General features: G+C 61.0%; 177 protein-coding genes and 3 pseudogenes (1 of these 180 running past the window's edge). 108 read left to right on the top strand and 72 right to left on the bottom strand.

Annotated features, from left to right (window positions below; translation table 11 throughout):
* Positions 1-111 precede the first annotated feature (111 nt).
* From mexE to LUU92_RS13700, 3 genes are read left to right on the top strand one after another with little or no spacing between them, the layout of a single operon-like run.
* Positions 112-1,353 carry a multidrug efflux RND transporter periplasmic adaptor subunit MexE gene (gene mexE, locus LUU92_RS13710; protein ID WP_071488457.1) on the top strand — a complete coding sequence of 414 codons (1,242 nt, stop codon included), beginning with the start codon at positions 112-114 and terminating at the stop codon, positions 1,351-1,353.
* 15 nt (positions 1,354-1,368) lie between these two features.
* Positions 1,369-4,548: an efflux RND transporter permease subunit gene (locus LUU92_RS13705; protein ID WP_071488416.1), complete on the top strand. Its 3,180-nt coding sequence runs from the start codon at positions 1,369-1,371 to the stop codon at positions 4,546-4,548.
* A complete protein-coding gene (locus LUU92_RS13700) occupies positions 4,545-5,960 on the top strand; it encodes an efflux transporter outer membrane subunit (protein ID WP_071488417.1) in 1,416 nt (471 codons plus the stop codon). Before LUU92_RS13705 ends, LUU92_RS13700 begins: the two co-directional genes overlap by 4 nt.
* A gap of 102 nt (positions 5,961-6,062) precedes the next feature.
* Here the strand turns inward: LUU92_RS13700 and LUU92_RS13695 are convergent, their stop codons facing one another.
* A complete protein-coding gene (locus LUU92_RS13695; protein WP_257103797.1) occupies positions 6,063-11,459 on the bottom strand; it encodes a hypothetical protein in 5,397 nt (1,798 codons plus the stop codon).
* 96 nt (positions 11,460-11,555) lie between these two features.
* Positions 11,556-12,572, bottom strand: coding sequence for an AraC family transcriptional regulator (locus LUU92_RS13690; RefSeq protein WP_257103796.1), 1,017 nt, complete (start codon positions 12,570-12,572; stop codon positions 11,556-11,558).
* 167 nt (positions 12,573-12,739) lie between these two features.
* On the opposite strand from LUU92_RS13690, the gene efeU reads away from it, so the two are divergent.
* The 4 genes from efeU to efeO (LUU92_RS13670) are packed head-to-tail and all read left to right on the top strand — an operon-like array spanning position 12,740 to position 16,964.
* The gene (gene efeU / locus LUU92_RS13685) at positions 12,740-13,585 is read left to right on the top strand and encodes an iron uptake transporter permease EfeU (RefSeq protein WP_222539816.1); all 846 of its coding nucleotides are present in this window, start codon (positions 12,740-12,742) and stop codon (positions 13,583-13,585) included.
* Positions 13,586-13,595: 10 nt separating this feature from the next.
* Positions 13,596-14,798: an iron uptake system protein EfeO gene (gene efeO / locus LUU92_RS13680; RefSeq protein WP_257103795.1), complete on the top strand. Its 1,203-nt coding sequence runs from the start codon at positions 13,596-13,598 to the stop codon at positions 14,796-14,798.
* 14 nt (positions 14,799-14,812) lie between these two features.
* Positions 14,813-16,117 carry an iron uptake transporter deferrochelatase/peroxidase subunit gene (efeB, locus tag LUU92_RS13675; protein WP_071488458.1) on the top strand — a complete coding sequence of 435 codons (1,305 nt, stop codon included), beginning with the start codon at positions 14,813-14,815 and terminating at the stop codon, positions 16,115-16,117.
* Between the two features lie 28 nt (positions 16,118-16,145).
* On the top strand, positions 16,146-16,964 hold the full coding sequence (gene efeO, locus LUU92_RS13670) for an iron uptake system protein EfeO (protein ID WP_071488422.1): 819 nt from the start codon (positions 16,146-16,148) through the stop codon (positions 16,962-16,964).
* A gap of 51 nt (positions 16,965-17,015) precedes the next feature.
* On the opposite strand, the gene LUU92_RS13665 is transcribed toward efeO (LUU92_RS13670), so the two are convergent.
* Positions 17,016-20,024, bottom strand: a complete 3,009-nt coding sequence (locus tag LUU92_RS13665) for a hypothetical protein (RefSeq protein WP_257103794.1) — start codon at positions 20,022-20,024, stop codon at positions 17,016-17,018.
* A 312-nt stretch (positions 20,025-20,336) separates the two neighbouring features.
* Positions 20,337-21,680, bottom strand: coding sequence for a CDP-diacylglycerol--serine O-phosphatidyltransferase (pssA, locus tag LUU92_RS13660; protein ID WP_071488425.1), 1,344 nt, complete (start codon positions 21,678-21,680; stop codon positions 20,337-20,339).
* A gap of 125 nt (positions 21,681-21,805) precedes the next feature.
* Between pssA and LUU92_RS13655 the strand changes: the two genes are divergently transcribed.
* Entirely contained in the window at positions 21,806-22,369 is a 564-nt protein-coding gene (locus tag LUU92_RS13655; RefSeq protein WP_257103852.1) for a TetR/AcrR family transcriptional regulator, read from the top strand.
* A 52-nt stretch (positions 22,370-22,421) separates the two neighbouring features.
* The gene (locus LUU92_RS13650) at positions 22,422-22,901 is read left to right on the top strand and encodes a nuclear transport factor 2 family protein (RefSeq protein ID WP_071495778.1); all 480 of its coding nucleotides are present in this window, start codon (positions 22,422-22,424) and stop codon (positions 22,899-22,901) included.
* Positions 22,902-22,972: 71 nt separating this feature from the next.
* Here the strand turns inward: LUU92_RS13650 and LUU92_RS13645 are convergent, their stop codons facing one another.
* Positions 22,973-24,130 carry a PQQ-dependent sugar dehydrogenase gene (locus LUU92_RS13645; RefSeq protein ID WP_257103793.1) on the bottom strand — a complete coding sequence of 386 codons (1,158 nt, stop codon included), beginning with the start codon at positions 24,128-24,130 and terminating at the stop codon, positions 22,973-22,975.
* 12 nt (positions 24,131-24,142) lie between these two features.
* Positions 24,143-24,466, bottom strand: coding sequence for a hypothetical protein (locus tag LUU92_RS13640; RefSeq protein ID WP_257103792.1), 324 nt, complete (start codon positions 24,464-24,466; stop codon positions 24,143-24,145).
* 185 nt (positions 24,467-24,651) lie between these two features.
* Between LUU92_RS13640 and ku the strand changes: the two genes are divergently transcribed.
* Together ku and ligD are read left to right on the top strand one after the other, a co-directional pair.
* Positions 24,652-25,485: a non-homologous end joining protein Ku gene (gene ku, locus LUU92_RS13635; RefSeq protein WP_071488429.1), complete on the top strand. Its 834-nt coding sequence runs from the start codon at positions 24,652-24,654 to the stop codon at positions 25,483-25,485.
* A 3-nt stretch (positions 25,486-25,488) separates the two neighbouring features.
* A complete protein-coding gene (ligD, locus tag LUU92_RS13630; protein ID WP_257103791.1) occupies positions 25,489-27,954 on the top strand; it encodes a DNA ligase D in 2,466 nt (821 codons plus the stop codon).
* A 16-nt stretch (positions 27,955-27,970) separates the two neighbouring features.
* Here ligD and lpxO read toward each other — a convergent pair whose 3' ends face one another.
* Both lpxO and LUU92_RS13620 read right to left on the bottom strand, forming a co-directional pair.
* Positions 27,971-28,870: a lipid A hydroxylase LpxO gene (gene lpxO / locus LUU92_RS13625; RefSeq protein WP_257103790.1), complete on the bottom strand. Its 900-nt coding sequence runs from the start codon at positions 28,868-28,870 to the stop codon at positions 27,971-27,973.
* A gap of 258 nt (positions 28,871-29,128) precedes the next feature.
* On the bottom strand, positions 29,129-30,472 hold the full coding sequence (locus LUU92_RS13620) for an LPS O-antigen chain length determinant protein WzzB (protein ID WP_071488432.1): 1,344 nt from the start codon (positions 30,470-30,472) through the stop codon (positions 29,129-29,131).
* Between the two features lie 283 nt (positions 30,473-30,755).
* Here LUU92_RS13620 and LUU92_RS13615 point away from each other — a divergent pair, with 283 nt between their 5' ends.
* Positions 30,756-31,145 (top strand): TIGR03067 domain-containing protein, encoded by a 390-nt coding sequence (locus LUU92_RS13615; RefSeq protein ID WP_071488433.1) that lies wholly within the window; start codon positions 30,756-30,758, stop codon positions 31,143-31,145.
* A gap of 31 nt (positions 31,146-31,176) precedes the next feature.
* On the opposite strand, the gene LUU92_RS13610 is transcribed toward LUU92_RS13615, so the two are convergent.
* Positions 31,177-31,989: a class I SAM-dependent methyltransferase gene (locus LUU92_RS13610; RefSeq protein WP_257103789.1), complete on the bottom strand. Its 813-nt coding sequence runs from the start codon at positions 31,987-31,989 to the stop codon at positions 31,177-31,179.
* 154 nt (positions 31,990-32,143) lie between these two features.
* On the opposite strand from LUU92_RS13610, the gene LUU92_RS13605 reads away from it, so the two are divergent.
* The 3 genes from LUU92_RS13605 (at position 32,144) to LUU92_RS13595 (ending at position 36,514) form a co-directional block, all read left to right on the top strand.
* Positions 32,144-33,382, top strand: coding sequence for an MFS transporter (locus tag LUU92_RS13605; RefSeq protein WP_071488460.1), 1,239 nt, complete (start codon positions 32,144-32,146; stop codon positions 33,380-33,382).
* Positions 33,383-33,524: 142 nt separating this feature from the next.
* The gene (locus LUU92_RS13600) at positions 33,525-35,111 is read left to right on the top strand and encodes an ABC-F family ATPase (RefSeq protein WP_083351449.1); all 1,587 of its coding nucleotides are present in this window, start codon (positions 33,525-33,527) and stop codon (positions 35,109-35,111) included.
* A 227-nt stretch (positions 35,112-35,338) separates the two neighbouring features.
* A complete protein-coding gene (locus tag LUU92_RS13595; RefSeq protein ID WP_257103788.1) occupies positions 35,339-36,514 on the top strand; it encodes an MFS transporter in 1,176 nt (391 codons plus the stop codon).
* Here the strand turns inward: LUU92_RS13595 and LUU92_RS13590 are convergent.
* The 3 genes from LUU92_RS13590 to LUU92_RS13580 form a co-directional block, all read right to left on the bottom strand.
* The gene (locus LUU92_RS13590; RefSeq protein WP_222539825.1) at positions 36,508-37,545 is read right to left on the bottom strand and encodes an alpha/beta hydrolase family protein; all 1,038 of its coding nucleotides are present in this window, start codon (positions 37,543-37,545) and stop codon (positions 36,508-36,510) included. The genes LUU92_RS13595 and LUU92_RS13590 overlap by 7 nt on opposite strands.
* Positions 37,546-37,751: 206 nt before the next feature.
* The gene (locus LUU92_RS13585) at positions 37,752-38,363 is read right to left on the bottom strand and encodes an FMN-dependent NADH-azoreductase (protein ID WP_222539826.1); all 612 of its coding nucleotides are present in this window, start codon (positions 38,361-38,363) and stop codon (positions 37,752-37,754) included.
* Between the two features lie 119 nt (positions 38,364-38,482).
* The gene (locus LUU92_RS13580) at positions 38,483-39,409 is read right to left on the bottom strand and encodes an AraC family transcriptional regulator (RefSeq protein ID WP_257103787.1); all 927 of its coding nucleotides are present in this window, start codon (positions 39,407-39,409) and stop codon (positions 38,483-38,485) included.
* 157 nt (positions 39,410-39,566) lie between these two features.
* On the opposite strand from LUU92_RS13580, the gene LUU92_RS13575 reads away from it, so the two are divergent.
* The 3 genes from LUU92_RS13575 to LUU92_RS13565 are packed head-to-tail and all read left to right on the top strand — an operon-like array spanning position 39,567 to position 42,267.
* On the top strand, positions 39,567-40,946 hold the full coding sequence (locus LUU92_RS13575) for an NAD-dependent succinate-semialdehyde dehydrogenase (protein ID WP_071488440.1): 1,380 nt from the start codon (positions 39,567-39,569) through the stop codon (positions 40,944-40,946).
* A gap of 59 nt (positions 40,947-41,005) precedes the next feature.
* Positions 41,006-41,914 carry a LysR substrate-binding domain-containing protein gene (locus LUU92_RS13570; protein WP_071488441.1) on the top strand — a complete coding sequence of 303 codons (909 nt, stop codon included), beginning with the start codon at positions 41,006-41,008 and terminating at the stop codon, positions 41,912-41,914.
* The gene (locus tag LUU92_RS13565; protein ID WP_071488442.1) at positions 41,911-42,267 is read left to right on the top strand and encodes an MmcQ/YjbR family DNA-binding protein; all 357 of its coding nucleotides are present in this window, start codon (positions 41,911-41,913) and stop codon (positions 42,265-42,267) included. The genes LUU92_RS13570 and LUU92_RS13565 overlap by 4 nt, the downstream gene beginning before the upstream one ends.
* On the opposite strand, the gene LUU92_RS13560 is transcribed toward LUU92_RS13565, so the two are convergent.
* A complete protein-coding gene (locus LUU92_RS13560; RefSeq protein WP_257103786.1) occupies positions 42,256-42,639 on the bottom strand; it encodes a DUF1294 domain-containing protein in 384 nt (127 codons plus the stop codon). The genes LUU92_RS13565 and LUU92_RS13560 overlap by 12 nt on opposite strands.
* The gene (locus LUU92_RS13555; protein ID WP_071488443.1) at positions 42,636-43,466 is read right to left on the bottom strand and encodes an undecaprenyl-diphosphate phosphatase; all 831 of its coding nucleotides are present in this window, start codon (positions 43,464-43,466) and stop codon (positions 42,636-42,638) included. The genes LUU92_RS13560 and LUU92_RS13555 overlap by 4 nt, the downstream gene beginning before the upstream one ends.
* A gap of 219 nt (positions 43,467-43,685) precedes the next feature.
* Between LUU92_RS13555 and LUU92_RS13550 the strand changes: the two genes are divergently transcribed.
* From LUU92_RS13550 to LUU92_RS13540, 3 genes are all read left to right on the top strand, one after another.
* The gene (locus tag LUU92_RS13550; RefSeq protein WP_071488444.1) at positions 43,686-45,320 is read left to right on the top strand and encodes a methyl-accepting chemotaxis protein; all 1,635 of its coding nucleotides are present in this window, start codon (positions 43,686-43,688) and stop codon (positions 45,318-45,320) included.
* Between the two features lie 246 nt (positions 45,321-45,566).
* On the top strand, positions 45,567-46,130 hold the full coding sequence (gene pnuC, locus LUU92_RS13545; protein WP_010210641.1) for a nicotinamide riboside transporter PnuC: 564 nt from the start codon (positions 45,567-45,569) through the stop codon (positions 46,128-46,130).
* Complete coding sequence (locus LUU92_RS13540; protein WP_222541722.1) at positions 46,127-46,675, top strand: ATP/GTP-binding protein; 549 nt, start codon at positions 46,127-46,129, stop codon at positions 46,673-46,675. The genes pnuC and LUU92_RS13540 overlap by 4 nt, the downstream gene beginning before the upstream one ends.
* Here LUU92_RS13540 and LUU92_RS13535 read toward each other — a convergent pair.
* The gene (locus LUU92_RS13535; RefSeq protein ID WP_257103785.1) at positions 46,637-47,077 is read right to left on the bottom strand and encodes a MarR family winged helix-turn-helix transcriptional regulator; all 441 of its coding nucleotides are present in this window, start codon (positions 47,075-47,077) and stop codon (positions 46,637-46,639) included. The genes LUU92_RS13540 and LUU92_RS13535 overlap by 39 nt on opposite strands.
* Before the next feature lie 74 nt (positions 47,078-47,151).
* On the opposite strand from LUU92_RS13535, the gene LUU92_RS13530 reads away from it, so the two are divergent.
* A complete protein-coding gene (locus LUU92_RS13530; RefSeq protein WP_257103784.1) occupies positions 47,152-48,273 on the top strand; it encodes an FAD-dependent oxidoreductase in 1,122 nt (373 codons plus the stop codon).
* Here LUU92_RS13530 and ggt read toward each other — a convergent pair.
* The gene (gene ggt / locus LUU92_RS13525; protein ID WP_071488448.1) at positions 48,267-49,991 is read right to left on the bottom strand and encodes a gamma-glutamyltransferase; all 1,725 of its coding nucleotides are present in this window, start codon (positions 49,989-49,991) and stop codon (positions 48,267-48,269) included. The two genes, LUU92_RS13530 and ggt, sit on opposite strands and share 7 nt — an antisense overlap.
* Before the next feature lie 160 nt (positions 49,992-50,151).
* On the opposite strand from ggt, the gene LUU92_RS13520 reads away from it, so the two are divergent.
* Positions 50,152-50,799 (top strand): TetR/AcrR family transcriptional regulator, encoded by a 648-nt coding sequence (locus LUU92_RS13520; RefSeq protein WP_092250217.1) that lies wholly within the window; start codon positions 50,152-50,154, stop codon positions 50,797-50,799.
* A gap of 120 nt (positions 50,800-50,919) precedes the next feature.
* On the opposite strand, the gene LUU92_RS13515 is transcribed toward LUU92_RS13520, so the two are convergent.
* The 4 genes from LUU92_RS13515 to LUU92_RS13500 all read right to left on the bottom strand — a co-directional run bounded on the left by LUU92_RS13515 (position 50,920) and on the right by LUU92_RS13500 (position 56,671).
* Positions 50,920-54,453: a molybdopterin cofactor-binding domain-containing protein gene (locus LUU92_RS13515; RefSeq protein ID WP_257103783.1), complete on the bottom strand. Its 3,534-nt coding sequence runs from the start codon at positions 54,451-54,453 to the stop codon at positions 50,920-50,922.
* Positions 54,453-54,935: a (2Fe-2S)-binding protein gene (locus LUU92_RS13510; RefSeq protein WP_071488450.1), complete on the bottom strand. Its 483-nt coding sequence runs from the start codon at positions 54,933-54,935 to the stop codon at positions 54,453-54,455. Before LUU92_RS13510 ends, LUU92_RS13515 begins: the two co-directional genes overlap by 1 nt.
* A 188-nt stretch (positions 54,936-55,123) precedes the next feature.
* Complete coding sequence (locus tag LUU92_RS13505; protein ID WP_092250227.1) at positions 55,124-55,558, bottom strand: MarR family winged helix-turn-helix transcriptional regulator; 435 nt, start codon at positions 55,556-55,558, stop codon at positions 55,124-55,126.
* Between the two features lie 60 nt (positions 55,559-55,618).
* Positions 55,619-56,671 carry a 2,5-dihydroxypyridine 5,6-dioxygenase gene (locus tag LUU92_RS13500; RefSeq protein WP_071488452.1) on the bottom strand — a complete coding sequence of 351 codons (1,053 nt, stop codon included), beginning with the start codon at positions 56,669-56,671 and terminating at the stop codon, positions 55,619-55,621.
* 307 nt (positions 56,672-56,978) lie between these two features.
* On the opposite strand from LUU92_RS13500, the gene LUU92_RS13495 reads away from it, so the two are divergent.
* The 6 genes from LUU92_RS13495 (at position 56,979) to LUU92_RS13470 (ending at position 63,072) form a co-directional block, all read left to right on the top strand.
* Positions 56,979-58,112, top strand: a complete 1,134-nt coding sequence (locus LUU92_RS13495) for an FAD-dependent monooxygenase (RefSeq protein ID WP_058426136.1) — start codon at positions 56,979-56,981, stop codon at positions 58,110-58,112.
* Positions 58,109-58,906: an alpha/beta fold hydrolase gene (locus LUU92_RS13490; RefSeq protein WP_071488453.1), complete on the top strand. Its 798-nt coding sequence runs from the start codon at positions 58,109-58,111 to the stop codon at positions 58,904-58,906. Before LUU92_RS13495 ends, LUU92_RS13490 begins: the two co-directional genes overlap by 4 nt.
* A gap of 14 nt (positions 58,907-58,920) precedes the next feature.
* Positions 58,921-59,673, top strand: coding sequence for a maleate cis-trans isomerase family protein (locus LUU92_RS13485; protein WP_016977977.1), 753 nt, complete (start codon positions 58,921-58,923; stop codon positions 59,671-59,673).
* A gap of 189 nt (positions 59,674-59,862) precedes the next feature.
* Positions 59,863-60,495: an N-carbamoylsarcosine amidohydrolase gene (locus LUU92_RS13480; RefSeq protein ID WP_257103782.1), complete on the top strand. Its 633-nt coding sequence runs from the start codon at positions 59,863-59,865 to the stop codon at positions 60,493-60,495.
* A 161-nt stretch (positions 60,496-60,656) separates the two neighbouring features.
* Positions 60,657-61,967, top strand: coding sequence for an MFS transporter (locus LUU92_RS13475; RefSeq protein WP_071489532.1), 1,311 nt, complete (start codon positions 60,657-60,659; stop codon positions 61,965-61,967).
* Positions 61,968-61,995: 28 nt separating this feature from the next.
* Positions 61,996-63,072 carry a nucleoside hydrolase gene (locus LUU92_RS13470; RefSeq protein WP_257103781.1) on the top strand — a complete coding sequence of 359 codons (1,077 nt, stop codon included), beginning with the start codon at positions 61,996-61,998 and terminating at the stop codon, positions 63,070-63,072.
* A 126-nt stretch (positions 63,073-63,198) separates the two neighbouring features.
* On the opposite strand, the gene pdxR is transcribed toward LUU92_RS13470, so the two are convergent.
* A complete protein-coding gene (pdxR, locus tag LUU92_RS13465) occupies positions 63,199-64,572 on the bottom strand; it encodes a MocR-like pyridoxine biosynthesis transcription factor PdxR (RefSeq protein WP_257103780.1) in 1,374 nt (457 codons plus the stop codon).
* A 131-nt stretch (positions 64,573-64,703) separates the two neighbouring features.
* Here pdxR and LUU92_RS13460 point away from each other — a divergent pair, with 131 nt between their 5' ends.
* The 5 genes from LUU92_RS13460 to LUU92_RS13440 all read left to right on the top strand — a co-directional run bounded on the left by LUU92_RS13460 (position 64,704) and on the right by LUU92_RS13440 (position 70,852).
* Positions 64,704-65,180, top strand: coding sequence for a carboxymuconolactone decarboxylase family protein (locus LUU92_RS13460; RefSeq protein ID WP_071489535.1), 477 nt, complete (start codon positions 64,704-64,706; stop codon positions 65,178-65,180).
* Positions 65,173-65,613 carry a GNAT family N-acetyltransferase gene (locus LUU92_RS13455; RefSeq protein WP_257103779.1) on the top strand — a complete coding sequence of 147 codons (441 nt, stop codon included), beginning with the start codon at positions 65,173-65,175 and terminating at the stop codon, positions 65,611-65,613. The genes LUU92_RS13460 and LUU92_RS13455 overlap by 8 nt, the downstream gene beginning before the upstream one ends.
* Entirely contained in the window at positions 65,610-66,203 is a 594-nt protein-coding gene (locus tag LUU92_RS13450) for an FMN-dependent NADH-azoreductase (protein ID WP_071489537.1), read from the top strand. The genes LUU92_RS13455 and LUU92_RS13450 overlap by 4 nt, the downstream gene beginning before the upstream one ends.
* A 59-nt stretch (positions 66,204-66,262) precedes the next feature.
* On the top strand, positions 66,263-67,414 hold the full coding sequence (locus LUU92_RS13445; protein WP_071489538.1) for a MalY/PatB family protein: 1,152 nt from the start codon (positions 66,263-66,265) through the stop codon (positions 67,412-67,414).
* An 87-nt stretch (positions 67,415-67,501) separates the two neighbouring features.
* The gene (locus tag LUU92_RS13440) at positions 67,502-70,852 is read left to right on the top strand and encodes a hypothetical protein (protein ID WP_071489539.1); all 3,351 of its coding nucleotides are present in this window, start codon (positions 67,502-67,504) and stop codon (positions 70,850-70,852) included.
* A gap of 37 nt (positions 70,853-70,889) precedes the next feature.
* Here LUU92_RS13440 and LUU92_RS13435 read toward each other — a convergent pair whose 3' ends face one another.
* Positions 70,890-71,105, bottom strand: a complete 216-nt coding sequence (locus LUU92_RS13435; protein ID WP_060752785.1) for a TOBE domain-containing protein — start codon at positions 71,103-71,105, stop codon at positions 70,890-70,892.
* 319 nt (positions 71,106-71,424) lie between these two features.
* Here LUU92_RS13435 and LUU92_RS13430 point away from each other — a divergent pair, with 319 nt between their 5' ends.
* From LUU92_RS13430 to LUU92_RS13420, 3 genes are read left to right on the top strand one after another with little or no spacing between them, the layout of a single operon-like run.
* A complete protein-coding gene (locus tag LUU92_RS13430; RefSeq protein WP_071489540.1) occupies positions 71,425-72,381 on the top strand; it encodes an aliphatic sulfonate ABC transporter substrate-binding protein in 957 nt (318 codons plus the stop codon).
* Between the two features lie 10 nt (positions 72,382-72,391).
* Positions 72,392-73,213, top strand: coding sequence for an ABC transporter permease (locus LUU92_RS13425; RefSeq protein WP_092250254.1), 822 nt, complete (start codon positions 72,392-72,394; stop codon positions 73,211-73,213).
* Entirely contained in the window at positions 73,210-73,926 is a 717-nt protein-coding gene (locus tag LUU92_RS13420) for an ABC transporter ATP-binding protein (RefSeq protein ID WP_092250256.1), read from the top strand. The genes LUU92_RS13425 and LUU92_RS13420 overlap by 4 nt, the downstream gene beginning before the upstream one ends.
* Here the strand turns inward: LUU92_RS13420 and LUU92_RS13415 are convergent.
* The 3 genes from LUU92_RS13415 to LUU92_RS13405 form a co-directional block, all read right to left on the bottom strand.
* Entirely contained in the window at positions 73,923-74,840 is a 918-nt protein-coding gene (locus tag LUU92_RS13415; RefSeq protein WP_257103778.1) for a FecR domain-containing protein, read from the bottom strand. The two genes, LUU92_RS13420 and LUU92_RS13415, sit on opposite strands and share 4 nt — an antisense overlap.
* Positions 74,837-75,355, bottom strand: coding sequence for a sigma-70 family RNA polymerase sigma factor (locus LUU92_RS13410; RefSeq protein ID WP_071489544.1), 519 nt, complete (start codon positions 75,353-75,355; stop codon positions 74,837-74,839). Before LUU92_RS13410 ends, LUU92_RS13415 begins: the two co-directional genes overlap by 4 nt.
* A 92-nt stretch (positions 75,356-75,447) precedes the next feature.
* Positions 75,448-76,065, bottom strand: a complete 618-nt coding sequence (locus tag LUU92_RS13405; RefSeq protein WP_257103777.1) for an LbetaH domain-containing protein — start codon at positions 76,063-76,065, stop codon at positions 75,448-75,450.
* 113 nt (positions 76,066-76,178) lie between these two features.
* Here LUU92_RS13405 and LUU92_RS13400 point away from each other — a divergent pair, with 113 nt between their 5' ends.
* Both LUU92_RS13400 and LUU92_RS13395 read left to right on the top strand, forming a co-directional pair.
* A complete protein-coding gene (locus tag LUU92_RS13400; RefSeq protein ID WP_257103776.1) occupies positions 76,179-77,144 on the top strand; it encodes a threo-3-hydroxy-L-aspartate ammonia-lyase in 966 nt (321 codons plus the stop codon).
* Positions 77,141-77,521, top strand: a complete 381-nt coding sequence (locus LUU92_RS13395; RefSeq protein ID WP_071489547.1) for a RidA family protein — start codon at positions 77,141-77,143, stop codon at positions 77,519-77,521. The genes LUU92_RS13400 and LUU92_RS13395 overlap by 4 nt, the downstream gene beginning before the upstream one ends.
* Here LUU92_RS13395 and LUU92_RS13390 read toward each other — a convergent pair.
* The 4 genes from LUU92_RS13390 to LUU92_RS13375 form a co-directional block, all read right to left on the bottom strand.
* Positions 77,509-78,135, bottom strand: a complete 627-nt coding sequence (locus tag LUU92_RS13390; protein WP_071489548.1) for a helix-turn-helix transcriptional regulator — start codon at positions 78,133-78,135, stop codon at positions 77,509-77,511. The two genes, LUU92_RS13395 and LUU92_RS13390, sit on opposite strands and share 13 nt — an antisense overlap.
* 84 nt (positions 78,136-78,219) lie before the next feature.
* A complete protein-coding gene (locus LUU92_RS13385) occupies positions 78,220-79,665 on the bottom strand; it encodes a mechanosensitive ion channel family protein (protein WP_092250268.1) in 1,446 nt (481 codons plus the stop codon).
* Between the two features lie 68 nt (positions 79,666-79,733).
* Positions 79,734-80,594 (bottom strand): pirin family protein, encoded by an 861-nt coding sequence (locus LUU92_RS13380; protein WP_071489550.1) that lies wholly within the window; start codon positions 80,592-80,594, stop codon positions 79,734-79,736.
* Positions 80,595-80,670: 76 nt separating this feature from the next.
* A complete protein-coding gene (locus LUU92_RS13375; RefSeq protein WP_257103775.1) occupies positions 80,671-81,876 on the bottom strand; it encodes a multidrug effflux MFS transporter in 1,206 nt (401 codons plus the stop codon).
* A gap of 100 nt (positions 81,877-81,976) precedes the next feature.
* Here LUU92_RS13375 and LUU92_RS13370 point away from each other — a divergent pair, with 100 nt between their 5' ends.
* The 4 genes from LUU92_RS13370 to LUU92_RS13355 all read left to right on the top strand — a co-directional run bounded on the left by LUU92_RS13370 (position 81,977) and on the right by LUU92_RS13355 (position 91,458).
* A complete protein-coding gene (locus LUU92_RS13370) occupies positions 81,977-83,083 on the top strand; it encodes an efflux RND transporter periplasmic adaptor subunit (RefSeq protein WP_257103774.1) in 1,107 nt (368 codons plus the stop codon).
* A gap of 2 nt (positions 83,084-83,085) precedes the next feature.
* Complete coding sequence (locus tag LUU92_RS13365) at positions 83,086-86,169, top strand: efflux RND transporter permease subunit (protein ID WP_071489553.1); 3,084 nt, start codon at positions 83,086-83,088, stop codon at positions 86,167-86,169.
* A gap of 134 nt (positions 86,170-86,303) precedes the next feature.
* Complete coding sequence (locus tag LUU92_RS13360) at positions 86,304-91,043, top strand: RHS repeat-associated core domain-containing protein (RefSeq protein ID WP_257103851.1); 4,740 nt, start codon at positions 86,304-86,306, stop codon at positions 91,041-91,043.
* Position 91,044: 1 nt separating this feature from the next.
* Positions 91,045-91,458, top strand: coding sequence for a hypothetical protein (locus LUU92_RS13355; protein ID WP_071490718.1), 414 nt, complete (start codon positions 91,045-91,047; stop codon positions 91,456-91,458).
* A gap of 193 nt (positions 91,459-91,651) precedes the next feature.
* Here the strand turns inward: LUU92_RS13355 and LUU92_RS13350 are convergent, their stop codons facing one another.
* Positions 91,652-92,881, bottom strand: a complete 1,230-nt coding sequence (locus LUU92_RS13350) for a M20/M25/M40 family metallo-hydrolase (RefSeq protein WP_257103773.1) — start codon at positions 92,879-92,881, stop codon at positions 91,652-91,654.
* A 405-nt stretch (positions 92,882-93,286) separates the two neighbouring features.
* On the opposite strand from LUU92_RS13350, the gene LUU92_RS13340 reads away from it, so the two are divergent.
* From LUU92_RS13340 to LUU92_RS13325, 4 genes are all read left to right on the top strand, one after another.
* Complete coding sequence (locus LUU92_RS13340) at positions 93,287-94,027, top strand: response regulator (RefSeq protein WP_071490716.1); 741 nt, start codon at positions 93,287-93,289, stop codon at positions 94,025-94,027.
* The gene (locus tag LUU92_RS13335) at positions 94,024-95,328 is read left to right on the top strand and encodes an ATP-binding protein (RefSeq protein ID WP_071490715.1); all 1,305 of its coding nucleotides are present in this window, start codon (positions 94,024-94,026) and stop codon (positions 95,326-95,328) included. The genes LUU92_RS13340 and LUU92_RS13335 overlap by 4 nt, the downstream gene beginning before the upstream one ends.
* A 185-nt stretch (positions 95,329-95,513) precedes the next feature.
* Positions 95,514-96,764, top strand: a complete 1,251-nt coding sequence (locus LUU92_RS13330; protein WP_257103772.1) for a ribonucleotide-diphosphate reductase subunit beta — start codon at positions 95,514-95,516, stop codon at positions 96,762-96,764.
* Between the two features lie 136 nt (positions 96,765-96,900).
* Entirely contained in the window at positions 96,901-97,389 is a 489-nt protein-coding gene (locus LUU92_RS13325) for a DUF1289 domain-containing protein (RefSeq protein WP_071490562.1), read from the top strand.
* Between the two features lies 1 nt (position 97,390).
* Here the strand turns inward: LUU92_RS13325 and mdeB are convergent, their stop codons facing one another.
* Complete coding sequence (gene mdeB, locus LUU92_RS13320) at positions 97,391-100,057, bottom strand: alpha-ketoglutarate dehydrogenase (protein ID WP_257103771.1); 2,667 nt, start codon at positions 100,055-100,057, stop codon at positions 97,391-97,393.
* Positions 100,058-100,248: 191 nt separating this feature from the next.
* On the opposite strand from mdeB, the gene LUU92_RS13315 reads away from it, so the two are divergent.
* The 3 genes from LUU92_RS13315 to LUU92_RS13305 all read left to right on the top strand — a co-directional run bounded on the left by LUU92_RS13315 (position 100,249) and on the right by LUU92_RS13305 (position 102,991).
* Entirely contained in the window at positions 100,249-101,163 is a 915-nt protein-coding gene (locus tag LUU92_RS13315; RefSeq protein WP_257103770.1) for a class I SAM-dependent methyltransferase, read from the top strand.
* Positions 101,164-101,312: 149 nt separating this feature from the next.
* The gene (gene pcsA / locus LUU92_RS13310; RefSeq protein WP_058427603.1) at positions 101,313-102,032 is read left to right on the top strand and encodes a phosphatidylcholine synthase; all 720 of its coding nucleotides are present in this window, start codon (positions 101,313-101,315) and stop codon (positions 102,030-102,032) included.
* Positions 102,033-102,211: 179 nt separating this feature from the next.
* Complete coding sequence (locus LUU92_RS13305; protein WP_071490565.1) at positions 102,212-102,991, top strand: TSUP family transporter; 780 nt, start codon at positions 102,212-102,214, stop codon at positions 102,989-102,991.
* Here LUU92_RS13305 and nudC read toward each other — a convergent pair.
* Positions 102,959-103,792, bottom strand: coding sequence for an NAD(+) diphosphatase (gene nudC / locus LUU92_RS13300; protein WP_071490566.1), 834 nt, complete (start codon positions 103,790-103,792; stop codon positions 102,959-102,961). The genes LUU92_RS13305 and nudC overlap by 33 nt on opposite strands.
* A gap of 5 nt (positions 103,793-103,797) precedes the next feature.
* Positions 103,798-104,610, bottom strand: coding sequence for a crotonase/enoyl-CoA hydratase family protein (locus tag LUU92_RS13295; protein ID WP_058427606.1), 813 nt, complete (start codon positions 104,608-104,610; stop codon positions 103,798-103,800).
* 192 nt (positions 104,611-104,802) lie between these two features.
* Here LUU92_RS13295 and LUU92_RS13290 point away from each other — a divergent pair, with 192 nt between their 5' ends.
* Positions 104,803-106,071, top strand: a complete 1,269-nt coding sequence (locus LUU92_RS13290) for a chloride channel protein (RefSeq protein WP_257103769.1) — start codon at positions 104,803-104,805, stop codon at positions 106,069-106,071.
* A 62-nt stretch (positions 106,072-106,133) separates the two neighbouring features.
* Complete coding sequence (locus LUU92_RS13285) at positions 106,134-106,688, top strand: UPF0149 family protein (protein WP_071490568.1); 555 nt, start codon at positions 106,134-106,136, stop codon at positions 106,686-106,688.
* A gap of 7 nt (positions 106,689-106,695) precedes the next feature.
* Here LUU92_RS13285 and LUU92_RS13280 read toward each other — a convergent pair whose 3' ends face one another.
* On the bottom strand, positions 106,696-107,325 hold the full coding sequence (locus LUU92_RS13280) for a lytic polysaccharide monooxygenase auxiliary activity family 9 protein (RefSeq protein WP_092249112.1): 630 nt from the start codon (positions 107,323-107,325) through the stop codon (positions 106,696-106,698).
* Positions 107,326-107,657: 332 nt separating this feature from the next.
* Between LUU92_RS13280 and LUU92_RS13275 the strand changes: the two genes are divergently transcribed.
* Both LUU92_RS13275 and LUU92_RS13270 read left to right on the top strand, forming a co-directional pair.
* Complete coding sequence (locus LUU92_RS13275) at positions 107,658-108,914, top strand: 3-phosphoshikimate 1-carboxyvinyltransferase (protein ID WP_071490570.1); 1,257 nt, start codon at positions 107,658-107,660, stop codon at positions 108,912-108,914.
* 32 nt (positions 108,915-108,946) lie between these two features.
* Positions 108,947-109,336 (top strand): hypothetical protein, encoded by a 390-nt coding sequence (locus tag LUU92_RS13270; RefSeq protein WP_071490571.1) that lies wholly within the window; start codon positions 108,947-108,949, stop codon positions 109,334-109,336.
* Position 109,337: 1 nt separating this feature from the next.
* Here the strand turns inward: LUU92_RS13270 and LUU92_RS13265 are convergent, their stop codons facing one another.
* Positions 109,338-109,937 carry an NAD(P)H-dependent oxidoreductase gene (locus LUU92_RS13265; RefSeq protein WP_071490572.1) on the bottom strand — a complete coding sequence of 200 codons (600 nt, stop codon included), beginning with the start codon at positions 109,935-109,937 and terminating at the stop codon, positions 109,338-109,340.
* Between the two features lie 69 nt (positions 109,938-110,006).
* Between LUU92_RS13265 and LUU92_RS13260 the strand changes: the two genes are divergently transcribed.
* Complete coding sequence (locus tag LUU92_RS13260) at positions 110,007-110,600, top strand: TetR/AcrR family transcriptional regulator (RefSeq protein WP_071490573.1); 594 nt, start codon at positions 110,007-110,009, stop codon at positions 110,598-110,600.
* A 99-nt stretch (positions 110,601-110,699) separates the two neighbouring features.
* Here the strand turns inward: LUU92_RS13260 and LUU92_RS13255 are convergent, their stop codons facing one another.
* Both LUU92_RS13255 and LUU92_RS29215 read right to left on the bottom strand, forming a co-directional pair.
* Entirely contained in the window at positions 110,700-111,365 is a 666-nt protein-coding gene (locus LUU92_RS13255) for a GNAT family N-acetyltransferase (protein WP_071490574.1), read from the bottom strand.
* Positions 111,366-111,387: 22 nt separating this feature from the next.
* Positions 111,388-111,504, bottom strand: a pseudogene (locus LUU92_RS29215) (LysR family transcriptional regulator); the annotation flags it as partial.
* A gap of 92 nt (positions 111,505-111,596) precedes the next feature.
* On the opposite strand from LUU92_RS29215, the gene LUU92_RS13250 reads away from it, so the two are divergent.
* The 5 genes from LUU92_RS13250 to LUU92_RS13230 all read left to right on the top strand — a co-directional run bounded on the left by LUU92_RS13250 (position 111,597) and on the right by LUU92_RS13230 (position 118,262).
* Positions 111,597-112,307, top strand: coding sequence for a FadR/GntR family transcriptional regulator (locus LUU92_RS13250; RefSeq protein WP_071490575.1), 711 nt, complete (start codon positions 111,597-111,599; stop codon positions 112,305-112,307).
* A gap of 111 nt (positions 112,308-112,418) precedes the next feature.
* Positions 112,419-113,612: an L-2-hydroxyglutarate dehydrogenase gene (lhgD, locus tag LUU92_RS13245; protein WP_071490576.1), complete on the top strand. Its 1,194-nt coding sequence runs from the start codon at positions 112,419-112,421 to the stop codon at positions 113,610-113,612.
* Between the two features lie 58 nt (positions 113,613-113,670).
* Positions 113,671-114,996 (top strand): MFS transporter, encoded by a 1,326-nt coding sequence (locus LUU92_RS13240; protein WP_071490577.1) that lies wholly within the window; start codon positions 113,671-113,673, stop codon positions 114,994-114,996.
* Positions 114,997-115,077: 81 nt separating this feature from the next.
* Positions 115,078-115,929 (top strand): CAP domain-containing protein, encoded by an 852-nt coding sequence (locus LUU92_RS13235; RefSeq protein ID WP_071490578.1) that lies wholly within the window; start codon positions 115,078-115,080, stop codon positions 115,927-115,929.
* A 152-nt stretch (positions 115,930-116,081) separates the two neighbouring features.
* Positions 116,082-118,262 carry a GAF domain-containing hybrid sensor histidine kinase/response regulator gene (locus LUU92_RS13230; RefSeq protein WP_222539857.1) on the top strand — a complete coding sequence of 727 codons (2,181 nt, stop codon included), beginning with the start codon at positions 116,082-116,084 and terminating at the stop codon, positions 118,260-118,262.
* 15 nt (positions 118,263-118,277) lie between these two features.
* Here LUU92_RS13230 and LUU92_RS13225 read toward each other — a convergent pair whose 3' ends face one another.
* From LUU92_RS13225 to LUU92_RS13210, 4 genes are all read right to left on the bottom strand, one after another.
* Positions 118,278-119,444, bottom strand: a complete 1,167-nt coding sequence (locus tag LUU92_RS13225) for a GGDEF domain-containing protein (RefSeq protein ID WP_071490580.1) — start codon at positions 119,442-119,444, stop codon at positions 118,278-118,280.
* A 51-nt stretch (positions 119,445-119,495) separates the two neighbouring features.
* On the bottom strand, positions 119,496-121,733 hold the full coding sequence (gene glgB, locus LUU92_RS13220) for a 1,4-alpha-glucan branching protein GlgB (protein ID WP_071490581.1): 2,238 nt from the start codon (positions 121,731-121,733) through the stop codon (positions 119,496-119,498).
* Positions 121,730-125,092: a maltose alpha-D-glucosyltransferase gene (gene treS, locus LUU92_RS13215; protein WP_257103768.1), complete on the bottom strand. Its 3,363-nt coding sequence runs from the start codon at positions 125,090-125,092 to the stop codon at positions 121,730-121,732. The genes glgB and treS overlap by 4 nt, the downstream gene beginning before the upstream one ends.
* 156 nt (positions 125,093-125,248) lie before the next feature.
* Positions 125,249-127,237 (bottom strand): alpha-1,4-glucan--maltose-1-phosphate maltosyltransferase, encoded by a 1,989-nt coding sequence (locus LUU92_RS13210; RefSeq protein WP_257103767.1) that lies wholly within the window; start codon positions 127,235-127,237, stop codon positions 125,249-125,251.
* Positions 127,238-127,441: 204 nt separating this feature from the next.
* Between LUU92_RS13210 and LUU92_RS13205 the strand changes: the two genes are divergently transcribed.
* A complete protein-coding gene (locus tag LUU92_RS13205) occupies positions 127,442-127,618 on the top strand; it encodes a hypothetical protein (RefSeq protein ID WP_257103766.1) in 177 nt (58 codons plus the stop codon).
* Positions 127,619-127,824: 206 nt separating this feature from the next.
* Positions 127,825-129,294, top strand: a complete 1,470-nt coding sequence (locus LUU92_RS13200) for a M10 family metallopeptidase C-terminal domain-containing protein (RefSeq protein ID WP_071490584.1) — start codon at positions 127,825-127,827, stop codon at positions 129,292-129,294.
* A gap of 21 nt (positions 129,295-129,315) precedes the next feature.
* On the opposite strand, the gene LUU92_RS13195 is transcribed toward LUU92_RS13200, so the two are convergent.
* Positions 129,316-129,804 carry an MgtC/SapB family protein gene (locus tag LUU92_RS13195; RefSeq protein ID WP_071490585.1) on the bottom strand — a complete coding sequence of 163 codons (489 nt, stop codon included), beginning with the start codon at positions 129,802-129,804 and terminating at the stop codon, positions 129,316-129,318.
* A gap of 121 nt (positions 129,805-129,925) precedes the next feature.
* Here LUU92_RS13195 and LUU92_RS13190 point away from each other — a divergent pair, with 121 nt between their 5' ends.
* From LUU92_RS13190 to LUU92_RS13175, 4 genes are all read left to right on the top strand, one after another.
* Positions 129,926-130,165 (top strand): DUF3203 family protein, encoded by a 240-nt coding sequence (locus tag LUU92_RS13190; protein ID WP_257103765.1) that lies wholly within the window; start codon positions 129,926-129,928, stop codon positions 130,163-130,165.
* A 183-nt stretch (positions 130,166-130,348) separates the two neighbouring features.
* Complete coding sequence (ccoG, locus tag LUU92_RS13185; RefSeq protein ID WP_071490587.1) at positions 130,349-131,758, top strand: cytochrome c oxidase accessory protein CcoG; 1,410 nt, start codon at positions 130,349-130,351, stop codon at positions 131,756-131,758.
* Positions 131,759-131,789: 31 nt separating this feature from the next.
* Positions 131,790-133,199: a GntR family transcriptional regulator MpaR gene (gene mapR, locus LUU92_RS13180; RefSeq protein ID WP_071490588.1), complete on the top strand. Its 1,410-nt coding sequence runs from the start codon at positions 131,790-131,792 to the stop codon at positions 133,197-133,199.
* 72 nt (positions 133,200-133,271) lie between these two features.
* Positions 133,272-133,712: a hypothetical protein gene (locus LUU92_RS13175; protein ID WP_071490589.1), complete on the top strand. Its 441-nt coding sequence runs from the start codon at positions 133,272-133,274 to the stop codon at positions 133,710-133,712.
* A gap of 5 nt (positions 133,713-133,717) precedes the next feature.
* On the opposite strand, the gene LUU92_RS13170 is transcribed toward LUU92_RS13175, so the two are convergent.
* The 7 genes from LUU92_RS13170 to tpx all read right to left on the bottom strand — a co-directional run bounded on the left by LUU92_RS13170 (position 133,718) and on the right by tpx (position 146,545).
* On the bottom strand, positions 133,718-134,464 hold the full coding sequence (locus LUU92_RS13170; RefSeq protein WP_071490590.1) for an SDR family oxidoreductase: 747 nt from the start codon (positions 134,462-134,464) through the stop codon (positions 133,718-133,720).
* 54 nt (positions 134,465-134,518) lie between these two features.
* Complete coding sequence (locus LUU92_RS13165) at positions 134,519-136,615, bottom strand: putative bifunctional diguanylate cyclase/phosphodiesterase (protein WP_257103764.1); 2,097 nt, start codon at positions 136,613-136,615, stop codon at positions 134,519-134,521.
* 228 nt (positions 136,616-136,843) lie between these two features.
* Complete coding sequence (locus LUU92_RS13160; protein WP_222539862.1) at positions 136,844-138,313, bottom strand: efflux transporter outer membrane subunit; 1,470 nt, start codon at positions 138,311-138,313, stop codon at positions 136,844-136,846.
* Complete coding sequence (locus tag LUU92_RS13155; protein WP_071490593.1) at positions 138,310-141,417, bottom strand: efflux RND transporter permease subunit; 3,108 nt, start codon at positions 141,415-141,417, stop codon at positions 138,310-138,312. Before LUU92_RS13155 ends, LUU92_RS13160 begins: the two co-directional genes overlap by 4 nt.
* Positions 141,414-144,515, bottom strand: coding sequence for an MdtB/MuxB family multidrug efflux RND transporter permease subunit (locus LUU92_RS13150; protein ID WP_071490594.1), 3,102 nt, complete (start codon positions 144,513-144,515; stop codon positions 141,414-141,416). Before LUU92_RS13150 ends, LUU92_RS13155 begins: the two co-directional genes overlap by 4 nt.
* Positions 144,512-145,813 (bottom strand): MdtA/MuxA family multidrug efflux RND transporter periplasmic adaptor subunit, encoded by a 1,302-nt coding sequence (locus LUU92_RS13145; protein WP_257103763.1) that lies wholly within the window; start codon positions 145,811-145,813, stop codon positions 144,512-144,514. Before LUU92_RS13145 ends, LUU92_RS13150 begins: the two co-directional genes overlap by 4 nt.
* Before the next feature lie 231 nt (positions 145,814-146,044).
* Entirely contained in the window at positions 146,045-146,545 is a 501-nt protein-coding gene (tpx, locus tag LUU92_RS13140) for a thiol peroxidase (RefSeq protein ID WP_222539863.1), read from the bottom strand.
* 158 nt (positions 146,546-146,703) lie between these two features.
* Here tpx and LUU92_RS13135 point away from each other — a divergent pair, with 158 nt between their 5' ends.
* The 12 genes from LUU92_RS13135 to LUU92_RS13080 all read left to right on the top strand — a co-directional run bounded on the left by LUU92_RS13135 (position 146,704) and on the right by LUU92_RS13080 (position 164,873).
* Positions 146,704-147,993, top strand: coding sequence for a glycosyltransferase (locus tag LUU92_RS13135; RefSeq protein ID WP_257103762.1), 1,290 nt, complete (start codon positions 146,704-146,706; stop codon positions 147,991-147,993).
* 72 nt (positions 147,994-148,065) lie between these two features.
* Positions 148,066-148,971 carry an AraC family transcriptional regulator gene (locus LUU92_RS13130; RefSeq protein ID WP_071490598.1) on the top strand — a complete coding sequence of 302 codons (906 nt, stop codon included), beginning with the start codon at positions 148,066-148,068 and terminating at the stop codon, positions 148,969-148,971.
* Between the two features lie 141 nt (positions 148,972-149,112).
* On the top strand, positions 149,113-155,502 hold the full coding sequence (locus LUU92_RS13125) for a hypothetical protein (protein ID WP_257103761.1): 6,390 nt from the start codon (positions 149,113-149,115) through the stop codon (positions 155,500-155,502).
* A gap of 293 nt (positions 155,503-155,795) precedes the next feature.
* Positions 155,796-157,079, top strand: a complete 1,284-nt coding sequence (locus tag LUU92_RS13120; protein WP_371322056.1) for an ABC transporter substrate-binding protein — start codon at positions 155,796-155,798, stop codon at positions 157,077-157,079.
* A gap of 91 nt (positions 157,080-157,170) precedes the next feature.
* Entirely contained in the window at positions 157,171-158,061 is an 891-nt protein-coding gene (locus tag LUU92_RS13115) for a carbohydrate ABC transporter permease (protein WP_071490600.1), read from the top strand.
* A gap of 10 nt (positions 158,062-158,071) precedes the next feature.
* Positions 158,072-158,902, top strand: coding sequence for a carbohydrate ABC transporter permease (locus LUU92_RS13110; protein WP_003173672.1), 831 nt, complete (start codon positions 158,072-158,074; stop codon positions 158,900-158,902).
* Positions 158,903-158,924: 22 nt separating this feature from the next.
* Positions 158,925-160,028, top strand: a complete 1,104-nt coding sequence (locus tag LUU92_RS13105; RefSeq protein ID WP_071490601.1) for an ABC transporter ATP-binding protein — start codon at positions 158,925-158,927, stop codon at positions 160,026-160,028.
* Positions 160,029-160,046: 18 nt separating this feature from the next.
* Positions 160,047-161,528: a mannitol dehydrogenase family protein gene (locus LUU92_RS13100; RefSeq protein ID WP_257103759.1), complete on the top strand. Its 1,482-nt coding sequence runs from the start codon at positions 160,047-160,049 to the stop codon at positions 161,526-161,528.
* 78 nt (positions 161,529-161,606) lie between these two features.
* Positions 161,607-163,088, top strand: coding sequence for a xylulokinase (gene xylB / locus LUU92_RS13095; protein WP_071490603.1), 1,482 nt, complete (start codon positions 161,607-161,609; stop codon positions 163,086-163,088).
* A 12-nt stretch (positions 163,089-163,100) separates the two neighbouring features.
* Positions 163,101-164,039 (top strand): carbohydrate kinase family protein, encoded by a 939-nt coding sequence (locus LUU92_RS13090; protein WP_257103758.1) that lies wholly within the window; start codon positions 163,101-163,103, stop codon positions 164,037-164,039.
* 87 nt (positions 164,040-164,126) lie between these two features.
* On the top strand, positions 164,127-164,396 hold the full coding sequence (locus tag LUU92_RS13085) for a DUF2790 domain-containing protein (protein WP_092249050.1): 270 nt from the start codon (positions 164,127-164,129) through the stop codon (positions 164,394-164,396).
* Positions 164,397-164,474: 78 nt separating this feature from the next.
* The gene (locus LUU92_RS13080; protein WP_222539870.1) at positions 164,475-164,873 is read left to right on the top strand and encodes a hypothetical protein; all 399 of its coding nucleotides are present in this window, start codon (positions 164,475-164,477) and stop codon (positions 164,871-164,873) included.
* On the opposite strand, the gene LUU92_RS13075 is transcribed toward LUU92_RS13080, so the two are convergent.
* Positions 164,870-165,139: a DUF1652 domain-containing protein gene (locus LUU92_RS13075; RefSeq protein WP_071490607.1), complete on the bottom strand. Its 270-nt coding sequence runs from the start codon at positions 165,137-165,139 to the stop codon at positions 164,870-164,872. The genes LUU92_RS13080 and LUU92_RS13075 overlap by 4 nt on opposite strands.
* A gap of 234 nt (positions 165,140-165,373) precedes the next feature.
* Positions 165,374-166,396, bottom strand: a complete 1,023-nt coding sequence (gene ilvA / locus LUU92_RS13070; RefSeq protein WP_257103757.1) for a threonine ammonia-lyase, biosynthetic — start codon at positions 166,394-166,396, stop codon at positions 165,374-165,376.
* A gap of 273 nt (positions 166,397-166,669) precedes the next feature.
* On the opposite strand from ilvA, the gene LUU92_RS13065 reads away from it, so the two are divergent.
* Positions 166,670-166,870 carry a ParD-like family protein gene (locus tag LUU92_RS13065; RefSeq protein WP_058425498.1) on the top strand — a complete coding sequence of 67 codons (201 nt, stop codon included), beginning with the start codon at positions 166,670-166,672 and terminating at the stop codon, positions 166,868-166,870.
* Positions 166,870-167,625: a type I methionyl aminopeptidase gene (gene map, locus LUU92_RS13060; protein WP_071490608.1), complete on the top strand. Its 756-nt coding sequence runs from the start codon at positions 166,870-166,872 to the stop codon at positions 167,623-167,625. The genes LUU92_RS13065 and map overlap by 1 nt, the downstream gene beginning before the upstream one ends.
* 28 nt (positions 167,626-167,653) lie before the next feature.
* Here map and LUU92_RS13055 read toward each other — a convergent pair whose 3' ends face one another.
* Positions 167,654-168,592, bottom strand: a complete 939-nt coding sequence (locus LUU92_RS13055; RefSeq protein WP_071490609.1) for a magnesium transporter CorA family protein — start codon at positions 168,590-168,592, stop codon at positions 167,654-167,656.
* Positions 168,593-168,599: 7 nt separating this feature from the next.
* Complete coding sequence (locus LUU92_RS13050; RefSeq protein ID WP_257103756.1) at positions 168,600-170,186, bottom strand: RimK family ATP-grasp domain-containing protein; 1,587 nt, start codon at positions 170,184-170,186, stop codon at positions 168,600-168,602.
* Between the two features lie 94 nt (positions 170,187-170,280).
* Between LUU92_RS13050 and LUU92_RS13045 the strand changes: the two are divergent.
* Positions 170,281-170,724 (top strand): annotated as a pseudogene (locus LUU92_RS13045) (GNAT family N-acetyltransferase); the annotation flags it as partial.
* 43 nt (positions 170,725-170,767) lie between these two features.
* Here the strand turns inward: LUU92_RS13045 and sfnG are convergent.
* Complete coding sequence (sfnG, locus tag LUU92_RS13040; RefSeq protein ID WP_257103755.1) at positions 170,768-171,853, bottom strand: dimethylsulfone monooxygenase SfnG; 1,086 nt, start codon at positions 171,851-171,853, stop codon at positions 170,768-170,770.
* 253 nt (positions 171,854-172,106) lie between these two features.
* Between sfnG and LUU92_RS13035 the strand changes: the two genes are divergently transcribed.
* Positions 172,107-173,348, top strand: coding sequence for an acyl-CoA dehydrogenase family protein (locus LUU92_RS13035; protein WP_071490613.1), 1,242 nt, complete (start codon positions 172,107-172,109; stop codon positions 173,346-173,348).
* A gap of 84 nt (positions 173,349-173,432) precedes the next feature.
* On the opposite strand, the gene LUU92_RS13030 is transcribed toward LUU92_RS13035, so the two are convergent.
* From LUU92_RS13030 to LUU92_RS13015, 4 genes are all read right to left on the bottom strand, one after another.
* The gene (locus tag LUU92_RS13030) at positions 173,433-174,218 is read right to left on the bottom strand and encodes a sulfite exporter TauE/SafE family protein (protein WP_071490614.1); all 786 of its coding nucleotides are present in this window, start codon (positions 174,216-174,218) and stop codon (positions 173,433-173,435) included.
* Between the two features lie 91 nt (positions 174,219-174,309).
* Entirely contained in the window at positions 174,310-175,080 is a 771-nt protein-coding gene (locus tag LUU92_RS13025; protein ID WP_257103754.1) for a class I SAM-dependent methyltransferase, read from the bottom strand.
* Positions 175,081-175,138: 58 nt separating this feature from the next.
* Positions 175,139-176,440 carry an ATP-binding protein gene (locus LUU92_RS13020; RefSeq protein WP_071490616.1) on the bottom strand — a complete coding sequence of 434 codons (1,302 nt, stop codon included), beginning with the start codon at positions 176,438-176,440 and terminating at the stop codon, positions 175,139-175,141.
* Between the two features lie 3 nt (positions 176,441-176,443).
* Positions 176,444-177,145: a response regulator gene (locus tag LUU92_RS13015; RefSeq protein WP_058424857.1), complete on the bottom strand. Its 702-nt coding sequence runs from the start codon at positions 177,143-177,145 to the stop codon at positions 176,444-176,446.
* 288 nt (positions 177,146-177,433) lie between these two features.
* On the opposite strand from LUU92_RS13015, the gene LUU92_RS13010 reads away from it, so the two are divergent.
* From LUU92_RS13010 to LUU92_RS12990, 5 genes are all read left to right on the top strand, one after another.
* Positions 177,434-178,576, top strand: coding sequence for an efflux RND transporter periplasmic adaptor subunit (locus LUU92_RS13010; protein WP_058424858.1), 1,143 nt, complete (start codon positions 177,434-177,436; stop codon positions 178,574-178,576).
* Between the two features lie 6 nt (positions 178,577-178,582).
* Positions 178,583-181,675, top strand: a complete 3,093-nt coding sequence (locus LUU92_RS13005; protein ID WP_257103753.1) for a multidrug efflux RND transporter permease subunit — start codon at positions 178,583-178,585, stop codon at positions 181,673-181,675.
* 145 nt (positions 181,676-181,820) lie between these two features.
* Positions 181,821-182,462 (top strand): DUF1345 domain-containing protein, encoded by a 642-nt coding sequence (locus LUU92_RS13000; RefSeq protein WP_257103752.1) that lies wholly within the window; start codon positions 181,821-181,823, stop codon positions 182,460-182,462.
* A gap of 73 nt (positions 182,463-182,535) precedes the next feature.
* Positions 182,536-183,375 (top strand): AraC family transcriptional regulator, encoded by an 840-nt coding sequence (locus tag LUU92_RS12995; protein ID WP_257103751.1) that lies wholly within the window; start codon positions 182,536-182,538, stop codon positions 183,373-183,375.
* 53 nt (positions 183,376-183,428) lie between these two features.
* A complete protein-coding gene (locus tag LUU92_RS12990) occupies positions 183,429-184,016 on the top strand; it encodes a LysE family translocator (protein WP_071490621.1) in 588 nt (195 codons plus the stop codon).
* An 88-nt stretch (positions 184,017-184,104) separates the two neighbouring features.
* Here the strand turns inward: LUU92_RS12990 and LUU92_RS12985 are convergent.
* From LUU92_RS12985 to LUU92_RS12970, 4 genes and pseudogenes are all read right to left on the bottom strand, one after another.
* Positions 184,105-184,375: pseudogene (locus LUU92_RS12985) on the bottom strand (group II intron maturase-specific domain-containing protein); the annotation flags it as partial.
* Positions 184,376-184,501: 126 nt separating this feature from the next.
* Positions 184,502-186,775: an autotransporter outer membrane beta-barrel domain-containing protein gene (locus LUU92_RS12980; RefSeq protein WP_257103750.1), complete on the bottom strand. Its 2,274-nt coding sequence runs from the start codon at positions 186,773-186,775 to the stop codon at positions 184,502-184,504.
* 203 nt (positions 186,776-186,978) lie between these two features.
* The gene (locus LUU92_RS12975; protein ID WP_257103749.1) at positions 186,979-189,003 is read right to left on the bottom strand and encodes a hypothetical protein; all 2,025 of its coding nucleotides are present in this window, start codon (positions 189,001-189,003) and stop codon (positions 186,979-186,981) included.
* A 148-nt stretch (positions 189,004-189,151) separates the two neighbouring features.
* On the bottom strand, positions 189,152-191,119 hold the full coding sequence (locus LUU92_RS12970; protein WP_257103748.1) for a hypothetical protein: 1,968 nt from the start codon (positions 191,117-191,119) through the stop codon (positions 189,152-189,154).
* A gap of 237 nt (positions 191,120-191,356) precedes the next feature.
* Between LUU92_RS12970 and LUU92_RS12965 the strand changes: the two genes are divergently transcribed.
* The 5 genes from LUU92_RS12965 to LUU92_RS12945 are packed head-to-tail and all read left to right on the top strand — an operon-like array spanning position 191,357 to position 196,443.
* Positions 191,357-192,370 carry a LacI family DNA-binding transcriptional regulator gene (locus tag LUU92_RS12965; protein WP_071490625.1) on the top strand — a complete coding sequence of 338 codons (1,014 nt, stop codon included), beginning with the start codon at positions 191,357-191,359 and terminating at the stop codon, positions 192,368-192,370.
* 44 nt (positions 192,371-192,414) lie between these two features.
* On the top strand, positions 192,415-193,197 hold the full coding sequence (locus LUU92_RS12960) for a sugar phosphate isomerase/epimerase family protein (protein ID WP_257103747.1): 783 nt from the start codon (positions 192,415-192,417) through the stop codon (positions 193,195-193,197).
* Complete coding sequence (locus LUU92_RS12955) at positions 193,190-194,131, top strand: sugar kinase (protein WP_257103746.1); 942 nt, start codon at positions 193,190-193,192, stop codon at positions 194,129-194,131. The genes LUU92_RS12960 and LUU92_RS12955 overlap by 8 nt, the downstream gene beginning before the upstream one ends.
* Before the next feature lie 45 nt (positions 194,132-194,176).
* Positions 194,177-195,469, top strand: coding sequence for an MFS transporter (locus LUU92_RS12950; protein WP_071490628.1), 1,293 nt, complete (start codon positions 194,177-194,179; stop codon positions 195,467-195,469).
* Positions 195,466-196,443 carry an NAD(P)-dependent oxidoreductase gene (locus LUU92_RS12945; protein WP_093127595.1) on the top strand — a complete coding sequence of 326 codons (978 nt, stop codon included), beginning with the start codon at positions 195,466-195,468 and terminating at the stop codon, positions 196,441-196,443. Before LUU92_RS12950 ends, LUU92_RS12945 begins: the two co-directional genes overlap by 4 nt.
* 136 nt (positions 196,444-196,579) lie before the next feature.
* Here LUU92_RS12945 and LUU92_RS12940 read toward each other — a convergent pair whose 3' ends face one another.
* Positions 196,580-198,205, bottom strand: coding sequence for a methyl-accepting chemotaxis protein (locus tag LUU92_RS12940; RefSeq protein WP_257103745.1), 1,626 nt, complete (start codon positions 198,203-198,205; stop codon positions 196,580-196,582).
* A 233-nt stretch (positions 198,206-198,438) separates the two neighbouring features.
* Here LUU92_RS12940 and LUU92_RS12935 point away from each other — a divergent pair, with 233 nt between their 5' ends.
* Both LUU92_RS12935 and LUU92_RS12930 read left to right on the top strand, forming a co-directional pair.
* Complete coding sequence (locus LUU92_RS12935; protein ID WP_092248998.1) at positions 198,439-199,866, top strand: nucleobase:cation symporter-2 family protein; 1,428 nt, start codon at positions 198,439-198,441, stop codon at positions 199,864-199,866.
* 12 nt (positions 199,867-199,878) lie between these two features.
* Positions 199,879-200,340, top strand: a complete 462-nt coding sequence (locus LUU92_RS12930; protein ID WP_071490632.1) for an LEA/WHy family protein — start codon at positions 199,879-199,881, stop codon at positions 200,338-200,340.
* 157 nt (positions 200,341-200,497) lie between these two features.
* On the opposite strand, the gene LUU92_RS12925 is transcribed toward LUU92_RS12930, so the two are convergent.
* Positions 200,498-201,424 carry a carbon-nitrogen hydrolase family protein gene (locus LUU92_RS12925; protein WP_257103744.1) on the bottom strand — a complete coding sequence of 309 codons (927 nt, stop codon included), beginning with the start codon at positions 201,422-201,424 and terminating at the stop codon, positions 200,498-200,500.
* Positions 201,425-201,506: 82 nt separating this feature from the next.
* On the opposite strand from LUU92_RS12925, the gene LUU92_RS12920 reads away from it, so the two are divergent.
* On the top strand, positions 201,507-202,421 hold the full coding sequence (locus tag LUU92_RS12920; RefSeq protein WP_222539887.1) for a LysR family transcriptional regulator: 915 nt from the start codon (positions 201,507-201,509) through the stop codon (positions 202,419-202,421).
* Here LUU92_RS12920 and LUU92_RS12915 read toward each other — a convergent pair.
* Positions 202,393-202,647 (bottom strand): hypothetical protein, encoded by a 255-nt coding sequence (locus LUU92_RS12915; RefSeq protein WP_071490635.1) that lies wholly within the window; start codon positions 202,645-202,647, stop codon positions 202,393-202,395. The two genes, LUU92_RS12920 and LUU92_RS12915, sit on opposite strands and share 29 nt — an antisense overlap.
* Positions 202,648-202,810: 163 nt before the next feature.
* Here LUU92_RS12915 and LUU92_RS12910 point away from each other — a divergent pair, with 163 nt between their 5' ends.
* Positions 202,811-203,131, top strand: a complete 321-nt coding sequence (locus LUU92_RS12910; protein WP_016979401.1) for an ElaB/YgaM/YqjD family protein — start codon at positions 202,811-202,813, stop codon at positions 203,129-203,131.
* A 36-nt stretch (positions 203,132-203,167) separates the two neighbouring features.
* On the opposite strand, the gene LUU92_RS12905 is transcribed toward LUU92_RS12910, so the two are convergent.
* A complete protein-coding gene (locus LUU92_RS12905) occupies positions 203,168-204,205 on the bottom strand; it encodes an Ldh family oxidoreductase (protein WP_257103743.1) in 1,038 nt (345 codons plus the stop codon).
* Between the two features lie 288 nt (positions 204,206-204,493).
* Here LUU92_RS12905 and LUU92_RS12900 point away from each other — a divergent pair, with 288 nt between their 5' ends.
* A complete protein-coding gene (locus tag LUU92_RS12900) occupies positions 204,494-209,584 on the top strand; it encodes a dermonecrotic toxin domain-containing protein (protein WP_306459266.1) in 5,091 nt (1,696 codons plus the stop codon).
* Positions 209,585-209,604: 20 nt separating this feature from the next.
* Here the strand turns inward: LUU92_RS12900 and LUU92_RS12895 are convergent, their stop codons facing one another.
* On the bottom strand, positions 209,605-209,874 hold the full coding sequence (locus LUU92_RS12895) for a PepSY domain-containing protein (protein ID WP_222539889.1): 270 nt from the start codon (positions 209,872-209,874) through the stop codon (positions 209,605-209,607).
* A gap of 143 nt (positions 209,875-210,017) precedes the next feature.
* On the opposite strand from LUU92_RS12895, the gene LUU92_RS12890 reads away from it, so the two are divergent.
* The 7 genes from LUU92_RS12890 (at position 210,018) to fapF (ending at position 216,043) form a co-directional block, all read left to right on the top strand.
* On the top strand, positions 210,018-211,013 hold the full coding sequence (locus tag LUU92_RS12890; RefSeq protein ID WP_071490639.1) for a FecR family protein: 996 nt from the start codon (positions 210,018-210,020) through the stop codon (positions 211,011-211,013).
* Between the two features lie 330 nt (positions 211,014-211,343).
* Entirely contained in the window at positions 211,344-211,802 is a 459-nt protein-coding gene (gene fapA, locus LUU92_RS12885) for a fibril amyloid chaperone protein FapA (RefSeq protein WP_500809264.1), read from the top strand.
* The gene (fapB, locus tag LUU92_RS12880; RefSeq protein WP_071490640.1) at positions 211,799-212,350 is read left to right on the top strand and encodes a fibril amyloid subunit FapB; all 552 of its coding nucleotides are present in this window, start codon (positions 211,799-211,801) and stop codon (positions 212,348-212,350) included. The genes fapA and fapB overlap by 4 nt, the downstream gene beginning before the upstream one ends.
* Positions 212,351-212,417: 67 nt before the next feature.
* A complete protein-coding gene (gene fapC / locus LUU92_RS12875; protein ID WP_257103741.1) occupies positions 212,418-213,164 on the top strand; it encodes an amyloid-like fimbrin subunit FapC in 747 nt (248 codons plus the stop codon).
* Positions 213,165-213,226: 62 nt separating this feature from the next.
* The gene (fapD, locus tag LUU92_RS12870; protein WP_071490642.1) at positions 213,227-213,907 is read left to right on the top strand and encodes a fibril amyloid maturation endopeptidase FapD; all 681 of its coding nucleotides are present in this window, start codon (positions 213,227-213,229) and stop codon (positions 213,905-213,907) included.
* 38 nt (positions 213,908-213,945) lie between these two features.
* Positions 213,946-214,689: a fibril amyloid subunit FapE gene (gene fapE / locus LUU92_RS12865; protein ID WP_071490643.1), complete on the top strand. Its 744-nt coding sequence runs from the start codon at positions 213,946-213,948 to the stop codon at positions 214,687-214,689.
* 49 nt (positions 214,690-214,738) lie between these two features.
* Positions 214,739-216,043 (top strand): fibril amyloid transporter FapF, encoded by a 1,305-nt coding sequence (fapF, locus tag LUU92_RS12860; protein WP_257103740.1) that lies wholly within the window; start codon positions 214,739-214,741, stop codon positions 216,041-216,043.
* Between the two features lie 134 nt (positions 216,044-216,177).
* On the opposite strand, the gene LUU92_RS12855 is transcribed toward fapF, so the two are convergent.
* The gene (locus LUU92_RS12855) at positions 216,178-217,503 is read right to left on the bottom strand and encodes a sigma-54 dependent transcriptional regulator (RefSeq protein ID WP_222539893.1); all 1,326 of its coding nucleotides are present in this window, start codon (positions 217,501-217,503) and stop codon (positions 216,178-216,180) included.
* 345 nt (positions 217,504-217,848) lie between these two features.
* Between LUU92_RS12855 and LUU92_RS12850 the strand changes: the two genes are divergently transcribed.
* Complete coding sequence (locus LUU92_RS12850) at positions 217,849-218,109, top strand: hypothetical protein (protein WP_071490646.1); 261 nt, start codon at positions 217,849-217,851, stop codon at positions 218,107-218,109.
* A 1-nt stretch (position 218,110) separates the two neighbouring features.
* On the opposite strand, the gene LUU92_RS12845 is transcribed toward LUU92_RS12850, so the two are convergent.
* The 4 genes from LUU92_RS12845 to gnd form a co-directional block, all read right to left on the bottom strand.
* Entirely contained in the window at positions 218,111-222,847 is a 4,737-nt protein-coding gene (locus tag LUU92_RS12845; protein ID WP_257103739.1) for a dermonecrotic toxin domain-containing protein, read from the bottom strand.
* A gap of 95 nt (positions 222,848-222,942) precedes the next feature.
* Positions 222,943-223,788 carry a Cof-type HAD-IIB family hydrolase gene (locus LUU92_RS12840; RefSeq protein WP_071490648.1) on the bottom strand — a complete coding sequence of 282 codons (846 nt, stop codon included), beginning with the start codon at positions 223,786-223,788 and terminating at the stop codon, positions 222,943-222,945.
* Positions 223,785-225,308, bottom strand: a complete 1,524-nt coding sequence (gene zwf, locus LUU92_RS12835; RefSeq protein WP_071490649.1) for a glucose-6-phosphate dehydrogenase — start codon at positions 225,306-225,308, stop codon at positions 223,785-223,787. The genes LUU92_RS12840 and zwf overlap by 4 nt, the downstream gene beginning before the upstream one ends.
* Positions 225,305-226,288 carry a phosphogluconate dehydrogenase (NAD(+)-dependent, decarboxylating) gene (gene gnd, locus LUU92_RS12830; protein ID WP_071490650.1) on the bottom strand — a complete coding sequence of 328 codons (984 nt, stop codon included), beginning with the start codon at positions 226,286-226,288 and terminating at the stop codon, positions 225,305-225,307. Before gnd ends, zwf begins: the two co-directional genes overlap by 4 nt.
* 270 nt (positions 226,289-226,558) lie before the next feature.
* On the opposite strand from gnd, the gene LUU92_RS12825 reads away from it, so the two are divergent.
* From LUU92_RS12825 to LUU92_RS12815, 3 genes are all read left to right on the top strand, one after another.
* A complete protein-coding gene (locus LUU92_RS12825) occupies positions 226,559-226,738 on the top strand; it encodes a DUF6026 family protein (protein WP_255337132.1) in 180 nt (59 codons plus the stop codon).
* A gap of 161 nt (positions 226,739-226,899) precedes the next feature.
* Positions 226,900-228,657: a phosphoethanolamine transferase CptA gene (locus LUU92_RS12820; RefSeq protein ID WP_257103850.1), complete on the top strand. Its 1,758-nt coding sequence runs from the start codon at positions 226,900-226,902 to the stop codon at positions 228,655-228,657.
* Positions 228,658-228,771: 114 nt separating this feature from the next.
* Positions 228,772-230,686, top strand: the 5' portion of a protein-coding gene (locus LUU92_RS12815) for a TonB-dependent siderophore receptor (protein WP_257103738.1). The gene runs 314 nt beyond the window's last position; only the first 1,915 of its 2,229 coding nucleotides appear in the window; it begins with the start codon at positions 228,772-228,774; its stop codon lies beyond the right edge, outside the window.

Below are 230,686 nucleotides of genomic sequence, written 5' to 3'. Positions count from 1 at the left end.
CTCGCGCTTATATCATTCCGAATGATAGTTACCTTTGCTTCATTCGATTCGTGACATAGCACAGCGCCGCGCATGATCCGCCCATCTCAAATACATTGGCGGATGCACCTCATGGAACAGTCACTCAAACATTTGCGCTTCCCCTTGGCCATTTTGGCGGTAGTGGTGATGAGCGCGTGCGGTAAAACCCCGGAACAAGCGGCCGCCATGCCAGCTGCCAAAGTCAGCGTGGCCAAGGTGCTGGAACAACCGGTCAACGAGTGGGATGAATTCACCGGTCGCCTGGAAGCCCCGGAAACCGTGCAGATCCGTCCGCGCGTGTCCGGCCAGATCGACCAGGTGGCCTTCACCGAAGGCGCGCTGGTGAAGAAAGGCGACCTGCTGTTCCAGATCGACCCGCGTCCGTTCCAGGCCGAAGTGCGTCGCCTTGAAGCCCAGCTTGCCCAAACCAAAGCTGCCGCGACCCGCAGCGATAACGAAGCGCAACGTGGCGAACGCCTGCGCCAGAGCAATGCGATCTCCGCCGAACTGGCCGACTCGCGCACCACCGCCGCCCAGGAAGCCCGCGCCGCCGTCGCCGGGATCCAGGCGCAGCTGGACCTGGCCAAGCTGAACCTGAGCTTCACCCGCGTGACTTCGCCGATCAGCGGCCGCGTCAGCCGTGCCGAAATCACCGCCGGCAACCTGGTGACCGCCGACGTCACCGCGCTGACCAGCGTGGTTTCCACCGACAAGGTCTACGCCTACTTCGACGCCGATGAGCGGGTGTTCCTCAAATACACCGAGCTGGCCCGCCAAGGCCGTCGCGGTGCAACCACTCCGGTTTACCTGGGCCTGTCCAACGAGACCGGTAACCCGCACCTGGGCCAGATGAACTTCGTCGACAACCAGGTCAACCCGGCCACCGGCACCATCCGTGGTCGCGCCGTGTTCGACAACAGCAAGGGCGAATACACCCCTGGCCTCTACGCCCGCCTGAAGCTGGTCGGCAGCGGCACCTACTCTGCCGTGCTGATCAACGATGAAGCCGTGGGCACCGACCTGGGCAAGAAGTTCGTGCTGGTGATGGAAGGCGACAAGCCGGCCTATCGCGCAGTGGAACTGGGGCCGAAGATCGAAGGTTTGCGCATCGTGCGCAGTGGCCTGAACAAGGACGACACCATTATCGTCAAGGGCCTGCAGCGTGTGCGCCCAGGGTCGCCGGTCGCCCCGGAAACCATTCCGATGGCCAGCAAGGAAACCCTCGCCGCCTTGGCCCAACAACGACAAGCACTTGAAGCCAGCAACCTGGAGCAAGTGGCGCCGGAAAAAACCGCGCCCAAGCTCGCAGCCGTTGCAGCTCCACGCGGTTAAGGGAAACGACTCAAGATGAATTTTTCCAAGTTCTTCATTTCGCGGCCGATCTTCGCAGCGGTGCTCTCACTGTTGATCCTGATCGCTGGTGCGATCTCGCTGTTCCAATTGCCGATCAGCGAATACCCGGAAGTGGTGCCGCCGACCGTGGTGGTGCGCGCCAACTTCCCGGGCGCCAACCCCAAGGTCATCGGTGAAACCGTGGCAGCACCTCTCGAGCAGGCGATCACCGGCGTCGAGAACATGCTGTACATGTCCTCACAGTCGACCGCCGACGGCAAGCTGACCCTGACCATCACCTTCGCCTTGGGCACCGACCTGGACAACGCGCAGGTGCAAGTGCAAAACCGTGTGACCCGGACTCAGCCGAAACTGCCTGAGGAAGTGACGCGCATCGGTATCACCGTGGACAAGGCCTCCCCCGACCTGACCATGGTGGTGCACTTGACCTCCCCGGATCAGCGCTACGACATGCTCTACCTGTCCAACTACGCCTTGCTCAACGTGAAGGATGAGTTGGCGCGCCTCGGCGGTGTGGGTGACGTGCAGCTGTTCGGCATGGGCGACTACTCCCTGCGCGTATGGCTGGACCCGAACAAGACCGCTTCGCGCAACCTGACTGCGACCGATGTAGTGACCGCGATCCGTGAGCAGAACCGTCAAGTGGCCGCCGGTGCCCTGGGTGCGCAACCCGCGCCGACCGCCACCGCGTTCCAGTTGTCGGTGAACACCCAGGGTCGCCTGGTGACCGAGGAAGAGTTTGAGAACATCATCATTCGCTCCGGCGCCAACGGTGAAATCACGCGATTGAAAGACATCGCTCGGGTGGAGCTGGGTTCCAGCCAATACGCCCTGCGCTCGTTGCTCAACAACCAGCCGGCCGTGGCCATCCCGATCTTCCAGCGCCCTGGCTCCAACGCCATCGAGATCTCCAACGAAGTGCGCGGCAAGATGGAAGAGCTGAAAAAGAGCTTCCCGCAAGGCATGGACTACAGCATCGTCTATGACCCGACCATCTTCGTGCGTGGTTCCATCGAAGCGGTGGTGCATACCCTGTTCGAAGCGCTGATCCTGGTTGTGCTGGTGGTGATCCTGTTCCTGCAGACCTGGCGTGCCTCGATCATTCCGCTGGTGGCGGTGCCGGTATCGTTGATCGGTACGTTTGCGGTAATGCACCTGTTCGGTTTCTCGCTCAACGCGCTGTCGCTGTTCGGCCTGGTACTGGCCATCGGTATCGTGGTGGACGACGCCATCGTGGTGGTGGAGAACGTCGAGCGGAACATCGAGCTGGGCCTGGATCCCTTCCCGGCCACTGAAAAAGCCATGAGCGAAGTGACCGGCCCGATCATCGCCACCGCGTTGGTGCTGTGTGCGGTGTTCGTGCCCGCGGCATTCATCAGCGGCTTGACCGGGCAGTTCTACAAACAGTTCGCCTTGACCATTGCGATCTCGACGGTGATCTCGGCGTTCAACTCGCTGACCTTGTCTCCTGCCCTGGCGGCGGTGTTGCTCAAGAGCCATAACGCGCCGAAGGATGGGTTCTCCAAGTTCCTCGACAAGTTGCTGGGTGGCTGGTTGTTCAAACCGTTCAACCGCTTCTTCGACAAGGCCAGCCATGGCTACGTCGGTACCGTACGCCGGGTGATCCGTGGCAGTGGTATCGCGCTGTTCCTGTATGCCGGGCTGATGGTCCTGACCTGGCTGGGCTTTGCCCACACGCCAACCGGTTTCGTACCGGCGCAGGACAAGCAATACCTGGTGGCCTTCGCCCAACTGCCGGACGCCGCGAGCCTGGACCGTACCGAGGACGTGATCAAGCGCATGTCCGACATCGCCCTGAAACAACCGGGCGTGGAAGCCGCCGTGGCCTTCCCGGGCCTGTCGATCAACGGTTTCACCAACAGCCCGAACAGCGGCATTGTGTTCGTGACCTTGAAACCGTTCGACGAGCGTAAAGACCCGAGCATGTCCGCCGGCGCGATTGCCGGTGCCTTGAACGGCAAGTACAGCAGCATCCAGGAAGCCTACATGGCAATCTTCCCACCGCCGCCGGTACAGGGCCTGGGTACGATTGGCGGCTTCCGCCTGCAGATCGAAGACCGGGGCAACCTGGGTTACGACGAGCTGTACAAAGAGGTGCAGAACATCATCACCAAGAGCCGTACCACGCCGGAGCTGTTCGGCCTGTTCACCAGCTACACGGTCAACGTGCCCCAGGTCGATGCCGCCATCGACCGTGAAAAGGCCAAGACCCACGGCGTGGCGATCAGCGACATCTTCGACACCCTGCAGATCTACCTGGGTTCGTTGTATGCCAACGACTTCAACCGCTTCGGCCGGACCTACCAGGTCAACGTGCAAGCTGAGCAACAGTTCCGCCTCGATGAAGACCAGATCGGCCAGCTGAAAGTGCGCAATAACAAAGGCGAAATGATCCCGCTGGCGACCTTCATCAAGGTCAGCGACACCTCGGGCCCGGACCGCGTGATGCACTACAACGGCTTTATCACCGCCGAAATCAACGGCAACGCTGCACCGGGCTACAGCTCGGGCCAGGCTCAGGCGGCCATCGAGAAACTGCTGAAAGACGAACTGCCCAACGGCATGACCTACGAGTGGACCGACCTGACCTATCAGCAAATCCTCTCGGGCAACACCGCGCTGTTCGTGTTCCCGCTCTGCGTACTGCTGGCGTTCCTGGTACTGGCCGCCCAATACGAAAGCTGGAGCCTGCCATTGGCGGTGATCCTGATCGTACCGATGACCCTGCTGTCAGCGATTACCGGGGTGATCATCTCCGGTGGCGACAACAACATCTTCACCCAGATCGGCTTGATCGTACTGGTGGGCCTGGCGTGCAAGAACGCGATCCTCATCGTCGAGTTCGCCAAGGACAAACAGGCAGAAGGCCTCGACCCGCTCGCTGCGGTACTGGAAGCCTGCCGTCTGCGTCTGCGGCCGATCCTGATGACCTCGTTCGCTTTCATCATGGGTGTGGTACCCCTGGTGTTGTCCAGCGGTGCCGGTGCCGAGATGCGTCATGCCATGGGCGTGGCGGTGTTCTCCGGGATGATCGGTGTGACCTTCTTCGGTCTGTTGCTGACGCCAGTGTTCTACGTACTGATCCGTCGCTCTGTGGAGCGCAGCGAAGCGCGCAAAGCGGCCAAGGCCTTGAAGCTGGAGACACAGCAATGAGTGTGAACGTATTCCTGCCGAGCCTGCTGGTACTGGCGCTGAGCGCCTGTGCCGTAGGCCCGGACTACAAAACCCAGACCCCGGAGGCGGCCAATATCACGGCCGCTGCCGACGCCAAAAAGTATGACCACGCCAAGTTCGAAGGCATTTGGTGGCAGCAGTTCGAAGACCCGACCCTCAACCAGTTGGTGACCCAATCGCTGCAAGGCAACCGTGATTTGCGCGTCGCTTTTGCCCGCCTGCGGGCGGCCCGAGCGATCCGCGATGACGCCAGCAATGACGCGATGCCGACCATCACCAGCCGCGCCAGCAGTGACCTGGCCAAGGGTCAAATCCCGGGCCAGACCACCAAGCGTGTCAACAGTGAGCGTTACGACCTCGGCCTGGACATGGCCTGGGAACTCGACCTGTTCGGTCGCATCCAGCGCAACCTGGAAGCCACCGACGCCGACCAGCAGGCCGCCGAAGCTGACTTGTACCAGCTGCAAGTCACCATGATCGCCGAACTGGTGGATGCCTACGGCCAACTGCGTGGCGCGCAACTGCGTGAACGCATTGCCTTGGACAACCTGAAGAACCAGCAGGAATCGCGCGCCATCACCGTCAGCCTGCGCGATGCCGGTGTGGGCGACCAGCTCGACGTGGAGCGTGCCGACGCCCGCCTCGCAGCGGTTGAGGCCAGCGTGCCGCAACTGCAGGCCGAACAAGTGCGCGAGCGTAACCGCATCGCTACCCTCCTCGGCCAGCGTCCCGACAAATTGACAGTCGACCTGAGCCCGAAAGACCTGCCGGCGATTGCCAAGGCCTTGCCGATTGGCGATCCGGGGCAACTGCTGCAACGTCGTCCGGACATCCTCAGCGCCGAACGCAAACTGGCCGCCGCCACTGCGCGTATCGGCGTGGCCAAGGCCGACCTGTTCCCACGGGTCAGCCTCAGCGGCTTCCTCGGTTTTACCGCCGGGCGCGGTTCCCAGATCGGCTCGTCCGCCGCCAATGCCTGGGCCCTCGGCCCGAGCATCACCTGGGCCGCCTTCGACCTGGGCAGCGTGCGCGCCCGTTTGCGCGGCGCCGATGCCGAGGCAGATGGCGCCCTGGCGACCTACGAGCAGCAAGTGCTGCTGGCCCTGGAAGAGTCCGAGAACGCCTTCAGCGACTACGGCAAGCGTCAGCAACGCCTGGTTTCGCTGATCCGCCAAAGCGAATCCAGCCGCGCCGCCGCCGACCTGGCTGCGATCCGCTACCGCGAGGGCACCGTGGACTTCCTGGTGCTGCTGGACGCGCAACGCGAGCGCCTGGCCGCCGAAGATTCCCAGGCCCAGGCCGAAGTGGACCTGTATCGCGGCATCGTCGCGATCTACAAGGCCCTGGGGGGTGGCTGGCAGCCGGACACGGTGGTCGCCAGCGCCAAGTGAGGTAAAGAGCTCCTTTGGTTGGTCGCATCCAGCCAATTTTTTGCCCCGTGGTCCATTCGGTCACGGGGCTTTTTTTGGCCTGGGCAGCAGTGAAGGGCTGTATCAGATTCTCGGGTTCAGAATGCTTTCCCCCTCAGGTGTCAATGCCTTGAAGAACGGTCCGTCCGCTTTGATTTGTGCCAATGCATACAACGCACGCGCGAGCCTGCCATTGCCGTCGCCATAGGGGTGAAATCGGACCGCTGCCGCGAACAGGCCGTCTGCCAGAAGCCACTTGCCGTCTTGTGCGCTTTGAGCAAGTTCAGGCAATAGCTTCACGAACCCCGCGTGCCCGATCTCCGACGCCATATACACAGGGTCGCTGCTGGAGCGGAAGTCACGATAAGGCTCACCCGGCCCGGGTTTGTAGACCTGTGCATGAATCTCATCAATCGTGTGAATGTCAGTCAGGTCGACGTCTCGGTTACGCCACAACACGCCCAGCACCTCGTCCGCCGTTAGACCATCGGAGCGACTCGTATCGACAATCCACTCCGCCGCCTTTTCGTAGGGATTACCCAGTTTGAGCTCGCGAGGGACCACCGGGGTGCTGTCCAGCAGGGATCTCACTGCGGCGTTGGTTGCCTCCAAGCGGGCACGGTCCTGTGCCAGGCGACGCAAACCATGGCCTACCTCGCTCTGTAGCGCGCCCCAGGCAAATCGCTGGCGCGGGACGCCAAGACCGTCCAGCGTCAAGTTGTTACGAATGGATTGAACAACGGTGGCTTTATCGGTGGAACCCATCAGCGCCCGGGCGTCATCACTTAGCAACAGTCGGTTTACCAGATAGTCGATCTTGTCCTTGTCCGACAGTGAACCCCAGTTTTTCGGACCCAATAACTGAAATCCTGGATTATCAATAGCAAGGGGGGCCGGTGCAGGGCTGGATAGGGGTACTTGAAGGCCAGGTTTACGGTTCGCAATATCCTGGGCGCGCACGCGAGCAATCCCACGTACGGGAGTGCTCACTTTGTCCAGCGGCGTAGGGCCGGACGCTGCATTCGGTTGCGCGAGGGTTGGCTTGCTCCAGCCGTAACTGAGCAGGTGGCCGCCCTCGATAAACTGCTTAGGCCCGGGTGCGGAAAAATCTGAAAAAGCTGCCTCTGCCGAACGCAGGTTGGAAAAGTCCTTGTACTTGATCAGTGCTTTGTTCGTAGCAGCCTGATAGGCCTGCATTAATGCCGGCTCCGGCAGAATCATCGGGTCTGTCAACGAGGGCATGCCTTTATTGGCAAACTGTGGCGCCGTCAGATCAAACGCGTAGGTTTTGCCCTGGAAGTCGCCTACAGGTAAAAAATGGTTGAATACACCGTCCGGGTTGCGCGAACTCCAGATCAGCATCCCTCGAAACCTGATGTTTTCAAACCCATTTGTACGCATGAATTCGGCGACCGTTTCCGCGGCGCTTGCGCACTGTCCCGCGGGAGCCATGAAAGCATTGTGCAGCTTGGGATTGGCGCGCAATGTTTCCATGAACCCATGCATCTCAACGGGTAGTGCTCGTGAAGGGCTGCCTTCAATCTGTCGAAAGGGCTCGATTCGGGTATCAACATCAGACGCGCTTGTGGGCGCCGCAGGTACGCGGGCCGGTGGCTTTTTAACTGATATAGAAGGCGGTGATAAGCGTGATTCTGAGGTTTTGACGAGGGCACTGAATCCGTTGTCGGTATCCTGAAGATGTGCCAACGCATAGAGTGTCCTTGCCAATGGATCGTTATTAGTCGCATAGGGTTGGAAACTCTGGGTCAACCCGAACAACCATTCAGCTCGGGACAATCCCGTTGGAGCACCCGAGTTCTTCAGTTGGTGTACAAATGCACCATGAGCGATATCAGAACCCAGCTGACCAGCGTCTCCACTGAGGCGAACCGCTTCTTCGGAAGTCCCGATAATTGCCCGGTGAATATCATCAATCACACTGATCTTGCTCAAATCGGCCTGCTGAAACTGAGCGATAACCTGCTGCAAACGCCCTTCCGGTATCCAGGGGCTACTGGACGCCGCAATCCACCCCGCTGCCCTCTGCACAGGTGGCCCACTGACGGCGCGTGTCTCAATGGTCGGCGGCTGCTTATGCAGTTGTTTTATAAACTGGTCCACGGTATCGACGCGTTTTGAATCAGATTCAAGCAATGCTTTTGCAAGATTGATTTCAGTACGTTCACTCTTCCAATTTGTCGCCGTCGTGAGAGCCTGTCGCCGATTATTGGCAATCGACTGTCTGACAGACTGCTCACTGGTCCGCGCGATCAACTTCTTGCCGATGCCGGAGGCCGTTAACTTATTCGACAAGTGACTGACCTTTTGTGCATCGGTCATTTGGTTCCAGGTCGTTGATTTTCCTGCTACCTCTTGGACGCCTGGCACCGCTCCTGATGCCACAGCCTGGCCCGTTGCAGGTGACGAGCCTGCAGTTTTAGGGAGCAATGCAGCCGTATTTGCCGGCGCGTGGGAAGAAGAAGCGGCAGGGCTGAACTTGATCCCGTACCTTCTTGCCAGCACGTCTTTTATTATGCGAAACGTGTCAGGCCGAATAATGTATTCCTTGGCAAAACGGTGATAATGGACCGCCGAGGCCACTGTATATGCCCCTTTTGCTCCGCCAATCGCCAAAGGAATGCCGAGTGAAACAGCCGTTGAAATAAGAGAAACCCAAGCGGACTTTTCGGCAGTATCTCGCTCCGTCGGATCGTCGCTGATTTCAGCTTTCAATGCGTGGGCGCCTGCGCTGGCCAACCCCAGGCCAGTGGCATAGATCATCGATTTCAATACGGCGCCGGTGCCGGGAGCGCCGACCATTAATAACAAGCCTTGGACCTTCAGAATCTCGTTGAGGGCATTCAGCGCTTCGAGCGAAAAGTGCTCCCAATCGGTAAAAATCAATGTGTCAATATCCGATTTGGCACGAGCCATGTTTGACTTGAACAAAGAGGCGCTCAGTTGCTGTGCGCTTTCCTGGGCCGTAAAAGTCAAGGGTTTGATCTTGACCCGACCACCGTTGCGGCCCATTCCTATTTGGACGTTTGTTGACATCTTTGTTCGGGTGACCTCAAACGCCTGTGGATTCCTGGCAGCCTTGACTTGCTCAATGATGGGCAGTTTTATACGGATCCACCTTTTGAATTTTTCATCGTTTGGATAAACAGGCATGAACTCCGTATAAGACGCCCCGAACTTCCAGTAATTATTACGTTTTTCACTGATGTAAAAACAGTTGTCGTCATCCACACTGCACATGACCGCAGACTGCCCGTGAGTGACAGCAAACACACCGCTGACCTTCGTGCCATGAAACTCAACCTCAGATGCCTTTAATTCTCCGTTCAAAAATCGGCTCATCAACACATGACCAGGATGTTCAATGGACGTGTTGGAGAGATAGTTAAATGCAGCATTCTTGATCCTGCCATCATAGAAATCTACCCATTTTTGCTCTAGGCCTGGCCGGGTTTTATAATCGGAGAGGTTAGCTTCCAATGTCCGCTTCAATAATTTTTTATCAATAAAGTCGACCAGCTGCTGATGGGAAACTCGGGAAACTTTATAGACTTGACCGTGATGTCCGCGCATCAGACTTATATCGCTCAAGTGAATGCCGGTGACGACCTGCTTGAGAGTGAAATACTTTTTCCGTTCTACTGCGGACACCAGATGATGATTCGGGTTAGCTGACTGATTATCCTTGTACCAAACGGTAATCCTGCTGTCAGGTTGCAGACTCAGGGTCTCTCCCGTCTGTCTTTCAAATGCCTTGATACGCTGATTGATGATTTCGTCCAATGCAGTAGACGGGTCCAAAATGGGGGCGTAAAGGTTGGTCATCCAATCGACGGAGTCTTTAATGTTCGCTTCCAGACTATTGGCCAATTTTTTCTTATACGTCGCTTGAAGCTCGGTTTGCTGAAGTTCGAAACGCTGCAATCCAGTGGTAATCGCCCCTGCCAGCATCGTGTCATCCACCTCGGCACCGATGCCTCCAGCGGTTCGCACAAGCTCACCATTGGTCTGGTTTTCGCCATGGGCACGGTGCTTCAGCATTGCGTCGACTGAGCCTGTGCGTGCAACCGAAAGGTTGCCATCATCCACACTGCGAGGGGCGCGAGACTTCCCTGTGTACAACTGATCCAGCAACACTTGCCCGATCAATACATCAGGGTGATCAGGCAGTGCCTGTTCGAGTGCGATATCCACCTCTGCGTCCAGCATCGGCAAGCGATCGCTTGAATGCGTCCGCCGTTCGTTATCTTCCAGTCCTGGAGAAGCTGGCAGGAACCAGTTGCTATAAAAAGTACTGATGCCGCCATAGGCGGCAAGCACCCCCAACGCAAGCACAGGATGTTCTCCGATAGCATCGCCCACGCGTTGCGTCAGTAGAACCCCATTGCCGAGCAACCAACTGCCCAAGGCAATGCCCAAGCGTTGCATCTCTGGGGTGTAACCTTGCTCCTCAACAGGCCCTGTGGTTTCACGGTAGACATCGTTGGCGCCCGTGGCGTAACGACCCGACATCGGCGGACTGGCTTGGCCGAGCATGTCTTTGAGCAGGACTCTGACTTCCTCCAACTCGACACCTTCGGCACCCGGCAGGCTCAACGCGGCATCGATGCGGCTCAGCACCTGCCGGGTTTGGGAAGTGAACGACACCAACCATTGTTTATCCGCAGGGGCGGCCGCTTCGTGTTTTTCCCGAAGATCATCGACAACATTAGTACCATGGTCGACTGCGGCCATCCGCAGCGCGTCCTCATGGTACATCTGGGTCTGTTTGACCTGCAGCAGGTCGGGCCGCACACACTGTTTGTTGTACATGCCCTTGATTCCATCAGCAGCATCCCGAATCCCCTGCCCGGCCTGCTGTAATCCCAAATAGGTCTGCACGTTGAACAGTGGCAGTAGCGGCGCCGTGTCCTTTGCCAAGGTTTCGCCGACATCGATGGCGAAGGCAAACTTGGCGGCCTCGAAACGCTCTCTCAGTCGATTGACATGGACGCTGACCGCAGCGGCCTTATCGCCAGTGAGCCCACGCAGGCTGTCCTCGGCGTCCATCAGTTGCTCGCCCATTTGCGCAAGCGCTTCAGCCTTGGCGAGGGGAATATAGCGGTTGTTCAACCTGGCCAGCCGCTCTTTGGCCTTCCACGCCTGTTGCAGGGACCGATTGGGTGTATGCCCCGGCTGGTGCCCTGACCCCGCCATTTGCACACTCACCCACAGGTCCTTGATTTTCTGGCGGGTGCTGAGCGGCCGTGGGCGAACATCTTCGTATGCCGCCCGTAACATATGGTGTTGATAGGCGTCGGACTCACGTTTTATCTGAGTGCGTAACTGGTTCAGCTCGTTGCCGAGCGCTTCGCTTTCCTTGCGAGGTATTGCATTCGTATTCACTGGCAACTGCGCCACGGCAGCGTTACCCGACCCTGATTCACAGGCAGTGAGAGATTGAGAGGTTATCGACAGCGGCATCTGACAGACTCTTCAGCGAGGAAAGGTGCCTGAGAGTTGCGGATTGAGCGCTCGGCTCCTATCGGATAAGTCGCAGTGCGTTGTGGTACTCAGCCCTCAGCCAGCACCATCCAAAATCAGACTGCGATAGTGCCCCGGGTTGGAACCGGCCCACTTGCGAAAGGCTTTGTAGAATGAGCTGGTATCAGCAAATCCGAGCCGTGCGGCAATCTCGGCAAAACTGATCTGCGGCTCCGCCAACCACACAATCGCCAACTCCTTGCGCACACTGTCCTTGAGCCCCTGGTAGGTCTGCCCTTCTTCCGCCAGGCGCCGGCGCAGGGTCGAGGCGGAAATGCACAGGCTGGCGGCGAGGCCTTCGGTTTCCGGCCAGGTGTCGGGGGGCATCTGGCGCAAATCATGCTTGATACGGGTGGCGAGACTGGCGGGGTCGCGGTATTTGACCAGGATGTTGGCGGGCGCGCGGGCGAGGAAACGCTTGAGTTCCTCTGTGCTGCGCTTGATCGGCAGGTCCAGGCAGTCGGCGGAAAAGATCATGCGCGTGCGCGGTCGGTCGAAACGCAGGTTGTCGGAGAACATCACCTGGTAGTCAGCACAGAAATCCGGTTTTGAGCAACGCAGCTCAATCGCCAGGATCGGGATCCGCCGCCCGGCCAGCCAACAGGCCACACCGTGCACGATCATCCAATAGGTAAAGTAAGTGAAGGCCCGATTGGGTTCGGACTCGGGCTCCAGCAATACGATCTCCGCCAGGCTTTGTTGACGCACCAACTCGGCAGGCAGGCGCTCCAGCATCAGCGACAGAAACCCCAGTCCGGTTTCCAGCCCGGTGGCGACGGTAGATTGCGCCATCGCGGCGCGGCAGAGGAACGCCAGGCTGCCGGACTTGAGCTTGCGCGGGTCCATGCCGAAGAACTCATCATCCATGCGCCGCGCCAGTAGGCGCCACAGGCGTGCGTAGGTGGTGGCAGAGACCCGCGCGTTGGGCTCGGCCAGCAGTGCCGGCTCAATCCCGGCTTTATGCAGCACTTCGGCACTGGCCGCGCCGGGCGCGCAGCTTTGCAGCAAGGCTTCACGCACGAGGTGGAGGGAGATGGTGTCTTTTTCCGACATGGGGAAACGGGCATCCGGCGGCGCAAATAATGATGTGCATCATAAGATGGGTTGCGATTCGCCACCACCGTTCAGCCCATGTTCAGCAAACGTCAAGAATTGTTGTTTAGCAATGAGTATCATTATGTTACAACTTAGCCTCCTATCTAGTTGTGACGCGGTGCCGAATGCTCGTTCCTTTCCTCATCATGCTGCGCGAAGGCATTGAAGCCGCATTGATCGTCGGCATTATCGCCAGTTACCTGCAACAGACCGGCCGTGGCCAGTGGATGCCTGCGGTGTGGATCGGCGTGTTTCTCGCCGCTGCGCTGGCCCTGCTGGTCGGCGGCGGCCTGGAATTGGTCAGCGCCGAGTTTCCGCAAAAGCAACAGGAACTGTTCGAAGGCATCGTCGGCCTGGTCGCCGTGGGCATCCTCAGTTCCATGGTGTTCTGGATGCGTAAAGTGGCGCGTTCCATCAAGCATTCCCTGCATGAATCCCTCGATCACGCGTTGGCCGGTTCCAAACACCAGGTCACTGCGCTGATCCTGATGGTGTTTTTCGCCGTGGCCCGTGAGGGTCTGGAAACCGTGTTCTTCCTGCTGGCGGTGTTCCAGCAGAGTGAAGGCCCCGGCGCACCGATTGGCGCCCTGCTCGGCCTGATCCTGGCGATCATCGTCGGTTTCCTGATCTACACCGGCAGCATGCGCCTGAACCTCGGTGCGTTTTTCCGCTGGACCGGCCTGTTCATCCTGGTGGTGGCAGCCGGCATCCTCGCCAATTCGGTACAGGCCCTGCACGAAGCAGGCGTGTGGAACCGCCTGCAAACCGTGCTCTTCGACTTCAGCGCCGCCCTGCCGATGGACAGCCCACTGGGCTCGGTCCTCGCTGGCATGTTCGGCTATCAGGAAGCGCCCACCGTCAGCACCCTCGGCGCCTACCTGATTTACCTGGTGGTGGCCCTGGTGATGTTCTTCCTGCCCGCCGCGCCACCCAAGCCGGCCGTTACACCCTCCTCCGTTTCCAGCCAGTAAGGACCGTCTCTTGTCCAACCCAACCCCTCAACCGGCTTCGCCACCCCGCGCCCTGCGCTGGGCCGTGGCGGGCTCGGTGGTCGTGCTGATCGTCGCCGGCGGCCTGTTCTATTACGCCTCGCAACTGGCAGCCAGCAAACGCCAGGCCAACCACAATGAAATCGCCGTGACCATTCATGGTCACGCCTGCGAGCCGAATGAGTTGACGGTCCCCGCCGGCCGCGCGAGCTTCCGCATCATCAACCGCTCCGATCGTGCGGTGGAATGGGAAATCCTCGACGGCGTGCTGGTGGTCGAAGAACGGGAAAACATCGCTCCCGGCCTGAGCCAGGTGATCAACGCCAACCTGTTGCCCGGTGACTACGCGATCACCTGTGGCCTGCTGAGCAATCCGCGTGGCACCTTGCACGTAACACCGACCGCCGAGTCCGACGCCCAGGCCAAGGCCAAACCGTCGATGGTGGCGTTCATTGGCCCATTGTCGGAATTCCGCGTGTACTTGAGCGGCCAAGGCAGCGCACTGGTCAAGGCGGTAACCGTGTTGCAACAGGCCATCGACCGCGGCGACCTGGCCCAGGCCCAAGCACTCTACCTACCAGCTCGGGAGGCTTACCAGCGCCTGGCTCCGGCATCGCAACGCCTCGCGCAACTGGACAACGCGATCAACGCTCGTGCCGACTATTTTGAAAAACGCGAACAGGACCCGGCCTTCAGCGGCTTCCACCGCCTGGAATACGGCCTGTTCCAACTACGCAGCCTCGACGGCCTGGCCCCGATTGCCCAGCGCCTGCTGACCGACGTCAGCGCCCTCAAGCAACAATTGCTGGCGCAATCCCTGCCGCCGGAGCAATTGGTCGGCATTGTGGTACGCAACCTCAACAACCTGGCCGATGTACGCGCCATCAGCGGTGAAGAAGAACGCTACAGCCATGTCGACCTGGAGGGTTTCGCCGCCAACCTGGAAGCCGCCCACAAGGTTGTCGAGCTGATGCGTCCGCTGCTGACCAAATCCGCCGCCGACCTGCTGCCCAAAGTCGACAGCGCCCTGACGGCCTTCGACAGCGAGCTCAATGGTTTGAAAGTCGACGGCCAGTACCGCCGCTACGACAGCGTGACCGCCGATCAGCGCAAGCAGATCGCCGACAAGGCCAAGGCTCTGGCCGTTGCACTCGATGGAATCGACCCCGCCCTTGGCCTTTCCGGCCTGCAGTGAAGACGACCGCACACATGAGTGATTCAGAACACACCAACCTTCAGCGTCGCCGTGTCTTGCTGGGCATGGCCGCCACCGGTGCCGCGATTGCCGGCAGCGCCCTGACTTGCCCGGCCATGGCCGCTGCGGCGGAGCAAGTCACCACCGCGCCGCGCAGTGACAAGACCCAGGACCACCACGATTTCTTCGGCAAACACCAGAGCGGTATCGTCACCCCACGCCCGGCCTGCGGCATGATTGTGGCGTTCGACGTACTGGCCAGCGACCGTGACGACCTGGAACGCCTGTTCCGTACCCTGAGCGAACGCATCGCCTTCCTGATGACCGGCGGCACCGTGCCGCAAGTCGATCCGAAACTACCGCCCACCGACTCCGGCATCCTCGGCCCGGTAGTCACGCCGGATAACCTGACCATCACCGTTTCTGTCGGCGAGTCATTGTTCGATGAGCGCTTCGGGCTCGCCAAAGCCAAACCCAAGCGCCTGACTCGCATGGTCGGCTTCCCCAACGATGCGCTGGAGCCGGCGCAGTGCCATGGCGACCTGAGCCTGCAGTTCAGCTCCAACACCCCCGACACCAATATCCACGCCCTGCGCGACATCGTGAAAAACCTGCCCGACCTGCTGCTGGTGCGCTGGAAACAGGAAGGCAGCGTACCGCCCCAGGCGCCTGCCAAGCCCGGCGAGCCTGCGCAGAGTGCGCGTAACTTCCTCGGTTTCCGTGACGGTTCGGCCAACCCGAACTCCAACGACGACAAGGCGATGAACCGGATTGTGTGGGTACAACCGGGCAGCGACGAACCGGCCTGGGCGGCCAATGGCAGCTATCAGGCCGTGCGCATCATCCGCAACTTCGTCGAGCGCTGGGACCGCACCCCACTGCAGGAGCAGGAAAGCATCATCGGCCGGGTAAAGCCCACCGGCGCGCCGATGGATGGCCACAACGAAACCCAGGTGCCCGACTACAGCAAGGACCCGGAAGGCAAACTGACCAAGCTCGACGCACACATCCGCCTGGCCAACCCGCGCACGCCGCAGACCCAGGCCAACCTGATCCTGCGTCGGCCGTTCAACTACTCCAACGGCGTCAACAAGAACGGTCAGCTGGACATGGGGCTGTTGTTCATCTGCTACCAGGCTGACCTGGAGAAAGGCTTCATCAGCGTGCAAACCCGGCTCAACGGCGAACCTCTGGAGGAATACCTCAAGCCGGTCGGCGGCGGGTACTTCTTCACCTTGCCAGGCGTCACCGGGGCCCAGGATTTCCTCGGGCGCGCGCTGCTCGCTGCAACGCACCCTCAAACCACTGCCAATACCTGAAAAACACACTCAGAGCGGATACCGTCCCATGAAAAAGTCGACTATTGCGTTGTCGTTGTTATTGACCCTTTCGCCGCTGGCAGCGTTCGCCGCCACCGCGCCGCTGGACCTGGTAGGGCCGGTGTCGGACTACAAGATCTACGTCACCGAGGAAATCGGCGAGCTGGTCACCCAGACCCAAGCGTTCACCGCTGCCATCAACCAGGGCGACCTGGCCACCGCCAAGAAGCTCTATGCGCCGACCCGCGTGCACTATGAGTCCATCGAGCCGATCGCCGAGCTGTTCAGCGACCTCGATGCGTCCATCGACTCCCGCGTCGACGACCACGAAAAAGGCGTGACCGCCGAAGATTTCACCGGCTTCCACCGCATCGAATACGCGCTGTTCTCGCAGAACACCACCAAGGGCCTGGAAGCGCTGACCGCCAAGCTCAACACCGACGTCAACGACCTCAAGACCCGCGTCGACGGCCTGACCTTCCCACCCGAGAAAGTCGTAGGCGGCGCCGCAGCGTTGCTGGAAGAAGTCGCCGCCACCAAGATCTCCGGCGAAGAAGACCGCTACAGCCACACCGACCTGTATGACTTCCAGGGCAACATCGACGGAGCGAAGAAAATCGTCGACCTGTTCCGTGGCCAGATCGAGAAGCAAGACAAGGCCTTCCTGGCCAAAGTCGACAAGAACTTCGCCAGCGTCGACAAGATCCTCGCCAAGTACAAAACCAAGGACGGCGGTTTCGAGACCTATGACAAGGTCAAGGAAACCGACCGCAAGGCCCTGGTGGGCCCGGTCAATACCCTGGCGGAAGACCTGTCCACGTTGCGCGGCAAGTTGGGTTTGAACTGACCCAGGGGCCCGGCGACCGCTCAGCCATCAGCGGCGCAGCGGTCGCTATGCTCAAGCAGCTTGCGATCCGGGCGGTTTGGTAGGGTCTACCAGGCCCGTACCGACCAGAAAATAACAGCGCATTTTTTCGTCTACCGTCATCAGGTGAGGCATTGCCTTGCTCAAGCCCGCACTGACAGCGCCCAGGCTGGACAACTTGGACAGGCCTTTGGACGCGGCACTGATCAGGCGCGGATAACCGTCCACCGGATTGAAGACCGCGTTAAAGAACAGTGCTGTCTGCTTGGAAAAATCAAACGCGGCGTCGCTGAAGCGCACCTTGGGTTCATTCCAGGACCAGGCAACCTTTGGGGTGCTCGGCGTGACGCGAGCGCTGAATCTGCCGATGGACGGCCGACTGGTGTTTTTTGCCAGGGTCTTGAGCGAACGGATCAGCGACCGTGCCTGGCCTCCCGCACCGATCATCAAACCTGCACCGTCCAACGCCAAACTTTGCAGGCCTTTGCCAAAATCACCATCGCGAAAGTCCTGATAGGCACCGACGAAGGGAACCAGCGATAGCAGCAGGCTGACATCCCGCGCATGGGCCTCGCGGCTTTTTTCCACGGGTAACTGGCCCTTTGCCCGTGCAAGCATGTCCTCGGCACTTTCGTAGAAATTGCGCTCGGTGATTTCAACGGCAATGTCCTCGATACGGTCTGACTGATAGGTATCAGGAACAAAAGATTCCCTGGTCACGTTTTCGGGGAGTGGGCGCGGCCCCTTGGTAACACCGACTTTATCGAGAATGACATCGGAAGAACTGACGCCTTCGCGTGCCGGTGCACCGCTGGCATACGCATTGAAATCCAGGCCGACGTCATGACCGCGACGGATGTATTTGTCTGCAAGCAATTTGTACTTTTCCAGGTAGCTTCTGTCTGAGGCCACCTTATCCAGGGCATTCGTTGCTTCAAGGCTGTCGTGCTTGATGATGTTTGCGTTGTAGAGCACCTCGTAATAGGTGACAGTATTGTCGTGAACGACACGCATCAATATCCCCTGCCGCGCGGTCACCGCCGCTCGGTCCAGGTCCGACTCCCACACCTGCTGTTTGCCAGTGGCCTTGCGCAACGTGAACAGTTCCACACTGCCCAGTTCGATGCGCTGGCGATCAACCAACGGCAACCCCGCGAACATCAGTTTGAGCTTGGTGACAAAGCCCATCTTTTGATCGTTGTGGTGACGGGTGACGGCGCTTTCCAGCAAGGGGTCCAAAGCGGGAAGCCGCTCGATGATTTCGTTGAGCTTTTGTCGAGCCGTTGCCGAATTCGTAGAGGACTCATCAATATGCCTATAGGGGGTATTCGAACGTTTGCCAGCGTTGGACATATCGGTGGTCAAGACCCATCTGTCCTTGGTCAGATCGCCGCTCATGTAAGCCTCGATCAGCGAGCGCGTACGCGGTTCGGAGCGCCTCAGGTTGCGGCGTTCGTCGGAGTCGGGGAGATGAACCTTCATCGCCTCCAATTGGCTGAGGCTGGTCTGAGGCATGGCCTTGAGCAACTCTTGGGTCGCCATCTGCCTGCGCGACGGCAAGGCGGTGCTCAAACGGTTGAACGAACGAGCCGACAGTCTCCGTTGCCGCGAGAACACACTCGACGTTTTCTTGAGATCCTCCTGAGTATGCCGGCCTTGAGGCTTGTCCGGTATGACACCATTGAGCACTCCCCAGTCAAGCAATATGCCAAGGGCTTGCTCCTGCATGAGGGTGCGTTGACCATCGGACGTAGGCTCCAGGCTCGTCAATGCGCAGACCTGCTGCTCATCCATCATCCGAGAGGTGCCTGGCAACATGCGTTCAGCCATCGCGCAACCAAGCCGCAATTCCGTCCAGGCCGGTGTGCCGATCTTGATGCCCTCGGGTAAGTCCCGGACCAGAAACTCGGGGGCTTTCCTCGCCAGCGCCACATGGGCCACCAGGAACGCAACGCTTGCGTCCATTGCCTTGTTGTCACACAAATACTGTTCCAGAGCCTGGCGGACTTCACCCAGGGTGCGTCCCGCATTGCTGGGGCTGTAAAGCGCGTAACCGCCTACCGAACCGGCAGGCCCTTGCAGCACCGCAGCAAGGATGTTGCCAAACGCTACAGCATCGGGGCCCTGGCTCAACCTCCCAAGGTGAGCGTCGAGATCGGCACTCAGTGTTGCCGGGGTGTACATCGCGAGCGTAGCCAGCGGTTTGTAGTCCGGATCGCCCGGTTGTAGCGGGACCAACCCAGAATAATCACCCAAGGGCGGGGCCGGTGGCAGGACTGTGCGCAACCACCGAATGACATTGCGGGTCGCCGCAGCCGTACGAGGTACGCCCAACCCCTTATGCTCAAGCAATTGGGCAACATCGTAGCTGGAATGGGGCCCAATACCCTTGGCAGAGGCTGGCGAGGGCTGGATCTTCAGTGTTGACCAATCGGTAGCACGGCTATCCGCCAGTTGCTGCACCTGCTCTTCAAGCAAATTCGCCAGGAAGGCGCGCTCATCCAGGTCACTGATCACGCCGCGCACATCGTCGAGCGCGGCCAAAAACCGAGGGGGTACCGTCAAGCCATTCGCCGCCACCTGGTCTTTGAGTGCCCGCTTCTGTTCAATGGATTCACCGGGATCCAGGCCGTAGGCATTCAGCACGACGTGCAGGGGCATACGAGGCTCATCAAGACTGACGTAAGGCAAGCCCTTATCGTCGGGGTCAAGCACATTGCGCATCGCCCGTAGATGCCGGCTCGCCTTCCCCCAGCCACTGTCGTCAGTACTGCTGAACGCTACAGGAGTGCGTATGCCCCCCGCGGCCGTGAAACCCTCTACGCGATCCTTGCGCAGTGTCAGGGTGTCCATTGCCAAGCCTTTAAGCGAGAGCCAGGACTGAGAAGACGGTTGATCAAGCAACTGGCGGTAGAGGGCCAAGGCCGCACCGAGACTGCTGTCATTAGGGATTGCCACACTATTCTGGCCGCGGTCGAGGGCCTGTGCCAGACGCTCAGCCAAGGTGGAGTCTCCGGCGGTGCCGGCGGCACTGGGCGACATGGGTAGTGTCCAGGTGGGCGCCACAATTGCGGGCGTACCGGGGCGTTCAGGGGCAGTTTCGCAGGGGTTGGATGGAACCAGGGAAATTGAAGGTTGGGACATGGGCGCCAGGTCAGGCGCCGGAGTGGCCGGCGCGCAGATGACCGAACCGCTTTGGGCAAGAATAGATGGCATGTTGCTATCCTCTTTGTGGCAAATCCATTGAGGGAAAAGCCGTGCCTCCTTGAACGGTTGGAAGGCACTGTAAGAGGGGAAAAGACAGCCGTTCTATAAGCCGACGCCTAAAACCAGCGATGAAATCGGGCAGAGACTCTAGAGAATCCGATACAACAACCGCTCGATTCGTACCCGGCTGACCCGGCGCAGGAACTTGCCGACCGCCTCCGGGTAGTCCGGCAACGCCTGCAAGTCCTGGTAACGCTCGATTCGCGTGGTGTGCTGGAAAATCTGCGCCAACTCGGTACGCCTCGGCTCCAGCCACTCGCTCTTGGGATCATCGATCAGCAAGGCGTTTTCCAGGTCAAGGCGGAACGCGCGCGGATTGAGGTTGTTGCCGGTGAGCAAGGTGTAGCGCTGGTCGACCCACATGCCCTTGAGGTGGTAAGTGTTGTCGTCGTGGTGCCAAAGGTGCAGGTTCAACTGGCCGTGGTCGATGTCGCGCTGATGGCGCTTGGCGAAACGGCGCAGGCTGATCTCATACAGGTACGGCAGCGCGGCGATCACCTTGAACGGCTCGCTGGGCGGGATGTAGAAGTCGTTGGCGGTCTTGTCGCCGACGATGATGTCGATCTTCACGCCACGCGCCAGGGCGCGGTTGATTTCGCGGGTCACTGGCAGCGGCAGGTTGAAGTATGGCGTGCAGATGGTCAGTTGATGCTGGGCACTGGCGATCAGCTCCAGGATCACTCGGCTCAACGGATTGTTCTTGCCCACGCCCAACAGCGGGCTGACCGACAGATGGCCGTTGGGCAATTGCCCGGCTGTGGTGTCGTATGTCGCATGCTTGAGACGGCTGCGCAGGTCGCCGATGTCGTTGCGCAGGCTGCGGGTGGTGGGCGGGTTGGGCAGGTCCAGGCGATGCACCGCCTTGGACGCCACAAGACCATGCTCCACCAGATGCTGCATCGAATCGGCCAGCGGCTTGTTGTGGATCAGGTGGTAGCGATCGTAGCGGTACTTGTCGAACTTGTGCAGGTACACGTTGTTCAGGCTGGCGCCGCTGTACAGCACCGTGTCGTCGATCACAAAGCCTTTGAGGTGCAGCACGCCGAACAGCTCGCGGGTTTGCACCGGCACGCCATACACCGGCACTTCACTGCTGTGGCTCTGGGTCATGGCCTGGTACCAGGCACTGTTGCCCGGCTGCTTGCCGGCGCCGATCAAGCCACGCTGGGCGCGCAACCAATCGACCACCACCACGACATCCAACTCCGGACGCGCTGCCTTGGCGGCGTGCAGGGCGTCGTAGATCTCCTGCCCTGCCTCGTCCTGCTGCAAATACAGCGCGACGATGTAGATACGCCGGGTGGCCTGGGAGATCTTCTCCAGCAGGCAACGGCGATAGGCAGCAGCGCCGGACAGCACGTCAATCGCATCAGGAGTCAGGGGGAAACCGCGCAGTTTGGGCAACAGGGAGCGTTTGAAGAACGACGGCATAAGGCTCGCAATGGGTCGAATCCGAAGAGGCCCCGAGCTTACACCATGGGGGGGCCCAGGTCTTGCTGTGGCGCATGGAAAAATTTTAATTGACCAAGAAGAATGATCGTTCTACTTTTGGCAGCATGAACGACATGATCAGTAATGAAACCCGCGACATCATCCTCGACGTCACCGAAAAGTTGATCTATCGCCATGGCATCGCCGCCACCGGCATGGAGTTCCTGGTGAAAACCGCGGGTGTCTCGCGAAAAAGCATTTACCGCTACTTCGCCAATAAAGACGATTTGGTGATTGCCGCCCTGCAGCGTCGTGACGAGCGCTGGATGCAGTGGCTGCGCACAGAGGTGGAATGTAGCGAAGGCACCGGCCAACGCTTGCTGGCGGTGTTCGATGCACTTAAAACCTGGTTTGGCTCCGCCGATTTCCGCGGCTGCGCCTTCATCAACACCAGCGGCGAAACCGGCGACCCGCAGGACCCGGTACGCCAGTTGGCCAAGGCCCACAAACAGAAACTGTTCGAGTACCTGCTCGAACTGTGTCAAGCACATGGCACCCCCGACCCTGAACGGCAGGCCGCGCACCTGCTGATCCTGATCGATGGCGCCATTACCGTTGCCCTGGTGATGGGCGATTCAACAGCTGCCGATAATGCGCAATGCATGGCGCAAACCTTGTTGGGACTTTGATCGCACGACGGCGCAACTTTCAACACACCCTTATTGTTTGAGGAACTGCCCCATGTCATCGACTGCAGAAACACGTCCGCCCCTGCCGCCGTTTACCCGCGCATCGGCCATCGAAAAAGTGCGTTTGGCCGAAGACGGCTGGAACTCCCGCGACCCCCACCGCGTATCCCTGGCCTACACCCTCGACACGCAGTGGCGCAACCGCGCCGAGTTCGCCCATAACCGCGAAGAAGCCAAGGGTTTCCTGACCCGTAAATGGGCCAAGGAGCTGGACTATCGGCTGATCAAGGAGCTGTGGGCGTTTACCGATAACCGCATCGCCGTGCGTTATGCCTATGAGTGGCACGACGATTCGGGCAACTGGTTCCGTTCCTATGGCAACGAGAACTGGGAGTTCGACGAGAACGGCCTGATGGCCAATCGTTTTGCCTGCATCAACGACATGCCGATCAAGGAAAGCGAGCGCAAGTTCCACTGGCCGCTGGGACGGCGCCCGGATGATCACCCGGGGCTGTCTGACCTGGGCCTGTAAACCGTGGCGGCGATGGCGTGGCTGAAATCGCCATCGCCGCCAAGCCGGGCTCCTACAGGTTGTTGTCGGCTTCAGTCCTGATTGAGGCCGACTCGGTATAGCACGCCATCATCCTCATCCGTCAACACATACAAAAAGCCATCCGGCCCCTGCCTCACATCCCGAATCCGCGCTTTCAAACCGCCCAGCAAACGCTCCTCGTGAATCACCTTGTCACCGTCGAACTGCAAGCGGATCAGTTCCTGGCTGGCCAGCGCGCCGATGAACACATTGTGCTGCCAAGGCTTGAAGCGGTCTGCATCGTAGAATGCCATGCCGCTGATACCCGGTGATTTTTCCCAGACATGATGGGGCGGCACGGTGCCTTCTGCGGTCTTGCCTTTGGCTTCGGGAATCGGTGCCAGAGAGTAGTTGATGCCGTGGGTCGCCAACGGCCAGCCGTAATTCTTGCCACGCTCGATGATATTGATCTCGTCCCCCCCGCGTGGCCCATGTTCATTTTCCCAGATCGTGCCACTCCAGGGATTCAGCGCCAGGCCCTGGGGGTTGCGCTGGCCGTAGGACCAGATCTCCGGGCGCACGCCTGGCTGGCCGACGAAGGGGTTGTCATCCGGCACGCGGCCGTCGGGGTAGATGCGCACCACCTTGCCCTGCAGTTTGTCGAGGTCCTGGGCGGTCGGGCGGTCGTTGTTTTCGCCCAGGGTCACAAACAAATAACCGTCGCGGTCGAAGGCCAGGCGTGAACCGAAGTGATTGCCGGTGGACAGCTTCGGCTCCTGGCGCAGGATCACTTTGAAGTCGGTCAGGCCACTGAGGTCAGCCGCCAGACGTCCACGCCCTACCGCAGTACCGGCTGTTCCGCCCTTGCCGCCCCCTTCGGCGTAGGAAAGGTAGACCATGCGGTCCTGCTTGAAGTCCGGCGACAGCACCACGTCCAGCAAGCCGCCCTGCCCTTTGGCCCACACTTCAGGCAAGCCCGTCAGTGGCGCGGACAATTTCCCGTCAGGGCTGACAAAACGCAGGTGGCCAGGCCGTTCGGTGACCAGGAAACCTTGCTTGTCCGGCAGAAAAGCCACGGCCCAGGGATGGTCCAGGCCTTTGGCGATCGGTGTGACGGTGATGCTGCCTTGCTCGCTGGGGAACTGCTGGGCATCGGCTGCGAAACTGGCCGTCAACGGCAGTAGAGAGGTTGCGCACAGCGCGGCTAGCAGGGTTTTGCGTAGAAACATAAGACGGAATCCTTACCGGCGATTGCCGTTGGCATCATAAGTGGGGGCTTTGGTTTCGGTGGCCGGGCGGCTGGGCGCAGCGTCGCGCTTGGGATAGCTGTTGCCAATGCCGCCGTTTTCCAGGGTCGGCGTGCGTGTGGTCGGCCCGGTCTGAATCCCGCGAACCGCCGGCGCGTTGGGCTGGGTGCCCTGCATGCTGTTGGGGTTGGCCCGGTGGATCGGGCCGTTGTTGGCGTTGTTGGCGTTGTTGCTGCCGGGCAGGTTTTGTGCCTGGGCCACGGGGATCAGGGCCAGACCCAACAGCAGCGCTGCAACGTGTCGCATACAAGTGTTCATTGACAAAGCCTCTCGGGAGTGAGGAGTACGTGCTTTCGATAACACGCTACGCCTTGGGTTCGGCTTTCGACACTAAATAGTTTCTCATCAGGTGTAACACGATCTGTCCGCGCATCTGCCAGGGGAAACTTTTCACATCGGCACCGAGTCACCAGAACACCCCCTCTACTCAAGGAGTCGCACCGATGCCACGAGCTATCTGGAAAGGTGCCATCAGCTTTGGCCTGGTGCACATCCCCGTGTCGCTGGTCTCGGCCACGTCATCGCAGGGCGTTGACTTCGACTGGCTGGACAAGCGCAGCATGGACCCGGTGGGCTACAAGCGCATCAACAAGACCACTGGCAAGGAAGTCACCAAAGACAACATCGTCAAGGGTGTGGCCTTCGAGAAAGGCCGCTACGTGGTGCTCAGCGAAGAGGAAATCCGCTCGGCCCACCCCAAGTCGACCCAGACCATCGAGATCATCGCGTTTGTCGCCAGTGACCAGATCCCGTTGCAGAACATCGACACGCCCTACTTCCTGGCACCGGACAAGCGCGGTGGCAAGGTCTACGCGCTGCTTCGGGAAACGCTGAGGAAGACCAAAAAAGTCGCGCTGGCCAACGTGGTCCTGCACACCAAGCAGCACCTGGCGGCACTCATGCCGCTGGAGTCGGCGCTGGTATTGGTGATGCTGCGCTGGCCCGCCGAAGTGCGCAGCCTGGACGAACTGGAACTGGGCAGCGACGTGACCAAACCCAGCCTGGCCAAGGGTGAACTGGACATGGCCAAGCGTCTGGTCGACGACATGAGCGCCGACTGGCAGCCCGATGAATATCGCGACAGCTTCCAGGAAAAGATCATGGCGCTGGTGGCCAAGAAGGCCAAGGCCGGCAAGATCGAGGATGTGGAAACCAGCCAAGACAGTGAAGAGCGTAAGTCCGCCGATGTGATCGACCTGACGGAGTTACTCAAGCGCAGCCTGGCCGGCAAACCCGCCAAGAAGCCCGCCGCGAAGAAAGCCACCAAGGCGTCATAAGCCATGCCAAAGCCCCTCAGCGAATACAACCGCAAGCGCGACTTCGGCGTCACCGGCGAACCGGCGGGCAGTGCGCCCGCAGGAACACGCAACGCTTCGGCGCTGTCGTTCGTGATCCAGAAACATGACGCGCGCAACCTGCACTATGACTTCCGCCTGGAACTGGATGGCGTACTGCTCAGTTGGGCAGTGCCCAAAGGCCCGAGCCTGGACCCGACGCAGAAGCGCCTGGCCGTGCATGTCGAAGATCACCCTCTCAGCTACGGCAGTTTCGAAGGCAGTATCCCGGCGGGCCAATACGGCGCAGGTGACGTCATCGTGTGGGACCGCGGTGTGTGGCAACCCCATGACGATCCCCGCAAGGCTTACGCCGCCGGCAAGCTCAAGTTCACCCTGGTCGGCGAAAAGTTGTCCGGCGATTGGGCACTGGTCCGCACGCACCTGAAAGGCAGCGGCGATAAGGAACAATGGCTGCTGATCAAGGAAAAAGACGCGCAGGCACGACCCGCCCAAGACTACGATATTGTCCAGGCCCAGCCCGACAGCGTGCTCAGTGACGCCTCGCTGGGTAAGCCCAAATCTCGCGCAAAAGCCCGGAAAACCAGCGTCGCCCTCCCCGAACACTTCACTCCGCAATTGGCCACCCTGGTGGATCGCGCCCCCGAGGGCGATTGGCAGTACGAAATCAAGTTCGACGGTTACCGCATGCTCGCGCGCATCCGCGACGGCGAGGTGCGGCTGTTCACGCGCAACGGCCACGACTGGACCGACCGCCTGCCGCGCCAGGCCAAGGCCTTGCACGCCCTCAAACTCAAGGACAGTTGGCTCGACGGCGAGGTGGTCAGCCTCAACGGCGATGGCCTGCCGGACTTCCAGGCGCTGCAAAACGCCTTTGATATCGGGCGCAGCCTGGACATTGTCTACTACCTGTTCGATGCGCCGTTCCTGGATGGCCAGGATCAGCGCCAGGCCCCCGTCGAAGATCGCCGTGCAGCGCTGAAGACTGCGTTGTCCGGCAGCAGAAGCAAGCTATTACGCTTCTCCGAAGCCTTTACTGCCCATCATCGGGACATCTTTGAAAGCGCCTGTGACCTGGCCCTCGAGGGTGTCATCGGCAAGCGCCTGGGCAGCCCGTACGTGTCCAGTCGCAACACCGATTGGGTCAAGCTCAAATGCCGCCTGCGCCAGGAATTCGTGATCGTCGGCTACACCCGGCCGCAGGGTTCGCGCAGCGGTTTCGGTGCACTGCTGCTGGCAGTGAATGACACCTCGGGATTGGTGTACGCCGGACGTGTAGGCACCGGGTTTGATCAAGCGTCACTGAAGGCGATCCATGCGCAACTCAGGCCATTGGAGCGTAAGTCATCGCCCCTTGAAAAAGCCCTGACCAGCGCCCAGGCCCGTAACGTGCACTGGGTGGAACCGACACTGGTCGGCGAAGTGCAGTTTGCCGAATGGACCCGTGAGGGGGTGATCCGCCAGGCGGCGTTTGTCGCGATGCGCACCGACAAACCGGCCGCACAGGTCATTCATGAGCAACCGCGCACGGTCAAATCCATGAAATCTGCGAAAAAAACCACCGGCACCGTGAAGATCACCCACCCGGACCGCGTGATCGATAAGCAGAGCGGCATGCAGAAGGAGCAATTGGCGCAGTTCTACAACAGCATCAGCGAGTGGATCCTGCCTTTTCTGCGTCACCGTCCCGTGTCACTGCTGAGGGCACCCGAAGGCATCGAGGGCGAGCAGTTCTTCCAGAAACATTCGGAGCGCCTGGCCATTCCCAACATCAAGCAGTTGGAACAGGCACTCGATCCCGGCCATGCGCGCCTGATGGAAGTCGACAGTGCCGAGGCGTTGCTCGGGGCGGCGCAAATGGGCACCGTGGAGTTTCATACCTGGGGCGCCACTGTCAACAAGATCGAAACCCCGGACCTGTTTGTACTCGACCTCGACCCCGACCCCGCGCTGCCGTGGAAAAGCATGCAGGAAGCAGCGCAACTCACCCTTTCGGTCCTGGACGAATTGGGCTTGCAAGCCTTCGTCAAAACCAGTGGCGGCAAAGGCCTGCACCTGATCGTGCCGCTGGCGCGCCGGGACAACTGGGACACCGTCAAGGCATTCGCCAAAGCGATTGCCCAATTCATGACCGAGCAACTGCCTGAACGCTTCACCGCGACGTCAGGGCCAAAAAACCGGGTGGGCAAGATCTTCATCGACTACCTGCGCAACGCAAGGGGCGCCAGTACCGTGGCCGCTTATTCTGTAAGGGCGCGGCCAGGTTTGCCGGTGTCGGTACCGGTCAGTCGCGAGGAGTTGAAGGGATTGCGCGGGGCCCAACAATGGACCGTCGCCAATCTGCAGCAGCGCTTGGACGGCTTGAAGAGCGATCCCTGGGACGGCTATGCCAATCGACAGAAGATCAGCAAAAAGATGTGGGACAAACTGGGCGCCCATTCACCGGAGTGAATGGCGCCCGAAGCCTTCAGATCAGCAGGAAAATGGCGGCCAACCCTGCAAAGATCGCCCATTTTTCCAGGTAATAACGCGTACGGTTGCGCTTTTTCAGTTCTTTGCCGCGCAAGCGAATCTTGTACAGCCGGGTGAAGGCGCGGTTGAGCCCGCCCGTCTTGTCACTGGCATCGTTGGGCGAGCCCGCAGCTGCCATCACATTGCGGCTGAACCAGCGATTGAACGCAGCGGCCCAGCGATATTTCATCGGGCGCTCGATATCGCAGAACAGAATGATGCGGTTCTGCTGCGTGGTGTTTTCCGCGTAGTGGATGTAGGTCTCGTCGAACATCACCGGCTCGCCGTCACGCCAGTAGTAGTTCTCACCGTCCACGTTGATGTAGCAGCCCGGGTCATTCGGCGTGTCCAGGCCCAAGTGATAGCGATACGAGCCGGCATACGGGTCGCGATGGCGAACCAGCCTGGAGCCCGGCGGCAGTTCGGCGAACATCGCGGCCTTGATCGAACCGATGCCCTGCACCAGCTCGGTGGTACGCGGGCACAGCTTCATCGCCGACGGGTGGCTGTCGCCATACCATTTCAGATAGAAGCGCTTCCAGCCGGACTTGAAGAACGAATTGAAACCTACGTCGTTGTACTGTTCCGAGCGCTTGATTTCGCCGGCGCGCAGCAGGTTCTGGCCTTCCTCGCGAATCTCCTGCCAATGCTCCTGGAGCGGGCTCAGGTCCGGGAAATCGCTGGGCGACAGGTAAGGTCGGCTGGGCAGCTTGGAAAAGAGGTAGAGAAAGCAGTTGATCGGCGCCAGGAAGGTCGAATGATCACTGAGTTGGCGCCCCAGCTTATGCCGCACCCGCCCACGCAGGTGTACATACGCAATCGAGGCAACGTAGAGAATAACAATGATGAGTTTCAAGGGATTTCGTCACAAGTCAGAAGAGAACAGGCTGCTCCTGCGTGCCCACAACGGACGAGGATGGATAGCAGCACCTGAAATCACAATTCACACAATCGGCACGACCGGCTGAGTGACCACCCGGCGCGTGGCCCTTTGCAGTTATTTAGCCACAGGTTGTAACTAAAAGTTAACTAAGAATTGTGAAAAGCTGTCTTGTGACGGATGTTCCGAAGGCGCACAACCACGGGGCATGGACCGCCGTTGTGCGCGATGCGGTTACAGCAAAGGTTCATCGTCCTTGCGCTCTCGGCGGGAAAAACGCCCCTCTTCCAGCGGCGAGTAAGGTGCCGGTTGTCCACGATTCTGCACAACGTAGCGGATCAACGCGATGACCAGCCCCAGCACCAGCCCTGCAGTCAGGCTCAAGGCAACCACCAGCGCTTTCTTCGGCTTTATCGGCGCCAGCGGCTCCTGGGCGCGACGATCAATGGTCACCAGTTTGAGGTTGCTCATATCGATGTTCAAGTTGCGCAACCGCGCGACTTCGGCACGCAGCGGCTCGACATCCTGCAGGAAAATGTCCTCATTGTCGCGCCTGCGCAGTACCTCGACCTTTCGGTTCACCTCCAACATTTGCAATTCTTTGCCGATCTCGGCGACGCGGGCGTTGGTGAAATCGTCGCTGGTGCGTCGCTGGAGTGCGTCGCGCTCCGCTTCAAGCGCATTGGAGCCCATGAAATACAGCGGGATTTTCTGGTTATTGACTTCAGTACGCATGACCTGCCCGCTCCCACCGCGTGATGCATCCGCCATTGCCGACGGCGTCGTCGGGGTTTTGATTCCCAAGGACTTGGCAATGGCGATGGCCTCGGTCAGTTCTGCCAGCCGATCACTGCGCTCCATCTTCATCTGCAGACGCAGCGCACTGAGCTCATCTTGCAACTGGGCACGCTTGAGCCGGTCGCTTTCCAGCAGTGAGGCGATCTTCGACTCTTTCTCGTTCTCATAATTGGCGCGAGCGGCATCAATCTTGCCCTTGAGCTCGTTCAAGCGGTTATTGACGATCACCTTGAGGTCCGCGCCCACTTGCTCGCGCTCGGCGCCAATAGCGTAATCGACAAACCCGTTGAGAATCGCCACACCATCGACATCGGCGGGGTACTGCAACTCCAGGCGGATGTAACTGCTCAACGAGTCAGCCTTTTTGGGGTCAGGCAGAATGAGGTTGACCGCGTTGCGATTGAAGTCTTCGAAAGACTGCTCCAGGCTTTGGCCTGGTTTCTGAAATGCCTTGAACAATTGCTGGTGCGACTTGAAAAATTCCAGCCGTGTTTCGTAAGAGTCCAATTGCGACCCCACCTTTGACAGCGCATCGGCGGGCGGTAGCTTATAAACCTCGGAACGGTTCAACGCGTCCAGCTCATTGAGCGCGGCAGGACGCAATACACTGCTGACCTCATAAGTCCGGGGCGCCAGAAGCGCGTAACCGCCCCCCAAAACCCCCGCAATGATCGCACACCCAAGCACCAGTCTTTTTTGCCGCCAGATCGAATGAAAGAGGTCGTACAGGTCAATTTCATCTGATGAAGGAGTCACATGAAGCGGGACGTTTCGATTCAAAATTAGCTCACCTAAAAAAATGACATTAAACGGCCATCACCGCAAATGTTTGGAAAGCCCGTTGAAGGGCCAGGGGCAACGCCCTGCGACACCGATGTAAAAGTCTTCGGAGCAATCTGACAACTCAGGGTAATGAAAAATCCCAACCCATTAAACTATGTTCGCCGCGCGTTGCGTAAATATTCCTACAGACATCAACGACTGGAAATATGCTTGTCATAAGAATAGACAACTTCAGTTGAATAATTGCCTTAAAACCGAAATAAACCCGAAAGGACTCTCTATGCCGATTACTCGCGATCCGGATTACCAACTGCTCCAAGGCGTCTGGGAGCAAATCGCCCTTGAAGACAACGGCGTGCCAAACCCCGTTGACGATGCCCATAGCGCGCCCGGTGCACTGACCACCATCAGCGGTGACCAATTTGAAGTGCTTACGGTCAATGGTGAAGTGCTACTGGCTGGCCAGTTTTTCCTCGACAGCCGCACACTTCCTAAAAGCATCACTTGGATCGATTCCATCGGCGAAGATGCCGGCAAGCGATTGCCCGCAAGCTATCGCCTGGAAGGGGATGAATTCGTTTTTATCGCTGCAGATGAAGGCATGCCCAGGCCAATCATATTCAATACCGGCCCAGGTCAAACCATGCGTACTTTCGTGCGTCGCGCCTGACCAGCGCGTTTTTGCTTTTGGAAAAGCTCTCTCACTCAAGACGCCTGGTGGCGGTCAAGGTAAAGCACATCGGCAGCTGTGCAGGCTGGTGCTCGTACTGGTCGTACAGTTCTTCGCGATTGGAATGGGGATATTCCTGCAGGTGGCCGATCTGCAACTGCGCGCCGATCGCGGCACTGACTATGTCGCCTAAGGTATGCACGTACCAATAGGAGGTCGGTCCGGCCACTTCACCCTGGCCTTCATAGACAATCGACTCCTGCAGCACGAACGGCTCGCGCTGAAAGTAGGAACTGGCCGGCAGGAATGGGTTTTGCGCCCGGGGATCGAACACCTCCAGAAACGGGTGGGTTTCATACATCACCAACGTGCCCCCCGGCTTGAGGGTGCGCGCAACATGCTGCATGAACAGCGCTGCATCCGGCATCCAGCCCAACACCCCAATCGTCACCAGGGCAATATCGAAGCGTTCGTGCAAGGATGGCGGCAGATGATGGATGTCACTCTCGATGAACTCAGGGTTGTGCGGCGAGACATCCGCCAGTTCCCGGGCCTGCTGGAGAAATGCCGGGGATTGATCCACACCGACCACCGAACGCGCGCCCAGGCCAAACAGCGACAGGCTTTCGCGACCATTGTTGCAGCACAGTTGCACCACGTCTTTGCCGGCCAGGCCAACGTCTTGCAGCAGGCCGGTAATCGTGGGGTCCAGGCAGGAAAAGTCCGCCTGGCCGACGCTGTTGAGCAACGCGTTCCAGGTGTCGGTGGTCTTGTGCAGGCCGGCCGATTGATCCCAGGCGTCTTTGTTGCAGGCAATTGCCTGTTGAGCTGAGGGCATGTCCATTGCGTCTCCAGGTAATCCATAAAAAGGGGCTCAGAAAATAAGCCATGTCCCCACGGAATAAAACCCAGCTAATGCACGAAACTTAACGCAAGGCCAACGGGTCACTTACGCAATGCGTGTTCAGTCCTTGAACACCGCTTGCGAAGTGCTCGCCGTGGCCAACCATTCCGACCTGCGTAATACCTTGTCCCTCGACAGCCTGAATTTCTTCCTCGCGGATGTGCGCGACGGCCTCGGACCCTACCTGGCCATTTACCTGCTGGCCGTGCACAAATGGGACCCGGCCAGCATCGGCGTGGTCATGACCCTGGCAGGCATCGCGGCATTGATCACCCAAGGCCCGGCGGGCGCGTTGATCGACCGCACCCGCAGCAAGCGCGCGGTGATTGCGCTGGCCGCCATTGTAGTGACCGTCAGTTGCCTGATGCTGCCCTTTGTCAGCTCGTTCAGCCTGGTGGCATTGACCCAGGCCGCCAGCGCTGTCGCTGCCTCGGTGTTCGCGCCGGCGATTTCCGCGATCTCCCTGGGAATCACCGGACCGCGCGCGTTCACCCGCCGCACCGGACGCAACGAAACCTTCAACCACGCTGGCAATGCCGTGGCTGCCCTGTTGGCCGGCGGCCTGGCCTACTTGTTTGGTCCAGTGGTGGTGTTTTACCTGATGGCGTTCATGGCGCTCGCCAGCATCATTGCGATCAGCTGTGTGTCCGCCGAGGCCATCGACCATGAAGTGGCCCGCGGCTTCGACCCGGAACATCACACCGACCATGAACAACCATCCGGCATGAAAGTGCTGCTGGCCAATCGTCCGCTGCTGCTGTTTGCCATTTGCTGCGCCCTGTTTCACTTGGCCAACGCCGCCATGCTGCCGCTGGTCAGCCAGAAACTGTCGCAGATCAACCTGCAGATGGCCACGCCGCTGACCTCGGCGTGCATCGTCGCCGCGCAGTTGGTGATGGTACCGATGGCCTGGCTGGTCGGGCTCAAGGCTGACCTGTGGGGGCGCAAACCGTTGTTGATGATCGGCTTCATGATCCTGCCGCTGCGCGGCGTGCTCTACACCTTGTCCAATGATCCTTACTGGCTGGTGGCCGTGCAAATGCTCGACGGCATTGGCGCGGGGATCTTCGGCGCGCTGTTCCCGGTGATCGTCAAGGACCTGACCCAAGGCACCGGCCGCTTCAACGTCAGCCTGGGCGCCCTTTCCACCGTATTTGGCCTGGGCGCGGCACTGAGCAGCAGCCTGGCAGGTTTCGTGGTGCAACAGGCCGGGTACGACGCGGCATTCCTGACCCTGGCCGGGGTCGCAGCGCTGGCCTTGGCGTTGTTATGGCTGGCGATGCCGGAGACCTTGGAGAAACCTTCCTTCGCCGGACATACAACTGTCGCCTGACATATGCGACAATGCGCGCCAAATTCCAACACACATCCCCCATTTTCTGCTCAGCGACCGGGTTTCGCGCCTTGATGTCGCTGTTGACGCATGCCTGAAGGCTCTTGCCAACACGCTCGCAACCCATTGATAGGTAAAGTAATTGATCTCCACAGCTAACATCACCATGCAGTTCGGCGCCAAGCCGCTCTTCGAGAATGTCTCGGTCAAGTTCGGCGCTGGCAACCGTTATGGCTTGATCGGTGCCAACGGTTGCGGCAAGTCGACCTTCATGAAAATCCTCGGCGGCGACCTCGACCCGTCCGGCGGCCAGGTCATGCTGGAACCGAACGTACGCCTGGGTAAACTGCGCCAGGACCAGTTCGCCTACGAAGAATTCACCGTGCTCGACACCGTGATCATGGGCCATGAAGAGCTGTGGAAGGTCAAGGCCGAGCGCGACCGCATCTACTCGTTGCCGGAAATGAGCGAAGAAGACGGCATGGCCGTGGCCGAGCTGGAAACCGAGTTCGCCGAGATGGACGGCTACACCGCCGAATCCCGCGCCGGTGAGCTGCTGCTGGGCCTGGGCATTCCCCTGGAACAGCACTTCGGTCCGATGAGCGAAGTGTCTCCTGGCTGGAAACTGCGCGTATTGCTGGCCCAGGCGCTGTTCTCCGATCCTGAAGTGCTGTTGCTCGACGAACCGACCAACCACCTGGACATCAACACCATCCGCTGGCTGGAAAACATCCTGACCCAGCGCTCCAGCCTGATGATCATCATCTCTCACGACCGTCACTTCCTGAACAGCGTGTGCACCCACATGGCTGACCTGGACTACGGCGAGCTGCGCCTGTTCCCGGGCAACTACGACGAGTACATGACCGTGGCGACCCAGTCCCGCGAGCAACTGCTGTCGGACAACGCCAAGAAGAAGGCGCAGATCTCCGAACTGCAATCCTTCGTCAGCCGCTTCTCGGCCAACGCCTCCAAAGCCAAACAGGCCACCTCCCGTGCCAAGGCGATCGACAAGATCCAGCTGGCCGAAGTCAAACCGTCGAGCCGGGTCAGCCCGTTCATCCGTTTCGAGCAGAACAAGAAGCTGCACCGCCAGGCAGTCATGGTCGAAAAAATGGCCAAGGGCTTCGACGGCAAGCCGCTGTTCAAGGACTTCAGCTTCCAGGTCGAAGCTGGCGAACGCGTGGCGATCATCGGCCCGAACGGTATCGGCAAGACCACCCTGCTGCGCACCCTGGTCAACGAACTGACCCCGGACGCCGGCAGCATCAAGTGGACCGACGCTGCGGAACTGGGCTACTACGCCCAGGACCATGCGCATGACTTCGAAGACGACGTGACCCTGTTCGACTGGATGGGCCAGTGGACCCAGGGCGAGCAAATGATCCGTGGCACCCTGGGCCGTATGCTGTTCTCCAACGACGAGATCCAGAAGTCGGTCAAGGTGATTTCCGGTGGTGAGCAAGGCCGCATGCTGTTCGGCAAGCTGATCCTGCAAAAGCCGAACGTACTGATCATGGACGAACCGACCAACCACTTGGACATGGAATCCATCGAAGCGCTGAACCTGGCGCTGGAGAACTACCCGGGCACGCTGATCTTCGTCAGCCACGACCGTGAGTTCGTCTCGTCCCTGGCCACCCGTATCATCGAGTTGAGCGCCACCGGCGTGATCGACTTCAGCGGCAGCTATGACGACTACCTGCGTAGCCAGGGTGTGGTGTTCTAAAGCAGTCCGCCAAAAAGCCGTGCCAAGCGGGCCCGTTGTGATTGAGCGGGCCTGCTGTGATTGAGCGGGCCTGTTGTGGCGAGCGGGCTTGCCACAACAAGCCCGCTCGCCACAACAGCATCGTTTACCGCACAAAGCCTATTCATCAGACAAAGTCGTTAGCCAGCTTCCTTTTCCCCCGCGCCCTTGCCATCATGCCCGCACCGCCCGCCCGCGAACGAGTGCCCATGCCTGCCGCAGCCCCCAGCTCGATATCGATCACCCTGCAGATCGTTTCCATTGTCTTCTACACCTTCATCGCGTTTATCTGCATCGGCCTGCCGATTGCGGTGATTCCTGGCTATGTGCACGAACAACTGGGTTTCAGCGCGGTAGTGGCCGGGATCACCATCGGCTCGCAGTACCTGGCGACGCTGCTCAGCCGCCCCATGGCCGGGCGCATGTCAGACAACGTCGGCACCAAGCGTGCGATTGTGCTGGGCCTGGCCGGGATTCTAGTGAGTGGCGTACTGACGTTCTTCGCCACGCTGGTGGCAAGCCTGCCATCGTTGAGCCTGGGCATCCTGATCGTCGCGCGGCTGCTGCTGGGGGTGGCCCAGGGGCTGATCGGCGTGGGCACCATCAGTTGGTGCATGGGCGCGGTGGGTGCGGAACACACCGCACGGTCGATCTCGTGGAATGGTATTGCCTCCTACGGTGCCATCGCGATTGGGGCACCGCTTGGCGTGGTGATGGTCGCGGAATATGGCTACAACAGCCTCGGCATCGCTCTGACGGTATTGTCCGCGCTAGGGCTGGTGCTGATCCGCAATAAACCCTCGGTGCCGGTGGTACGTGGCGAACGGCTGCCGTTCTGGGCGGTATTCGGACGTATCGCGCCATTTGGCGCCAGCCTGTGCCTGGCTTCGATTGGCTACGGCACCCTCACCACCTTTATCACCCTGTACTACCTCAATCGTGGCTGGGCCGGCGCGGCTTACTGCCTCACGGTATTCGGCGTGTGCTTTATCCTGTCGCGACTGGTGTTTATCTCTGCCATCAGCCGTTTCGGCGGTTTTCGCGCAGCCATTGCCTGCATGACCATCGAGACCCTCGGCCTGACCCTGCTGTGGCTGGCGCCGTCCACCGGGGTGGCATTGATCGGCGCCGGGCTGACCGGCTTTGGCTTGTCGCTGGTGTACCCGGCGCTGGGTGTGGAAGCCATCAAGCAGGTGCCCAACAGCAGCCGTGGCGCGGGGCTGAGTGCGTATGCGGTGTTTTTTGACCTGGCCCTGGCGATTGCCGGGCCGTTGATGGGCGCCGTGGCGCTGAACCTCGGCTACGGCTGGATCTTCTTCTGTGCCGCACTGTTGTCGGTCACGGCCCTGGGCGTGACCCTGGTGCTTATGCGCCGCGCTTACTGATCAGCGGTCTGCAAGCCTGCCCGGGTAGATTGGCCGAGGGTGTGACTGAAGAACCGCCCCGCCTCGGAGATCAGGTCGCGGTGAATGCCTTCACGGTCAACCCCATCGGCATCCGTGCAGATCGCCGGCATTGTTGCCAACTGATCGCTGTCGCACGGCGCCATGAACACGAAGTGCCCTGCCCCGGCCAAGAGCTTGAAGTCCGGCGGCTCCGGCAGTTTGCGCGCCAGCGCGGCGGCGTTCTTGTCCACCGCCACCAACTTGTCGCCATCGCCGCTGTAGAGCAGCACGGGCACATGCACATCGGCCAGGGTGTGACGGCCGAACATCAGGCTCAGCGGCGCCATCAACATCAAGGCATGAATGCGTGGGTCGGATTGCGGTTGCAGGTCATCACGGTCCACCACCAGTTCGCCCTTGGTGGTACAGGCGTCGCGATCTTCCGGGCGCTCCTGGCAATACCGGCGCAGGCGGTCGAAATCCGGCTTGGCGCCGGCCAGGATCAACGCGGTCTCACCCCCGGCTGAATAGCCAATGACACCCACCTGGTCCACGTTGACGAATGGCGAGAGCATCGGGTCGCCCAGGGTGGCGGTGATTGCTTCGGAAATCTGGATCGGTCGCCCGTACAGGTTGCTCACCGTGCCCAGGCGACTGTGATCCTTGTAGTTGTCGCCAGGGTGCAGCACCGCTACCACTACAAAGCCCTTGCGCGCCAGGGAGGTGGCCAGGTCATGCAGCGCCAGCGGCGTGCCGGTGTTGCCGTGGGACAGCATCAGCATCGGGAAACGGCCGATGGCGATCTTGGCATCTTCGGTAGCGGCGACGCGGTAGGCGCCCAATTGCGTGGTGTGCTCAAGGCCAGTGGACGGGTAGAACGCCACGGCTTTCATCGGCTGCAGGTCCAACGGATCCAGAAACGTCATGCGATGGAAGCCCACACTCCAATGCGGGTGCGGCGCAGGTGCGGCGTGCACTGAAATCAGGCCGCCGAGCAGGGAAAGAACCATAACGGCACAAAGACGCATCATGGGGATGTCCACCTTTGCTGCGTGAGAACCGACATATCGAAAAAAGTCCAGGGTGTTAAACCCACGCTTGCACAACCTGGGCCAAAGTAATGACAGCGCACAAACGAAAAAACTCCGTACTCCGTTCGCTTTGAGGCGAGCAGAATACAGAGTTTAGGCGCCCGGCTTCAGAATGAAACCGAGCAAAGGCGGAATTTACACAAGCCTTACGCGACGGCGAACAATTGTTCGTTGATGACCACGTTGGCGTCGTTCAGGGCTTTGCTGCGCACTTCATCACCGTAGGCCAGGCCTTCGGCGCGTACGATTTCGATATCGGTGATACCCAGGAAGCCAAACAGCAGTTTCAGGTAGCCTTCATGGGCAGCACCCGAGGCCTGGCCGGCGTGCAGGCCGCCCGCGGTGGACACGATGATGACCTTCTTGTTGCCGCACAGGCCTTCAGGGCCGGCTTCGCTGTAGCGAAAAGTCTGGCCGGCAACGGCGATACGGTCGATCCAGGCTTTCAACTGGGTCGGAATGGTGAAGTTGTACATCGGTGCGCCAACCACTACCGCGTCGGCGGCGAGGAATTCAGCCAGCGACGAAGCGCTCAGCTCAGCCTCATGCTTCTGCGCGGCATCACGCAGTTCGGCGGCGGTGCCGAGGGCGCCGAGGGTTGCGCCGGAAAAGTGGTTGATGCCTTCGCTGGCCAGGTCGCGGTAGGTCACTTCCACACCCGGTTCAGCCGCTTGCCAGGCTTTGACCACGCCCGCGCTGAGCTGACGGGAAGCCGAGTTGTCGCCGAGGATGCTGGAATCGATATGCAAAAGTTTCATGCGGAATCTCCAAGTGAGGATCGCCGTGGGGCGATCGAGTGAGGTTCATCCTACAGATGATCCGAATAAAGGATTAGACCATTGAAACGCGACTGTTTGTCCCGCCAGCAGGACAATGTTCAATGGGACGACACGTAAATCGACGCCGACGCAGGCGCCGGCAACGCATAGGTGCGCTTCATCCACTGGATTTCCGCCTGGGGTGTGCGCCCGAAGAAGCGCTTGAACTCGCGACTGAACTGCGAAGGGCTTTCATAGCCGACCTTGGCACTTGCCGTGGCGGCGCTGATATCGCTGCGCAGCATCAGCAAACGCGCCTGGTGCAGGCGCGTGGACTTGAGGTACTGCATCGGCGAGGTGTCGGTGACCGTGCGAAAATGCGCGTGAAAGCTCGGCACGCTCATCATCGCCTCTCGGGCCAACGCCTCCACGTCCAGGTGCTGGGCATAACACCCATGGATCTTGCGAATCGCCCGCGCCACCTTGCCGAACTGCCCCTGGCGATTCAACGCGGCGCGCATCGAACCGCCCTGCTCGCCCGTAAGGATCCGGTAGTAGATTTCGCGCATCAACGCCGGGCCGAGGATGTGCGCGTCCATCGGCGTGCCCATGGCTTGCAGGAAGCGCAACAGCGACTCGCTGAGCAAGTCATCCATGGACGATGAATACATGCCCCGCGGTTTGGCGTCGACCAGCGCCGGAAACTCATCCAGCGCCACCATCAGTTCGGCCGCGAGGGTGAAGTCCAGGCGCAGGTACACCGCGAGCATGGGCTCGGCTTCGCTGGCGTCGGTCTCCATGGTGAACGGCACCGGCACTGACACCACCAGGTAGTGCCGGGCGTCGTACAGGTAAACCTCATCCCCCAGGTAACCGCGCTTGCGCCCCTGGCAGACCATCACGATGCCGGGGTCATACAGCACCGGCACCCGCTGCAACGGGCGGTTGGAGCGCAGGAAGCGCACGTCATCCAGTGCGCTGAGGTTATAGCCCTCGACAGGCGCCAGGGTGTCCATCAGCGCGATGATTCTGTCTGTACGGTCCATGGATCCTGGCCTCTGTGCAAAGTGCCACGGTAGCGCGCAATCCGCATCCAGGCTACGGCCTCATAGGAATAGGCAATCAGCACATTGGAATGGATATTCGCTCAAACACTGTCTCTGCGTAGCCTGGAACAGCACTTTCAGCCCTCGGAGACTCCCCATGCTTATCGTTTACAACCCTGCTACCGGCGAAGAAGTCGGCCGCGTCGCCCAGAACACCACCCACCAGGTCAAGGCCGCCGTCGACCGTGCCTGCGCCGCCTTTCCCGCATGGTCGTCCAGGCTGGCCAAGGAGCGCAGCGACCTCCTGCGCCACTGGCATGACGCAGTCAAAGCCGACAAGGAAGCCTTCGCCGAATTGCTCTGCCGCGAAAACGGCAAATGCCTCAGTGAAGCCCGTGGCGAGATCGACTACGGCCTGGGCTTTATCGAGTGGTATGCCGAAGAGGCCAAGCGCGTGTACGGCGACACGATCCCCACCCATGACCGCAACGCCAATGTGCTGGTGACCAAGGAAGCCATCGGCCCGGTCGCCGCCATCACCCCATGGAACTTCCCGTTCATGATGATCACCCGCAAGGTCGGCACGGCCCTGGCCGCCGGTTGCACCATGGTGATCAAACCCGCCGAGGATACACCGCTGACGGCCTTCAAATTGCTGGAGTACGCACGCAAGGCTGGCATCCCGGAAGGCGTGCTGGAGGTGGTAGCGGGCGACCCCAGGGAGATCGGCCTGATCCTCACGGGCGACCCGCGTATCCGCAAGATCTCGTTTACCGGTTCCACCGGCGTTGGCAAATTGCTTGCCGCACAATGCGCGGCAAGCATCAAGAAGATGACCCTGGAGCTGGGCGGCAACGCCCCGTTTATCGTCTTCCAGGACGCCGATCTGGATGAGGCGGTGAAGGGACTGGTCGGTGCCAAGCTGCGCAACTCCGGCCAGGTATGCATATCGCCGAACCGGATCTTTGTGCAGCACAGCATCCTCGAAGACTTCATCCAGCGCGTGCAGCATGCGGTGGCCGGGATCGAAGTGGACCAGGGCCTGCGTGAAGGTTTTGTGGTCGGCCCGCTGGTCAATCAAGCGGGCTTTGACAAGGTCGTGCGCCTGGTGGAAGCCGCCAAGGCTGCCGGAGCCAGCGTGCTGATGGGCGGCAGGCCCCACGCCAAGGGCGGCCTGTTCTACGAGCCGACGGTGTTGACCGGTTTGCGGGACGACTCCCCCCTGGCGACCGAGGAGATCTTCGGGCCGGTGTTCGCCATCTACTCGTTCAAGGACGAAGAAGAAGTGATCGCCCGCGCCAACCAGACGGAGTTCGGCCTGGTCGCCTATGCCTACACCAGCGCGCTGGGGCGGTCGTTGCGCCTGTCGCGCCAGTTGGAGGCCGGCATGGTGATTCTCAACTCAGGCTCGGTCGGCACCGCGTCGGTGCCGTTTGGCGGGATCAAGCAGTCCGGGTATGGCCGCGAAGGCAGCTATTACGGGATCGAAGAGTATGTGCAGGTGAAGTATGTGTTGATGGGCGGTGCGCATTTGTAGTGGATTTGCCCTCGTCAGGCGCGGATAGTTCGTCCCATTGACAGGACAATGGGCTGACCATGCAAGACCTCAACGACCTCTATTATTTCGCCAAAGTCGTCGATGCCGGCGGTTTCGCCGCCGCCGGCCGGCTGTTGGGAATTCCCAAGTCGCGGCTGTCGCGGCGCATCGCCGAGCTGGAAGAGCGCCTCGGTGCACGCCTGCTGCAACGTACCACCCGCCAGCTTACCCTCACCGCCGTCGGCGAACGCTACCTGCGCCATTGCCAGGCCATGTTGCTGGAGGCGGAAATGGCCGATGAGGCCGTGGCCAGCATGTCCAGCGAGCCCCGTGGGCGACTGCGGGTGAGCTGCCCGGTGGGCATGGCCCAGCACATCCTGCCGGAGCTGGTCGCCGGTTTTCTTGCCGCCCACCCTCAGGTGCAGTTGGAGATGACCCTGGTCAACCGCCGCGTCGACCTGGTGGCCGAAGGCATCGATGTGGCCTTGCGCGTGCGTGAGCTGGGCGATGAGGACCCGCTGTTGGTGACCAAACGCCTGCGCCAGGCCCAGACCGTGCTGGTGGCCAGCCCCGCACTGATGCTCGGGCGTCAGGTCACGACCCTGGACGACCTCAAGCAGCTGCCGATCCTCGGTGCACTGGAAGCGGACCGGCTGGTGCACCAGCGCATTCTCGATCCCCAGGGCAACGCCCACGAGCTGGCGATGGAAGCCCGCCTGGGTATCGACGACTTTATCGTGCGCAAAGCCAGCGCCATCATGGGCCTGGGTTTTACCGTACTGCCGATGATGTACTGTGAAGAGGAACTGGCAAATGGCCGGTTGGTGCAACTGTTGCCCGAATGGTCGTTGCCGGGCGGTTGGCTCCAGGCCGTCTACCCGCATCGGCGCGGCGTGCTGCCGGCGATCCGGGCCTGGATCGACTACCTCGAAGAAGGTTTCAAAGGCTGTGGAGACCGCTTGCTATGAAGATGACCGAAGCACAAGTCGCGGCGTTCTGCCTGGCGCTGCCCGGCGCGCGCGAAGACTACAAATGGGGCGGCGTGCGGGTGTTCTCGATTGCCGGCAACAAGATGTTCGCCCTGCAAAACCTGCGCGGTGACTCGCTGGCGTTCAAGGTCGACAAGGAGCTGTTCCTCGGCCATGTGGATCGCCCCGGCATCCAACCGGCGCCGTACCTGGCGCGTGCACAGTGGATCATCATGAACACGCCCTACCCGCTGGGCGCCGAAGAACTGCGCGGTTTGTTGCAGCGTTCCCACCAGTTGGTGGTGAGCAAGTTGCCCAAGCGCACGCAGGTCGGGTTGCGGCTAGAAGACTGAGAGCAAGGTGCCGCCGAGGAACAACTGGTCCAGCCAGAACACCTCATGCAACAGCACGATCACCCAGAACAGCACTTGGTACGACACCTTGCGCGTCTTGTGCCGGAACACCTGCTGGGCAATCAACGCTCCCGGCCAGCCACCCGCCAGCTCCACGGCGTGCAGGATGTTTTCCGGGGTGCGCCAGCGGTCGGTCTGCGCTTTGCGCTTGTCGCTCCAGTACAGGAAAAACGCGATCACGCTGACGACACCATAGGCGGCCAGCGGGATCAGCGTCTCGCCGCGATACCAGACCAGCGCGGCCCCTATCAACGGCGGCGCGCACAACAGCGCGAAGATCGCCGCCTTCAAACGCGGATACTGGATGCTCAAGGCTTGACCGCCGTCCAATCGATCCAGCCGAACTGCCAGGTCGCCAGGATCAGCAGGCCAAATGCGATGCGGTACCAGGCAAATGCCGCGTAGCTGTGGCTGGCGATGAACTTGAGCAAGCCCTTGACCGCAATCATCGCGAAGATGAACGAGGTCACGAAGCCGATGGCGAACACCGGGAAATCCGCTGGCTGGAACAGGTCACGGTACTTGTAGCCCGAGTACAGCGCAGCACCGACCATGGTCGGCATGGCGAGGAAGAACGAGAACTCGGTCGCGGTCTTGCGCGACAGGCCGAACAGCAGGCCGCCAATAATGGTCGCACCGGAGCGCGACGTGCCGGGGATCATGGCCAGGCACTGGGCGAAGCCGATCTTGACCGCGTCTTTCCAGGTGATCTCGTCGACGGTGTTGGCGTGGCTACGGTGCTGACGCTGCTCGGCCCACAACATGATGATGCCACCTACCACCAAGGCGGTTGCCACGGTGATCGGGTTGAACAGGTAGTGCTTGATCAGGTCGGCGAAGATCACCCCCAACACCACTGCTGGCAACACGGCAATGATCAGGTTGATCGTAAAGCGCTGGGCATTGCGCTGGGTCGGCAAACCGATGACCACGTCGAGGATCTTGCGGCGAAACTCCCAGACCACGGCGAGGATCGCCCCCAGCTGGATGATGATATTAAAGGCTTCGAAACGCTCACCGCCGAAGCCGATCAAGTCGGCAACGATGATCTGGTGGCCGGTGCTGGAAATCGGCAGGAACTCGGTCAGCCCCTCCACAACGCCAAGAATCAATGCCTGTATGGCGGTCCAAAAATCCATGCTTCCCCCAAAGGTCTTGCTCTATGGCAAGCCTTATTGATCTTTTTAATGGTTCACTGACGACAAGACCCAGGGGTGACTCTCACACCCGGTACGCAAAAATCTTGTGAAAAATCAGACAGTACTCAGGTTTTCCGAATACAAGCCGAAAGCCTATCAGACAAGGCGGAAAAGTCGATGCAGCGCCCACAATTATAAAAAGCACGGAGTGACAGGACGATGAACAGTTTGCGCAATATGTCGATCAGCCGGCGCCTCTGGCTGATCCTGATAGTCGCCGTGCTGATGCTGCTGGCCCTGGGTTTATTGATGCTCAAGCAGATCCACGACGACCTTTACCAGGCCAAGCGCCAACAGACCCAACACGTGGTCCAGACCGCCAGCGGGATCCTGACGTTTTATCACGGCCTGGAAACTACCGGCGTCATGACCCGCGAAGCCGCCCAGAAACAGGCCCTGAGTGCCGTGCGCGGTTTGCGCTACGACCATGACGACTACTTCTGGATCAACGACCTCACGCCGGTGATGATCATGCACCCGGCCAACCCCAAGCTCGACGGCCAGAACCTCTCGGCCATCCGCGACCCCGACGGGTTTGCAGTGTTCAACGAATTCGTGAGCCTGGCCAAGGCCAAGGGCGCCGGCATCGTCAACTATCGCTGGCCGAAACCGGGTGCCGAAGCGCCGGTGGCCAAGACCTCGTATATCCAGTTGTTCGAGCCGTGGGGCTGGATCATCGGCTCCGGCGTGTACGTGGACGATGTGCAGGCCGAGTTCAGCGGCCAGGTGTGGAAAGCCTCGTTTATCGGCCTGGGTATCGCGGTGCTCATGGCATTGCTGGTGGCGCTGATCGCCCGCAGCATCGTGCGGCCGTTGCAGGATGCGGTGAACGCCATGGGCAACATCGCCAGCGGCGAAAGCGACCTGACCCGCAGCCTCGACACCCATGGCCAGGACGAAGTCACCCAACTGGCCCGGCACTTCAACAGCTTCACCGCCAAGCTGCGCCAGGTGGTCAGCCAGTTGCAGGAATGCGCCAACGCCCTGGGCCAGTCGTCCCAGGAACTGGGCACCAATGCGACCCAGGCCCATGATCGCAGCCAGCAGCAGTCCCAGCAGATGGAACTGGTGGCCACTGCCATCAACGAAGTCACCTACGGCGTGCAGGACGTAGCCAAGAACGCCGAACACGCCGCCAGCGAAATGCGCGACGCCCAGGCCCAGGCGCAACAAGGCCAGGTCAATATCGACGGCAGCCTGCAACAGATCGACCAGCTCTCCGGCACCATCAGCCAGGCGGTGGAGGTGATCCGTACCCTGTCCGCCGAAAGCACCCAGATCGGCAGCGTGCTCGAAGTGATCCGCTCGATCGCCGACCAGACCAACCTGCTGGCCCTCAACGCGGCAATTGAAGCGGCGCGTGCCGGCGAGCAAGGCCGCGGCTTTGCGGTGGTGGCCGATGAAGTGCGGCTGCTGGCCCAGCGCACACAAAAGTCCACCGCCGAGATCCAGGGCATGATCGAGCGCCTGCAGGGCCACTCGGAAGCGGCGGTCAAGGTGATCAGCGATAGCCACAGCGCCTCCCAACTGACCATCGAACAAGCCGGCCAGGCCGGGGCCAGCCTGACCGCCATAGGCCAGGCATTGCGCAACCTCAACGGCCTCAACGCCTCGATTGCCAGCGCGACGCTGCAACAGGCCCATGTGGTGGAAGACATCAACCAGAACGTCACCCAGGCGGCGGGGTTGTCCCACAGCACGGCACTGGCAGCGGAGCAGTCGAGTCTGGCAAGTGCACAGTTGCGTGGCCTGAGCGACCAGCTCGACGGCCTGCTGCGCCAATTCAAAATCTGATGCTGCTTGTGGCGAGCCCGCTTAATGTGGCGAGCGGGCTTGTTGTGGCGAGCGGGCTCGCCCCGCGTTGGGCTGCGCAGCAGCCCTAAAACCAGACACCGCATACTGTCAGACAGTACGCGGCGTATTTATTGGGGCTGCTACGCAGCCCAACGCGGGGCAAGCCCGCTCGCCACAGAGATAATGCCCGCAGCATTCTTCTTTGGTTACAATCCCCGCCCTCTCCCACTCTCCCAAGGAACCACCATGTCCGGGCTTGAACTGTTCGCCGCCGCCCTCGGGGTGATCGCGGTGTGGCTGACCGTCAAGCAAAACCCCTGGTGCTGGCCCATCGGCCTGGTCATGGTGCTGCTCTACACCTGGGTGTTCTTCGATGTGAAGCTCTATTCCGACATGCTCTTGCAGGTGGTCTACGCCGCGCTGCAGGTCTACGGGTGGTGGCAGTGGACCCGCGCCGGCGAGGTCAAGCAAGGGCGACAGGTCACCAGCCTGGGAGTGCCGGCGATCATGGCCAGCCTGGCCGTGGGCGCAGTGGGCAGCCTGTTGCTCGGCGCCGCCATGGCGCACTGGACCGATGCCGCCCAGCCCTGGCTGGACGCCGCCCTCACCGGCTTCAGCCTGGTGGCGCAGATGTGGATGGCGCAGAAACGCGTGCAGTGCTGGCCACTGTGGATCGCAGTGGATGTGATCTTCGTCGGGCTGTTCCTCTACAAAGGCCTGTACCTTACCGCCGCGCTCTATGCACTGTTCACCGTGATCGCCGTGCAAGGCTGGCGTGAATGGCGCGCCGATCCGGCGTTGCACGCATGAAGGTGGTGGTACTGGCCGGCCCGGAATCCAGCGGCAAAAGCTGGCTGGCCGCAGAGTTGCAGGCGCATTTCGGCGGGTTGATGGTCGGTGAATACGTGCGCCATTTCATCGATCACCATCAGCGCGACACCACCCTGGCCGATATCCCGGCCATTGCCCGTGGTCAACTGGCCTGGGAAGACGCCGCCCGCGCCCAACAGCCTGCGCTGTTGATCCTCGACACGCATTTGCTGACCAACAAGCTCTGGAGCCAGACCCTGTTCGGCGACTACCCCGCCTGGCTCGACAGCGAACTGCTGGCCCGCCACTACGACCTGCACCTGCTGCTCTCGCCGGAAGATGTGGAATGGACCGCCGACGGGCAGCGCTGCCAGCCGGACCTTGCGGATCGCCGAGTGTTCTTCCGTGGCAGCCTGGAGTGGCTCGAGCACCATCAGCAGCCCGCCCTGGTGATTCGTGGTCATTGGGCACAGCGCCGCGCCACCGCGTTGGCCGCGGTTGAACAGCTACTCGCCGGCACGCTCCAGGTTGGCATTCACCCTTAGCAGCAACGCCAGCAAGGTCGCCTCTTCCTCTTCACTGAACCCCTCCAGCGCCTGCGCGCTGCCTTGCAGCATGATCGCGCGGGCAGCGGGCATGCGTTTGCGCGCCGCGTCGGTCAGGGTAATCAAGCGGCTGCGTTTATCAGCCGGGTCAGCCACCCGCTCGATCATGCCGTCACGCTCCATACGGCCCAGCAACTGGGCCATGCTCGACTGCTCGACACGGGCAATGCGCACCAGTTCGGCCTGGGGCAAACCCTCGCTGTGCTTGAGCGCCGCCAGCACCGGAATCTGCGCGACAGCAAAGCCCAGCGCTCTCAGGCGACCTTCGTAGAGGCGGATGAAACCGCGGTTCGCCAGGCCGATCTGTTGCAGGGGGTTTGGAGCAGGCGTTTGAGTCTTCATGAGGGCGTTGACTTTCCATAGGATCCTATGAACTAAATGTATAGGATCCTATAAACATCGCCAAGGACAATTTCATGAATACCTCATTGCGCATCGCCATCGTCGGCGCCGGCCCCGGCGGGTTGACCTTGGCGCGAATCCTTTACCGCCATGGCGTCCACGCCAGCGTGTTTGAACGTGAACGTAGCCCGCTGGAGCGCCCACAAGGTGGCACGCTGGACCTGCATGCCGAATCCGGCCAACTCGCCTTGCAGCGTGCCGGCCTGGAGGAGGCATTCAAACGCATCGCCCGTTACGAAGACCAAGGCTCGCGCTTGATGGATCAGCACGGTCGCTTGCTGTTCGAAGCCCCCAACCCGGACGCAGGCGACCGCCCTGAAGTCGACCGCACCGCCTTGCGCCAGGCGCTGCTGGATTCACTGCCGCCAGACTGTGTGAGTTGGGGTGCCAGCGTCACCGGCGTTCGCCCGACCGGTGATGAACGTTGGACGCTGCATCAAGGCGCCCTCACCCACGGCCCCTTCGACCTGGTGGTGGGTGCCGACGGCGCCTGGTCGAAAATACGCCGGCTGCTGTCGACCTATCAGCCGCAATACAGCGGGTTGACCTTCATCGAGTTCGGCATCGACGATGCAGACCGTCAGCACCCGCACCTCGCCGCACTGGTTGGCCGAGGCACCCTGCAGGTTGCCGGCGAAGCCAGGGCGATCATCGTGCAGCGCAACGCCAACGCGCATTTGCGCGGCTATGCGATCTTTCGCGTACCGTCCGACTGGGGCGCCGATCACCTCAGCCTGCCCGCACTGAAAGCCCAGTTCCATGGCTGGCACCCGCAGGTATTGGCATTGTTTGATGCGGCGAACGAGACGCTACTGGCGAGACCGATCCACGCCCTGCCCGTCGGCCATCGCTGGTCCCACCGCCAGGGGTTGACGCTGATCGGCGATGCGGCCCATCTGATGTCGCCGTTTGGCGGCGAAGGGGTGAACGCGGCGATGCTGGATGCGGCCGAACTGGCGCAGCACCTGCTGGAGACACCCGACTGCTCATCAGCAGTGCAGGCCTATGAAAACCACATGTTCGAACGAGTAATACCGGCGGCCCAGGGCAGCGCCGAAGCCGCCGCCATCCAGTTATCCCACGACAGCCTGGCGCTGTCCCTGGCCCACCTGCATCACCACCTCACGCCTCAGTAGCCCAACGACAGCCCCGTATTGCGACGCGGGTCATTCGCCCCATAGAAGCGGTTGTTACCCACCGGCTTGCCATCCAGGGACGGCGCGCCCACCAGGATCGCCGCCAGGTGGTTGGCATCCTGCGGGCCGGCAAACTTGTGGCCCCAGCTTTCGAGGATCTTCTGGGTATCCGGGCTCACTGCAAACCGCTCGAGGTTGGTGGTTTCCGGCATCCACTGCTGGTGGAAACGCGGTGCGTCCACGGCTTCCTGGATGTTCATCTTGTAGTCGATGACATTCAGGATGGTCAGCAAGGTCGCCGTGATGATGCGACTGCCACCCGGCGTACCGACCACCATCACCGCCTTGCCATCCTTGGTCACGATGGTCGGGCTCATCGACGACAGCGGCGCCTTGCCCGGTGCGATGGCATTGGCTTCACCCTGGACCAGGCCGTACATGTTCGGCACGCCGACCTTGACGGTGAAGTCGTCCATTTCATCGTTGAGGATCACCCCGGTCTTGCTCGCCATTACGCCCGCACCGAACCAGTCGTTGAGGGTGTAAGTGACCGACACCGCGTTGCCCCACTTGTCGACGATGGAGTAGTGAGTGGTGTTGTTGCCTTCATGGGGCGACACGCCCGGCTTGATCGCCTGGGAATCGCCAGCTTTTTGCGGTTCGATGGCGTCACGCAGTTTGGCCGCGTAGTTTTTGTCCAGCAGGTGCTCGATCGGGTTCTTCACGAAGTCCGGGTCGCCGAGGTAGCTGTTGCGGTCCACGTAGGCGTGGCGCATCGCTTCGATCTGGTAGTGCAGGCCCTGGGCCGAGTGATAGCCCAGGTCGGCCATCGGGTAGCCTTCGAGAATGTTCATGATCTGGCAGATCACTACGCCACCCGAGCTTGGAGGCGGTGCCGAGACCACGTGGTAGCCACGGTAGTCGCACTCGATAGGCGCCAGTTCGCGGGTCTTGTACTTGTCGAGGTCCGCCTGGGTGATGATGCCCTTGCCGGCCTGGCTGGAATCCACCAGCGCCTTGGCCACCCAGCCTTTATAGAAACCATCGCTGCCCTTGGCCGAGATTTCCTTGAGGGTCTTGGCCAGGTCTTTCTGCACCAGCTTCTGGCCGACCTGCATCGGCTGGCCGTTGTGCAGGAAGATTGCGCGCATGTCCTTGTCTTTTTCGAATTCGCCGGTGGCGGTGTGCAGCAAGTCGATATCGCCCTGCTCCAGGGCAAAGCCGTTTTCCGCCAGCTTGATCGCCGGGGCGATGACCTGGGCGCGCTTCAGGGTGCCGTATTTGCTCAGCGCCAGTTCCATGCCCGACACGGTGCCGGGGACGCCGACAGCCAGGTGGCCCTTGGCGCTAAGGCCGTCGATGACGTTGCCGTCCTTGTCCAGGTACATGTCGGCGGTCGCCGCCAACGGGGCTTTTTCGCGGAAGTCGAGGAAGGTCTTGCGCCCGTCCGCCAGTTGCACGGTCATGAAACCGCCGCCGCCCAGGTTACCCGCCGCCGGGTACACCACCGCCAGCGCATAGCCCACGGCGACGGCAGCGTCGACCGCATTACCGCCGGCCTTGAGCACGTCTACACCCACATGAGTGGCCAAATGCTGGGCCGTTACCACCATGCCGTTTTCACCGGCCACCGGGGCCTGGGAAGCGGCTTGCACACCACTGACGGTCAACACCAGGGCGGTGGCAATCAAGGTACGGCTGAAAGGTTGGTATTTCATCCATGGCTACTCTAGTTATTGAGACGCACCAAAATAGCCCGTTGCGGATTTAATCCCCAGCGCAATGGCGTTTTTATTACAGAACTTGTCGGTCATGGAACGGACGTGAAAAAGCCCATGCTATATTTCGCGCCCTGACTGTCCTGCAAGGCGCTCTGACATGGTGATCAAGAAGACCGGCATTCGCGCCCAACAGGCCGACCAGACCCGCGCGCGCATCCTCCAGGCGGCGGTCAAGGTGTTCACCCGTGACGGTTATTCCGGCGGGCGCGTCGACAGCATTTCCAAGGAAGCCGACTCCAACGACCGCATGCTTTATTACTATTTCGGCAGCAAGGAACACCTGTTCGTCTGCGTGCTGGAACACATCTATGAGCAGTTCAACCAAGCCGAAAGCAAGCTCAAGCTGGACCTGGACGCACCGGAGCAGGCCCTGCGCGACCTGGTGGCGTTTATCTGGAATTACTACGTCAAGCACCCGGAATTCGTGGCGATCCTGAGCATCGAGAACCTGCACCAGGGCAAGCATGCCCAGCAATCCGGCGAGATGCGCAGGTTGTCGGGGGAGGCCGTGGGCGTCTTGAAGCCGATCATCGAAGCCGGCCAGGCCCAGGGCGTGTTTCGCCAGGATGTCGACCTCAAGCACGTGTACTTGATGATCGCCTCGCTCTGCTACTTCTATAACTCCAACCGGCATACCCTCAGCTCATTCCTCGGTGAAGACCTGGCGAACAAAGGGCAGCAGCAGGATTGGCTGGGGTTTATCAGCGATTTAGTGGTACGCGGCGTCACCCCGACCTCTCTGTAAGAACCGAATCCAACTGTGGGAGAGGGCTTGCCCCCGATGGCGGTGCATCAGCCAGCCTATGTTTAGCTGACCCACCGCTATCGCGGGCAAGCCCCCTCCCACATGTTTTACCCCATTGCGTCAATGGGTGCCGGGGTTGGCGCGCAGATGCGCCACCTTCTGCTCCACCCCCTTCCACTGCGGCGCATTCGGCGCAAATTGCCCGCGCAGATACGCCGCCAGATCCGCCACCTGGCTGTTCGACAGACTGTCCTTGAATCCCGGCATATACCCCAGGTCCTTGGTCGCCGGGTGGCTGATGCCTTGCAGAATCACCTTGATCAAGTTATCCGGCTGGTCGCTGTGCACATTGGTATTGGTCGCCAGCGACGGGCTCACCCCAAACAGCTTCGGCCCCAGCCCCTCGGCATGGCAGGCCTTGCATGAACCTTCAAATACGCGTCGGCCATTGGGATTCGGCACGCTGACGGCGGCCGCCACCTGGGCCTCGGCTGCGGCTTCGCCATTGAGCGACGCCAGGTACACCGCCATGGCGCGGATATCCGCCTTGGGCAGTTTGGACAATTCACTCACCACCGGTCCCATCGGGCCTGCGGCCACGCCATGGGCGTCGGAATAGCCGGTACTCAGGTAGGTGAACAACTGGTCTTCGGTCCATGGCGTCGGCGCCTTGGACAGGCCGGTCAGTGCCGGCGCTTCCCAGCCATCGACCATGCCCCCGGCCAGGAACGCCTTGCCGCCCTTCTCCGCTCCCATCACATTGCGAGGGGAATGACAGGCCGCACAATGCCCCAGGCCATTGACCAGGTAGTTGCCACGATTCCATTGCTCGCCACGCTCCGGCTGCGGGGTGATTTCACCACGTCGCAGGTTCAGTGCATTCCACCCCGCCATCAACGGCCTGATGTTGAACGGAAAGCCCATGGCATTCGGCGTCGGCGCCTGGCTCACTGGCGCCTGGGACATCAGGTAGGCATACAGCGCCTGCATGTCCGCATCGTTGATATTACGGAACGCCGTGTAGGGAAACGCCGGGTACAGGTTGCGCCCGTCGCGGCCGATACCGTCGCGCATCGCACGCTCGAACGCCGGGTACGACCAGGCACCGATGCCGGTCTCCACGTCCGGGGTGATATTGCTGCTGTACAGCGTGCCGAAGGGGGTTTGCATCGCCAGCCCACCGGCATTGGTCGCGCCGCCCGGCGCCGTATGGCACACCGCGCAATCGCCGACTGCCGCGAGCAAGCGCCCGCGTTCCAGGGTGGCCTTGGACCAGGTGCCGGCGCTGGGCGGCGCAATCGGGGCGATTTCATTGTGGAACGGCCAGGCCGTCGCCAGCACCGCGCCCAGGGTGGCGAACAGTGCGCCGAACCACCATTTGCGCCGTTTCTCCGGCGACTTGGCAGGCTCGCCCAAGGTGCCGGCATTCAGCGCCGCCAATACGCGCTCCGGGGTGATCGGCAGCTCACGAAACCGAATGCCGGTGGCGTCGTAGATCGCATTGGCAATCGCCGCCGCGCTGGGCACCGACGCCGACTCGCCGGCGCCCATGGGCGGCTGGTCCTGGCGCGGCATCATCATCACGTCGATCTGCGGCACTTCAGGAAAGGTCAGGATCGGATAGCCGCCCCATTCTTTGCTCGCCACCGTCGACTCTTCAAAGGTCACGCGCTCCTTCAGCACACGGCTGGTGGACTGGATCACATTGCCGTGGATCTGATGCTGCACCCCGGCCGGGTTGATCATCATCCCTGAGTCATGGCCGATCACCACGCGGGTCACCGACACATCGCCGGTCTGCTTGTCGATGGCCACGTCCGCCACCCACGCCGCCCAGGCCGCGCCGAAACCGGGGAACTTGCTGTGGATGTAGCGCGCGTAGGCAAAGCCGCGGCCGCGCAGCAGATGGTCCTCATTGGCGGTTTGCATCGGCGCGGTGCGCGGCGTCCAGTTGGCGCGTTCAGCGGTGGATTTGACCAGGTCGATGGCGCGTTCGTCCTTGAGGTAGCGCAGGCGGTATTCCACCGGATCGACACCGGCGGCGAAGGCCAACTCATCGATATAGGATTCGTGGGCGAAGGTGTTGGGCAGCGCCGACACACCGCGCATCCACGACGCACGCACGATGGGCGCCATGTCGTTGATGGTCACGCGCATGTTGTCGATGTTGTAGGGCGGAATCGAGGTGCGGTCGCCCATCTCGAACATCGCCGCCACCGGTTCCACGCGGCCGGTCAGCAACAACGCCAGGGTTGGCGCGCCGTTGGAGGGGTAGCTGGTTTCAAAGTCGTAGGCGGCAATGCTGCCATCGGCGTTCAGGCCGCCATGCACATCCATCAACTGCGCAGTGCCCTTGGGCTCCCACAGGTGTTCCTGTTCACGGCTCAATTGCACGCGTACCGGTTTGCCGACCGCACGGGACAGCAACAAGGCATCGGCACACACATCATCCGCACAATTGCGCCCATAACAGCCGGCGGCTTCCATGCGGATCACATCGATCAACGCCTCATCACACTCCAGCAGCCACGCCAGGTCGGCGCGCAGCAGGTGCGGGTTCTGGCTGCCCGACCACACCCGGCTGCCGGCCGGCGAGTAATCCGCCACGCCACAGGAGGGGCCGATCGAGCCGTGCATCTGGTACGGCCACAGGTAACTGCGCGGCATGTGCTGGCTGGCACCCGCCAGGGCTTCATCGACATTGCCCTGGTCAAGCACGGTGCGGCGCACGCGAGGGTTGTCGCGGATGGCCTGTTCGACATCGCGCATGTCCGGCAAGGCGTTGTTCCAGGGTTTCCAGTGCACCTGCAAGGCGCTGGCGGCCTTGATCGCCTGCTCCTCACGCAACGCGACCACGCCGACAAAATCGCGGATGACCACCACCGCAACAATGCCGGGAATATGGGCGATGGACGACTCATCCACGCTCAACAGGCTGTTGCCGACAAAATCGCCGCAATCCAGCCCCGCATACGGTGGGCGGATCACCCGGCCATGGAGCATGCCCGGTACGCGCATGTCGTGCACGTAAGTCAGCTCACCGGTGGCCTTACCGGGGATATCCACCCGTGCGGCGCCCTTGCCCACCAGGCGATAGTCCTCAGTGGCCTTTAGCGGCGCGTCGCCGCTGATGCGCAGCTGGTCGTGCTGGCCGCTGACCAGTTCGCCATAGGTGGTGGTGCGCCCATCCGGCGCTTGAATAACGCCAGCCTCCACTGTCAGGCTGGCTGTACTCACGCCCCAGCGCCCCGCTGCCCGCGCCAACAGAAAACGCCGGGCTTCGGCAGCCGCGTTGCGCAGGGGGATTGCTGATATCTGCAACGTAGCGCTGGCAATAGTCGCGCCCTGGTTGGGCACGCGCTCGGTATCCCCGAGCACCATCTGCACCTGGTCCATCGCCAGGTCCAGTTCCTCGGCCACGATCTGCGCCAGCGACGTACGGATGCCGGTACCCAGGTCCACATGGCCGTTGAACGCATACACCAGGCCGTCATCGTTGACCGCAATAAACAGCCCAAGCTCCTTGGGCTTGACCGTGGGCGTGCCACCCTTGGCCACCGGCCCCGAGGGCGGCAGCACATCATCGACGATCAACAGGACACCGGCCTTGGCCAGCCATTGGTCACGGGAAAGCGGAATGTTCGGCATGGTCATCACTCCACGGTCATCAGGCGGGCCGCACGCAGCACGGCGCGCAGGATTTCGATATGGGTGCCGCAGCGGCAGAGGTTGCCCGACAGCTCGTTGCGCACCTGGGCTTCGCTGGGGTTGGGGTTACGGTCGAGCAAGGCCTTGGCGGTCATGATCATGCCGTTGAGGCAGTAGCCACATTGCGCGGCCTGCTCGTCGATAAAGGCTTGTTGCACCGGGTGCGGCGCCTGGCGCGTGCCCAGGCCTTCGAGGGTGACAATCTCGCGGCCCACGGTCCCCGACAACGGAAACACGCAGGCGCGCGCCGCCACCCCATCGATGATCACAGTGCAGGCACCGCACTCCCCCAGGCCACAGCCATATTTGGGACCATTGAGTTCCAGGTCATTGCGCAGCACCAGCAACAGCGGCGTGTCCGCCATGGCGCTGACTTCGTGTGTTTGCCCGTTGACCTCAAGCGCTACTGTGATGTGCTGGCTGATCATGTGCTTCGCCCGTAACAGTTGATGAAGTACCCACTACATGAAACAGTCAAAAAAAAGCGTCGCGGACCTGGGGCCTCGCGACACACTTGACTGGTGAAGTGATTACTACACGAACTTAGAGCAAGATCGGTGCCAGGGAATGCTGTGGCGAGCGGGGATATTGTGGTGAGGGGGGGCGACCACCCCAATCAGTCCTGGGGATCGTCAATCATCTTGCGCAGCAGGAACAGCACCGCCACCCGTTCGGCGGGGTTGAGATTGCTCATGGTCAATTCGCTGATCTGGGCGGCACGGGGCGTGGTCTGGGCGACCAGTTCGGCGCCTGCCGGGGACAGATCCACCACCACCTTGCGCTTGTCCTGCGGGTCCGGTTCCAGGCTGATCAGTGCCTTGGCCTTGAGCCGCTCGACGATCCCACGGATGGTCGCCTGGTCCACCGCAGTCGCCTTGACCAACTCGGTCAGCGAACTTGCACCGTGATCGCGCAGTGCGCACAGGGTCACGAACTGCACGGCGGTGAGCTGGGAGTCGCCGACATTCTGCTGAAAGATCGCCAGGTGGCGCTGGTAGGCCTTGCGCAGCAGGTGGCCAACTTGTTCAGAAAAGACGTAGGAATCAGGCACGGCTTGGCTCGGTGGATGGTTAAGGTGGGGACGCATGATACTCCATCCCCACACCGGTGATCAGCGCGCGCGCGAAGCTTGCGGCGCAACCACATCCCCTGCAATCACGACGGCCTCATCATCCAGGTACACATCGCAATTGCGCAGCGGAATGTCCATATGGCACGGCGTCTTGCGTGTCCCGCCCACCTCGGTGTTCGGCCCGGTGGAGAACAGGAAATTGCCATAGAACGCCCGCGCATCCATGCACATGCCGTCGTTCTTGTCGTGCAGGCCCATGGCGGTCCACTGTGCCCGTGGCTGCAGGCCCCAGCCGATATGGGAGATGCCGTACACCTCGGGGTCGTTGAAGTACTTCATGTAGTCACGCAGGTACTCGGCCTCGAACCCCCCGTGGATCTTCGTGATGAAGCCCTTCTCGATCTCCAGGGTGATCTTCTCGCGGGTGTAGGTCTTGAAGGGCAGCAGGATGTCGCCGATGTCCAGCACCAGCACGCCCTCGGCGGTTTCTTCGTTGGGCCATGAAAACAGGAAACCGCTGGGCCAGTGGTCCCAGCGCCCCGGTTCATCGGCAAAGCCGTATTCGGTCACGGAGGGGTATTGCCCCAGGGCGGCACGGAAGTCACTGCCGGCGCGGGATTTGACATGGATCGAACGCGCCTTCTTCAACAACTGCTCGGCCGCCAGCACACGCACCTTGTCCTCTTCGGTGGGCAGCATGCGCGCCAGTACTTCCGGAGGTTCCACGGCCAGCAGGATGCGCGTGCCGGTCTTGAGGATCTGCTCCTGCTCCGGCGAGTGCAGCAGCATCATGGTGTCGACGATCAGATCCGCCGCCTCCAGGGCGCGCTGGGCGGCGATATTACCGGTGAGCGCGGTGTCGCCGCAGTAGGCGGTCATGTCGTTGCCCATGGCCTTGGGATGGTTGAACGATGGCAACTCCACCGCATACACCTTGGCCCCCAGGCGCTGCGCGGCGTCCATCGCGGCGCGCACGGTGCGCGGGTCGGAATAATGGCTCTTGAGCACGGCGACGCTCTGGGTCGGGTCGACCCTGGACAGCTTCAACACGTGCTCGAACATCTGGGTCAATTCGCAATCGCTTACCGGCATTTTCCTGTCTCCTGTGGGCCCGCACCAAGTTCAGGCACTGCGCTTCACTCTAGTGCACTTTTATAGCGTATACGCCATTTAATAACGATAAAACCCGAATTGCGAACAGACTGCAAGCGGCGCGCCATAACGTTACCTATCGGAACAACTCCAATATTGATTGGCTACATGTCGTTACACAGGAGCCGTACGGCCAGAAAATAATTTTTCAGAGACAGGCTTCCCATTTCAAAAAATGAGCGTATACACTTTAAAAACCTTGCGGACAGACGCCGCCGAAAATCACAAAGACAGAGGAATACGCCCCATGGGAAGCACGCAAAAAATCGCCATCGTCGGCGCAGGCCTGGGCGGTGCCGCCGCTGCCACCCTGTTGCAGCAAGCCGGCTTCGACGTGAATGTATATGAGCAGGCGCCGGAGTTTTCCCGATTGGGCGCGGGGATCCACATGGGCCCCAATATCATGAAAATCTTTCGCCGCATGGGCATCGAAAAGCAGTTGGACCTGATGGGCTCGCACCCCGAGCACTGGTTCAGCCGCTGCGGCGAAACCGGCGACTACCTCTCGCGCATCCCGCTCACCGGCTACGGCGCGTCCTACATCACGGTGCACCGTGGCGACCTGCATGCGCTGCAAATGTCCACCCTCAAGCCCGGCACCCTGCACTTCAACAAGCGCCTGGAAAGCCTCGAGGAAACCGACACCCAGGTGCGCCTGACCTTCGCCGACGGCCAGGTGACCTACGCCGACATCGTGATCGGCGCCGACGGCATCAATTCCAAGATCCGCGAAGAACTGCTGGGCGTGGAAAAACCGCTGTACAGCGGCTGGGTCGCGCACCGCGCACTGATCCGTGGCGACCAGCTCGCCAAGTACGACTTGAAGTTCGAAGACTGCATCAAGTGGTGGACCGAGGACCGCCACATGATGGTCTACTACACCACCGGCAAACGCGACGAGTACTACTACGTGACCGGCGTACCCCACGCCGAATGGGACTTCCAGGGCGCGTTCGTCGACAGCAGCCGCGAAGAGATGTTCGATGCCTTCAAGGGCTACCACCCCACTGTGCAAGCCTTGATCGAATCCACCGACAGCGTGACCAAATGGCCGCTGCGCAACCGCAACCCACTGCCGCTGTGGAGCCGTGGTCGCCTGGTACTGCTCGGCGACGCCTGCCACCCGATGAAACCGCATATGGCCCAGGGCGCCGGCATGGCCATCGAAGACGCCGCCATGCTCACCCGCTGCCTGCAGGAAACCGGCATCAGCGACTACCGCACCGCCTTCGAGCTGTACGAAGCCAACCGCAAGGAACGTGCCTCCCGGGTGCAGGCAGTGTCCAACGCCAACACCTGGCTGCGCACCCAGGAAGACCCGGCCTGGGTCTACGGCTATGACCTGTACGCCCAGGAACTGAAATCGGGGGTGGCCGCGTGAGCACCTTCCTCTACGGTGGCAACGTGCAGGCCAACGGCATCCGCCAGCATTACTTGCGTTACGGCGGCAAAGGCCCGGCGTTGATCCTGATCCCGGGCATCACCAGCCCGGCGATCACCTGGGGGTTCGTCGCGGAGCGCCTGGGCGCACAGTTCGACACCTATGTGCTGGACGTGCGCGGTCGCGGGCTGTCCTCCACCGGCCCCGAACTCGACTACAGCGCGGACACCTGCGCCGACGACATCGGTGCCTTTGCCGATGCGCTGAACCTGGACAGCTACCACCTGATGGGCCATTCCATGGGCGCCCGTTTTGCCGTACGCAGTGCGGTCAAACATCCGCAGGGCGTGAAGCGCGTGGTGCTGATCGACCCGCCGGTGTCTGGCCCGGGTCGGCGTGAGTACCCGAGCAAACTGCCGTGGTACGTGGATTCGATCCGCCAATCCCTGGTCGGCATGGATGCCGAGGCGATGCGCGCCTTCTGCGCCACCTGGACCGACGAACAACTGCAACTGCGTGCCGAATGGCTGCACACCTGTTTTGAGCCCGCCATCGTGCGCGCCTTCAATGATTTCCACACCGTGGATTTCCACCAAGACCTGCCCCACCTCAAGGCGCCTGCCCTGTTGATGGTGGCCGGTCGCGGCGGGGTGATCCTCGATGAGGACATTGCAGAAATCCAGGGCCTGCAACCGCGCATCCAGGTCGCCCGCGTACCCAACGCCGGGCACATGATTCCGTGGGATGACTTCGACGGTTTCTTCCACGCCCTCGGCGACTTCCTCACACAATAAAAACGGAGACCACCATGCAGAAGCCTTACCGCATCGGCCAGATCGTGCCGAGCTCCAACACCACCATGGAAACCGAAATCCCGGCGATGCTCACCGCGCGCCAGGCGATCCGTCCCGAGCGTTTTACCTTTCACTCCAGCCGCATGCGCATGAAGCAGGTACGCAAGGAAGAACTGGCGGCCATGGACGGTGAGTCCGACCGTTGCGCCGTCGAGTTGTCCGACGCCAAGGTAGACGTGCTGGGTTATGCGTGCCTGGTGGCGATCATGGCCATGGGGCTGGGGTATCACCGCAACTCCGAACAACGCCTGCGCAAGGCCACTGCCGACAACGATGCCAACGCCCCGGTCATCACCAGCGCCGGTGCCTTGATCGAGGGCCTGAAAGTCATGGGCGCCAAGCGCATCGCGATTGTTGCACCGTACATGAAGCCGTTGACCGAACTGGTGGTGAACTACATCCGCGAAGAAGGCTTTGACGTGGTGGACTGGCGCGCCCTGGAGATCCCCGACAACCTCGAAGTGGCCCGCCACGACCCGGCCAACCTGCCGGCCATCGTCGCTGGCATGAACCTGGAAGGTGTCGACGTGATCGTGCTGTCCGCCTGCGTTCAGATGCAGTCGCTGCCGGTGGTGGCCAAGGTCGAGGCGCAAACCGGCAAGCCGGTGCTCACCGCCGCTATCGCGACGACCTACGCCATGCTCAAGGCCCTGGACCTGGAACCCATCGTGCCCGGCGCGGGTGCCCTGCTCTCCGGCGCCTATTAATGTGTGGCGAGCGGGCTTCTGTGGCAAGCGGGCTAGTTGTGGCGAGCGGGCTTGCCCCGCGTTGGAGTGCGTAGCGCTCCCGCTTTTTTTGGGGCCGCTTCGCAGCCCAACGCGGGGCAAGCCCGCTCGCCACAACAAGCTCGGTCACCACAAGGTAAGTGCAATGTCCAGAAATGAGGGGGTTAAACGATGAGCGAACAATCCGCCGACGCCAATTACCAGGGCGTATGGGGCAACCGCATCGGCTTTGGCAAAAAGGCCGCGCTGTTGATGATCGACTTCATGCAAGGCTACACCACCGAAGGCGCGCCGCTGTTCGCGCCGGGTGTGGTCACGGCCGTGGCTGAAAGCGTGGAGCTGCTGGCCAGCGCACGCCAGCACGGGATTGCAGTCGTCCACACCAATATCCGCTACCATCCCGGCCATTTCCTGGATGGAGGCATATGGGTCAAGAAGGCCCCGGTGATGAAAGACATGGTCGAAGGCAACCCACTGGCCGCGTTCTGCGCCGAGGTACTGCCCCAGGCCGATGAAGTGGTGATCACCAAACAGTACGCCAGTGCGTTTTTCGGCAGCCGCCTGGCGCCGATGCTGCATGCACAGGGCATCGACACCGTGGTACTGGCCGGTTGTTCCACCAGTGGCTGCATCCGCGCCACGGCGGTGGATGCAGTGCAACACGGGTTTCGCACCATCGTCGTGCGCGAATGCGTCGGCGACCGGCACCCGGCCCCCCATGAAGCCAATCTGTTCGATATCGACAGCAAGTATGGCGACGTGGTGAGCAAGCAGGAGGCGATGCGCAAATTCAGGGAGCAATAAACGGTACCGAGAATCGCGCCATAGAGTGCGGTCTCGCCTAAAACTGGGGTACACGCCCCAGTCTTCTGACACTGCCTTTGGACGTCGCTTCTACAGCACTCCGAAGTGCTGGAACAAAAGCGGCTGTATAAAAACCATAAGTCACCGCCAGGAGACACCCCATGCCCATTGCGAATGCAGCGCCGGCGACCACGGTCGCCGATCCCGTCAACACGCTTTACCACAAGATCACCTGGAAACTGATTCCGTTCCTGTGCTTCTGTTATCTGGCCGCCTATCTGGACCGGATCAATATCGGTTTCGCCAAATTGCAAATGCTCGACCAGTTGCAGTTCAGCGAAACCGCGTTCGGCCTCGGTGCCGGCCTGTTCTTTGTCGGCTACATCATCTTTGAAGTGCCAAGCAACCTGGTGCTGGAACGGGTCGGCGCGAAGATCTGGATCGCGCGCATCATGATCACCTGGGGCCTGCTCTCGGCCTGCACCATGCTGGTCACCTCCACCACCCAGTTCTACATCCTGCGCTTTCTGCTCGGCGCGGCCGAAGCGGGCTTTCTGCCGGGCGTGCTGTACTACCTGACCACCTGGTTCCCCACCCACCGACGGGGGCGCATCATCGCGCTGTTCATGATCGGCCTGCCGCTGTCCAGCGTGATCGGCGGCCCGCTGTCCGGCTGGATCATGGGCCACTTCGACCACATCGGCGGTCTGCGCGGCTGGCAGTGGCTGTTCCTGATCGAGGCGGTGCCCAGCGTATTGCTCGGCGTACTGACCTTCTGGGCGCTGCCCAACACCTACCAGCAAGCCAAATGGCTGTCGGACGAGGAAAAGGCCCTGCTGGAAACCGAACTGCACAAGGACGACGCCGATGGCACCGCCAGCAAGCACAGCTTCCGCGACGGGTTCTTCAACCTCAAGGTGTGGATGCTCGGCGGTATCGACTTCTCGATCCTGCTCAGCGCCTACGCCATGGGTTTCTGGATGCCGACGTTCATCCGCAACGCCGGGGTCACCGACACCTTCCATATCGGTGTGCTCACCGCCTTGCCGAGCGTCGCCGCCCTGCTCGGCATGCTGTTGATCGGCGCCAGTTCCGACAAACACCGCGAACGCCGCTGGCACATTATCGTGCCGTTTTTCATCGGCGCGGCGGCGATGGCCACCAGCACCTTCTTCACCCATAACGTAGCGGCCACCGTGGCGCTGTTCGCGATTGCCTCGGCGGCGATCATCGGCGCGGTGCCGGTGTTTTTCAGCCTGCCGGCGACGTTCCTCAAAGGCACCGCGGCGGCCACCGGCTTTGCCCTGGCCTGTTCGGTGGCGAATATTGCCGGTCTGGTGAGCAACTCGTTGATGGGCGTTGCGATTGACGTCACAGGCAGCAGTGCGGGTGCCTTGTGGTTTTTCGCCGGCTGCCTGATTCTCAGCAGCTTCCTGGTCATCGCCTTGCCGGCGAAACTGGTGAACCGTTGATAACCCCAATTATTCCGGATGAACCACCATGCAAGGCTTCTTGAAACGCTGTGCGTTGCTTGTGGCGGTCGGCCTGTGTGCCGGCACCGCGCAGGCGGCGGAAAAGGTCATCTTCGACACCGACTTCAATGTGCTCAACGATGACGGCCAGGCCTTCATCATGCTCGCCCAGCTGCATGCGCAAAAACGCATCGAGCTGCTGGGCATGACCCTGGTCAGCGGCAATGCCTGGGTCGACCAGGAACAGGTCGACGCCCTCAAGGCCGTGGAACGCATGGGCGTGGAGAAAGAGGTGGGCGTCTACTCCGGTGCCGCCTACCCGCTGCTGCACGACTACGCCACCTTTGATGCGCAACAGGCGCTGTTCGGCGCCGGCTGGCCGGGGGCGTTCAAACACCCTCGCCCTACGTCGCCTTCGCAGTTGGTCGCACCACCGGACGGCCTGGCCACCCACACCCCATTGCGCAAGGAAACCGCCGCGCAGTTCATCGTCGACAGCGTGCGCGCCAACCCGCACCAGGTGACGATCCTGGCGGTCGGCCCGCTGACCAACGTCGCCCTGGCGATTCGCTCGGCGCCGGATATCGTGCCGCTGATCAGGCGCATCGTGTACATGGGTGGCGCCCTGGAGATTCCGGGCAACACTACGCCGGCAGCGGAGTTCAACTGGTGGTTCGACCCGGAGGCAGCAAAGATCGTGTTGCGCTCACCCATCGAGCACGTGATTTTCCCCAACGATGTGTGCGAGAAAGTCACCTTCGACAAGGCGGTGTACCAGCGCGTGAGCGCCCAGAAAGGCCCGATTGCCGACCTGTACAAGCATGAATTCGGCCCGCTGTTCGACAAGGACCCGAGCTACCACAGCTTTACCTGGGACAGCTTGCCGGCGCTGTACCTGGTCAACCCCGGGATCGTCACCGAGTCCCGCGACCTGTGGGTGGATGTGGACGCCACGTTCGGCGCCGACTACGGCCGCGCACTGGGCTACGCCAAAGGTGCCCCGGTAGGCACGCAGAAGGCCAAGGTGGTGTTCGGTGTCGACCAGAAAAAATTCTGGGATGGCTACGTCAACCTCGTGACCCTGCCGACGCCGGTCAAGCACTGACCGGCCAGCGCAAAGACGAACACTGCACCTGTGGCGAGCGGGCTTGCCACAGGGTATATATCGTCGGTTATACCTAAAGACCTTGAAAGGGCTGATGCCAAGAGTGGAACCATAAGCCGCCATTACCTAAATAAGGGATATGCACCCATCAATCACCTCACGCAAAACCACTACAATCCCCACCGCATCCGACATAGACGCCACATTGGTAAACCCCATCAACACCCCCTGCCCCCGCCCAGCCTCAAGCGTCCAGGAAGACAGTGCCTGCACGGCCAACCCCGCTCTACCAGCGGCCTCAGCCACGACAAGGTCCGGCACATCCACCACCAACCGCGCCAGCAAATTAATCCCGCCCGCCTGCTCATCCACCCGCAGATACCCCGCACAATGCACGCGCAACGCCTCCACCAGATATGCCCTGCGCTGCGCATACAACTGGCGCATCTTCTTCAAATGCCGGGTGAAATGCCCCTGCTCGAGAAAATCCGCCGCCGTCAATTGCAACAGCTGCGCCCCACGCTGCTGCAACGCCTCGGCCGCACGCTCAAACGCTGACACCAACGACACAGGCACCACCAGATACCCCAAGCGCAACCCCGGGAACAGCATCTTGCTGAAACTTCCGGCATAGATCACTCGGTCATCCGTATCCTGGCTCTTGAGCGCCGCCAAAGGCTGCCCGCGATAGCGAAATTCACTGTCATAGTCATCCTCTACCACCCAACTGCCCTGCTCTCGCGCCCATTCCAGCAAGGCCTGCCGCCGCAGCGGGCTCAACGCCACACCCAAGGGGCTCTGGTGCGCCGGGGTGACTATCGCCAGTCGCGCCCCACGCCCCCGTGCAATGCCCTGCGCGACATCCAGCCCATCGCGATCCACCGGCACCGGCACCAGTTCCACACCGCGATGCCTCAACAACTGCCGCGCATGCAAGTACCCGGGGTCTTCGAACCAGCAGCGCTGCCCCGCCATCGCCAGCGTTTCGCAGACCAGGGTGAGGCCGCCCGCATACCCGGCACACACAACCACCTGCTGGGGCGTGCACTCCACGCCGCGATACAACGCCAGGTAGCTGGCAATCGCCACACGCAGCGCCTGGGTGCCGCGCACGTCGCCCATCGCCAGGCTGTCCGCATCGGTGCGGCGCACTTGCTGGGTCACCAGGCGCGCCCACAATTTGCGGGGGAACGCATCCAGGGCGGGCAGGCCCATTTGCAACGGCCGAGGGCCTGAAGTCACCGGCAGCGCAACCGGCATGGGTTTCACCGACACCTGCGGCAGCGCCTCGGCAATCACGGTCCCCGCTTGCCCGCGCGCCTCGAAGAAACCTTCGCTGACCAGCAGTTGATACGCCGCCTCCACCGTGCCCCGCGCCACCTTGAGCTCCTGGGCCAGCGCCCGCACCGAGGGCACGCGCTCGCCGGCGCGCAATTGGCCCTGGTCGATGGCCTGGCGAAAACGCCGGTAGATTTCCTGGTATTTGGGCAGTGACGACATCGCAAGTGGCTCGGCGGGAAGACAGGCCGAAGTCTGATCATGTCCCAACCCACTTGTCCAATCATGCCCCTGTCAGGCCACCCGGCCAGCCACGAAAATGGCGCATCTCTTCACCGCAATAAGGATCGCCCATGAAACACCGTCTCGACTACGCCCTGGCCGCCCCCGCCGGTTATAAAGCCCTGGGCTCGGTGCACAGCTATATCCACGGCTGCGGCTTGGAAAAAGAACTGATCGACCTGGTGTACCTGCGGGTCTCGCAACTCAACGGCTGCGCCTATTGCCTGGATAGCCATTCCCGCGACCTGCTCAAGCTGGGCGTAAGCCTGGAAAAAATCATGCTGCTGGCCGCCTGGCGCGAGGGTCTGCCGCTGTACACCCCGCGTGAGCAGGCCGCCCTGGCCTGGGCCGAAGTGGTGACGCCGGTCGCGCAAACCCAGGTGCCGGATGCGGATTACGCACAGGTCGCGGCGGTGTTCAGCGACAAGGAAGTCGCCGACCTGACCCTGGCCATCGGCTTGATGAACGCCCTCAATCGTGTCGCCATCAGCTTTCGCAAAGTGCCGGCGGCAATCAAGGCTCACCTGGAGAACCACGGCCATGAATGAACACGTCGAGTTCGTCCAGATGGAAACCGAGGCCGATTGCGTCGCCAGCTTTGCAGTGATGCAGCAGCTGCGCCCGCACCTCACTGACGCCAAGGCGTTCGCCGAGCAAGTCCAGCGCCAACGGCAAAACGGCTATCGCCTGCTCGCCGCGCGGGAACACGGCCAGGTGATCGGCCTGGCCGGCTACCGGTTGACCGAGAACACCCTGTATGGCCGCTTTATCTACGTCGATGACCTGGTGGTAGACGCCACGTTGCAGCGGCGCCGCCTCGGTGAACGACTGCTTGACCACGTGCGTGACGAAACCCGCACCCACGGCTATCGCTGGCTGGTGCTGGACACCGGCATGCACATGGCCCTGGCCCAACGTTTCTATTTCCGCCAGGGCCTGTTGCCCCTGGGCATGCACTTTTCCCAGGACCTCAGCCAATGACCCGTGCCCTGCTCCTCGGTTTCAGCCCCCACGGTAAAGCCGCGCAGACTTTCAAACTGGCCCGTGCCCTGTTGCGCGACCTGGTGCCGCACGCCACGGTGACCGAGCGTGACTACGGCGGCCAGGCGCTGCCGCCGCTGACCCGTGAATATGCCAACGCACTCACCACAGCGGGGGGCTTGAGCGGCAAGGCGACGGCACTCTCGGAACAGTTGATCGTGGAACTGGAAGCCTGCGACCTGCTGATCCTGTGCACCCCGGTGCACAATTTCACCGTGCCGGCGGCGCTCAAGGCCTGGATCGACCACGTGGTACGCATCCAGCGCAGCTTTACGGTGAATGCGCAATTGGCCAAGGTCGGCTTGCTGGAGGACCGGCGCACCTTTGTGCTGGTCAGCTCGGGTAACGCCCGCAAAGGCCATGAACCGGACTTCCTTACCCCGTACATGACCGCGATCCTGGCGACGGTGGGTATTGAGTCGGTAGATTTTGTATACCTGCCGGCCATGGTGCGCGGTGAAGAAGCGGTCAATCGCGCGCTGGAACAGGCCCATCGGCAACTGTCGCTCGCAATCAGCTCTGGCCTATAAAAATAATGGCGCTAGAATCAGCGCCATTCCTGCGCCTGACGCCCTGATACGAGCCCCCCATGAGCTTTGATTTCGACACGATCCACCCACGCCTCGGCACCGGCAGCACCAAGTGGAACCGCTACCCGCAAGACGTTTTGCCGATGTGGATCGCCGACATGGACATCGCCGCCCCACCCGCCGTGCTGAAGGCCCTGCACGCACGCCTCGACCAACAGGTGCTGGGCTACAGCGTCGCGGGGCCGGATGTGCGCGAGGCGATCATTGCCGACCTGTGGAACAAGTACGCCTGGCGCGTGCAGCCGGATGAGTTGCTGTTTTTGCCGGGTGTGGAGCCGGGTTTCAATATGGCGCTGCATGCATTTGTAGAGCCGGGCCAGCCGGTGGTGCTGCAAACCCCCAACTACCGGCCGATCCGCCTCGCGCCGGGGCACTGGAACCTGCCGCGCATCGAAGTGCCGTTCGAGTTGGTCAACGGCGAATACCTCACGCCACTGCCAGCAATGCGCCAGGCACTGACCGGCGCCGGCGCGCTGTTGTTGAGCAACCCGCACAACCCCATGGGCAAAGTCTTCCCTCGCGATGAACTGCTGGCCGTGGCCAATGCCTGCCTGGAACAGGGTGCGCTGATCATCTCCGACGAAATCCACGCCGAGCTGTGCTTCGACGGTCGCCGCCATATCCCCACCGCCAGCCTCAGCCCCGAGATTGCCCAGCGCACCATCACGCTGATGTCGGCGAGCAAGGCCTATAACGTCGCCGGCCTGAAGACCTGCTTTGCCGTGGTGCAGAACGCCGAGATCCGCGAGCGTTTCAACCAGGCCCGTTGCGGCATGGTCGACAGCGTCAGCCCCCTGGGCCTGGAAGCCACCCGCGCCGCCTACAGTGAATGCGCCGACTGGCTCGATGCCTTGGTGCAGTACCTGCAAGCCAACCGCGACTACCTGCTCGACGCCGTGCAGACCCGCCTGCCCGGCGTGGTCATGCACGCGCCGCAAGGCACCTTCCTGGCCTGGCTGGATTGCAGTGCGTTGGGCCTGGATGACCCGCAGCAGTTTTTCCTGGAACAGGCCAAGGTCGGCTTGAGCGCGGGTATCGAATTCGGTGACGACAGCCAACAGTTCGTGCGCCTTAACTTCGGCTGCCCACGGGCGATGCTGGAGGAAGGCTTGCAGCGCATGGAGCGCGCCCTGCGTCACCGCCAGGCCTAATTCACAATTTTTCGCAACGCGTGCCGAACGCCTGCTGTTACTGTTTTTGCCGATACGCCCCACCGGTAACAGCAGGAGTTTCATGGCATGACGACCCAGCCCCTCGATCGCTCGTCCGACCCCAAAGTCCTCCCCCGCACGCCGCCCAAGTCAGGCGCGCAGTTCCATGCGTTGCTCAAGCAAAGCGCCAACAACAAGAAGGTCGAGGCCCAGGACAAGACACCATCGGGGCTGGAGGCCAGTAAAAAAGACGGCTATGAGCTGGCCGCCAAGGATGCCACGCCGCCAGAGACGTTGGCCGACTACAAGGCCATCGGCCCGCCCGATGAAGTCGGCCCCGGGTTGATCCGTTATGAAACCCAGGACGGCAAGAAAGTCATCGTCAGCGAACAGGACAGCCCCGAGCTGTTCAAGCAGGTCAGCCAGGATTTCAAGGCACTGACCGGCGTGGTCGCCAGCCAGAATGCCGGCTACCAGAGCCTCGGCGCCGACGGCACTGCGCCGGGCAAACTCGCCGATTACAAATCCCTCGGCCCACCGGATGAAACCGGACCGGGTGTGATCCGCTACGAGACCCAGGACGGCACCAAGGTCGTCATCAGCCAGCGTGACAACCCCGAAGCCTTCCAGAAAGCCAAGGACGCCTATGCCAGCTTTACCGGCCTGTCCAGCAGTGAAGACGCCGGGTACAAGCGCGCCAGCGACAATGAAGTGTGGCCGCCCTACGCGGGCACCACGGTGGGCCCTGTGGATGAAGTCGGCCCGGGCCTGATCCGCTTTGAAAGCAACGGCCAGAAAATGGTGGTGGCCCGCGACGACAACCCCAAGCTGTTCGACTACCTGGCAGGCCTGCACGCGGTCTACACCGACCCCGGCAAGAAAGCCGTGGTGGAAGGCGAACTGAACAACGGCGCGGTACTGGCCGATGCCAACACCCCGTTGCCGGGCCTGAACGACTACAAGAACTTCAGTTGGAACAACGACCAGAAAGACCACATCCTCACCTACGAGCTGCATGACGGCACCAAGGTGGTGGTGTCGTCCGACGTCAGCCCCGAGCTGTTCAAGAGCGTCGCCACCGCCAATGACACCTGGGCCAAGATCCACACCAGCGAGGGCGAAGGCTACAAGCTGGCCGGGCCGAATGACTTCCTGAAAAACACCGATATCACCTTCGGCTCCCCGGATGAACTGGGCGACGGCCTGATCCGCTATGAAACCAGCGAAGGCAAGGTGATCGTCTCCAAGGAGCTCAGCCCGCAGCTCTACGACGACGTGGCGGCCAAGTGGGAAGCCTGGAGCGCCAGCTCGGTGGACGACACCCGCGCCAAGCACAACCTGCCCAAGGCCGACGACCTGGATGTGCTGAACCTGGACACCGGCGTGCACGCCGATGAAAAGGACGATAAATCGCCGACCCTCAGCGTCAGCGAGCTGGCCACCACGCAACTGATCGACACCTACCGCGAAGGTGTGAAGAACGGCTCGATCCCCAAGGACGACCCGCGTGCGAAGCTGGTCCGGGCCCTCGAAGCGCAAGCCGCGTACCAGAACGGCCATGGCATCACCGGCTACGAGGAAGCCAAGCGTCCATTCGGCACGACTTGGCGCGAGTTCGATGACAAGCAGACCGAGCTGACCTCGGCCGACATGCACGACATCATCGACGGCAAGGCCGTGCAGAAGCAGATCGGCGAACTGTTCAACGACCCCACCGTGCAGGCCGACTACAAGTCGAAGATGGACGAGGCGATCAACAAGCTGCCGAACAAGGACGAGATCAAACAGAAGCTGCTGGACCTCACCTCCAACCCGGACTACGTGCTGTACCTCAAAGACCTGCAAAGCCAGGGCAAGACCTACGAGGCGCAGAAAGACCTCAGCGACACCCTGACATCGCTGTCGCTGTTCGACCCGGCGGCCGCCAGCAAAGCCGCGCAGAACATCCAGGCGGACGGCTTGACCACCGACCTGAATGCCATTCTGTCGGACCCGAGCAAAATCTCCGACGAGAACAAGGAGCTGGCGACCAAGGACCTGTTCGGCCTGCTCAAAGGCGTGCTCAAGGGCAACGTGCTGGACTTGCCGCGCCGCACCCAGGAAACCCTGGAGAAATTCCTCAACGAAGGCCTGCAAGGCAAGGAAAAATCTGCCGCCGTCACCAAGGCCCTGGAAGAGCTGGGCGCCGTGTATCAGAAAAACGGCGTGATCAGCGAAGCCGACCTGAAAACCGCCCTGAGCAAACCCTACATCCCGGTGGCCGATCGCGGCATGCTCGGCGAGGTGTTCAACACCCTCAACAGCAAAGGCATCCTCGGTTCACTGGGCGCCGGTGTGAGCCTGTTTTCCGGGATTTACCAACTGGTGGGCAAAGGCGGCAAGCTCGGCGAAACCCCAGCGCAACGCATGACCATCGCCAAGGACTTCCTGAGTTTTGCCGGCGGCTCCAGCCACTTTGTGCGCCTGGGCGACAAGATCGGCGAGAGCCTGGGCAAAGGCGGCCTGGTGGATTTCCTCGGGCTGGACAAGACCCTGCCGGAGATCTGGGGCAAGACCGGCATGCAGGAGCCGAACTTCGAATTCCGCGTCAGCGAACTGCCCTCGGATGTCAAAGCCAAGATCGCCACGGCCCTCGATGCGGTGCCGGACAGCCAGTACGACGGCATCGCCAAGATGTTCGGCGAGGGCGACAAGGCCGTCACCGAGGCCACCGAAGGCCTGGCCACCCACCTGGATGACGGCCTGGCCGCTGCGGGCGCGGCCAAGCTCGGCGCGTCCAAATCGGCAAAGATCGCCGGTTCCGTGATCAAGGTGCTGGGCCCGGCCACGGACATTGCCGGCGGTTTTGCCGACATCGTACTGGGCGCACTGGCGATCAAGAGCGGCGTGAAGGACAAAGACCCCTTGGCCCAGGCGGCCGGCGGCCTGCAAGTGGCCGGCGGTGCGTTCGGTGCATCGGCCGGGGTACTGGGGGCTGCGGCGCTGTTTGGCGCGGGCACGGCGGCGGCGTTGACCGGGCCGTTGTTCCTGGTGGGTGTGGTGCTGGCGGTGGTCGGCGGGATCATCGGCTACTTTGTCGACCACAACAAAAAGCAGAAGGCCACCGAGAAGGAAAACGACTGGTACCGCGACCTGGCGGGCGACGGTCTGTTGCAGGACAACTGGGCCGACAAGGTCGAATACGCCCACTACGAAATCCACCATTACGGTGGCCGTGACGCGCCGACCGACGACAGCATCTTCCGCTTCCAGCAATCGGAGTGGGAACACTTCGACCAGACGCCACAAAAAGGCGGCTCGTCGAGCAACCGCCTGGATGGCGGGTTGCACAAGGGCTACAAGGACCCGAACGAGAAACCCAAGAGCCTGCCGACGGATGCGCCGCCGGAGAGACCGCAGCCGCATCCACCGGGTGGCAGTGGACCGAAGATCGCTTGAGTCATGCCAGCCCCCGCCTGAGTGCGGGGGCTGTCATTTACAACTTGGCGATGGACACTTCGGTGGACTTCACAAAGGCAATCACTTCACTGCCTACTTTCAATTCCAGGTCCCGCACCGAACGGGTGGTGATCACCGATGTGACGATGCCGGACGCGGTCTGCACGTCGATTTCCGACACCACTTCCCCTTGCAGGATTTCCTTGATCACGCCCTTGAACTGGTTGCGCACATTGATGGCTTTAATGGTCATGTCGGCTTTCCTTCAGGCTGTTGGGTCAATCCGCACGAATGCGCAGGCCCTCAAAATGCGCCATCGACGAAGATATTAAAAGGAATATATATCTCTTTATTTATTCTTTATTGATATATAAAAGCTGTTGCACCATAAACAGCTGATCAACAGTTTGCCCTCTCCCACCACAGCCCTTCCCCCTCGAAGCCCCCGTGATTAGGCGTCAAAAGCCAATGGCACAGAGACTGCATATTCTTTAAAAGCATGATGGAGCATGCGGTTTTATTTTTCTGAATATAAGAAAAACCTTCTCTCAACGCCTTGCCGGAGCTGTTCCATGACCCCCTTCACCCAACGTCTATTGGGCGCCTGCGCTCTTGCCCTGTGCCTGCAACCGCTGGCCCACGCCACCGAAACCGATCCAGCCGAAGTCAACCTGGACTACGCCTACTACTCGCCTGTCAGCCTGGTGCTCAAGCATTTCGGCTGGCTCGAACAAGCCTTGCCGGACTCCAAAGTGGGCTGGGTATTGAGCCAGGGCAGTAACCGGTCCCTGGAATACCTCAACAGTGGTGGCGTGGATTTCGCTTCTTCCGCCAGCCTGTCCGCAGTACTGAGCCGCGCCAACGGCAGCCCGATCAAATCGGTGTACGTCTACAGCCGCGCCGAATGGACCGCCCTGGTGGTGCGCAAGGATTCACCGCTCAACAGCGTCACCGACCTCAAGGGCAAGAAAATCGCCGCCACCAAAGGCACCGACCCGTACCTGTTCACCTTGCGCAGCCTGCAAAAGGCCGGGCTGAAAAAGGACGACGTGGAACTGGTGCACCTGCAACACCCGGACGGCCGCACCGCCCTGGAAAAAGGTGACGTGGATGCCTGGGCCGGTCTCGACCCGCACATGGCCGCCAGTGAAATCCAGGCTGGTTCGCGCCTGCTGTACCGCAACAAGGACTTCAACAGCTACGGCGTGGTGAGCGTCACCGAGAAGTTCGCCAAGGCTCATCCGCAAACCATCACCAAGGTCATCGGCGCCTATGAAAAAGCCCGGGACTGGGCGGTCAAGCACCCGGATGAATTTGCCAGGCTACTGGCCGACGAGTCCGGCCTGCCGTTGGAAGTGGCCAGGCTGCAACTCTCGCGTACCGACCTGAGCACGCCGTTCTTGAGCAGCAAGGACGTGGTGTCGTCCAAGGCCGCCGCACCGATCCTGGTGTCCGAAGAGTTGGTGCGCAAAGGCGTGAATGTGGACCAGGTGATCGACCAGTTGATCGACACTTCGTTCGGCCACTGAGGAGCACGTGATGACCAGCAAAACCCAAGCAGTGCCTCTTGCCACGCCCTTGGCGATCAATCGCAGCGCCTGGCCGAGGCGCCTCAAGGGCCTGGTGTTGCCGGTGCTGATCCTGCTGGTGTTGGAGGTAGTGGTTCGGGTGGGCTGGCTGCCGTCCTACCAGATGCCGGCGCCCAGCGAAATTGCGCTGACCCTCACCGACCTGGCCGAAGGTGCACTGTGGAAACACATCAGCGCCAGCCTCGGCCGGGTAGTGCTGGGGTTCGTCATTGGTGCCAGCCTGGCGTTGGTGTTTGCCGCCTGGGTGGGGTTGAGCCGTGAAGCCGAGGCCTATCTGGAACCGACCTTCGCCGGCTTGCGCTCGATCCCCAGCCTGGCCTGGGTGCCGCTGTTGCTACTGTGGTTGGGCATCGACGAAACCTCGAAGATCGTACTGATCGCAATCGGCGCGTTTTTCCCGGTGTACCTCAACGGCGTGGCGGCCATCCGCGACATCGACCGCAAGCTGGTGGAAGTCGGGCAGATGTACGGTTTCAGTCGGCGGCGCCTGGTGCGTCGTATCCTGTTGCCGGCCGCCCTGCCCGGCCTGTTCACCGGGTTGCGCAGCGGCTTGAGCCTGGCGTGGATGTTTCTGGTGGCGGCCGAGTTGATCGCGGCCACCAAAGGCTTGGGTTACCTGCTCAGCGATGGGCGGGAGACCTCGCGGCCGGACATCGTGCTGGCGGCGATCATCGTGTTGGCGCTGCTGGGCAAGGTCAGCGATGGCCTGCTCGCCGCGCTGGAAAAACGTTGCCTGGCCTGGCGCGATACCTTCCAGGGAGCAGGGCAATGAGCGTGCGAGCGTTGTTGGATATTCATGTAGCGCGCAAGCGTTTCGCCGACACCACCGTGCTGAAAGACGTACGCCTGGCCCTGCAACCTCGCGAAGCCGTGAGCCTGCTGGGCCCCAGTGGTTGCGGCAAAAGCACCTTGCTGCGCATCGTCGCCGGCCTGGAACAGGACTTCCAGGGCGAACTGCGCAGCCCCGACGGCGAAGTCGCCTTTGTGTTCCAGGAACCCCGACTGATGCCCTGGCTCACAGTGGAACAGAACATCGGTTTCAGCGACGACAACCATTACGACAGGGCCTGGGTCACGCAACTGATAGAGGAAGTCGGCCTCAAGGGCTTTGCCCAGGCGTTGCCCAAGGCATTGTCCGGCGGCATGGCGCAGCGAGTGGCCATCGCACGCGGTTTGTACTCACGCCCACAGGTATTGCTGCTGGATGAACCGTTCAGCGCGGTGGACGCGTTTACCCGCATGAAGCTGCAGGACCTGCTGCTGCAACTGGCCGAACACCATGCCATCGCCTTGTTGCTGGTGACCCATGATGTCGACGAGGCGTTATATTTGAGTGATCGGGTGCTGGTGATGGATAACCGGCCAAGCAGCATTCGCCAGGCGCTTGCAGTGGAATTACCACACCCCAGGGACCGGCGTGATCCGCGGCTGGCGCAACTGAAAGCGCTGTCACTGACGGCGTTGCAGCAGGCACACGTGATCTAGGCGATCTTGCGCAAGGTCACCCAGTACCGCGTCCGCGCTTGCACCTCGAGCCCCAGGGTCTGGGCCAGCAGGTTGAGGATGCGGTCAGTGTCGTCCAGGCGAAAACTGCCGGTCACTCGCAATGTTTCCAGGCTCGGATCCCAGCGCAACACACCGGGACGATAACGTTCCAACTCCCGTAAAAAGTCGCCCAGTGTCTGGTTCTGTGCGGTCAGCACGCCGTCGCGCCAGCCCGGTTGCAACACATCGAACGGAGCCCAGGCGCCGAGCCCGTCGGCTTGCAGCGAGGCTTGCCGACCACCCGGCAACGTCACCATTTGCCCGTTCAAGTCGCGTACCTGAACCGAGCCCTGGAGCACCGACACCAGACAACCCTTGGCCATCTGACGGACACACACCTCAGCCTGGCTGACCCGCAACTCGCCATAGCGGGTCTGCACCGTCATCGCCGCTGGCCCTGGCACATTCAGCGCCAGCTCACCGTCCACCAGTGTAATGCGCCGCTGTGCAAGATCCATATCCACCGCTGTCGCCGTGTTGAGCTGCAAGCTGCCGCCATCGGCCAGGGACATGCGCCTGCGCTCGCCGGTGGCGGTGTGCAGGTCGGCGCGCCACGCCTCGATGGGCAACTGGCGGCTGACCAGCCAGGCCGTCGGCACCAAGGCTGCGATACCCAATGCACGCTTGAGCACCGCGCGCCGCCCCGGTTGCGGACGGTCGAGGCTGGCCATCGCCAGGGCCTGGGGCAAGTCACTGAAACGCTGGCGCAGGGTCTGGGCTTTTTGCCAGGTCTGCTCGTGCTGGGGGTGGCTGTCTCGCCAGTGCTGCAACGCGGCGTGGTCACGCTCGGTGGCCGCGCCGGATTCGAGCAGCGCCAGCCATTGGGCAGCGGCGCGGGCGACGTCACGGCTCACAGGTCCACCAGCAGGCAATGTTCGTAGGCCTGGGCCATGTAGCGTTTGACCGTGCGCTCAGACACCTCGAGCCGATCGGCGATGGCCCGATAGCCCAGGCCTTCCAGCTGGCTCCACAGGAAGGCACGGCGCACCAGCACCGGCAAGCCATCGAGCAACTCGTCCAGGGCTTGCAGGGTCTCGAGCACCAGCCAGCGCTGTTCGGGCGATGGCACGCAGGCTTCCGGCAGGCTCGCCAGGGCGTTCAAATAGGCCTGCTCAAGGCTGCGTCGCTGATGGAAATTGACCAGCAGGCGTTTGCCGACGGTCACCAGATAAGCACGCGGCTCCTGCATCTGCGCAATCGGCTGGGCGCTGGCGAGTACGCGCAGGAACGTATCCTGGCTCAGGTCGGCAGCATCCCAGGCATTGCCCAGGCGCCGGCGCAGCCAGCTTTCCAGCCAACTGCGATGGTCGCGGTACAGGCTCGACAAGGTCAGTTCGGGGGCGTGGGTCGGAACAACAGCATCATTCATGGCAAGCGACCTGCACGGCGCGAGTGAGTCTCAAATGAGATTCATTCTATTTAATATCGCGCTGACTGACCATGATCTTTTCAACACTGTGTTTATAGGGAGGCTTCAGCATCGAACACCTGACCACGCCCCACCACACTCCCCGGCTTGAGCACCGCCCCCGGCGCCAACACCGCATTGGCGCCGATACGGCACTGGTCGCCGAGCAACGCGCCAAACTTGTCGCAACCGGTACGCTGCAAGGCGCCGTCGACCCGCACTCGCACCTCCTTGTCATCACGCTCGTTACGGTAGTTGGCGGCGATGCTCCCCGCCTCCAGGTTGATGCCGTGCCCCAGCACCGAATCACCGACGAAATTGAAGTGCGCCAGCTTGCTGCCGCTGAACATGAAGGAGGTCTTCAACTCGGCACCCGGGCCGATGATGCAGTGTTCCTCCAGCCAGCAGCCGCCGCGCAGCAGCGAACCGCTGGCGATAAAGCAATGGGCGCCGATGATCAGGGGTGGCTTGAGCAGCGCACCCGGTTCGACGGTGGCGGTACGGTGGATGGCGATCTCATCCTGGATGACGTACTGGTCTGTCGGCAATTCGGCCAGGAGTTGGCGAACAACGGCAGGCGCCTGGGCGGCCAGCGCCCAGGGCGCGAGGTCAGCCCAGGGTGCAAGAGGAGATTGGGCGAAGTCTGAAATATAGTCGGTGAGGCGGATCAATGCTGAATCCTCCGGCGGTCAGAGAAGTGCAAAACGCTAACATGCGCACACCAGGCTTTACTGTTTGTCTTGTTATGGATATTTTATCCAGATCAGTCAATGAGGTCCGTCCCATGCCATTGCCGACTTACCAAGATGTCGTCGCCGCCGCCCAACGCCTTGACGGTGTCGCCCATCACACCCCTGTGTTCACCTCGCGCACCCTCGACGCACTGACCGGCGCCCAAGTGTTCATCAAGTGCGAAAACCTGCAACGCGCCGGTTCCTTCAAGTTCCGGGGTGCGTTCAATGCACTGTCGCAGTTCGATGCACAGCAGCGCAAGGCCGGGGTGGTGGCGTTCTCGTCCGGCAACCACGCCCAAGGCATTGCCCTGGCGGCGCAGATGCTGGGCATGCCGGCAACCATCGTGATGCCCAACGATGCGCCGGCGGCCAAGGTCGCGGCGACCCGTGGCTACGGTGCCAGTGTGGTGCTGTATGACCGCTTCACCGAAGACCGCGAACAGATCGGCCGCGACCTGGCTACCGAGCAGGGCCTGACCCTGATCCCGCCCTACGACCACCCGCATATCCTTGCCGGGCAAGGCACCGCCGCCAAGGAACTGCTGGAGTTCAGCGGCCCGCTGGATGGATTGTTCGTTGGCCTGGGTGGTGGCGGCATGCTCTCGGGCACGGCGTTGTCGACCCGTGCCCTGGCGCCGGATTGCCAGCTGTACGGCGTGGAACCCGAAGCCGGCAATGACGGCCAGCGCTCGTTCCGCAGCGGCAGCATCGTGCACATCGATACGCCGGCGACCATTGCCGATGGTGCCCAGACCCAGCACCTGGGCAACTGCACCTTCCCGATCATCCGCGACCAGGTCAACGACATCCTCACCGTGTCGGATGCCGAGTTGGTCGGCGCCATGAAGTTCTTTATGCAACGCATGAAAATGGTGGTCGAGCCCACCGGCTGCCTGGGCCTGGCCGCGTTGCTCAACGAGGGTGAACGTTTCAAGGGCCAGCGCGTGGGCATTATCGTCACCGGTGGCAACGTCGATATCGAAAAGTACGCCGCCCTGCTCTGCGAGGCCTCATGAACATCATCCAGACCGCCCATGCGGCACAGCCTGCCGGCCATTACTCGCAAGCCATCCGCCACGGCGACACGCTGTATATCTCCGGCCAATTGCCGGTGAGCCCGGATGGGCGGCACAACCTGGCAGCGTCATTTGCCGAACAGGCGCGGATTGCCCTGGATAATCTATTGGCCATCCTCAACGCCGCCGGCGGAACCGCGCAGGACCTGGTGAAGGTCACCGTGTACGTAGCCGGCGTCGAGCATTGGCCGGCCTTCGATGGCCTTTATGCTGCCGCGCTGGGCGAGCACCGCCCTGCCCGTGCGGTGGTGCCGGTGCCGGAGTTGCACCACGGTTACCTGATCGAGATCGAGGCCATGGCGCGCTACTTGGCGTAGGTGTAGACCGCCGCACGCGACACGCCCAGATGGGACGCTACCGTTTCCATGGCCCGGCGGATGTCCAGGCAACCCGAGTCCTTGAGTTCCTGCATCAGCACACGCCGGTCGGCCGTCTTCAGCGCGCGCGGAGTGGTGGCCAGGCGTGCGGCGAACTGATCGATGCGCGCACGGATCACGTCGGCGCCGGAAGGGTCCAGGGACTCGATGAGCTTGTCGCCGCTGACCGAGCCGAACTGTTCGAGCATGCCTTGCAAGCCCCGGAACAAAGAGAGGTCGACGTTCATGCACAAGGCCGCGACGTACTCGCCGCCGGCGCCCTTGATGCCGATCGACGTGCTCTTGACCTGGCGGCCGTCGCTGAACTGGTTCTGGTAGTTGGCGATGACTTGCGGGTAGTCGGGGTCGGCAATGCGCGCCAGGCCCAGCTCGGTGGTCGGGTCGCCCGGTGCACGCCCGGACAAGTTGTTGTGGATGGCCAGGATCGAGTGCCGGGGGTCGCGCAGGTCGTGCAGCACCACTTCGCAGAAGGGGCTGAAGGTCTTGCTCAGGCCTTCGGCGATCTGTTCGAGCTGGCTGATCAAGTGAGTATCGTCGGGAGAGGTGGTTTTCATGCAAGACAACATATCCAGTCCTGGACAGGGCGTCAATTTACCCCCTGCCCCTCAGTGTGGCGCCCGTACCCGAGGCGTGCGCGGTCAGAGACCACGCTGGCGCAACCACTGCAGAAAGCCTTTCTTGACAGGCACCACCGGTGCCTCTTGCGTCAGCGCCTGCGCGGCGTGCACACGGAAATCCAGCAAGGCCTTCATCGCCTCGCCGATGTCGTGGCGCGCATCCAGGCACGGCTTCAAGTATTCCTTCTCGATGCGGTACAGGGTGCAGAACGTCTTGGCCGAGAAATCCGCCAGCGTCGCCTGGTCCGACAGGATCCCAGCCTCGCCGATCACCTCGCCCGGCCCCATGCGCCCGGCTTCGAATTTGTGCCCGCCCTTGGTCAGCATCACCGAGACCACACCGGACTCAACGATGAACAAATGATCGCTGACCTCCCCGGCCGGCAGGATCATCTCGCCGGCGCGATAGGTGTGCAGGGTCATGTTCTGGCTGAAGGTGTCTTTCTCTTCCTGGCGCAGGGTGGAAAAAATCGACGAACGCTCCAATAAAGCGCGCGCTGCGGACATGGCCGGTGGCGCGCTGCTTTCAGTGGCCGACAGCACGCCGACGCCCGCCGCCTGCAAATGCCGGAAAGCCAGGTCGTAAAGCTGGTTGCGCACTTCGCGCTTGAGGGCCATGGCCGGTACGAATCCGCTGATTTCATACTCGACGCCACCACTGGCCGACGTCTTGAACGCCACACTTGGCGCCGGCGTGCCCAGCAGCGGCCGACACCCTTGCATCGCCCGCTCCAGGGCTTCGATCACCGTTTGCGGCCGCGCATGGGGGCTGACCTGCAGGCTGACCGCCAGGCCGAACATGTCCGCCGGGCGCGAGAAATTGATGATCTTGGCCTTGGCCGCCAGGGAGTTGGGAATCACCGCCATGCTGCCCTGGGAGGTTTGCAGGCGCGTGGCGCGCCAATCGATGTCCGTCACCCGGCCTTCGGTGCCGTCGATGGAGATCCAGTCATCGATTTGATAAGGCTTGGTGGTGTTGAGGACGATCCCGGAGAACACGTCACTCAAGGTACTTTGCAGCGCCAGGCCGACAATGATCGCTACCGCGCCGGAGGTGGCGAGCACACCCTTGACCGGCAAGTCGAGCACGTAGGCCATGGCGGCAATGATCGCGATCAGGAAGATCACCGCCCCCATCAGGTCCTGCAACAGGCGGCCGGTATGCCCGACCCTTTGCATCATGAGCGTGCCGAGCAACACCGTCAGCGTACGCGCAGCGAACAGCCACCAGCCGATCTGCAACGCCGTGGCGGCCAGGTGCAAGGCGGTGTTGTCCGCATAGGGCGCCAGTTGCATGGGGTTCATGCCGTCGTTGAACAGCACCGCGCTGAACACCGCGAAGATCACCAGCCGCGCCGCCAGCTTCCAGTTGGCGAGGTTGGCGGAAATCAGGCGCCACACGGCGATGTCGATCAAGATCAGCGCCAGGGCGCACAGCATCGGGTGATCAGCGATAAATGAGGGCATCCAGGCGACTCCAGGGCGAATGCCGTGAAGATCGCATGAAATGCCGCGCCAGGGTATAGCGGGTGTGCTTACATCTGCCCGAAACGACCCGACTGAAAGTCCACGAACGCCTGGTGAATCTCCTGCTCGGTATTCATCACAAACGGCCCGTGCCCGACGATCGGCTCGTCAATCGGCTCACCGCTGAGCAGCAGCACCTTGGCGTCATCATTGGACTCCAGCGTCAGTTGGCTACCCTCGCGCTCGAACAACGCCAATTGCCCCTGCCGCGCAACTTGCTCGCCATTGACCAGTACCGTGCCGCGCAGGATCACCAGGGCGGTGTTGCGCCCTTCGTGCAGGTCCAGGGTGACGGGCTTGCCGGGGTTCAGGCGCAGGTCCCACACGTCAATCGGCGTAAAGGTACGGGCCGGGCCCTGGGTGCCGGCAAACTCACCGGCAATCAGGCGCAGTTGCCCGGCGTCGTCGGCCAAGGGCAGTACCGGGATGTCGCCATCCACAATCGTCTGGTAACCGGCATCGGCCATTTTGTCCTTGGCCGGCAGGTTGACCCACAGTTGCACCATCTCCAGCGCGCCGCCCTGGCGGGCGAAGGCGGCGGAGTGGAACTCTTCGTGGAGGATGCCTTTGGCAGCGGTCATCCATTGCACGTCGCCGGGGCCGATGGTGCCGCCGGCACCCGTGGAATCGCGGTGTTCGACTTCGCCGTCGTAGACGATGGTCACGGTTTCAAAGCCGCGATGGGGGTGCTGGCCGACGCCGCGACGCTGCTCGGTCGGGGTGAAATCGGCCGGGCCGGCGTGGTCCAGCAACAGGAATGGGCTGATGTGCTTGCCCATGGCGTCGTAGGAAAACAACGTGCGCACCGGGAAGCCGTCGCCGACCCAATGGGCGCGGGGGCTGGTGTAGATGCCGATAAGCTTTTTCATGGTGTACCTCCAAAGTGCATACACCATAAGGCTGCTGGCGATTGAGCACTAGCCGGCAAAAGCAGCCCTGTTCGTCCTACGTATAGGACAATCCCTTGGCCTGACGTTGCCGCAGCAGGTGAAACGCCACGAACGCCGTCAGCGCGAAGCTGGCCTGGATGATGATCATCGGCGCGGCACTGCCGTCCCGCAACTGGCTCAACAAGACACCACTGCAGGTGGCGCCGAACATCTGCGCAAACCCCATCAGTCCCGCCGCCAGGCCTGCACGATGCGCATTGGGCATCACGCCACCGGTCACCGCACCCGGCAACACCAGGCCACCGCCGAGGGTGACCAGCGCAATCGGGATGTCCAGGCCGAGCACCGACAGGCCGAACAGTTCATAAATGACCACGGCCGACACCCCGCCGGCGGCGACCATCGTCACGCCCATCGCCACAATCCGCTGAGGCCCCAGACGCATGATGTTGCGGCGGGTATAGGTGGACCCCACGATCAGCATCGATACGATCAGGCCGAAATTGATGCCGTACTCCAGGCTGCTGAAGCCCAGCAGGTTGATGAACACCGCCGACGAACCGGCGATCACCGCAAACATGGCGCCATAGGTACATGCCAGCGCCACGGCGAACGCCCGGTACTGGCGGCCCTTGAGCAGGTCCAGGTATTGCCCGCCGAGGGTACGCCAGTGACCGGCCTTGGGGTCTAGGTAGTGGTTGCTCTCGCGAAAGAACAGCAACGCCAGCAACAGCACCACGCTGCCAATCGCCAGCGCCAGGAGGATCGGCGCGTGCCAGCCGAACAGCTTGATCAGCAGGCCACCGACCATCGGCGCCACCACGATGGCGTAGAGCATGCCGATCATGGTCAGCGCCAGGGCCGGCCCGGCTTCGGTCTTCCACACATCCCGCACCACCGTGCGCGCCAGCACCAGCGCAGCACAGGCGCCCAGGCCTTGCAGCACGCGGGCGGCAATGAACTGGTGGATGTCGTGGACCAGCAGCATCGACAAGGTTGCCAGCACGTACAGCACCAGGCCGCCGATCAGCACCGGGCGCCGGCCGATACGGTCCGACAGCGGGCCGAACAACAGTTGCCCAAGGCCGAAAGCGGCGACAAATGCCGAGAGCGCCATCAGTGCCGAACCCGCCGGCGCCGCCAGCGCCTGCTCGATGGCGCCCAGGCCGGGAATGATCAATTGGGTCGAGACCTCACCCAGCGCCGTCAGGGCCACCAGTAAAAACAGCAGGCTTCGCGATGGGAGCGGGGCGTTTGTCATGGGGAGCATCCGGGGGCTGGATTAATTTATATTTCGACCATAATATGTGTAAAAAATTATGTCCATAATTTTTTGCCCAATGGTTACCCCGGAGCCCGCCATGCACCCTCTCCCCCTGCGTCTTCTCACGCCCCTGGCCCTGTTGATCGTCCTCAATGGCTGCAACAGCAAGGCCGACACCGCCGCCGAAGTTCCTCAACCTCGCCCTGTCCTGGCCGCCAAAGTCGAAGCGGCCGGCACCCAGCAAAGCGCCTATACCGGCGTGGTCGCGGCGCGTACCGAAAGCGACCTGGGGTTCCGGGTCGGCGGCAAGGTCATCGAACGCAAGGTCGACCCCGGCCAGCATGTGTCCCATGGCGACACCCTGCTGGTGCTGGATATCGGCGACTTCGAACTGGCCCTGCGCTCGGCAAAAAACCGCGTCAGCGCCGCCCAGGCACAATTGCGCCAACGTCGTGACGACGAAAACCGCTATCAGCGCCTGGCCAGCACCGGCGCCGTGTCGCGGCAGATCTTCGACCAATCGGCGACCAACCTGCGCGTGGCCGAAGCCGAACTGGCCGCGGCGCAATCCGACGCCAGCCAGATCGAAAACCGCCGCACCTACTCGGTGCTCAAGGCCGATGGCGACGGCATCATCACCGATGTGCGGGCAGACCGCGGCCAGGTGGTCGCCGAAGGACAGATCGTCGCGCGCCTGGCCCACGACGGTGCCCGTGAAGCTATCGTCAACCTGCCGGAAAACCAACGCGAACAAGCCTCGCAGAAAGCCCTGGCCTTCGCCTTCGGCGCCCCGGACCAGGCGGTGACCGCCACCTTGCGCGAACTGTCCGCCAGCGCTGACCCGACCACCCGCACCTACCGCGCCCGCTACGTATTGCATGGCGCCGTCGATCGCTTCGCCCTCGGCTCGACCATCACCGTGCGCCTGCAAGGCAACGGCCAGGCCCAGCAAACCCGCGTGCCCATCGGCGCCTTGCAGGATGCCGGGCAAGGCACCGGTGTCTGGGTAATCGGCACAGACGACAAGGTCAGTTTCGCCCCGGTGAAAGTCGCCAGCCTCGGCCAGGAAGACGCGCTGCTCGACAGTGGTGTAGCCCCCGGTCAAATCGTCGTCGCCCTGGGTGCGCACCTGCTGCACGACGGTGACGCCGTACGCCTGCTGCCCGCCCAGGTACTGGCCCTCAACCGCAAACAGGACAACTGAGCATGCGCGGTATCAACCTCTCTGAACTGGCGGTCAAGCACCGTGCGGTCACGTTGTTCCTGATCATTGCGATCCTGGCCGCCGGGGTGTTCTCGTTTGGCAAGCTCGGTCGCGCCGAAGACCCGTCCTTCACCGTCAAGGTGATGACCATCACTGCCGCCTGGCCCGGCGCCACCGCCCAGGAAATGCAGGAGCAAGTGGCCGACCGCCTGGAAAAACGCCTGCAGGAACTGGACTACTACGACCGCGTCGAGACCATCGCCCAGCCGGGTTTCGTGTCGATGCGCATGACGTACAAGGAGTCCACGCGGCCCAGCGAAATCCAGGACCTGTTCTACCAGACCCGAAAAAAACTCAGCGATGAAGCCGCCAGACTGCCCAAGGGCGTGAGCGGGCCGTTCTTCAACGATGAATATTCCGATGTGTATTTTGCGCTGTACGCCCTGGAGGCCGAACACCTGCCCCATCGACAGCAGGTGCAGATGGCTGAGGAACTGCGCCAGGGTTTCCTCAACCTGCCAGGGGTGAAGAAGGTCAATATCCTCGGCGAGCAGGCGCAACGGGTGTTCGTGGAGTTTTCCTATGAGCGCCTGGCGACCCTGGGCATCAAGCCGGATCAGATTTTCTCGGCGTTGGCCGCGCAGAACGCCGTGGCGCCGTCGGGCTTTGTCGAGACCGCCGGCGCCCGTGCCTACATCCGTATCGACGGCGCGTTCGACAGCCTGTCACTGATCGAAAACGTGCCGCTGGAAGTCAACGGCCGCGTGCTGCGCATCGCCGATGTGGCCACCGTCAGCCGAGGTTATGAAGACCCGCCCAGCTACCGCATCCGCCACCAGGGCGACCCGGCGCTGATGCTCGGCGTGATCATGGAGAAACACTGGAACGGCCTGGAACTGGACAAGAGCCTCAAGGCCCAGGAAGCCAGAATCCAGGCCGACCTGCCGCTCGGGGTCAACTTCGCCAAAGTCTCCGACCAGGCGAAAAACATCAGCCTGGCGGTCAACGAGTTCATGCTCAAGTTCTTCGTTGCCCTCGCCGTGGTGATGGTCATTAGCCTGTTGGCCTTGGGCTTTCGTGTCGGCCTGGTGGTGGCCGCTGCGGTGCCGCTGACCTTGTCGGTGGTGTTTGTGATCATGCTGCTGACCGGGCGTGAATTCGACCGCATTACCCTGGGCGCGCTGATCATTTCCCTGGGGTTGTTGGTGGATGACGCGATCATCGCCATCGAGATGATGGTGGTGAAACTGGAGGAAGGTTTCGACCGCATCCACGCCGCCACCTTTGCCTGGAGCTCCACGGCGGCGCCGATGCTCACCGGCACGCTGGTGACGATCATCGGCTTTCTACCGGTGGGTTTTGCGCGCTCCGGCGCCGGGGAATATGCCGGCAATATCTTCTGGATCGTCGGTTTTGCGCTGATTTCATCCTGGCTGGTGGCGGTGGTGTTCACACCTTACCTGGGCGTGAAGCTGCTACCGCAGATCAAGCCGGTGCCCGGCGGGCATGACGCAATCTACGCCGGGCGCTACTACCAGAAACTGCGCACGCTGGTGGAGGCCTGTGTGCGCAGGCGCTGGCTGGTGACCGGGTTGGTGGTGGCGGCGTTTGTGCTGTGCGGGCTGGGCATGGGTGTGGTGAAGAAGCAGTTCTTTCCCAACTCCGACCGTTCCGAACTGATTCTTGAGGTGTACATGCCGCCGGGCAGCGCCTTTAAAAGTACCGAAGCGGTAGCCGCACAGTTGGAAAAAGCCCTGCTGCAAGAGCCGCAAACCACGATGGTCGACACCTATGTAGGCGGCGGTGCGCCACGCTTTTTCCTGTCGCTGAACCCTGAACTGCCGGACCCGGCGTTTGCCAAGCTGATCGTGCAGACCCCGGACTCCCATGCCCGCGATGCATTGAAACTGCGCATGCGCGAGCGGATTGCGGCCGGTGAGTTCCCGGCGGCGCGGGTACGCGTCACGCAGTTGCTGTTCGGCCCGCCTGTGCCGTTCCCGGTGGTGTTCCGTGTGTCCGGCCCGAATGTGGATGTGCTGCGTGGCGTGTCCGAAGCCGTGCGCAAAGTCGTCGCCGCCAACAAGTTGACCAAGGATGCCTTCCTCGATTGGGGCGAGCGCACCAGCGGCTATCGCCTGGTGCTGGATCAGGACCGCCTGCGTTTGCTGGGCTTCACCCCCAACGAAGTCAAATCCCAGCTCAACGCCCTGCTCAGCGGCAATCCCATCACCGAAGTGCGCGAAGGCAACCGTACCGTCTCCGTGGTCGCTCGCGCCCAGGGCAGCCAGCGCGAAGACCTCGGCAACCTCAACAACATGACCCTCACCAACAGCGCCGGCACCTCCGTGCCGCTGGCCCAGGTCGGGCATTTCCAGGCGGTGATGGAAGAACCGATCCTCAAGCGCCGCAACCGCGCGACCACCGTCGAAGTGCGCGCCGACATCATCGACGGCGTGCAACCGCCCGACGTGGAAATGGCCGTGTACAAAGACCTGCAGCCGCTGATTGCCACACTGCCCGCCGGTTACCAGATCGACATCGGCGGCCCGGTTGAAGAAAGCGCCAAGGCCAACGTCGCCCTGGCCGCGCTGTTCCCGATCATGATCCTGCTGACCCTCACGGTGATCATGTTCCAGGTGCGCTCGTTCGGCGTGATGTTTATGGTCTTCGCCACGGCGCCGCTGGGCTTGATCGGTGCGGTGCCGACCTTGCTGCTGTTCAACCAGCCGTTCGGGTTCAACGCAATCCTGGGCTTGATCGGGATTGGCGGGATACTGATGCGCAACACGCTGATCTTTACCGACCAGATTCGCCAGAACCAGGACCACGGCATGGCCATTCGCGAGGCGATCATTGAAGCCACCGTGCGGCGTGCACGGCCGGTGATCCTGACCGCGCTGGCGGCGGCGCTGGCGTTTATTCCGCTGACGTTGTCGGTGTTCTGGTCGTCCCTGGCCTATGTGCTGATCGGTGGGGTGCTGGTGGGCACCGTGTTGACGCTGTTGTTCTTGCCGGCGCTGTGCAGCCTGGTGCTGGGGCGGGAGAAGACGAGAGTTGTCGAAACGTCCCACGTAAGCGCCGGATAAGCTCTACTCCCCTCCCCTGAAAAGTTCCGCAAAGTCCCTCGCCTGACTACACAGTGCGAGGGATTGCAGATGGACTTTCTGGTTGTTGGAGCTGTTTCTTGAACCCGGCCATTGGCAGGCTGGCCCTGACCCCAATGGATGTGAAGACGGTCGATATCGAGCGCGTCTTTCGCGATTTCCGGGAATGCCTGAATACCTTTGACGCGTGGGCTTCAAGCTTTTGGAGCGTTTCGGCGCTGGATGTCGAGCAAGTCTTCAAGGTCGGGGATGAAGTGGCGCTGGTCGCGCCGATCAACCGTTCTCTTTACCCAAGCACCACCGTTGCGACTTGCCAGGCCAACGGCAAGCTGACCCTGGTGCACCTGTTCCAAAGCACGCGATTTGTACCCATCGGCAACACGCCGGTGATGGTGCAGCGTGTCGACCCCAACGGCGGCCCACTGGGCGAGCCGATCCACAAGACCATCGGCCCGAGCGGCATCCTCGAAATCGACCAGTGTGAGCGCGACCAGCAATACCGGGTCAGCTTCTATCCCAACGTTTCCGAGGATCACCTCAAGGCGCTGTATGCGTCTTATCAATCGGTGATTGATGGGTTGGAAGTTCGCCTGCGCGAAGAGTGGAAAAACACCTTCGAAGCCCAGTGGAAAGACTACACAGACGCCAGCCCGCTTGATCAACGCAGGCTGCTGGAGAAGGCGTTTCTTCATGGCATGGGTAAGGCGTTCTACAGCCTTTGGGACAATTTCACACAACTGTACGACCTGCTGGCGGACCTCAAGAGCAACAGCCAGAAACTGCTGCAGTACGTCTCCCAGGCCGAACTGGATGAACTGTTGAAACTGGGCAAGGACACCATTGCCCAGGGCCTGCTTGTGCTCAGCGACGAGCCGCTGATGTTTATCTACCTGTCGGCGATCTGCAGTTGGATACGGATGTTGCCGCCGCAAGCGATGAGCGAGGTGATGGGGGAAATCACCGGCGACGTGTTGATCGCTTTGCTGTTGGTGAGGGTTGCGGGAGCCATGGGCGTGACCGTGCGCCTGGGTGCCCAGGTGATGAGTCACATCAAGCCTGGCCGGGCTCGCCAGTGGCTGGAGATGCTCGCGGACCAGTTGGTCGGGCCTCGGTTGGAGGCGCATGTCGAGGCGGCCAGGCCGTTGCTGCTGGGTAGCTCCGCGACGCCGATCCGGGTGATTCCGGATGCACCGTTGAAGGCCGGGGATCAGGTGGTTTCCAACGCGGTGCCGGTGGTGCGCAACAAGTCCCAGCGAACGGCGTTAGTTCAGCAAGAGCATGTGGATGACGTGCCGGCTGTTGCGAAGAATCCGGCTGGGGATGCGGCCGCATCTTCGGACAAAACCGCCACCAACGGCTGCCCGGTGTCGATGGTCACCGGCGAGGAACTCCTGACCCTCACCGATGGGACGCTGGACGGGATCTTGCCGTTTGAGTGGACGCGGTTGTATCGCACCAGTGCGGTTGAAGTGGATTGTGGGTTGGGGTTTGGCTGGAGTCATGCGCTGGCGCATCGGCTGAGTGTTTCCGGGGATTCGGTGCTTTGGACCGATCATGAAAACCGCTCCACCACCCTGCCCTTGCCGTCTACTTCTCGCCCCGCAATCACCAACAGTCTTGCCGAAGCCGCAATCTATCTGGGTTCGTCGCCTGATGAACTGGTGCTGGCCCAGGCGTCACGTTTCTACCACTTCCGCGACGGTGTGCTGACAGCGATCAGCGATGCGTATGACAACCGCCTGCGCATTTCCCGGGATTTTCTGGGGCGTATTGAGCGGGTGGATAACGGCGTCGGGCGCTCGCTGTTTTTGCGCTACGCGTCGGGCCGCATCGTGGCGGTGGATTACCAGATTCATCGCGTTATGGATGACGGTCCGTTTGTGTGGGTGACGGAGCAGACGGTTGTTTCCTACGCCTATGACGACTTGGGACGACTGGTTTCAGCGACCAACGCGGTCGGCGAAAGCGAGGTTTATCGCTACGACGAACAGCACGTCATCCTTGAACGTGGCTTGGCCGGTGGGGCGAGTTTCTTCTGGGAGTGGGAACGGCCTGGCAAGGCGGCGCGGTGCATTCGGCACTGGGCCAGTTTCTCGCAGATGGACACGCGTTATGCCTGGGATGACAACGGCCAGGTCACGGTGTTTAACGCCGATGGCAGCCAGGAAGTCTACGTGCATGACCAGCGGGCGCGGCTGGTGCAGCGGGTCGATCCGGATGGCGCCGAGCATTTCAACTCCTACGATGACAGAGGCCGGCTGACGGTTGAGCAGGACCCGCTCGGGGCGATCACGGCGTATCAGTACGACGAAGCCGGGCGCTTGGTGGCGGTGTTTCCGGGGGACGATGAGCCGACGACCTACGAGCATGATAACGGCTTCGTACGGGTTGTAAGGCGGGGTCAGGCGGTTTGGAAGTATGAGCGCAATGATCAGGGCGATGTAACGCGCAAGACCGATCCAGACGGTCACGTTACCGATTACACCTACAACAAATACGGACAGCTGATTGGGGTTTGGTACCCGGACCACAGCTGTCAGCGGCTGGTGTGGAACGAGCGTGGGCAGTTGCTTGAGGAGCAGTTGCCCAATGGTGGGATCAAGCGTTATCGCTATGACGATCTGGGGCGACAGATTGCGCGTGAGGATGAGCATGGCGCGCTGACCCAGTACCAGTGGAACGACGTTGGGCGGTTAGTCCAGGTCGTCTTGCCGAGCGGCGACACGCGTAAATATACCTACAACGCTTACGGAAAAATCACCGCCGAACGCGACGAACAGGGCCACGTCACCCACTACGAATACGCCGACGGCCTGCATCTGATCAGCCGACGCATCAATGCCGATGGCACCCAGGTCAAGTACCGCTACGACAACGCGCGGTTACTGCTGACCGAGATCGAAAACGAGGTGGGCGAGACCTACCGGCTCCAGTACCACAACAACGGCCTGATCCAGCAGGAAATCGGCTTTGACGGTCAGCGCACGGCGTACGTATACGACCTCAACGGCAACCTTCAGGAAAAGACCGAACACGGCGATGACGGCAGTCAGCTGGTTACCCGTTACCAGCGCGATCATGCCGGACGCCTGATCAGAAAAACCCTGCCCGATGGCAATACCGTCGATTACACCTACGACCGCCAGGGCAATCTCTTAGGCGTCGAAGACGGCCACTGGTCACTGGCCTACGAGTACGACAGCCAAAACCGCCTCACCGCCGAACACCAAGGCTGGGGCACCCTGCGCTACGGCTACGACGCCTGTGGTCACCTGCAAAACCTGCGCCTGCCGGACAACAACCGCCTCACCTTCACTCACGACAAAGGCGGCCACCTCGCCACCGTCGAACTGAATGGCGCAGTACTCACCTCACACCTGTTCAAGGCCGGTCGCGAACAGCAACGCCAACAAGGCCAACTGTTCAGCCACTACCAACATGACCACCAAGGCCGCCTGTTCAACCAGAGCATCGTTGATGCCGAAGGCCCGCTATACCGCCGCCACTACGACTACGACAAAACCGGCAACCTCACCCGCCTGCTCGACACTCGCAAAGGTGAACACCGCTACCACTACGACCCACTCAACCGCCTCACCCGCGCCGACCACTCGCAAGACGAACAGGAACGCTTCGGCCACGACCCGGCCGGCAACCTGCTCATGCACAACCGCCCCGGCCCCGACATCGTCGCCGGCAACCGCCTGATGATTCAGGGCGACCATCATTACGACTACGACGCCTTCGGCAACCTCATCCGCGAACGCCGCGGCAAGGGCCACGCACTCGTCACCGAATACCGCTACGACTGCCAGCACCGCCTGATCGGTATTAAAAAACCCAACGGCCAGACCGCCAGCTACCGCTACGACCCGTTTGGGCGGCGTATCAGCAAAACCATAGATGGGATTACTACCGAGTTTTTCTGGCAAGGCGACAAACTCATCGCCGAACACCACGCGGATCGGCATCGCAGCTATCTCTATGAACCAGACAGCTTCCGTCCGCTAGCCTTGCTGGAAGGCTTCGGCCCCAAGGAAACCAAGCCCTACCACTACCAACTCGACCACCTCGGCACGCCGCAGGAACTCACCGCCCCGGATGGCGAAATCGTCTGGTCCGCGCATTACCGTGCCTACGGCGAAATCACCCGCCTCGACATCGGAAAAGTCGACAACCCGTTGCGCTTCCAGGGTCAGTATTTCGATCAGGAAAGCGGACTGCACTACAACCGCCATCGCTACTACAATCCGGATGTTGGTCGTTACCTGACGCCGGATCCGGTGAAGCTGGCGGGTGGAATTAACACATACCAGTACGTGCCTAATCCCACGGGGTGGATTGATCCGCTGGGTTTAAACGGATGTCCAGGTGAAAGGGGATGTAAACCTTCATCTGGTTTTCAAGAACCTTCAGCACAAGCGTCAATTAAAAAATCAGAACCCGACCCACCAATTTCGAATAGAGATGAGGAATATCTTTTTCGTGGAGATAAAACACCTCCAAACGAGGTATTTAAAAACGGCTTCAAAAGCAAAGGCGATAGTGAAGATCTATATTTGCATGCTGTTGACAGTCATGACCCACCAAGCAACTTTATTAGTACATCGCCTCTCCGCACAGTGGGAATCACCTTTGCAACCAGCTATGGAGATAAAAAAGGTTATTTGTATACGATCAGGAGCATTGAGGGTCATGATATAAACCTAGAGCTAGGCAACCAGACGCCATATCCCAAAGAAAAAGAATTTGCCATTCACCACAAAATAAAAACAGAAGATATTATAGGTGCTACGCCAGTCAAAGCTGATGGAAGTTATGTAGGATATTCGATTCCAAATCCAAACAGGAAATAAAATGAAAACGCAAAAAATACCTGCCATCATTGACAATCAAAAAACAGAAGTAACTGTTAAATATGACACCTCAAAGCTAATTATGGTATTTTCAGAGGCTGATAACTTTAAAACGATTTACGAAGGTATAGACATGTATGTTTGCCTCGCAAAAATCAGGGCAGACTTCCCTCATATAACCTTCCTATGCAAAGGTGCAAAGATAAACGTTAAGCCTTCAAGAATGGCATCTCAAATGAGTGCAGGCCTTGTGGCATACGAAATGACTTTAGGCAGACAAGCATCTAACGAAGACCTTGTTCACTTATTCGACTATGAAGAAGAAAACCTTACAAGCAACCCACAAGAACAGATTGATTTCTTTAAAAAATGGCTAGAATCACTGCGTGCTCAAGACTATGAAAAATTTAACTAAGCCTTTTTTATATGACTCCCCCCTGAGTTCGTACTCTGTGGTGAGCAGGCTTGCCCTGCGTTGGGCCGCAAAGCGGCCCCAATCCAGGCGATAGATGTCTTCAGGTGAAACGGCATTGTCTGTTTTGGGGCTGCTACACAGCCCAACGCAGGGCAAGCCTGCTCACCACAAAAGGGTGTCAATCAGCAGAAAATCACCGCTTCGAAAGTTCCATAATCATCCGACTCAACAGATAAACCCGCGGCACCACACTCTCCACCTCCGCATACTCCTCCGGCGTATGAATATTCCCGCCAACAATCCCAAACCCATCCAACGTCGGCGTGCCTACCCCGGCTGACAAGCTGGCATCCGCCGCACCGCCACTGCCTTCAATCGTCAACGTCTTGCCCAACTCCCCATAAATCCCCTGGGCAATCGCCACCAGCTTGTCCGACTCCGGTGTCTGCGGCATCGGTGGCAGCCCGCGCTGCAGGCTGGTCTTCACTTCGGTCTCGGGGATCAGCTTGTTGGCCGACACCCGTGCCAGATCCTTCTCGATGCGATCAAACTCTTCCGGCAACGCCGCGCGCACATCCGCCTTGGCCATGGCCTGGTCGGGAATGACGTTGGTGCGGTCGCCGGCCTTGATCACGGTGAAGTTGATGGTGGTTTTCTTCTCAGCATCCCCCAGCTTGCCCAGTTGCAGGATCTGGTGCGCCGCTTCCATGGCGGCGTTACGGCCGAGTTCCGGGGCGACGCCGGCGTGGGCGGCTTTGCCTTTGACCTCGACCAAGGCGGTAGCGCTGCCTTTGCGCCACACCACCAGGCCATCGGCCGGGCGCCCGGGTTCGAGGTTGAGGGTGACGTCGTGGGCCTTGGCGGTTTGGCGGATCAGCTCGGAGGCGGCGTCGGAGCCGGTTTCTTCGCTGGCATCGAGCAGGAAGGTGATTTGCGCGTAGTCCATGAAGCCCTGGTCCTTGAGGACTTTGAGCGCGTAGATGCCGGCGACGATGCCGCCTTTGTCATCCATCACGCCGGGGCCATAGGCGCGGCCGTCCTTGATGTGGAACGGGCGCTCGGCGGCCGAGCCTTCCTTGAACACGGTGTCCATATGGGCCATCAACAGGATTCTGGCTTTGCCGGTGCCCTTTAGGGTGGCGACCACGTGGCTGTTGTTGGCGGCTTTGTCCGGCACCAGCTCGATGGAAAAGCCCAGCTGTTTCAGCTCATCCACGGCGATGTCGCGCACTTGGGTCAGGCCCGGTTCATAACCTGAGCCCGAGTCGATGTTTACCAGGCGCTCCAGCAGTTTCAGGGCGTCGGCCTTGTAGTGTTCGGATTGGGCCTGGATCTGTTTATGGGGCTCGGCGCTGTAGGCCGGCACAGCGAAGGACATGGCCAAGGTTGCGGCCAAGAGGGTACGGCGGAAGGTGAAGAGCATGAACCGATCCTTGTTTTTGTTGGAAGGTGCCGTGACACCCTACCCCACAGACTGATCGCAACCAACCCTCGCGCACCGCACCGCCACACCCAGCAGCAGAGCAGCCGTGATGCGTTGCATCAGAGGGCGTGAGCAAGTGCCCCCTCAACGAAGCCCTCGACCGCCTGCGCGGGCGCAACCTGCTCGCTTCCAGCCAAGGCCGTGGCTATTCACTAGAAATATTAGAAGTTTATTAGTACATAACCGTTTATCGGCTATGCAGCGGGATAAAACCTGTCGCACCAGCCTTTTTGCTTCGTCGTGTATCTCCTTATCGCCAGATACACTGGAATACAAAGGGTACAAGGCAAGGCCGGCGCCAGTGGCTAGACTGCGCCCCAACAAGCATTTAACGAGGAAGGCTGCATGGATCATGTCGATCACATCCTGATCGTCGATGACGACCGGGAAATCCGCGAACTGGTGGGCAACTACTTGAAAAAGAACGGCATGCGCACCACCGTGGTCGCCGACGGCCGCCAGATGCGCAGCTTCCTCGAGACCACCCCGGTGGACCTGATCGTGCTGGACATCATGATGCCCGGCGACGACGGTTTGCAGCTGTGCCGCGAGCTGCGGGTGGGCAAGCACAAAGCCACGCCGGTGTTGATGCTGACCGCACGCAACGATGAAACCGACCGCATCATCGGCCTGGAAATGGGCGCGGACGATTACCTGGTCAAACCGTTCGCCGCCCGTGAGCTGCTGGCGCGCATCAACGCGGTGCTGCGCCGCACGCGGATGCTGCCGCCGAACCTGGTGGTCAGCGAGACCGGGCGGCTGATCCGTTTCGGCCGTTGGCGCCTGGACACCACCGCCCGCCACCTGCTCGACGAAGACGACACCCTGGTCGCCCTGAGCGGCGCCGAATACCGCCTGCTGCGGGTGTTCCTCGATCACCCCCAGCGCGTGCTCAACCGCGACCAGTTGCTCAACCTGACCCAGGGCCGCGACGCCGACCTGTTCGACCGTTCCATCGACCTGCTGGTGAGCCGCCTGCGCCAACGCCTGCTGGACGACGCCCGCGAACCGGCCTACATCAAGACCGTGCGCAGCGAGGGCTACGTGTTCTCCCTGCCGGTGGAAATCCTCGAGGCCGAAAAATGACCTTAAGGTTTGGCTGGCCGCGTACCCTGGCGTCACAGTTGTCGCTGATCTTCCTGATCAGCCTGGTGTGCGCCCATGGCTTGTCCTTCAGCGCACAGTTCTATGAGCGCTACATCAGCGCGCGCACCGCCATGCTGGGCAACCTGGAAAACGACGTGGCCACCTCGGTGGCGATCCTCGACCGGCTGCCCGCCGACGAGCGCGCCAGCTGGCTGCCGCGCCTGGATCGGCAAAACTATCGCTACCTGCTCAACGCCGGCGAAACCGGCGAGCCGATGCGCAGCGACGACGTGCCCATGGCCGCCACCTCGATTGCCGATGCATTGGGTGAACACTACGCGCTGACCTTTCGCGACATCCCTGGGATGCAGAAGCACTTCCAGGCACACCTGACCCTGGCCGACGGCAACCCGATCACCCTCGACGTGCGCCCCTCCATGCTGCCCGTCGCGTACTGGCTGCCGGTGGTGCTGGTGCTGCAACTGGCGCTGCTGCTGGGCTGCACCTGGTTCGCCGTGCGCCTGGCCATCCGCCCGCTGACCCGCCTGGCGCGCGCCGTGGAGACCCTGGACCCTAACGCTCACCCCACGCCGCTGGACGAAACAGGCCCCACCGAAGTAGCCCATGCCGCGGTTGCGTTCAACGCCATGCAACAACGCATCGCCGAATACCTGAAGGAACGCATGCAGATCCTCGCGGCAATTTCCCATGACCTGCAAACCCCGATCACCCGCATGAAACTGCGCGCCGAATTCATGGAGGATTGTGCCGAACGCGACAAACTCTGGAGCGACCTCGGGGAAATGGAGCACCTGGTGCGCGAGGGGGTTGCCTACGCACGCAGCGTCCACGGCGCCACCGAAGCCAGCCACCGTATCAACCTCGACGCCTTCCTTGACAGCCTGGTGTTCGACTACCAGGACATGCACAAACAGGTGAGCCTCAGCGGCAAAAGCGCGGTAGTTCTCGACACCCGCCCTCACGCCCTGCGCCGGGTGCTGGTGAACCTGGTGGACAACGCCCTCAAGTTCGCCGGCGCCGCGCAGCTGGAGGTCGGTTCGACCGCCGATGGCGAGCTGTCGATCAAGGTACTCGACAACGGCCCGGGCATTGCCGAGGACGAACTGGTGCAGGTGATGCAGCCGTTCTACCGCGTGGAAAGCTCACGCAACCGCGGCACCGGCGGCACCGGCCTGGGGCTGGCGATTGCCCAGCAACTGGTGGTGGCGATCGGGGGCTCGTTAACGTTGAGCAACCGGCCGGAAGGTGGGTTGTGCGCGCAGATCAAGATCAGCCTTTAAAGCAGGCCAACGTGATTCCTGCACGTTGACCAGTCTTGTTACACACCATATAGTGTGCCCACAAACAGAATAGACCACTACATAGTGTGCAGCCTCGGTATTTATCGACCACACTATGCGCAGTATTTCAATGCCTGAAGCCTGCAAAAACACTTATTTTTCGAATACCAGGAAGGAGCATTTCCATGCTGAGTTGGGATGAAGTCGACAACGAAGACACCGGTGCAGCGGTGATCAAGGGCGCCAATGCCGGCCACGCCAGCGAAGCCAACATGGACCGCCTCGACGGTGCCGGCGCTGCCGCGGCCATCGAAGCCCGCGCCGTCACCGCAAGTGACTCCGCCGCCATCATCCGCGCCAAGGCTGCGCTGGACAAACTCGACGTCGCCGAAGGCCTCGCCGAACTCGAAGGCGCCTCCGCCCGCGTCGCCGTTGACGAAAAGCGCATGATCAACTGCCGCGCCGACCTCAACCAACTCGTGCCGTTCAAGTACGACTGGGCCTGGCAGAAGTACCTCGACGGCTGCGCCAACCACTGGATGCCGCAAGAGGTCAACATGACCGCCGACATCGCCCTGTGGAAAAACCCCGAAGGCCTGACCGACGACGAACGCCGCATCGTCATGCGCAACCTCGGCTTCTTCTCCACCGCCGACTCCCTGGTGGCCAACAACCTGGTGCTGGCCGTGTACCGCCTGATCACCAACCCGGAGTGCCGCCAGTACATCCTGCGCCAGGCCTTCGAAGAAGCGATCCACACCCACGCCTACCAGTACTGCATCGAATCGCTGGCCATGGATGAAGGCGAGATCTTCAACATGTACCACGAGATCCCATCGGTCGCCAAAAAGGCCGCCTGGGGCCTGAAGTACACCCGCTCGATCTCCGATCCGAAGTTCGAAACCGGCACCGTCGAAACCGACAAAGAGCTGCTGCGCAACCTGGTCGCCTACTACTGCGTCCTGGAAGGCATCTTCTTCTACTGCGGCTTCACCCAGATCCTGTCCATGGGCCGTCGCAACAAAATGACCGGCGTCGCCGAGCAGTTCCAGTACATCCTGCGTGACGAGTCGATGCACCTGAACTTCGGTATCGATGTGATCAACCAGATCAAAATCGAAAACCCGCATTTGTGGGATGCCGAGATGAAGGAAGAAGCGACCCAGATGATCCTGCAGGGGACGCAGCTGGAGATTGAATACGCTCGTGACACCATGCCTCGCGGTGTATTGGGCATGAACGCAGCGATGATGGAGGATTACCTCAAGTTCATTGCTAACCGTCGTCTGTCGCAGATTGGGTTGAAGGAAGAGTACCCAGGTACCACCAACCCATTCCCGTGGATGAGCGAGATCATGGACTTGAAGAAAGAGAAAAACTTCTTCGAGACCCGTGTGATCGAGTACCAGACTGGCGGCGCGCTGAGCTGGGACTGACTCCACATGTGGGAGGGGGCTTGCCCCCGATGACGTTCGTTCAGCTCAAGCTTCAGTGACTGATGCACCGCAATCGGGGGCAAGCCCCCTCCCACATGGGTTGCGGTGCGCGATAAATCTTTGCAAATTGCCTCTTATGCCCAATCAAACCATCAAGACCCCTTGCGTCGGCCTGTGCTCCACCGTCTACGGAGACCTGGTCTGCCGCGGCTGCAAACGCTATCACCACGAAGTGATCCAGTGGAACGGCTACAACGCCGAGGAAAAACAGGCGGTGTGGCTGCGCCTGGAGCAACTGCTGGTGCAGGTAATGGCCAGCAAGCTGCAGGTGTTCGACGCGCACCTGCTGCGCCAGCAACTGGAGAATCGCAAGATCCGCTTTGTGCCGCACCAATCGCCCTATTGCTGGGCGTATCAGCTGATTGCGCGGGGGGCTAGAGTGATTTCCAGACTGGAGGCGTATGGGTTGGGGTTGCTGCCGGAGTTTCGCGAGCGCAGCCTGGCGGATCTGCGCGATGCGATTGACCGGGAGTTTTTCCTGTTGTCCGAGGCGCATTACGAGCGGTATATCGCGCCGGGGTTTATCAGGGAAGCTTTTGGGCCTCCACTGATAGCCAGCTTTTAACTCAGCCGTTCCAGGCGGCTCCGCGCTCAGTCTGCACGTTGTAACGCTCGATAGCCTCCTGGCACACCCGCGCTTGCAGATGCCCCTGCTCCACCAACGCCGTCAACGCTGCCAGCACGAGATGATGGCGATCCACCTCAAAGAAATCGCGCAACGCCGCCCGTGTATCACTGCGCCCGAATCCGTCAGTACCGAGCACGGTGTAGCTGGAATCCAGATACGAACCGATCATCTGCGGCACAGCCCGCACGTAGTCGGACACAGCCACCACCGGCGCGCCCTTGGGCAAGCATTCAGCCAAGTGGCTGACACGCGCCGTCTGCTGCGGATGCAAGCGATTCCAGCGTTCCACCTCCCGCGCTTCCCGCGCCAGTTCGCTGAAACTGGTCACGCTGAACACCTCGCTCGCCACCTGCCAATCCTCCGCCAGCAACTGCGCCGCCGCTTGCGCCTCGCGCACCAGCGTGCCGGAACCCAACAGGCGCACCCTGGCATCGACCGTACCTTGCAAGCGATACATGCCCTTGATGATCGCCGTTTCCACGCCTTCCGGGAGGCTCGCCTGCGGGTAGTTTTCGTTCATCAGGGTCACGTAGTAGAACTCGTCCACATCGTGCTCCAGCATCTGGCGCATACCGTGGTCGAGGATCACCGCGAATTCACCGGCAAACGCCGGGTCGTAGGCGCGGCAGTTGGGCACGGTGGCCGCCGTGAGGTGGCTGCTGCCATCCTGGTGCTGCAAGCCTTCGCCACCGAGGGTGGTGCGCCCGGCCGTGGCGCCGAGCAGGAAGCCACGGGCGCGCTGGTCGGCCGCGGCCCAGATCAGGTCGCCGACGCGCTGGAAGCCGAACATCGAGTAATAGATGTAGAACGGCAACATGCGCAGGCCGTGGACTGAATAACTGGTGGCCGCCGCAACCCAGGAGCTGATGGCGCTGGCTTCGCTGATGCCCTCCTCCAGGATCTGCCCATCGGTGGCTTCGCGGTAGCTGAGGATCGAGCCGATGTCTTCCGGCTCGTAGCGCTGGCCGACGCTGGAATAGATGCCGATCTGCTTGAACAGGTTGGCCATGCCGAAGGTGCGCGCTTCATCGGCGACGATGGGCACGATGCGCGGGCCCAGGGCTTTGTCCTTGAGCAGGTTGGTGAGCATGCGCACGAATGCCATAGTGGTGGACATTTCCTTGCCGTCGGCGGCCGTGGCAAAACCGGCGTAGCCCGATACCGCCGGCACGGCGACAGGCGCGGCGGCCTGGCTGCGACTGGGCACGTAGCCGCCCAACGCATTGCGCCGCTGGTGCAGGTAGCGCAGTTCGACGCTGTCGTCTGCCGGTTTGAAGAAGCTCAGGGACTCGGTCTGCTCATCGGTCAGCGGCAACTGGAAGCGATTGCGGAAGGCGATCAGCGCATTGCGGTCGAGTTTCTTCTGCTGGTGGGTGGTCATCTTGCCCTGCCCGGCTTCGCCCATGCCGAAGCCCTTTTTGGTCTGGGCCAGGATCACCGTGGGCCTACCCTTGACCCGCCGCGCCGCGTGGTAGGCCGCGTGAATCTTGACCATGTCGTGGCCGCCACGCTTGAGGCGGTCGATCTGTTCGTCGCTCAGGCCCTCGACCAGCCGGGCCAGGGATTCACTCTGGCCAAAGAAGTGTTCGCGGTTGTAGGCGCCGTCCTTGGCGGCAAAGGTCTGGAATTGGCCGTCAACCGTATTGGACAAGGTGTTGACCAGCGAACCGTCGGCATCCTTGGCCAACAACGCATCCCAGTCCGAGCCCCACACCAGTTTGATCACGTTCCAACCGGCGCCGGCAAACAAGGCTTCCAGTTCATCGATGATGCGCCCGTTGCCGCGCACCGGGCCGTCAAGGCGTTGCAGGTTGCAGTTGACCACCCAGGTGAGGTTGTCCAGGCCTTCGCGGGCGGCCAGGGTCAAGGCGGACATGCTTTCCGGCTCGTCCATCTCGCCGTCGCCGAACACACCCCACACGTGGCGGTCAGTGGCGTCCAGCAAGCCGCGATGCTGCAAGTAGCGCATGAAGCGCGCCTGGAAAATCGAACTGATGGGGCCGATCCCCATGGAACCGGTAGGGAACTGCCAGAAATCCGGCATCAGCCAGGGGTGGGGATAGCTGGACAGGCCGCGTGCGCCTCCCTTTGGCCCGCCGATCTCCTGGCGATAGTGGGCCAGGTCGGCTTCACTCAAGCGGCCTTCAAGGAACGCCCGCGCATAAATGCCAGGCGCGGAATGCGGCTGATAGAACACCAGGTCACCGCCAAAGCTGTCGCTGCGGGCACGGAAGAAATGGTTGAAACCCACCTCGAACAAGTCTGCCGCGCTGGCGTAACTGGCGATATGCCCGCCGAGTTCGCCATAGGCCTGGTTGGCGCGCACCACCATGGCCAGGGCGTTCCAGCGCACCAGTGAAGCCAGGCGTTCTTCGGTGGCGAGGTCGCCCGGAAACGCCGGCTGCTGCTCGACGCTGATGCTATTGATGTAGGGCGTGCCGTGGCGCGGTTTCCAGTCAATGTGCGGGGCACTGGCATCCTGGGCCAGCACATCGAGGATCTGGCGCGCCCGTGCCGGGCCGGCGTTCGCCGCCAGTGAAGCGAGGGCTTCGCGCCATTCATCCAGTTCTTGCTGGTCAATCACCGCTGTCGTGAAACCGTTCATGGACACCTCCAGGCTTTTTTTCCAGTTTATGTCGGCACCGAAGGATTTTTTGCCTGTTCTCAAGCGCTGATTTCAGCATATTGAGCATGAATCACTGCCAACTCACTTTTTTGCAGCACGTTGTGCTCAAGCCACCCGCAACCCTGCAACTGTGTTTAAAATGCCGCCCGCTCAATCAATGACGTTTAACGATGAACCCAGAAGCACTCGCCACCCTGCACGCTCATTTGCTCGCTGCCCTGCAGACTCCGCCGAGCGAAACCCGCCGCCTGTTCCACGGCCGTGGTCGTTGCTGGCCGGGCCTGGAGCAACTGACGGTGGACTGGTTGCAAGGCGTATTGCTGGTGTCGTTGTTCAAGGAGCCCGACGCGGCACAACTGGACGCCCTGAAACAGCTGCTGCACGGCCAGTTCGGCCGTTATACCGTGGCCCTGCAACACCGCTACCTGCCGCAAAGCACCACCGAATGGCTGGTAGGCGAGCCCGTCGAAGAGCAGATCATCGTCGAAGGCGGCCTGCGCTACCTGATCGACCTGGGCAAGAAACAGAATAGCGGGCTGTTCCTCGACATGCGTCATGGCCGCAACTGGGTGCGCGAACAGGCCAGGGGCATGCGTGTGCTCAACCTGTTTGCCTACACCTGCGGGTTTTCCGTGGCGGCCATCGAAGGCGGCGCCGAGCATGTGGTGAACCTGGACATGGCCCGCGGCGCCTTGAGCCGTGGCCGCGACAACCATCGTCTCAACGGTCATGACCTGAGCAAGGTAAGTTTCCTGGGCCATGACCTGTTCAAGTCCTGGGCCAAGGTTACCAACGGCGGCCCCTACGACCTGGTGATCATCGACCCGCCCTCGTTCCAGAAAGGCAGCTTTCTGCTGACCAAGGACTACCAACGCGTGCTGCGCCGGCTGCCGGATTTACTCACGCCACAGGGCACGGTGCTGGCCTGCATGAACGACCCGGCCTTCGGCGAAGACTTCCTGATCGACGGCGTGACCCGCGAAGCGCCGGGCCTGCACTTTGTGGAGCGCCTGGCAAACCCGCCGGAGTTTCCGGATATCGACCCGCAAAGTGGCTTGAAGGCACTGGTGTTCCGCCAGGGTTGATGCCGAAATGTCTTACGCTTGCTACGCTAAGTGATACACCGGGGTGGTGAACCTTCTTACCCCCTTCCCGGTCGATACCTGCATTCCCCGGCCAGACTCGACGGCGTCACGTTGTCGGCTGCCCCGTTTCACCTTTTGGAGAACCGCCCGTGATATCGACCCTGCATGTAGCCAGACTCAAAGCCTGGGGCGCCCACGGCTTTACCGCCACCGGTGTGGTATTGGCCTTCCTGGCCACCCTGGCGCTGCTGGAAAACTCGCCGAAGGCCTGCCTGCTGTGGCTTGGCCTGGCATTGGTGGTGGACGGGGTCGATGGCTCGCTCGCGCGCCGGGTGAATGTCAGCACGGTATTGCCAAGCTTTGACGGCTCGGTGCTGGACCTGGTGATCGATTACCTCACCTATGTGTTCATTCCCGCACTGTTTATCTACCGCTATATCGACCTGCCGGACTTTACCCACCTGTTCACGGTGTCGGTGATCCTGGTGTCGTCGCTGTTCTGCTTCTGCAACGTCAATATGAAGAGCAAGGACAACTACTTCGTCGGCTTCCCCGCCGCCTGGAACGTGGTGGCGCTGTGCGTGTATATCATCCAGCCGGAAGCCTGGGTCACCTTGCTCACCGTGATTGGCCTGGCCCTGCTGACCGTGACGCCGATGAAGTTCCTGCACCCGTTCCGGGTGAAACGGTTCATGCCGATCAATATCGCGGTGACCACGATCTGGTTGCTGTGCAGCTTCTTGATGGTGGTGGATTACCCGAATACCAACCCGTGGACGTTTGGGTTGTGGTCGGTGATGTCGGCGTATTTCCTCGGGATTTGTATCTGGCGTACGGCGTTGGAGTGGATCGAAACACATCGATCGTAAGTCGACGCAGTAACAATGTGGGAGGGGGCTTGCCCCCGATAGCGGTGGATCAGCTACAGATGAGTTAGCTGGAACACCGCAATCGGGGGCAAGCCCCCTCCCACATTTGGATTTGCAGACTCCCCGCGAGTAAGATGGCGGCCTTTCGCATAGCGCCCTGCCAAGAATAAGCCCTGCCCATGCCCTTCGAACTCAGCGTAGACCTCACCACCCTCGCCATCCTGGCGGTGGTTGCCTTTATCGCCGGTTTTATCGACGCCATTGCCGGTGGCGGCGGCCTGCTGACCACACCCGCCCTGCTCACCGCCGGCATGCCACCGCATTTGGTATTGGGCACCAACAAGCTCAGTTCCACCTTCGGCTCGGCCACCGCCAGTTTCACCTTCTATCGCCGCAAACTGTTCCACCCGCGCCAGTGGGTGCACGCCATCGTCGGTACGCTGATCGGCGCACTAACCGGCGCCGTGGTCGCCCATTACTTGCCGGCCGAAACCCTGAACAAGATGCTGCCAGTGATTGTGTTCGCCTGTGGTGTGTACCTGCTGTTCGGCGGCACGCCCAAGGCGCCGCTGGATGCCGACGCGCCGATCAAGAAGAAATGGCAAGCCACCCAGGGCTTCGGCCTGGGCTTCTACGATGGCGTGGCGGGCCCGGGCACCGGGGCGTTCTGGACGGTGAGCACGATGCTGTTGCACCCCATCGACCTGGTCAAGGCCAGCGGCGTGGCGCGCAGCATGAACTTCGTCAGCAACGCAGCGGCGCTGACGGTGTTCATCGTCAATGGTTCGGTGGACTGGATCGTCGGCCTGGCCATGGGCGTTTCGGTGATGTGTGGCGCGTTCTTTGGCGCACGCAGCGCGATCAGCGGCGGCGCCAAATTCATTCGCCCGGTGTTTATCACCGTGGTCCTCGGCCTGACAGTGCGCCTAGCCTGGCAACACTGGTTCAGCGTGGCCTAGTCGTCGGGCCAGGTACAGGTCGATCAGGTAACGCGCAATCGAGCGTGACGCCGGCAATGGCGGCAGGTCATGGATGTTGAACCACTGCGCGTCCTCGATCTCATCGGCCTGGGGCACGATGTCGCCACCGGCGTATTCGGCATGGAAGCCCAGCATCATCGAGTGCGGGAACGGCCAGCACTGGCTGCCCATGTACTGGATGTTCTTGACCTCCACCTGCACCTCTTCGCGGACCTCGCGGACCAGGCAGTCTTCGGCCGACTCACCCGGCTCGGCAAACCCCGCCAGGGTGCTGTAGACCCCCGTGACAAAGCGTGGCGAACGCGCCAGCAGAATCTCGTCGCCACGGGTCACCAGCACGATCATGCTCGGCGAAATCCGCGGGTAGCTACGCAGGTCGCAGGCCTGGCAGTACATCGCGCGTTCCCGTGGCACCTGGACCATGGCCTGGCCGCAACTGCCACAGAACCGGTGCTCCCGTGCCCAGGTACCGATCTGCGCCGCATAGCCCAGCACTTTGTACAAGGTGTGATCGCCTTGCAGCATGAAGCCGCGCAGGCCCTGCCAACTGCAGCCCGGCACTTCAGCCGCCGAGTCGAGTTCCAGCAGGTACACCGGCTCGCCATCGAGGTGGCCGATGCCATGCTCGGCGAACACCGACAGGTCCTGGCGCTTGAGCCATTCCCTCGGGAACAGCGGGCCATTGGTGTCGTGCAAAAAGCCGTCGCGGCTGCGGGCGACGGCCCAGCCGCCAGGGGCGTCGTTGTCCAGCAGCGTTGTGGTAATCCAGCCTGGGGTCATGTCAGTCAATCCACGAATTCGGGTTTCTGCTTGCTCATATGGGCCGCGATGGCCACGCGCAGGTCGTTGGATTGCAACATAGCCGAGTTCCAGGTGGCAACGTATTCCAGGCCGTCATTGACTGTATGGTCACGCATGTAGCTGATCATGGCCTTGGTGCCGGTGACCGCAATCGGCGATTTGGCGGCGATTTCATGGGCAATCTCCATCACGCCGGCCAACAGGCTGTCCTGATCGGCGTAGACGCGATTGACCAGGCCGATGCTGCGCGCCTCCTCGGCGCCGAACTGGCGACCGGTGTAGGCCAGCTCGCGCAGCATGCCGTCGCCGATGATGCGCGGCAGACGCTGCAGGGTGCCGACGTCGGCGGCCATGCCAATGTCGATTTCCTTGATCGAGAATTGCGCGCCTTCGGCGGCGTAGCGCATGTCACAAGCGCTGATCAGGTCGATGGCGCCGCCGATGCAGTAACCCTGGATCGCCGCCAGCACCGGCTTGCGGCAGTTGTCGACGGCATTGAACGAGGCTTGCAGTTCGAGGATCTTGCGCCGCAGCAGGCGGGCGTTGCGACCGACATCCTTGCCAAAGTCATTGGCGACCGAGGCCAGCATCATCAGGTCGATGCCAGAGGAGAAATGCTTGCCGGCGCCGCTGAGTACCACGGCGCGCACGGCGTCGGTGTCTTCCACCCACTGGAAGATATCGATGATTTCGGTCCAGAACGCGGCGTTCATCGCGTTGATCTTTTCCGGGCGGTTGATCTGCACATGGGCAACGTTGCCGGTGAGTTCGACGACGAAAGCTTGGTATTCGGACATGGCAGTGATCCCTGACTGGCGAGTGATAAGGCCCGAACTATAACAAGTGTGTGTGACGGCACATCGGCCAAAAACGGGACGGGCAAACGTAATGGAATGTTGTGGGCGCAAGGTTCAGGCAGTACCGATACATTTGATCCCGGAGGCCCGGCTTATCGGCTATACAATCAGGGCCCTTGCCTGGAGCCGTCTATGCCGTCCACGTTGCGTTCGTCGCTGATTCTTGCCCTGGTGGTCGTGTTGACCGGCGTTGGCGCGGGCCTGGGCGGGATGCTCCTGGCCCTGCTGCTGCACGGAATTCAGCACCTGGCGTACGGCTACAGTCTCGACAGCCTGGTCAGCCACGAAACCTTTTTGTGGGGCGTGACCGCCGCCGCGCCGGAGCACCGTTTGCGGGTGCTGGTGGTATGCGGCCTGGTTGCCGGGTTGGGCTGGTGGACGCTCTATCGCTACGGCCGCCCGCTGGTGAGCATCAAGCGGGCGGTGTCGGAACAGATGCCGATCATGCCGCCCAAGACCACCCTCGCCCACGCGCTGTTGCAGATCATCACCGTGGCTCTCGGCTCGCCGCTGGGGCGTGAAGTGGCGCCCCGTGAGGTCGGTGCACTGGCCGCCACCTGGCTGTCCCGACACGCCCGGCTCGAACCGCCCATGCACCGCCTGATCGTGGCTTGCGGCGCGGGGGCCGGGCTGGCGGCGGTGTACAACGTGCCGTTGGGCGGCGCGGTGTTTGTACTGGAAGTGCTGGTGGGCGCATTCAGTTGGCCAGCGGCGCTGATTGCGCTGGCAACTTCGGCGATTGGTGCAGCGGTGGCGTGGATCGGGCTGGGGGCGGAGTCGCAATACGTCGTGCCGCATTTTGTGCTGAGCCCGGTGCTGATCGCCTGGGCCGTGGTGTGTGGGCCAGTGTTTGGATTGGCCGCCTATGGTTTCACCCGCCTCACCGGCGCTGCGCGGGCGAACGCCGCCAGAGGCTGGCGCCTGCCGGTATTGGCGTTGATCAACTTCAGCGTCATCGGCGGACTGGCAATGCTGCTGCCGCAGATTCTCGGCAACGGCAAAGGCCCGGCGCAACTGGGTTTCGACAATGAGCTGAGCATCGGCCTGGCCGCACTGTTGCTGGTGGTCAAGGTGCTGATCACCACCAGCAGCCTGCGCGCCGGGGCCGAAGGCGGCCTGCTCACCCCCGGCCTGGCGAATGGCGCGTTACTGGCGATCATCCTCGGCGGCGCCTGGAGCCTGGTGTGGCCGGGTGTGCCCCTCGGAGCGTTTGCAATCATCGGCGCAGCGGCGTTCCTCGCCGCCAGCATGAACATGCCCCTGACCGCGATTGTGCTGGTGGCGGAATTCACTCGCATCGACCATGACTTCCTGGTGCCGATCATCCTCGCAGTGGTCGGCGCGGTGTGCGTGGGCAAGCTGTGCCAACGCATGGAAACTGCTGGAAAAAAGCCTGACTAAGCGCCATCCTTCGCGCTTTAGGCCGCCCCGACAGCGGCGCTCGACGTTTAAAGGATATGCCCATGCACGCCCAACCCCTCACCGCCGCCGAATTCGAGTTCATCGAAGACACCCTGCTCAAGTACGGCGATGACCATTCGGTGCTGAACCTGGCCGAACTCGACGGCTACTTCACCGCACTGGTGTCCAGCCCGGCCCAGGTGGATGTGGCCGAGTGGTTCCCGGCGATCTGGGGCGGCCAGAACCCGGAATGGGACAACATGGATGAAGCGCAAAGCTTCCTCGAACTGTGCGTACGCCATATCAACACCCTGGCCGGGCAACTGGCCACTGACGCTACGGGTTTCAAGGCGCGCTTCGACGATACCGAACACCAGGGCCACACCGTGACCCTCGCCGAGGAATGGTGCTTTGGCTACATCCGCGGCGCCGCCATCGGTAACTGGCCGGAATTGCCCGCCGAGCAGGCCGCGCAGTTGGAGAAGATTTCCTGGTGTGCCGAACAGGACAACTTCGAATTGCCGGCCGACCTGGATGTAGACGCCCATCAACAGCGGGTCAGCGAAATCGAACCGGCTGCGCGGGCGCTACATGATTACTGGTTGAGCAAGCGTTGACCGGACTTTATTTGAAGTCCAGGTCAAACGCCTGGTAGAACGCGTTGCCCGTGTTGGCCACGATCCACATCAGCACCACCACATGTCGGCCTTGCTTACCCTTGGGCAATGTCACCTGATGCTCGACCTTGGCTTTCAGTTCATCGGCATGCTGGTAGTACGGCACCTGGGTGTAGAAATCCTCGAAGAATGGCTGGGTGTCCAATTGAGCGCGACTGATGCGCTGTTTCGGATCCCAGCCATCCCTGGTGATGAACCAGCGGTAACCACGGGTAACGTGGGCGGCGGTGTATTCCCACTGCACCTTGAAGACTTGTCCGGCCTCCACATTCAGCAGTGGCCAGGTAAACGGCGTGTTGAGCTTTTTGCTCATCTCCTCATCGGTGTAGTTGATGCAATCGCGCTCGTCGGTTTTGCCGCCGCTCAAGATATGCCCATCGGCCGGCGGCGTCACACTCTGGTCGTCGGTTTGATAGGGTGCGGGGAACGGCCCGGCAGTCAGCGCCGGGAAGTTCTTGCCGCCTTCCATTTCGTTGACTTGCCAGTTGCCCAGCAGCCCGCGTTCAACAGCCACCGAGCCACGGCTGGCCGGGGTCACGACGCGGCCATGTCTGAGTTGAGTCTGGGGTTTGTTCATTTCAGTCACTCCTTGATTGAAAACGCCCCGGGGATGGGACGCGCTTTGAACTTACCCTATCGCCCTGGCTTGTCCATCGAGGCGCCGCGTATGAAAAGTTACACAACTCCTGCATTTCATTGATCGGACGCGCTTGTCCTGCCCCCTGTTGGGGCGCACGCCTACCCTGCCAAGGGCAATCCACCTACAGCGCGTCCCGATAATCGACAACCCTGCGGAAAATGCCGGCCGGCGGCGTTCCCTGCTCGACAAGTACTGTACCTATGCCCGATTATTCGAGTCCGCCCGTCGGCCACTCCGTGCCACCTTGCCTTGATCAGGAGCCCTGTCCCTTGAGTTCGCAGAAAACCGTGACCGTTACACCGCCCAATTTCCCCCTCAATGGCAAGGTCGCGCCCCCCGGCTCCAAATCCATTACCAACCGCGCCCTGTTGCTGGCGGCCCTGGCCAAGGGCACCAGCCGTCTCAGCGGCGCGCTCAAGAGCGACGATACCCGCCATATGTCGGTGGCCCTGCGCCAAATGGGCGTGACCATCGATGAGCCGGACGACACCACCTTCGTCGTCACCGGCAACGGCAAACTGCACCTGCCGCCGCAACCGCTGTTCCTTGGCAACGCCGGCACCGCCATGCGCTTTCTCACGGCTGCGGTGGCCACGGTCGAAGGCACCGTGGTGCTGACCGGCGACGACTACATGCAAAAACGCCCGATCGGCCCGTTGCTGGCGACCCTCGGCCAGAACGGCATCCAGGTCGACAGCCCGACCGGTTGCCCGCCGGTCACCGTGCATGGCGTGGGCAAGATCAAGGCCAAGCGCTTCGAGATCGATGGCGGCCTGTCCAGCCAGTACGTGTCGGCGCTGCTGATGCTCGCGGCCTGCGGCGAAGCGCCGATTGAAGTGGCGCTGACCGGCAAGGACATCGGTGCCCGTGGCTATGTCGACCTGACCCTGGACTGCATGCGCGCCTTCGGTGCCCAGGTTGAAGCCGTTGATGACACCACCTGGCGCGTGGCCCCGACCGGCTACATCGCCCACGACTACCTGATCGAACCCGACGCCTCCGCCGCCACTTACCTGTGGGCCGCTGAAGTGTTGACCGGGGGGGGCATCGACATCGGCGTGGCCGCGCAGGATTTCACCCAACCGGACGCCAAGGCCCAGGCCGTGATCGCGCAGTTCCCGCACATGCAAGCCACGGTGGTCGGCTCGCAGATGCAGGACGCCATCCCGACCCTGGCGGTGCTCGCGGCGTTCAACAACACGCCGGTGCGTTTCACCGAGTTGGCCAACCTGCGGGTCAAGGAGTGCGACCGTGTGCAGGCACTGCATGACGGCCTCAATGCAATCCGCCCGGGCCTGGCGACCATCGAAGGCGACGATCTGCTGGTAGCCAGCGACCCCGCATTGGCCGGCACCTCGTGCAACGCGCTGATCGACACCCACGCCGACCACCGCATCGCCATGTGCTTTGCCCTGGCCGGGCTGAAGGTTTCGGGTATTCGCATCCAGGACCCGGATTGCGTGGCCAAGACCTATCCCGAGTACTGGAAGGCCCTGGGCAGTCTCGGGGTGCAGCTGAGCTATTAAGGCGTCAGCGTCGGAATGGGGAGGCTCTGCACATGACCATTCGCCAACCCTGCCCACCCGGCGCCTGCGTCTGCGACCGCGAACAACTGTTGCAGACGCCGGGTGCCGACCAGCGCATCCTCCGGCTCACGCGCCAGGAAGAGAAGAAACTGCTCGACCGGCTTGAAGACCTCAAGAGCCTGCAGGACCTGGAGCGCATGCAACAGCTGATGTACCAGCAACTGGGCATCCGCGTGCATATTGCCCCTGGCCATACCGAGGTCAAGAGCATGCGCGGGATCCAGATCGTCATCGACGATTTGCCAGGGATGTGTCGCAAGACCCGCCAATCTATCCCGGCCGCGATCCGCCGAGGCATGGAAAAACGCCCGGAAATCGCCTACCGCCTGCTGGATGCCCACGATTTGTTTCGCGACGCTTGAATCAACCGGCAACCGCCTCGGTTTCAAACACTCCCCGGCCAACGGCCCTGGCCTTGTCCAGATGCGCCTGCGCCCCGCCGCTTTCCGACTCCAGCAACAATTCGGACGTCACCACCTGCGCGCCACAGTAATCAAAAATCCCGTAGTCGATCTGCGTGCGCATCGCCTTGGCATAGCCGTGCCGATCAAAGGCATCGCCATCCGCCGCGCCCAGGGCCAGCAGGTGGACCTGCAGGTGCCGCAGTTTTTTCACCATCGGGGTATCCGGGCCGTACTCGATGGCCCAGCCGTTGACGAATACACGGTCGATCCAGCCCTTGAGCAAGCCCGGCAGCGACCACCAATAGATCGGGAACGCCAGCACCAGGGCGTCGGCGCGGTCGAGGCGCGCCTGTTCGGCCAGCACGTCGGCCGGGGGCGTGGCGCGGCTGCGGTGTACCGCATGGTCGGCGGCGTTGTAGCGTGGGTCAAACCCTTCGGCGGCAAGGTCGGCGATCTCGAACGTGTGGCCGGATGCGCCGAGACCGACGGCCACCTGCGCGGCGACGCTGTGGGTGAGGGATTGCGGGTCGTGATGGGCAACAACAATCAACGCATGCATGACAAAACTCCCCTTCAGGGTTAGGCTGGGCTTAAGTTACGACCAGTAAGTTACTTTTGGTATATAAGCATGTCAAGCCCTGCATCCCCTGCCCCACGCCGTCGCCTGTCCCGTGAAGATCGCCTGCGCCAACTACTTGATGTGGCCTGGCAACTGGTGCGCGATGAAGGCACAGACGCCCTGACCCTTGGCCGCCTGGCGGAACTGGCGGGCGTCACCAAGCCGGTGGTCTACGACCATTTCGTCACCCGCGCCGGGTTGCTGACCGCGCTGTATGAAGATTTCGATGCGCGCCAGAACCAGGTGTTTGTCGACGCCATCGAGGCCAGCAGCGCTACGCTTGAGGACCGTGCCTGGGTGATCGCCGCGTCCTATGTGGACTGCGTGCTGTTGCAGGGTCGGGAAATTCCGGGGGTGATCGCCGCGCTCAGCAGCTCGCCGGAGCTGGAGACGCTCAAGCGCCAGTACGAGGCGATCTTTCTCGATAAATGCCGCGATGCGCTGTCGCCCTTCGGCCGGATTTCCCAGCCGGGTCTAAGGGCAATGCTGGGGGCTGCGGAAGCGTTGTCCCAGGCAGCGGCCAGTGGTGAGATCAGCCGTGAAGAGGCGCAACAGGAGTTGCTGGCGACCATCCTGGCGATGGTCAATCGTGGGCGCGTCTAGAAAGTTTTTGGTGACGATGCAACAACCGACACGGCGGCGGCAACTGACAGCTCACATTGCCACATGGTAGTGAGCGGGCTTGCCACAAAAAGGGTTCACTCAACGCCCGGCGACAAACAACTGCACCTTGCGCGCCAGTTGATCGAGGTGCCGGTCACGCTGCTTCTCCGCATCCACCATGGCGCGCTTGCCATGCTTTTGCAGCAGGTACGTATGAATCTGCCGCACCTCCAGCGAGCGGTAGATCGACGCCACATCCAGCACGCCCATCAGGCCATCGGTGCCGTAGTCCCGCGTGTTCATCAACACCTGGGTGCCGCGCGCACCACGCACTTGAAAGCCCATGCCCTCAAAGGCGGGCACCTTCTCCACCGAACAGGCCAATTCAGCATGGGGATAACGGCTCAACACGTCACGCATCATTGCGCGGGCCACACCCTGGCGCCGATAGCCGACCTGCACCGCCATGAACGCAACACCGCACGCCTCGGGATCATCCTTCACGGGCAGGTACAGGCAAAAGCCAATCAGCTTGTCCCCGTCCATCGCCACCACCAACTCGACCGCAATGCCTTTGGCACCGTTGAGCGCTTCGAGGTACAGGTGCACTTCAAAGCCGGTGGCATATTGGTAGATGTTGTACAGCAGGTTGCTCGGCGGCAGCGCTACGCTGCTGATGTCAGTGAGGTTATCCACCACCAATTGCAGGATCTGGCTGTTGATCGGCTCGGGGCACGGTGTGGTGTAGCGGGTAAGGCTGTACATGCAAATTCCTGGGGGTTCAGCGTCAAGGCAGCGCGGATTGTACCTGTTCGGCGCATACCTCACGCAAACCCCCGCGCAACCAACGGTGGGCCAGGCCGGCACGTTGATGGGTGGTGTAGCGTTCGGGCACGCTGGCGATCGGCTCGGGCGGCGGCTGCGATCTGACACAAACATTGACAAGATAAAATCGTAACGACTATTGTCTGACAACCTGATCACCAAGGTTGTCCCATGCTTGAGCTTCAACGCCCCGATTCGCTGGTTGTGCGGGTTGTCAGCGCGATTCGCGCAGAAATCGATGCCGGCCAATTGCCGCCCGAGTCGCGCCTGCCCACCGAACAGCAACTGGCCGAACAACTCAACGTCAGCCGCTCCGTGGTGCGTGAAGCCATTGCCCAGCTCAAGGCCGACGGCGTGATCACCGCCCGCCGTGGCCTGGGCTCGTTCATTTCGCAAACGCCTGCCGGCACGGTGTTCCGCTTTCCCCAGCAGCATGGTCGGCGTGCCGACCTGGCGCAAATGTTCGAAGTGCGCCTGTGGATCGAAACCCAGGCCGCCGCCATTGCCGCCCAGCGCCGCGACGACGCCGACCTGCAACGCATGAAAAGCGCGTTGCAAGCCATGCAGGACAACCGCGACAACTTCGAAGCCGCCGCCCTGGCCGATGTGGAATTCCACCGCGCCATCGCCGACGCCAGCAAGAATGACTACTTCGTGGCATTCCATGATTTCCTCAGGAGCCAACTGGCCAGCGCACGCAAAACCGCCTGGGAAAACTCGGCATCGCGCTTTGCCACCGGGTCCGCCGATGCCACCGAGGAGCACCAGTCGCTGTACCAGGCGATTGCCGACGGCGACGCCCAGCGCGCCGCCGCCAGTGCCGAAGCCCACCTGCGCGCGGCCGCACGGCGCCTGCAATTGGAATTGCCCGCCACCCGCTGACCGAATACCGACCGTCTATAGCGTGTCCATGACACGCCATTTTTTTAACAAGACCATTAGTCTGACAACCTGATAAGCAGACCGAAATGTCCACGCTCAGAGACCCACGCAATGATCCATGACTTTTGCATTATCGGCGGCGGCATCGTCGGCCTCGCCACCGCGATGGAGCTGCTCCAGCGCCAGCCCGGCGCCTCGCTGGTGATCCTGGAAAAAGAGTCGGCGCTGGCCAGGCACCAGACCGGCCACAACAGCGGCGTCATTCACGCCGGCATCTACTACGCCCCCGGCAGTCTCAAGGCCGAGCTGTGCAAGCGCGGCGCCCAACAGACCAAGCAGTTCTGCACCGAACACGGCATCAGGTTCGAGGTGTGCGGCAAGCTGCTGGTGGCCTCCAGCCCCCTGGAGATGCAGCGGATGGAAGCGCTGCATGCCCGCGCCCAGCTCAACGGTATGCAGGTCGAGCGCCTGGACGCCGACCAATTGCGCCAACGCGAACCCAACATCGTCGGCCTGGGCGGACTGTTCCTGGACGCCACCGGCATCGTCGATTACCGCCAGGTGTGCGAAACCATGGCCCAGGTCATCCGCCGCCGCGGCGGTGAGATCTGCCTGGAACGCACGGTCACCGCGATCCACGAAGACACCGACAAAGTCAGCGTCAGCACCCATGGCGAAACCTGGCAGGCGCGGCACCTGGTGGTCTGCGCCGGGCTGCAGTCCGACCGTCTGGCGACCTTGGCCGGGATCAGGATCGACCACCAGATCATCCCGTTTCGCGGCGAATACTTTCGCCTGCCTGAATCGAAGAACCGCATCGTCAACCACTTGATCTACCCGATTCCGGACCCGGAGCTGCCGTTCCTCGGCGTACACCTGACCCGCATGATCGACGGCAGCGTCACCGTCGGCCCCAACGCCGTGCTGGGCCTGGGCCGCGAGAACTACCGCAAGTTCTCGGTGAACTGGCGCGATGTGGCGCAGTACGCCAGCTTTCCCGGTTTCTGGAAGACCATCTGGCAGAACCTCGGCTCCGGCACCACCGAGATGAAGAATTCGCTGTTCAAGTCCGGCTACCTGGAGCAATGCCGCAAGTATTGCCCGTCGCTCGCCCTGGACGACTTGCTGCCCTGCGAGGCCGGTATCCGCGCCCAGGCGGTGATGCGCGATGGCAGCCTGGTGCACGATTTCCTGTTCGCCCAGACCCCTCGCATGCTCCACGTGTGCAACGCGCCCTCACCCGCCGCGACGTCGGCCATGCCCATCGGCGCAATGATCGCCGACCGCCTGTTTACCCCCGAGTAACACCCTGCACGACACGTCCATTTGACAATAACTATAAAGACCCGGAAGGAAGTACAGCATGACGGCATCCGCCTCGATTCCCACCACCGAATCGCCCGAACAAACCCGCAAGCGCCTGCGCAAAGTCGCCGCCGCCACCATCTTCGGCTCGATGCTGGAGTGGTACGACTTTTACCTGTACGCCACCATGGCGGCGATTGTGTTCTCGAAGATCTTCTTCGATAACGGCGACCCCAAGACCGCCACGCTGCTGGCGTTTTCCACCTTTGCCATCGGCTTTATCGCCCGCCCGTTCGGCGGCATCCTGTTCGGCTACCTGGGTGACAAGTTCGGTCGCAAGCAAGTGCTGGTGCTGACCTTCTGCCTGATGGGCGTGTGCACCACGCTGATCGGCCTGATCCCCAGCTACGCCTCCATCGGCATTTGGGCGCCGATCGTGCTGGTGTTTATCCGCATCATCCAGGGCCTGGGCGCCGGCGCCGAGTTGTCCGGCGCGGCAGTCACCTCCTACGAGCACGCCGCCCAGGGCAAACGTGGCAGCCAGGGTGCCTGGCCGGCATTGGGCCTTAACCTGGGCCTGTTGCTGTCATCGCTCACCGTGTACCTGCTGACCATCAACGGCAACGAGTTCCTGCTGGCCGGCGGGTGGCGCATTCCGTTTGTGTGCAGCATCGTGCTGGTGGGCGTCGGCCTGTGGGTGCGCAACAGCATCCCGGAGACCCCGCAATTCAGTGAGCTGAGCAAAGCAGAGAACAAAGCCAAAGCCTCGCCGCTCAAGGCGCTGTTCAAGAACGACCTGAAAGGCCTGGCCGTGGTGTTCTTCGTGGCGATTGGCTACAACGCGCTGAGCTACATCTTCAAGACCTTTTCCCTGGCGTACCTGACCCAGTTCAAAGGCGTGGACGTACACGTCACATCGCTTTCGGTGACGATTGCCAGCCTGGTTGCCATCGTCGCCGTGCCCTGCTTCGGCTGGCTGTGCGACAAGTGGAGCAGTAAGGCCGTGCTGATGCTCGGCGGGGTGTGCTCGCTGCTGTTCGCCTACCCGTTCCTGGCCCTGCTCAACACCGGCGAAAGCCTGATGATCTACATTGCCATCGGGGTCGGCACCGGCATTCTTGCGCCGATGATGTTCGCCCCCCAAGGCTCGTTCCTGAGCCGTCAGTTCCCGACCCAGACGCGCTCCTCGGGCTTTGGCACCGGGCGTGAAATCGGCACGGCCATCGCGGGCGGCCTGGCACCGTTGGGCGCCCTGTCGATGGTGGCGGGCTCGGCTACCCACTCCACGGATGGCGTTGTCATCATCCTGGCCATTTCTGCGCTGTTAGTGGTGGTGTTTGCCTTGTGCGACCAGGGCCGTAAACACTCGGCATTCAAAAACTAAAGGAAAAAGTTCGGACTAACGGGTGCATGGATGCACCCGGATCGCGCATCATGGGCACTTTCAAGCTCAAGGGTAACGTCCATGCGCGTTCTGTCATTGATGATGGGTCTTACGACGCTGGCCGCCACTACGGTGTTCTGCGCCAGCGCGATGGCGAATGAAGAAAGTCAGTTGGTACAACAGATCAACCAATACCGCAGCCAGGTGCAACGCTGCGGCGACCAGGGTTCCCAGGAACTGCCACCGCTGGCCAGCGACACCCGGCTGGTGCTGCCGGCCACCAATGTGGGCGACTTGCAGCAAGCGCTGGCACGCGCCGCGTACCCGATGGTCAACGTGCAGGCCATCAGCCTGTCCGGACCCAAGGATGCCCAGGCGGCCATGAAGGCCGTGCGCGAGAGCTTCTGCCGCGTGGTGCTGGACCCGCAATTCGTCGATATCGGCGTGAGCAACAGCGGCCAGGACTGGCGCATCGTGCTCGCCCGCCCGCTGCTGACCAGTGGCCTGGGCGATTGGCAGACCGAAGGCAAGCAACTGCTCAACCTGATCAACGCCGCGCGATCGCAGCCACGGCAATGCGGCACCCAGGCGTTTACCGCCACCACGCCCTTGTCGTGGAATGACGACCTCGCCGGCGCCGCCAACAGCCACACGCGAAACATGGCCAACGGCAATTTCTTCGACCACCTCGACCACGACGGCCGTACCCCCGGCGACCGTGCGGAACTGGCCGGGTATATCGCGAAGAACATCGGCGAAAACATCGCCGCCGGCCTGGACACGCCACGCAAGGTGGTCGACGGCTGGCTCGCCAGCCCAGGCCATTGCGCCAACCTGATGAACCCGCAGTTCCGCGAGCTGGGCGCGGCCTATGCGATGGACCCTAAGAGTGACGCGGGGATTTATTGGACGGCAGTTTTCGGCGCGCAATAAGCCGGCTTGCAGATCGCCACGCACGCAGAGTGCATCAAGTTGCTATCACCGCGATAATGCCGCTGAACTGCCAGCGGGGTTTCCGGTCTGTTGCATGTCAGGCCCTCCCTTCAAGGCGTTACGCAGATCGCGGCAAACAAGGTGTTCTTGCAATGATGAATTGGCTGCAGAGTAGCAGCGACATGGCTGAGCGGGTTCGCCAGCATGATTGGGCGAGTACGCCCCTGGGTCCGCTGGAACAGTGGCCGGATGTGCTCAAGACCACGGCCGCACTGTGCTTCGCCTCAAGCTTCCCCCAGGCCATCATCTGGGGACCGCAGTTGATCACGCTCTACAACGATGCGTTTATTCCGATCCTGGGCGATAAACCTGCCGCATTGGGCCGCCCTTTCAGCGAAATCTGGCACGAAGTCTGGGACCAGATCAGCCCGATCGCCGACGCGGCATTCGAGGGGCACGCGACCTACATCGAGAATTTCCCCCTGGTCATTGAGCGTGGTGCGGGGCCGGAGCAGGCCTACTTCACGTTCTGCTACAGCCCGATCCGCGACCCCGATGGCAAGATCGTCGGCATGCTCGACACGGTCACCGAAACCACCACCACCGTATTTCTCACCCAGCGCCTGGCGGCCCTGGACACCATCGGCAATGCGGTCGCCACCGCCACCGATGCCGAACACATCATGGCCACCACCACGCGCCTGCTGGCGCAGCACATGCAGGTGTCCAACTGCGCGTATGCCGACATGGATGCCGACGAAGACGGCTTTACCATTCGCGGCAACTGGGCAGCGCCCGGCTCGCCGAGCATCGTGGGTCACTACAGCCTGGCCTCGTTCGGCGCAATGGCAGTGCAGCGCCTGCGCGCCGGCGAACCGTTGGTGGTGCAGGACAATCGCATCGAGTTCGCCCCCGAAGACGCCGCCAGCTATCAGGCGCTGGGCGCGTTGGCCACTGTGTGTTTCCCATTGATCAAGCACGGCCGCCTCACCGCCTTGATGGCCGTGCATGACAAAAAGGCCCGGGTCTGGTCGCCCTATGACCTGGCGCTGGTAGGAGAAGTCACCGAGCGCTCCTGGGCCCATATCGAGCGCGTACGCGCCGACGCCGCCGTACGCGAAGGCCTGGCAGCCTTCACCGAGCTGAACGCCTCGCTGGAACAACGGGTACAGGAACGCACCGCGGCCCTCACCCAGGCCGAGGCCGCACTGCGCCAGTCACAGAAACTCGAAGCCATCGGCCAATTGACCGGCGGCGTGGCCCACGACTTCAACAACCTGCTGACCATCATTCGCTCCTCGGTGGACTTCCTGCGTCAGCCGGGGTTATCCGAAGAACGGCGCCAACGCTACATGGGCGCGGTGTCCGATACCGTAGAGCGGGCCAGCAAACTCACCAGTCAACTGCTCGCCTTCGCGCGCCGCCAACCGCTGAACCCGGAAGTCTTCGATGCGGGCCAACGGGTCAGGAACATCGGCGAGATGCTCGAAAGCGTCACCGGCGCACGCATCCACGTGCAAGTAGAACTGCCTGATGCCCCTTGCCATGTGCGCGTCGACTCCAGCCAGTTCGAAACTGCGCTGATCAATATCGCACTCAATGCCCGGGATGCCATGGACGGCCAGGGCACGCTGGTCCTGCGTGTTGCCACGGTGGATGCAATGCCGCGTATCCGCGGCGACGCAGCGGTGCACGAAGGGTTTGTGAGCGTTTCCCTGACCGACACCGGCAGCGGTATTGCGGGAGACACCTTCGAGCACATTTTCGAGCCATTTTTCACCACCAAGGCCGTGGGCAAAGGCACTGGCCTGGGGTTGTCCCAGGTGTTCGGGTTTGCCAAGCAGTCCGGCGGCAACGTCGATGTGTCCAGCCGCGTGGGCAAGGGCACGGTGTTTACCTTGTATCTGCCGGAAGTGGCCCCACCCGCGATGCCTCTCGCGCCGCGCCCAGAGGATCTTGCACCGGTCCACACTGCGACGCCGCGCCATATCCTCATCGTAGAGGACAACCTGGAAGTCGGTCGTTTCGCCAACCAGATCCTCCAGGACCTGGGCTACCGCACCACCTGGGCCACCGATGCCGAACAGGCGCTCGCCCTGGCCGGTGACGATGCCCTGGGGTTCGATGGGGTGTTCTCGGATGTGGTGATGCCCGGCATGACCGGTGTGGCCATGGCCAAGGTGCTGCGCCAGCGACGCCCGAACTTGCCGGTGGTGCTCACCTCCGGCTACAGCGAAGAACTGGCCGACAGTGGCTACGAAGGGTTCGAGTTCCTGGCCAAGCCCTACTCCGCAGACCAGGTGGCCCGGGCATTGGCCAAGGCGATGCCCTAGCCGAGACCCAAAGCCTTACTCTGCCACGGCCACTTGATTACGACCCAGGGCTTTCGCCCGGTACAGCGCCTTGTCGGCCGTATTCATCAGGCCGTGCAGGTCTTGATCCTGGGCATGGGTGGAGGCAACACCGAGGCTGGCGGTCAAGCCATGCACCGGCGCGGAAGACAGGCTGGAGATCGCCTTGATCAACTGCTCGGCGATAGCCCGTGCGGTTTCCAGCGAAGTGTTGGGCAGCAACACCGCGAACTCTTCACCCCCCAGGCGCCCGTACACATCGGCCTGGCGGAACGAAGCGCTGATCACTCCGCCAATCTGGCGCAACACCTGGTCACCGGCCTGGTGGCCGTAGGTGTCGTTGATTTCCTTGAAGTGGTCCATGTCCATCATCAGCGCACACAGCGGCTGACGATTGTGCCGGCATTGTTCATACAACACCTGGGCATGCTCGAAGAAGGCGCGGCGATTCATCAGGCCGGTGAGTTCATCGGTCTGGGCGGCGCGGGTGGAGATGTTGTGGGCACGTTCCATTTGCCGGGTCAGGCGAAAGGCCTTTTCCAGGGCATCGGACAGCTTGCGCGTGGCACTCACCACAAAGGTGGAAAACACCAATACCGCGATGGCCACGCCGATTTGCATCGGCGAAGGCTGGAACAGCAGCCAGAGGGTGCACGGGAACAAAACCAGGCCCATGGACCCCAGCGTCATATAGCGGTACGCCGAATAGCAAGACACTGCACTCACCGACATACCCACGGTAAACAGCATCACCAGGGCCTGGGACAGTCGGTCATCGGTGGGCATCACCGCCAGCGCGCCGAAGCCCCAGATGCCGGCCGACAGCATCAGCGTGATCCAGTAGCGGCGTTCCCAGCGATCCGGGGTGCGCTCGGCGTTGGGGCAGCGAAACCACTCCATGAACATCTTGAGCCGCAATAACGTCGAGGCCGCCAATGCCAGCAGCCAAACCAGGATGACTTGATGATCAAACCGGTCCCAGCACAGCCAGGAGAGCATTATGGCGCCCAAGTAGCTGCCGAAAATGGCGGAAAATGATTGCCGGAACAACTGGTGCAAACGATCGGTCCGCACCTGCTCTTCTATAACGCAATCCTGGTCCTGCCCACGCCCAAGGCCATTCATGAGATTCGCCTGATTCGACTGCCACGACAAAGGCGCCATTGTGGCACCCTGCCAGTAGCGTGGACAACAGAATCCAGCACGGTAGAGCCTTTAAAGCGGTTCCGGACGCAGAATCAGCACACCCAGGGGCGGCAAATTCAAAGACAGTGACACCGCTTGCCCATGACGGGGCTCTTCCTGGGTAAATACCTCGCCCCCGTTACCGTAATTGGAACCTGCGTACATATCGGCGTCACTGTTGATCACTTCGCTCCAGCGTCCAGCAAAAGGAACACCGACGGCATAACCCTCACGCGGCACCGGGGTGAAATTGGCCACCACCAGCACCGGCTTACCGTCCTTGCTCCAGCGCAGCCAGGCATAGACGCTGTTGATCGCGTCGTCGCCGATCAGCCACTGGAAGCCCTGGGGCGCATCGTCCTGTTCATGCAACGCCGGCTCTTCGCGGTACAGACGGTTCAAGTCGCCCACCAGCTTTTGCACGCCTTTGTGTTCGGCATACTGCAGCAAGTACCAGTCCAGTTGCTGATCGTGGTTCCATTCGCGCCATTGGCCGAACTCGCAGCCCATGAACAGCAGTTTCTTGCCAGGGTGCATCCACATGAACGCGAGGTAGGCACGCAGGTTGGCGAATTTCTGCCAGCGGTCTCCTGGCATCTTGTCGATCAGCGAGTGCTTGCCGTGTACCACCTCATCGTGGGAGATCGGCAGGATGAACCGCTCGGACCAGGCATACACCAGGCCGAAACTCAGTTCGTTGTGATGGTGGGCACGGTACACCGGGTCCTGCTGGATGTAATGCAGGGAGTCATGCATCCAGCCCATGTTCCATTTGTAGTTGAAGCCCAACCCGCCCTGTTGGGTCGGCTGGCTCACGCCCGGCCAGGCGGTGGACTCCTCGGCAATCACCAGCGCACCCGGCGCTTCCTGGGCCACCACGTCGTTCAGGTGGCGCAGGAAGTCGATAGCTTCAAGGTTCTCGCGGCCGCCATGGCGGTTCGGCACCCATTCGCCGGCCTTGCGCGAATAGTCGCGGTAGAGCATGGACGCCACGGCATCCACGCGCAGCCCGTCGATGTGAAAATGCTTGAGCCAGTGCAGCGCCGAAGCCAGCATGAAGCCGTGCACCTCGGTGCGGCCCAGGTTGTAGATCAGCGTGTCCCAATCCTGGTGGAAGCCTTCCAGCGGGTTGGCATATTCGTACAGCGCAGTGCCGTCGAATTGCGCCAGGCCGTGGGTATCGGTGGGAAAATGCGCCGGCACCCAGTCAAGGATCACGCCGATATCGGCCTGGTGCAGCGCATCGACGAAGTAGGCGAAATCCTGCGGAGAGCCGAACCGCGCCGTCGGCGCAAATTGCGACAGCGCCTGGTAGCCCCAGGAGCCGCCGAACGGGTGCTCCATGATCGGCATCAGCTCGACGTGGGTGAAGCCCAATTGCTGCACGTAGGGAATCAGGCGCTCGGCCAGTTCACGCCAGTTATATTGGCGGGCCACTTCGCCGGCCTCGTCCAACTCGCACTGCCAGGAGCCGACGTGCAGCTCATAGATCGACAGGGGTGCCGTGGTCTTTTGCTTGTCGACCCGCGATTGCATCCAGGCATGGTCCTGCCAGTCCACTTGCAACGGTTCGGCCACCTTGGAGGCTGTGTCGGGCGGCAACTGGGTGGCCAGCGCCACCGGATCGGCCTTGAGCGGCAGGATGCCATGGGCACCTAGAATCTCGTACTTGTAGGCCGCCCCCGGTTGCAGGCGAGGGATAAAGATCTCCCACACCCCGGAAGGATGGCGCAAGCGCATCGGATGGCGACGACCGTCCCAGATATTGAAGTCGCCCACCACCGACACCCGCCGCGCATTCGGTGCCCACACGGCAAAGCGCACGCCCGCCACGCCGTCGACGCTGGTCACCTGGGCGCCCAGGCAACTGCCGAGGTCGCGGTGATTGCCTTCGGCAAACAGGTAAAGGTCCATTTCACCCAGCAGCAGTTGCTGGAAGCTGTACGGGTCTTCGGTGATCTGTTCGCCACCGGCCCACTGGATTTTCAACAGGTACGGCTGACGGGTCTTGAACTGGCCGACAAACAAGCCCGGCACCTGGCTCGCGTCCAGGCTGCCCAGCTGCTCGCCGCCATCACGTGCCAGCACTTGCACACTCAAGGCCTCGGGCAGGAATGCGCGGATAAACTGGCCGCCGTGTTCATCATCGTGCGGCCCCAGCACCGAGAACGGGTCGTGGTGTTCGGCGCGGACCAGCGCTTCGACGTCCCTGGACGCCGGCAATGCAGTCAGTTTCGGTTGCAGCGGTTCTTTATGTGTAAAACTCATGACGTCTCCCCACCGCGTGCAGTGTTCGATATAGGTGCTTCCTTTATAGAAGCAATCCCGCTCAGTAAACCGTGCAACCCTTGCAGGGGCACCGGCAACCAGGTCGGGCGGTTTTCCGCTTCGTAGGCCACTTCGTACGCGGCCTTCTCCAGGCTGAACAACGTCAGCGCGGCGTCCTGGCCTCTGGCATCCTGCCAGTCATGCGCCAGTGTAGCCGTCGCCGCCTGATAAGCCCGGATAAAGGCCTGCCGTGCTTCCTTGAGGTAACGTTCCGTCACGCGTCTGCGCGCCTGGTCCGCCTCGGGCGAGTGATCCACCCCTTGAACATTCAGGGCCATCGCCGCCGCATAGTCGAATGAGCGCAATACGCCGCTCACATCTTTATAGGGGCTGTGCTTGCCACGTCGCTCATGCAATGGCCGCGCCGGCTCCCCTTCGAAGTCGATCAGGTAAGCATCGCCCTTCACCACCAGCACTTGACCCAGGTGCAAGTCACCATGCACGCGGATGCGCAACCCGCCCGCCGTGGCTTTCGCCAAAGCCTGCACATGGCTGACGATGGCTTTTTTCTGCGCCAGCAAATCACTGACCAGCGCTTGATCCGTCGGGTTCAACTGGCTTTGATGAAGTTTGAGCAAGTGCAGCGCACGCTCCAGTTGTGCGCCGACGTCCTTGGCCCAGGCCTGGGTGTCCTTGGCCGTGGTGATTTCGGGTTTGAAGGCCTTGTCGGTGGTTTTTGCACCGAGCACCTGGTGCATTTCGCCCAGGCGCTGGCCGAGCAGCCCGGCAAAATCCGCCAGCTCGCCCAGGGCGTTGTAGTGTTGTTCCTGCTCGGAAATGGCCTCGGCCAGTTCGTCGCGGATCGCCCGCTCCAGGTTGTTCTGGGTCCAGCTCCAGGCATCGCCCTGGTTGCTCAGGTAGCCCTGGGCAATCATCAGCAGGTTGTCCTGACCCTCGGCGTCGTGGCGCACCATCGACCCCAGCAGTGGCGAAATATTGGGGTAGCCCGCGGCCGTCAGATAGGCACTCATCTCCAGTTCCGGGTGCACGCCGGAGGCGACTTTGCGGATCAGCTTGAGCACCAGGCTCTCACCGACCACCACCGAGCTGTTGGATTGCTCGGCCGACAAGTAACGCACCTCGGACTGATCCGTCAGTTGCAACCTGGCCAAGTGCGGTGTGGCCGCAAAGCGCAGCTCACCGTCGCCAGTCTCGAGCACGGTGCCCGCTTGCAAGCCCTGGATCACCGCACGAATAAAGTGTTCAAGGCTGAAGGCATCGGTCACCAACCCGACCTGGCGCACCCGACGTACGCGGGCCAGCGCCAATTGCTGGGGCAAGGCGCTGGTGAACTGGTCTTCACCGAGGAAACCGAACGGTAACTGGTAGCGGCTGACCTGGCCTGCGGCCGTCACTTCGACCTCGCTGAGCAACACCGGATGCTGCGCGTCGCCAAAACGCACACCGTAGGCAATGCGCACGCTGTCGATGGCCGTGTCCTTGCCAGCAAACCAGCGGCGCTTGGGCAACCACGCCGGCAGAGCGGTCTGTTCCAGGGACGCGCGGCAAGGTTCTTCAAGCAGTTCTTCCATGCGTTTTTTCAATACCAGTGTGGTGAAGTCGGGCATGCTCTGGGCCGGTTCCACATGCCAGCTGGGCATCTGGTTTTCCGGCGCCAGCACAAACCAATAGAAGCCGTAGGGCGCCAGGGTCAGCAGGAAATTCAACTGGCCGATGGGCGGGAAGGCATTACCGCCGAGCATTTCCACCGGCACCATGCCGGCAAACGCCGACAGGTCCAGCTCTGCCGCCTGGGCACTGCGCGACACGTTGGCCACGCACAGAATGATCTCGTTGCGCCCGTCCTCCCCGGTGAATTCGCGGGTATAGGCCAGGATCCGCCGGTTGCTCGGCGAGAGCATTTTCAGGCTGCCCCGGCCAAAGGCCTTGGACTGCTTGCGCACCGCCAACATGCGCCGGGTCCAGTTCAGCAGCGAATGCGGGTCCTGGGCCTGGGTCTCCACATTGACCGACTGATAGCCATATTGCGGGTCCATGATCGGCGGCAGTACCAGGCTGGCCGGGTCGGCGCGGGAGAAACCGCCGTTGCGGTCGATGGACCACTGCATCGGCGTGCGCACACCATCGCGGTCACCCAGGTAGATGTTATCGCCCATGCCGATTTCATCGCCGTAGTACAAGGTCGGCGTGCCCGGCATCGACAGCAACAGACTGTTGAGCAACTCGACACGGCGGCGATCGCGCTCCATCAACGGTGCCAGGCGCCGGCGAATCCCCAGGTTGATCCGCGCACGCCGGTCGGCGGCGTAGTAGTTCCACAGGTAGTCGCGCTCTTTGTCGGTGACCATTTCCAGGGTCAGCTCATCATGGTTGCGCAGGAAGATCGCCCACTGGCAATTGGCGGGGATTTCCGGAGTCTGGCGCAGGATATCGGTGATCGGGAAGCGATCTTCCTGGGCCAGGGCCATGTACATGCGCGGCATCAACGGAAAATGGAAGGCCATGTGGCATTCGTCGCCGTCGTCGCCCTTTTTGTCACCGAAGTAGAGTTGCGTGTCTTCCGGCCACTGGTTGGCTTCGGCCAGCAGCATGCGGTCGGGGTAATGGGCGTCGATCTCGGCACGGATCTGCTTGAGCACGTCGTGAGTCTCAGGCAGGTTTTCGTTGTTGGTCCCATCGCGTTCGATCAAATAGGGGATCGCGTCCAGGCGCAGGCCGTCGATGCCCATGTCCAGCCAGTAACGCATCACCGACAGCACGGCTTTCATGACCTGCGGGTTGTCGAAGTTGAGGTCGGGCTGGTGCGAGTAGAAACGGTGCCAGAAGTACTGGCCGGCGACCGGGTCCCAGGTCCAGTTGGACTTCTCGGTGTCGAGGAAGATGATGCGCGTGCCGTCGTATTTCTGGTCGTCATCCGACCACACGTAGAAGTCCCGCGCCGCCGAACCGGGCTTGGCCTTGCGCGCACGCTGGAACCAGGGGTGCTGGTCGGAGGTGTGGTTGATCACCAGCTCGGTGATCACCCGCAGACCGCGCTTGTGCGCCTCGGCGATAAAGCGCTTGGCGTCGGCCATGGTGCCGTAGTCACTGTGTACGCCTCGGTATTCAGCGATGTCGTAGCCATCGTCGCGGCGTGGCGACGGGTAGAACGGCAGCAGCCAGATAGTGTTGACGCCGAGGTCGGCAATGTAATCGAGCTTGGCGATCAGGCCGGGAAAGTCGCCGATACCGTCATTGTTGGAGTCGAAATAGGATTTGACGTGAACCTGGTAGATCACCGCGTCCTTGTACCAGAGCGGGTCTTTGATGAAGGTGGCAGCGTTGGGTTTCTTCGCCATTGGAAGCTCCTGAAATACTTGAACCACTCGGTCAATGTGGGAGGGGCGGTGCGACTATTCGACCTGCACCCGATGAGGGTGTGTCAGTTGATGAAGCGGTGGCTGACACACTGCTATCGGGGGCGAGCCCCCTCCCACATTTGTCTCGCGCAGGGTTTAAGAGGTGGTGATACGCCAGATCCCGAACGGCATCTGCGGCTCCAGCCTTGTCCACTGGTGCTTGCCATACCAGGTCCAGCGATGGCCGTTCATCAAGTCTTCGCCCTGGGTCTGGGCATCGTCCGGCAACCCCAACTCCCACAGCGGCAACTCGAAATTGGCTTCCTGGGCGTTGTAAGGGTCGAGGTTGACCGCCACCAGAATGAAGTTGCTGCCATCCTCGCTGCGCTTGCCGAAATACAGGATGTTGTCGTTCCAGGCGTTGTAGAGCTTCAGCCCCAAATGCGTTTGCAGTGCCGGGTTCTGCCGACGAATGCGGTTGAGCTGGGCGATCTCGGCGATGATGTTGCCGGGGGCGGTGAAATCCCGTGGGCGGATTTCGTATTTCTCCGAATCCAGGTATTCCTCTTTGCCGGGCACCGGGGCCGCTTCACACAACTCGAAACCCGAATACATGCCCCACAGGCCCGAGCCCATGGTTGCCAGCGCGGCGCGGATCAAAAAGCCCGGGCGTCCTGACTCATGCAGGAAGCCAGGGTTGATGTCCGGCGTATTGACGAAGAAATTCGGCCGGTAGCACTCACGCCATGGCGACTCATTCAACTGGACCAGGTACTCGCGCAACTCGGCCTTGGTATTGCGCCAGGTGAAGTAGGTGTAGCTCTGGGAGTAGCCGACCTTGCCCAGGCGCGCCATCATCGCCGGCGTGGTGAACGCCTCGGCGAGGAAGATCACCTCCGGGTACCTGGACCGTACGTCGCTGATCAACCATTGCCAGAACGGCAGCGGCTTGGTGTGGGGGTTGTCGACGCGAAAAGTCTTCACACCCTCTTCCACCCAGCCCACCACGATATCGCGCAGCTCGATCCACAGGCCTGGGATGGCATCCGCCGCATAGAAGTCGACGTTGACGATGTCCTGATACTTCTTCGGCGGGTTTTCCGCGTACTTGATCGTGCCGTCCGGGCGCCAGTTGAACCAGCCCGGATGCTCTTTGAGCCATGGGTGGTCCTGGGAACACTGGATGGCGAAGTCCAGGGCGATTTCCAGGCCATGCTCGGCGGCGGCCTGGACCAGGCGGCGGAAGTCGTCGCGGCTGCCCAGTTGCGGGTGGATGGCTTCATGGCCGCCCTCTTCGCTACCGATCGCATATGGGCTGCCCGGATCATCGGGGCCGGCGGTCAGCGAATTGTTCTTGCCTTTGCGGTGGCTGCGCCCGATGGGGTGGATAGGCGGGAAATACAGCACGTCGAAGCCCATGTCATGGATCATCGACAGGCGCGAATGCACGTCATTAAAGGTGCCGTGGCGTGCAGGATCGTCTGTGATCGAACGCGGGAACAGTTCGTACCAACTGGCGAACAGTGCAGCCTCACGCTCCACATCGATCGGGTACACCGTGCTGATGCTCAGGTAGGCACGGTGGTCTGCCTGGGTCATCAAATGTGCACTGTCTTCGTGCAGGAACTGCGCAACCTGCTCGGTTTCCAGCAGGCCGGAGAGTTCGTGGTGCAGCAGCATGAGGCGGTCGCGAAGTTCGTTGTCACTGCGTTCGGCGGCCTGCAGCACCAGGCTGCGGCCTTCCTGCAACTCCAGGCTGACCGGCACGCCGGCCTCATGCTTCTTGCGCAGCTCGTAACAGAAGCTGGCGAAGGTGTCGATCCAGGCTTCGATGCAGTATTCGTGGGGGCCTTGCTGGGTCACGGTAAACGCGCCTTCCCAGCCGTTGTTGCCCACGTCGGTCATGACCACGCTGTGCCAGCTTTCGTCCTGCAGCGGGCGCCAGCGGATCAGCACGGCGAGCTTGTCATGGCCGTCGGCAAACACCTTGCTGGTGACGTTGACCCGTTGGCCGACCACGGCCTTGACGGCAAATTCGCCGCCGTCGATCACGGGGGTGGTGCTTTCGATCGCGATCCGGGGCAGCAACAGCGCCTGGGACAGCGGCAATATGGAGGTGTCTGGAACCTGTGTTTCAGCAGTCATCGAGCATCTTCCCCTTACGCCCTGTGGACGCTCTTTGCTTGATCCGAAATTGCGATACGGCTGAGCTCTCCCTGAGCAGCGCCGTATAGGTCCGAGCCTGCACGCCGGTTAAAAGTTCAGGTGGATGTGCTGCCATTGGGCGGGGAATCAATTCGCCCTGGCAGCTGTCCACCGATAGAGCAAAGCACAAAGGAGGCCACACCGATGAATATCCCGATCCCGGCTGAAACCCCGGACCCGAATATCGACAACCCCACCCTGCCACCCACCGAACCGGAACCGATTCCGGAAAAGGAACCGCCGGAGCATCAGCCACCGCCCGTCGAGGAACCCCCCACGACAATGCCGCCGGTCATTGCCGGCGTTTTTTCAATCATTTGAGGATTGCTATATGACCGATACAGAAGCTAAGCCTATCTGATGGATTGGCTGCTTCTTTCTCGCTGCCTTTGGCGATTCTTCCCACTCTCAACCAAGATAATGCGCACCCCCTGTGATTTTTGACATGTTCAAACTCCCAAGCATCACGGCCGTAGGAATACGGGACCAATCCCTATCGTCGAGCAACATCTTCAGCAGGAGAAATCATGTCTATAAGCAACGCAGGCTCACAGGGCAGCTCGATCTACCAGAGGATTGAGCAATTCAAACACCGAGATGATCGTGGCGGGGATATTCAGCACAACGGCATGCAGTCCAAATCAACCGATGACGCGGTCAAACGGCTCTGGCGTAACAGCCCGGGTTGGTCAGACAAGAATGGTGACGGCCGCTATGACTTGACCTACGAATTTCGGGCCCCGCCGGAAAAGCAGGAAAACAAGAACACTCGACAATTCGGCAAGACCGGGTTTACACCTATCCTCGAGAATCAGCGAAACCAGACCCGGCGAAGCCTGCAATCCATTGAAGATGTTGCAAATGTCACGTTTACCGAGGGGTCCAAGACAGCTGACAGTGAAGGCCATATCAAGATCGGGAATTATGGTCAAATGATCGATACCAAAGGCCACCCTTACAAGGGCTTCCCCCACTCTTCATTGCCCACCAAAAACCAGGCGGACATTGAAGTATGGTTTGTAGACACCAAGACCGAAAAATCTGTGCCTCTAGCAGCGCCAGGTAACGCGGGTCGCCACACCATTACTCATGAAATCGGTCACGCCATGGGGCTTAGTCACCCTGGCGGTTACAATGGTGACGGCAAAAACAAGCTCGACAAATCAAATGTATCTCATCACGAAGACTCTCAGAGCCATTCCGGCATGAGTTACCGAGGTGAGCGCACCGGATATAGCAACCATGGGGGTTTCCGTTCGTCAGCCCCGCAACTTGACGATATTGCTGCCTACCAAGAGAAATACGGTCCCAATTTCGAAACCCGCAAGGGCGATACTACCTACGGTTTCAATTCGAACACAGATCGAGACTTCCTGACTGTCAAAACCCCTGAAGACAAAATCGTGGCGGCCATTTGGGACGGAGGGGGCAACGACACATTGGATTTTTCCAGCTACGAGCAAAATCAGCAAATAAGCTTGAGGGAACAGACCTTTTCTGATGTCGGCGGCCTCAAGGGCAATGTCGGTATAGCCAAGGGCGCGGTCATCGAAAACGCCAAAGGCGGCAAGGGCAATGATTTGATCGTGGGTAACGACGCCAATAACACCCTGGAAGGCGGTGACGGTGACGACGTTATTCATGGCGGCAGAGGCTGGGACAAGCTGTGGGGCGGGAAAGGCGCGGATACCTTTGTCTACGGCAGTCCGACTGATTCGAGCATGTTCAACGGCGTCGATACCATCACGGATTTCGAAAGCGGCAAGGACAAGATTGATGTGTCGGGTATACGCACAGTAACCGGCGGCAAGCCGATACGCTTGAACGAGTCCGTCCTCGAGCAGGGGATGGGACACGGGCTGATAGCTGGCGAAGGCGCCATTTACTATGACCCAAAAGAAAACGTCAGCACGCTGATGATAAATTACGGGGCAGGACACGCGACCTTTGAAGTGGAAGTACGAGGCCAACTACAACCAAGCGATGTGGTGCTATGAGGCTGGCCGCCCAGCATAGGCCTACTTCTCCAACATACGCACAAGCCTGGGCATCACGCTGAACACCGCCAAGGCCAGCAATGTACTGAGTACCGCTGTCGATTCCCGGCCCAACCCGGCCGAGACCCCAATCGCAGCGGTCATCCACAGGCCGGCGGCGGTGGTCAGGCCTTTGACATGCCCTTCTTCATCGTCCTTGCCTTTGATGATGGTGCCCGCGCCCAGGAAACCGATCCCGGCAATTACCCCCTGGACCACCCGGCTCATTGCATCCGCCTGATTGCCGGACATCTGCGGCACCATTACAAATAACGCGGCCCCCATTGCTACCAGCATGTGGGTGCGCACCCCGGCGGCCTTGCCCTTGCTCTCGCGTTCGAAACCGAGGATGCCACCCAGCACCGCGGCAATCAGCAGGCGCACGGTGATCTGGGTGAGTTGCCTGGCGTCGCCGATATCAGCGAATTCAGCCTGCAGGGTTTGCCACACTTCATGCCACCAGGCGTCCATGGATGCCGTCCTTTGTCGTTATGGGTAAAGGATGGACAGCGGCGACCGCCAGTCAGTTGCCTGGAACCCCTGCACATCGCAGGTCCCTAACTCTGCATAGCCTAAGAGAAAGGAGATCGGCATGCCCCTACGTATCGAAAACCATCTGTGTTACTTCACCCTCGACGACAACGGCCAGGAACAGAGCTTGCCTGCGACGCGGGTCACTGTCCTGACCGACACCGAAAAATCCATGTCCTACGTGGAATTGGCGGCCGAGCGGATCTATATCACTGAAGCCGAGGCCGACGCGCTGACCGTCGCAGGGGCCAAAGACGAGCGCCAGCATGTCAAAGCCGAGGAACCTGGTTCGCTGATTTGATTGATCTGTATCAATACACCCGTTATGGCGCTGCACCCTAGGCGATACGGGGTGCAGCGCATTGTCGCAGCACACCCCACGCAGCCCATCTGATCCGCTTTTTATCACGCTACCTGAGTCTGTTATGCAAACAGCCCCCCGCGCATAGTTCATCGGCCTGATGGAGGCTGATGAGCGAACGACATGAGCGAAAGAATCCCCACCGTGGACACCTTCGAGCCCATACACCCGAAGAAGGTGAAGGCCAAATCCAGCGACAATCTGATTCATACCCGCAGTTTTACCGGCCTGTTCCGCACCTTGCGCGTAGGCGGTGCAGGCTTTCTGTTCCTGGCGTTTTTCGGCACCGTGTGGCTGAACTGGGGTGGTCGGCAGGCCGTGTTGTGGGACTTGGCTGAAAGCAAATTCCACATCTTCGGGGCGACCTTCTGGCCCCAGGACTTCATCCTGCTGTCGGCCTTGCTGATCATCTGCGCCTTCGGCCTGTTTGCGATCACCGTGTTCGCTGGCCGTGTGTGGTGCGGCTACACCTGCCCGCAGAGTTCATTCACCTGGCTGTTCATGTGGTGTGAAAAGGTCACCGAAGGTGAACGCAACCAGCGCATCAAGCTGCACGCCGCGCCCTGGAGCCTGAACAAACTGGCGCGGCGCTCGGCCAAGCACGCCTTGTGGCTGGGCATCAGTGTGCTGACCGGGCTGACCTTTGTCGGCTATTTCACGCCAATCCGCCCGCTGGCCAGCGAACTGCTGACCTGGCAGATGGGCGGCGTCAGCCTGTTCTGGGTGCTGTTCTTTACCGGCGCCACTTACGTCAACGCCGGCTGGTTGCGCGAAGCGGTGTGCATGCACATGTGCCCCTATGCGCGGTTCCAGAGCGTGATGTTCGACAAGGACACCCTGACCATTTCCTACGACGTGGGTCGCGGCGAACACCGTGGCCCGCGCAAACGTGAAGTGAAACCCGCCGACGTCGGCCTGGGCGATTGCATCGACTGCCAACTGTGCGTGCAGGTTTGCCCTACCGGTATCGACATCCGCGATGGCTTGCAAATGGAGTGCATCGGTTGTGCAGCGTGCATCGACGCCTGCGATTCGATCATGGACAAGATGGGTTACGCGCGCGGCCTGGTGAGCTATACCAGCGAACATCAACTGCAAGGCGGCAAGACCCACCTGCTGCGCCCGCGCCTGATCGGCTACAGTACGGTGCTGCTGGTGATGATCGCAGCCCTGGTGGTGGCCTTGGTGGAACGGCCCATGGTGTCGCTGGACGTGACCAAGGACCGTGGCATGTTCCGCGAGAACGCCCAGGGCCAGATTGAAAACATCTACAGCCTCAAGGTGATCAACAAGACCCAGCAGCGCCAGGACTACCGCCTGGAACTGGTGGACGCCGAGGGCTTCCAGTTGCAGGGCAAGACCGAAATCAGCCTGGCACCGGGGGAAATCAGCGATGTGCCGGTGTCGGTGGCATTGCTGGCGGACAAACCGGCGAGCAGCTCGCAGACCTTGCGCTTCAAGGTCTCGGATGTGGATGAGCCGTGGATCCATAGCGCTGCCGACAGCCGCTTTGTGGCGCCGCTGAACCGCTGAAAGATACCTATAAAAAGCTAATTGGGCCCCCATGAAACGCTACGAAAAATTCGCCGACGATATTGCAGAACTGATCCGCTCCGGCGTGCTCGGCCCCGGCCAGCGGGTGCCTTCGGTGCGCTACGCCAGCCAGACGTACGGCGTCAGCCCGTCGACAGTGTTCCAGGCCTACTACCTGCTGGAACGCCGTGGCCTGATCCGGGCACGGCCGCGTTCCGGCTACTTCGTCAACACCCACGCACCCAGCCCGTTTTCCGAGCCGGTGGTGAGCGAGCAAGTGCATGAGTCCACCGAAGTGGATGTGAGCGAGCTGGTGTTCTCGGTGCTGGACTCGATCAAGGACCCCAACACCGTGCCCTTCGGCTCGGCGTTCCCCAGCCCGATGCTGTTCCCGTTGCCGCGCCTGGCCCGGTCCCTGGCCAGCGCCAGCCGGGAAATGGACCCGCGCCTGGTGGTCACCGACATGTCGCCGGGCAACCCGCAACTGCGTCGGCAAATCGCCCTGCGCTACATGGTCGGCGGCCTGATGCTGCCCATGGAAGAGCTGTTGATTACCAATGGAGCCCTGGAAGCCCTCAACCTGTGCCTGCAAGCCGTCACCGAACCGGGTGACCTGGTGGCTATCGAAGCGCCTGCATTCTATGCGTGCCTGCAGGTGCTGGAGCGCTTGAAACTCAAGGCGGTGGAGATCCCCGTGCACCCGCGCGACGGCATCGACCTCAACGCCCTGGCGCAATCCCTGCAGCGCTATCCGATCAAGGCCTGCTGGACCATGACCAGTTTCCAGAACCCCATGGGTGCGACTTTGCCCGAGTCGAAAAAGCAGGCACTGGTAGAACTGCTACGCGAGCATCAGGTGCCACTGATCGAAGACGATGTGTATGCCGAATTGTATTACGGCCAGCAGGCACCCAAGCCGGCCAAGGCCTTCGACACCGAAGGTTTGGTGATGCATTGCGGCTCCTTCGCCAAAAGCCTGGCCCCTGGCTATCGCGTGGGCTGGGTCGCGGCCGGGCGTTTCGCGCAGAAGGTCGAACGCTTGAAACTGATGACGTCGCTGTGCCCCTCAATGCCGGCCCAGGCCGCAATTGCCGATTACCTGCAGCACGGCGGCTACGACCGGCACCTGCGCAAACTGCGCTATGCCCTGGAGGAACAGCAAAGCGCCATGCTGGCCGCCATCGCGCGCTACTTTCCGGCACAGACGCGGGTCAGCCAACCGGCCGGCGGGTACTTCCTGTGGCTGGAACTGCCGGAGCAGACCGATTCGTTGAAGCTGTTCCAGATGGCCCTGGCGCAGGGCATCAGCATTGCGCCAGGGCCGATCTTCTCGGCGACCCAGCGCTTTCGCAATTGCATTCGCCTGAACTACGGCAGCCCGTGGACGGAGGCGTCGGAAAAGGCGATGGAGACACTGGGGCGGATTGTGCGGTCGTTTTAGTCATGAGCAAGTCATTGGAACCGAACCCGGCATGACACCACCCAGTGACGTCTTCCCGATACCGAGCTTCTCATGCCTATCAACAATCACCCTGCAAGGGCCATACACCTCCCGGAACAGAACTGGCTCAAAGCTCCCAGCCACCCTGAAGGTCGATCAGCCGGCGACCAACGCAGCGCCAAACAACTCATCAACGCCAATCCGGCGGTCAAACATCTGTTACGGCGCCGGGACAGCTACCCCACTACCGACCAGCTCAAACGTCAACTGGGTGACTGGACCCGCGCCAATCCCAGCGCCCGTTCGCGCGCCGATGCAGCCTACAATCTGGCTCGGGTGGTCAACTTCCTGGATAACGTGAATGACCGCACAGTGGGCAACAGCGAACCCCGCGATGGCAAAATCAACGGTTTTCACAATGCGGGCTATTCCACCCGCAAGAACTCGGAGGCACGCGTGCTGGTGGCCTTTGCGCAAAAGGGCTATGAGGTGCTAGGAAACCTGGGCGCGTGAATGCTTCAGCGGCCACCGCCCAAATCGAGGAACGTCCCGGTGGCATACGACGCCTTGTCCGACAGCAACCAGATAATCGCTTCCGCCACCTCGTCCGGGCGCCCGCCACGGGCCATGGGGATACCGGATTCGAGTTTGCTGACCCGATCAGGGTCGCCGCTAAGGGCATGGAAGTCGGTGTAGATGTAGCCAGGACGCACCGCGTTGACGCGAATGCCCTCACCCGCCACTTCCTTTGACAGACCAATGGTGAAGGAGTCGAGCGCGCCCTTTGACGCAGCGTAGTCGACATACTCGCCGGGCGACCCCAGGCGCGCCGCCACCGACGACACGTTGACAATGCTGCCGCCCTGCCCGCCATGCTTGGGCGACATGCGCAGCACCGCGTGCTTGGCACACAGGATCGGCCCCAGCACATTGGTCTTCATGACTTTCAGGATGCGGAACTCGGACATCTCATCCACACGGGATTTGTGCCCCACAGTGCCGGCATTGTTGACCAATGCAGTGACACGGCCCAGCTCGGTGTCGACGCGATGGAACAGCGCAATCACTTCATCTTCGATGCTCACATCGGCGCGCACGGTAATCGCCTGGGCGCCCAGGGCGCGGACTTGTTCGAGCACACGGTGGGCAGCCTCTTCGTCAGACTGATAGTTGATGCAAATGCGATAACCCTGGCGAGCGGCCAGCAACGCCGTCTCGGCGCCGATCCCACGGCTGCCCCCGGTGATGATGACGACTTTGTCCATGCGTGCGGTCTCCTGATTCAACCTGATGTTTAGGGCTGGATCCAAGAATACCCGTCACGCACGGCTTTTGTCAGGCGCCAAGGTGTCTTCGGCACGCTGGATGTCGACCATGAACCCTTCCGCCGGCAACGGATGGCCCAGCAGGTAACCTTGCAGGGAGTTACACCCCAGGCGCGTGAGAAAGTTCTGTTGCACATCGGTTTCCACCCCTTCGGCAACAATACGCAGGCCCAGGGCCTGGCCGAGGGCAACAATGGCCGAGACGATGGCGGCATCATCGCTGTCGTGCTCCAGGTCGCGTACAAACCCACGGTCGATCTTCAACTCGTTGGCCGGCAGGCGCTTGAGGTACATCAGGCTGGAATAACCGGTGCCGAAGTCGTCGATGGACAGATCGACGCCCATGTCCGACAACTGCTGCAACACCGTCATGCTCGCATCGGCGTCGCTCATGGCGGTGGTCTCGGTGATTTCCAGGGTCAGGCTGTTGGCCGGCAACCGATGACGTTCCAGGGCCTCGGCCACGCTCTTGACCAGCCCGGCGTGGCAGAACTGCAGCGCCGACAGGTTCACGGCGATACGCCAATCTTCATAGCCCTGGGCGTACCACAGGCTCATTTGGCGACACGCTTCATCGAGTACCCATTCGCCGATGGGGATGATCAACCCGGTCTTTTCCGCCAGTTCGATAAACGTCGCCGGCAACAACAGGCCCTGTTGTGGATGCTCCCAGCGCAACAGCGCTTCGGCCCCCACCGCAATGCCACTGGCCGCGTCGAACTTGGGCTGGTAGTACAAGCGAAATTGTTGCTGTTCCACCGCATTGCGCAGGTCCTGCAACAACTGCAATTGCTTGCGCGCGTTGGTGTTCATCGACGCATCAAAGAAGCTGTAGCCGTTCTTGCCCACGCCCTTGGCGTGGTACATCGCCGCGTCGGCGTTCATCAGCAGTTCCTGGGGGCTGTTGCCGTTGCCTGGGAACATGGCGATACCCACGCTGGCGGAGATCTTCAGCTCATGTTCGGCCACCTGGAAGGCGCGGTTGATCAGCAGCACCTGACGCTCGGCCAGGCCGAGGGCATCGTCCGGCTGGGTCAGTTGCACCAGCAATACGAACTCATCGCCGCCGATGCGCGCCAGGGTGTCGTGGCTGCGCAAGTCTTCGCGCAGGCGCTGGCCGACTTCGCGCAGCAACTGGTCGCCCAGATGGTGGCCAAAAGCATCGTTGACCGGCTTGAAGCCGTCCAGGTCGATAAACATCAGCGCAAAACAGCCGCCCTGCTCTTTCACCGCCTGCATGGCTTGCTGGATGCGGTCGGCAAGCAAGGTGCGGTTGGGCAGGCCGGTGAGCATGTCGTGCAGGGCCAGGTGGGTCAGTTCCTGGTTGGCCTGGCTCAGGGAGTCGGCGAGAACCGCTGTGCGCGCTTCCAGGCGTGCATCGAGCAACGACGTCAGCAAGGCGATGGCCAGCACCGCCAGGGTGGTAACCAGCACCAGGTTATCCAGGCCCTTGCCGCTCAAACCGTTCAGTGCCGCGCCGCAGAAGCTCTCATCGGCGAAGCGTGCGGCTGCCATGCCAGTGTAATGCATACCGACGATGGCAAACCCCATCACCACCGCCGCGCCACCCCGGGCCAGGCGCACATACGGCGTATCGCGGCGCAGATTATGGGCGATCCACAACGCTGCACCGGAGGCTACCACCGCGATCAATAACGAAGCGCCAAACAGCGTCGGGTCGTAGTCGATGCCCGGCATCATGCGCATCGCCGCCATGCCGGTGTAGTGCATGCAGGCAATGCCGGTGCCCATGATCAGCGCCCCCAATCCCAGCTGCCAGGCCGGCAGGCGCGGTTGGCTGACCAGCCATAAGGCAAAGCCGCTGGACAGCACCGCAATCAGCAAGGACAGCGCGGTAATCCCCAGGTCGAAGCCCAGGGCAAACGGTAAACGTAGCGCCAGCATGCCGATGAAGTGCATCGACCACACTCCCACTCCCATCGCCATGGATCCGCCAGTGATCCATAAGTAAACGGCGCGCCCCTTGGCGGTGGCGATGCGCCCGGAAAGGTCCAGTGCGGTATAGGAAGCGAGGATCGCGACGAACAGTGAGATCACGACCAGTGAGGGCGAATAACTACCGATGAGCATGGGACTTCTCGTGCGCAGCGAGCCCGAGAGGCCCGTGCGAAATGGCAAAGCGGGCGATTGTAGCGAGAATAATTCTCGGGCAGTTGATTAATTACCAGAGGGCCATCAGTGGCATTTTGACGCCAATCATATGACTTAAAAACGACTCAAATCCGAGGGTTTGTCGAGGCCAACTGTGCCAGCAGCCCGCTCACCACAACAAGCCCACCCATGGGATCGAGTTCATCTTCAATTTTTGTCGGCAATCGGCGTCTGCCCGTCCCAGCCACCGCCCAAGGCGGCGATCAGTTGTACACTGGCCACCAGGCGCGTCTGCAGCAAGGTCAATACCGTGCGCTCATTGCTCAAGGCCGTGGCTTGCACAGTGACCACATCCAGGTAGGCAATCAGCCCGGCCTTGTACTGGTTCTGGGTCAGGCGTAACGATTCACGGGCGGCTTCCAGTGCTTCATTGCTGACCACCGCCTCGTCCTCCAGCACCTTGAGCTGCACCATGTAGTTTTCCACTTCGCGGAAACCATCCAGCACGGTCTGGCGGTACTTGGCCACCGTCTCGTCATAGGAGGCTACGGTACGGTCGACTTCCGCCGAGCGCTGGCCACCATCGAACAGCGTCATGGCCAGCTTCGGCCCTACCGACCAGAAGCGGTTCGGCAGGCTGATCCAGTCGGCGTACGTGCTGCTGGAGTAACCACCGGCCAGGCTCAGGGTCAGGTCCGGGTAGTAGGCGGCCTTGGCCACGCCGATATTGGCGTTGGCGGCGATCACCGAGCGTTCGGCCGAGGCGATGTCCGGGCGACGCTCAAGCAGTTGCGACGGCAGGCTCACCGGGATCTGCGGCAGCGCCGGAATGTCCTTGCTCACCGCCAGGTTGAAGTTGGCCGGCGCCTCGCCAATCAGTACCGCAATCGCGTTTTCCAGCTGGGCGCGCTGCCAGATCAGGTCGATCAGGCTGGCCTGGGTGGTCTTGAGCTGGGTCTGCGCCTGGGCCACCGCGTCCTTGCCGGAAACACCGGCGCGGTACTGGTTTTCGGTCATTTGCAGTGAGCGCTGATAAGTCTCCAGGGTCGCTTGCAGCAGGCGCGTCTGTTCATCCATGACGCGCAGTTGCAGGTAGCTTTGCACCAGTTCCGACTGCTGGCTCAGGCGCATCGCCGCCAGGTCCGCCGAGCTGGCTTCGGCACTGGCCTCGTTGGCTTCCAGGCCCCGGCGCAGCTTGCCCCAGATGTCCGCTTCCCAGCTCACGCCCAACTGGGCATTGAGGGTGTCGCGGATACCGCTGCTGGAACTGCTCAGGCTGGCGCTGCTGCTGCCGGTGCCCTGGCTGGCGCGGGTTTTCCCGGCACTCAGGTCGACGGTGGGGTAAAACGCCCCACGGGAACTGCGCACCAGTGCCTGGGCCTGGCGAAAGCGCGCTTCGGCTTGGGCCACGGTCTGGTTGGAACTGTTCAGGCGCAGCACCAGCTCATTGAGCTGGCGGTCACCGTACAACTCCCACCAGGCGCCACGGGCCAGGGAATCACTGGGGGTGGCCTGGCGCCAACCCTTGGCTTCCTTGAATTGCGCCGGCTCGACCACTTCCGGGCGTTTGTAGTCGGGGCCGACGGCGCAGGCGCTGAGCAACACGCCGCAGAGCACCAGGCTCGCCACGCGGGAGCCCCGGAACAGGGCCAATCGGGCAAAGGTTGAATCGGTCATAGCGCAGTGTCCAGGGCAGCATCGGTCCGCACGCCGCGCCAGGCGTTGAAGCGGTGGCGCGCGCGGTCGAGATAAAGGTAAACCACCGGGGTGGTGTAAAGGGTCAGGACCTGGCTGAACACCAGGCCACCGATAATGGTCAGGCCCAGAGGACGGCGCATTTCCGCGCCATCGCCCGCCCCCAGCAGCAACGGCAAGGCGCCGAGGATGGCCGCCAGGGTGGTCATCAGGATCGGGCGCAAGCGCAGCAGGCAGGCACTGCGAATCGATTCGAGCGGCCCCATGCGGTCATTGCGTTCCAGCTGCAGCGCCAGGTCGATCATCAGGATCGCGTTTTTCTTCACCACCCCAATCAACAGGAACAGGCCCAGCAGGGAGATCAGGCTGAACTCGCCTCCCGTCAGGTAAATGGCGAGCATGGCGCCGACACCCGCCGAGGGCAAGGTCGAGAGAATGGTCAGCGGGTGAATGTAGCTTTCGTACAGAATGCCCAACACCAGGTACACCGCCACCAGCGCGCCGAGGATCATGAACGGCTGGCCCTTCTGCGTGGCCGCGAAGGCATCGGCGGTACCGGCCATCTTGGCAATCACGTCTTCCGGCAAGCCGACCTTGGCAATCGCCCGTTCGATGGCGGCCGTACCCTGCTCCACCGTCACGCCGGGCGCCATGTCGAAGGCGATGTCTTCCGAGGCGAACTGGCCTTCGTGGCTGACGCGGTCGTCGGCCAGGCTGTTCTCATAATGGGCGATGGTCGACAACGGCACCCGTGCGCCCGTGGACGTGATCACCTGCATCTGGTTGAGGGTGATCGGGTCCTGGGCATATTTCGGGTTGACCTCCATCACCACCTGATACTGGTTGAGGCTGTCGTAGATGGTCGAAATCTGCCGCTGGCTGTAGGCGTTGTTCAGTACGGCGGTGACCATGTTCATGTCGATCCCCAGGCGCTTGGCCTGGTCGCGGTCGACAATCAACGTGACCTGCGCCGCACCGCGACCTTCACGGGCGTCGATGGCGGTGAGTTCCGGCAACTCGCGCAACGCCGCGACCACTTTCGGGTACCACAGGCGCAACGCCGCCAGGTCGCCGCTTTGCAGGATGTAGGAATACTGCGCACTGGTCTGGTCGCGGCTACCGCCGAATTGCAGGTCCTGGTCGGCCATCAGGAACAGACGCCCGCCCGGCACCAGCGGCACATCCTTGCGCAGACGCTCGATCACCGCCTGGGCGGAGACCTTGCGTTCGCTGATGGGCTTGAGGCGGACCAGCATCACCGCGTTGTTGGTGCCGTTGTTGCCGCCGATGAAGCCGGCCACGCTGAGCACCGCCGGGTCCTTGAGCACCGCCTTGCGGAAGGTCTCCATTTTCGGCTGCATCACGCTGAAGGACAGGCCGTCGTCACCGCGCACAAAACCGATCAATTGGCCGGTGTCCTGCTGGGGCATGAAGGTTTTCGGCACCACCACGTACAGCGCCACGTTCATGCCGATGGTCAGCAACAGGCTGAGCAGGGTCAGGCGCCGATGGCGCAGCACCCAGTCCAGGCTGGTGGCGTAGCCGGCGACCATGCGGTCGTTGATCTTCTGGCTCCAGCGTTGCAAACCGGTCATCTGCGTTTTGACGTGGGGTTTCAGCCAGCGCGCGCAGAGCATCGGGGTCAGGGTCAGCGAGACAATCAACGACACAATGATCGCCGCCGACAGGGTGATGGAAAACTCGCGGAACAGGTTGGTGACAATCCCGCCCATGAACAGGATGGACAGGAACACCGCCACCAGCGACACGTTCATCGACAGCAAGGTAAAGCCGACTTCCTGTGCGCCCAGGTACGCCGCCTTCATCGGCGGCACGCCTTCGTCGATGTGCCGGGAGATGTTCTCCAGCACCACGATGGCATCGTCCACCACCAGGCCGGTGGCCAGGATCAACGCCATCAGCGAGAAGTTGTTCAACGAGAACCCGTACAGGTACATCACCGCAAAGGTGCCCACCAGCGACACCGGCACCGCCAGGGTCGGGATCAGCGAGGCGCGGAAATTCCCCAGGAACAGGTACACCACCAGGATCACCAGCCCCACGGCAATCAGCAAGGTCATCTCGGCTTCATGCAAGGTGGCGGTGATCACCGGCGAGCGGTCCATGGCCAGGCTCAGCTTGACGCTGGACGGCAGCACCGCCTGCAACGCCGGCAACTGCGCCTTGATCTGCCGCACCGTCTCGATGATGTTGGCACCGGACTGGCGGTTGATCACCAGCAGTACCGCCGAGTCGTTATTGAAGAAGCCGCTGTTATAGCGGTCTTCCACACCGTCGCTGATCTTGGCCACATCCCCAAGGCGCAGGGCAGCGCCGTTCTGGTAGCGAATCAGCAGCGGCTCGTAGTCCTTGGCCTTTTCCAACTGGTCGTTGGCCTGGATCTGCCAGTTACGCTCATTGTCTTCCAGCGAGCCCTTGGGCCGGCGCTGGTTGGCGTTGGCGATGGTGTTGCGCACATCATCGAGGGCCACGCCGTACTGGTCGAGAGCCTTGGGCTCCAGCTCGATGCGCACGGCCGGCAGGGAGCTGCCGCCGATCTGCACTTCGCCCACACCCGGAACCTGCGAGAGGCTCTGGGAAAGAATGGTCGAGGCCAGGTCGTACAACTGGCCCTTCTGCAACACGTCCGAGGTCAGCGACAGCACCATGATCGGCGCCTGGGACGGGTTGATCTTCTTGTAGGTGGGCATGCTGCGCATGCCGCTGGGCAGCAGGTTGCGCGAGGCGTTGATCGCCGCCTGCACTTCCCGCGCCGCACCGTTGATGTCGCGGTCGGAATCGAACGCGAGGATCACCCGGGTGGAGCCCTGGCTCGACGAACTGCTCATGGTGGTGATGCCGGCAATCGCGCCGAACGAACGCTCCAGCGGCGTGGCCACGGTAGACGCCATCACTTCGGGGCTGGCGCCGGGCAAGCTGGCCGATACCACGATCACCGGAAAATCGATCTGCGGCAGTGGCGATACCGGCAGCAGGTTGAAGCTGACACCGCCGAGCAACAGGATCGCCAGGCTCAGCAGCATGGTCGCGACCGGCCGGCGGATGAAAGGTCCGGACAGGTTCATGACTCAACCGGCTCCAGGCTTTGCGGCTCTTTGCGCCAGCGGCGGCCGAGGCGATCGAAGTACAGGTAGATCACCGGGGTGGTGAACAGCGTCAACACCTGGCTCACCAGCAGACCGCCGACCATCACCAGGCCCAGCGGTTGGCGCAATTCCGCGCCGGAACCGGTGGCCAGCATCAACGGCACCGCGCCGAACAACGCCGCCAGGGTGGTCATCAGGATCGGCCGGAAGCGCAGCAGCGCCGCCTGGTAAATGGCGGTCTGCGGATCGAGGCCCTGGTTGCGTTCAGCGTCGAGGGCGAAGTCGATCATCATGATCGCGTTCTTCTTGACGATACCGATCAACAGAATGATGCCGATGATCGCGATCATGCCCAGGTCATTGCCGCTGAGCAGCAAGGCCAGCAACGCCCCTACCGCCGCCGATGGCAAGGTCGAGAGAATGGTGATCGGGTGGATGTAACTCTCGTAGAGCACACCCAGCACGATGTACATGGTGACCACCGCCGCCAGGATCAGCAGCAAGGTGCTCGACAGCGACGCTTCGAACGCCTGGGCTGCGCCCTGGAACTGAGTCTGCACGCCCACCGGCATACCGATGTCTTTCTGGGTCTGGTTGATCAGCTCCACGCCTTTGCCCAGCGCGACGCCGGGGGCCAGGTTGAACGACATCATCACCGCCGGGAACTGGCCGATATGGGCAATCGCCAACTGCGCCTGACGCTGTTCCACATGGGCCAGGCTGGACAAGCGCACCTGGCCGCCATCGGTGGTTTTCACGTGGATCTGGTTCAGCGCGTCCGGCCCGAGGGTTTCGCCGGACTGGGCCTGCAACACCACGCGGTACTGGCTGGCCTGGGTGTAGATGGTGGAAATCTGCCGCTGGCCGAAGGCGTCGTACAGCGCATCGGTGATGGTCGATACGCTCACGCCCAGGCGCGAGGCCGCATCGCGGTCGATCACCAGGTACACCTGCAGGCCTTTGTCCTGCAGGTCGCTGGCCACATCAGTGAGTTCCGGCAACTGGCTGAGCGCATGCACCAGCTTGTCGCTCCACAGCGCCAGCAGCTCGGCGTCCGGCGAGGACATGCTGAACTGGTACTGGGTACGGCTCACACGGTCTTCGATGGTCAGGTCCTGCACCGGCTGCATGAACAGGCGGATGCCCACCAGCTTGTCGATCTCCGGCTGCAAACGGGTGATCACCTGGGCTGCGCTCAAGTCACGCTGGCCGTGGGCCTTGAGGTTGATCAACAGGCGCCCGCTGTTGAGGGTAGCGTTATCGCCGTCCACACCAATATACGACGACAGGCTTTCCACCGCCGGATCGGCCAGGATGATCTTGGCCAGCTCCTGCTGGCGCTGGCTCATGGCGGCAAAGGAAATCGACTGCGGTGCTTCGGAAATGCCCTGGATCACGCCGGTATCCTGCACCGGGAAGAACCCCTTGGGCACCACCAGATACAGGAATACAGTGAGTCCCAGTGTCGCGATGGCCACCAGCAGGGTCAGTGGTTGGTGCTTGAGCACCCACTGCAACATGCTCCCGTAACGCGCAATCAACCAATCGATCCAGGCACCGCTGGCCTTGTAGAAACGCCCCTGCTCTTCCTCCTTTGGCTCACGCTTGAGCAAGCGCGCGCACATCATCGGCGTGAGGGTCAGGGACACCACCAGGGAAATCAGGATCGCCACCGCCAGGGTAATGGCGAACTCACGGAACAGGCGCCCGACCACGTCGGCCATGAACAGCAGCGGGATCAACACCGCAATCAGCGACAGCGTCAGGGAAATCAGGGTGAAACCGATCTGCTTGGCGCCCTTGAGGGCGGCGGCCAATGGTGTTTCGCCTTCCTCGATATAGCGGGAAATGTTCTCCAGCATCACGATCGCGTCATCCACCACGAACCCGGTGGCGATGGTCAGCGCCATCAGCGTCAGGTTGTTGATGGAGAATCCGGCCAGGTACATCACGCCAAAGGTACCCACCAGCGACAGCGGCACGGCGATGGACGGGATGATCGTTGCACTGACCCGGCGCAGGAACAGGAACGTCACCATGACCACCAGGGCGATGGCGATGAGCAATTCGTGTTGCACATCCTTGACCGAGGCGCGGATGGTCTGGGTACGGTCGGTGAGCACCGTCACATCGAGGCCGGCCGGCAGGTTGTCGGTGATGCTGGGCAGCAATGCCTTGATGCGGTCCACCACCTCGATCACGTTGGCACCCGGCTGGCGCTGGATATTCAGCAGCACCGCCTGGTTTTCATTGGCCCAGGCGGCAAGGCGTTCGTTTTCAGCGCCGTCGACGATCTGCGCCACGTCCTTGAGGCGCAATGGCGCGCCGTTGTTGTAGGCCAGGATCAGTTCGGCATATTGCGCGGGCGAGACCAACTGGTCGTTGGCATCGAGCATCGACACACGGGTCGGCCCGTCGAAGTTGCCCTTGGGCTGGTTGACGTTGGACGCGGCGATCAGCGTGCGCACATCGGACAGGTTCAAGCCGTTGGCCGCCAGGGCCTCGGGGTTGACCTTGATGCGCACCGCCTGGCGCTGGCCGCCGGCGATGCTGACCATGCCGACGCCGCTGATCTGCGCGATTTTCTGCGCCATCCGCGTATCCACCAGATCATTGAGCTTGGGCAGCAGCATGGTCTTGGAGGTGATCGCCAGGGTCAGCACCGGGGTGTCCGCCGGGTTGACCTTGTTGTACACCGGCGGCGCCGGCAGGTCCTTGGGCAGCAGGTTGGTGGCCGCGTTGATCGCGGCCTGCACCTGCTGCTCGGCGACATCCATATTGATGTCGAGGTTGAAACGCAGGGTCAGCACCGACGCTCCGCCGGAACTGGTGGAGGCCATCTGTGTGAGGCCGGGCATTTGCCCGAACTGGCGCTCCAGCGGTGCGGTGACCGCACTGGTCATCACGTCCGGGCTGGCCCCGGGGTACAGGGTCATCACCCGGATCGTCGGGTAATCCACCTGGGGCAAGGCCGACACCGGCAACAAGCGGTACGCGATGATGCCGGCCAGGACAATGGCCAGCATGCTCAGCGTAGTGGCGACCGGGCGAAGGATAAACAGCCGCGACAGGTTCATGAACCGACCTTTTGCGCCTTGCCGGCGGTGGCACCGGTCTCCCCTTTAGCCGCAGGCTTGCCTTGCAAGTGTTCGGTCGGGGTGGTCGGCACTTCGCTGCTGTCGTTGACCACTTCGATCTCGCTGCCGTCCTTCAAGCGGTCGGTGCCTTCCAACACCACGCGGTCGCCAGCCTTGAGGCCCTCTTTGATCACCGTGTTGTCGCCATCGGAATCACCGACCACCAGGGGCTGCATCTTGACCTTCTTGTCACCGTCCAGCACGTAGGCGAAGGTTCCGGTGTTGCCAAACTGGATCGCCGCCGACGGCGCCAGCACCACGTTATGCAGGGTATCGGCCAGCAAGTGCACATTGACGAACTGGTTGGGGAACAGCGCCTGGTCCTTGTTATCGAAACGCGCCTTGAACTTCAGGGTGCCGGTGGTGACGTCTATCTGGTTGTCCAGGCTTTGCAGCACGCCGGTGGCCTGCTTCTTCACGTCGCCACGGTCCCAGGCCTCTACCGGCAGCTTGTTGCCGGCGTGGTAGCGGGTGAGCACGGTTTCCAGGGTGTTTTCCGGCAGGGTGAAGGCCACGCTGATCGGTTGTGTCTGGGTGATCACCGCGAGTGAGGTGGTGTCGTTGGCCGCCACCAGGTTGCCTACGTCGACCTGGCGCAGGCCCACGCGGCCGCTGATCGGTGCGCGGATCTTGGTGAATTCGAGGTTGAGCTTGGCGTCATCCACCGCGCCCTGGTTGGTCTTGACCGTGCCCTGGTATTGCAGGACCAGCGCTTCGGCGGTGTCCAGGGTCTGCTTGGCGATGCTGTCCTGGGCGTACAGGTCGCGGTAACGCTGCACATCGACCTGGGCGTTCTTCAACTGGGCCTGGTTCTGCATCAGCGTGCCCTGGGCCTGGAGCAAGGCGTTCTGGTAGCTGCGCGGGTCGATCTCGGCGAGCAGGTCGCCAGCCTTGACCATCTGGCCTTCCTCAAAGGCAATCTTCACCAGCTCGCCGCCTACCCGGCTGCGCACATTGATGGTGTTGAGCGCGGTCACCGTGCCCAGCGCCTTGTAGTACACCGGGAACTCCCCCAGCACGGCGGGCGCCACGCGCACCGGTATCGGGCCGGCGGAGCCGCCGAACCCCGGGCGCATCATCCCCGTCTTGCCGGCATGGCCCGCGGGCTTTTCGGCGCCATCCTTATGGCTGCCGGGCCAGAACTTCCAGCACAGGCCGGCGATAACCAGCAGCACAAGCAGGCCGAACAGCCAGCGGCGGGACTTACGAGGGGAGGATTGCATGGAGTGATCAACCATTGGGCGCGAGAGCTTCTTCTTTGGGAGGCTGAAAGATAAGCACTGGAGCGCATTTAGAAAAGCGCCTTTACCGGCTATTTACCTTGGGCTTACAACTTTTAACTTCTGATCTTAGTCTGCCCGCTATTTCGCTAAGCAGTTGAGACACAAATAAAAACGGCCTGGACTAGGCCAGGCCGCAATCATGCATCACGCGTGTTACTGCAAAACGACAGTAACGTACCGAAACAGTTACTTCAAAACAGCCAGGGCTGCTTCGTAGTTCGGCTCCTGGCCGATTTCGGAAACCAGCTCGCTGTGCAGCACAGTGTTGTTCTCGTCCAGTACCACCACGGCGCGGGCGGTCAGGCCCTGCAGTGGGCCGTCGGCGAGGGAAACGCCGTAGTCGACAGCGAAGTCGGCGTTGCGGAAGTCCGACAGGCTCAGCACATTGTCCAGGCCTTCGGTGCCGCAGAAACGCTTCTGGGCAAACGGCAGATCAGAGGAAATGCACAGCACGACCGTGTTGCTCAGGTCGTTGGCCTGGGCGTTGAACTTGCGTACCGAGGTCGCGCAGGTCGGGGTATCAACGCTTGGGAAGATGTTCAGAACCTTGCGCTTGCCGGCGAAGGTTTCCAGGGTCGCTTGCGACAGGTCGACAGCAACCAGGCTGAATTCAGGAGCGGTGGAGCCGGTTTTCGGCAGTTCGCCTTCAACCTGGACAGGATTACCACGAAGGGTGACTTGAGCCATGAACAGAATCCTTATGCTGGGTTTGATGAAACGAATTCGAGAGGCGGAAGTTAACCACAAAGTGCGATGGCTACCTACCGCCAGACATAAATTCTCATGCCGCCGGTTATGGTTTAATTGCGCGCCGATCGCCCTGCCCTTCAAGGAACCTGTTGTTGATGAATCAGCCTGCCACCAAAGTCCTGGTCATTGGTTATGTCTGGCCGGAGCCGCGTTCCTCGGCCGCAGGCGGGCATATGATGCAGATTCTCGAGAGCTTTCTGACACAAGGTTGGGACATAACCTTCAGCAGCCCCGCAACCATCGGCGAGCACAAGGCCGATTTGCCTGCGCTGGGCATCGCCGAATGCCTCATCGAACTCAATAACAGCAGTTTCGATGATTTTATCCGCGAACTCGCCCCGGATATCGTGCTGTTCGACCGTTTCATGATGGAAGAGCAGTTTGGCTGGCGTGTCGAGAAACAATGCCCCGATGCCCTGCGCGTCCTGGAAACCAGCGACCTGCAAAGCCTGCGCGATGCCCGGCACCAGCACCTCAAGGACCACCTGAGGACGCATCCAGACCGTAACGACTTCAGCGCCCTGTTCAATTTGGCCCTGGAGGAAGAATTCCGGCTCATGGCCGACACTGACATTGCCAAGCGTGAGATTGCCGCGATTTATCGCTGTGACATCAGCCTGATGATCTCCGACGCAGAGGCACGCCTGCTCACCGAGCAGTTCAAGGTGCCCGCCGCCCTGCTCCACTGGTGCCCGCTGATGCTGGAACCGCCGACCGAGCCCTTCGCGCCATTTGAAGACCGCGCCCATTTCCTCAGCATCGGCAACTTCCGCCACGCCCCCAACTGGGATGCGGTGCTGTGGATGAAGAACAGCCTATGGCCGCTGATCCGCCAGCAACTCCCGGCAGCGCAACTGCACATTTATGGCGCCTACACCCCGCCCAAAGCCACGGCCCTGCACAACCCGGCGCAGGGCTTTCATGTAATGAACTGGGCCGAAGACGCCCTGCAAGTGATGACGGCAGCGCGCATCTGCCTGGCACCGTTGCGATTCGGCGCCGGGATCAAGGGCAAGCTGGCGGATGCAATGCTGTGCGGCACGCCAAACGTCACCACGCCGATCGGTGCCGAGGCCATGGGGGATGAACAGCCGTGGCCTGGCGCCGTGGAACAAAGCGCCCCGGCCCTCGCGGCAGCGGCGGTTGCCCTGTATCAAGACCGTGAACGTTGGACCCAGGCCCAGGAAGACGGTCGCCGACTGCTGGCCCGACGGTATGACCAGAACATCCATGGCCCGGCGCTGGTGGCCTGCCTGGAGCAGTGCCGCGGGCGCCTGTCGACCCATCGCCGCGATAACTTCACCGGCAGCATGCTGCGCCACCATGCCCACAAAAGTACGCAGTACATGTCCCAGTGGATCGAGGCAAAAAACCGCAACGTATAAACATCGACGCTGGCGAGGTCGTGCGCAAGGGGGCATTATCCTACGCAGCAACCACAATAAAGCGACGGCAGCATGACCCGAGCAACGCGCATCACCGACCCTTCCTACGAACTGATGGACGACCACAACGGCCTGTCCATTATCTATCGCCAACACGGTTTCCCTTGCCCGCTGGTGCGCTGGCACTTCCACAAGGAATACGAGCTGCATCTGATCGTCGCCAGCTCCGGCAAGGTGTTTATCGGTGACTACATCGGCAACTTCTACCCGGAAAGCCTGTTCCTCACCGGCCCCAACCTGCCCCATAACTGGATCAGCCAGGTGGAGGAAGACGAGGTGGTGCCCAAGCGCGACATGTTGGTGAACTTCACCGATGAGCTGTTCGAGCACGGCAGCCACATCTTCGCCGAACTCAAAAGCCTGGCTCCGCTGCTGGAGCGGGCGCAGTCCGGCATCGAGTTTCGCTGCAAAAAGACCATCGCCCAGGCCATGACCTTGATGCAACGCATCGAGGACGCCCAAGGCATGGCGCGCCTGGGGCACTTCTTTATCCTGCTGGACGTGTTGAGCGCCTGTGAGGACTACCAACTGCTTTCCGGTGTGACCACGCCGCAACTGGCCGATGAACACAGCATCGACCGCACCAACCGCGCCGTAGACTACATTTTCGCCCACTACGCGCGGGAGTTGCCGCTCGAAGAAGTGGCGGAATACTTGGGCATGAAGCCCACTTACTTCTCTCGCGTGTTCAAACAGGCCACCGGGCGCACATTCATCGAGTTCGTCAACCGGTTGCGTATCAGCAAATCCTGCGAGTTGTTGGCCGATGGGGATAAAGCCGTGACGGATGTGTGTTTCGAGTCGGGCTTCAACAATATCTCCAACTTCAACCGGCGCTTCCAGCAACTCAAGGGCATGACCCCTTCCCACTACCGTCGCCTGGCGGTGCAGCGACTGACTGAGCAGAACCTCGCCTGAAACAGCGACGCCTCCCTAGATAGATCTATTGGGAAATTCAAAAGGAACCTAACAGCGCTGGTTGCCACGTAAGAAAAGTGTCTTCCATTTTCCATTTGCGCGGAATTTCCTGCCTATATCCGCTGCTGTTGAGGACTTCTTATGATCGGGCTTCCAGTCTCAAACCACCGCGCGACCACTGCACAGCGTGATAACCCGAAACCACCGGCTGGCCCGCTCCGCACCTCGGTCACCTCCATCGTCATCGGACTTTTCGCTAACCCCGTCGACCAACGCCAGACACCTTTCACCCCGCCGGTTGATCTGCCGGATCACACGCGTCAGCGCATTGAATCCTTGCTCAGATTCAGAGCGACAAAAGAACAATCAAGCCTGTGCGAGCAGATCAGGCAACGACTGATGGATTCGCCTGATCCGCTGACAGTTACCGCAGCACGGGCAGAGGTCGAGAAACTTCTTGATCAGCCAAGTGCGCTCAGTCCGCAAAAAACCTACACCCAGTTGATTCAAGAAATAATTGTCAGCCCTGTACCCAGCGCGCCGAAAACTCTCCCTGTTTCTTCGCGCGTACGTCGAGATCTGCAGAACACGCCCCCCAGCCAAGACACAGGCAACGCCTCGCTGCGCAAGTTCGCCGACACGTTGGTTGACAAGGCTGATGCGGAGTTGGCGATCAATACAGCCTACACCGTGATCAACACGTTGCTTAACGATAAAGAGCTTGCTCCGAAAGGCACCCTATACACGGTTCCTGTCGAGCCCGACTCCACTTTTGGCCTGGCCCTTGCCGAGCTGGATGATGCACTGCGCTCGGAACCCTTCAAATCGTTTGCCCAAACCCATGACATCGATATTGAATCGTTGGTGATCGACCCCACCGGGCGCCTCTTCCTGCAGCCGGAGGACCACGACATTGATATCAGCCAGTACGGCAAAGACAGTTTTTCAAAGGCAACATCGGCGGTTTTCAAAGCGGCCACAAAGGTGGCGGGCTCCAGTCGTGAACCTTTCAGATTTTTCGGGCAAGACCGGGCGTTTCCTGAGCTGATTACCAACTTCTATGGCATGCAACTGCCCCGTGATTATTCCCGAAACTACAATGAGGATACGTTATTCAAAATTGGGCAGTTGATTCGTGAAGGAACATTTCCTTCGCTACGTCATTCCGACCCGCTTTACGAGCAACAGTATGCCCCCGTCAAGCAACGTCAACAGCGAGCCAAGCAACAAATCGTGGATCTGCCAGCGGAGCAACTGGATCAACGCCTCGCTCGCTATGCGCCGTTGACCGCAGCCCAAAAGGTTCAGGAGGCCGACGAGGCGCTGGCATGGCAGTGCAGCGAGACGCTGCTAAAACAATTGCCAGCGTTGAATGGCGGAAATGACACACGACCTCTGCTCAATGAAGTGCCCGAGTATTCAACCTTCAATCAAGTTCGCCAGCAGCTTCTGAATGCGCTCACAAGCGCCACTTTTACCGACTTTGCGCAGAAACAAGGCCTTGACCCTAAGACCGCCCGCATCAACCCCGTCGAAGGAGCCCTGACGGCCAAGGTGAAAGGCGTGGAAACCACGTTCACCCTGAACGATGTGTCAGAAGATTGGAGTAATGTCTGGGTCGAAATAAAGGATGCGGTGCAACGGATGGCCGCAGGCGCTGATGCCGATGTGCACTACCCTGCTCCGCCCACCGCAACACTGGACGAGGTGCTGCGTTTCTACAATGAGCAAATGCCCCCTCAGCCAGACACCCGACAACCCGACTGGAAAGAACACCAACTGAACACCTTGCTAAACCGTGGCTTAGCATTGGTTCAAAATCAAACCTTCAGCGCACTGGTCGACACCTCGTTGAACGATCCCCAGTCTGTCGCCGTACGGCAAAACCAGCAGGCCGTGACGCAAATGCTGGCCTCTACACCGCTCTCCCCCTCGCCACTTGAAAAACTGGCCGCCGCCATCAAAGCCAGCCGGGCGGCGCTTGTGGAAGCTGAAGACACCCCCGAAGACCTTTTGGCGCGCGCCGAAGGTGAGCTTGCCACCACTGTTCATCGTGCAATGCTTGAACTGAAACTCGCCCCCGAACAAGCCGCATCGAAAATCATCCAACTGATACCGCCCAACAGCCTGTTCGGTCAATGGCGGGCCTACCTGCACAAAGCCCTCAATAGCCAGGGTTTCAAGGCGTGGGCGCATGAGCAGAAGGTTGACCTGGCTTCCTTGCGTTATGACCCCACGGACAACGCGCTGGTTAGCAAGGTTGGGGCGCAAGAACAGCGTTTCACTGCCACCGCATTCGCGCAAAAGTACCCCAATTACTTTGACGCGCTGGCGCCCGTGCTAACCGCAGCGCAGGCATTCGCGAATCAAACACAACCCATTGCACTGCTTCACGCCGAATCCAACGGTGCTCCCTACCAATGGGTGGCCAACTTTTATAGCCTCAGCGACACCCCCGGCAGCACGAGATTTGACCAACAGGCTGCCTTGATGGGCCGCACCCAACAATTTCCCAATCCACCTGATAACCCAGAAAACACAATGGGCTGGCTGGCCCGGCAAAACACCGCAGTGGGTGACAGCAACGACCGTTACAGACTGATCCAAGCCTTGGAAAACTGGACACCGGACAGCGGCTCAAGGCGCCTTGTGGTCGATCCAGACTCTTCCCATCAACCCAAGGGCGTGACAACGGTTGCCGAATTCATCTCGCACAACAACTGGTACCCAGTGTCATCAAAAGCAGACAACGACAATTTGCTGAAGGCCTTGCAGACGCGGGCTCCCCACTCTCCTCCCCTGGGCAATCGCTGGGGGTTCCTGTCGACGCCACTGCCGCTGAATGCCGCGCAACGCGATCAACTGGTCGAAGAGGTGAAAAAAAAGATCGGCGCCAATAACACCCTCCTCAATTACCTCGGCATGAGGGTTGCCAACCTCAGTACCGATCCTGAACAGGCACTGGAGCAACTGCTTACCAGCAGCGATGCGCTTGAACTCGCCACCGATCTGCAAACCAGCATGAAGGTGGCTGCAACCTCAACCAGCTTGAGGAATTTGCTTTTGACGTACCTGGTACTGGAAGTTGATCCAACGGCCGGCACTCAACACAAGACCATTGCCGGAGCTGATTTGACCGACAACGATAACGTTGGGCGCAACACTCACTTCAGGCGCGAACTCTTCACGCAACACCTGGTTGAGAACAAAGGCATCCCTCGTCACCTTGCACCGGCAGTTGCGCACTTGCTTCTACAAGGGGCGGCACCGCAATTACTGGTGAAGGATGTACCGAAACAAGTAACGCTCGGCTCGCCGGAGGATGTCGAGTTTACGACTGCGGTCAACCGGATCGAATGGACAGCTCCTGGCGCGACCGCAAACATGACGTACCCGGAAATCATGAGTCTTCATAACATCCGGCCTATCTCAGCACTGGAAGCGCAGATATACAGCTACGCGCAAATGAATCCGTTATTGGATTGGGCGGCCATCCATAACAACGTTGATAAGAACAACTATACCCTGGAGCAATTGAAAGACAGCCAGCAGAAACTCCAGGCATCCACCCAGGCCACCGCCGAAGCCGTCCAGTGGCTGAGAACAGTTGAAGCGCCCAATAGAAGGGACATGGCACTGAAAGTACTAAGAGAACAGTTCGGCAGCCATATCGACTATGAAAAACGCTTTATGATTGAAAACGAACTCGCTGGTTTGATCAGCGGGAGACACTATAGCCTGGCAGAAATCTTTGAAGCAGGCAGGCTGGATGAAAGCTGGGGGCAGGAAGGCAATCATGTGGATGTCGACAGCCTGCGTAAAAAGGCCAGGGAACCTGGCTTTCCAGTGATCAACGATGAATTCGACAAGGCTATAAAGGCGGATTTCAATCTTCGCAGGCGGCATACCACGACACTGTTCGAGAATATGCTCAACAAGCTGCCTGTCGAAGAACGCAAGAGCCTGCTTTATGGCGACGTAGAGTTTTTGAACGTTGAAGGCGCCGGCAGCGGCATGGTGATCACGTCGATCTACAACGGGGCCAGAAGAGATTTTGCGGTTTACCCGACGTGGGGCCAGATTATAAGAATTGCCGACATTGATCCGGATACCCCCCTAGGCCAAAAAGTCAGCCTGGAAATCGATGCCGAGGCTTTCAAGACCGGCACTGAACCTAAATCGGGGGTTAAATCAGAAGTCGTTTTGAGAGCCACCGATCAACGCCTCCTGGATGACAACAACGAACCCTGGCCGTTACCGGTGTCCTTCCCTGCCCACCAGGAAAATGACGCGTTCTCCCCCCATTATGTGGCTGGAAGACTATCGAAATTGGCCAAAGTGATGGTCGACTCCACATACCTGTACAGATCCGACTTTGTCGACCTTCACCGTAATTGGTCCAGCAATACACTTGAAACGGCCACGCAACCCCGTGACTTCTTCAAGGCCATATGGCACTCCTTGCCCGGCACCAGCAGTTTGGAAGACCTTTATCACGGCCAATTCCTGAAAGCAGGCGTAGACCTTGGCATTGATGTCGCGATCCTTGTTGCCACAGAGGGCGCCAACACTTTGTGGGGCTTGGCCAAATCTGCTGCATCTTGGGCGGCTGCCAAGGTATCCGCAGGGTTTATCGAGAAGTTTGGCGTTAAAGAGGTTGAAGCAATTGAGCTCAAGGACTTCACGGCTGCCACTACCACGCAATCAACCCGCTCGTTGAGCCGGCTACAGGATGGCCAGCTAACTGAGCAGACAGCTGACATGGCCAATGGCTGCGTGTGGCTTTCCGGAGCTCAGGACCGGGCCAACATCACCGCCATACGCCAGGGCAATGAGTGGTATGCCTACGACGCAAAGACCATGGCCGCTTATGGTCCTGCGCTTGAGGGTTTTGTGTCTGACACATCCTCGGTCCTGAAACAAGAAACCTTTTCCGACGGCACCAAAGCCCTGGTCACCGAAAAGCCTTTGGCCGCAGATGCCTATACCGTCACGCGCACCCATGGCTTCGACTTGATCAACAAGGGCAAGGTTTACCGCTACGACTCTCGCCAACCAGGCTTGCTGCGAGACCTGGAGTCAGCCGACCACTACACGCCGCTGGAAAGCTTTGAAGCCTGGTGCCCAGCCCCGAGTATCGGCGGCCGCGTCAAGCGCGGTGCCAACGACGTCTGTTTTACCAAGTTCATCGAGGAGGTATCCGGCGAATTGAAGCAGGAACTTCAGGCGCTTGAGCACGTGCGCCTGTTTCCCTCAGCGCCGAAGTTCCTGCGCAAGGGCCAGTTTGTGATTTTCGAACGCCGCCGCTGGAAAATGGTCGACGGCGAAAGGGGGCCAAAATTGCATCCGGTGCCTGGGACCAAGCCCATTGTCTACAAATCAAAAATCACCGGCACACTCAAAAATGAACCCGAATTCGGCTTTTTCAGCGCACAAAACAGTGAGGGGCTGGAGCGAGAAACACGCGTGGTCAAGCTCAACCGCATCACTGATGCTGTCGACGATAAACGTGAACTGCGTGGGGTGATCGTTAACGACACGGCACCCGGCAGTACCGCCAAATACCTGGTGATCGAGGCGGATACCGCCGAGTTCTACTACGCACGATTGGAGGAGACACCCGGCAGCCAGCTGACGTTCAATAAATGCACGCCTAGGGAGCTGCCGATGGTGAGGGCTTACCGGAATAAATTCAGCATCCGTCAAGGTGTTGCCAACTTACCGTTTGATGCCAATTTCATTGCGCTGCCAAAATTGAAGTTTGCCTTTGAAGATCTGGAGCGCACGGGCTACTTGAAAGAGGACATCGATGAGTTAAAAGCAATGTGCAAGAATCTGACGGATGAACAGCAACGCGAGGTTGTCTATCAGCTACAGCGGGCCAAAGCGATTGATAAAGCGGATATTGCCTTGCAAACCAACCAGGTTACCGCGCTGGACCATCCCGCCAACTTCACATCGTGGACCGCTGAACAGCAAAACAAATTCTACGCACAACAAGCGCGAGACAGCGTGAACCGTTCCATGAAAGCCACCGGCCTGGGGCCTGCTAACCAAATGCACTCAAAAGCGGACCTGGCCCGCGCTGAGGCCGCGGATATGACGATTAACTGGTTGCGCAAGACCGTACCGCCTGGGGCGTTGAACCGTCCAAACCTGATTGTGAAGTCCGGGGCTGGAAACTGTGGGGAAATGGCTTTGCTATCCGAAAACATCATCAAAAAAAGCGGAGGAAAGGCCCAAACATGGTATGTGGAAAGAGGCGACCACGTATTCACAGTTGTCGGCGGACCGGCCTCGGGAGGTAAAGCCACCATTGATTTTTCACAATCCGAATGGAAAGACGCCTGGATCGTCGACCCCTGGGCCGAAATTTCATGCAGGGCATCCGAGTACACCGAGTTAGTGAAGAAGAAGATGGCCGAGTGGGACGCAAAAGGCCTGAAAATTCACACCCGTGGCCAATGGCGCAAGCCTGTGGATCCACAGTGGATCAAAGAGCTGACCACGCATGAAAAAAGATCCTATTAAGCCGTAACGTCGTAACCTGCGAAGACCTGGCCCCACCGCGCTATTCAGGGCGCCAGGTTTTCGGATGCCCGCCGGCTTCAAGCACCCACCTGAACTCAAGTGCAAAAAAGTATCAGTCCTAGTGCTCCCAAGGATTTGTCACATCGCCGTTTCAAGGCTGTAATCGACGCACACTCTTCCTGACTCCTTGTAGGAAGACACAACAACAATAACTGTCCTTCCGTAGCCCCCTGGGCGCGGAAATGGAGTGCGCGATGAAGTTCACAGCAAAAGCACTGCTCGTCTCTACCTGCATGACCACCTGCATGACCCTCAGCGCCGTCAGCTTTGGCGCGCAGACCCTGACCATTGCCACCGTCAACAACAGCGACATGATCCGCATGCAAAAGCTCTCGAAAACCTTCGAGGCCGAGCATCCGGAGATCAAGCTGAACTGGGTGGTGCTCGAAGAAAACGTACTGCGCCAGCGCCTGACCACCGACATCGCCACCCAAGGTGGGCAGTTCGATGTATTGACCATCGGCATGTACGAAGCTGCACTATGGGGCGCCAAGGGTTGGCTGGAGCCGATGAAGGATCTGCCGGCGTCCTACGACCTCGACGATGTCTTCCCTTCAGTACGTGACGGTTTGTCCGTCAAAGGCTCGCTGTACGCCCTGCCGTTCTACGCCGAAAGCTCGATCACCTATTACCGCACCGATCTGTTCAAGGACGCCGGGCTGACCATGCCCGAGCACCCGACCTGGACCCAGATCGGCGAATTCGCCAGCAAACTCACCGACAAGAGCAAAGAGCAATACGGCCTGTGCCTGCGCGGCAAAGCCGGTTGGGGCGAGAATATGGCGCTGATCACCACCCTGGCCAACGGCTACGGGGCGCGCTGGTTCGATGAGAAATGGCAGCCGGAATTCAACGGCCCTGAATGGAAGGACGCGCTGAACTTCTACGTCGACAACATGAAGAAATCCGGCCCGCCGGGCGCTTCCAGCAACGGTTTCAACGAAAACCTGGCGCTGTTCAACAGCGGCAAGTGCGCGATCTGGGTGGATGCCAGCGTGGCCGGCTCGTTCGTCACCGACAAGACCCAGAGCAAAGTGGCTGACCATGTCGGCTTCACCTTTGCCCCTCATGAAAAGACCGACAAAGGTACGTCGTGGCTGTACTCTTGGAGCCTGGCGATCCCGACCAGTTCCAAGGCGAAGGACGCCGCCAAGGTGTTCACCAGCTGGGCCACCTCCAAGGAATATGGTGCCTTGGTCGCCAAGACCGACGGCGTCGCCAACGTACCGCCAGGCACGCGCAAGTCGACCTACAGCGACGAGTACATGAAAGCCGCACCGTTTGCCAAGGTGACGCTGGAATCGTTGAAAGTCGCGGACCCGACCAAACCGACGCTCAAGCCGGTGCCGTATATCGGTATCCAGTTGGTGACCATTCCTGAGTTCCAGGCGATTGGCACCCAGGTCGGCAAGTTCTTCTCGGGCGCGCTGACCGGTCAACAGGCAGTGGATCAAGCCTTGACCGCCGCGCAGACCACCACCGAGCGTGAGATGAAGCGGGCGGGCTACCCCAAATAACCCAGCCCCACCCACAGTCAAATGTGGGAGGGGGCAAGCCCCCACCCACATTGACCGCGCTCCGATTCGTATCTGACTGGTCTTGACCCTAATGAATACACCCGCCAAAAACCGCCTGGCCAACCCCGGCTGGTTCCTCGTCAGCCCCTCGGTGGCCTTGCTGCTGCTGTGGATGATCGTGCCGCTGGGCATGACCCTGTACTTTTCGCTGATCCGCTACAACCTGCTCTACCCCGGTGAAAACGAGTTCGTGGGGTTGGAAAATTTCGCTTACTTCGTGACCGACTCGGGCTTCCTGCCCGGCGCCACCAATACCCTGTTGCTGGTGGGCAGCGTGCTGCTGATCAGTGTGGTGTTCGGTGTGTTGATCAGTGCCCTGCTCGAAGCCAGTGAGTTTTTCGGTCGTGGCCTGGTGCGGGTGCTGCTGATATCGCCGTTCTTCATCATGCCTACCGTCGGCGCGCTGATCTGGAAGAACCTGATTTTCCACCCGGTGTCGGGGATTCTCGCTGCCGTGTGGAAGCTGTTCGGCGCCGAGCCGGTGGACTGGCTGGCGCACTACCCGTTGCTGTCGATCATCATCATCGTGTCGTGGCAATGGCTGCCCTTTGCGATCCTGCTGCTGATGACCGCCATGCAGTCCCTCGACCAGGAACAAAAGGAAGCTGCGCGCCTGGACGGTGCCGGCGCCATCGCGATCTTCTGGCACCTGACCCTGCCCCACCTGGCCCGGCCGATTGCCGTGGTGGTGATGATCGAAACGATCTTCCTGCTCTCGGTGTTCGCCGAAATCTTCACCACCACCAACGGCGGCCCCGGTTACGCCTCGACCAACCTCGCGTACCTGATCTACAACCAGGCGCTGGTGCAGTTCGACGTGGGCATGGCCTCGGCCGGCGGCTTGATTGCCGTGGTCATCGCCAATATCGCGGCGATCATCCTGGTGCGGATGATCGGCAAAAACCTGACTGACAAGCCTTGAGGGCCGCGCCATGACGCTTCAACAATCCCGCCGCCTGCAAAGCCTGTTGCTCGGCACCCTGGCCTGGGCCATCGCGATCCTGATTTTCTTCCCGATCTTCTGGATGGTGCTGACCAGCTTCAAGACCGAGATCGATGCGTTCGCCACGCCGCCGCAGTTCATCTTCACGCCGACGCTGGAGAACTACCTGCACATCAACGAGCGCAGCAACTACTTCAGTTATGCGTGGAACTCGGTGCTGATCTCCTTCAGCGCCACCGCCCTGTGCCTGCTGATCTCGGTGCCGGCCGCCTACTCCATGGCGTTCTACGAAACCCAGCGCACCAAAGGCACGCTGCTGTGGATGCTGTCGACCAAGATGCTGCCGCCGGTGGGCGTGCTGATGCCGATCTACCTGCTGGCCAAGAGCTTCGGCCTGCTGGATACACGCATCGCGCTGATCATCATCTACACCCTGATCAACCTGCCAATTGTGGTCTGGATGGTTTACACCTACTTCAAGGACATCCCCAAGGACATCCTCGAAGCCGCCCGCCTGGATGGCGCCACCCTGTGGCAGGAAATGGTCCGCGTACTGCTGCCGATTGCCAAGGGTGGCCTGGCGTCAACCGTGTTGCTGTCGCTGATCCTGTGCTGGAACGAGGCGTTCTGGTCGCTGAACCTGACCTCGTCCGCCGCCGCGCCGCTGACCGCGCTGATCGCCTCCTACTCCAGCCCCGAAGGGCTGTTCTGGGCCAAATTGTCCGCCGTGTCGACCCTGGCCTGCGCGCCGATCCTGATCTTTGGCTGGATCAGCCAGAAACAGCTGGTGCGCGGTCTGTCCTTCGGCGCCGTTAAATAATAATTCCTAGCGGAGGCCCCTCATGGCCAATCTGAAAATCAAGAATCTGCAAAAAGGCTTCGAAGGCTTTTCCATCATCAAGGGCATCGACCTGGAAGTGAACGACAAGGAATTCGTGGTGTTCGTCGGCCCCTCGGGCTGCGGTAAATCCACGCTGCTGCGCCTGATCGCTGGCCTGGAAGAAGTCAGCGAAGGCACCATCGAACTGGACGGGCGCGACATCACCGAAGTGACCCCGGCCAAGCGCGACCTGGCGATGGTGTTCCAGACCTACGCGCTGTACCCGCACATGAGCGTGCGCAAGAACATGTCGTTTGCCCTCGACCTGGCCGGTGTCGACAAGAAACTGGTGGAAAGCAAAGTCAGCGAAGCGGCGCGCATCCTGGAACTTGGGCCATTGCTGGAGCGCAAGCCCAAGCAACTGTCTGGCGGCCAGCGCCAGCGTGTGGCCATTGGCCGGGCAATTGTGCGTAACCCGAAGATCTTCCTGTTCGACGAACCGCTGTCCAACCTCGACGCCGCCCTGCGCGTGCAGATGCGCCTGGAACTGGCGCGCCTGCATAAAGAACTGCAAGCGACCATGATCTACGTGACCCACGACCAGGTCGAAGCCATGACCCTGGCCGACAAAGTGGTGGTACTCAACAGTGGCCGTATCGAGCAGGTCGGCTCGCCGCTGGAGCTGTACCACCAGCCGGCCAACCTGTTCGTGGCGGGTTTCCTCGGCACACCGAAGATGGGCTTCCTCAAAGGCAAGGTCACCCGCGTCGAAGGCCAGGGCTGTGAAGTGCAACTGGATGCCGGCACCACCATCAACCTGCCGTTGAGCAGCGCCACCCTGAGCGCCGGCAGCGCGGTGACCCTGGGCATTCGCCCGGAGCACCTGGAAATCGCCACGCCCGGCCAAACCACCCTGACCGTCACCGCCGACGTCGGCGAGCGCCTGGGCAGCGACACCTTCTGCCACGTCATCACCGCCAATGGCGAGCCGCTGACCATGCGCATCCGTGGCGACATGGCCAGCCAGTACGGCGAGACGCTGCACCTGCACCTGGACCCGGCGCACTGCCATCTGTTCGACACCGATGGCGTGGCCGTGGCCCGCCCACTGCGCGCTGCCGCCTGATTTCGCGAGATTGAACTGATGAAACTGAATAAACACAACCTCACCCAGCTGGCACCGCAAGTGAAGCTGCCCACCTATGCCATTGCCAGCACCACCCAGGGCATCGCCCATATCGGCGTCGGCGGTTTTCACCGTGCGCACCAGGCGTATTACACCGATGCACTGATGAACACTGGCGAAGGGTTGGACTGGAGCATCTGCGGCGTCGGCCTGCGTGCCGAGGACCGCAAGGCCCGCGACGACCTGGCGGGCCAGGACTACCTGTTCACCCTGTACGAACTGGGCGACACCGATGACACCGAGGTGCGGGTGATCGGCTCGATCAGCGACATGCTGCTGGCCGAAGACGGCGCCCAGGCGCTGATCGACAAACTGGCCGACCCGGCCATTCGCATCGTCTCGCTGACCATCACCGAAGGCGGCTACTGCATCGACGACAGCAACGGCGAGTTCATGGCCCACCTGCCGCAGATCCAGCACGACCTGGCGCACCCGAGCGCACCGAAAACCGTGTTCGGCTTTATCTGCGCCGCGTTGACCCAGCGCCGCGCCGCCGGCACCCCGGCATTTACCGTGATGTCCTGCGATAACCTGCCGCACAACGGCGCCGTGACCCGCAAGGCCCTGCTGGCGTTCGCAGCGCTGCACAATGCCGAGCTGCACGACTGGATCAAGGCCAACGTGAGCTTCCCGAATGCCATGGTCGACCGCATCACACCGATGACCAGCACCGCCCACCGCCTGCAATTGCATGATGAGCACGATATCGACGACGCCTGGCCGGTGGTGTGCGAACCCTTTGTGCAGTGGGTGCTGGAAGACAAATTCGTCAACGGGCGCCCGGCCTGGGAAAAGGTCGGCGTGCAGTTCACCGATGACGTTACGCCCTATGAAGAAATGAAGATCGGCCTGCTCAACGGCAGCCACCTGGCGTTGACCTACCTGGGTTTTCTCAAGGGTTATCGGTTTGTGCACGAGACCATGAATGACCCGCTGTTCGTAGCCTACATGCGCGCCTATATGGACCTGGACGTCACGCCGAACCTGGCGCCGGTGCCGGGCATCGACCTGACGGAGTACAAGCAGACGTTGGTAGACCGCTTCTCCAACCAGGCGATTGCCGATCAACTGGAGCGCGTGTGTTCCGATGGCTCGTCGAAGTTTCCCAAGTTCACCGTGCCGACCATCAACCGGTTGATTGCCGATGGGCGCGAGACGGAGCGTGCGGCGCTGGTGGTGGCGGCCTGGGCGTTGTACCTGAAAGGCGTGGATGAGCATGGCGTGAGCTACAAGATCCCCGACCCGCGTGCCGAGTTCTGCCAGGGACTGGTGAGTGACGATGCACTGATCAGCAAGCGCCTGCTGGGGGTGGAAGAGATTTTTGGCACGGCTATTCCCAAGTCGGCCGAGTTTGTGGCAGCGTTCGAACGGTGTTATGCAAGCTTGCGTGATCACGGCGTGACCGAAACCCTGGAGCACCTCCTGAAGAAACCGACTTAAACATGTGGGAGGGGGCTTGCCCCCTTGTACATTGGAATGCATTGCCAACTCGAACAATAAACTGCTGAGCACACCCTCATGACCCAGCAAAACCTGTTTCTCGGCATCGACTGCGGCACCCAGGGCACCAAGGCCATCGTTCTCGACGCCTCCAGCGGCAGGGTACTGGGCCTCGGCGCTGCGGCGCACACCCTGATCAGCGGCGCCAATGGCCGCCGCGAACAGCACACCCAGGAATGGCTGGACGCCTTCACCGAGGCCACCCACCGCGCCCTGCAACAGGCCAGTGTGGACGGCCAGGATATCCTCGGTATCGGCGTGTCCGGCCAGCAACATGGCTTGGTGCTGCTGGATGAACACGGTGAGGTATTGCGCCCGGCCAAGCTGTGGTGCGACACCGAAACCACGCCTGAAAACGAGCGCCTGCTGGCCTATCTGGGCGGTGAGAACGGCTCGCTGGAACGCCTCGGTGTGGCGATTGCACCGGGTTATACCGTGTCCAAGCTACTGTGGACCCGCGAACAGCACCCGGACCTGTTTGCACGCATTGCGCATATCCTGCTGCCCCACGACTACCTCAACTATTGGCTCACCGGTAAGGCCGTCGCGGAATACGGCGATGCGTCCGGCACCGGCTACTTCAATGTGCGCAGCCGTGAATGGGATGTGGACCTGCTCAAGCACATCGATCCCAGCGGCCGCCTTGAAGCGGCGCTGCCGGCGTTGATCGAAGCGGATCAAAGCGTCGGCACAATCCTGCCGGCCATCGCCGAACGCCTGGGCATCAACCCCAACGCCATCGTTTCCAGCGGCGGCGGCGACAACATGATGGGCGCCATTGGCACCGGTAATATCGCGACCGGCGTGATCACCATGAGCCTGGGTTCATCGGGCACCGTGTATGCATTTGCCGACCGACCCAACGTCAGCCCCCAGGCTTCGGTCGCGACGTTTTGCTCATCCAGCGGCGGCTGGCTGCCATTGATCTGCACCATGAACCTGACCAACGCCACCGGGGTCATGCGCGAGCTGTTCGACCTCGACCTGGCCGCGTTCAACACCCTGGTCGATCAGGCGCCCATCGGCGCCGACGGCGTGAGCATGCTGCCATTCCTCAACGGTGAGCGTGTACCCGCACTGCCCCACGCCACCGGCAGCCTGCACGGCCTGACCATGACCAACCTGAGCCGCGCCAACCTGTGCCGCGCCGTGGTCGAGGGCACCACCTTCGGCCTGCGCTACGGCCTCGACCTGCTGCGCGAGACCGGCCTGCAAAGCCAGAGCATCCGCTTGATCGGCGGCGGCTCGAAGAGCCCGGTGTGGCGGCAGATGGTGGCCGACATCATGAATACCGAAGTGGTCTGCACCGAACAAAGCGAAGCCGCGGCCCTGGGCGCGGCGATCCAGGCGGCGTGGTGCCAGTCCGGCGAAGCGCTGGCCAGCCTGTGCGACAAATGCGTAAGCGTCGACCCCGCCAGCCGGACCCTGCCGGTGGCGGGCAGCGTAGGCGCCTACCAGCAGGCTTACGAGCGCTATCAACAACTCGTGGCAACCCTTTAAGAGCGAACGACTATGTATCTGGTGTGTGGTGAAGCGCTGTTTGATTTCTTCAGCGAGGAAGATGCCAGCGGGCAGGCTTCCAAGGTCAACTACAAGGCGATTGCCGGCGGTTCGCCGTTCAACGTGGCGGTAGGCCTGCGCCGCCTGGGTATCGAGGCCGGGTTGTTCGGCGGCTTGTCCACCGACTTCCTTGGCCGTCGCCTGTTGCAGGTGCTCAAGGATGAAGGCGTCAATGAACGGTTCCTGGTGGAGTTCGCCGCGCCGACCACCCTGTCGATGGTCGCCGTGGGTGCCGATGGCTCACCGCAGTACAACTTCCGAGGCGAAGGCTGCGCCGACCGCCTGCTGGAAGTCGCCCACCTGCCCGCGTTGGGGGCTGACATTCGCGGCCTGCATATCGGCTCGTTTTCCCTGGTGGTGCAGCCGATTGGCGACACCCTGCTGAACCTGGTCAAGCGTGAAAGCGGCAAGCGCCTGATCAGCCTCGACCCCAACGTGCGCCTCAACCCGCAGCCGGATATCCAGCTGTGGCGCGACCGCGTGGCGGAGCTGGTCAAGCATGCCGACCTGATCAAGGTCAGCGACGAAGACCTGCACCTGCTCTACCCGGACCAGTCGCCGGAAAGCGTGCTGCAGGGCTGGCTGCAACACCGTTGCCAATTGGTGTTCCTCACTCGTGGCGGCGACGGTGCCAGTGTGTTCAGCCGCCAGCACGGCAACTGGTCGCAACCGGCAGTCAAGGTGGTGATGGCCGACACGGTGGGGGCCGGCGACACCTTCCAGGCGGCGTTGATTGCCTGGCTGACCGAGCAGCAGCTTGACTCGGTAGAGGGCCTGCAACAGCTCACGCGGGCACAGATCGACGTCATGCTGGGCTTTGCCATTCGCGCCGCGGCGATGACCTGCGGCAAGACCGGGCCGGACCTGCCCTATCGTCATCAGCTTGGATGAAGCTTTTGTCAGCCAGGCAAACTTTAATCGATGGTTAATCCCGCAAGCCGAGAGTGAAGTTGTACCCACTTGTTGCGGAGAAACACCATGAAACTGCGCACGTTGATGCTCGGTGCCACCCTTGCACTGGCGGCTGCGTCTGGCCTGGCCCAGGCCGACGATCAAACAGCCGCCGTCAAACCCGTGCCTTACCACTACGGCCTGCCGATGAATATCGACAAGGTGCTGGCCATGAACGAAACCCCGACCGATGAGTGCAAGGTCATCAAGGCGGATATCAAGTTCCTGGATAAAGCAGGCAAGGTAGAAGACGTGAGCTACCGGAAAATGTCCGAAGCCTGCGACTTCCAGAACTGAGGCGTTGAAACAATAGAGCCAGGCCAGCACAAATAGGCGTACGCTTGCGGGCTTGTCATAAGGCTGAAAGGATTCGCCATGCGCTTGAACTTCCGTACCCTCGCCACCTTCACCGCCCTGCTGTGCTTCGCCCTCGCACTGGTCTGGGGCCTGCGTCCCGACCTGCTGCTGTGGTTGTGGAGCGTGGAGTATTCCAACGCCACCGGGATGGTGTCGCGCCGCAACGCCGCGCTCTTCCTGGGCATCGGCATCATGTTCTACCGCGCCCGTCACGCGCCTCCTTCAGACACGCGCCGCGCCCTGACCACCGGGTTTGTCGCCGGGTGCCTGGTGCTGGCGCTATTGGGGTTTGGCGAGTGGATCAAGGGCAATGCGGGGCCAGGCATCCTGCTGGCAGTGGCAACAGAAACCGTATTGGGCCTGGCGTTTATCCAGGCCCACAGGTCTTCGGTCCCTCATACTCAAGCGTCAAGCTAATAGAAGCTGCGCCCTCCCGCGCGTTGCAGGGCGGGTGCATGGGTGTGCTTGAGGTCTTCGCGCAACCCGGCAATCAGGTTGCAAATCGCTCGACTGCTGTCGAGTTTGTCCGCGTTGATACCTTTGACTTCCAAATCCACCCGGTCACGGTCACGGTCGTCATAGATCTTGATCGTCAGCGAGGCATCTTCGGCTTTGGTGCATTCGCACCGTTTAGGCAGGAAACTTCCTTCAATGATGCTGCGAAGCTCTAGTTCCGAAAGCATGGTCAACCTCTCCTTTTCTGAGACTGCCAACAGATTGTCATGAACCTGGCAGGCGCGTGCCCGCCACGTCTTGCCGACCCTGGCAGACGCTTGTAACTCCCAAGCCTACTCGGCAAAAACGGCCCTCGTTGTAACCTTTCCTCATAAGCACTGTGCGTTGTTATAGAGGTTGAACAGTGTCGACGGAATCGTCGTCGAACCGCTGCGATTAATCGTTTAACCCTGGGCTTCAAGTTAAACGGCGCCCTGTGCAGCCACCCTTTCAGCAACATGTCGCAAACTATCGAAGTTGATGTTCGCCCCGGAGTTGATCGCCACCAGGGTATGCCCGCGGAATTGATGACGGGCCACGTAGTGGCGGATGCCCGCTACCGCCAACGCACCGGAAGGCTCGGTGATGGACCGCGTGTCGTCGTAGATCAACTTGATGGCGCTGCACAGTTCGTCGTTGCTGACAGTGATGACTTCATCCACCCAGTCGCGGCAGATCTCGAAGCCATACGCACCGACCTGCGCCACTGCCGTGCCGTCGGCAAACCCGTCGACGCTGGGTAGTATCACCCGTTCACCGGCCCGCAGTGCCGCCAACAGGCAGCTGGAACCTTCGGGCTCGACGCCAATGATGCGCACCTCGGGCCGCAGGTATTTGACGTAGGCGGCGACGCCGGCGATCAGGCCACCACCGCCCACCGGCACGAAGATCGCGTCCAGTGGCCCTTGCTGCTGGCGCAGGATCTCCATGGCGACGGTGCCTTGGCCGGCGATCACGTCCGGGTCATCGAAGGGCGAAACAAAGGTGCACCCGGACCACTCGGCCAACTGCAGCGCGTGGGCCAGGGCAAACGGGAAGCTCGCGCCGTGCAGCACCGCTTCGGCGCCGCGTGAACGCACGCCCAGCACCTTGAGTTCCGGGGTGCTGGCCGGCATTACAATGCGTGCCTCGATCCCCAGTTCCCGTGCCGCCAGGGCCACACCCTGGGCGTGATTACCCGCCGACGCGGTCACCACGCCACGGGCTTTTTGCTCAGGCGTAAGCTGCACCAGCTTGTTGTAGGCGCCGCGAATCTTGAAGGAAAAGGTCGGTTGCAGGTCTTCGCGTTTGAGCAACACCTGGTTACCCAGCAGCGCCGACAGGGCCGGGGCCGCCTGCAACGGCGTGCGCACCGCCAGGTCGTATACCGGGGCGGCAAGAATCTTCTTCACGTAATGCTCAAGCAGTCCCGGGTCGGCGGTGTGAGGCGCGGTGCAGGTGCTCATGGGTGTCTCCTGGCTTTTTGTCAGAAACCCTGGAGACGGAAAAACAAAACCCGCCTCTAGGGCGGGTTTGGGTACAGCCGTGCGCTATCCCGCCAAATGAGGAATGGCGGTAATAATGCTTGGCTGGCTGCGAAAGGCTTGAAATGTCATGTAACCAAACTAACCGGCGGCCTGCGGGCAAGTCAATGGTCAAGCGCCATTTGGCGCCCAGGGGTTTACTGTCGATATACGAAACATATACGCTTTGTATATTTCCACCACACAGTGAACACCATGGGCATCGTCAAGATCACCGACCAATTGCACGAACAACTGCGCCTGGCCAGCGCCGCGATGGACCGCTCCATCAACGCCCAGGCCGAATTCTGGATCAAGATCGGGCTGCTCGCCGAACTCAATCCGCAGCTGCCCTACAACGAGCTGATCAACAAACTGCTGTTGGACAAGCCCGACCTGATCCGGGGGCGCAGTTGATGATCAAGACTGCCGCACAACTGGCGGTGATGCGTGAATCCGGACGCCTGCTGGCCCAGGTTTTCACCATGCTCGACGGTTTTGTCGCCGCCGGTCGCTCCACCCTGGAGCTGGACGCCGCCGTCGAAGCCTTCATCCGCAATGACCTCAAGGCCCGCCCGGCGAGCCTGGGCCAGTACGACTACCCCTTCTGCATCAACACCTCGATCAATGAGGTGGTGTGCCACGGCATGCCCAGCGCCAAGGACATCCTCAAGGACGGCGATATCATCAACATCGACATCACCCTGGAAAAAGGCGGCTTTATCGCCGACTCCAGCAAGATGTACATGATCGGCACCGTCGCGCCCAAGGCCCGGCGCCTGGTGGAACAGACTTTTGAAGCGATGTGGGCCGGCATCCGCCAGGTCAAGCCCGGCGCACGCCTGGGGGATATCGGCCACGCGATCCAGAGCCACGCGCAGGCCAACGGCTACAGCGTGGTGCGCGAGTATTGCGGCCACGGCATTGGCCGACAGATGCACGAAGAACCGCAGGTCCTGCACTTCGGCCGTCCCGGCACCGGGTTGGAACTGCGTGAAGGCATGGTGTTTACCGTGGAGCCGATGCTCAACCAGGGCAGCTCGAAAGTACGCAGCCTCAAGGATGGCTGGACGGTGGTCACCAAGGACAACAGCCTGTCGGCGCAGTGGGAACATACCGTGGCGGTGACGGCGGATGGGTTCGAGGTCTTGACCTTGCAACCCGGCGCCTGAACGACACAACCCCTGTAGGAGCCGGTGTTCATACCACATTGGCGCCGCCCGCTATCCGCTTCAGCCCCAACACCATCAACCCCGCCCCAAGCCCCATCGCCAGCAGGAATAACGGATACGACACCCACCACGGCGTCCCCGCCGTCATCATGCTGAACTCCGACATGCCGCCGATGCTCGCAATCAGGTTGAGCGGCAGGAACACCACGTTGATCAGCGTGAGCTTGCGCAACAGGTTGTTCATGCTGTTGTTCATCAGGTTGCCGCGCGCATCGATCAGGCCGGAAAACACGTTGGAATAGATCTCCGCCTGCTTGTAGCACTGGTGGTTCTCGATGATCAGGTCATCGATCAGCCCGATGATCTCGGCGCTGAAATGTTCCTTTTCCGCGTGGTTGCGCAACCGCGACAACACCGCCCCGTTGCTGTGCAGCGCGTTGATGTAATAGATCAGGCTCTCGCTGAGGTTGAACATCTGCATCAGGTGGTGGTTGCTCATGGACGCATTGAACTGCTGCTGCAACTCGCGGGCGACCAGCTTGATCACCTTCAGGTGGCCGAGGTAATGGTGGATGTTGTTGAGCAACAGATCGAGCAGCACATCCAGCGGCGTGTGCAGTGGACGGCGCTTGCCCAGGCCGCTGAGCGGGGTTTCGTCGGTGGCGATCACCAGCAGGCGGCTGGGAGAAAACAGCAGGCCGCAGGACGACACTTCGAACACCAGGTTGCCGCCGCCGGAGTAGTTCTCCGGCCGTTTCCAGATCAGGAACAGATTGTCGGGGTGAAATTCGATACGCGAGACTTCGTCCGGGTCCAGGGCCGAGGCCAGGGCGTGTTCGTCCAGCTTGTGGTGGTCGCGCAGCCACTCACGTTCGGCCAGGTCAGGGTTGTTGAACAACATGACCGGGGCTGCGTCACTCTCCCCGCCCTGCAGCTTGCCATCGGTCAGGTCGAAACGCTGGATCATCGCCGGGTCACCAGACCTGGCCCTGACGTTTCAACTCCAGGCGTCGCACGAACTCCTCCAGCACCAGGCCATACAAGTCGTCCTGCAAGTACGCATCCTCGATGCCCGCATCCAGGTTGGGGTTGTCGTTGACCTCGATCACCACCACCTTGTCACCGGACTGCTTGAGGTCGACGCCGTAGAGGCCATCGCCGATCAGGTTGGCGGTCTTCACCGCCAGCTCCACCACTGCCCTGGGCGCTTCATGGACCGCCAGGGTGCGGCATTCACCGTTGATGTCCTGGCCGATGGCCTTGTGGTTGTAGATCTGCCAATGGCCCTTGGACATGAAGTACTGGCAAGCAAAGATCGGCTTGCGGTTGAGCACGCCGATGCGCCAGTCGTACTCGGTGTAGAAGAACTCCTGGGCCAGCAACAGCACCGAATGCTCGAACAACTCGTCGGTCGCCTTGAGCAAAGCCTCCTGGCTTTCAACCTTGATCACGCCTCGGGAAAAGCATCCGTCAGGGATCTTCAGCACCAGCGGGAAGCCCAGGCGCTCGCCGACCCGTTCGAAGTCTTCCGGTCGTTCCTTGTACAGAATCTCGGTGGCGGGCATGCCCAGTTGGTGGCTGTTGAGCAAGTCGGTGAGGTAGACCTTGTTGGTACAGCGCAGGATCGACGCCGGATCGTCCATCACCACCAGGCCTTCGCTTTCGGCTTTCTTGGCAAAACGGTAGGTGTGGTTGTCGACACTGGTGGTTTCGCGGATCAGCAAGGCGTCGTACTCGGCCAGGCGCGAATAGTCCTTGCGCTCGATCAACTCCACATCGATGCCCAGGCCCTTGCCTACGCGGATGAAATTATCCAATGCCTTGGCGTTGGACGGCGGCAACTGTTCCTGAGGATCGTGCAGGATGGCCAGGTCATAACGGGCCAGGCGACGTGAGCGCGGCTGGCGCCAGATCTTGCGGCTGAAGTTATCCAGCGCATGGGCGAATTGATCTTCCTGGTCATCGCGCAACTTGTGCAATACACCGGACTTGATCCCTTCGATATGCCAGCCGTTATTCCTTTTTAAATCAACTAACAGGATGGGACACGGGAACGCTTCAAATAACTGACGGGCCAGGTCCTGCAACGGTTCTATATTGGTCCGGCCGAAGTAAAGTGTCAGGGTAAAGCCTTCGGTATTGCTGTAAAGATGATGACTCAAGGCTTTATCGAGGGTTTTATCCAGGTCGTCCAGGGCCAGCCCGTACAGCGACTTCTTCGTCAGTTCGCTGATGGTGCGCACCGACGGAATCACCTTGTGCCCGCGGGCTTCGGCCAGCAGCGAGCAGTAATAGCCGTGCCCCAGGTACTTGTAGCTGCGGCACAGGTTGATCACCTGCACACGCTTGCCAGTTTCGGTTTCCCGGGTCTGTTCCAGGTACTCCTGGGCGGTGACGATGTCTTCGCTGGGGAAGTAGGAGGCCCAATCTTCCTTGCGCTCGACAATGATCACGACTTGACGGGTTCCTTTGAGGGGGGCGAGAAAATAACCCTTGTCAGTTATTGTCGTCGCGACTGTTTGCTCCGATACTTCACGCCAATGACCTTGTACCGCCGACATAATAGTTGATCCGCTTTAGAGAACTCGACCTTTTCTATTAAGCACGATCATTTAGAGAAGTCCCGTTTCGTTACGCAACTTTTACGGCGGTCATATGGCTCTTTGCTTTCGCGTTGCAACCTCCAACGATGTGTCTGAACTGGTGGCACTGGAACAGCGCTGTTTCAGCAGCGACCGGCTGTCATCGCGCAGTTTCCAGTGGATGGTCAGCCGCGCCCACGGCCAGTTGCTGGTGGCGGAAAATGACCGGCAGTTACTCGGCTATGCGCTGGTGTTGTTTCGTCGGGGCGCCTGCTCGGCGCGCCTGTATTCGATTGCCATTGCCGAGCATGCACGCGGCATTGGCTTGGGCAAGCAGTTGCTGAACGGCGTGGAAGCTATCGCCGTGGCACAGGGCTACACCTGCATACGTCTGGAAGTACGCACCGACAACCCCGGCGCCCTCAACCTCTATGAGCGCAACGGTTATCGGCGCTTTGCCCTGATCAACGACTACTACGAAGACCACACTCCCGCCCTGCGCCTGGAAAAACACCTGTAGCAAGCCCGCTCACTACTTGCACGGATCAAGCTCGCACGGCTCAAGCCACCTGTTTGATTGCCGCCTTGGCTTCAAGCTCACGCACCAACGGCAACACGCGCTTGCCGAAGTATTCGACTTCTTCCTGGAAGTGCAGGAACCCGGCGAGTACCAGGTCCACCCCCACCGCCTTGAGCGCAACGATGCGCTCGGCGATCTGCTGCGGCGTGCCGATCAGGTTGGTCTTGAAGCCATCGTTGTACTGCACCAGGTCCTCGAAGCTGGATTTGGCCCAGTTGCCCTCTCCCTCCGGCGACGCCTTGCCGGCCTGTTTCGCCGCATCGCCGAAGGCATTCACCGCTTCCGGGTCGGCCTTGTCGATGATCTCCGCCAGCACGGCGCGCGCTTCTTCCTCGGTGTCGCGGGCGATCACAAAGGCGTTGACGCCGACTTTGACCGAGTGGTTATTGGCTGCCGCCTTGGCGCGGATGTCATCGACCTGGGCCTTGATGCCTTCCGGGGTGTTGCCGTTGGTGAAGTACCAGTCCGACACCCGCGCCGCCATGTCCCGCGCCGCCCGCGAGCTGCCGCCCTGGAATACTTCGGGCTGGCCCAGCGGCTTGGGCTTGAGGGTGTAGTTGTTGAAGCGGTAGAAGTCGCCATTGAAGGTGAAGTCATCCTGGGTCCAGATGCCCTTGAGGGCGCGGATGAACTCTTCGGAGCGGCGATAACGCTCGTCGTGCTCCAGCCAATGTTCGCCAATGGCCTGGAACTCACCCTTGAACCAACCGCTGACGATATTCACCGCGATACGGCCATCGGTGAGCTGGTCGATGGTTGCCAATTGTTTGGCCGCCAGTGCCGGCTGCCACGGGCCGGGCAGGATCGCGGCGATCACCTTGAGCTTGGTGGTCGCAGCCAGCAACGCATGACTGAATGCCACGGACTCATGCTGGTTTTCGGCGCCGTAGCCGGCGGTGAAGCGGATCTGGGTGAGGCCGTACTCGAAGCCGGCAGCCTCGGCCAGTTGCGCCAGCTTGCGGTTGTAGTCGATGCCCCAGTGGGTGCGTTGCTCGATTTTGCTGACCACCAGCCCACCGCTGACGTTGGGCACCCAGTAGGCAAATTTCACGGCGTGTTGAGTCATCGGACGGTACCTCGCACAAAAGGGATGTACCAGGGCTTGAGCAGCAAGCGTGCCAGGCCGGCGAAACGCCCAGGCCAGGCGGCTTGGGTCAACGACCCTATGGCGTCGCCAGTGTTTTGGATTGCGCTGGTTTGTCGATCCGCTGTTGCCAGGGCAACAGTGACCCGCTGTTTTTCCCCGGAAATACGCGCCCCGGCACCCGGCACGGACTGTGCAATCGCCTCTGCATCGATCACTGCCCAGGAGCCTCGCCATGACCGAACATCACGTCATCAACCCGCTGTCCACCGGCGTCGACTACCCCACGCTGGCGGCACGCTTCCGCCCGATCTTCCAGCGCATCGCCGAAGGCGCCGTAGCGCGCGAACACAGCCGCACCCTGCCCCATGAGCCGATCCAATGGCTCAAGGAGGCGGGGTTTGGCGCGGTGCGCGTACCGGTGGAATATGGCGGTGGCGGCGCGTCACTGCCGCAGTTGTTCGAATTGCTGATCGAACTGGCCGAAGCCGACTCCAACGTGCCCCAGGCCCTGCGCGGGCACTTCGCCTTTGCCGAAGACCGCCTGAATGCACCGCCCGGCGCCGGACGCGATGTGTGGTTCAAGCGATTTGTGGACGGCGATATCGTCGGCTGTGCCTGGACCGAGATCGGCAGCGTGGCCATTGGCGACGTGGTCACCCAGGTCAGCCCCGACGGTGACCACTGGAAGCTCAACGGAGAAAAGTTCTATAGCACCGGCAGCATCTTCGCCGACTGGATCGATGTGTACGCCCAACGCAGCGACACCGGTGGCGACGTGATCGCCGCGACCCGCGCCCGTCAGCCTGGCGTGGAGCACAGTGACGACTGGGATGGCTTTGGCCAGCGCACCACTGGCAGCGGCACGTCACGCTTTACCGATGCGGTGGTGGACGCGGACAACGTGATCGACTTTGCCACGCGCTTCAAATACCAGACCGCGTTCTACCAACTGGTGCTGCTGGCCACCTTGGCGGGTATCGGCCGTGCGGCACTGCGCGATGTGGCGCATCAGGTGCGCAGCCGCAAGCGCATCTACAGCCATGGCAATGCGGCGCATGTCAGCCAGGATGCGCAGATTCAGCAGGTGGTGGGTGAAGTGGCGGCGCTGGTGTATGCCGCCGAAGCGAGCGCGCTGAAGGCGACACTGCCCGCGCAACGGGCGTATGTGGCGCGATTCGGGGGCGATGATGCGGTAGAGCGCGAAGCCAATGTGGCGGCCGAGATTGAGTCGGCTACCGCACAGGTGGTGGTGTCGTCGTTGATTCAGCGAGCGACCAGCGAGTTGTTTAATGCGCTGGGGGCTTCGGATGTGCGCCAGGGTAAGGCGCTGGATCGGCATTGGCGGAATGCGCGGACGGTGTCGTCGCATAATCCGCTGATTTACAAGGCGCGGATTGTGGGGGATTGGGTGGTCAATGGGGCTGAGCCGCCGTTTGTCTGGCAGATTGGGAATGGGCCTGGCGTAGTGGGTTGAGGTTTTTGACTGTGTGTATATCCGTTATTTAGGTGATGGCGGAACTCTAAATGGCCGTTACCTGAACAACGGATATGCCCCCAATCAGAAAGCCAGTTTATAGCCAATAGCCATGAGCATAACCGCCAAACACGGCCGCAGCACCCCATCCGGCAACTTCCCCGTCATATGACTACCGATATAGATCCCCGGCAACGACCCCATCAACAAAAACCCCAACAGATGCCAATCCATATTGCCCATGCTGGCATGCCCCAACCCGGCTACCAGGGTCAACGGCACGGCATGTGCAATCTCAGTCCCCACCAGCCGCCGCGTGGCCAGGAACGGATACAGAATAAACAACGCCACCGTCCCCAGCGCACCCGCGCCAATGGAGGTCAGCGCCACCATGGTGCCGAGGATCGCCCCTGTCACCACCGTCAGCGCATTCAGGTTGCGCGGGCTCATGTGATAGCTATCGCCCGCATGCCGCTGGGCAAACGCCAACAGGCTTTTCTTGAACAGAATCGCCAACGCCGTCAGCAGCAGCACCACACCGAGCGCCTGCTTGATCACCGCATTCATGGCGCTGGGGTCAGTATGCAGGCTGGCCAGAAACCACAACGTCAGCAACACCGCCGGCACGCTGCCCAGGGTCAGCCAGCCGGTGATGGTCCAGTCGATGTTCCTGTTCTTGCTGTGCACCAGCACGCCACCGGACTTGGTGATAGCCGCGTACAACAGGTCGGTACCCACGGCAGTGGCCGGGTTGATGCCGAACCACAACAGGATCGGCGTCATCAACGAACCGCCGCCCACACCGGTCATGCCCACGATAAAACCCACGATCAGGCCGGCAACCACGAAACCAATATTACCCACATCCATTACAGCTACCTGCGGCCTTATAAATTTCTGGCCGCAGGATAGCGATTTTTCTTATAACGACTTATACCAATATGATCTGACTTTATGCCTTTTAGGCCAGTCGATGACAGACATAAGCCTGGGTCTGATACGGAAAGGCCACGGTGTCCCGCCCCTTCAACGCCGGATGGGTGTCGATCAGCGCCTGCAATTGCGCGGTAACGCGGGCCTTGGGCTCATCGTCCAGCGCGGCAATAAAGCTCACCGAGAGAAAGCGATCCATGATCACCTCTTGAGGACTGCCGACATGGCTATAGGGGAAACAGGTGACTTCGGGCTGGGAAAAATACTTGCCGCTGAACGCGTCACGCCAGCGACCGGTATGAAAGCGCGGCGTATCGCCCTCGTACGGGGTGATGATGTCGGTGATCGCGGCGACCCAATCCACCGATTCGTCTCGCACATTCCACACCAGGCCAAGGCGACCATCGGGCTTGAGCACGCGATGGATTTCCGCCAGGGCCGCCTCGGTGGAAAACCAGTGGAAGGCCTGGGCGCACACCACTGCATCGGCGCTGGCGGCTGGCAACGGGATGGATTCAGCGGTGCCATTGAGCAGGCGCACATCCGGCATCAGTCGGGTCAACTGCGCGCCCATCGCCGCCACCGGCTCGACCGCGATCAGGGTCGGTGCCAGGGCGCTGAGCAAGCGGGTGAACTTGCCAGTGCCGGCGCCCAGGTCAATCACGCTGGACTGCGCGCTGATGCGCAATGTGTCGGCCAGCCAGCCGGTGAGTTGCCTCGGATAATCCGGCCGCCCCTGGGCATAGGTGACGGCCTGGGTAGAGAAACCTTGTTGAGCAGACGTGTGCACACCAGTCATTGCCAATCTCTCCTCGGGTAAAGCGGGGGCATAGTGTGCGCCTTCCCTGGCCAATTTTCTAATCGACAGTGGGCAACCACACTCGGAACCGCGCCCCGCCCAATGGCGACGCCAACGCCGTCAAGGTGCCGCCCTGGGCTTCCAGGGCGCGCCGGCTGATGGCCAGGCCCAGGCCGAAACCGCCGGTGGCGCGATCACGGCTGCGGTCCAGGCGGTAGAACGGTTCGAAGATGCGTTCACGCTGGTCAAGCGGGATGCCGATGCCATCATCGTCCACCCAGATTTCACACCCCTTGGCGCAGACCTTCACGCCGACCTGAATGCGCTTGTCGCAGTAACGTGTGGCGTTGCGCAGCAGGTTTTGCAAAGCGCGGGCAGTGAGGCGCGGGTCGAGGCTGAAGCGCTCCACGGCACAGTCGAGCGCGACATCGATGACGATCTCGGGATTTTCCAGTTCGTCGTCGACGCTGCCCAGCACGCTGTCGATAAACTCATCGAGCACCACCTCGACCCGCTCTGGCAGTTGCGCCGGGTTTTGCAGGCGGCTGTAGGACAGTAGCTCCAACACCAGCTCATCCAGCTCGCGGATATGTGCTACCAGGCCGTGCAGGCGTTCGCGGCTGGCCTCGGGCAAATCTTCGGACAACGCCAGGGCCAGGCCGAAATCCAGGCGCGTGAGCGGTGTGCGCAGTTCATGGGAAACGGCGTTGAGCAGATCGCGCTGTTGGTTGAGCAGGTGCTCGATGTCGTCGGCCATGGCGTCGAACACCGACGCCAGGCTGCCGATGCTGGAACTGGCCGGAAGACCGGTGCGTTCGGCCAGGTTACCCTGGCCCAGTTGCCCGGCGGTGCTTTTCAGGCGTTCCAGGTCGCGCCAGTGCGGACGCAGCCATATGAGCAGGCAGGCCAGCAGCGCGGCGACGATCAGCACGTTGATCGCCCAATACAGCACGTTCATGTCCATGGGGTCGGGCGGAATGGTCAGCTTGACCACGAACTGCTCATTGATCGGCGAGCTGATCTGCTCCATCCAGCCCCATTCGCCCAGGCGCACCACCGACTTGCCCTGCTCCAGCAGCTGTTCTTCCGCCGGGGTGTAGCTGGCGTCCTGGCGCAACAGCAATTGCACTTTCAGCGGCGCAAAATCGCGGCCCAGTTGCTCGGTCACCTGTGACCAACGCTCTACCGGCGCCCGCTGATATTGCTTGACGATCAGCTTTTGCTGGCCGCGGGTCTGCTCGATGTTGTAGTTCATGTAGCGGTGTTCGAACAGCTGGATCACCAACGAAGGGATCAAATAGATCGCCAGGCTGTAGGTGACGATGGTGATCAGGTAGAGGCGCAGCAATACACGAAACATGGCTCAGCATTCCCACTCGGAACGGCTGAACAGGTAGCCCTTGCCCCACACCGTCTTGATCTTGCGCGCCTCGCCGGCGTTGTCGTCGAACTTGCGACGAAGCTTGGAGATGGCCACGTCCACCGAGCGGTCGGTGCCGTTGAACTCGATGCCGCGCAGGCGTTGCAGGATCTGGTCGCGGCTGAGCACTTCACCGGCATGCCGCGCCAGCACCACCAGCAGGTTGTATTCGCCGCTGGACAACTCCACCGCCTGATCGCGCCAGGTCACGGTGCGCTCCGACAGGTCGATGCACAGGTTGCCCATGATGATCTGGTCGTTGGCCACCTGGGGCTCGGACAGGCTGCTGCGACGCAGCAAGGTGCGCACACGGGCGAGCAGTACACGTGGCTCGCAGGGCTTGGTCACGTAGTCGTCGGCGCCCATTTCCAGGCCCAGCACCTGGTCGTGGCTGTCATCGCGGGCGGTGAGCATCAGGATCGGCAGGCCCGCCGAGTCGGCACGCAGCAGGCGGCACACCTGCAGGCCGTCGAGGCCGGGCAGCATCAGGTCGAGGATCACCAGGTCCGGCGGGTTCAGGCGTGCGCGCTCACGGACATGGTCGCCACGGCTGAGCACATTGACGTGGTAGCCATTGCGTTCCAGGTAGCTGGCAATCAGCTCGGAGAGTGCTGCGTCGTCTTCCACCAGGAGGATGTTGGGCATAAAGGTGTTTCCAGAAAATACAGTTGTTGGTCGTACACAAATCCCATGTGGGAGGGGGCTTGCCCTCGATAGCGGTGGCTCAGTGAAGCGTATTTCGACTGATACACCGCTATCGGGGGCAAGCCCCCTCCCACATGGCATCTCCATGTTTGCAGGATTGTGCAAGGATATACGCCCCCGGCGCCCCGCGCGCCGCACCTTACATTTCTTCACACACGAGCTACACAGCTTCACAGCACCACGGCGCAGGTGACTTTAGGATGCGCCAGTCAATATTGGGATAAGAGCATGTCGAAGAATCTGTTTGCGCCATTTTGCCTGCTGGCCCTCACCCTGGCCCTGAGCGCGTGTGGCGACTCCGCCGCCGAAGCGCCGCAAATGCCCCTGGCCAAAGTGCGCATCGAAACCCTGGAAGCCAAGCCCCTGTCGATCAGCAGCGAACTGAGCGGGCGCATTGCCGCGCCGCGCATCGCCGAAGTGCGCGCAAGGGTTGCTGGCGTGGTGATGCAACGGGTGTTCAAGGAAGGCCATGACGTGAAACAGGGTGACGTGCTGTTTCGCATCGACCCCGCGCCCTTCAAGGCCGACCTCGACAGCGCCCAGGCCAACCTGAGCAAGGCCGAGGCGGATGCGTTCAAGGCGCGCCTGCAGGAGCAGCGCTACAGCCAATTGGTGGAAGGCAACGCCATCAGCGGCCAGGACTACGACAACGCCCGCGCCGCCGTACGCCAGACCAACGCCGAAGTGGCCGCCAACAAGGCAGCCGTGGAACGCGCCCGCTTGAACCTGGGTTACGCCACTGTGACCGCACCGATTTCCGGGCGCATCGGCCGGGCGCTGGTGACGGAAGGCGCGCTGGTCGGGCAGAACGAGGCCACGCCGCTGGCGATCATCCAGCAACTGGACCCGATCCATGCCGACCTGACCCAGTCCAACCGCGAGCTGAACGACCTGCGCCGCGCCTTCCGTGCCGGCAGCCTGAAGCAAGTCGGCCAGGACCAGGCCAAGGCCACCCTGATCGAGGACGACGGCAGCCTGTACCCACTGCCGGGCAAGTTGCTGTTCGCCGAGATCAGCGTCGACCCGGGCACCGGGCAGATCATCCTGCGCAGCGAGTTCCCCAACCCAGACCTCGACCTGCTGCCCGGCAGCTTTGTACGGGTGCGCCTGGAGCAAGCCGTCGACAAGCAAGGCATCAGCGTGCCGCAACGCGCCATCACCCGTGACAGCGCCGGTATCCCGATGGTCTTGCTGCTGGACGCCGAGCAGACCGTGAGCCAGCAGCCGGTGGAGTTGGGCGCGGTGGTCAACGATCGCTGGATCGTCAGCAGCGGCCTCAAAGCCGGTGACCGCATCATCGTCGAAGGCCTGCAGCACGCGCGCCCCGGTGAAAAAGTTGAAGTGGACGACAGCCCGCTCGTAAAGGAATAACCCGCCATGCCGCAGTTCTTTATTGACCGCCCGATCTTCGCCTGGGTGGTCGCCCTGTTTATCCTGCTGGCCGGCTTGCTGGCCATCCCGCAGTTGCCGGTGGCGCAGTACCCCAACGTCGCGCCGCCGAAAGTAGAGATCTACGCGGTGTACCCCGGTGCGTCGGCGCAGACCCTGGATGAAAGCGTGGTGAGCCTGATCGAGCAGGAGCTCAACGGCGCCGATCACCTGTTGTATTTCGAATCCCAGAGCAGCCTGGGTTCGGCCACCATCACCGCCACCTTCCAACCGGGCACCAACCCGGAAATGGCCCAGGTCGATGTGCAGAACCGCCTCAAAGCGGTCGAGCCGCGCCTGCCGCAAGCCGTTACCCAGCAAGGCTTGCAGGTGGAGAAAGTCTCTGCCGGCTTCCTGCTGCTGGTGACCCTCACGTCCAACGACGGCAAGCTCGATGACGTGGCGCTCAGCGACTACCTGGCGCGTAACGTGATGAACGAGCTCAAGCGTCTGGACGGTGTGGGCAAGGCCCAGCTGTACGGCGCCGAGCGTGCCATGCGGATCTGGATCGACCCGCAGAAGCTGATCGGTTTCAACCTCACGCCGGCCGATGTGAACGCGGCGATCAGCGCGCAGAACGCCCAGGTCTCGGCGGGCAGCATCGGTGACTTGCCGGGTACCAATACCCAGGAAATCACCGCGGCGATCCTGGTCAAGGGCCAGTTGTCGACGCCGGCCGAGTTCGCCGACATCGTGCTCAAAGCCAACCCGGACGGTTCCACCGTGCGCATCGGCGATGTGGCGCGGGTGGAAGTCGGCAGCCAGGAATACCAGTTCTCCACGCGCCTGAACGGCAAGCCGTCCACCGCCGTCAGCGTGCAGTTGTCGCCTGGCGCCAACGCGTTGAGCACCGCCACCCTGGTGCGAGCCAAGATGGACGAGCTGTCGCGCTATTTCCCGGCCAACGTGGAGTACAAGATCCCGTATGACACCTCGCCCTTCGTCAAGGTCTCGATCACCAAGGTGGTCTACACCCTGCTTGAGGCAATGGCGCTGGTGTTCGCGGTGATGTTCCTGTTCCTGCAGAACGTGCGCTACACGCTGATCCCGACGCTGGTGGTGCCGATTGCGCTGATGGGCACTTTTGCCACCATGTTGCTGCTGGGCTTTTCGATCAACGTGCTGACCATGTTCGGCATGGTGCTGGCTATCGGCATCCTGGTGGACGACGCGATTGTGGTGGTGGAAAACGTCGAGCGGATCATGGCCACCGAGGGCCTGTCGCCCAAGGAAGCGACGAAAAAGGCCATGGGCCAGATCACCGGCGCCATCATCGGCATCACCCTGGTGCTGGTGGCGGTGTTCCTGCCGATGGCGTTCATGGCCGGCTCTGTGGGGGTGATCTACCAGCAATTCTCGCTGTCGATGGCCACCTCGATCCTGTTCTCGGCGTTTCTCGCCCTGACCTTGACCCCGGCCCTGTGCGCCACCTTGCTCAAGCCGATCCCCAAGGGCGAGCACCATGCCAAGGGCGGTTTCTTCGGCTGGTTCAACCAGCGTTTTGAAAGCCTCACCGACCGCTATGAAGGCTGGGTAGCCTATGCCCTCAAGCGCAGCGGCCGCTACCTGCTGATCTACCTGGTGTTGCTGGTGGGCCTGGGCTGGATGTTCAGCCGCCTGCCCTCCTCGTTCTTGCCGGTGGAAGACCAGGGCTACACCATCACCGATATCCAGTTGCCGCCGGGTGCGAGCAAGAACCGCACGGTGCAGGTGGCCGAGCAGATCGAAGCGCACAACGCCGAAGAGCCTGGGGTGGGTGATACCACCATGATCATGGGCTTCAGCTTCTCCGGTTCGGGGCAGAACGCAGCGCTGGCGTTTACCACGCTCAAGGATTGGTCGCAGCGCAGCAGCGATGACTCCGCATCGTCGATTGCCGACCGCGCCAACATGGCCTTCAGCGAACTGAAAGATGCAGTCGCCTACGCCATCCTGCCGCCTCCAGTGGACGGCCTGGGCACGTCCAGCGGCTTCGAGTTCCGCCTGCAAGACCGGGGTGGCGTCGGCCATGCCGCACTGATGGCGGCGCGTACTGAATTGCTGGCCGCCGCCGAGAAAAGCCCGATCCTGGCCAACGTGCGCGAAAGCGCCCTGGCCGAAGCACCGCAAGTGCAGCTGGAAGTGGACCGCAAGCAGGCCAACGCCCTGGGCGTGTCGTTTGCCGACGTCGGCAATGTACTGTCCTCGGCCGTCGGTTCGGCCTATATCAACGACTTCCCCAACCAGGGCCGCATGCAGCGGGTGGTGGTGCAGGCCGAAGGCGACCAACGCAGCCAGGTGGCGGACTTGATGAAGATCAACGTGCGCAACAACGCCGGCAAGATGGTGCCCCTGTCCGCCTTTGTCGAAGCCAGATGGACCCAGGGCCCGACCCAGCTGACCCGCTATAACGGCTACCCGGCCATCGCGATTTCCGGCGAAGCCGCTCCAGGGCACAGTACCGGTGAGGCCATGGACGAGATCCAACGCCTGGTCAGCCAATTGCCCGCCGGCCTGGGCCAGGAATGGACCGGGTTGTCGTTGCAGGAGCGCTTGTCCGGCTCCCAGGCGCCGTTGCTGTTGGGCTTGTCGTTGCTGATCGTGTTCCTGTGCCTGGCGGCGCTGTATGAAAGCTGGTCGATCCCGACCTCGGTGCTGCTGGTGGTGCCGCTGGGTGTGCTGGGCGCGGTACTGGCCGTGGCCTTGCGGGGCATGCCCAACGATGTGTTCTTCAAGGTCGGCCTGATCACCATCATCGGCCTGTCGGCGAAGAACGCGATCCTGATCATCGAATTCGCCAAGGACCTCTACGACCAGGGTGAAGACCTGATGAGCGCCACCCTGAAGGCTGCGCGCTTGCGCTTGCGCCCGATCATCATGACCTCGCTGGCGTTCATCCTCGGCGTGGTGCCGTTGGCGATTGCCACCGGCGCCAGTTCCGCCAGCCAGCAAGCGATTGGTACCGGCGTGATCGGCGGGATGATCACCGCGACACTGGCGGTGGTGTTTGTGCCGGTGTTCTTTGTAGTGGTCATGAAGCTAGTGAAGAAATCTCCACGTTAAACCGAGTTAAACCCTGTGGGAGGGGGCTTGCCCCCGATGCGGTATGTCAGCTGAACCATTTTTCACTGATACACCGCCATCGGGGCAAGCCCCCTCCCACATGATGAGGTACAGTCAGTTGACCCACTGTCAGCTGTGAGCCGCCATGCCCTTCCTCGCCCGCACCCACCCTCGCCTCTCCGCCGCCGCCGTGCTCGGCCTTGCCATGGGCATCCTGGTGCCGGCCGACACCCTCGTCAGCAAAATCCTGATTGGCTGGAACGCCGGGGTCTGGACCTACCTGGTGCTGATGCTGTGGCTGACCCGTCGCGCCAAGGCCGAAGACGTGAAGCGCATCGCCGAGGTCGAAGATGAAAACGCCGGCCTGGTCCTGTTCACCGTGTGCATCGCCGCCATCGCCAGCCTGGCGACCATCACCTTCGAACTGGTCGGCAGCAAGGACCTGGCCACCACCGAACGGCTGCTGCACTACGGGTTTACCGGGCTGACGGTGATCGGTTCATGGTTGCTGATCGGGGTGATCTTCAGCGTGCATTACGCGCGCCTGTATTACACCTGGGACGGCAAGGAACCGGCGCTGCGCTTTGCCGAAGGGCTGACGACCCCCAATTACTGGGATTTCCTGTACTTCTCGTTCACCATCGGCGTGGCGGTGCAGACCTCCGATGTGGGCGTCGCCACGCGAAGTATGCGCAAAGTGGTGCTGGGGCAGTCATTGATCGGGTTTCTGTTCAACACGGCGATCCTGGGGTTCTCGATCAATATCGCCGCTGGCTTATTCGGTTGAGGCTGCACAAACCTTCTAGACGCTTATGCCCAGCTGGGCGCTAATTACCTCACCTATTCCGCCTCGGTGTTTTATGGCCGCGCACAATTGGATCGACCTGTCCCAGGACGCCGACACCGGCATCGAGACCCTGCGCGCGCATTTCGAAGGCCATGCGTACGACCCGCATTGGCACGACAGCTACCTGATCGGCGTGACCGAGCAAGGCGTGCAGCAATTCAACTGCCGCCGTACCCGCCACAACAGCGTGCCCGGCCAGGTGTTTCTGGTGGAGCCCGGCGAACTTCATGACGGCGACGCACCCACCGCAGACGGCTTTACCTACCACATGCTCTACCTCGACCCACAGTGGTTGGCGCGGGAGGTGAGCGCGGTGTTTGAAGAGGCACCACTCGATAGCCAACTGAGTTTCGCCAGCACGTTGACCAACGACCCGCGCCTGGCAATGGCGACCAGCCAGGCCTTCCAGACCCTGCACGGCGGCGAACTGCGCATCGTGCGCCAGCGCGCCATGGACCATCTGTTGGAGCGCCTCACCGGCCAACTCTACTGGCGCACCCGCTACCGCGAAGACCCGCGATTGCCACTGGTTGCGCACAAGGCGCGGGAATACCTGCACGCTCATCTGCACGTGGATGTGGGCATGGACGAACTGGCCCTGGCCTGCGGCGTCGACCGTTTCCGCCTGACCCGTGCGTTCAAGAGCGCCTTTGGTTTGCCACCCCACGCGTATCTGGTGCAACTGCGTCTGGCCCACGCCCGGCACTTGCTGGCCAAGGGCGAGCAACCCGCCGATGTCGCGATTGCCCTGGGCTTTGCCGACCAGAGCCACTTGGGCCGCTGGTTCGTGCGCGCCTACGGCTTGACGCCCGCCGCGTACCGCAAGCGCTGCTCAAACCTTCCAGACAGGTGATACGCCGGCCAGCGAAGATCGACGCCATCGATTGGTTTTCGGAGTCATCTGCCATGTTGTCGTTTATGTTGTTTGCCTTTGTTGCCTCGATTACCCCAGGCCCAACTAATATCCTAGTGCTGAGCAACAGCGCGCGTTACGGCTTCAAGGCCGCGTTGCCCGTTATTCTGGGGGCTTGCGCCGGTGCAGCGGGGATCGTACTGCTGGTGGGTTCCAGCGTTGGCCGGTCGCTGGTTCATTTGCCCAAGCTACAAAGCACGATGCACTGGGCTGGCATTGCCTGGCTAAGTTACCTCGCCTGGCAGATTTTCAGCGCACCCGCTGAGGGAATCGATGTGCGATCAACGCAAAAGCGACTCGGTTTACGCGGCGCCGCCAGCCTGCAATTGATCAACCCCAAGACCTGGACGATGGCCTTGGCGGTGGTCAGTGTATTCGCGGGAAGCGGTGCAGAACGCCAGGGCCGGGTGCTCACCCTGTCGCTGGTCTTTTTCCTCATTTCCCTGCCGTGCCTCACGGCCTGGGCCCTGTTGGGCGCGGCTTCGAGCCGACTCCTGCGCTCGCCGCAGGCCATGCGACGTTTCAACCGATGCATGGCCCTGCTCCTGCTGGGTTCTACCTGGCTGAGCGTGTGGATCTAAATCGGCATAGGGGGCGGCTTCCATAGGCCGCGCCCCTGCCACACCACCCGGCATGCGGGTCCGCACCGGGCGGTTCGAGAGATTGAGGTCACGACAGACGCGGAAGCCCCAAGCGATCAAACCACGCAAGATTCAGCACCCAATTGAGCGCCCATCGACTGTTATCCCACCAGCGACGGGTGTTGCATGCCACTTTCTGGGCCACCTCTCGCGCCAAGGGCCACCAACTCACGAAACACCGTCGTCCCTCGCTTCCATTGCTTGAGCTGGATCGCTCTAAGTCGATGCCGTATCCATTTGTCCATTTCACGCCAGACACCTGGTGTTTGCGACAACTTGAAGTAGGCTTTCCAACCCAGCCCTATAACGCTCTCTCTCGCGCTGTGGTCAGCTTACGGCGGGACTTTCACCCACAAGATTGCGCCTATGCTGGGCGCACAAAAAAGGGGAAGCCGAAGCTTCCCCTGTTCAAGTGAGCGGGCGCCTTAAAAATCGTAACGCATGCCGACGTTGACACCCCACGGCTGATCGATCTTCTTGCCCTTGCTGGTTTCGAAGTCGGCATGCAGCTTGACGTTCTCCGACACCGACATCGCAATGCCAGCAGCCAACTCGATGCGTGAGCCAGACAGGTCATTGTTGAAGCTCTGATCGTTGATGAATACCTTGTTGCTCTGGTCAAACTCATGGGCCAGCGCAGTACGCAGGTACGGCTGCAACACACCGCCGCTCTCCAGCTGGATGTTCTTGCCTACCGTCACACCGGCTTTACCCACCACCGAGCTGGAACGATCACCCTTGGCGTGCAGGCCGTTGGACAATTCATAGCTCTGCGCCTGGGTAATGGTCGCTGCCAACTGGCCGTAGGGCTCGACGAAATAGTCGTTATCCAACTTGATGTGGCGACCCACTTCTACCGAGGCGCCCACAGCGTTCTGCGCGTAGTTTCCCTTGGCTTTCTTGCCGTCGCTCATGGTGACGTCAACGTTGTTATGCAGGCGGTTCAACTTGGCCACGCCGTCGAAGTACAGGCCGCTTTCGGCGTCCATCCAGGTGGCATAGCCGCCCACGTAGTAGCTCTTGACCTCACCCTTGCTGCCACGGTTCAGGCTCAGGTCCGAGGTGCTGTGACCGGCCATCACACCAGCCAGCCATTGGCCATCACCACTGGACAACGGCGCATCGGCACCAATGGTGAAACCCTTCTGGGCTTGCGTGTAACCCGCACCGTTCTTGTTGGCGGCTACTTCATGCTTGTTACCGTAGCTGCGCATCCACAGGCCATTGTTCCTGCCCTCGCTGAAGCGCAACTCACCCATGCGGGTACGCAGGATGGACGACTCACCATACAACACGGTGGGTGCGCTGTTGAACAACGCCAGTACCGAATGGGCGCCGGTGCTGGTGCCGCGCCGGGTGGGGTCGAGCAGCCAGTCTGTGCCGTCCTTCTGCAAGCCATAGGCGAAGGCGCCGATGTCCACGGTGTCACCCACCAGAGAGAAGTGTGCGTCGCCGCCCTCTGTGTGCACAACCCTGATCGGCTGGCCGCTGGCCAGTTCAGAACCGGTGGCCGCCAGCAACAGGCTGTGGTTGCCTTCCGCCTTGCCTTCAACATTGAGGACGTCGGTCTCGTGGGTGGAGAAGTCGGTGTGCATGACGAAGGTGCCTTCGCCTTCCAGGCTTTTCACGTCCAGTTGGTAGAACTCATCTGCACCACCGAAATGCACGGCACCGCCGCCCATTTTCAAGGCCTCGACATTGCTGTCGCCCACCAGTACCCAGTTGGATGCTTCGTTAACGCTCAGCTCGGCCACGTTCTTCAACTGGCCGGTCAGCCAGGAGCCGTTATTGAGTTGCAGCTTGGCGGTACTGCCCTCTTCCACGACAACGTCACCGACCAGGAAGCTGCGGTCGACGTTCATATTGGCGGTGGAGCCACCAATCACCTCAAGGATGTTTCCGTTGCCACCTGTCAGCGTGGAGCCGTTACGCACCTGAATATTCGCATCGGTGCTGCCATAGGCATCCCCCTCCACCAACAGTGCAGCGCCGTTGCGTCCTTCAACGCTGGTACGGTCCAAGACCAGGGTGCTGTTGTTCAACGTGTCACTTTCGTAACTGAGGCGTACCCCGTTCTCACCGCCACTGATGCGACTGTCGGTTGCATTGGCCGTGGCGCCCCATAACAGGATACCAACGCTATCGTCGGCCGTACCATTGACCTCCGAGCCAGTAAAGTTCAGCTCACTGAACGCCGTGGCAAACGCGCCACGGGTCGAGCCGTTGATAACACTGTTGAACACGTTAAACGTAGAACCCTGCTCGGTGTGAAAGTCACGTACCGCTGAAATGCCCATACCGTTGTGATTGGTGATCGTGCTGCCTTGTATATCTGCAGTGCTACCCTGAAGACTGATGGCGGACACAGCCGAGCTTCTGGCAACGACAGTTGCTCCGTTTAACGAAATTTTCGATCCATTGAAAGCCTGAATGTCCTGAGCGCGGGTGCCGGCGTTCAAGGTCAACTTGCCCGCATTCACGCGGGACTGGTTCATCGTTGCGCCATTGGAGGTCAAGTGGGCGTTCTCACCGATAACCCAATCGTCCTGCATGTGCCCCTGTTCAATGGTGCGTTCCATGCCTGGGTGCAGCTCGGAGCGAGCCTCCACCAGCGAAGCAGACAACATGAAGAAACTGACCACAGGCGCTTGAAGCGCCAGCGCCAGTGGATGTTTTTTAAAAAGTGCGTTGATACTCATTGCATACATACCCGTAAATAGAATTCCCAAAGGAACGAATTGACCGGCACCCAGCGAGATGGGACCAAGCCTCGACGGGCTGCAGATTAGGGATAGAGGGGGAATGGGTATGTAGGATTTATCTGCGTGTGATACTTGAATAAAGAAAGCCAGCAGTAAGACAAAAAAAGAGGAGCTTGTCGCTCCCCTTTATCACTTACCTGTCATGCTCCAGGCCACGGCGTACCGTCGCAGTAAACCGGCCCTGCTGAAACGCCACGCACTAAATACAAGGCTTCGGGTGAGTCCGTCGGTCCGGTGCCGATGATCGGCACGTTATATTTGATCACTACCGAGCCCATACTGTGGTTCGCCTTGTTGATGGGTTTGATGTACGTATCATACGGGCCGATGGGTACTGTGAAGCCCAGTTGCTCCTCTTGGGGTGTAAGCGGTCCATAAGGAAATGTATCCGTAGCAGATGCAATAGGCATGGTCCCGTCATCATCACTGCAGGCCGTCCAATACACCGTGATGATCATGCCGCGCTTCATCAGTTCGGGATCCGGTGGAACTGCCACGCGCGCAAACCTTTGCGGTGCAAGCAACGCCCCGCAACGAATCTCACCCGGCAGCGGCGGTGTTCCCGGCACCTCTGGCAGTGCTCCCAGCACTGTCGGTTTCTGAAGGGCAATGATATTGGCATTGACGTTGATGCTCTGAGGCCCAGAAGTCGCGCGATTGTTTGTACCGGCCACCTCGATTTGATAGTGCAGCGGAATCGTCGCATTGGAATGGCGTTGAATATAGGGCCACGGAACCCTCATGGAAATTTCATCGCCCGGCATTGCCGTTGCAGCCACCACGGACCGGCTATCGACCAGCTCGTGCATATAGTACAGATGAATGGTGAAATCGCGAGCCGACGGCAACGGCGGATCACTCCACAACTCCACCACGACATCAGCATCCAGCCCGTTGTCGGTGTCATCAAGTTCATTGGTCTTGCCCGACCCCTTTCCGGTCAGCACTGGCAACAGAAGATTGGTGTTGATGGGATCGGGTTTCTCTGGATAGTCCGGCCCCCCCTCGAACAAATCCAAATTGATGACTGTGGCAGTCGGGACTTTATGCGGTACGCCGTGGCGGCGTACCGTGTACTCAACCGTCAGACTGATAGGGCCAATACTGGTCCCATACAGTGCCGCAAGAACCGAATAACCCACATGAAAATCGAAAGGCAACGGTGCTCCACCCAAGGGGAGTGGCCCAACGTCCCGGGTGCCGTGCGTGGTGGTCAAGTGCACGATAAACTCGTCTGCCGTTCGATCAGCAGCATAAGTTGGAATGATCACCAACATGCCGAAAGATTTCGCCGTATCTGGACGATCGATCAGGCGGTCCCCTACCCCCGTCACCGACACAGCGTCCCTGACCCCGCAAGCCGTCAGCACGGGAGCTGGAGTAAGCGCTACTGAGATGGGTAACTCGAATGACGCATCGCTCACGTTACCTGCGACATCAACGAGCCGGTATTCAAGCTTTCTGGGACCCTCCGCTGCTTCGGCCAAGGCTCGGCTATAACGCACCACCCTATCTGGAAACACCGGGCCCTGAGCGATGATTACATTAGAACCCGCGTAGGACAGTCGCCAGAAGTCACTTGAATCAGCCCCTTCCGCCGCGTAATCGGGAATCCCAAAGGGGACGCCCCCTCCAGCATCATGAGACGCCAGAAAAGTCTCGGTAAGGCTACCTGGCCAACCTGCAGGCAGCGTCAAAGCACGGGGTACGTAAGGAACGCTATCGTAGGGAGCGGTACGGTCGACCACCAAAGGCAATTGGCGGGAGCCGGAAGGATTACCTCCCGGACCGCCCGACGTTATCTTATAGCTGACGTGGTGGAGCCCTTCTGTCAGCAGTCTCCTCGAAATTCGTGTGGAATAGAACATGGGGAGTGGAGTGGAAAAAAAAACCGGTTCGCTGACGACCAAACCTGATTCAAAGTTACCGATATCGTCAAAGTGAAGGTCTAGAACATCCGCTCTTGCTGGGTTCATAGGGGTTGGAACCCAGGTAGACAGCGGGATATCAATCTGTAGAAACGGAGCATCTGAAGCGTCACGCGATATCAGTCCCGGATAGTTGGCCTCGTCGACCAAACCATCAATTAGCGGATCATCCAAGGCTATCGGCACGGGTGTAACACTCAGCGTTGGTTTTTTAAGGTTCCTGTTGATATTTTTCATTTCTAACCGCCTATGATCTGATTTAATTTCTTACAGTCGTCTATTGCATGAGCACCACAGATCTTCCACGCAAACACTGCCTCTTGCGCCGGTTGAAAAAGCGAAACTTCCTCTCAGCACATAAGCCTCAACTTACCGCTACTAAAAATCAGCTACCGTCGCAAAACCCCGTATCACCAGGGAAACAAACCTTCCCGCTCCCCGCAGACACTCGATCAATCCTGACCAGGCGATCAGTAGACTTCCCAATGGGAACGCCGCCACGCAACAAGCGATAACGTGCGTACGCAGAAGCATAGTTTTGCATCGGCTCGATTTTTTCCCAGGGCCAAACCCTTATCTTCACGCCGTTGGCTACATCAGCAGGGCTGTCTAATGGAACTTGCTCCACAAAATCAGTCCCCGGAATGGAAGGAGGAGCCCCAGCATTGTCGGTGTAACCTTCCCAACTAAACTCAATGACATCATGCAACTGGAAAGAAGCATCATGAGGTACTTGCCATATCACACCTTCACAAATGGGTGGCCGGGAATTGCATGTCAAATACTGGGCGCCCCCATGTAACGTATGTTGGATTGTCGGTGGCCTAAGTACTATCAAAGGATCAATATGAACATTCACCAACGTTGTCGGTGAGTCTTGTTCATTCACACCGTTGGTGGTCACATAGAAAACGGGGAGTTGAGGATGATTGCCACCTGCCGTTATCACACTGCCAGGTATATCAGGCAAGAACCGGACGGGCTGGTCGAACACATCTCCCGTCTGAACAACGTAGTGAGCAACCGCCCCCACTGTTCCCCAATGAAGTGTCAACCGTTCTCCAGCAACTGGCACCATATACAGCCGTACCCAAACTTGCGCGCCCAGCGTCTCATCCCGAATATCAAGTTCATTATGTAATCCCGACCCCAGTCCAAAAACATCCACCCTCGACAACGACGTGTTGAGTCTCGCGGGCGCGTTAGCGTGGTCCTGACCGGCAATTGTCAAATCCACCCAAAAAAAATCCGAGGGCGATGGAACCGGGGGGATACCTGCGCGATGGATTTCATAATGCGCCTGTATTTGCTCCCGAACCAAAGTCCCGGGAGGCCGCAAAATGCTCCAAGGTATATCGACCCAACTTGGGAACCCCGTGATAGGTCGCGGTGGGAGAACCGGACGGCCGTCCAAAAAGAACAAGACGTTGTCCCCCGGCGCAAAGTCGTCATATTGGGTAGGGATACCCGCTGCGACGATCGCCCGTGCATCTTCGCGATCGATCAGTAGATCATCATAGGCCGGAGGTCGGATCTGGGGACGCGGTAGATTGCTGGGGATGGCAAGCAGGTTGACCTGGAACGTCAGCGGGGCGCTTAATCCGGAAAAGTTACCAGCGCGATCATACAAACGATATTGCAGGTGGTTTGTACCGTTTCTGAGTGTGCGAAACACGCCTGAAGAAACTCTCAAGATCAAGGGTGCATCAATGAAATCGAAGGTTTCACGCCCCTTCAGGATCGCCGGCACCGGGGGTACATTATGATCCAGGTAGTATCCGATCTCATCGCGCCCGGCCCTGTCGATGTAGTCGGGTACCAGAAATTCAATGGTCGGGTTCGCAGCAAGTACATCCTCAGTGATGCCCGTCAAGGCAATATCCGGGTCAACGAATTGAGCTGTTTCGTCCGGATCAATAAATCGAGGAGGGTTGTTATCAACAGTGAGCTTGGAAGGCTGTGATGGAACGCTAAAGCCAGTTTCGTCCACAATTGTGAAGTAAACATGAGCGACCGCATCAATTTCCCGCATGTAATCGGCAGGTACATACAGAGAATAGGGAAAGTCCGCCGGGTTCAGTGGGCCGGTGAACGGATGCTCGTCGGCCAATACATCGATCCCTTGAATCCGCCACCACAGTTTAAGCGTCTCGACTCGACCCTGCGATGGACCCGGAATCCATTGAGGAATGCGACACTCCAAGGGTGCTAGCGAGACGGAAAGACGAATCAGGCCATCAGGATCAGTTGGATCTACCCCAACAATTTCTTCAAAGTCTCCATGCATATTAACCCCCGCAGCAGCATGCAGCAGGACGGTCTGATGTGACACGAACGGGCTGGAAGCGGGCATTTTCGGGCTCCTATCTTTGGTGACGTGAAAGGAGTAAACACCCGTCGCCAATACCGCGAAACTGTCAGAATTAACAGGTAGCCCGACCATTCGTCACTTTAAGAAAAGCCCCGCGCCCCAGACATTACTCCATTCCCGCTTGACGACCTTTCGCGATTAGTGTCTCCTGAAACCGGTTTCAAACCTTGTATTTCCTGTAACACGCTAAATAAATCCTAATAAGAAAGGCCCATAACCGTGACGTCATTTTCCGCCGCCCAACGCAGCCGCGTGACCATGCTCGACGTCGCCGAGCGCGCTGGCGTATCCAAGGCCAGTGTGTCGCGCTTTATCGGCGACGACCGCGCCCTGCTCTCCGATGCCATCGCCCGGCGCATCGAACAGGCCATCGACGAACTCGGCTACCGCCCCAACCAGATGGCCCGTGGTTTGAAGCGCGGGCGCACGCGCCTGATCGGCATGCTGGTAGCCGATATCCGCAACCCCTATTCCATTGCCGTGATGCACGGCGCCGAGACCGCCTGCCGCCAGCACGGCTACAGCCTGGTGGTGTGCAACACCGACCGCGATGACGAACAGGAGCGCCAGCACCTGGCGGCGTTGCGTTCGTACAACATCGAAGGGCTGATCGTGAATACCCTCGGCCATCACTTGGACCAATTGCTGGAACTGCAACGGGAAATGCCCTTGGTGCTGGTGGACCGCAAGGTCGAGCCGCTGCACAGCGACCTGGTCGGCCTGGACAACCCGGCGGCGGTGCGTATGGCCGTGGAACACCTCGAGCGACAGGGTTACCGCGATGTGCTGATGGTCAGTGAAGCCACCGATGGCACCAGTTCGCGCCTGGAGCGCCTGGACAGTTTCAAGGCTGAAATCGCCAGCCGCCCGGCATTGACCGGCGCTGTGCTGGCGTTGGATGAAACACTGCAACAACACCTGCACACCTTTCTTGCCAAACCTGGCCCCAAGGCACTGTTCTGTGCCAACGGCGTGGCGGCGCTGGCCTGCACCCGTGCGCTGAAGAACCTGGGTTGCAACCTGTTCGACGACATCGGCCTGATCGCCCTGGATGACCTGGACTGGTACCCGCTGGTAGGCACGGGTATTACCGCCCTCGCCCAACCGACCGCATCCATCGGTGCAACGGCATTCGATTGCCTGCTCAAGCGCCTGCGCGGCGATACCGAGCCAACACGTACCCTGGATTTCCTGCCCGAGCTGATCGTCCGTGGTTCGACCCGGCCCCTCTAAAAAATTTTGAACAAAAATGAAACCGGTTTCAGAGGTAAACAACAATGCATAAATACCCCGTCTCCATCAGCCTTTCCAGCTACGGCGCCGACTTGGTACGCCAGCAAGGCCAGTCGAGTTTTGTCGAGGTTCTCGCCGCCGCCGGCGCCCAGCGCATCGAATGGCGCGAAGAGCTTTTAACCCATGAACAGCCCCAGGAACTGGCCGAGGCCGCGGCGAATCAGGACCTGGAATCGGTGTTCTCATCGCCCCTGGAACTGTGGGTCGCCGGCCGCGCCCAACCGAATGCCGAGCTGGCAGCAACCCTGGATCGTGCGCAGGCTTTTGGCGCAAGCTGGCTCAAGGTCTCCCTCGGCTACTTCACCGACACCAACGACCTGGAAAGCCTGCACGCCCTGCTCAACCGCCACCCGGTCCGCCTGTTGGTAGAGAACGACCAGACCCTGCACGGCGGTCGCATCGAACCCCTGCAGCGCTTCTTCACCGAAGTGGAGCGCCTGGGCCTGCCGGTGAAGATGACCTTCGACATCGGCAATTGGCAATGGCAGGACCAATCCGCCCTCACCGCCGCGCGCCTGCTGGGCCGGCATGTGGATTACCTGCACTGCAAGGCCGTGGCCCGTCGCCCGGATGGCAAGCTGGTCGCTGTGCCGCCGGGCGCCACCGACCTGCATCTGTGGGAACAACTGCTCAAGCATATGACTCAAGGGATTACCCGGGCGGTGGAATTCCCGCTGCAAGGCGATGACCTGGTCGAGGTCACCACCCGGCACATTGCCGCCCTCGCCATCCTTGGCCAACCGCGCGTGGAGAATGCCCATGTCTGAGATCGATATCCTGTCGTTTGGGGAAACCATGGCGATGTTCGTCGCCGAACAGACCGGCGACCTGGCGCAAGTGGCGCAGTTTCACAAGCGCATTGCCGGGGCGGACAGCAACGTCGCCATCGGCCTGTCACGCCTGGGCTTCAACGTGGCCTGGCTGAGCCGGGTCGGCAATGATTCTCTCGGCCGCTTTGTGGTCGACACCCTGAGCAAAGAAGGCCTGGACTGCCGGCATGTGGCGGTCGACCCGTTGCACCCCACCGGCTTTCAGCTCAAGTCCCGTGAAGAAACGGGTGATGACCCTCAGGTCGAGTATTTCCGCAAAGGCTCGGCAGCCAGCCACTTGTCCGTCGCAGCCATCAGCCCTGCCCTGCTGCAAGCCCGCCATCTGCATGCCACCGGCATTCCGCCGGCGTTGTCCGCCGCCACCCGCGAGTTGTCCGCCGAGCTGATGACCCAGATGCGCAAGGCCGGGCGCAGCGTGTCGTTCGACCCCAACCTGCGCCCATCGTTGTGGGCCAACCAACAGACGATGATCCGCGAAATCAACGCCCTCGCTGGCCTGGCCGATTGGGTCCTGCCGGGCCTGGGTGAAGGTCGCCTGCTGACCGGCTTCGAGGACCCGGCCGATATCGCCGCGTTCTACCTCGACCAGGGCGCCGAAGCCGTGGCGATCAAGCTTGGCCCGGACGGCGCCTATTACCGCACCCAGATGGACCAGGGCTTCGTCGCCGCCGTGCGGGTGGACAAGGTGGTCGACACCGTTGGCGCCGGCGACGGTTTTGCCGTGGGCATGATCAGCGCCCTGCTGGAAAACCTCAGCTTTCCCGAGGCGGTGCAGCGCGGCAACTGGATCGGCAGCCGCGCCGTGCAAAGCCGTGGCGATATGGAAGGCTTGCCCACCCGTTCAGAGTTACCGATTCGATCCGTTGCCTGACCCATTCCCTGTTGCCACAACTACAACAAGCTCAGGAGCAACCCCATGGACACCGTGAAACTCGCCACCCGCCGTTGGTGGTACATCATGCCCATCGTTTTTATCACCTACAGCCTGGCGTACCTGGACCGCGCCAACTATGGCTTCGCCGCCGCCTCCGGGATGGCCGAAGACCTGATGATCACCCCCGGCATGTCGTCGTTGCTGGGCGCGCTGTTTTTCCTTGGCTACTTTTTCTTCCAGGTGCCGGGGGCGATCTACGCGCAGAAACGCAGTGTCAAGAAGCTGATCTTCGTCAGCCTGATCCTGTGGGGCGGCCTCGCCACCCTGACCGGCGTGGTGTCCAACGCCTACATGCTGATCGTGATTCGCTTCATGCTCGGCGTGGTGGAAGCTGCCGTGATGCCGGCGATGCTGGTGTACCTGTGCCACTGGTTCACCCGTGCCGAGCGCTCGCGCGCCAATACCTTCCTGATCCTCGGCAACCCGGTGACCATGCTGTGGATGTCCGTGGTGTCGGGCTATCTGGTGCAGCATTTCAGCTGGCGCTGGATGTTTATCATCGAAGGCCTGCCAGCCGTGCTGTGGGCGTTTATCTGGTGGAAGCTGGCCGATGAGCGTCCAAAGGATGCCAAGTGGCTGAGCGACGCCGAGAAACAGGACCTGGAAACCGCGCTGGCCGCCGAGCAAGTCGGGATCAAGGCGGTGAAGAACTATGCCGAAGCGTTCCGCTCGCCCAAGGTGATCATCCTGGCGCTGCAGTTCTTTTGCTGGAGCATCGGCGTGTATGGCTTTGTACTGTGGCTGCCGTCGATTCTCAAGCAAGGCTTGCAGATGGACATGGTCGAAGCCGGCTGGCTGTCGGCGCTGCCTTACCTGGCGGCGGTGATCGGCATGCTGGTGGTGTCGTGGGGCTCGGACAAGCTGCAAAAACGCAAGCGCTTCGTATGGCCGCCGTTGTTGATCGCCTCCATCGCGTTCTACGCGTCCTATGTGCTCGGCGCCGAACACTTCTGGTGGTCCTACACCCTGCTGGTTATTGCCGGCGCGTGCATGTATGCGCCGTACGGACCGTTTTTCGCCATCGTCCCGGAAATTCTCCCGGCCAACGTCGCCGGGGGCGCCATGGCGCTGATCAACAGCATGGGCGCCCTGGGTTCATTCGGCGGCTCGTACCTGGTGGGCTATCTCAATAGCAGCACCGGTTCGCCTGGCGCCTCTTACCTGCTGATGAGCGGTGCGTTGCTGCTGTCGGTGGTGCTGACGATTTTTCTCAAGCCCGGCGCCAGTGACCGTACGCCGGCGCCCAACCCGGAATTGAAGGTAAAGACCGCATGAAAAAGTCTGTCGTGTTGTACAAGAAACTCTCGGCACCGTTGATGGCCCGCCTGCATGAACAGGCCGAGGTCACGCTGATCGAAGCGTTGGACGAGACCGGCCTGGCCAAGTTGCGCGCCGCCCTGCCCGGCGCCCACGGCCTGTTGGGCGCAAGCCTGCGCCTGGACGCCAGGCTGCTGGACCTGGCGCCACGACTGGAGGCGGTGGCGAGCGTGTCGGTGGGCGTCGACAACTATGATATCGACTACCTCACCGAGCGCGGCATCCTACTCAGCAATACGCCGGATGTGCTCACCGAAACCACTGCCGACACGGGTTTTGCGCTGATCCTGGCCACCGCGCGCCGTGTGGTCGAACTGGCCGACATGGTGCGAGCCGGCCAGTGGAGCAAAAACATCGGCCCGGCGCATTTCGGCAGCGACGTGCATGGCAAGACCCTCGGCATCATCGGCATGGGCCGCATCGGCGAAGCGTTGGCCCAGCGCGGGCATTTTGGTTTCGGCATGCCGGTGATCTACCACAGCCATTCGCCCAAGCCTGCGGTGGAAGCCCGTTTTGGCGCGCAGTACCGCAGCTTGAACGAGTTGCTGCAACAGGCCGACTTTGTCTGCCTGACGTTGCCACTGACCGCCGAAACCGAGAAACTCATCGGCGCCGAACAGTTTGCGTTGATGGGCCCGGAGACGATCTTTATCAATATCTCGCGGGGCAAGGTAGTGGATGAGGCCGCGCTGGTGGAGGCATTGCAACAGCGCACCATTAGGGCGGCGGGGTTGGATGTGTTCGAGAAGGAGCCGCTGGATCATGCCTCGCCGTTGCTGCGCCTGAACAATGTGGTGGCCACGCCGCATATCGGCTCGGCGACCCATGAGACGCGGGAGGCGATGGCGACGTGTGCGGTGGAGAATCTGTTGCAGGCGCTGGCCGGCCAAAGGCCGAAAAACCTGGTGAATGCAGCAGCGTGGAAACAGTAGTTCCTGACCCACCCCAAAACAAATGTGGGAGGGGGCTACACCCCGATCTGGGTGGATCAGTTATAGATATGTCGACTGACACTCCGCCATCGGGGGCAAGCCCCCTCCCACATTTAAATCACATTATTTCAGCCAGCTAAATAACGAACCTGGCCACCATCCCATTCAGGTCCACCGCCAACCGCGACAGCTCATGGCTGGCCGCGCTGGTCTGGTTGGCACCCGCCGCCGACTGGGTCGCCAGGTCACGGATATTGACCAGGTTGCGGTCCACTTCGCGGGACACCTGGGCCTGTTCTTCCGAGGCGCTGGCGATCACCAGGTTGCGTTCGTTGATCAGGCTGATGGATTGGGTGATCTGCTCCAGGGCCACACCGGCGGCGCGGGCCATTTCCAGGGTGTCCTGGGTGCGCTGGTTGCTCTGCTGCATGGACTGTACGGCTTCACCGGTGCCGTTCTGGATACCGGCGACCATCTTCTCGATCTCCTGCGTCGACTGCGCCGTGCGGTGGGCCAATGCCCGCACTTCGTCGGCCACCACCGCAAAGCCACGCCCGGCCTCACCGGCACGTGCCGCTTCGATGGCGGCGTTAAGCGCCAGCAGGTTGGTCTGTTCGGCAATCGCGCGGATCACGTCCAGCACCTTGCCAATGTCCCGGCCTTGGGTGGCCAGGCCTTCGATCATCGCGGCAGTGGTCTGCACGTCCTGGGTCATGGTCTGGATCGCGCCGACGGTTTCCACCACGCGGTCGCGCCCTTCCCGCGCCGCCTGGTTGGACTGGGTCGACGCCTCGGAGGTGGACACCGCGTTGCGCGCCACTTCTTCCACCGCCGCAGTCATCTCGTTGACCGCCGTAGCGGCCTGGTCGATTTCATTGTTCTGTTGCTGCAGGCCCTTGGAGGCTTCCTCGGTGACCGCACTCAGCTCTTCAGCGGCAGACGCCAGCTGGGTGGCCGACCCCGCAATGTGCTGGATGGTCTGGCGCAGGTTGCCTTGCATGGTCGACAAGGCGTTGAGCAAGCGCGCCGGTTCGTCCTTGCCGTCGTCTTCAATGGTCTTGGTCAGGTTGCCACCGGCAATGGTTTCGGCCACCTCCACGGCTTTGCGCAAGGGGGCGACAATGCTGCGGGTCAGCAGCCAGGCCAGCAATACCGTGAGCAATGCGGCGGCAACCGAAACGACAATAGCGCCAGTGATGGCACTGCTGTAATTTTGCCCGGCGTCCTCGTTGGCTTGCTTGGCATCCGCCGCGTTGATGGCGACCAGCTTGTTCAGCTGTTCGCCCATCTGGTCGGTGCCGTCCTTGATCCGCGTGTTGATCAGGGTGCGCATCTCATCGACCTTGTTCTCCCTGGACAGCGCCAGCATCTCGGCCTGAGCCTTGAGATAGTTGTCCAGGGTGGTCGTGAATACCTTGTACAGGGCGGCCTCCTCGGGGCCGGCAGGCAAGGCTGCGTAACTGGCCTGGGCGGTCTTCACCTTGTCGGCGAGCACGCCGATACGCACTTCAGCTTCCTGAAGGCCGGCAGGCTCACGGTTGACCAGCACGCGGAACGAAAGGATGCGCATACGCAGCACATTTTCGGTGATCACCGACAGTGACGTCACGCTCGGCAGCTGATTGGTACTCATGTCCACCGAGGCTTGGCGGATCAGCGTCATACGGTTGACCGCAAATACCCCCAATACAACCACTAACACAGCAATAAACGCGAAACCGAGAGAAGCGCGAGGAGCGATATTCAGATTACGGATGGACATGGGGGTGCTCTCAAAAGTAGTGTCTGCGCGCGTCCCTGCCGCGAAACGATCTGTCAGCGTCAACGCACTGCCAAGACCTTGGTCACCACCGTTGTCATTAGTATGTGGGCCTAACCACGCTATCGGCAGGCGCTGCGGTTTCCCGCAGGGGCTTTATAAATATTTTTTTACACTTCTGACGACAGGCAGTTTCTGGCATCCTGCGCCTCCATTTTCTGACCCGAGCCCGCATTTTGTCTGACGCTCAAGCCCCGCGCCCCCGCTATAAATCCGACCTGATCTACGGCCTGGAAGACCGCCCGCACTTCACCGCCGCCCTATTTGCCGCGCTGCAACATGTGCTGGCGAGTTTCGTCGGGATCATCACCCCCACCCTGATCGTCGGCGGCGTACTGGGCCTGGAAAGCGAAGTGCCATACCTGGTGAGCATGGCGCTGTTCGTGTCGGGGCTCGGCACCTTTGTGCAGGCACGCACCTTCGGCCCGATCGGCTCGGGGCTGCTGTGCCTGCAGGGCACCAGCTTTTCGTTTATCAGCGTGATTCTCAGCGCGGGCTTCATGGTCAAGGCCCGGGGCGGCGGCACTGACGAGATCCTCTCGACGATCTTTGGCATCTGCTTTTTCGCCGCGTTTATCGAGGTGGTGCTCAGCCAGTTCATCGGCAAGCTGCGCAAGCTGATTACCCCGGTGGTCACCGGCACCATCATCACACTCATGGGCTTGTCGCTGATCAAGGTGGCGGTTACTGACATGGCCGGCGGGTTTGGCGCCAGCGACCTTGGCGCGGCGAGCAACATGGGCCTGGCGGCGCTGGTGCTGCTGACCATCGTGGTGCTCAACCGCTTCAATAACCCCTTCCTGCGCCTGGGTTCGATCGTGATCGGCCTGACCCTGGGCTTCGTCGTGGCCTGGCTGCTGGGCCGCGTGGACATGGCGGCGCTGCCTGAGGTGCCGTTGATCAGTGTGCCGGTGCCGTTCAAGTACGGGTTCTCGTTCGACTGGGTGGCGTTTATCCCGGTGGCGGTGATCTTCCTGATCTCGCCGCTGGAAGCAGCCGGTGACCTGACGGCCAACTCGATGATTTCCCAACAGCCGGTCAAGGGCCCGCTGTATATCAAGCGCATCAAGTCCGGCCTGCTGGCCGATGGTCTCAATTCGGCGATGGCCGCCACCTTCAACAGCCTGCCGATGGTGACCTTCGCCCAGAACAACGGCGTGATCCAGTTGACCGGCGTAGCCAGCCGCTACGTGGCGTACTTCATCGCCGGCCTGCTGGTGCTGCTGGGGCTGTTCCCGATGATCGGTGCGGTGCTGCAACTGATGCCCAAGCCGGTACTGGGCGGCGCCACCCTGATCATGTTCGGCACCGTGGCCGTCGCTGGGATCAAGATCCTTGCCGAAGCCGGGTTGCATCGGCGCAATGTGCTGATCGTGGCGATCTCCCTCGGCATGGGCCTGGGCGTCGCTGCCGTGCCGGAAGTATTGCGCGAGCTGCCCAAGGCGCTGCACAACATCTTCGAGTCGCCGATCACCGTGGGCGCTTTCTGTGCAATCGTGCTGAACATTTTCCTGCCGGAAGAGTTCATAGAGCTGGAAGAAGATGAATTTGATCCGGAGTCCTCTACCCTCAAAGTGATGCAGGACCCGGACGTCACGAAATAGGAGCACCTTTGTATGCGCAGGCTCATGGTTCTATCGCTGTTGCTGCTGACCTTGAGCGCCTGTGCGCTGTTCCCCAACCGTGATCCGGTGAACATCAACGTAGTGGGCATCGAGCCCCTGCAAAGCCAGGACCTGGAAGTGCGCTTCGCCGTGAAACTGCGGGTGCAGAACCCCAATGAAACGGCGATCGACTACAACGGCGTGGCCCTGGACCTGGAGGTCAATGGCCGACCGTTGGCGTCGGGGGTGAGTGACCAGAGCGGCTCCATCCCGCGTTTTTCCGAGACGGTCCTGATGGTGCCGGTAAGTGTTTCGGCGTTTTCCGTGTTGCGTCAGACCCTGGGCCTGAGCCAGACCCAGAGCCTGAACAACCTGCCCTACGTGCTGCGGGGCAAACTGGCGGGTGGGCTGTTCGGTACGATGCGCTTTGTGGACCGTGGCACGCTGGACTTGCCCAATACCGCCACCTGGTAATTGACGCGGCTCACTTGTGGCGAGCGGGCGTGCCCCGCGTTGGGCTGCGTAGCAGCCCCAGCCCAGGCTCCACACAGTGTCAGACAAAAACGGTCGCTGGCTTCAGGGCGGCTTCGCCACCCAACGCGGGGCAAGCCCGCTCGCCACAGGATTTTGCTCAATCCGTCAGGTAGCGCACGCCGGGCTTGGCGCGTTCGTCCACTACCAATTCAAAGACATCCGGTCGGGCGTAGTGCCCCACCACGTCATAGTCATACCGCGCGCGCACCAAGTCATCCGTATTGATTTGCGCCGTCAGCAGCCCGGCTTCTCCCAGCAATGGTCCGGCGAGAATGTCGCCCATCGGCCCGACAATCACGCTGCCGCCCGCGATCAACGGGCGGTCTGCCGGCCAGTTGGCGATCTCGACCCCCAACGCCTCGGGCGAGGCCTGCACCTGGCACGCGCTGACCACAAAGCAACGCCCTTCATGCGCCACATGACGCATGCTCACCTGCCACATCTCGCGCTCATCCACCGTCGGCGCGCACCACACTTCCACGCCCTTGGCATACATCGCCGTACGCAGCAGCGGCATCATGTTTTCCCAGCACACTGCCCCGCCGACACGGCCCACTGCGGTGTCGATCACCGGCAGCGTCGAACCGTCGCCCTTGCCCCAGATCAGCCGTTCGGTGCCGGTGGGCATCAACTTGCGGTGCTTGGCCACTAGGCCACCCGCCGGCTCGAAGTACAGCACCGTGCAATACAGGGTGCTGCCACTGCGCTCGATCACGCCGAGCACCAGGCTGGCGCCGGTACGTGCGGACAAGCCGGCCAGTGCCTCGGTTTCCACACCTGGGACATCGATGGCATTGGCAACGTAACGGGCGAAGGCTTCGCGGCCTTCCGGCAGGCGGTAACCCAACTGTGTGCCGAACGCCTCGCCCTTGGGATAACCACCCAGCAGCGCTTCAGGCATCACCACCAATTGCGCGCCGCTGCGCAGGATCTGGTCCTCATAACTCAGGATTTGCGCCAGGGTTTCACCCTTGCCGCCGGGCAAGGAACCGATTTGCAGGGCCGCCACAGTAGAAACAGGCATCACGATCACTCCAGGTAAAGGGGGTTGCCCATTCTCCCGCCAGCCTCGATCATGAATAAAGCCCACTTCAGTGCTGAATGATATGAGCCAAATAAATATCGACCAGGTCGATCTCAACCTGCTGAAAACCTTCGAAGCATTGCACGACGAGTCCAGCGCCAGTCGCGCAGCCTTGCGCCTTGGCGTCACGCAATCGGCGATCAGCGCGGGGTTGCGGCGCTTGCGCGAGGTGTATGGGGATCAATTGTTCGTGCGTACCGGGCGCGGCCTGGCGCCGACGTTGCGGGCCAACCAGTTGAAACCGGTGATCAGTGAGGCGCTGGACCGCTGTCGGCAGAGCCTGGCAATGGTCAACCCGGATAACCAGCAGTATCAGGGCCGCTCAGTGGTGCTGGGGTTATCCGATGATTTCGAGCTGGCCTACGGCCGCCGATTGATCGAAGCGATTGCACAACGTGCGCCCAAACTGCGGGTGATTTTCCGTCAGACCCACAGCCAGATCGTCGCCGGCGCCCTGCTCGACCGCACCCTGGACCTGGCAATCACCGCCGGCGGTTTTGCCCAGGGCAGGCTGAGCCGCCAGGTGCTGGGGGAAGGTGATTATCGTTGCCTGGTGGATTCGGACCAGGCACACATCAGCCTGGACGAGTTCGTCACGCGTGAGCACATTTTGGTGTCGTCAGGCGGGTTTATCGGCATCACCGACGAAGGCCTGGCGGCGCAGGGCCTGAGCCGCCAAGTGTGCGCGTCGACCAGCCACTTTGCCGCACTGCCCTTTTTGCTCAAGGGCAGCCAAGCCGTGGCGACCATTCCAGGGCATGCGGCCCAGGCCATTGCCGAGATGACCGGCCTGCGCGTATTGCCCTGCCCGCTGGCACTGCCGCGCTACCCGGTGGAGCTGGGCTGGCGCACCCAGGCGCAGCTGGATCCGCTGTTGTTGAAAGTACGTGAAGCCATCGTGGCGGGCTTTACTTGCTGGCCGCCATCAGCTTGTTGACTTCGCTGCGCACCATGTTGGAAAACTCCGGCGGCGACATGCCGTCAAGCTCTGCGCGAACCCATTCGGCCCACTTGCCCTTGCGCTTGGCGCGCTCACCGAACAAGCGTGCAGCTTCGCCCTTGGCTTTGCCCAGGTTGGTCTGCCACAGGTCGTAGAGGCGGGACTTTTCATCTTCCAGCTCGGCGCGTTCGGCGAGGGTCTTGTTGGCGAGATTGAAGCTCATGTTGAATTACCTGCTGCACAAATAGGCTACATCTTACACTGTAGGTCGAAATTTCCTGATTCGGATTTTGCTCAAGAACAGGCACAGGCAAAAAAACTGCAACTTTTGCCGCTGGGCAACACTCCATTGTTCACTGCCACATTCACTCGCAAGGAGTCACACAATGGCCCGCAAAACCGCTGCCCAAGCCGTCGAAGACCAAATCAAGGACCAAGCCTTCAGCGAACTCACCGCGCTGATCGAAGAATCGGACAAACTGCTCAAGAGCAGCGCTTCCCTGGTAGGCGAAGAAGGCGAAACCCTGCGCGAGCAGGTCGCCATCAAGCTCAAGCAAGCCTTGGACTCGGTGTCCAACGTGCGCGAGCGCAGCAAGCCGGTGGTGGATGCCACCGAAACCTACATCGGTGGCCACCCATGGCAGACCGTGGCGATTTCCGCAGGCTTCGGCCTGGTGGTCGGCCTGCTGCTCGGTCGTCGCAACTAAGCGGCTACAGGGGCTGCGCCAGCGGCGCAGCCCTGTTCAACCTTGCGCGATTTCCCGCAAGTGCTCCAACTCTTTGCGATCGACTTCGATCCCCTGCTCCTGCGACTTCGCCCGTGTGCGATGGCGCCTATCCCCCGGTAAACGCCGCAACCCTACCGCATGCATCTGCCGCACCAGCTCCTGGCTGCGCTCGGCAAACGCTTGCCCGGCGGTCTTGCTCGGGTCGATCACGATCAACAGTTGGCCGGTCCAGGGTGTGCGCGCCCCCGGATGATCGGCCCAATTGAACTCGAACGAGAAATTGCCGCCGGTCAACGCTGCTGCCAGCAGTTCGACCATCATCGATAACGCCGACCCTTTGTGCCCGCCAAACGGCAGGAGTGCGCCGCCCTCGAGGATCGCCTTGGGGTCCTGGGTCGGCTGGCCCAGGCTGTCGACGCCCATGCCCGGCGGCAGGCGCTCGCTTTTGCGCGCAGCGATCTGAACATCACCGTGGGCGATGGCGCTGGTGGCCAGGTCAAACACAATCGGCAAGCCATCGGCGCGAGGCGCGGCAAAGGCGATGGGGTTGGTGCCGAACAACGGGCGGTCGGCGCCATGGGGCACCACGCAGGTCATGCTGTTGACCACGCTAAGGGCCACCAGGCCTTCTTCGGCGAACGGCTCGACATCCGGCCACAGGGCGGCGAAGTGGTGGGAGTTATGGATCGCCAGCAGGGCAATGCCGGCACTGCGGGCTTTCTCCACCAGCAGCGCACGTGCGGCTTCGAGCGCCGGCTGGGCAAAGCCGTTGGCGGCGTCCACGCGCACAAACCCTGAGGCGACATCCGTCACCTGGGGCACGGCCTTGCCATTTACCCAGCCACTGGCCAGGGTGCTGATGTAGCCGGGAATACGGAAAATGCCATGGCTGTGGGCGCCATCGCGTTCAGCACTGGCACAGTTGTGGGCGAGGATCGCCGCGACTTCAAGGGACGTACCGTGCCGTACGAACACCTCTTGCAACAGCGCGACCAGTTCAGCGAAAGCGACCGTGACGCGGGAACCCTCAACGACGTTGGACGGCGTAGACATCTGAAGCTCCGATTTTATGATTGGAAGGCGCAACAAGACGAAAGACCATGATTAAACAACGCGCCGACGGCCTGCTGTCAATCGACTTTATCGGCATGGCCGTCTCCGATCAGTTATGTACCGCAGTCATCGCACCCTTTGCCCCTAACGTGCTGCTCATCATCGTTGCCATCCCCAGGCCCTTACAGAGAGCAGCTCATGGCCCATGTAGATCCCCCGTATTTTTTTGATGAGTACCTGCGTCCGGTTTCGAGAAAACACCCAACCGACCGAGAGCGGGCGCTGGGTTTGACACTCAAGGATGTCAATTGGCTGAGTACGGTGTACGGCGCCACCCATGTCGGGCGCTATAATCGTGACGCGCCGATGACCGTGGAAACCCTGATGTTGAAAAGGCGCGGCAAGCGTGCAGTCGCGCTCGCCGGTGCGTTCATGATGAGTTCGAGCCCCGAAGAGAAAAAGACTGCGCTCTACACCCCCTATGCCGGTATCGAGGTATTCAATCAGCGCAAGGACTGCCTGGATGAGATAACCCGGCGACTCAAAGACCCAACCTCATACCTTGATTTAATCAGGTTTGTACCTATTGAATGGCGCAACCAGTTCAACCCCGGCAACCCCTTCACGCTCAGCACCGCCACGGTTGAACACGCGGTATTCGAAGACCAGCAAAACACCCTGCGTGCCAACCAGACCCAGGATCTGCAGTGGGCGTTGAAAGAACTGCAAACCCTGCCGACGCTGCCCGACCTGCTGGAAGCGGTCCTCGACCTTGTCGGGGCAGCGAGCCCACACTTTCAAGGGCTCAAGCTCAAAGACACGCGGGTCAACAGTTTCGTCTCATCAACCCCGGACATTCCCGGGAGCACTTCCCACTGGGTGGCTTCGGCCACCCTGGCTGAAACCTTGCTGCAGTACTACGCCAGGCACGATTGGCCGGCGCAGCGCACACGCACTTTCGTCAACCCCAGGCATGACACCAGCCGGTTCAGCGCGGCCCAGCATCAACAAGACCTGCAACGCTGGGAAAGCCTGGTTCAGCAAGCCAGCGCAATCTTCTCCAAGCTGCTGAGCGCCCTGCTGCAAACCTGGTGGAATGCCCCCGTCAGCCAGAACATGTCACGCCTGGATTTGTTTACTCAAATCATGAGCGACAAGTTCCGCCTGGACATGCTGCTCAAGCGCCAGTCACAAAGCGACATTTTGTCCTCAGACAACGCCTACCGACTGCTCGCCGTCTTCCTCCCCGACGAGGCTGAGCGCAACGCGTGGCAAAAAGGCTTGCGCATCGAAAAAATCAGCATCCATGCGCCCTATCAACATCACGTGGAGCTTGCCGCCACATTGTTGATCAGTGACGAGCACGCCTACCTGTACACCCAATCACGCGGGCTGCAGGTGCTCAAGGATGTCGACGACCTGAACGACACGCTGTTGAGCATGCTCAAGGCCGCCGGGCATCAAGACGAATTGTTGAACTTCCTCTCCCTGGAGGAGCGCAGCATTTACCTCGCCATGCGTGGCGTACAGGTTAGCGGGCGGGCGACACAGGGCAGTGTGTTCGGTGGGATGCTCACAGACATTCAAGACAAGCAACTGAGCAACCTGGAGCATGCACTGACGCAATTCCGCCGCAGCGAGGGCACCGTGGACCTGGCCGCTTTGCTCGATTGCTCCCTGGACATCCGCCAGATGCTCGACAGCCGCCTGCTGGACCTCGACGCCAGCGGACGCTGGAGCATGCACCCTGTCAGCAGCGGAAACGGCCGGCCATCCACCGTGCAGGCAGAACGCGCCAAACTGCAACTCCAAGCACTGCAGACCGATGAAAACGCCTTGCTGGCCGCACGGGCCACTCACCCGACGCTGCGTAGCCTGGCCACCAAAGCCCTCAATGAGGAAATGAATAAGCGCCATCTGGGCCTGGATGCCAGCGACGTCTACGTCAATACCTACCCCAGCGAGGCGCAGGACAGGGAAGAGCGACTGCCGCAGTCATCGGTCAACTTGGTCGAGCACTTCATCAAGCGCCTGGCCAACGCCGCCGCGGATATAGGCAGCTCACCGCGCATCGGTTTTTACGGCGCGCGGCGCGACGGCGCAGCCTTGAGCTTGAACAACCTCAACAGCCATATTTTCAATGCAGTGATCACGCAGACCACCGCCTACTTCGTCAAACGCGACGTACGTTCGTTGCCCGGGCGATTCATGAAAAACCATGGTGATCAAATGATCGCAAGCCTCCTCCACGGCCTGCGCAGTGAGGCAGAGCTACGGCGGCTCAACAACACCTTGGGCCAAACCCCTTACGCGATGCTGGATACGGTCTTGCGTCGCGACAGCATGACCCGCGATAAACGCCATGGATTGCACGGTTTCTTGCCGGATGTTTTCGAGGTCACGGTCAGCATCAACGGTGACAAGCCGGTTCACCCCCTGGCCAACTGTTTTGTGCTGACGGAACGGGGCGGACTGGACCCGCGCCTCTCCGGTGCAGTCGTGCTGTGGACGCCGCAGCGCGGCCATGAAGCCTTCGACTCGCTGACCAGCCTGCGCAACCGGCTTCAACAGCGCCTGGAACACCCTGGCCGACGCACCGCCCTGCTGCAGAACTTGCCCATCAGCCTGCGCTCCCCGCACCAGCGATACCGACTGGGCCCATTGCAGCGTATTGACGAGCATTTTTTACTCAACCGCCAAAAGAGCCACCTGGTGCATCATCTGGATACCCTCGACTACTGGCTCGCCATGCCTCTGGGACCGATCCAGTTGCAGGACTGCCTGGATGCCGAGATGGGCCGTGTGGCACCGTCAAATATCGGCAGGGCGAAAGCCATTGCCAATGCCATGATCCAACAGCAAGGCCTGCCTGCCTGGCTGGGCATGGCGTCGCCAAAAGATCAGTTGCTGCATGCCGAACTGCTCGAGCAATATCGTCTCAGCGCCCCGGATAACCAAGATTACCTTCATAGCCTGCCGCTTCTGGAGGAACAGGTCGCTGAAACATTGACCGCCCTGCTCAACGCGCGCTTCCCACACCAGGCATTGTCCCCGGACGACATTCTGATCCCGGCACGCTTGGCACTCAATGGGCACACCCAAAGCCTGACTGAGTTTGCCCTGCGCCATTTGCCCGACCTGCAGCCCGATAACCTCACACCGCACGCACGCGGCACAACACCCTTGCCCGCCGCATTGAATGGCGAAGCGATCGTCCAATTGGTACGCCAATTGGACATCGGGAAAATCTACCGCGACCTGTTGACCACCCACCTGACAGCTGACACCGAGGATGCGCGCAAACGCCGCGAGCTGTTCTGCCAGCAGCTTCCGTGGCAAGTACTGCTGCATGCCCACGAGGAAAAGCTGGCGGAACGCCTGAGCACGACGGCGTGGGGTTTTATCCAACAGATTTTCGATATGCCAGATGCCGTTGCCCGGGAAGCTGTCAGCGGCGCCACCGCAATGATCCGTCCGCTGGAACTGATTGCCACCCGCGGGGCGACTCCGGCCAGGGTGCCTGGCGTTTATGTGATAGGCGCAAAGGCCGGAACAAGCGGGCCATTGGTGCTCTACGCACCCTATGCCCCGTTGAGCGTTTTGAAGGAATACGGCGACGAAGAAAAATTGCTGGATGACATCAGCCGCCCAGGCCCACTTCAGGCCTGGATCATCAGCCAAATGGGGGATCCCGAACAGGCAACATGGCGCAATCTGTTCGAAGCGTCGAACTCGCAGGAAAAAGAAAAAGAAAAAGAAAAAGAAAAAGAAAACATCAGCCTGGCTTCGAATCCGATCAGAGGCAACCTGCTGCGACTGCTGTTTCATGACAATGCCCTCCAGTTGATCAACATGCTTTCCAACCAATTCACCAAAGAGGGCAAGCATCTGTGGGAGGGCGTAACCAGCCTTGTACGTAAAGGCATTCCCATGGGACTGCAATTCATTGCGGGCAAACTCAAGTTTCCGCTGGTGGTCTGGCGTAGCTTCAGGCTGTTTGAAGCCTCCGCCGAGAATTTGCAAGAGCAGCACTTTGGCGCCGGTCTGCGCCTGTTTATCCAAGGTGTGGCTTCAATGGCGTCGCTGCGCCAAGAGCTCGACGGTGTGACCGCGGCTGAGACTGACACGCAGCCACCCAAGACCTGGGAAGGCCCGGTACCTGCCACCACCTTAGAAACCCTGGACATCACGGACCCATTGCGCACTCGGTTACGGCGGTTCGAAGACGTCACGGTGGCATTGACCGATTTGTCACTCGACCGCCAGAACCACGTGTACACCCAGCCGATCAACAGCCGCACCTATGTGCCCGTGGCCGGCCGAGTCTACCCGGTCGCCCGCAGCGGCACACAATGGCGAGTCAGCCTTGCTCGGGAACTGGGGCCCTTTGTCGAACGCAACGCACAGGGTCAGTGGGTGTTCGATCTGTCCATGCGCGAGCCGCGCTTCGGGCCAACCGTGTCCCGTATCAGGGACCGGGTCAGCACCCATCTATCAGAACGCGACGCCATCAATATCGAGGCTGTCGGCATGCCGGCCATTCGCGGGCTTGATCGTGACAAAGGGCTGTCTATCGACCGCGCACTCAACGTTGCGCTGTATTACACCAATACCTGCCAGCGCAACCTTGCGGAGTTTTCACTGCAGCGCCTTACCGAATCCACTGTCGGTCGCTTCTTGAGCGAGATGTTCGGCCTGCTGAATTTCAACCCCGGGCAAGTGGAGAAAATCCGCAACCGGGTCATGGAAGTCATGGAGGAGATGACCCGGCAGGATTTACTCACCCTGGACTCCAATCGATTTGTCACCGGCACTTCACGCTGGCCCATCGACGACGAAATCGCTTTTGTGATTCCTGAGGATGCAGAGCGGAAAATCTACCTGCTGGATCGCTTTTTCAATACCGGCATGGATCAATACCGCGAGCACCTCACTGTACCGTTCGATCTCGAGGATCATGCACGGGCGGCTACCCTTATCCATGAGATCAGTCACTTGGCGTCGAACACCGAAGACATTGCCTACATGGACACCATCCGCCCGTTCGTGGACCTGATCCATCGCGGTACGGCCGAGGGCTTGCGCAAGCACACGAGCCTGTCCACTTTGCAGAGCACTGCCCTCTCCGCGCTCACGCCCGCAACGATGCTGTTCAAGAGCTGGGATGCACTAGAACAACGCTGGGAAGACTTCGGCAAGACCGGCTCCACCAAACTGCGCGACAGGGTACTGCACCTCACGGGCGCCAGAACATTGGATGAGGCGCGGCAGACATTCATGAGCAATGCGGACCTTCGGATGGACATCATTCTGGCCAATGCCGACTCGGTGACCTTTCTGATTACTCATCTGGGAAGGCGCTTGGAGCCAGGGGCCTGAACAGGCCCCTGGAGGATGTATCAGTCTTTCTGGTCACGCAGAACGTTGCCTGATGCGCCGTCGATACGGGCTTCATACACGGTGCCATCGGACTTGCGGCCTTTGACTTCCCAATAGCCGTCGTTGTCGGCTTCTGCCGAATAGACCTCGATGTAGCCGGCCTTGGTCTTGGCTACTTCGATGGCTTTTTCAATGGTAATCCAGCCTGCGCCCGGCTTGTCCGCCAAGGCAGCGCCTGCACTGAGCAAGGCGGTGGTTGCACACAGGGCGACTAAGGTTTTCTTCAGCATCTTCGTACTCCATTGTGGGAATGTCCTGAATATTTTTAGGTAGCGCCAAACGAGAATAAGTTCCAATTGATGTGCAATCGCCATGACGGCTGTTCTCGCCGTCCACCTTGGGAGGTTAGAATGTTGGAAATCAGGATGAGTTAATGAGCGAAAAGTCCCTTTCAGAAGCCGAATATGACGCCATCACCGACGCCGCCGCGCATTGGTGCATGCGCCTGCATGCAAGCGATTGCACGCCCGGCGAACGTCAGGCCTTTGCCCAATGGCATGATTCGCACCCCCTGCACGCCTTTGAATACGCCGCGATGCTGGAGATCTGGGACGTCGCCGACCACCTGCCGCGCAGCGACATCCCGCCGGTAACAGTGCCCTCCAAACCCCGCAGCCGGGTGCGCACCTATGCCGTGGCAGCGGCCATCTGCCTGGCCGCCCTGCCCCTCGCCGCCTTCACTGGCTGGGAAGCGGGCTGGCTGCCGAGTTCCTATGAACGCTTCGATGCTGCCAATGGCTTGCGCCAGGTCACCCTGGGCGACGGCAGCCAGGTGGAACTCAACCTGGGCACCGAACTGGTCTACAGCAACTACAAAGACCAGCGCCGCGTCACGCTGAACAAGGGCGAAGCGTTTTTCAAGGTCAGCCATGACAGTACCCATCCTTTCATCGTGCACGCCGGCACAGGCCAGGTGCGCGTCACGGGCACTCAGTTCAACGTCTGGAAATATGAAGACCAGGTGCGGGTGATGCTGCTGGAAGGCTCGGTGCAGGTCAGCAGCGACCAGGTGCACGGCAGCGTCCCCCTCACCCCCGGTATGCAGGCCAGCTATCAACAGGGCGATGCCACACCGAGCGTGCGTGCAATCAGCCCCAATGACTCGGCCCTGGCGTGGCGCCAGGGCAAGCTGATCCTCGACAACCTGGCCCTGGCCGATGCATTGCCGCTGATCAACCGTTATCTCAGCAAACCGGTGATGCTGGCCGACGCCAACACTGGCACGATTCGCATCGGCGGTATCTACAACATCAACGAGGTCAACAACCTCGTGCCCTCCCTGCCCAAGGTTCTGCCGGTCTACCTGACCCAGAACCAGGACGGCAATCCCGTCCTCAATTCCATTCCGCGTAAAGCCCCCAAAGGCTGAGCCTGTTGCGTTGTGCTTTAGGCATCCTTGCGCCCGCACTGTCCATTTTTTTTACACACACCGTCCCTGGATCGCCCGTGCAAAGCGGATTCATCGTTTCGTCATGCACGGTGTTACGGCGCTGATACAACGGGGTGAAGCGGTTGTGCACTGGCTGGATAGCCGGGCCTTCGAGGGCGGTTGTCTCATGGCTGATACAGCACGGCCATCATTTAGCCTTGCAGTTATCGCAAGCCTTTGAAAAACAGTAATAAATCAAAAGCGGCACGGCTTCTGCTCTTTCCCTGACAACGTTGTTTAGGGTCAGCGTTGAGAATAAGGAATGCCGCCGTGATCACATTCACTCAAGGTTCGATGAACGTACTGCTGGCCAGCTGTGTACTCAGCGCCAGTATCAGTCTTCCAGCCCTGGCAGGTGACGGCGTGATCGTGACGGGCCGCAACGTACAGGGCCACATGTATGGCCGTTCCTCCTTTGGTCCTGACCCTTATCCCCAGACCGCCAACGCCAATCCCAGCCGAGAAATCAACAGCGCCCTGTCGGGCGAGCTGAGCGACCGTGACTTCGGTAGCGTCAGCAGCGGCCTGGGCATTACCCGCGCCCTCCAGCCCAACAGCAACCTCACCGGCTTGAGCGCCACGCAAAACGGTATGTCCACGTTGGGTGCCGGCGCAGCAGCCAGCCGCTCGGGCGGCAGCGGCAGCATGGGCGGGCAGATCAGCGATTCGATTCAGCGCGGCATGGCGCCCTTGAGCAATCTGGGCGGCATGCTGGGTGGCAAACCATGAAACGCGCCCTGTTCATTCTGGCCCTGCTGGGCAGCGCCGTGGCCATGGCCGACAACACCGCCGTCATCAACAACAGCGGCAAGGACTACACCGGCAACCTGATGATCAACCAGGCGGCGGGCAACCAGCAGCAAACGGCAAACAACCGCGCTGTCACGCTGGGCGGCCAGGCCACCACCGGCAATACCCAGAGGATGGATGGCAAGGTCGACCCTTCCCTGAACGCCAAGGCGGCGATCGAGGGCACTTCTTTTACCAATGGCAACGGCATGTTGGGCGTCAACCAGTCCGCCGGGGCCAATAACCAATCAGTCAATGCCGTGCGGATCAGCGTCAATTCTGGCCCGCAAGCCATCGACGACAGCGTCCTGTTGCAACAGAACACGACGACGCTGGCAACCGACTCAGGGCTCACCCCCACCACTGGCAGCCGCCAGGTCGTGACAAGCGACCAGGCCTTCACCGGCAGCCGAGGAGTGATACAGGTGAACCAGAGTGCCGGGGTGGGGAACCGAGTGGCTAACACCCTGGGCATCACTATCAAGTAACCGCTTGGTAGCACACGTTAGACCGTACCAACACTTAACCAACTAATTAGAAGCAAGGAGAAACACCATGAAACCTCAAATGGCTCTGAAACCAATGGTTTTCGCGCTCGCTGCACTCATGGCTGCTGCTGCTCAAGCAGGGGGTGGCTGGCATCCTGCGCCTCAACCTACCGGTGTGGTTGCCTCGGTGGTTACGGACGTGCAAAACAGTATCGGCAACAAGTTCGATGACACCAAGACCGAAAATAACGCGTCCAACGATAATTCGGTGAACAGCAACAGCGGTAACGTCGGCGTTAACGTTCAATCCGGCAGCGGCAACCTGGCTGACAACTCTGGCGCGGTCTCCAACGCCAAGGGCGACTTTGCTACTGTTTTCGCGGTAGTCGATGTCAACCAAAACAGCGCGCTGAACAACTTCATCAACAAAGGCACTCAAAACAACGCCTCCGTGGATAACGGCATCAACGGTAACTCCGGCAACGTGGGTTACAACGGCCAAGCCGGTCAAGGCAACCAGGCTAAAAACAACCTGGTAATCACCACTGCTGATGGCAAAAACATCGCAGCGGCCGCCAACACCGAGCAAAACTCGCTCGCCAACAACTACCTCAACACGGCGGCTACCAGCCACGGCTATGGCTATGGCGGCAAACCTCAGTATGTCTCCAACAACTCGAGCCTCGACAACTCGGTTAACCGCAACTCCGGCAACGTAGGTGTGAACCTGCAATCCGGTGCCGGCAACCAAGGCAGCAACAGCCTCGCTGTAGGCCAAGGCTGCAGCGTTTGCGGCAGCGGCGTGCGCTTCTGATCCAACGGGGCCTTGGCAACAAGGCCCCTTTCTTTTTCCGGTGTCTACTAGGTCATACGATCATGCGCCTCGCGACCCTTTCCCTGCTGATGCTGCTCACCGGCCCGACCTGGGCAGGCACCATGGCGATCTCCGCCATGCCTGGCGGTGCAGTCATCTACAAGAAGGTCGAGAGCATCCGTGAACGCAAATTCGCCAACCTGGTGGAACAGAAAACCGATTTCAGCTGCGGTGCCGCGGCACTCGCCACCATCCTGCGCCAGGGCTATTGGCTCGACGTCGACGAAGACCACGTGATCAAAGGCATGCTGGTCAATGCCGACCAGGACCTGGTTCGCACCCAGGGTTTTTCCATGCTGGACATGAAGCGCTACCTCGAAAGCATCGGCATGCGTGCCCGGGGCTACAAGATTTCGCCGGACACCCTGGTGACCGTGAAAATCCCCGTGGTAGTGCTGCTGGAGATTCGTGGCTACAAGCACTTCGTGGTGTTGCAGCGGGCCGACAAGGACTGGGTCTATATCGGCGACCCGGTGCTGGGCCACAAGCGCTATTCGCGCGACGACTTCGTCAAGGGTTGGAACGGCATCGTGTTCGCCGTGCTGGGTGAAGGCTACGACAAGGCCAATGCCTTGCTCGACCCGCCCACACCGCTGACCGCCAAGAACCAACTGAATGAGTTCAGGCCCGTAGGCGATGCCGAACTGATGGACTTCGGTTTCATCCAGAGCGACTTCTTTTAAGAAGCACAATAAGGGGCAGGACGCTCCAGGAGCAGCAGATGAACACTTCCCGCTGGCTGACGGTCTTGTGTCTGGCAGCCTCAATGCCCGCTTATGCTTCATCGGCGTTCAAGCCGATCGAACTCAAGGATTCGGAAATGGCCGAATTGCGCGGTCGTTATGTAATGCCGGGGCGGATCATCAGCTTCGGTATTGTCATGAGCAGTACCTGGACCAATGCCGTGGGCGACACCCTCACCGGCAAGGCCAGCATGCAAGTCGATTCATCGACCATTACACCGCAGTTCTACGTGCAGACCACCGGCTCGACCGGGAATGGCACCAACCCGAACACCGGCACCGGTAACGTCACTGGCGGTGCCGGCCTGGGCACCGGCACCGGCGTGACCCAGAGCGTGCGTGCTGCCGGCGACAAAAACACCGCCTACAACAATGTCGGGATCAACGTCACTGAAAACGGCTTTGCACCTTCCAATGCCGCGCAATCGGGACAGGTACTGGTGGCCGGCGGTACCGTGACCGGCGACAGCGCGGCAGGCCGCGTGAGCGTATCGGCCAACAATGGCGGTTTGCAAATGGCGATCCAGGCCAATCATAACCAAGGCAACAGCCTCCAGCAGATTGGCGGCGGCCAGCTGCTGCAAGGCACGGTATTAACTGGAAACAGTAACTTCGTCAACAACATGACCCAACTCAACGTGGTCATGAATAACGCATTGAACAACCCGGCGTTGAACTGCAATCTGGATCAACTCAAAGGCCTACGCACTCTCGGTTATTGAACTACGCTGACCCTCGACACTTTCGCATTACAAAAGGACGGCTTATTTCATGCATCGATCGTTATCGCTACGTGCGGTGGTCTGTTTAAGTACGCTCTTGCCCGCATCCGTGTTGTATGCCGCGCCAGACGCCGATATCGAAGCCCTCAAGCAGGAACTTCTGGAGCTCAAGCAGCGGTACGAAGTGCAACAGAAAGCCCTGGCGGTGTTGGAGCAACGGGTGCGCCAGGTCGAGGACACGCCGGCGACACCCGCGCCCAAGCGCCTGGCCAAATCCCCGGCGGACTTTCAAAAGGCCAGCGGTGCCACTGTGGCAGGCACGGGAGCGGCGGCGGCCTCCGGCGGTGCGGGCGGTGGCGGCAGCTCCTATGGGCAGTCGCTCAAGGACGATTCGGCGCCTGCGCAAAGCGTGAGCAACCTCTATAACGAGGCCAGCGGCTTCTTCGGCAATGGCAAATTCAGCTTTGAAACCGGCATCACCTATGCGCGCTACGATGCACGCCAACTGACGCTAAACGGCTTCCTGGCGCTGGACTCGATCTTCCTGGGCAATATCAACCTGGACCGGATCAAGTCGGATAACTGGACCCTGGACCTGACGGGGCGCTACAACGTCGACAACCGCTGGCAGTTCGATGTGAACGTACCGGTGGTGTACCGCGAGTCGACCTACCAGTCGGGCGGCGCCGGCAACAATGCCAACGCCACCTCGGAAGAATCGGTGAGCCGTGACCCGACCATTGGCGACGTCAACTTCGGTGTGGCCTACAAGTTCCTCGACGAAACCCCCACCCTGCCGGATGCGGTGGTGTCGCTGCGCGTCAAGGCGCCAACGGGCAAAGAACCGTTTGGCATCAAGCTGGTCAGGTCAACTGCCAACGACAACCTGTATGTACCGGAAAACCTGCCCACGGGTAATGGTGTCTGGTCGATTACCCCGGGTATCTCGCTGGTCAAGACCTTCGACCCTGCGGTGCTGTTTGGCTCGTTCTCCTATACCCATAACTTCGAGGAGTCGTTTGACGACATCAGCAGCGACGTCAACCAGAAAGTCGGCGGCAAGGTCAGCCTGGGTGACAGTTTCCAACTCGGTGTGGGCGTCGCGTTCGCCCTGAACGAGAAGATGAGTATGTCGTTCTCGGTCTCCGATCTGGTGCAGCGCAAGAGCAAGCTCAAGCCTAACGGAGGGGACTGGCAGTCGGTGGTGTCCAGCGATGCCAACGCCGGTTACTTCAACGTGGGCATGACCATTGCCGCGTCGGATAACCTGACGATCGTGCCGAACCTGGCGATCGGGATGACGGATGATGCGCCGGACTTTACGTTCAGCTTGAAGTTTCCGTATTACTTTTAGGGAGAGCCGGGGGGCTGCTTCGCAGCCCGACGCGGGGCAAGCCCGCTCGCCACAACGAGCACGTTCGCCACAGCAGCACAAGGAAAAGCCCCGCAACGATAAGGGTCGTTGCGGGGCTTTTCGGTTTACCCGCCCTAGCGGATCTGGTGTTTGTGCAGCAACCGGTAGAACGTCGGCCGGGAAACCCCCAGCACACGGGCGGCGACACTCAGGTTGTCGCTGTGCCGGTCGAGCACATCGCACAGCGCCTGGCGTTCGGCGCGGTGCTTGTAGTCTTCCAGTGTAGCCATCGGCGGTGAAATTGCCTGTTCACTCTGCAATCCCAGATCAACGGCTTCGATCTGGCGCCCTTCAGCCAGTACCAGGCCACGGCGCACGCGGTTGGCCAGCTCGCGCACATTGCCCGGCCAGGCGTGCTTGGCCATGGCCACCAGAGCACTCTCGCTGAAACTGCGCGGGCGTCGGCCCGTCTCCTGGCTGTAAAAGCGCGAAAAATGGTTGGCCAGCATCGCCACGTCGCCATGGCGTTCGCGCAACGGCGCCGTCACCACTTGCAGGACGTTGAGCCGGTAATACAAGTCTTCGCGAAAAGCGCCCCTTTCAACTGCGGCCTCCAGGTCGACGTGGGTCGCGGCCAACACCCGTACATCCACGGGAATGGGCTGGCTGCCACCGACGCGCTCGATCTGTTTTTCCTGCAGAAAGCGCAGCAGGTTGGCTTGCAGTTCCATCGGCAAATCACCGATCTCATCCAGGAACAGCGTGCCGCCGTGGGCCGCTTCAATACGCCCGACCTTGCGCTGATGGGCGCCGGTAAACGCGCCCTTTTCATGGCCGAACAATTCGGACTGGATCAAGTGTTCCGGGATTGCCCCGCAGTTGATCGCGACAAAGGGCTTGGCATGGCGCTGGGACTGGCGGTGCAACGTCCTGGCCACCAGTTCTTTACCCGTGCCGCTGTCGCCACGGATCAACACCGGCGATTCGGTGGGCGCCAGCTTGGACAGCAATTTACGCAGTTCACGGATCGCCCGGCTGTCGCCCAGCAGCTCATGCTCAGGCTCATCCACCAGGGTGTGGCCCTTGCCGCGCAAGCGCGCCATGCCAAAGGCACGGCCCAGGGTGACCTGCACCCGGGCGACGTCGAAGGGCAAGGTATGGAAGTCGAAAAACCACTCGCAGACAAAATCACCGACGTTCTGCAGTCGCAGTACGTCCGGGCTGAGCACGGCAATCCACTCGGTGCCGCTGCGGCCAATCAACTCCTTGACCGCTTCGGGGCGTTCCAGGTGAGAGGGTTGCAGGCGCAGCAGGCCGACATCACAGGACCGCTCGCCGACCCCTTCCAGCGGGCAACTGTCGACCGCCCAGCCGGCCGCGCGCAAACCGGGCAGCAGGTCATGGCAATCGTCACAGGGATCAACCACTAGCAACCGACGTTGAACGGGAGGCATACCCATGACTGTTCCTTGGCGTCAAAATCGTTAAAGTTATTTAGAAACAACAGTTTGTGACGTCTGCTCGTAACCCTAGCAAGATCTTGACGCGACGCTTGTACGATTTCGCTATAAGTGCGGGCAAAAAGCCACTGGTCGGTGTTTTCAACGAAGAAAGTTGCGAACCTTGGAAACTTTCATTCAGCTTTCAAAACAGCCGCTTACATGACGTCAATCACTAAAATCCGAAAATAGTTGTTCTAACATGTGACCCGTACCCCGCCATCGTGCATCAGTACAAGTAACCCGCCGCACGGTCAGCCCAACCGCCGGCAGTCACTTGAATGGGCATTTAGAGAGACGACCCACATGAACGCCCCGCTCCGCATCAACGAAGCTCTTTTGATCGCAGACCGTGCTTTCCAACCCTTTCAGTGCGTGGCCTGGCATGACGGCAATGGCGCCCTCAGCCTGAGCGTCATCGACCGCACCAATACCCGCATCGGCAGCCAGCAACTGGATGCCGGCGTCTATTCCGATCCAACTCAGTTGGAAAACTTGCTGTTGCAGGCTCGTGCCGAGCTGGACAAGAGCGGCTATCAATTGCAAACCTGGGCCATGCCGAAGTAATTCAACGCACCGTTGAGCTGACGTCTTCGGTGAAGAACACGGTTTCGGCAACTTCGTGATCAATGTTCGAGCGCAGGGCATTGATCAGAAGTTCCCGGTTAGACGCGTGGTCTTTCATTTTTTGGTAACCGATGTTCCGTTGGGCATAACGTTTAAGATGGCCACGGATAAAGTGGTAACCAATATTGCGCGCATCTTGCGTCCTATAGTGGAAGCGGGCCAGCCATAAGGGCCGACCGGTGGAGGTTTCGTTCACCACAAACTCCCGAACCAATGGACGCACAGATGGCAACTCCAGCACATCCACCTTCTTCGACTTATGAGAAATCTGCAGCAATCCTTCCGACGTGGGCGAATACCTTAGAATCATCCGGTCACGCACCGCCGAGGCCTGCTCCATAAACTGCAGAATCTCGTCATAGAGCTCGCCGGGGGTGTGCTTGAAGAATGCCAGCAGGTCCTGATGCTTGGGTGAAGCCACTGGCACTTTGAGCGCGTCGATAAGCAGGTCCCGTTGCTGGCTCATACGTTTGATCGCGTTAATCCATTCGCTGCGTGCCCGACGAGCCGATATCCTGGGCATGGATTCCAACTCGGAAATCAACCCGTACTGGCGCCTGGCATCTCGCCATAGGCGTTGCGCCTCACCGCCGATCACCGCCAACGACTCAGCGACATCGACCGACTCGGCCTGCGGCTGGACATTTGGCTGCATCGTCCATACCGGTGCCTCTTTGGTCCCCAGGCGCTTGAAGGTAAAGGCACGTCGATCATCGAACGGTTCCAGCAGATCAAGATATTCCTGTTTTGCATCAGGTAAGGCAGGGCTGCGTCGATTGCCGATCACCGCCCCTTCAGCAACCTCATCAATCAACATCTTGGCGCTGTTGCGGACTGTACCGGAAATCGCCTCCAGGCTGGCCTCCTCATACTGCCGATACAGGTCGATCAGTTCCTCCTCCACCGATAGCTGTAATTCTTTGACATAGGCGCGAAATCTCCCTAACGCCCGGGGGACGACGTACATTGGGAAGGGACTCAACTGGTAAGCCAGGCGGTGATAGGCCAGCACCAACGCGTCCAGCACGTCATTGGCGACCCGCAGTTTCTGGTCCAGATTGAAACCGCCCGTGGTATACAACTCCCGATAGGACAGCAGCTTCATGCTGCATAGCGTGCTGACCTCCTGAATCAGGTTCAGCGTCGCGTCCCTGGCGACAGTGACCCGCCCATCAAAACATTGCAAGGCCAGGGTACGCAGGTGCAGTTCCCGCCACATCATGGACATGCGCCGACCCGCCCAGTCCGCAGTGTCCAGCGCGGTCACTGCGGTATCAACGACCTTACCGGTGCGCTTCATTTCTTCAAACTGAAGCTCGGCGTCCCGGCACGCTTCAATCGCATTCAACTGCAACGTCGCGTAATCAGGTAATTTGGCTGCAAAACCACGCCAGGTCTTGGCGTCCAGAACCACGACACTCAAGCTCTGTGCGTCGAACGCCTCGGCGTTGAGTTGATCCTCATGGAGCAGTAACGCGCGTTTACTGGCGAGCAACAATGCCCTGTTACGCCGGGCCTTGACTGCACCTGCGCTGAACCGGTTGTACAACGCACTGTACTCTCTGACCAGCTTGAGCTGCCGCCGTCGGGTGAGTGCCTCCATCAAGGCCGTAGAACACCAAAGCGTCGCATCCGCCCTGGCCAACTCATCCTCGATCAACTCCCGAATACCGGGCTCGGCAGTTCGCACATTCAGCGCCTGCAGCGTAGCGCTGTCGGGGAAGCTCAGGTCTGCAAACTGCAGCACCAGTTTGTCGTACTCCTCATCGAGCGTCTTGCGTCGTTGCTCATCACTCTTAAGCTGCGCCAGCCGTTGTTTTTCCAGGTCGAGGGCTTCCTGAAAGTCGTGGGGTACTGCCGTCTCCGGTGAAAATGACCAATCTCCCTCGGCGTCGGACACCACTTGCGGTCCCAGGCGGTTTGCCAAGTCATCGTTCACCACGCGCGTGATGCCATCGTGCTCTTCAACCTTGAACATGTCTCCATCGATGCTTACGTACAGGCTTCCACCCGCACGGAACAGGCCCCGTTGCTTACCCGTGCTGATGCGTTCGGCAAACGGCGGCACCCTGACCTTGTACAACGCCAACTCCGCCAAACGAATAACCGACAGCCGTCGGTACAAACCACTCCACAACTGCTCCAGGCCAGGGTCCCCCCGCACCAACTCCTGGGCACTGCGTACCGTCGGCAACTGAACCGTTGGCGTCTGCATACGGCTGGTCTGGCCACCTTCGGACAGATACTCCGGCGGCTCACTCCAGCTCATTTCAATGCTTTGCTCCAGATCGGCGCCCTGGGCCAGGTCGAGCAAATCATCCGCCTTTGATCGCCCTGCAACTTTGGTGGAAAGGCGGCCGCGACTGAGCAGCAGCAAACCGATATTCAGCAGCAGGTCCGCCACGCTGGAGACCTTGTCTTCGGAGTCCTTGTCACCGATGGTACTCAGGTCCTGCACCACCGACCACACCAGAAACAGCCAGCCCAACGCCCTTCCCGCCGGGCCGCCATAAAACGTCAGCAGCAGAAGCAGGCCCACCCCTAACAGCCATTTGATCCAGCCCCAGAAGGCATCCAGTTCGGACGACGTCGACAGCTCCGTTACACTCAAGACGGTCTCAACGCTGCTCTCGAACAGCGCCGTCAGATAGTCCCCTTTGACGTCCATATCGGCCAACGTGACGCCCTCAACAGACCACAACGACCGGTTGAAGTCGACCCGCTGGAACGCCGCAAGACTCGGCGCAGTCAGGTCCGGCACCAGGTAGCGCGACCGCGCCGATTCCGGCAACCAGGCCAACACCTGAAACTGCAACTGACCCGGGCTGGCAATAGCAGCCAGCAGCGCATCCCCCGTGGCGAACTCGATGAATTTTACGGCACACATCGGCCGATAGAGGATCTGCGGGCCTTCGCCAAGGCTGCGCGGCCCGATGATGAACATGTTGCGCACTTCATCAGGCGCTTCACTCACTGCCGGCTTGAAGGCTAAAGGGCGCAGTACTACCGACTCGGTGAAAGCAGTGCGCGGTTGAAAAATGGCCGCCACGCTCACATAGGCTTTGCGGGAAAACGCCTGTGGGTACTTGAGGTGGTATTCGAGCGCCAGCATGGGCACCTGCAGGCGTAATTGCTCAGTAAAACGCGCCTTCCGCCAGAGTACCTCGCTCGGGTTGTCCTTGAATTTCTCTTTGATCAACCGACCGTACCCACCCCGAATGTCCGCACGCCCAACCAGGCTTATAGCGTCACTGGGCGTGAGCCACACCGCCGGGTGGCCGGGGGCTGTGGTGAGTGTGACCCGACTCGGATCAAGCTCCGTCAACGCCAACCATGAAAACTCACTGAGGGTCCAGGTGCCATGGGTGTAAAGCGGCGGCAGTTGCCACAACAACCCGGGCTGCGCGTGCAAGTCACGCTCATCGAGTTCGATCATCACCTTGATGCGATCAGGATCGATCACCGGTCGGTCCGGATAGTCCTCGGCCAATTGTGCCGACAGCGCCTGACGGGCGTAATCCAGCAACGAGGGAACGCCTTCGTCAAATGGCCGCCAGTCAGGTTGCCGGATTCGCTTGGCCAGGTCGATGGCATAGCGGCTCATCTGCCATTGCAGGTCGACGGGGGCCTGCAGCAGCCAGCCGGGCAGCGCGTCATACAGGCGTTGCATGAGCCTTGAGCCGATGGGCGCGCTGTCAAAGTCATGGGTGATCACCTCGACTGCACGCGCCAATACGTTCTGCGGCTTGGGTATCTTGGGTATGGACCGGACCAGCGGCAATACCGCCTTGATATCGACTAACTGCTTGGCCAGGAAGGTCAGGCTGAAACTTTGAAAGATGTTCCCGGCTGGTTGGTACAAGCGCCATTGCATCGAATGGCCTGGGGTGATTTTACTCATCAGGTTGACCAGCCAATCGCCCAGTTGCGCCAGGGAGTCGAAGCGCTGGATGCCCCTGGACAGGGTGAACAGCAACACGCTGGTGCGCTCGCCGTACTGCTTGACCAACACAAGCCCGCGCAGCATCTCCAGGTTCGTCGCCCCCCGCTCGCCCCATTGATCGATGATATAGGCGTGCCCATCGACCGGCTGGAAGCGCGAGGTCGGCAACGAACGGCTGACCAGGTTGATCACCGTGTCAAACTGGTGCCCGGTCAGCGAACTGTGGATCGCCACATCCAGCAGTGCATTCCTGAGGGTATCGGCCAGCCACAGGTAGCGAATGGTCTGATCGTCGCCTGGGCTCAGCCAGTAATCCACCAGCGCCTCCTGATAGCGCTCGAGCAACACCGGGCCTTGCTGATTGAGCATTCGCTCGACATGACGGATATCGACGCTCAAAGGCAGCGGCAAACCGGCGGCGTCGCGCGCGATGGAGTGGTCTTGGGCAAAATCGACGAACCGCCCCGTCGCGCACCACTCGATCAGCGCATCCGGCAGGTTTTGTGCGTCATGGCGTTCAATGGTGTAACTGCCGTTGTCATAGCGATACACCGGTCGCAGCAATATCGGCTCGGTGTGATTGATGGGCAGCCAGGGATACTGCACGCCCAAGCTGTGTTGCACCACGCGCAACGCAACCTCCCGCAACGACGGGGGGTCGGCAAAATGTTGGAGGATGTTCTGAGCAAGCTCCGCGCAACGCTCGCGAAAGGGAGGAGTAGACAGGGCGACCATGGGACATTCCTTGCTGATGAAGCGCCCCGCCATAGCGGGCGCATTAAGTCAGCTTCCATTGTCGGCGCGGTGCCCCGCCTCATTGCTGTATCTGTCTATCGCACGACGTCGGTGCCTTTGCAGCCCGCCAGGATAAACCGCTCGATCGCCTCGGCAGCCCCCTCCTCGACGTTACTGCCGGTGACCACACTGGCCTGGCGCTTGACGCTTTCTTCCGCCTGCCCCATGGCAATCGACAACCCGGCCACCTGGAACATCGCCGGGTCGTTACCGCCATCGCCGATCGCCGCAGTCTGCTCCAGCGATATACCCAGGTGTGCGGCCAGGGCCTTCAAGGCTTCGCCCTTGTTGGCCAGCATCGCCGTCACATCCAGGTAAACCGGTTGCGAACGCGACACCTGGGCCAGCCCCTGTACCTTGGGCTGCAACTGTGCTTCCAGCTCGACCAACCGCTGGGTGTTGTTGCTCGCGGCGACGATCTTGTCGATGCGATCGAGGTAGGGCTCGAAACTCTCCACCACCACCGGCCCGTAGCCCAGGCCATCGGCTTCGCGCTGCACCATCGGCCCGGGCGGGTCGCGGCGCAGCCAGTCACCATCGGCAAACACCCACACTTCCACGTCCGGCTCGCCGGAAAACAGCGCCAGGGTGACCAGCGCCGCTTCCGCCGGCAAATGGTGGGCAACCAGAATGCTGCCATCGGGGTTGATCAGCGTGCCACCGTTGAAGCCTGCCACTGGCACATCGATACCGAACGTTTCGATCAGATGCAGCATGGCCTTGGGCGGACGCCCACTGGCCAGGCTGAAAAACACCCCGGCGTCACGCAGCGCGTGCACCGTGTCGACGGTGCGCTGGCTGAGGCTGTGATCGGGGTGGAGCAAGGTGCCGTCCACGTCACTGAGGATAAAACGGATGGGATGAATCGCTGCATCACTCATCCGAGGCGGTGCCAGGTGCGGCCATCGCGGGCCAGGAGCGCGTCGGCGGCGGCCGGGCCGTCTTCACCGGCCTTGTAGGCCTGGATGCCGTCGTCTTCCTTCCAGGCATCAAGAAACGGCTGCACGGCGCGCCAGCCATTTTCGATGTTATCGGCACGCTGGAACAAAGTCTGGTCGCCGGTCATGCAGTCATAGATCAGGGTTTCGTACCCAGTCGACGGTTGCATTTCGAAGAAGTCCTTGTAGGCGAAACCCAACTGGATATTGGCCATGTCCAGGGTTGGCCCGGGCTTCTTCGCCAACAGGTCGAACCACATGCCTTCGTTCGGCTGGATCTGGATTTTCAGGTAGGTGGGCTTGAGTTCGTCGACTTCGGTGTCACGGAACTGCGCATACGGGGCCGGCTTGAAGCAGATCACGATTTCAGTGTCGCGCACGCTCATGCGCTTGCCGGTGCGCAGGTAGAACGGCACGCCGACCCAGCGCCAGTTGTCGATCATCACTTTGAGGGCGACGAAGGTCTCGGTGCTGCTGTCAGGCGCAACGTTGGCTTCTTCACGGTAGCCCGGCAGTGGCTTGCCGCCGATTTCGCCGGCGGTGTACTGCCCGCGTACCGAGTTGGCCCGCGCATCCTCCAGGGACCAGGGGCGCACAGCACCGATCACCTTGGCCTTTTCACCGCGTACCGCATCGGCACCAAAGGCTGCGGGCGGCTCCATGGCCACCATCGCCAGCAACTGGAACAGGTGGTTGGGCACCATGTCGCGCAGGGTACCGGTCTTTTCGAAGAAGTTGCCCCGGGTTTCAACGCCGACGGTTTCGGCGGCGGTGATTTGCACGTGGTCGATGTAATGGTTGTTCCAGAACGCTTCGAACAGCACGTTGGAGAAACGGCTGATCAGGATGTTCTGCACCGTTTCCTTGCCCAGGTAATGGTCGATGCGATAGATCTGCTTCTCGCTCATCACCTTGAGCAGGCTCGCGTTCAGCGCCTCGGCGGTGGCCAGGTCGGAGCCGAAGGGCTTTTCGATGACCACGCGACGGAAGCTGTCGTCGGTTTCCGTCAACAGGCCTGCACTGCCCAGGCGTTGCACCACTTCACTGAAGAAGCGCGGCGCGGTGGCCAGGTAGAACACCGCGTTGCCGGTACCGCTGTCGGCAATCTTGCGGCCGATGTCGGCGTAGGTGCTGTCGTCGAGGAAGTCGCCCTCGACGTAGCTGATGCCCTTGGCCAACTGCGCCCACAAGGCGGGGTCCAATGCGTTGTCGGCATTGCCCTTGACCTTGCTCGCCGCTTCGGTGCGGATGAAGTCTTCGAGTTTCTTGGCGAAGTCGGCATCGCTGATGGCATTGTGGTCCACGCCGACAATGCGCAAGCCATCGCCCAGCAGGCCGTCACGGCTGAGGTTGTACAGCGCCGGCATCAGCAGGCGCTTTACCAGGTCACCATGGGCACCAAACAGAAACAGGGTGGTGGGCGGAGCGGGTTCGGCCTTGGGTTTCTTGCCGTTGGCGGTCATTTTTTGGAAGTCTCCACGTGACCACCAAAGCCGAAGCGCATGGCAGAGAGCATTTTGTCACCGTAAGTGCTCTGCTGGCGCGAACGGAAGCGGGCGAACAGCGAAGTGGACAACACTGGCACCGGCACAGCTTGTTCCATGGCGGCTTCGATGGTCCAACGGCCTTCGCCACTGTCGGCCACGGAGCCCGAGTAACCGTCGAGTTTCGGGTCGGTGGCCAGGGCATCGGCGGTCAGGTCCAGCAGCCAGGACGAGACCACACTGCCACGGCGCCAGACTTCGGCGATGTCGGCGACGTTCAGGTCGAAACGCTGGTCTTCGGGCAGGTTTTCCGAGTTCTTGGTCTTGAGAATGTCGAAGCCTTCGGCAAACGCCTGCATCATCCCGTACTCGATGCCGTTATGGATCATCTTGACGAAGTGCCCGGAACCGGCGGGGCCTGCATGAATGTAACCCTGCTCGGCACGCGGGTCGGCGCTGGAGGAACGGTCCTTGGTACGCGGGATATTGCCCAGGCCCGGGGCCAGGCTCTTGAAGATAGGATCAAGACGCTGCACGGTCTCGGCGTCGCCACCGATCATCATGCAATAGCCACGCTCCAGACCCCACACGCCGCCGGAGGTGCCGACGTCGACATAGTGCAGGCCCTTTTCCGCCAGGGCCTTAGCCCGGCGCACGTCGTCCTTGTAGTTGGTGTTGCCGCCGTCGATGATTGCATCACCGTCTTCGAGCAGCGTGCTCAATGCGTTGATGGTGTCTTCGGTGGGCGCGCCCGCCGGCAACATGACCCACACGGTGCGCGGCTTTTGCAGCCCATCAACCAGCGCCTTGAGGTCGGAAACGCCGGTGGCGCCCTCTTCGCTCAGGCCTTTTACAAATGTTTCGTTACGGTCGTAAACAACGGTGGTATGCCCATTGAGCATCAGGCGCCGTGCAATATTCCCGCCCATGCGGCCTAGTCCGATAATCCCCAGTTGCATGTGCTGATGCTCCTAACTACTAAAAAATGTGTGACATAGTTTATAGCGCAATGCGGCTAATGAGGGTTAGTCCAGCGCGGATACCGCTAGTTTCATGGAAAAAAGTTGCCATCGTTTCAGCATCACGGCACAAAAAGTCACACGACCATCAAAAATAAAAAAGTTCCATTGCCCGCAAAAAGAATTCAGAATTGTCTCCGACTGCTGCCGAGAACCTCGACTCAAGCGTTCTGGCACACCGCGACACACCGGCTATTTGCGAGGTAAGCAATGAGCACTGCACAGATGACACGTCCGCCACAGACCCTCTACGTCACTATCCGTCGCGACGAGTTGCGCCAGTTGAAAGACGAGCGCGAACAGCTGCAGCAGGAAGTCCTGCGCCTGCGTGCCCATATCATCCAGGCCCAATTGGACCAGCCCGCCGGTGCGCAACCCGCGCTCTGCTGAGCCCCGTCATCGCTTTGTAAGATAACCGCTACAAAAATCTCACAAAGTTTTCACATGCCTCTCCCGATACTCCAGCCCCCAAGGGCCACCCCATGCAAGGGTGGCCTCCGTTGCGTGCAGCCCTGCGCGTCAACTGGAAAATCATCGGGTTGGAGCGCTGGATGGCGATGTTCGAACGCAGCACCAAGTCTGCGAAAGGCTTTGATTGGGCCGGCCTGGGCTGGCTTTTCCTGTTTTTCTGGTACTTCTCGGGTATTACCCAACTGCTGATTCAACTCAGCGGCACAGCCGGTTTCAGTGGGTTTCGCCAGGCATTCTTCATGAGTGCCATATGGCTGGCACCGCTGCTGATATTCCCTCGTCGTACGCGCCTGATCGCTGCCTTGATCGGCGTGGTCCTGTGGGCCTGCTCCATGGCCAGCCTGGGTTATTTCTTCATCTACCAGCAGGAGTTTTCCCAAAGCGTCATCTTCATCATGTTCGAATCGAACATCTCTGAAGCCGGCGAGTACGCCACGCAATACTTTGCCTGGTGGATCGTGCTGGCGTTCATTGCCCACACCGCCGTGGCTATTTTCCTGTGGACCCGCGTGCGTCCGGTGTACCTGCCGCGTGGCCAGGCGCTGTTGGCGGCCACGGCAATCCTGGTGGGCATCATCGGTTACCCGCTGGTCAAGCAGATTGCCCGCAGCGATACCCTGGGCGACGCGATGGATCGCTTTGAATCGCGTATCGAGCCTGCCGTGCCGTGGCAGATGATCGTCGCCTACCGCCGTTACACCGAGCAACTGGACAACATGCAAGGCATGCTCGACAGCGCCAGCCAGATCCCGCCCCTGACCAACCTCAAGGACACCATGGCCGGCCAACCGTCGACCCTGGTGCTGGTGATCGGCGAGTCCACCAACCGCCAGCGCATGAGCCTCTACGGCTACCCGCGCAACACCACGCCGGAGCTGGACAAACTGCGCGACCAACTGGCGGTGTTCGACAACGTCATTACCCCGCGGCCCTACACCATCGAGGCGCTGCAACAGGTGCTGACCTTCGCCGACGAAGATAACCCGGACCTTTACCTCAAGACGCCGTCCATCGTCAGCGTAATGAAACAGGCCGGCTACAAGACCTACTGGATCACCAACCAGCAGACCATGACCAAGCGCAACACCATGCTCACGACCTTTTCCGAACAGGCCGACGAACAGGTGTACCTGAACAACAACCGCAACCAGAACGCCCGCCAATACGACGGCGACGTGCTGGCGCCGTTTTCCAAGGCCCTGGCCGATCCGGCCGAGCGCAAGTTCATTGTGGTGCACTTGCTGGGCACCCACATGAGCTACCAGTATCGCTACCCGCCGACCTTCGACAAATTCACCGACCGCCAGGGCGTGCCGGCGGGCATCAGCGACGACCAGTTGCCGACCTACAACAGCTATGACAATGCGGTGCTGTACAACGACTTCGTGGTGTCGAGCCTGATCAAGGACTATGCCAAGACCGATCCCAACGGCTTCCTGCTGTACCTGTCGGACCATGGCGAGGATGTCTTCGACTCGATTGGCCACACCACCCTGGGACGTAACGAAGGCAAACCGACAGCGCCGATGTACACCATTCCGTTCATGGCCTATGCCTCACCGAAATGGCGCGAAACCCACGACTGGAGCTTCGCCGGCGACTTGCAAAGGCCCTACACCAGCTCGCAATTGATCCACACCTGGGCTGACCTGGCCGGGCTGAGCTTCAACGAACTGGACCGCACCAAAAGCCTGGTGAATGACAGTTTCAGGCCGCGCCCGCAGATGATCGGCAACCCCTACATGCGCCAGCAGAAACCGCTGATCGACTTCAGCCTGATCAAGCCGAAAAAGGTGAATCCGACTGATGTGGTGCTGCAGGAGAAACCGGCCTTGTAACACAAAGGTAACAATCATTCTCGTTTAAGCCTAAAGTTCCCCCTCTCCTTTCGTCTTTGAACCAAAGCCTTTTCCGACCGGAAAGGCCGCAAAGACGACAAGGAGTCTTCCGCGATGTTCACGCCTTTCAGCCGTTCCATGACGTTCACCCTCAGCCTCTTCAGCGTCGTCGCAAGCTCCGACCTGCTGGCTGAAACAGACCCCGAAAACCAGTCCCTCGAGCTGGGCGCCACCCGCATCACATCCGAGGGCCTCGGAGCCACCACCGAGCACACCGGGGCCTACACCACCGGCTCGATGAGCACCGCCACGCGGCTGAACCTGTCGGTCAAGGAAACCCCGCAATCGATCTCGGTGATCACTCGCCAGCAGATGGATGATTTCAATCTCAATACCTTGACCGAAGTGCTGCGCCAGACCACCGGGGTCAACGTCCAGCACAACGACTCCGACCGCGTGTCCTATTCCTCTCGTGGCTACGGCATCAACAACTTCCAGATCGATGGGATGCTCAACACGTTCGGCTACATGAAGTCCGATTCCGACACCATCATCTACGACCGCATCGAGGTGGTTCGCGGTGCTACCGGCTTGACCACCGGCGCCGGTGACCCCTCGGCCACGGTCAATATGGTGCGCAAGCGCCCCACCGCCCAGTGGCAGGCGAAAACCGGGGTGAGCGGTGGCAGCCATGACAACTACTACAGTTTCGTGGATGTCGGCGGCCCGTTGGCGTACGACGGCAAGCTGCGCGGGCGTACAGTGCTGGCCTATCGCGACAGCCAATCCTTCCGTGACAACTACGCGCTGCAGCGGGCAGTCGGCTACGGCATCCTTGAAGGCGACCTGTCGGACGACACCGTGCTGGCGGTCGGTTTTGATTACCAGGACAAACAGGTACAGGGCACTTCCTGGGGCACCGTGCCCTACTGGAACAGTCAGGGTGGCAAGGCCGGACTGTCACGTTCCACCAATATGGCAGCGCACTGGAGTTCCTGGCCGCTGACCGACAAGACCACCTTTGCCAGCCTCGACCACCACCTGGGCGGCGACTGGCACTTGAAGGCGGCCTACACCCATCGCCAGAGCGACACGGATGGCAAGGTGTACTACGGCGGCGCAGGTTTCCCCAACGACGACCGCAGCGGCATGACGGCCTGGGCCAGCCATATGCGCGGCACCTCGAGAATGGAGGCGATTGACCTGAACCTGGCTGGCAGCTATGCGCTGCTGGGCCGTGAACATGAACTGATGATGGGTTATGGCGAAGCCACACAGCGGGACGTCTCGCCGGTAATGCGCGACAATATCCCGGACGGCTACTACAGCATCGAAGACTGGAAATACATGGGCGGGATCGGCAAGTTTCCCGACACCGTGACCGGCCTCAAGGGTGAGCACAGCAGCAAGCAACAGAAAGCCGGCTACCTGGCCACGCGCCTGAGCCTGACCGAGCGCCTGCATGCGGTACTCGGCAGCCGTTATGGCAGCTGGGAGCTGGAAAGCGCGGCGCCTGAATACACGGCCAATGACCAATTGCTCAGGGCCAACAAGACCCGCCAGACCCACAATGATATGTGGACGCCCTACGCCGGGCTGCTCTACGACATCACCCCGGAGTACACCGTCTACGCCAGCTACACCGACATCTTCAAGCCGCAGAGCCTGAAGGACGTCAGCAATAAATACCTGGAGCCCGTGGTGGGCAGCAACTATGAAGTGGGGCTCAAGGGGAGCTTGTTGCAGGAGCGCTTGAACGTAGCGGCCGCCTATTTCTGGAGCAAGCAGGACAACGTTGCGGAACGGGATGACTCCGTACCGCCGAACCCGATCACGGGCGAGGAGTACTACAAGTCAGGCGGCAAGGGTAACAAAGTGAGCGGCTTCGAGCTCGAGGTGGCCGGCGAGGTGATGCCGGACTGGAACCTCACGGCCGGCTACACCTATACCCACTCGGTGAATGGCACGGACAAACGCAACAACACCGGCCAACCGCTAAACCTGCTGAAGGTTTCCAGTGCCTACCGCT

The sequence above is a fragment of the Pseudomonas extremorientalis genome (genome assembly GCF_024584605.1).
Lineage (GTDB): Bacteria > Pseudomonadota > Gammaproteobacteria > Pseudomonadales > Pseudomonadaceae > Aquipseudomonas > Aquipseudomonas extremorientalis.
The sequence above is the reverse complement of the archived record's forward strand: the minus strand, read 5'-3'. Positions and strand labels throughout refer to the sequence as shown.

Bases quoted from the DNA above. Each gene is read 5' to 3' on its own strand.
- mexE (WP_071488457.1), top strand. From the start codon at position 112: ATGGAACAGTCACTCAAACATTTGCGCTTCCCCTTGGCCATTTTGGCG.
- LUU92_RS13705 (WP_071488416.1), top strand. From the start codon at position 1,369: ATGAATTTTTCCAAGTTCTTCATTTCGCGGCCGATCTTCGCAGCGGTG.
- LUU92_RS13700 (WP_071488417.1), top strand. From the start codon at position 4,545: ATGAGTGTGAACGTATTCCTGCCGAGCCTGCTGGTACTGGCGCTGAGC.
- LUU92_RS13695 (WP_257103797.1), bottom strand. From the start codon at position 11,459: ATGCCGCTGTCGATAACCTCTCAATCTCTCACTGCCTGTGAATCAGGG.
- LUU92_RS13690 (WP_257103796.1), bottom strand. From the start codon at position 12,572: ATGTCGGAAAAAGACACCATCTCCCTCCACCTCGTGCGTGAAGCCTTG.
- efeU (WP_222539816.1), top strand. From the start codon at position 12,740: ATGCTCGTTCCTTTCCTCATCATGCTGCGCGAAGGCATTGAAGCCGCA.
- efeB (WP_071488458.1), top strand. From the start codon at position 14,813: ATGAGTGATTCAGAACACACCAACCTTCAGCGTCGCCGTGTCTTGCTG.
- efeO (WP_071488422.1), top strand. From the start codon at position 16,146: ATGAAAAAGTCGACTATTGCGTTGTCGTTGTTATTGACCCTTTCGCCG.
- LUU92_RS13665 (WP_257103794.1), bottom strand. From the start codon at position 20,024: ATGTCGCCCAGTGCCGCCGGCACCGCCGGAGACTCCACCTTGGCTGAG.
- pssA (WP_071488425.1), bottom strand. From the start codon at position 21,680: ATGCCGTCGTTCTTCAAACGCTCCCTGTTGCCCAAACTGCGCGGTTTC.
- LUU92_RS13655 (WP_257103852.1), top strand. From the start codon at position 21,806: ATGAACGACATGATCAGTAATGAAACCCGCGACATCATCCTCGACGTC.
- LUU92_RS13650 (WP_071495778.1), top strand. From the start codon at position 22,422: ATGTCATCGACTGCAGAAACACGTCCGCCCCTGCCGCCGTTTACCCGC.
- LUU92_RS13645 (WP_257103793.1), bottom strand. From the start codon at position 24,130: ATGTTTCTACGCAAAACCCTGCTAGCCGCGCTGTGCGCAACCTCTCTA.
- LUU92_RS13640 (WP_257103792.1), bottom strand. From the start codon at position 24,466: ATGAACACTTGTATGCGACACGTTGCAGCGCTGCTGTTGGGTCTGGCC.
- ku (WP_071488429.1), top strand. From the start codon at position 24,652: ATGCCACGAGCTATCTGGAAAGGTGCCATCAGCTTTGGCCTGGTGCAC.
- ligD (WP_257103791.1), top strand. From the start codon at position 25,489: ATGCCAAAGCCCCTCAGCGAATACAACCGCAAGCGCGACTTCGGCGTC.
- LUU92_RS13615 (WP_071488433.1), top strand. From the start codon at position 30,756: ATGCCGATTACTCGCGATCCGGATTACCAACTGCTCCAAGGCGTCTGG.
- LUU92_RS13610 (WP_257103789.1), bottom strand. From the start codon at position 31,989: ATGGACATGCCCTCAGCTCAACAGGCAATTGCCTGCAACAAAGACGCC.
- LUU92_RS13595 (WP_257103788.1), top strand. From the start codon at position 35,339: ATGCCTGCCGCAGCCCCCAGCTCGATATCGATCACCCTGCAGATCGTT.
- LUU92_RS13590 (WP_222539825.1), bottom strand. From the start codon at position 37,545: ATGATGCGTCTTTGTGCCGTTATGGTTCTTTCCCTGCTCGGCGGCCTG.
- LUU92_RS13585 (WP_222539826.1), bottom strand. From the start codon at position 38,363: ATGAAACTTTTGCATATCGATTCCAGCATCCTCGGCGACAACTCGGCT.
- LUU92_RS13580 (WP_257103787.1), bottom strand. From the start codon at position 39,409: ATGGACCGTACAGACAGAATCATCGCGCTGATGGACACCCTGGCGCCT.
- LUU92_RS13575 (WP_071488440.1), top strand. From the start codon at position 39,567: ATGCTTATCGTTTACAACCCTGCTACCGGCGAAGAAGTCGGCCGCGTC.
- LUU92_RS13570 (WP_071488441.1), top strand. From the start codon at position 41,006: ATGCAAGACCTCAACGACCTCTATTATTTCGCCAAAGTCGTCGATGCC.
- LUU92_RS13565 (WP_071488442.1), top strand. From the start codon at position 41,911: ATGAAGATGACCGAAGCACAAGTCGCGGCGTTCTGCCTGGCGCTGCCC.
- LUU92_RS13555 (WP_071488443.1), bottom strand. From the start codon at position 43,466: ATGGATTTTTGGACCGCCATACAGGCATTGATTCTTGGCGTTGTGGAG.
- LUU92_RS13550 (WP_071488444.1), top strand. From the start codon at position 43,686: ATGAACAGTTTGCGCAATATGTCGATCAGCCGGCGCCTCTGGCTGATC.
- pnuC (WP_010210641.1), top strand. From the start codon at position 45,567: ATGTCCGGGCTTGAACTGTTCGCCGCCGCCCTCGGGGTGATCGCGGTG.
- LUU92_RS13540 (WP_222541722.1), top strand. From the start codon at position 46,127: ATGAAGGTGGTGGTACTGGCCGGCCCGGAATCCAGCGGCAAAAGCTGG.
- LUU92_RS13535 (WP_257103785.1), bottom strand. From the start codon at position 47,077: ATGAAGACTCAAACGCCTGCTCCAAACCCCCTGCAACAGATCGGCCTG.
- LUU92_RS13530 (WP_257103784.1), top strand. From the start codon at position 47,152: ATGAATACCTCATTGCGCATCGCCATCGTCGGCGCCGGCCCCGGCGGG.
- ggt (WP_071488448.1), bottom strand. From the start codon at position 49,991: ATGAAATACCAACCTTTCAGCCGTACCTTGATTGCCACCGCCCTGGTG.
- LUU92_RS13520 (WP_092250217.1), top strand. From the start codon at position 50,152: ATGGTGATCAAGAAGACCGGCATTCGCGCCCAACAGGCCGACCAGACC.
- LUU92_RS13515 (WP_257103783.1), bottom strand. From the start codon at position 54,453: ATGACCATGCCGAACATTCCGCTTTCCCGTGACCAATGGCTGGCCAAG.
- LUU92_RS13510 (WP_071488450.1), bottom strand. From the start codon at position 54,935: ATGATCAGCCAGCACATCACAGTAGCGCTTGAGGTCAACGGGCAAACA.
- LUU92_RS13500 (WP_071488452.1), bottom strand. From the start codon at position 56,671: ATGCCGGTAAGCGATTGCGAATTGACCCAGATGTTCGAGCACGTGTTG.
- LUU92_RS13495 (WP_058426136.1), top strand. From the start codon at position 56,979: ATGGGAAGCACGCAAAAAATCGCCATCGTCGGCGCAGGCCTGGGCGGT.
- LUU92_RS13485 (WP_016977977.1), top strand. From the start codon at position 58,921: ATGCAGAAGCCTTACCGCATCGGCCAGATCGTGCCGAGCTCCAACACC.
- LUU92_RS13480 (WP_257103782.1), top strand. From the start codon at position 59,863: ATGAGCGAACAATCCGCCGACGCCAATTACCAGGGCGTATGGGGCAAC.
- LUU92_RS13475 (WP_071489532.1), top strand. From the start codon at position 60,657: ATGCCCATTGCGAATGCAGCGCCGGCGACCACGGTCGCCGATCCCGTC.
- LUU92_RS13470 (WP_257103781.1), top strand. From the start codon at position 61,996: ATGCAAGGCTTCTTGAAACGCTGTGCGTTGCTTGTGGCGGTCGGCCTG.
- pdxR (WP_257103780.1), bottom strand. From the start codon at position 64,572: ATGTCGTCACTGCCCAAATACCAGGAAATCTACCGGCGTTTTCGCCAG.
- LUU92_RS13460 (WP_071489535.1), top strand. From the start codon at position 64,704: ATGAAACACCGTCTCGACTACGCCCTGGCCGCCCCCGCCGGTTATAAA.
- LUU92_RS13455 (WP_257103779.1), top strand. From the start codon at position 65,173: ATGAATGAACACGTCGAGTTCGTCCAGATGGAAACCGAGGCCGATTGC.
- LUU92_RS13450 (WP_071489537.1), top strand. From the start codon at position 65,610: ATGACCCGTGCCCTGCTCCTCGGTTTCAGCCCCCACGGTAAAGCCGCG.
- LUU92_RS13445 (WP_071489538.1), top strand. From the start codon at position 66,263: ATGAGCTTTGATTTCGACACGATCCACCCACGCCTCGGCACCGGCAGC.
- LUU92_RS13440 (WP_071489539.1), top strand. From the start codon at position 67,502: ATGACGACCCAGCCCCTCGATCGCTCGTCCGACCCCAAAGTCCTCCCC.
- LUU92_RS13435 (WP_060752785.1), bottom strand. From the start codon at position 71,105: ATGACCATTAAAGCCATCAATGTGCGCAACCAGTTCAAGGGCGTGATC.
- LUU92_RS13430 (WP_071489540.1), top strand. From the start codon at position 71,425: ATGACCCCCTTCACCCAACGTCTATTGGGCGCCTGCGCTCTTGCCCTG.
- LUU92_RS13425 (WP_092250254.1), top strand. From the start codon at position 72,392: ATGACCAGCAAAACCCAAGCAGTGCCTCTTGCCACGCCCTTGGCGATC.
- LUU92_RS13420 (WP_092250256.1), top strand. From the start codon at position 73,210: ATGAGCGTGCGAGCGTTGTTGGATATTCATGTAGCGCGCAAGCGTTTC.
- LUU92_RS13410 (WP_071489544.1), bottom strand. From the start codon at position 75,355: ATGAATGATGCTGTTGTTCCGACCCACGCCCCCGAACTGACCTTGTCG.
- LUU92_RS13400 (WP_257103776.1), top strand. From the start codon at position 76,179: ATGCCATTGCCGACTTACCAAGATGTCGTCGCCGCCGCCCAACGCCTT.
- LUU92_RS13395 (WP_071489547.1), top strand. From the start codon at position 77,141: ATGAACATCATCCAGACCGCCCATGCGGCACAGCCTGCCGGCCATTAC.
- LUU92_RS13390 (WP_071489548.1), bottom strand. From the start codon at position 78,135: ATGAAAACCACCTCTCCCGACGATACTCACTTGATCAGCCAGCTCGAA.
- LUU92_RS13385 (WP_092250268.1), bottom strand. From the start codon at position 79,665: ATGCCCTCATTTATCGCTGATCACCCGATGCTGTGCGCCCTGGCGCTG.
- LUU92_RS13380 (WP_071489550.1), bottom strand. From the start codon at position 80,594: ATGAAAAAGCTTATCGGCATCTACACCAGCCCCCGCGCCCATTGGGTC.
- LUU92_RS13375 (WP_257103775.1), bottom strand. From the start codon at position 81,876: ATGACAAACGCCCCGCTCCCATCGCGAAGCCTGCTGTTTTTACTGGTG.
- LUU92_RS13370 (WP_257103774.1), top strand. From the start codon at position 81,977: ATGCACCCTCTCCCCCTGCGTCTTCTCACGCCCCTGGCCCTGTTGATC.
- LUU92_RS13365 (WP_071489553.1), top strand. From the start codon at position 83,086: ATGCGCGGTATCAACCTCTCTGAACTGGCGGTCAAGCACCGTGCGGTC.
- LUU92_RS13360 (WP_257103851.1), top strand. From the start codon at position 86,304: ATGGATGTGAAGACGGTCGATATCGAGCGCGTCTTTCGCGATTTCCGG.
- LUU92_RS13355 (WP_071490718.1), top strand. From the start codon at position 91,045: ATGAAAACGCAAAAAATACCTGCCATCATTGACAATCAAAAAACAGAA.
- LUU92_RS13350 (WP_257103773.1), bottom strand. From the start codon at position 92,881: ATGCTCTTCACCTTCCGCCGTACCCTCTTGGCCGCAACCTTGGCCATG.
- LUU92_RS13340 (WP_071490716.1), top strand. From the start codon at position 93,287: ATGGATCATGTCGATCACATCCTGATCGTCGATGACGACCGGGAAATC.
- LUU92_RS13335 (WP_071490715.1), top strand. From the start codon at position 94,024: ATGACCTTAAGGTTTGGCTGGCCGCGTACCCTGGCGTCACAGTTGTCG.
- LUU92_RS13330 (WP_257103772.1), top strand. From the start codon at position 95,514: ATGCTGAGTTGGGATGAAGTCGACAACGAAGACACCGGTGCAGCGGTG.
- LUU92_RS13325 (WP_071490562.1), top strand. From the start codon at position 96,901: ATGCCCAATCAAACCATCAAGACCCCTTGCGTCGGCCTGTGCTCCACC.
- mdeB (WP_257103771.1), bottom strand. From the start codon at position 100,057: ATGAACGGTTTCACGACAGCGGTGATTGACCAGCAAGAACTGGATGAA.
- LUU92_RS13315 (WP_257103770.1), top strand. From the start codon at position 100,249: ATGAACCCAGAAGCACTCGCCACCCTGCACGCTCATTTGCTCGCTGCC.
- LUU92_RS13305 (WP_071490565.1), top strand. From the start codon at position 102,212: ATGCCCTTCGAACTCAGCGTAGACCTCACCACCCTCGCCATCCTGGCG.
- nudC (WP_071490566.1), bottom strand. From the start codon at position 103,792: ATGACCCCAGGCTGGATTACCACAACGCTGCTGGACAACGACGCCCCT.
- LUU92_RS13295 (WP_058427606.1), bottom strand. From the start codon at position 104,610: ATGTCCGAATACCAAGCTTTCGTCGTCGAACTCACCGGCAACGTTGCC.
- LUU92_RS13290 (WP_257103769.1), top strand. From the start codon at position 104,803: ATGCCGTCCACGTTGCGTTCGTCGCTGATTCTTGCCCTGGTGGTCGTG.
- LUU92_RS13285 (WP_071490568.1), top strand. From the start codon at position 106,134: ATGCACGCCCAACCCCTCACCGCCGCCGAATTCGAGTTCATCGAAGAC.
- LUU92_RS13280 (WP_092249112.1), bottom strand. From the start codon at position 107,325: ATGAACAAACCCCAGACTCAACTCAGACATGGCCGCGTCGTGACCCCG.
- LUU92_RS13270 (WP_071490571.1), top strand. From the start codon at position 108,947: ATGACCATTCGCCAACCCTGCCCACCCGGCGCCTGCGTCTGCGACCGC.
- LUU92_RS13265 (WP_071490572.1), bottom strand. From the start codon at position 109,937: ATGCATGCGTTGATTGTTGTTGCCCATCACGACCCGCAATCCCTCACC.
- LUU92_RS13260 (WP_071490573.1), top strand. From the start codon at position 110,007: ATGTCAAGCCCTGCATCCCCTGCCCCACGCCGTCGCCTGTCCCGTGAA.
- LUU92_RS13255 (WP_071490574.1), bottom strand. From the start codon at position 111,365: ATGTACAGCCTTACCCGCTACACCACACCGTGCCCCGAGCCGATCAAC.
- LUU92_RS13250 (WP_071490575.1), top strand. From the start codon at position 111,597: ATGCTTGAGCTTCAACGCCCCGATTCGCTGGTTGTGCGGGTTGTCAGC.
- lhgD (WP_071490576.1), top strand. From the start codon at position 112,419: ATGATCCATGACTTTTGCATTATCGGCGGCGGCATCGTCGGCCTCGCC.
- LUU92_RS13240 (WP_071490577.1), top strand. From the start codon at position 113,671: ATGACGGCATCCGCCTCGATTCCCACCACCGAATCGCCCGAACAAACC.
- LUU92_RS13235 (WP_071490578.1), top strand. From the start codon at position 115,078: ATGCGCGTTCTGTCATTGATGATGGGTCTTACGACGCTGGCCGCCACT.
- LUU92_RS13230 (WP_222539857.1), top strand. From the start codon at position 116,082: ATGATGAATTGGCTGCAGAGTAGCAGCGACATGGCTGAGCGGGTTCGC.
- LUU92_RS13225 (WP_071490580.1), bottom strand. From the start codon at position 119,444: ATGGCGCCTTTGTCGTGGCAGTCGAATCAGGCGAATCTCATGAATGGC.
- glgB (WP_071490581.1), bottom strand. From the start codon at position 121,733: ATGAGTTTTACACATAAAGAACCGCTGCAACCGAAACTGACTGCATTG.
- treS (WP_257103768.1), bottom strand. From the start codon at position 125,092: ATGGCGAAGAAACCCAACGCTGCCACCTTCATCAAAGACCCGCTCTGG.
- LUU92_RS13210 (WP_257103767.1), bottom strand. From the start codon at position 127,237: ATGACTGCTGAAACACAGGTTCCAGACACCTCCATATTGCCGCTGTCC.
- LUU92_RS13205 (WP_257103766.1), top strand. From the start codon at position 127,442: ATGAATATCCCGATCCCGGCTGAAACCCCGGACCCGAATATCGACAAC.
- LUU92_RS13200 (WP_071490584.1), top strand. From the start codon at position 127,825: ATGTCTATAAGCAACGCAGGCTCACAGGGCAGCTCGATCTACCAGAGG.
- LUU92_RS13195 (WP_071490585.1), bottom strand. From the start codon at position 129,804: ATGGACGCCTGGTGGCATGAAGTGTGGCAAACCCTGCAGGCTGAATTC.
- LUU92_RS13190 (WP_257103765.1), top strand. From the start codon at position 129,926: ATGCCCCTACGTATCGAAAACCATCTGTGTTACTTCACCCTCGACGAC.
- ccoG (WP_071490587.1), top strand. From the start codon at position 130,349: ATGAGCGAAAGAATCCCCACCGTGGACACCTTCGAGCCCATACACCCG.
- mapR (WP_071490588.1), top strand. From the start codon at position 131,790: ATGAAACGCTACGAAAAATTCGCCGACGATATTGCAGAACTGATCCGC.
- LUU92_RS13175 (WP_071490589.1), top strand. From the start codon at position 133,272: ATGCCTATCAACAATCACCCTGCAAGGGCCATACACCTCCCGGAACAG.
- LUU92_RS13170 (WP_071490590.1), bottom strand. From the start codon at position 134,464: ATGGACAAAGTCGTCATCATCACCGGGGGCAGCCGTGGGATCGGCGCC.
- LUU92_RS13165 (WP_257103764.1), bottom strand. From the start codon at position 136,615: ATGCTCATCGGTAGTTATTCGCCCTCACTGGTCGTGATCTCACTGTTC.
- LUU92_RS13160 (WP_222539862.1), bottom strand. From the start codon at position 138,313: ATGACCGATTCAACCTTTGCCCGATTGGCCCTGTTCCGGGGCTCCCGC.
- LUU92_RS13155 (WP_071490593.1), bottom strand. From the start codon at position 141,417: ATGAACCTGTCCGGACCTTTCATCCGCCGGCCGGTCGCGACCATGCTG.
- LUU92_RS13150 (WP_071490594.1), bottom strand. From the start codon at position 144,515: ATGAACCTGTCGCGGCTGTTTATCCTTCGCCCGGTCGCCACTACGCTG.
- LUU92_RS13145 (WP_257103763.1), bottom strand. From the start codon at position 145,813: ATGGTTGATCACTCCATGCAATCCTCCCCTCGTAAGTCCCGCCGCTGG.
- tpx (WP_222539863.1), bottom strand. From the start codon at position 146,545: ATGGCTCAAGTCACCCTTCGTGGTAATCCTGTCCAGGTTGAAGGCGAA.
- LUU92_RS13135 (WP_257103762.1), top strand. From the start codon at position 146,704: ATGAATCAGCCTGCCACCAAAGTCCTGGTCATTGGTTATGTCTGGCCG.
- LUU92_RS13130 (WP_071490598.1), top strand. From the start codon at position 148,066: ATGACCCGAGCAACGCGCATCACCGACCCTTCCTACGAACTGATGGAC.
- LUU92_RS13125 (WP_257103761.1), top strand. From the start codon at position 149,113: ATGATCGGGCTTCCAGTCTCAAACCACCGCGCGACCACTGCACAGCGT.
- LUU92_RS13120 (WP_371322056.1), top strand. From the start codon at position 155,796: ATGACCACCTGCATGACCCTCAGCGCCGTCAGCTTTGGCGCGCAGACC.
- LUU92_RS13115 (WP_071490600.1), top strand. From the start codon at position 157,171: ATGAATACACCCGCCAAAAACCGCCTGGCCAACCCCGGCTGGTTCCTC.
- LUU92_RS13110 (WP_003173672.1), top strand. From the start codon at position 158,072: ATGACGCTTCAACAATCCCGCCGCCTGCAAAGCCTGTTGCTCGGCACC.
- LUU92_RS13105 (WP_071490601.1), top strand. From the start codon at position 158,925: ATGGCCAATCTGAAAATCAAGAATCTGCAAAAAGGCTTCGAAGGCTTT.
- LUU92_RS13100 (WP_257103759.1), top strand. From the start codon at position 160,047: ATGAAACTGAATAAACACAACCTCACCCAGCTGGCACCGCAAGTGAAG.
- xylB (WP_071490603.1), top strand. From the start codon at position 161,607: ATGACCCAGCAAAACCTGTTTCTCGGCATCGACTGCGGCACCCAGGGC.
- LUU92_RS13090 (WP_257103758.1), top strand. From the start codon at position 163,101: ATGTATCTGGTGTGTGGTGAAGCGCTGTTTGATTTCTTCAGCGAGGAA.
- LUU92_RS13085 (WP_092249050.1), top strand. From the start codon at position 164,127: ATGAAACTGCGCACGTTGATGCTCGGTGCCACCCTTGCACTGGCGGCT.
- LUU92_RS13080 (WP_222539870.1), top strand. From the start codon at position 164,475: ATGCGCTTGAACTTCCGTACCCTCGCCACCTTCACCGCCCTGCTGTGC.
- LUU92_RS13075 (WP_071490607.1), bottom strand. From the start codon at position 165,139: ATGCTTTCGGAACTAGAGCTTCGCAGCATCATTGAAGGAAGTTTCCTG.
- ilvA (WP_257103757.1), bottom strand. From the start codon at position 166,396: ATGAGCACCTGCACCGCGCCTCACACCGCCGACCCGGGACTGCTTGAG.
- LUU92_RS13065 (WP_058425498.1), top strand. From the start codon at position 166,670: ATGGGCATCGTCAAGATCACCGACCAATTGCACGAACAACTGCGCCTG.
- map (WP_071490608.1), top strand. From the start codon at position 166,870: ATGATCAAGACTGCCGCACAACTGGCGGTGATGCGTGAATCCGGACGC.
- LUU92_RS13055 (WP_071490609.1), bottom strand. From the start codon at position 168,592: ATGATCCAGCGTTTCGACCTGACCGATGGCAAGCTGCAGGGCGGGGAG.
- LUU92_RS13050 (WP_257103756.1), bottom strand. From the start codon at position 170,186: ATGTCGGCGGTACAAGGTCATTGGCGTGAAGTATCGGAGCAAACAGTC.
- sfnG (WP_257103755.1), bottom strand. From the start codon at position 171,853: ATGACTCAACACGCCGTGAAATTTGCCTACTGGGTGCCCAACGTCAGC.
- LUU92_RS13035 (WP_071490613.1), top strand. From the start codon at position 172,107: ATGACCGAACATCACGTCATCAACCCGCTGTCCACCGGCGTCGACTAC.
- LUU92_RS13030 (WP_071490614.1), bottom strand. From the start codon at position 174,218: ATGGATGTGGGTAATATTGGTTTCGTGGTTGCCGGCCTGATCGTGGGT.
- LUU92_RS13025 (WP_257103754.1), bottom strand. From the start codon at position 175,080: ATGACTGGTGTGCACACGTCTGCTCAACAAGGTTTCTCTACCCAGGCC.
- LUU92_RS13020 (WP_071490616.1), bottom strand. From the start codon at position 176,440: ATGTTTCGTGTATTGCTGCGCCTCTACCTGATCACCATCGTCACCTAC.
- LUU92_RS13015 (WP_058424857.1), bottom strand. From the start codon at position 177,145: ATGCCCAACATCCTCCTGGTGGAAGACGACGCAGCACTCTCCGAGCTG.
- LUU92_RS13010 (WP_058424858.1), top strand. From the start codon at position 177,434: ATGTCGAAGAATCTGTTTGCGCCATTTTGCCTGCTGGCCCTCACCCTG.
- LUU92_RS13005 (WP_257103753.1), top strand. From the start codon at position 178,583: ATGCCGCAGTTCTTTATTGACCGCCCGATCTTCGCCTGGGTGGTCGCC.
- LUU92_RS13000 (WP_257103752.1), top strand. From the start codon at position 181,821: ATGCCCTTCCTCGCCCGCACCCACCCTCGCCTCTCCGCCGCCGCCGTG.
- LUU92_RS12995 (WP_257103751.1), top strand. From the start codon at position 182,536: ATGGCCGCGCACAATTGGATCGACCTGTCCCAGGACGCCGACACCGGC.
- LUU92_RS12990 (WP_071490621.1), top strand. From the start codon at position 183,429: ATGTTGTCGTTTATGTTGTTTGCCTTTGTTGCCTCGATTACCCCAGGC.
- LUU92_RS12980 (WP_257103750.1), bottom strand. From the start codon at position 186,775: ATGAGTATCAACGCACTTTTTAAAAAACATCCACTGGCGCTGGCGCTT.
- LUU92_RS12975 (WP_257103749.1), bottom strand. From the start codon at position 189,003: ATGAAAAATATCAACAGGAACCTTAAAAAACCAACGCTGAGTGTTACA.
- LUU92_RS12970 (WP_257103748.1), bottom strand. From the start codon at position 191,119: ATGCCCGCTTCCAGCCCGTTCGTGTCACATCAGACCGTCCTGCTGCAT.
- LUU92_RS12960 (WP_257103747.1), top strand. From the start codon at position 192,415: ATGCATAAATACCCCGTCTCCATCAGCCTTTCCAGCTACGGCGCCGAC.
- LUU92_RS12955 (WP_257103746.1), top strand. From the start codon at position 193,190: ATGTCTGAGATCGATATCCTGTCGTTTGGGGAAACCATGGCGATGTTC.
- LUU92_RS12950 (WP_071490628.1), top strand. From the start codon at position 194,177: ATGGACACCGTGAAACTCGCCACCCGCCGTTGGTGGTACATCATGCCC.
- LUU92_RS12945 (WP_093127595.1), top strand. From the start codon at position 195,466: ATGAAAAAGTCTGTCGTGTTGTACAAGAAACTCTCGGCACCGTTGATG.
- LUU92_RS12940 (WP_257103745.1), bottom strand. From the start codon at position 198,205: ATGTCCATCCGTAATCTGAATATCGCTCCTCGCGCTTCTCTCGGTTTC.
- LUU92_RS12930 (WP_071490632.1), top strand. From the start codon at position 199,879: ATGCGCAGGCTCATGGTTCTATCGCTGTTGCTGCTGACCTTGAGCGCC.
- LUU92_RS12925 (WP_257103744.1), bottom strand. From the start codon at position 201,424: ATGCCTGTTTCTACTGTGGCGGCCCTGCAAATCGGTTCCTTGCCCGGC.
- LUU92_RS12920 (WP_222539887.1), top strand. From the start codon at position 201,507: ATGAGCCAAATAAATATCGACCAGGTCGATCTCAACCTGCTGAAAACC.
- LUU92_RS12915 (WP_071490635.1), bottom strand. From the start codon at position 202,647: ATGAGCTTCAATCTCGCCAACAAGACCCTCGCCGAACGCGCCGAGCTG.
- LUU92_RS12910 (WP_016979401.1), top strand. From the start codon at position 202,811: ATGGCCCGCAAAACCGCTGCCCAAGCCGTCGAAGACCAAATCAAGGAC.
- LUU92_RS12905 (WP_257103743.1), bottom strand. From the start codon at position 204,205: ATGTCTACGCCGTCCAACGTCGTTGAGGGTTCCCGCGTCACGGTCGCT.
- LUU92_RS12895 (WP_222539889.1), bottom strand. From the start codon at position 209,874: ATGCTGAAGAAAACCTTAGTCGCCCTGTGTGCAACCACCGCCTTGCTC.
- LUU92_RS12890 (WP_071490639.1), top strand. From the start codon at position 210,018: ATGAGCGAAAAGTCCCTTTCAGAAGCCGAATATGACGCCATCACCGAC.
- fapB (WP_071490640.1), top strand. From the start codon at position 211,799: ATGAAACGCGCCCTGTTCATTCTGGCCCTGCTGGGCAGCGCCGTGGCC.
- fapC (WP_257103741.1), top strand. From the start codon at position 212,418: ATGAAACCTCAAATGGCTCTGAAACCAATGGTTTTCGCGCTCGCTGCA.
- fapD (WP_071490642.1), top strand. From the start codon at position 213,227: ATGCGCCTCGCGACCCTTTCCCTGCTGATGCTGCTCACCGGCCCGACC.
- fapE (WP_071490643.1), top strand. From the start codon at position 213,946: ATGAACACTTCCCGCTGGCTGACGGTCTTGTGTCTGGCAGCCTCAATG.
- fapF (WP_257103740.1), top strand. From the start codon at position 214,739: ATGCATCGATCGTTATCGCTACGTGCGGTGGTCTGTTTAAGTACGCTC.
- LUU92_RS12855 (WP_222539893.1), bottom strand. From the start codon at position 217,503: ATGGGTATGCCTCCCGTTCAACGTCGGTTGCTAGTGGTTGATCCCTGT.
- LUU92_RS12850 (WP_071490646.1), top strand. From the start codon at position 217,849: ATGAACGCCCCGCTCCGCATCAACGAAGCTCTTTTGATCGCAGACCGT.
- LUU92_RS12845 (WP_257103739.1), bottom strand. From the start codon at position 222,847: ATGGTCGCCCTGTCTACTCCTCCCTTTCGCGAGCGTTGCGCGGAGCTT.
- LUU92_RS12840 (WP_071490648.1), bottom strand. From the start codon at position 223,788: ATGAGTGATGCAGCGATTCATCCCATCCGTTTTATCCTCAGTGACGTG.
- zwf (WP_071490649.1), bottom strand. From the start codon at position 225,308: ATGACCGCCAACGGCAAGAAACCCAAGGCCGAACCCGCTCCGCCCACC.
- gnd (WP_071490650.1), bottom strand. From the start codon at position 226,288: ATGCAACTGGGGATTATCGGACTAGGCCGCATGGGCGGGAATATTGCA.
- LUU92_RS12825 (WP_255337132.1), top strand. From the start codon at position 226,559: ATGAGCACTGCACAGATGACACGTCCGCCACAGACCCTCTACGTCACT.
- LUU92_RS12820 (WP_257103850.1), top strand. From the start codon at position 226,900: ATGGCGATGTTCGAACGCAGCACCAAGTCTGCGAAAGGCTTTGATTGG.